Source organism: uncultured Ruegeria sp., assembly GCF_947489545.1.
Taxonomy (GTDB): Bacteria; Pseudomonadota; Alphaproteobacteria; order Rhodobacterales; family Rhodobacteraceae; genus Ruegeria.
In genome coordinates this window covers 1-209128 of the sequence record NZ_CANLDZ010000008.1, presented here as the reverse complement: position 1 = coordinate 209128, position 209128 = coordinate 1, and the positions used below count along the sequence as shown (strand labels likewise).

Annotated in this window: 223 protein-coding genes and 2 tRNA genes; 113 read left to right on the top strand and 112 right to left on the bottom strand. The window is 56.9% G+C overall.

The annotated features are described in order from the left end of the window. Positions 1 to 165: 165 nt before the first annotated feature. Positions 166 to 1284 (bottom strand): alanine dehydrogenase, encoded by a 1119-nt coding sequence (gene ald, locus Q1B13_RS13480; protein WP_299080557.1) that lies wholly within the window; start codon positions 1282 to 1284, stop codon positions 166 to 168. A 136-nt stretch (positions 1285 to 1420) separates the two neighbouring features. Between ald and Q1B13_RS13475 the strand changes: the two genes are divergently transcribed. Then, entirely contained in the window at positions 1421 to 1879 is a 459-nt protein-coding gene (locus tag Q1B13_RS13475) for an Lrp/AsnC family transcriptional regulator (RefSeq protein ID WP_298935412.1), read from the top strand. Positions 1880 to 1883: 4 nt separating this feature from the next. Here Q1B13_RS13475 and Q1B13_RS13470 read toward each other — a convergent pair whose 3' ends face one another. Beyond that, entirely contained in the window at positions 1884 to 2723 is an 840-nt protein-coding gene (locus Q1B13_RS13470; RefSeq protein WP_299080560.1) for a CPBP family intramembrane glutamic endopeptidase, read from the bottom strand. Between the two features lie 276 nt (positions 2724 to 2999). On the opposite strand from Q1B13_RS13470, the gene ppk2 reads away from it, so the two are divergent. Then, positions 3000 to 3938, top strand: coding sequence for a polyphosphate kinase 2 (ppk2, locus tag Q1B13_RS13465; RefSeq protein WP_298935409.1), 939 nt, complete (start codon positions 3000 to 3002; stop codon positions 3936 to 3938). A 59-nt stretch (positions 3939 to 3997) separates the two neighbouring features. On the opposite strand, the gene Q1B13_RS13460 is transcribed toward ppk2, so the two are convergent. Both Q1B13_RS13460 and rpsU read right to left on the bottom strand, forming a co-directional pair. Next, on the bottom strand, positions 3998 to 5098 hold the full coding sequence (locus Q1B13_RS13460) for a CAP domain-containing protein (protein ID WP_299080563.1): 1101 nt from the start codon (positions 5096 to 5098) through the stop codon (positions 3998 to 4000). A gap of 298 nt (positions 5099 to 5396) precedes the next feature. Continuing rightward, positions 5397 to 5603: a 30S ribosomal protein S21 gene (gene rpsU, locus Q1B13_RS13455; protein ID WP_005614280.1), complete on the bottom strand. Its 207-nt coding sequence runs from the start codon at positions 5601 to 5603 to the stop codon at positions 5397 to 5399. 111 nt (positions 5604 to 5714) lie between these two features. On the opposite strand from rpsU, the gene Q1B13_RS13450 reads away from it, so the two are divergent. Next, positions 5715 to 6407 (top strand): COQ9 family protein, encoded by a 693-nt coding sequence (locus Q1B13_RS13450; protein ID WP_299080566.1) that lies wholly within the window; start codon positions 5715 to 5717, stop codon positions 6405 to 6407. Between the two features lie 64 nt (positions 6408 to 6471). Next, the gene (locus Q1B13_RS13445) at positions 6472 to 7458 is read left to right on the top strand and encodes an NAD(P)H-quinone oxidoreductase (protein WP_299080569.1); all 987 of its coding nucleotides are present in this window, start codon (positions 6472 to 6474) and stop codon (positions 7456 to 7458) included. Positions 7459 to 7477: 19 nt separating this feature from the next. Here the strand turns inward: Q1B13_RS13445 and Q1B13_RS13440 are convergent, their stop codons facing one another. Then, positions 7478 to 8335 (bottom strand): DUF2189 domain-containing protein, encoded by an 858-nt coding sequence (locus tag Q1B13_RS13440; RefSeq protein ID WP_299080571.1) that lies wholly within the window; start codon positions 8333 to 8335, stop codon positions 7478 to 7480. 191 nt (positions 8336 to 8526) lie between these two features. Between Q1B13_RS13440 and Q1B13_RS13435 the strand changes: the two genes are divergently transcribed. Next, a complete protein-coding gene (locus Q1B13_RS13435; protein ID WP_298935403.1) occupies positions 8527 to 9510 on the top strand; it encodes a quinone oxidoreductase in 984 nt (327 codons plus the stop codon). A gap of 55 nt (positions 9511 to 9565) precedes the next feature. On the opposite strand, the gene Q1B13_RS13430 is transcribed toward Q1B13_RS13435, so the two are convergent. The 9 genes from Q1B13_RS13430 to Q1B13_RS13390 all read right to left on the bottom strand — a co-directional run bounded on the left by Q1B13_RS13430 (position 9566) and on the right by Q1B13_RS13390 (position 15627). Then, positions 9566 to 10099 (bottom strand): porin family protein, encoded by a 534-nt coding sequence (locus tag Q1B13_RS13430; protein WP_298935402.1) that lies wholly within the window; start codon positions 10097 to 10099, stop codon positions 9566 to 9568. A 269-nt stretch (positions 10100 to 10368) separates the two neighbouring features. Continuing rightward, on the bottom strand, positions 10369 to 10842 hold the full coding sequence (locus Q1B13_RS13425; protein WP_299080574.1) for a YHS domain-containing (seleno)protein: 474 nt from the start codon (positions 10840 to 10842) through the stop codon (positions 10369 to 10371). Between the two features lie 189 nt (positions 10843 to 11031). Next, positions 11032 to 11301, bottom strand: coding sequence for a hypothetical protein (locus Q1B13_RS13420; protein WP_299080577.1), 270 nt, complete (start codon positions 11299 to 11301; stop codon positions 11032 to 11034). Next, complete coding sequence (plsY, locus tag Q1B13_RS13415; protein WP_299080580.1) at positions 11298 to 11903, bottom strand: glycerol-3-phosphate 1-O-acyltransferase PlsY; 606 nt, start codon at positions 11901 to 11903, stop codon at positions 11298 to 11300. Before plsY ends, Q1B13_RS13420 begins: the two co-directional genes overlap by 4 nt. Beyond that, positions 11903 to 13183 carry a dihydroorotase gene (gene pyrC, locus Q1B13_RS13410; RefSeq protein WP_298935398.1) on the bottom strand — a complete coding sequence of 427 codons (1281 nt, stop codon included), beginning with the start codon at positions 13181 to 13183 and terminating at the stop codon, positions 11903 to 11905. The genes plsY and pyrC overlap by 1 nt, the downstream gene beginning before the upstream one ends. Then, the gene (locus Q1B13_RS13405; protein WP_299080583.1) at positions 13180 to 13566 is read right to left on the bottom strand and encodes a hypothetical protein; all 387 of its coding nucleotides are present in this window, start codon (positions 13564 to 13566) and stop codon (positions 13180 to 13182) included. Before Q1B13_RS13405 ends, pyrC begins: the two co-directional genes overlap by 4 nt. Next, positions 13551 to 14072, bottom strand: a complete 522-nt coding sequence (locus Q1B13_RS13400; protein WP_299080586.1) for a hypothetical protein — start codon at positions 14070 to 14072, stop codon at positions 13551 to 13553. The genes Q1B13_RS13405 and Q1B13_RS13400 overlap by 16 nt, the downstream gene beginning before the upstream one ends. Continuing rightward, the gene (locus Q1B13_RS13395; RefSeq protein WP_299080589.1) at positions 14069 to 15004 is read right to left on the bottom strand and encodes an aspartate carbamoyltransferase catalytic subunit; all 936 of its coding nucleotides are present in this window, start codon (positions 15002 to 15004) and stop codon (positions 14069 to 14071) included. The genes Q1B13_RS13400 and Q1B13_RS13395 overlap by 4 nt, the downstream gene beginning before the upstream one ends. A 290-nt stretch (positions 15005 to 15294) precedes the next feature. Further along, positions 15295 to 15627, bottom strand: coding sequence for a hypothetical protein (locus tag Q1B13_RS13390; RefSeq protein WP_299799834.1), 333 nt, complete (start codon positions 15625 to 15627; stop codon positions 15295 to 15297). A 140-nt stretch (positions 15628 to 15767) separates the two neighbouring features. Here Q1B13_RS13390 and Q1B13_RS13385 point away from each other — a divergent pair, with 140 nt between their 5' ends. From Q1B13_RS13385 to Q1B13_RS13360, 6 genes are all read left to right on the top strand, one after another. Then, a complete protein-coding gene (locus Q1B13_RS13385; RefSeq protein ID WP_299081010.1) occupies positions 15768 to 16535 on the top strand; it encodes a uracil-DNA glycosylase in 768 nt (255 codons plus the stop codon). Then, complete coding sequence (locus Q1B13_RS13380; protein WP_299080592.1) at positions 16532 to 17131, top strand: metallophosphoesterase family protein; 600 nt, start codon at positions 16532 to 16534, stop codon at positions 17129 to 17131. The genes Q1B13_RS13385 and Q1B13_RS13380 overlap by 4 nt, the downstream gene beginning before the upstream one ends. Further along, positions 17128 to 17748 carry a LysE family translocator gene (locus tag Q1B13_RS13375; protein WP_298935391.1) on the top strand — a complete coding sequence of 207 codons (621 nt, stop codon included), beginning with the start codon at positions 17128 to 17130 and terminating at the stop codon, positions 17746 to 17748. The genes Q1B13_RS13380 and Q1B13_RS13375 overlap by 4 nt, the downstream gene beginning before the upstream one ends. Before the next feature lie 6 nt (positions 17749 to 17754). Next, positions 17755 to 18297, top strand: a complete 543-nt coding sequence (moaB, locus tag Q1B13_RS13370; protein WP_299080595.1) for a molybdenum cofactor biosynthesis protein B — start codon at positions 17755 to 17757, stop codon at positions 18295 to 18297. 106 nt (positions 18298 to 18403) lie between these two features. Then, a complete protein-coding gene (locus Q1B13_RS13365; protein WP_299080597.1) occupies positions 18404 to 19852 on the top strand; it encodes an HlyD family efflux transporter periplasmic adaptor subunit in 1449 nt (482 codons plus the stop codon). Positions 19853 to 19857: 5 nt separating this feature from the next. Continuing rightward, on the top strand, positions 19858 to 23259 hold the full coding sequence (locus Q1B13_RS13360; protein ID WP_299080600.1) for an efflux RND transporter permease subunit: 3402 nt from the start codon (positions 19858 to 19860) through the stop codon (positions 23257 to 23259). Here Q1B13_RS13360 and Q1B13_RS13355 read toward each other — a convergent pair. Beyond that, positions 23256 to 23675 carry an NUDIX hydrolase gene (locus Q1B13_RS13355; protein ID WP_299080603.1) on the bottom strand — a complete coding sequence of 140 codons (420 nt, stop codon included), beginning with the start codon at positions 23673 to 23675 and terminating at the stop codon, positions 23256 to 23258. The genes Q1B13_RS13360 and Q1B13_RS13355 overlap by 4 nt on opposite strands. Positions 23676 to 23679: 4 nt before the next feature. Next, positions 23680 to 24495, bottom strand: a complete 816-nt coding sequence (locus Q1B13_RS13350) for a protein-disulfide reductase DsbD domain-containing protein (RefSeq protein ID WP_299080606.1) — start codon at positions 24493 to 24495, stop codon at positions 23680 to 23682. 145 nt (positions 24496 to 24640) lie between these two features. Between Q1B13_RS13350 and Q1B13_RS13345 the strand changes: the two genes are divergently transcribed. Further along, entirely contained in the window at positions 24641 to 25195 is a 555-nt protein-coding gene (locus Q1B13_RS13345; protein WP_298935384.1) for a YqgE/AlgH family protein, read from the top strand. On the opposite strand, the gene Q1B13_RS13340 is transcribed toward Q1B13_RS13345, so the two are convergent. After that, entirely contained in the window at positions 25196 to 26143 is a 948-nt protein-coding gene (locus Q1B13_RS13340; protein WP_299081013.1) for an L-threonylcarbamoyladenylate synthase, read from the bottom strand. A 138-nt stretch (positions 26144 to 26281) separates the two neighbouring features. On the opposite strand from Q1B13_RS13340, the gene Q1B13_RS13335 reads away from it, so the two are divergent. From Q1B13_RS13335 to Q1B13_RS13305, 7 genes are all read left to right on the top strand, one after another. Further along, positions 26282 to 27985 carry an acyl-CoA dehydrogenase gene (locus Q1B13_RS13335; RefSeq protein WP_299080609.1) on the top strand — a complete coding sequence of 568 codons (1704 nt, stop codon included), beginning with the start codon at positions 26282 to 26284 and terminating at the stop codon, positions 27983 to 27985. Beyond that, a complete protein-coding gene (locus Q1B13_RS13330) occupies positions 27985 to 29031 on the top strand; it encodes an MBL fold metallo-hydrolase (RefSeq protein ID WP_299080612.1) in 1047 nt (348 codons plus the stop codon). The genes Q1B13_RS13335 and Q1B13_RS13330 overlap by 1 nt, the downstream gene beginning before the upstream one ends. 3 nt (positions 29032 to 29034) lie before the next feature. Beyond that, positions 29035 to 29487 carry a DUF6173 family protein gene (locus Q1B13_RS13325; RefSeq protein ID WP_298935379.1) on the top strand — a complete coding sequence of 151 codons (453 nt, stop codon included), beginning with the start codon at positions 29035 to 29037 and terminating at the stop codon, positions 29485 to 29487. Positions 29488 to 29551: 64 nt separating this feature from the next. Next, on the top strand, positions 29552 to 31390 hold the full coding sequence (locus tag Q1B13_RS13320) for a glycerophosphodiester phosphodiesterase family protein (protein ID WP_299080615.1): 1839 nt from the start codon (positions 29552 to 29554) through the stop codon (positions 31388 to 31390). Beyond that, entirely contained in the window at positions 31377 to 31937 is a 561-nt protein-coding gene (locus Q1B13_RS13315; protein ID WP_299080618.1) for a hypothetical protein, read from the top strand. Before Q1B13_RS13320 ends, Q1B13_RS13315 begins: the two co-directional genes overlap by 14 nt. Positions 31938 to 32005: 68 nt before the next feature. Beyond that, the gene (locus tag Q1B13_RS13310; RefSeq protein WP_298935376.1) at positions 32006 to 32140 is read left to right on the top strand and encodes an aa3-type cytochrome c oxidase subunit IV; all 135 of its coding nucleotides are present in this window, start codon (positions 32006 to 32008) and stop codon (positions 32138 to 32140) included. Positions 32141 to 32158: 18 nt separating this feature from the next. After that, entirely contained in the window at positions 32159 to 32791 is a 633-nt protein-coding gene (locus tag Q1B13_RS13305) for a hypothetical protein (protein WP_299080621.1), read from the top strand. On the opposite strand, the gene Q1B13_RS13300 is transcribed toward Q1B13_RS13305, so the two are convergent. After that, positions 32780 to 33112, bottom strand: a complete 333-nt coding sequence (locus Q1B13_RS13300; RefSeq protein ID WP_299080624.1) for an AzlD domain-containing protein — start codon at positions 33110 to 33112, stop codon at positions 32780 to 32782. The genes Q1B13_RS13305 and Q1B13_RS13300 overlap by 12 nt on opposite strands. Further along, positions 33109 to 33819 carry an AzlC family ABC transporter permease gene (locus tag Q1B13_RS13295; RefSeq protein ID WP_299080627.1) on the bottom strand — a complete coding sequence of 237 codons (711 nt, stop codon included), beginning with the start codon at positions 33817 to 33819 and terminating at the stop codon, positions 33109 to 33111. The genes Q1B13_RS13300 and Q1B13_RS13295 overlap by 4 nt, the downstream gene beginning before the upstream one ends. Here Q1B13_RS13295 and Q1B13_RS13290 point away from each other — a divergent pair. The 6 genes from Q1B13_RS13290 to Q1B13_RS13265 all read left to right on the top strand — a co-directional run bounded on the left by Q1B13_RS13290 (position 33818) and on the right by Q1B13_RS13265 (position 39627). Beyond that, entirely contained in the window at positions 33818 to 34765 is a 948-nt protein-coding gene (locus Q1B13_RS13290) for a formate dehydrogenase accessory sulfurtransferase FdhD (RefSeq protein WP_298935371.1), read from the top strand. The genes Q1B13_RS13295 and Q1B13_RS13290 overlap by 2 nt on opposite strands. 61 nt (positions 34766 to 34826) lie before the next feature. Next, positions 34827 to 35780, top strand: a complete 954-nt coding sequence (locus tag Q1B13_RS13285) for an AEC family transporter (protein WP_299080630.1) — start codon at positions 34827 to 34829, stop codon at positions 35778 to 35780. Positions 35781 to 35838: 58 nt separating this feature from the next. Next, positions 35839 to 36483, top strand: a complete 645-nt coding sequence (gene mobA / locus Q1B13_RS13280; RefSeq protein ID WP_299080632.1) for a molybdenum cofactor guanylyltransferase MobA — start codon at positions 35839 to 35841, stop codon at positions 36481 to 36483. Beyond that, the gene (mobB, locus tag Q1B13_RS13275; protein WP_299080635.1) at positions 36480 to 36971 is read left to right on the top strand and encodes a molybdopterin-guanine dinucleotide biosynthesis protein B; all 492 of its coding nucleotides are present in this window, start codon (positions 36480 to 36482) and stop codon (positions 36969 to 36971) included. Before mobA ends, mobB begins: the two co-directional genes overlap by 4 nt. 20 nt (positions 36972 to 36991) lie before the next feature. After that, entirely contained in the window at positions 36992 to 39037 is a 2046-nt protein-coding gene (gene glp, locus Q1B13_RS13270) for a gephyrin-like molybdotransferase Glp (RefSeq protein ID WP_299081015.1), read from the top strand. After that, positions 39034 to 39627, top strand: coding sequence for a GNAT family N-acetyltransferase (locus tag Q1B13_RS13265; RefSeq protein ID WP_366871089.1), 594 nt, complete (start codon positions 39034 to 39036; stop codon positions 39625 to 39627). The genes glp and Q1B13_RS13265 overlap by 4 nt, the downstream gene beginning before the upstream one ends. Here the strand turns inward: Q1B13_RS13265 and Q1B13_RS13260 are convergent. From Q1B13_RS13260 to Q1B13_RS13250, 3 genes are all read right to left on the bottom strand, one after another. Continuing rightward, a complete protein-coding gene (locus Q1B13_RS13260; protein ID WP_299080638.1) occupies positions 39624 to 40619 on the bottom strand; it encodes a hypothetical protein in 996 nt (331 codons plus the stop codon). The genes Q1B13_RS13265 and Q1B13_RS13260 overlap by 4 nt on opposite strands. A gap of 14 nt (positions 40620 to 40633) precedes the next feature. Then, on the bottom strand, positions 40634 to 41104 hold the full coding sequence (gene greA, locus Q1B13_RS13255) for a transcription elongation factor GreA (protein ID WP_298935365.1): 471 nt from the start codon (positions 41102 to 41104) through the stop codon (positions 40634 to 40636). Between the two features lie 234 nt (positions 41105 to 41338). After that, a complete protein-coding gene (locus Q1B13_RS13250; protein ID WP_299080640.1) occupies positions 41339 to 41719 on the bottom strand; it encodes a VOC family protein in 381 nt (126 codons plus the stop codon). Between the two features lie 85 nt (positions 41720 to 41804). Between Q1B13_RS13250 and soxR the strand changes: the two genes are divergently transcribed. The 4 genes from soxR to Q1B13_RS13230 all read left to right on the top strand — a co-directional run bounded on the left by soxR (position 41805) and on the right by Q1B13_RS13230 (position 46672). Beyond that, positions 41805 to 42260, top strand: coding sequence for a redox-sensitive transcriptional activator SoxR (soxR, locus tag Q1B13_RS13245; RefSeq protein ID WP_299080643.1), 456 nt, complete (start codon positions 41805 to 41807; stop codon positions 42258 to 42260). Positions 42261 to 42396: 136 nt separating this feature from the next. After that, complete coding sequence (locus Q1B13_RS13240) at positions 42397 to 44043, top strand: electron transfer flavoprotein-ubiquinone oxidoreductase (protein WP_299080646.1); 1647 nt, start codon at positions 42397 to 42399, stop codon at positions 44041 to 44043. 105 nt (positions 44044 to 44148) lie between these two features. Beyond that, complete coding sequence (locus Q1B13_RS13235) at positions 44149 to 45861, top strand: tetratricopeptide repeat protein (protein ID WP_299080649.1); 1713 nt, start codon at positions 44149 to 44151, stop codon at positions 45859 to 45861. Next, positions 45851 to 46672 (top strand): 4-(cytidine 5'-diphospho)-2-C-methyl-D-erythritol kinase, encoded by an 822-nt coding sequence (locus Q1B13_RS13230; protein ID WP_299080652.1) that lies wholly within the window; start codon positions 45851 to 45853, stop codon positions 46670 to 46672. Before Q1B13_RS13235 ends, Q1B13_RS13230 begins: the two co-directional genes overlap by 11 nt. Here Q1B13_RS13230 and Q1B13_RS13225 read toward each other — a convergent pair. After that, positions 46665 to 47663 carry a polyprenyl synthetase family protein gene (locus Q1B13_RS13225; RefSeq protein ID WP_299080654.1) on the bottom strand — a complete coding sequence of 333 codons (999 nt, stop codon included), beginning with the start codon at positions 47661 to 47663 and terminating at the stop codon, positions 46665 to 46667. The two genes, Q1B13_RS13230 and Q1B13_RS13225, sit on opposite strands and share 8 nt — an antisense overlap. 56 nt (positions 47664 to 47719) lie before the next feature. Between Q1B13_RS13225 and Q1B13_RS13220 the strand changes: the two genes are divergently transcribed. From Q1B13_RS13220 to Q1B13_RS13210, 3 genes are all read left to right on the top strand, one after another. Further along, positions 47720 to 47935 (top strand): DUF2007 domain-containing protein, encoded by a 216-nt coding sequence (locus Q1B13_RS13220; RefSeq protein ID WP_120632374.1) that lies wholly within the window; start codon positions 47720 to 47722, stop codon positions 47933 to 47935. Continuing rightward, positions 47932 to 48705 carry a methyltransferase gene (locus Q1B13_RS13215; protein WP_299080656.1) on the top strand — a complete coding sequence of 258 codons (774 nt, stop codon included), beginning with the start codon at positions 47932 to 47934 and terminating at the stop codon, positions 48703 to 48705. The genes Q1B13_RS13220 and Q1B13_RS13215 overlap by 4 nt, the downstream gene beginning before the upstream one ends. A gap of 122 nt (positions 48706 to 48827) precedes the next feature. After that, positions 48828 to 48992: a DUF465 domain-containing protein gene (locus Q1B13_RS13210; RefSeq protein WP_298935355.1), complete on the top strand. Its 165-nt coding sequence runs from the start codon at positions 48828 to 48830 to the stop codon at positions 48990 to 48992. Here the strand turns inward: Q1B13_RS13210 and Q1B13_RS13205 are convergent. The 10 genes from Q1B13_RS13205 to Q1B13_RS13160 form a co-directional block, all read right to left on the bottom strand. After that, a complete protein-coding gene (locus Q1B13_RS13205; RefSeq protein WP_299080658.1) occupies positions 48989 to 49855 on the bottom strand; it encodes an EamA family transporter in 867 nt (288 codons plus the stop codon). The genes Q1B13_RS13210 and Q1B13_RS13205 overlap by 4 nt on opposite strands. Further along, positions 49852 to 50799 carry a transcriptional regulator GcvA gene (locus Q1B13_RS13200; protein WP_299080661.1) on the bottom strand — a complete coding sequence of 316 codons (948 nt, stop codon included), beginning with the start codon at positions 50797 to 50799 and terminating at the stop codon, positions 49852 to 49854. Before Q1B13_RS13200 ends, Q1B13_RS13205 begins: the two co-directional genes overlap by 4 nt. A 302-nt stretch (positions 50800 to 51101) precedes the next feature. After that, complete coding sequence (gene phbB / locus Q1B13_RS13195) at positions 51102 to 51824, bottom strand: acetoacetyl-CoA reductase (protein ID WP_299080663.1); 723 nt, start codon at positions 51822 to 51824, stop codon at positions 51102 to 51104. Between the two features lie 187 nt (positions 51825 to 52011). Further along, positions 52012 to 53187 (bottom strand): acetyl-CoA C-acetyltransferase, encoded by a 1176-nt coding sequence (locus Q1B13_RS13190; RefSeq protein ID WP_299080665.1) that lies wholly within the window; start codon positions 53185 to 53187, stop codon positions 52012 to 52014. 194 nt (positions 53188 to 53381) lie between these two features. After that, positions 53382 to 54215 carry an EAL domain-containing protein gene (locus tag Q1B13_RS13185; protein ID WP_299080667.1) on the bottom strand — a complete coding sequence of 278 codons (834 nt, stop codon included), beginning with the start codon at positions 54213 to 54215 and terminating at the stop codon, positions 53382 to 53384. Positions 54216 to 54314: 99 nt separating this feature from the next. Beyond that, positions 54315 to 54503, bottom strand: coding sequence for a hypothetical protein (locus Q1B13_RS13180; protein ID WP_299080670.1), 189 nt, complete (start codon positions 54501 to 54503; stop codon positions 54315 to 54317). 93 nt (positions 54504 to 54596) lie between these two features. Next, positions 54597 to 55568 (bottom strand): sterol desaturase family protein, encoded by a 972-nt coding sequence (locus Q1B13_RS13175; RefSeq protein WP_299080671.1) that lies wholly within the window; start codon positions 55566 to 55568, stop codon positions 54597 to 54599. Beyond that, positions 55565 to 55951, bottom strand: coding sequence for a hypothetical protein (locus Q1B13_RS13170; protein ID WP_298935347.1), 387 nt, complete (start codon positions 55949 to 55951; stop codon positions 55565 to 55567). Before Q1B13_RS13170 ends, Q1B13_RS13175 begins: the two co-directional genes overlap by 4 nt. Before the next feature lie 60 nt (positions 55952 to 56011). Further along, positions 56012 to 56341: a hypothetical protein gene (locus Q1B13_RS13165; protein ID WP_298935346.1), complete on the bottom strand. Its 330-nt coding sequence runs from the start codon at positions 56339 to 56341 to the stop codon at positions 56012 to 56014. 179 nt (positions 56342 to 56520) lie between these two features. Beyond that, entirely contained in the window at positions 56521 to 57087 is a 567-nt protein-coding gene (locus Q1B13_RS13160; RefSeq protein WP_299080673.1) for a TlpA disulfide reductase family protein, read from the bottom strand. Between the two features lie 21 nt (positions 57088 to 57108). Between Q1B13_RS13160 and argH the strand changes: the two genes are divergently transcribed. From argH to Q1B13_RS13135, 5 genes are all read left to right on the top strand, one after another. Then, positions 57109 to 58497 carry an argininosuccinate lyase gene (gene argH / locus Q1B13_RS13155; protein ID WP_299080676.1) on the top strand — a complete coding sequence of 463 codons (1389 nt, stop codon included), beginning with the start codon at positions 57109 to 57111 and terminating at the stop codon, positions 58495 to 58497. Beyond that, positions 58497 to 58679, top strand: a complete 183-nt coding sequence (locus tag Q1B13_RS13150) for an argininosuccinate lyase (protein ID WP_298935422.1) — start codon at positions 58497 to 58499, stop codon at positions 58677 to 58679. The genes argH and Q1B13_RS13150 overlap by 1 nt, the downstream gene beginning before the upstream one ends. A 45-nt stretch (positions 58680 to 58724) precedes the next feature. Then, positions 58725 to 58874 carry a hypothetical protein gene (locus tag Q1B13_RS13145; RefSeq protein ID WP_298935342.1) on the top strand — a complete coding sequence of 50 codons (150 nt, stop codon included), beginning with the start codon at positions 58725 to 58727 and terminating at the stop codon, positions 58872 to 58874. A 71-nt stretch (positions 58875 to 58945) separates the two neighbouring features. Next, the gene (gene lysA / locus Q1B13_RS13140; RefSeq protein ID WP_299080679.1) at positions 58946 to 60211 is read left to right on the top strand and encodes a diaminopimelate decarboxylase; all 1266 of its coding nucleotides are present in this window, start codon (positions 58946 to 58948) and stop codon (positions 60209 to 60211) included. Positions 60212 to 60280: 69 nt separating this feature from the next. After that, positions 60281 to 62791 carry a TIGR02302 family protein gene (locus Q1B13_RS13135; protein ID WP_299081020.1) on the top strand — a complete coding sequence of 837 codons (2511 nt, stop codon included), beginning with the start codon at positions 60281 to 60283 and terminating at the stop codon, positions 62789 to 62791. 16 nt (positions 62792 to 62807) lie between these two features. On the opposite strand, the gene Q1B13_RS13130 is transcribed toward Q1B13_RS13135, so the two are convergent. Further along, positions 62808 to 63563, bottom strand: a complete 756-nt coding sequence (locus Q1B13_RS13130) for a zinc-ribbon domain-containing protein (protein ID WP_299080683.1) — start codon at positions 63561 to 63563, stop codon at positions 62808 to 62810. A gap of 184 nt (positions 63564 to 63747) precedes the next feature. Between Q1B13_RS13130 and Q1B13_RS13125 the strand changes: the two genes are divergently transcribed. From Q1B13_RS13125 to Q1B13_RS13110, 4 genes are read left to right on the top strand one after another with little or no spacing between them, the layout of a single operon-like run. Next, positions 63748 to 64425, top strand: a complete 678-nt coding sequence (locus tag Q1B13_RS13125) for a cell division ATP-binding protein FtsE (protein WP_120632513.1) — start codon at positions 63748 to 63750, stop codon at positions 64423 to 64425. Then, a complete protein-coding gene (locus Q1B13_RS13120; RefSeq protein WP_299080686.1) occupies positions 64422 to 65321 on the top strand; it encodes an FtsX-like permease family protein in 900 nt (299 codons plus the stop codon). The genes Q1B13_RS13125 and Q1B13_RS13120 overlap by 4 nt, the downstream gene beginning before the upstream one ends. Then, positions 65321 to 66061, top strand: coding sequence for a 1-acyl-sn-glycerol-3-phosphate acyltransferase (locus Q1B13_RS13115; protein WP_299080688.1), 741 nt, complete (start codon positions 65321 to 65323; stop codon positions 66059 to 66061). The genes Q1B13_RS13120 and Q1B13_RS13115 overlap by 1 nt, the downstream gene beginning before the upstream one ends. Continuing rightward, positions 66048 to 66653 (top strand): pyridoxamine 5'-phosphate oxidase family protein, encoded by a 606-nt coding sequence (locus Q1B13_RS13110; RefSeq protein WP_299081034.1) that lies wholly within the window; start codon positions 66048 to 66050, stop codon positions 66651 to 66653. Before Q1B13_RS13115 ends, Q1B13_RS13110 begins: the two co-directional genes overlap by 14 nt. A gap of 17 nt (positions 66654 to 66670) precedes the next feature. Here the strand turns inward: Q1B13_RS13110 and Q1B13_RS13105 are convergent, their stop codons facing one another. Next, on the bottom strand, positions 66671 to 67264 hold the full coding sequence (locus Q1B13_RS13105; protein ID WP_298935335.1) for an NAD(P)H-dependent oxidoreductase: 594 nt from the start codon (positions 67262 to 67264) through the stop codon (positions 66671 to 66673). A gap of 101 nt (positions 67265 to 67365) precedes the next feature. On the opposite strand from Q1B13_RS13105, the gene Q1B13_RS13100 reads away from it, so the two are divergent. Then, entirely contained in the window at positions 67366 to 67944 is a 579-nt protein-coding gene (locus tag Q1B13_RS13100) for a TetR/AcrR family transcriptional regulator (protein WP_299080690.1), read from the top strand. A 16-nt stretch (positions 67945 to 67960) separates the two neighbouring features. Here the strand turns inward: Q1B13_RS13100 and lpdA are convergent, their stop codons facing one another. The 12 genes from lpdA to mdh form a co-directional block, all read right to left on the bottom strand. Beyond that, the gene (gene lpdA, locus Q1B13_RS13095) at positions 67961 to 69349 is read right to left on the bottom strand and encodes a dihydrolipoyl dehydrogenase (RefSeq protein ID WP_299080692.1); all 1389 of its coding nucleotides are present in this window, start codon (positions 69347 to 69349) and stop codon (positions 67961 to 67963) included. A gap of 87 nt (positions 69350 to 69436) precedes the next feature. Further along, on the bottom strand, positions 69437 to 69826 hold the full coding sequence (locus Q1B13_RS13090; RefSeq protein ID WP_298935330.1) for an MAPEG family protein: 390 nt from the start codon (positions 69824 to 69826) through the stop codon (positions 69437 to 69439). A gap of 91 nt (positions 69827 to 69917) precedes the next feature. Further along, the gene (locus Q1B13_RS13085; RefSeq protein WP_299080694.1) at positions 69918 to 70187 is read right to left on the bottom strand and encodes a hypothetical protein; all 270 of its coding nucleotides are present in this window, start codon (positions 70185 to 70187) and stop codon (positions 69918 to 69920) included. Positions 70188 to 70189: 2 nt separating this feature from the next. Continuing rightward, complete coding sequence (gene odhB / locus Q1B13_RS13080; protein ID WP_299080696.1) at positions 70190 to 71713, bottom strand: 2-oxoglutarate dehydrogenase complex dihydrolipoyllysine-residue succinyltransferase; 1524 nt, start codon at positions 71711 to 71713, stop codon at positions 70190 to 70192. A gap of 3 nt (positions 71714 to 71716) precedes the next feature. Continuing rightward, entirely contained in the window at positions 71717 to 74674 is a 2958-nt protein-coding gene (locus tag Q1B13_RS13075) for a 2-oxoglutarate dehydrogenase E1 component (RefSeq protein WP_299080698.1), read from the bottom strand. After that, positions 74671 to 75213, bottom strand: coding sequence for a DUF805 domain-containing protein (locus Q1B13_RS13070; protein WP_299080700.1), 543 nt, complete (start codon positions 75211 to 75213; stop codon positions 74671 to 74673). The genes Q1B13_RS13075 and Q1B13_RS13070 overlap by 4 nt, the downstream gene beginning before the upstream one ends. Further along, positions 75210 to 75836, bottom strand: a complete 627-nt coding sequence (locus tag Q1B13_RS13065) for a hypothetical protein (protein ID WP_299080702.1) — start codon at positions 75834 to 75836, stop codon at positions 75210 to 75212. Before Q1B13_RS13065 ends, Q1B13_RS13070 begins: the two co-directional genes overlap by 4 nt. Before the next feature lie 114 nt (positions 75837 to 75950). Then, entirely contained in the window at positions 75951 to 76832 is an 882-nt protein-coding gene (gene sucD, locus Q1B13_RS13060) for a succinate--CoA ligase subunit alpha (RefSeq protein WP_299080703.1), read from the bottom strand. A 13-nt stretch (positions 76833 to 76845) separates the two neighbouring features. Further along, positions 76846 to 77673: a glycosyltransferase family 25 protein gene (locus Q1B13_RS13055; RefSeq protein WP_299080705.1), complete on the bottom strand. Its 828-nt coding sequence runs from the start codon at positions 77671 to 77673 to the stop codon at positions 76846 to 76848. Between the two features lie 194 nt (positions 77674 to 77867). Continuing rightward, complete coding sequence (locus tag Q1B13_RS13050; protein WP_299080707.1) at positions 77868 to 78416, bottom strand: hypothetical protein; 549 nt, start codon at positions 78414 to 78416, stop codon at positions 77868 to 77870. Between the two features lie 3 nt (positions 78417 to 78419). Continuing rightward, positions 78420 to 79613: an ADP-forming succinate--CoA ligase subunit beta gene (gene sucC / locus Q1B13_RS13045; RefSeq protein WP_298935319.1), complete on the bottom strand. Its 1194-nt coding sequence runs from the start codon at positions 79611 to 79613 to the stop codon at positions 78420 to 78422. A gap of 325 nt (positions 79614 to 79938) precedes the next feature. Beyond that, positions 79939 to 80901, bottom strand: a complete 963-nt coding sequence (gene mdh, locus Q1B13_RS13040; protein WP_299080709.1) for a malate dehydrogenase — start codon at positions 80899 to 80901, stop codon at positions 79939 to 79941. A 160-nt stretch (positions 80902 to 81061) separates the two neighbouring features. Here mdh and Q1B13_RS13035 point away from each other — a divergent pair, with 160 nt between their 5' ends. Next, positions 81062 to 81817 (top strand): sulfite exporter TauE/SafE family protein, encoded by a 756-nt coding sequence (locus tag Q1B13_RS13035; protein ID WP_299080711.1) that lies wholly within the window; start codon positions 81062 to 81064, stop codon positions 81815 to 81817. A gap of 2 nt (positions 81818 to 81819) precedes the next feature. Here the strand turns inward: Q1B13_RS13035 and Q1B13_RS13030 are convergent, their stop codons facing one another. After that, entirely contained in the window at positions 81820 to 82134 is a 315-nt protein-coding gene (locus tag Q1B13_RS13030; RefSeq protein ID WP_299080713.1) for a hypothetical protein, read from the bottom strand. A 178-nt stretch (positions 82135 to 82312) separates the two neighbouring features. Between Q1B13_RS13030 and Q1B13_RS13025 the strand changes: the two genes are divergently transcribed. The 11 genes from Q1B13_RS13025 to Q1B13_RS12975 all read left to right on the top strand — a co-directional run bounded on the left by Q1B13_RS13025 (position 82313) and on the right by Q1B13_RS12975 (position 90347). After that, a complete protein-coding gene (locus Q1B13_RS13025; protein WP_299080715.1) occupies positions 82313 to 83170 on the top strand; it encodes a CoA ester lyase in 858 nt (285 codons plus the stop codon). A gap of 7 nt (positions 83171 to 83177) precedes the next feature. Further along, entirely contained in the window at positions 83178 to 83732 is a 555-nt protein-coding gene (locus tag Q1B13_RS13020) for an NnrU family protein (RefSeq protein ID WP_299080719.1), read from the top strand. Positions 83733 to 83744: 12 nt separating this feature from the next. After that, on the top strand, positions 83745 to 83951 hold the full coding sequence (locus Q1B13_RS13015) for a DUF1737 domain-containing protein (RefSeq protein ID WP_299080721.1): 207 nt from the start codon (positions 83745 to 83747) through the stop codon (positions 83949 to 83951). Next, positions 83951 to 84979 carry a MaoC family dehydratase gene (locus tag Q1B13_RS13010; protein WP_299080724.1) on the top strand — a complete coding sequence of 343 codons (1029 nt, stop codon included), beginning with the start codon at positions 83951 to 83953 and terminating at the stop codon, positions 84977 to 84979. Before Q1B13_RS13015 ends, Q1B13_RS13010 begins: the two co-directional genes overlap by 1 nt. 77 nt (positions 84980 to 85056) lie before the next feature. Then, a complete protein-coding gene (locus Q1B13_RS13005; protein ID WP_299080726.1) occupies positions 85057 to 85719 on the top strand; it encodes a DUF1194 domain-containing protein in 663 nt (220 codons plus the stop codon). A gap of 214 nt (positions 85720 to 85933) precedes the next feature. Beyond that, positions 85934 to 86317 (top strand): succinate dehydrogenase, cytochrome b556 subunit, encoded by a 384-nt coding sequence (sdhC, locus tag Q1B13_RS13000; protein ID WP_299080728.1) that lies wholly within the window; start codon positions 85934 to 85936, stop codon positions 86315 to 86317. 11 nt (positions 86318 to 86328) lie between these two features. Continuing rightward, positions 86329 to 86700 (top strand): succinate dehydrogenase, hydrophobic membrane anchor protein, encoded by a 372-nt coding sequence (locus Q1B13_RS12995; RefSeq protein ID WP_298935309.1) that lies wholly within the window; start codon positions 86329 to 86331, stop codon positions 86698 to 86700. Positions 86701 to 86724: 24 nt separating this feature from the next. Continuing rightward, entirely contained in the window at positions 86725 to 88533 is a 1809-nt protein-coding gene (gene sdhA / locus Q1B13_RS12990) for a succinate dehydrogenase flavoprotein subunit (RefSeq protein WP_299080731.1), read from the top strand. 99 nt (positions 88534 to 88632) lie between these two features. Beyond that, positions 88633 to 89259, top strand: coding sequence for a sulfotransferase (locus tag Q1B13_RS12985; RefSeq protein WP_299080734.1), 627 nt, complete (start codon positions 88633 to 88635; stop codon positions 89257 to 89259). Positions 89260 to 89290: 31 nt separating this feature from the next. After that, positions 89291 to 90070, top strand: a complete 780-nt coding sequence (locus Q1B13_RS12980; protein ID WP_298935306.1) for a succinate dehydrogenase iron-sulfur subunit — start codon at positions 89291 to 89293, stop codon at positions 90068 to 90070. 130 nt (positions 90071 to 90200) lie between these two features. Beyond that, positions 90201 to 90347 (top strand): hypothetical protein, encoded by a 147-nt coding sequence (locus Q1B13_RS12975; protein WP_299080737.1) that lies wholly within the window; start codon positions 90201 to 90203, stop codon positions 90345 to 90347. A 283-nt stretch (positions 90348 to 90630) separates the two neighbouring features. Here Q1B13_RS12975 and deoD read toward each other — a convergent pair whose 3' ends face one another. From deoD to Q1B13_RS12960, 3 genes are all read right to left on the bottom strand, one after another. After that, entirely contained in the window at positions 90631 to 91344 is a 714-nt protein-coding gene (deoD, locus tag Q1B13_RS12970; protein ID WP_299080739.1) for a purine-nucleoside phosphorylase, read from the bottom strand. A gap of 17 nt (positions 91345 to 91361) precedes the next feature. Beyond that, positions 91362 to 91679 (bottom strand): H-NS histone family protein, encoded by a 318-nt coding sequence (locus Q1B13_RS12965; protein WP_298935303.1) that lies wholly within the window; start codon positions 91677 to 91679, stop codon positions 91362 to 91364. Positions 91680 to 91803: 124 nt separating this feature from the next. Next, positions 91804 to 93771, bottom strand: a complete 1968-nt coding sequence (locus tag Q1B13_RS12960; protein ID WP_299080742.1) for a protein meaA — start codon at positions 93769 to 93771, stop codon at positions 91804 to 91806. 143 nt (positions 93772 to 93914) lie between these two features. On the opposite strand from Q1B13_RS12960, the gene Q1B13_RS12955 reads away from it, so the two are divergent. The 7 genes from Q1B13_RS12955 to Q1B13_RS12925 all read left to right on the top strand — a co-directional run bounded on the left by Q1B13_RS12955 (position 93915) and on the right by Q1B13_RS12925 (position 100826). Further along, the gene (locus tag Q1B13_RS12955; RefSeq protein WP_299080744.1) at positions 93915 to 95303 is read left to right on the top strand and encodes a 1-acyl-sn-glycerol-3-phosphate acyltransferase; all 1389 of its coding nucleotides are present in this window, start codon (positions 93915 to 93917) and stop codon (positions 95301 to 95303) included. Positions 95304 to 95416: 113 nt separating this feature from the next. Continuing rightward, complete coding sequence (gene ccrA / locus Q1B13_RS12950; protein ID WP_120632423.1) at positions 95417 to 96703, top strand: crotonyl-CoA carboxylase/reductase; 1287 nt, start codon at positions 95417 to 95419, stop codon at positions 96701 to 96703. 206 nt (positions 96704 to 96909) lie between these two features. Continuing rightward, positions 96910 to 97128 (top strand): hypothetical protein, encoded by a 219-nt coding sequence (locus Q1B13_RS12945; protein ID WP_299080747.1) that lies wholly within the window; start codon positions 96910 to 96912, stop codon positions 97126 to 97128. Next, complete coding sequence (locus Q1B13_RS12940; RefSeq protein WP_299080750.1) at positions 97067 to 97786, top strand: LuxR family transcriptional regulator; 720 nt, start codon at positions 97067 to 97069, stop codon at positions 97784 to 97786. The genes Q1B13_RS12945 and Q1B13_RS12940 overlap by 62 nt, the downstream gene beginning before the upstream one ends. Positions 97787 to 97869: 83 nt before the next feature. Continuing rightward, entirely contained in the window at positions 97870 to 98508 is a 639-nt protein-coding gene (locus tag Q1B13_RS12935) for an acyl-homoserine-lactone synthase (RefSeq protein ID WP_299080753.1), read from the top strand. Positions 98509 to 98568: 60 nt separating this feature from the next. Then, positions 98569 to 100101: an AAA family ATPase gene (locus Q1B13_RS12930; protein WP_299080756.1), complete on the top strand. Its 1533-nt coding sequence runs from the start codon at positions 98569 to 98571 to the stop codon at positions 100099 to 100101. Further along, positions 100098 to 100826: an SDR family oxidoreductase gene (locus tag Q1B13_RS12925; RefSeq protein ID WP_299080759.1), complete on the top strand. Its 729-nt coding sequence runs from the start codon at positions 100098 to 100100 to the stop codon at positions 100824 to 100826. Before Q1B13_RS12930 ends, Q1B13_RS12925 begins: the two co-directional genes overlap by 4 nt. 3 nt (positions 100827 to 100829) lie before the next feature. Here the strand turns inward: Q1B13_RS12925 and Q1B13_RS12920 are convergent, their stop codons facing one another. The 14 genes from Q1B13_RS12920 to trpS all read right to left on the bottom strand — a co-directional run bounded on the left by Q1B13_RS12920 (position 100830) and on the right by trpS (position 112806). Beyond that, complete coding sequence (locus Q1B13_RS12920; RefSeq protein ID WP_298935419.1) at positions 100830 to 101597, bottom strand: TIGR02186 family protein; 768 nt, start codon at positions 101595 to 101597, stop codon at positions 100830 to 100832. Between the two features lie 2 nt (positions 101598 to 101599). Next, complete coding sequence (locus tag Q1B13_RS12915) at positions 101600 to 102520, bottom strand: sulfite exporter TauE/SafE family protein (RefSeq protein WP_299080762.1); 921 nt, start codon at positions 102518 to 102520, stop codon at positions 101600 to 101602. 257 nt (positions 102521 to 102777) lie between these two features. Beyond that, on the bottom strand, positions 102778 to 103746 hold the full coding sequence (locus Q1B13_RS12910) for an ABC transporter permease (RefSeq protein ID WP_299080765.1): 969 nt from the start codon (positions 103744 to 103746) through the stop codon (positions 102778 to 102780). Next, positions 103746 to 104840 carry an ABC transporter permease gene (locus Q1B13_RS12905; RefSeq protein ID WP_299080768.1) on the bottom strand — a complete coding sequence of 365 codons (1095 nt, stop codon included), beginning with the start codon at positions 104838 to 104840 and terminating at the stop codon, positions 103746 to 103748. The genes Q1B13_RS12910 and Q1B13_RS12905 overlap by 1 nt, the downstream gene beginning before the upstream one ends. Position 104841: 1 nt before the next feature. Continuing rightward, on the bottom strand, positions 104842 to 106371 hold the full coding sequence (locus Q1B13_RS12900) for an ABC transporter ATP-binding protein (RefSeq protein ID WP_298935294.1): 1530 nt from the start codon (positions 106369 to 106371) through the stop codon (positions 104842 to 104844). Positions 106372 to 106478: 107 nt separating this feature from the next. Further along, positions 106479 to 107477 (bottom strand): BMP family ABC transporter substrate-binding protein, encoded by a 999-nt coding sequence (locus tag Q1B13_RS12895; protein ID WP_299080771.1) that lies wholly within the window; start codon positions 107475 to 107477, stop codon positions 106479 to 106481. Positions 107478 to 107627: 150 nt separating this feature from the next. After that, positions 107628 to 108047 carry an N-acetyltransferase gene (locus Q1B13_RS12890; RefSeq protein ID WP_299080774.1) on the bottom strand — a complete coding sequence of 140 codons (420 nt, stop codon included), beginning with the start codon at positions 108045 to 108047 and terminating at the stop codon, positions 107628 to 107630. Next, positions 108044 to 108646, bottom strand: a complete 603-nt coding sequence (gene tsaB / locus Q1B13_RS12885; RefSeq protein WP_299080777.1) for a tRNA (adenosine(37)-N6)-threonylcarbamoyltransferase complex dimerization subunit type 1 TsaB — start codon at positions 108644 to 108646, stop codon at positions 108044 to 108046. The genes Q1B13_RS12890 and tsaB overlap by 4 nt, the downstream gene beginning before the upstream one ends. A gap of 11 nt (positions 108647 to 108657) precedes the next feature. Next, positions 108658 to 109029, bottom strand: coding sequence for a GFA family protein (locus Q1B13_RS12880; RefSeq protein ID WP_298935289.1), 372 nt, complete (start codon positions 109027 to 109029; stop codon positions 108658 to 108660). Positions 109030 to 109075: 46 nt separating this feature from the next. Then, positions 109076 to 109639, bottom strand: a complete 564-nt coding sequence (locus tag Q1B13_RS12875; protein ID WP_298935288.1) for a NifU family protein — start codon at positions 109637 to 109639, stop codon at positions 109076 to 109078. Positions 109640 to 109708: 69 nt separating this feature from the next. After that, positions 109709 to 110302, bottom strand: a complete 594-nt coding sequence (locus Q1B13_RS12870) for a 2-hydroxychromene-2-carboxylate isomerase (RefSeq protein ID WP_299080779.1) — start codon at positions 110300 to 110302, stop codon at positions 109709 to 109711. Between the two features lie 9 nt (positions 110303 to 110311). Continuing rightward, positions 110312 to 110767 (bottom strand): universal stress protein, encoded by a 456-nt coding sequence (locus tag Q1B13_RS12865; protein WP_120632438.1) that lies wholly within the window; start codon positions 110765 to 110767, stop codon positions 110312 to 110314. Between the two features lie 76 nt (positions 110768 to 110843). After that, positions 110844 to 111707, bottom strand: a complete 864-nt coding sequence (locus Q1B13_RS12860; RefSeq protein WP_299080782.1) for a branched-chain amino acid aminotransferase — start codon at positions 111705 to 111707, stop codon at positions 110844 to 110846. 70 nt (positions 111708 to 111777) lie between these two features. After that, positions 111778 to 112806 carry a tryptophan--tRNA ligase gene (trpS, locus tag Q1B13_RS12855; protein WP_299080785.1) on the bottom strand — a complete coding sequence of 343 codons (1029 nt, stop codon included), beginning with the start codon at positions 112804 to 112806 and terminating at the stop codon, positions 111778 to 111780. A gap of 86 nt (positions 112807 to 112892) precedes the next feature. On the opposite strand from trpS, the gene Q1B13_RS12850 reads away from it, so the two are divergent. Further along, positions 112893 to 113579, top strand: a complete 687-nt coding sequence (locus tag Q1B13_RS12850) for a rhomboid family intramembrane serine protease (protein ID WP_298935283.1) — start codon at positions 112893 to 112895, stop codon at positions 113577 to 113579. Between the two features lie 4 nt (positions 113580 to 113583). Here the strand turns inward: Q1B13_RS12850 and murJ are convergent, their stop codons facing one another. The 3 genes from murJ to Q1B13_RS12835 are packed head-to-tail and all read right to left on the bottom strand — an operon-like array spanning position 113584 to position 119061. After that, on the bottom strand, positions 113584 to 115125 hold the full coding sequence (murJ, locus tag Q1B13_RS12845; protein ID WP_299080787.1) for a murein biosynthesis integral membrane protein MurJ: 1542 nt from the start codon (positions 115123 to 115125) through the stop codon (positions 113584 to 113586). Next, positions 115122 to 117887 (bottom strand): [protein-PII] uridylyltransferase, encoded by a 2766-nt coding sequence (locus tag Q1B13_RS12840; RefSeq protein WP_299080790.1) that lies wholly within the window; start codon positions 117885 to 117887, stop codon positions 115122 to 115124. The genes murJ and Q1B13_RS12840 overlap by 4 nt, the downstream gene beginning before the upstream one ends. A 13-nt stretch (positions 117888 to 117900) precedes the next feature. Beyond that, complete coding sequence (locus Q1B13_RS12835) at positions 117901 to 119061, bottom strand: penicillin-binding protein activator (RefSeq protein WP_299080793.1); 1161 nt, start codon at positions 119059 to 119061, stop codon at positions 117901 to 117903. Between the two features lie 88 nt (positions 119062 to 119149). Here Q1B13_RS12835 and rsmI point away from each other — a divergent pair, with 88 nt between their 5' ends. The 3 genes from rsmI (at position 119150) to gshB (ending at position 121374) form a co-directional block, all read left to right on the top strand. Further along, a complete protein-coding gene (gene rsmI, locus Q1B13_RS12830; protein WP_299080796.1) occupies positions 119150 to 120007 on the top strand; it encodes a 16S rRNA (cytidine(1402)-2'-O)-methyltransferase in 858 nt (285 codons plus the stop codon). A gap of 1 nt (position 120008) precedes the next feature. Next, complete coding sequence (locus Q1B13_RS12825; protein WP_298935278.1) at positions 120009 to 120380, top strand: YraN family protein; 372 nt, start codon at positions 120009 to 120011, stop codon at positions 120378 to 120380. Positions 120381 to 120441: 61 nt separating this feature from the next. Continuing rightward, positions 120442 to 121374: a glutathione synthase gene (gene gshB, locus Q1B13_RS12820; protein WP_299080799.1), complete on the top strand. Its 933-nt coding sequence runs from the start codon at positions 120442 to 120444 to the stop codon at positions 121372 to 121374. On the opposite strand, the gene Q1B13_RS12815 is transcribed toward gshB, so the two are convergent. From Q1B13_RS12815 to cobU, 4 genes are read right to left on the bottom strand one after another with little or no spacing between them, the layout of a single operon-like run. Further along, entirely contained in the window at positions 121371 to 122885 is a 1515-nt protein-coding gene (locus Q1B13_RS12815) for a YifB family Mg chelatase-like AAA ATPase (RefSeq protein ID WP_299080802.1), read from the bottom strand. The genes gshB and Q1B13_RS12815 overlap by 4 nt on opposite strands. A 47-nt stretch (positions 122886 to 122932) precedes the next feature. Further along, positions 122933 to 123817, bottom strand: a complete 885-nt coding sequence (locus Q1B13_RS12810) for a glutathione S-transferase (protein ID WP_299080805.1) — start codon at positions 123815 to 123817, stop codon at positions 122933 to 122935. Between the two features lie 58 nt (positions 123818 to 123875). Next, positions 123876 to 124454: a histidine phosphatase family protein gene (locus Q1B13_RS12805; protein WP_299080807.1), complete on the bottom strand. Its 579-nt coding sequence runs from the start codon at positions 124452 to 124454 to the stop codon at positions 123876 to 123878. Next, a complete protein-coding gene (gene cobU / locus Q1B13_RS12800; protein WP_299080810.1) occupies positions 124451 to 124972 on the bottom strand; it encodes a bifunctional adenosylcobinamide kinase/adenosylcobinamide-phosphate guanylyltransferase in 522 nt (173 codons plus the stop codon). The genes Q1B13_RS12805 and cobU overlap by 4 nt, the downstream gene beginning before the upstream one ends. 100 nt (positions 124973 to 125072) lie before the next feature. Between cobU and Q1B13_RS12795 the strand changes: the two genes are divergently transcribed. The 6 genes from Q1B13_RS12795 to Q1B13_RS12770 all read left to right on the top strand — a co-directional run bounded on the left by Q1B13_RS12795 (position 125073) and on the right by Q1B13_RS12770 (position 131646). Then, positions 125073 to 125951, top strand: a complete 879-nt coding sequence (locus Q1B13_RS12795) for an RNA polymerase factor sigma-32 (protein WP_298935273.1) — start codon at positions 125073 to 125075, stop codon at positions 125949 to 125951. Further along, entirely contained in the window at positions 125948 to 126772 is an 825-nt protein-coding gene (locus Q1B13_RS12790) for a ChaN family lipoprotein (RefSeq protein WP_299080813.1), read from the top strand. The genes Q1B13_RS12795 and Q1B13_RS12790 overlap by 4 nt, the downstream gene beginning before the upstream one ends. A gap of 63 nt (positions 126773 to 126835) precedes the next feature. Continuing rightward, positions 126836 to 128032, top strand: coding sequence for a bifunctional phosphopantothenoylcysteine decarboxylase/phosphopantothenate--cysteine ligase CoaBC (coaBC, locus tag Q1B13_RS12785; protein WP_299080816.1), 1197 nt, complete (start codon positions 126836 to 126838; stop codon positions 128030 to 128032). 31 nt (positions 128033 to 128063) lie between these two features. Then, entirely contained in the window at positions 128064 to 128519 is a 456-nt protein-coding gene (dut, locus tag Q1B13_RS12780) for a dUTP diphosphatase (protein WP_299080820.1), read from the top strand. Further along, on the top strand, positions 128519 to 129568 hold the full coding sequence (locus Q1B13_RS12775) for a molybdopterin-synthase adenylyltransferase MoeB (protein ID WP_299080822.1): 1050 nt from the start codon (positions 128519 to 128521) through the stop codon (positions 129566 to 129568). The genes dut and Q1B13_RS12775 overlap by 1 nt, the downstream gene beginning before the upstream one ends. A 62-nt stretch (positions 129569 to 129630) precedes the next feature. Next, entirely contained in the window at positions 129631 to 131646 is a 2016-nt protein-coding gene (locus tag Q1B13_RS12770) for a M3 family metallopeptidase (RefSeq protein ID WP_299080825.1), read from the top strand. A 13-nt stretch (positions 131647 to 131659) separates the two neighbouring features. Here Q1B13_RS12770 and Q1B13_RS12765 read toward each other — a convergent pair whose 3' ends face one another. The 6 genes from Q1B13_RS12765 to Q1B13_RS12740 all read right to left on the bottom strand — a co-directional run bounded on the left by Q1B13_RS12765 (position 131660) and on the right by Q1B13_RS12740 (position 138229). Beyond that, positions 131660 to 132592 carry a glyoxylate/hydroxypyruvate reductase A gene (locus tag Q1B13_RS12765; protein ID WP_299080828.1) on the bottom strand — a complete coding sequence of 311 codons (933 nt, stop codon included), beginning with the start codon at positions 132590 to 132592 and terminating at the stop codon, positions 131660 to 131662. 15 nt (positions 132593 to 132607) lie between these two features. Then, positions 132608 to 133747, bottom strand: a complete 1140-nt coding sequence (gene rodA, locus Q1B13_RS12760) for a rod shape-determining protein RodA (protein WP_299080831.1) — start codon at positions 133745 to 133747, stop codon at positions 132608 to 132610. Next, positions 133744 to 135693, bottom strand: coding sequence for a penicillin-binding protein 2 (gene mrdA / locus Q1B13_RS12755; protein ID WP_299080834.1), 1950 nt, complete (start codon positions 135691 to 135693; stop codon positions 133744 to 133746). Before mrdA ends, rodA begins: the two co-directional genes overlap by 4 nt. Next, the gene (locus tag Q1B13_RS12750) at positions 135690 to 136226 is read right to left on the bottom strand and encodes a rod shape-determining protein MreD (protein WP_298935263.1); all 537 of its coding nucleotides are present in this window, start codon (positions 136224 to 136226) and stop codon (positions 135690 to 135692) included. The genes mrdA and Q1B13_RS12750 overlap by 4 nt, the downstream gene beginning before the upstream one ends. Next, positions 136219 to 137121, bottom strand: coding sequence for a rod shape-determining protein MreC (mreC, locus tag Q1B13_RS12745; RefSeq protein WP_299080836.1), 903 nt, complete (start codon positions 137119 to 137121; stop codon positions 136219 to 136221). Before mreC ends, Q1B13_RS12750 begins: the two co-directional genes overlap by 8 nt. Positions 137122 to 137182: 61 nt before the next feature. Continuing rightward, positions 137183 to 138229 (bottom strand): rod shape-determining protein, encoded by a 1047-nt coding sequence (locus Q1B13_RS12740; protein WP_005978801.1) that lies wholly within the window; start codon positions 138227 to 138229, stop codon positions 137183 to 137185. Between the two features lie 157 nt (positions 138230 to 138386). On the opposite strand from Q1B13_RS12740, the gene Q1B13_RS12735 reads away from it, so the two are divergent. Continuing rightward, positions 138387 to 139172, top strand: coding sequence for a 23S rRNA (adenine(2030)-N(6))-methyltransferase RlmJ (locus Q1B13_RS12735; RefSeq protein ID WP_299080839.1), 786 nt, complete (start codon positions 138387 to 138389; stop codon positions 139170 to 139172). A gap of 168 nt (positions 139173 to 139340) precedes the next feature. Here Q1B13_RS12735 and Q1B13_RS12730 read toward each other — a convergent pair whose 3' ends face one another. Then, positions 139341 to 140909: a 2-isopropylmalate synthase gene (locus tag Q1B13_RS12730; RefSeq protein WP_299080841.1), complete on the bottom strand. Its 1569-nt coding sequence runs from the start codon at positions 140907 to 140909 to the stop codon at positions 139341 to 139343. Between the two features lie 287 nt (positions 140910 to 141196). Between Q1B13_RS12730 and Q1B13_RS12725 the strand changes: the two genes are divergently transcribed. After that, entirely contained in the window at positions 141197 to 141862 is a 666-nt protein-coding gene (locus Q1B13_RS12725) for an SDR family NAD(P)-dependent oxidoreductase (protein WP_299080844.1), read from the top strand. A gap of 4 nt (positions 141863 to 141866) precedes the next feature. On the opposite strand, the gene Q1B13_RS12720 is transcribed toward Q1B13_RS12725, so the two are convergent. Then, positions 141867 to 143345, bottom strand: a complete 1479-nt coding sequence (locus Q1B13_RS12720; RefSeq protein ID WP_299080847.1) for a 2-isopropylmalate synthase — start codon at positions 143343 to 143345, stop codon at positions 141867 to 141869. Positions 143346 to 143500: 155 nt separating this feature from the next. Here Q1B13_RS12720 and Q1B13_RS12715 point away from each other — a divergent pair, with 155 nt between their 5' ends. Together Q1B13_RS12715 and Q1B13_RS12710 are read left to right on the top strand one after the other, a co-directional pair. Further along, positions 143501 to 145159, top strand: coding sequence for an NAD+ synthase (locus Q1B13_RS12715; protein WP_299080850.1), 1659 nt, complete (start codon positions 143501 to 143503; stop codon positions 145157 to 145159). Positions 145160 to 145482: 323 nt separating this feature from the next. Further along, complete coding sequence (locus tag Q1B13_RS12710) at positions 145483 to 145707, top strand: hypothetical protein (protein WP_299080853.1); 225 nt, start codon at positions 145483 to 145485, stop codon at positions 145705 to 145707. A 195-nt stretch (positions 145708 to 145902) separates the two neighbouring features. Here the strand turns inward: Q1B13_RS12710 and Q1B13_RS12705 are convergent, their stop codons facing one another. Then, on the bottom strand, positions 145903 to 146835 hold the full coding sequence (locus Q1B13_RS12705; RefSeq protein WP_299080856.1) for an MBL fold metallo-hydrolase: 933 nt from the start codon (positions 146833 to 146835) through the stop codon (positions 145903 to 145905). Positions 146836 to 146976: 141 nt separating this feature from the next. On the opposite strand from Q1B13_RS12705, the gene Q1B13_RS12700 reads away from it, so the two are divergent. Further along, positions 146977 to 147387 carry a DUF1801 domain-containing protein gene (locus Q1B13_RS12700; RefSeq protein WP_299080859.1) on the top strand — a complete coding sequence of 137 codons (411 nt, stop codon included), beginning with the start codon at positions 146977 to 146979 and terminating at the stop codon, positions 147385 to 147387. Positions 147388 to 147447: 60 nt separating this feature from the next. After that, positions 147448 to 148773 (top strand): glutamate--tRNA ligase, encoded by a 1326-nt coding sequence (gene gltX / locus Q1B13_RS12695; protein ID WP_299080862.1) that lies wholly within the window; start codon positions 147448 to 147450, stop codon positions 148771 to 148773. A gap of 61 nt (positions 148774 to 148834) precedes the next feature. Here gltX and Q1B13_RS12690 read toward each other — a convergent pair whose 3' ends face one another. Beyond that, complete coding sequence (locus tag Q1B13_RS12690) at positions 148835 to 149404, bottom strand: gamma-glutamylcyclotransferase family protein (protein ID WP_299080864.1); 570 nt, start codon at positions 149402 to 149404, stop codon at positions 148835 to 148837. A 93-nt stretch (positions 149405 to 149497) separates the two neighbouring features. Between Q1B13_RS12690 and Q1B13_RS12685 the strand changes: the two genes are divergently transcribed. Continuing rightward, positions 149498 to 149944, top strand: coding sequence for an Rrf2 family transcriptional regulator (locus Q1B13_RS12685; RefSeq protein ID WP_299080867.1), 447 nt, complete (start codon positions 149498 to 149500; stop codon positions 149942 to 149944). A 2-nt stretch (positions 149945 to 149946) separates the two neighbouring features. Here Q1B13_RS12685 and Q1B13_RS12680 read toward each other — a convergent pair whose 3' ends face one another. Both Q1B13_RS12680 and Q1B13_RS12675 read right to left on the bottom strand, forming a co-directional pair. Beyond that, entirely contained in the window at positions 149947 to 152475 is a 2529-nt protein-coding gene (locus Q1B13_RS12680; RefSeq protein ID WP_299080870.1) for an FtsX-like permease family protein, read from the bottom strand. After that, on the bottom strand, positions 152472 to 153167 hold the full coding sequence (locus tag Q1B13_RS12675) for an ABC transporter ATP-binding protein (RefSeq protein ID WP_299080873.1): 696 nt from the start codon (positions 153165 to 153167) through the stop codon (positions 152472 to 152474). Before Q1B13_RS12675 ends, Q1B13_RS12680 begins: the two co-directional genes overlap by 4 nt. Positions 153168 to 153232: 65 nt before the next feature. Here Q1B13_RS12675 and Q1B13_RS12670 point away from each other — a divergent pair, with 65 nt between their 5' ends. Together Q1B13_RS12670 and Q1B13_RS12665 are read left to right on the top strand one after the other, a co-directional pair. After that, positions 153233 to 153859 carry an arylesterase gene (locus Q1B13_RS12670; protein ID WP_299081037.1) on the top strand — a complete coding sequence of 209 codons (627 nt, stop codon included), beginning with the start codon at positions 153233 to 153235 and terminating at the stop codon, positions 153857 to 153859. A 3-nt stretch (positions 153860 to 153862) separates the two neighbouring features. Next, positions 153863 to 154477, top strand: coding sequence for an SOS response-associated peptidase (locus Q1B13_RS12665; RefSeq protein WP_299080876.1), 615 nt, complete (start codon positions 153863 to 153865; stop codon positions 154475 to 154477). Between the two features lie 8 nt (positions 154478 to 154485). Here the strand turns inward: Q1B13_RS12665 and Q1B13_RS12660 are convergent, their stop codons facing one another. Both Q1B13_RS12660 and Q1B13_RS12655 read right to left on the bottom strand, forming a co-directional pair. Further along, the gene (locus tag Q1B13_RS12660; RefSeq protein WP_299080878.1) at positions 154486 to 155043 is read right to left on the bottom strand and encodes a L,D-transpeptidase; all 558 of its coding nucleotides are present in this window, start codon (positions 155041 to 155043) and stop codon (positions 154486 to 154488) included. Between the two features lie 180 nt (positions 155044 to 155223). Beyond that, entirely contained in the window at positions 155224 to 155430 is a 207-nt protein-coding gene (locus tag Q1B13_RS12655) for a cold-shock protein (protein WP_298935245.1), read from the bottom strand. A gap of 405 nt (positions 155431 to 155835) precedes the next feature. Between Q1B13_RS12655 and Q1B13_RS12650 the strand changes: the two genes are divergently transcribed. Further along, positions 155836 to 156216, top strand: coding sequence for a hypothetical protein (locus tag Q1B13_RS12650; RefSeq protein ID WP_299080882.1), 381 nt, complete (start codon positions 155836 to 155838; stop codon positions 156214 to 156216). A 189-nt stretch (positions 156217 to 156405) separates the two neighbouring features. Here the strand turns inward: Q1B13_RS12650 and Q1B13_RS12645 are convergent, their stop codons facing one another. The 3 genes from Q1B13_RS12645 to ettA form a co-directional block, all read right to left on the bottom strand. Further along, positions 156406 to 157272 carry a tetratricopeptide repeat protein gene (locus Q1B13_RS12645; RefSeq protein WP_299080885.1) on the bottom strand — a complete coding sequence of 289 codons (867 nt, stop codon included), beginning with the start codon at positions 157270 to 157272 and terminating at the stop codon, positions 156406 to 156408. A gap of 2 nt (positions 157273 to 157274) precedes the next feature. Beyond that, positions 157275 to 157808: a hypothetical protein gene (locus Q1B13_RS12640; protein WP_299080888.1), complete on the bottom strand. Its 534-nt coding sequence runs from the start codon at positions 157806 to 157808 to the stop codon at positions 157275 to 157277. Positions 157809 to 157872: 64 nt separating this feature from the next. Beyond that, on the bottom strand, positions 157873 to 159528 hold the full coding sequence (gene ettA / locus Q1B13_RS12635) for an energy-dependent translational throttle protein EttA (RefSeq protein WP_299080891.1): 1656 nt from the start codon (positions 159526 to 159528) through the stop codon (positions 157873 to 157875). A 468-nt stretch (positions 159529 to 159996) separates the two neighbouring features. On the opposite strand from ettA, the gene Q1B13_RS12630 reads away from it, so the two are divergent. From Q1B13_RS12630 to dacB, 3 genes are all read left to right on the top strand, one after another. After that, a complete protein-coding gene (locus tag Q1B13_RS12630) occupies positions 159997 to 160458 on the top strand; it encodes an MOSC domain-containing protein (RefSeq protein ID WP_299799827.1) in 462 nt (153 codons plus the stop codon). Between the two features lie 32 nt (positions 160459 to 160490). Beyond that, positions 160491 to 161111, top strand: a complete 621-nt coding sequence (locus tag Q1B13_RS12625; RefSeq protein WP_299080897.1) for a nicotinate-nucleotide adenylyltransferase — start codon at positions 160491 to 160493, stop codon at positions 161109 to 161111. Between the two features lie 66 nt (positions 161112 to 161177). Then, entirely contained in the window at positions 161178 to 162656 is a 1479-nt protein-coding gene (gene dacB / locus Q1B13_RS12620) for a D-alanyl-D-alanine carboxypeptidase/D-alanyl-D-alanine-endopeptidase (protein ID WP_299080899.1), read from the top strand. Between the two features lies 1 nt (position 162657). Here dacB and Q1B13_RS12615 read toward each other — a convergent pair whose 3' ends face one another. Both Q1B13_RS12615 and Q1B13_RS12610 read right to left on the bottom strand, forming a co-directional pair. Then, positions 162658 to 163080 carry a tellurite resistance TerB family protein gene (locus Q1B13_RS12615; RefSeq protein WP_298935238.1) on the bottom strand — a complete coding sequence of 141 codons (423 nt, stop codon included), beginning with the start codon at positions 163078 to 163080 and terminating at the stop codon, positions 162658 to 162660. Positions 163081 to 163285: 205 nt separating this feature from the next. After that, entirely contained in the window at positions 163286 to 164023 is a 738-nt protein-coding gene (locus tag Q1B13_RS12610; RefSeq protein ID WP_299080901.1) for a class I SAM-dependent methyltransferase, read from the bottom strand. A 260-nt stretch (positions 164024 to 164283) separates the two neighbouring features. Here Q1B13_RS12610 and Q1B13_RS12605 point away from each other — a divergent pair, with 260 nt between their 5' ends. The 5 genes from Q1B13_RS12605 to Q1B13_RS12585 all read left to right on the top strand — a co-directional run bounded on the left by Q1B13_RS12605 (position 164284) and on the right by Q1B13_RS12585 (position 169690). Then, complete coding sequence (locus Q1B13_RS12605; protein ID WP_299080903.1) at positions 164284 to 165858, top strand: lysine--tRNA ligase; 1575 nt, start codon at positions 164284 to 164286, stop codon at positions 165856 to 165858. Between the two features lie 48 nt (positions 165859 to 165906). After that, entirely contained in the window at positions 165907 to 166308 is a 402-nt protein-coding gene (locus Q1B13_RS12600; protein WP_298935235.1) for a DUF4864 domain-containing protein, read from the top strand. Positions 166309 to 166445: 137 nt separating this feature from the next. After that, positions 166446 to 168734, top strand: coding sequence for a glycosyl hydrolase family 28-related protein (locus Q1B13_RS12595; protein ID WP_299080906.1), 2289 nt, complete (start codon positions 166446 to 166448; stop codon positions 168732 to 168734). Positions 168735 to 168889: 155 nt separating this feature from the next. Continuing rightward, positions 168890 to 169216 carry an antibiotic biosynthesis monooxygenase gene (locus Q1B13_RS12590; RefSeq protein ID WP_298935233.1) on the top strand — a complete coding sequence of 109 codons (327 nt, stop codon included), beginning with the start codon at positions 168890 to 168892 and terminating at the stop codon, positions 169214 to 169216. A gap of 66 nt (positions 169217 to 169282) precedes the next feature. Next, positions 169283 to 169690: a universal stress protein gene (locus tag Q1B13_RS12585; RefSeq protein WP_299080909.1), complete on the top strand. Its 408-nt coding sequence runs from the start codon at positions 169283 to 169285 to the stop codon at positions 169688 to 169690. Positions 169691 to 169693: 3 nt separating this feature from the next. Here the strand turns inward: Q1B13_RS12585 and Q1B13_RS12580 are convergent, their stop codons facing one another. Then, positions 169694 to 170176, bottom strand: coding sequence for a HugZ family protein (locus Q1B13_RS12580; RefSeq protein ID WP_299080911.1), 483 nt, complete (start codon positions 170174 to 170176; stop codon positions 169694 to 169696). 41 nt (positions 170177 to 170217) lie between these two features. Here Q1B13_RS12580 and Q1B13_RS12575 point away from each other — a divergent pair, with 41 nt between their 5' ends. Together Q1B13_RS12575 and Q1B13_RS12570 are read left to right on the top strand one after the other, a co-directional pair. Beyond that, positions 170218 to 170700: an excalibur calcium-binding domain-containing protein gene (locus tag Q1B13_RS12575; protein WP_299080914.1), complete on the top strand. Its 483-nt coding sequence runs from the start codon at positions 170218 to 170220 to the stop codon at positions 170698 to 170700. Between the two features lie 98 nt (positions 170701 to 170798). Further along, entirely contained in the window at positions 170799 to 171041 is a 243-nt protein-coding gene (locus Q1B13_RS12570) for a zf-TFIIB domain-containing protein (protein ID WP_299080916.1), read from the top strand. A gap of 15 nt (positions 171042 to 171056) precedes the next feature. On the opposite strand, the gene Q1B13_RS12565 is transcribed toward Q1B13_RS12570, so the two are convergent. Beyond that, entirely contained in the window at positions 171057 to 171485 is a 429-nt protein-coding gene (locus Q1B13_RS12565) for an excinuclease ABC subunit B (protein WP_299080919.1), read from the bottom strand. Between the two features lie 158 nt (positions 171486 to 171643). On the opposite strand from Q1B13_RS12565, the gene Q1B13_RS12560 reads away from it, so the two are divergent. After that, positions 171644 to 171997 carry an MmcQ/YjbR family DNA-binding protein gene (locus tag Q1B13_RS12560; RefSeq protein ID WP_299080922.1) on the top strand — a complete coding sequence of 118 codons (354 nt, stop codon included), beginning with the start codon at positions 171644 to 171646 and terminating at the stop codon, positions 171995 to 171997. On the opposite strand, the gene Q1B13_RS12555 is transcribed toward Q1B13_RS12560, so the two are convergent. Continuing rightward, positions 171994 to 172134: a hypothetical protein gene (locus Q1B13_RS12555; RefSeq protein ID WP_298935226.1), complete on the bottom strand. Its 141-nt coding sequence runs from the start codon at positions 172132 to 172134 to the stop codon at positions 171994 to 171996. The genes Q1B13_RS12560 and Q1B13_RS12555 overlap by 4 nt on opposite strands. Positions 172135 to 172349: 215 nt before the next feature. Here Q1B13_RS12555 and Q1B13_RS12550 point away from each other — a divergent pair, with 215 nt between their 5' ends. Further along, on the top strand, positions 172350 to 172898 hold the full coding sequence (locus tag Q1B13_RS12550; protein WP_299799825.1) for a hypothetical protein: 549 nt from the start codon (positions 172350 to 172352) through the stop codon (positions 172896 to 172898). A gap of 4 nt (positions 172899 to 172902) precedes the next feature. On the opposite strand, the gene uvrB is transcribed toward Q1B13_RS12550, so the two are convergent. From uvrB to Q1B13_RS12535, 3 genes are all read right to left on the bottom strand, one after another. After that, positions 172903 to 175089, bottom strand: coding sequence for an excinuclease ABC subunit UvrB (gene uvrB / locus Q1B13_RS12545; protein ID WP_299080925.1), 2187 nt, complete (start codon positions 175087 to 175089; stop codon positions 172903 to 172905). 78 nt (positions 175090 to 175167) lie between these two features. Next, complete coding sequence (locus tag Q1B13_RS12540) at positions 175168 to 175632, bottom strand: SRPBCC family protein (RefSeq protein WP_299080928.1); 465 nt, start codon at positions 175630 to 175632, stop codon at positions 175168 to 175170. 145 nt (positions 175633 to 175777) lie between these two features. After that, a complete protein-coding gene (locus Q1B13_RS12535) occupies positions 175778 to 176734 on the bottom strand; it encodes a thermonuclease family protein (protein ID WP_299080931.1) in 957 nt (318 codons plus the stop codon). Positions 176735 to 176880: 146 nt separating this feature from the next. On the opposite strand from Q1B13_RS12535, the gene Q1B13_RS12530 reads away from it, so the two are divergent. From Q1B13_RS12530 to Q1B13_RS12475, 12 genes are all read left to right on the top strand, one after another. Then, positions 176881 to 177192: an ETC complex I subunit gene (locus Q1B13_RS12530; protein WP_298935221.1), complete on the top strand. Its 312-nt coding sequence runs from the start codon at positions 176881 to 176883 to the stop codon at positions 177190 to 177192. Then, on the top strand, positions 177193 to 177669 hold the full coding sequence (locus tag Q1B13_RS12525) for a GNAT family N-acetyltransferase (protein WP_299080933.1): 477 nt from the start codon (positions 177193 to 177195) through the stop codon (positions 177667 to 177669). Between the two features lie 21 nt (positions 177670 to 177690). Then, positions 177691 to 177767, top strand: a tRNA-Arg gene (locus Q1B13_RS12520). A gap of 423 nt (positions 177768 to 178190) precedes the next feature. Further along, complete coding sequence (iolG, locus tag Q1B13_RS12515) at positions 178191 to 179204, top strand: inositol 2-dehydrogenase (RefSeq protein ID WP_299080936.1); 1014 nt, start codon at positions 178191 to 178193, stop codon at positions 179202 to 179204. A gap of 129 nt (positions 179205 to 179333) precedes the next feature. Next, entirely contained in the window at positions 179334 to 180269 is a 936-nt protein-coding gene (locus Q1B13_RS12510) for a sugar ABC transporter substrate-binding protein (RefSeq protein ID WP_298935415.1), read from the top strand. An 87-nt stretch (positions 180270 to 180356) separates the two neighbouring features. Beyond that, the gene (locus Q1B13_RS12505) at positions 180357 to 181481 is read left to right on the top strand and encodes an ABC transporter permease (protein ID WP_299080939.1); all 1125 of its coding nucleotides are present in this window, start codon (positions 180357 to 180359) and stop codon (positions 181479 to 181481) included. 1 nt (position 181482) lies between these two features. Next, on the top strand, positions 181483 to 182301 hold the full coding sequence (locus Q1B13_RS12500) for an ATP-binding cassette domain-containing protein (protein WP_298935217.1): 819 nt from the start codon (positions 181483 to 181485) through the stop codon (positions 182299 to 182301). 160 nt (positions 182302 to 182461) lie between these two features. Further along, on the top strand, positions 182462 to 184294 hold the full coding sequence (iolD, locus tag Q1B13_RS12495) for a 3D-(3,5/4)-trihydroxycyclohexane-1,2-dione acylhydrolase (decyclizing) (RefSeq protein WP_299080942.1): 1833 nt from the start codon (positions 182462 to 182464) through the stop codon (positions 184292 to 184294). Then, a complete protein-coding gene (iolE, locus tag Q1B13_RS12490; protein ID WP_299080946.1) occupies positions 184291 to 185190 on the top strand; it encodes a myo-inosose-2 dehydratase in 900 nt (299 codons plus the stop codon). The genes iolD and iolE overlap by 4 nt, the downstream gene beginning before the upstream one ends. Positions 185191 to 185241: 51 nt before the next feature. Further along, entirely contained in the window at positions 185242 to 186423 is a 1182-nt protein-coding gene (locus tag Q1B13_RS12485; RefSeq protein ID WP_299080949.1) for a phytanoyl-CoA dioxygenase family protein, read from the top strand. 48 nt (positions 186424 to 186471) lie between these two features. Then, on the top strand, positions 186472 to 187278 hold the full coding sequence (gene iolB / locus Q1B13_RS12480; protein ID WP_298935213.1) for a 5-deoxy-glucuronate isomerase: 807 nt from the start codon (positions 186472 to 186474) through the stop codon (positions 187276 to 187278). After that, entirely contained in the window at positions 187275 to 188033 is a 759-nt protein-coding gene (locus tag Q1B13_RS12475) for an SDR family NAD(P)-dependent oxidoreductase (protein WP_299080952.1), read from the top strand. The genes iolB and Q1B13_RS12475 overlap by 4 nt, the downstream gene beginning before the upstream one ends. Positions 188034 to 188051: 18 nt before the next feature. Here the strand turns inward: Q1B13_RS12475 and Q1B13_RS12470 are convergent, their stop codons facing one another. Genes Q1B13_RS12470 through iolC form a run of 3 tightly spaced genes read right to left on the bottom strand, consistent with a single transcriptional unit; the run spans position 188052 to position 190714 of the window. Further along, complete coding sequence (locus Q1B13_RS12470) at positions 188052 to 188891, bottom strand: class II fructose-bisphosphate aldolase (RefSeq protein WP_299080955.1); 840 nt, start codon at positions 188889 to 188891, stop codon at positions 188052 to 188054. Then, positions 188888 to 189724 (bottom strand): 5-deoxy-glucuronate isomerase, encoded by an 837-nt coding sequence (locus Q1B13_RS12465; RefSeq protein WP_299080959.1) that lies wholly within the window; start codon positions 189722 to 189724, stop codon positions 188888 to 188890. Before Q1B13_RS12465 ends, Q1B13_RS12470 begins: the two co-directional genes overlap by 4 nt. A gap of 9 nt (positions 189725 to 189733) precedes the next feature. Further along, a complete protein-coding gene (iolC, locus tag Q1B13_RS12460; RefSeq protein WP_299080964.1) occupies positions 189734 to 190714 on the bottom strand; it encodes a 5-dehydro-2-deoxygluconokinase in 981 nt (326 codons plus the stop codon). Positions 190715 to 190829: 115 nt separating this feature from the next. Here iolC and Q1B13_RS12455 point away from each other — a divergent pair, with 115 nt between their 5' ends. Both Q1B13_RS12455 and Q1B13_RS12450 read left to right on the top strand, forming a co-directional pair. Then, positions 190830 to 191933, top strand: coding sequence for a Gfo/Idh/MocA family oxidoreductase (locus Q1B13_RS12455; RefSeq protein ID WP_299080966.1), 1104 nt, complete (start codon positions 190830 to 190832; stop codon positions 191931 to 191933). A 38-nt stretch (positions 191934 to 191971) separates the two neighbouring features. Further along, entirely contained in the window at positions 191972 to 193105 is a 1134-nt protein-coding gene (locus tag Q1B13_RS12450) for a Gfo/Idh/MocA family oxidoreductase (protein WP_299080969.1), read from the top strand. On the opposite strand, the gene Q1B13_RS12445 is transcribed toward Q1B13_RS12450, so the two are convergent. The 4 genes from Q1B13_RS12445 to Q1B13_RS12430 all read right to left on the bottom strand — a co-directional run bounded on the left by Q1B13_RS12445 (position 193106) and on the right by Q1B13_RS12430 (position 195788). After that, entirely contained in the window at positions 193106 to 194104 is a 999-nt protein-coding gene (locus tag Q1B13_RS12445) for a LacI family DNA-binding transcriptional regulator (RefSeq protein ID WP_299080972.1), read from the bottom strand. Positions 194105 to 194252: 148 nt separating this feature from the next. After that, positions 194253 to 194328: transfer RNA gene (locus Q1B13_RS12440), tRNA-Val, on the bottom strand. Positions 194329 to 194410: 82 nt separating this feature from the next. Then, positions 194411 to 195664 (bottom strand): aminotransferase class V-fold PLP-dependent enzyme, encoded by a 1254-nt coding sequence (locus tag Q1B13_RS12435; protein WP_299080975.1) that lies wholly within the window; start codon positions 195662 to 195664, stop codon positions 194411 to 194413. Then, the gene (locus Q1B13_RS12430; RefSeq protein ID WP_299799824.1) at positions 195636 to 195788 is read right to left on the bottom strand and encodes a hypothetical protein; all 153 of its coding nucleotides are present in this window, start codon (positions 195786 to 195788) and stop codon (positions 195636 to 195638) included. The genes Q1B13_RS12435 and Q1B13_RS12430 overlap by 29 nt, the downstream gene beginning before the upstream one ends. A 129-nt stretch (positions 195789 to 195917) precedes the next feature. Here Q1B13_RS12430 and modA point away from each other — a divergent pair, with 129 nt between their 5' ends. From modA to Q1B13_RS12410, 4 genes are all read left to right on the top strand, one after another. Further along, a complete protein-coding gene (gene modA, locus Q1B13_RS12425) occupies positions 195918 to 196697 on the top strand; it encodes a molybdate ABC transporter substrate-binding protein (RefSeq protein ID WP_299080978.1) in 780 nt (259 codons plus the stop codon). Between the two features lie 5 nt (positions 196698 to 196702). Further along, positions 196703 to 197395 (top strand): molybdate ABC transporter permease subunit, encoded by a 693-nt coding sequence (gene modB, locus Q1B13_RS12420; RefSeq protein WP_299080981.1) that lies wholly within the window; start codon positions 196703 to 196705, stop codon positions 197393 to 197395. After that, a complete protein-coding gene (modC, locus tag Q1B13_RS12415) occupies positions 197392 to 198492 on the top strand; it encodes a molybdenum ABC transporter ATP-binding protein (protein WP_299080983.1) in 1101 nt (366 codons plus the stop codon). Before modB ends, modC begins: the two co-directional genes overlap by 4 nt. 108 nt (positions 198493 to 198600) lie before the next feature. Beyond that, complete coding sequence (locus Q1B13_RS12410) at positions 198601 to 199011, top strand: hypothetical protein (protein WP_299080985.1); 411 nt, start codon at positions 198601 to 198603, stop codon at positions 199009 to 199011. Between the two features lie 3 nt (positions 199012 to 199014). On the opposite strand, the gene hemF is transcribed toward Q1B13_RS12410, so the two are convergent. The 4 genes from hemF to clpS are packed head-to-tail and all read right to left on the bottom strand — an operon-like array spanning position 199015 to position 202099. Beyond that, positions 199015 to 199899: an oxygen-dependent coproporphyrinogen oxidase gene (hemF, locus tag Q1B13_RS12405; protein ID WP_299080988.1), complete on the bottom strand. Its 885-nt coding sequence runs from the start codon at positions 199897 to 199899 to the stop codon at positions 199015 to 199017. Between the two features lie 5 nt (positions 199900 to 199904). Then, entirely contained in the window at positions 199905 to 200705 is an 801-nt protein-coding gene (locus tag Q1B13_RS12400; RefSeq protein ID WP_299080991.1) for an SDR family NAD(P)-dependent oxidoreductase, read from the bottom strand. 37 nt (positions 200706 to 200742) lie between these two features. Further along, positions 200743 to 201708: a class I SAM-dependent methyltransferase gene (locus Q1B13_RS12395; protein WP_299080994.1), complete on the bottom strand. Its 966-nt coding sequence runs from the start codon at positions 201706 to 201708 to the stop codon at positions 200743 to 200745. Between the two features lie 49 nt (positions 201709 to 201757). Next, positions 201758 to 202099, bottom strand: a complete 342-nt coding sequence (gene clpS, locus Q1B13_RS12390) for an ATP-dependent Clp protease adapter ClpS (RefSeq protein ID WP_298935197.1) — start codon at positions 202097 to 202099, stop codon at positions 201758 to 201760. 93 nt (positions 202100 to 202192) lie between these two features. On the opposite strand from clpS, the gene Q1B13_RS12385 reads away from it, so the two are divergent. Further along, positions 202193 to 202894 (top strand): HAD family hydrolase, encoded by a 702-nt coding sequence (locus tag Q1B13_RS12385; RefSeq protein WP_299080997.1) that lies wholly within the window; start codon positions 202193 to 202195, stop codon positions 202892 to 202894. A 280-nt stretch (positions 202895 to 203174) separates the two neighbouring features. Continuing rightward, positions 203175 to 204569 carry a D-alanyl-D-alanine carboxypeptidase family protein gene (locus tag Q1B13_RS12380; protein ID WP_299081000.1) on the top strand — a complete coding sequence of 465 codons (1395 nt, stop codon included), beginning with the start codon at positions 203175 to 203177 and terminating at the stop codon, positions 204567 to 204569. Positions 204570 to 204714: 145 nt separating this feature from the next. Here the strand turns inward: Q1B13_RS12380 and Q1B13_RS12375 are convergent, their stop codons facing one another. From Q1B13_RS12375 to Q1B13_RS12360, 4 genes are all read right to left on the bottom strand, one after another. Then, positions 204715 to 205962, bottom strand: coding sequence for a hypothetical protein (locus tag Q1B13_RS12375; RefSeq protein WP_299081003.1), 1248 nt, complete (start codon positions 205960 to 205962; stop codon positions 204715 to 204717). A gap of 169 nt (positions 205963 to 206131) precedes the next feature. Then, on the bottom strand, positions 206132 to 206893 hold the full coding sequence (locus Q1B13_RS12370; RefSeq protein WP_298935193.1) for a 5-oxoprolinase subunit PxpA: 762 nt from the start codon (positions 206891 to 206893) through the stop codon (positions 206132 to 206134). 12 nt (positions 206894 to 206905) lie between these two features. After that, the gene (locus tag Q1B13_RS12365) at positions 206906 to 207904 is read right to left on the bottom strand and encodes a biotin-dependent carboxyltransferase family protein (RefSeq protein ID WP_299081006.1); all 999 of its coding nucleotides are present in this window, start codon (positions 207902 to 207904) and stop codon (positions 206906 to 206908) included. After that, positions 207901 to 208650, bottom strand: coding sequence for a carboxyltransferase domain-containing protein (locus Q1B13_RS12360; RefSeq protein ID WP_299081008.1), 750 nt, complete (start codon positions 208648 to 208650; stop codon positions 207901 to 207903). The genes Q1B13_RS12365 and Q1B13_RS12360 overlap by 4 nt, the downstream gene beginning before the upstream one ends. Positions 208651 to 209128 lie beyond the last annotated feature (478 nt).

Sequence of the window (209128 nt, the reverse complement as noted above, 5' to 3'; positions counted from 1 at the left end):
TTTTTTTTTTGTATTCGTGGGTGGGGGGGGGGGCGCGGCGCGGGTTGGTGGGTGCTCTATCTCGCCGGGGGGGGGGGGGGGGGGCCCCCCCCGGGGGGGGGCCCCCCCCCACCCCCACCACTGTAAAAGCCCTTGTCAAAAGGGCCTTTCACAGGCGGGAGGTTTTCAGGCTTTGATGACAACGCTTGGTGAGACGACATCGATGCCCAACGCCTTACCGACAGCGTAATAGGTCAACTGACCGGCGTGAACGTTTAGACCCGCCAACAAATGCGGGTCGTCCTGACACGCCTGTTTCCAGCCTTTATCCGCAAGTGACAGCATGAAGGGCATCGTCGCGTTGCCCAATGCGATTGTAGATGTGCGCGCAACCGCCCCCGGCATGTTGGCAACGCAATAGTGCATCACTCCATCCACTTCGTAGATCGGATCGGCATGGGTCGTGGCCCGCGATGTTTCAAAGCAACCGCCCTGATCAATGGCGACGTCCACCAAAACCGCACCTGGCTTCATAGTGGAAAGCTGCTGGCGGGTGACCAGTTTTGGGGCTGCAGCGCCCGGGATCAACACCGCACCGATAACCATGTCAGCGGTCTGGATCAGTTCGGCTGTTGCCCCGGCGGTCGAATATTGGTTCTTGAACAGGCCGCCAAAAACATCATCCAGATATCGCAACCGTGGCAGCGAACGGTCCAGCACGGTGACGTCCGCGCCCATACCGGCCGCGATCTTGGCTGCGTGAGTGCCGACGACGCCACCACCGATGACCACGACATTGGCGGGGCCCACACCAGGAACGCCACCCATCAGCACGCCGCGACCGCCATTGGCTTTTTGCAGGGTCCACGAACCGACCTGAGGCGCAAGCCGACCTGCAACTTCGGACATCGGAGCCAACAGCGGTAGACCGCCACTGGCATCTGTCACGGTTTCATAGGCGATCGCCGTGCATCCGGATTCGATCAGGTCATGCGTCTGGTCCGGATCGGGGGCCAGATGCAGATAAGTGAACAGCAATTGCCCTTCCCACAGCATCTTGCGTTCTACCGCTTGTGGTTCCTTGACCTTCACGATCATATCGGCCGTTGCAAAAACCTCCTCTGCGGTGTCCACAATGCGAGCACCGGCCGAGACATAGGCCTCGTTTTCAAAGCCTGCGCCGATCCCGGCTCCGGTTTCGATCAGCACTTCATGACCGCGCGCAGTCGCTTCCTGAGCAGCGTTAGGGGTCATGCCGACGCGGAATTCCTGAGGTTTGATTTCCTTGGGGCAACCGATTTTCATTTGTGGTCTCCGTTTGTAAACTGCCTAAATTATGAGCATTTTTCAGCGCAATTATTGTGAAACAAAACGTGCCTTTGGGCTGACTTTTGAAAGAATATCCCGTAGAAGCTAATCTTCTTGCAATGGATGTGCGCTAATGAGCTTAGATACGACGGATCGTAAGATTCTGGCCGCCCTGCAGCGAAATGGCCGCATGTCGAATGCGGAATTGTCCGAACAGGTGAATCTGTCACCATCAGCATGCCATCGCCGTGTGCAGCGGTTGGAGTTTGATGGGTATATCCGCAACTACGTGGCTTTGCTTGATGCCCGAAAAATGAATGTTCCAACAACCGTGTTTGTCGAGATCACGCTGCAAGGGCAGGCCGAGGAAGTTCTGGAAGCGTTCGAAAAGGCCGTGGCGCGTATTCCGGATGTGCTGGAATGCCATCTGATGGCGGGAACGGCGGACTATATCCTGAAAGTGGTTGCTGAAAACACCGAAGATTTTGCCCGTATTCACCGTCAGTATCTGTCGCGGTTGCCAGGGGTTGCTCAGATGCAAAGTTCTTTCGCTCTGCGTACAGTTTTCAAAACCACTGCTTTGCCGGTCTGATGTATTAGACTGAACCGGGATACGTAAAGAGGGCGAGATGCAGGAAATTGAACCCGAAATGCATCGCTACAGGCACCCATAGACGACCGGTTGCAATGAAACCCATCCCAAGCCCCACGCCCAAAAGCGTTGCAAAAACCACCAACTCAAGCCCGCCGCCGATATGAGCAAGGCCAAACAACAAGCTGGCGACAGCGATCCCGCCGGTCGTCCCTAGCTTTGACCCTAGTACCGACTGCAGATAACCGCGAAAGAACGCCTCTTCCGCCAAGCAAGTCAGGAACAGGTTTGAGAAGGCAAAGATCAACCACCAGGACGGCAGGCCAAACTCAAGTCGTACGGCTCCGGCATACAGCCCCAAAGTGAACAACAGCGGGAGCAGTGCGGTTCCAAGTACAAGGGGCGCGATGCGTGTTCGTTGGTGGCTGTTCAACATACCCGGGCAGACCAGCAGGACCGCAAAAAACACCATTGGCTTGTCGACGTTAAGGAACATCGTGAAAGTAGCGCTGTCGGCACCTGCCGTCACCTGATCCAGAATACGTGTGTTGTTGAACCCGGGCAAAAGATGCGCACCTAGCGCCAGACACCAAAGTATCAGTGCAATATGCCCGATGGCGGCGAGCCACCCTGATTGGTGTCGGAGGTGGAACGCACCTAGCAAACCAACACCCACAAGTGCAGTTGCCAGCGGTGACATCAGCCCGATGATCAAAGAGACCAGCCCGAACAAAGCCAATAGCGACAGGCCTAGGGCGGATCGCCCCGCGAATGCCGCCAATTGCGCCGTGATCAGGATCAGCCAAGGCCAGATTCCAGGCAGGAGAGAGAGAAATTGCGTCACGCCCATCTCATTGATTGGAGTCCGGCTGTGATGCCGCGCATTTGCACCTCAGCACAAGACGCGAATTTGATCTATAGCAGTAATGCCCATGCAATGCGTCAATTCTAACGCTTGTATCCACAGGGCGAGACGTTCACATTCAATCGGATACGGCACAGCTACCCCAGTGCCGAAAGTGCTTTGCAGGTTCGATCCGGTCAAGCCGGGGCATTGCGGTGACATCATTTTATCAGATGACATCAGGCAGTTACACACACCCGGTACGGTCCGAACCCGATGACTGAGAAGGAGCAGACCTTGGCATACGAAAACAATGGCGCCCCCAAAGACTGGCTCGAAGCCGAGCTTGAAGACACGTTGGACGAAGATTTTGAGATTGAATTCAGCGAACCCATGCTTTCGATGGAGGTTCGCAAGATCTATCGCGAACAACATCCAGACATGTTGGATCGCAAGGTCTATTTTCGCAATCTGTTGCGGCTGCAGGCTGAATTGATCCGGGTTCAGGACTGGGTTCAGCACACAGGCGCAAAGGTTTGCATTCTGTTCGAAGGGCGCGACAGCGCGGGCAAAGGGGGGGTGATCAAACGTATCACACAACGGTTGAACCCACGTGTTGCACGCGTTGTCGCCCTGCCTGCGCCCAGCCGTCGTGAGCAGAGCCAATGGTATTTCCAGCGCTACGTGCCGCATCTGCCAGCGGCGGGTGAAATCGTGTTGTTCGACCGGTCCTGGTACAACCGCGCCGGGGTTGAACGCGTGATGGGGTTTGCAAGCGAGGATCAGGTCGAGCAGTTCTTTAAAGACGTTCCCGAGTTTGAGCGAATGCTTGTCCGCTCGGGGATCATCCTGCTGAAGTACTGGTTCTCAATCACCGACGAAGAACAGCAGTTGCGCTTCTTAATGCGTATTCACGATCCGATGAAACAGTGGAAGCTGTCGCCGATGGATCTGGAGTCTCGCATTCGTTGGGAGTCCTATACTAAAGCCAAAGAGGACATGTTGTTTCGCACCAATATCCCCGAGGCGCCCTGGTACATTGTTGAAGGCAACGACAAAAAGCGCGAGCGATTGAATTGCATCGAACACTTGCTGACGAGAATTCCGTATGACGATGTTCCGCAGGAAAAGGTTAATCTGCCGGATCGGCGGTACAATCCGGAATACGAGCGTCGCATCCTGCCCGACGAGTTGTATGTGCCTAAAATCTACTGACAGCAAACGGCCTAAGGTGGTGCGAGGCAGAAGCTACTGCCCCGCACCGGAGCGCCTGATCAGGCGGCGTCCATCATGCAGTCAAAGCTGAACGTGTTGAACATATAGAAGTCACAGGTATCGTCCGTGACCATGTCCACATCGTTTGCCGTCGCCTCTTCTTCCTGATTGGTTCCTGACCGCGGAACCATCTCGAAGGCATCCGTGTCACCCGCATCGTTTGCCGCCGTTTGGGTGGTGTTCCAGTTGAATTCATCCAACTGTGTGTGGAGCCCTTCGATGAAGGATGTGAGTTCATCGAGGAAAGCCTGAACATCGAAACAGGCGAGTTCTGGTTCACCAGCATCGACCACCTCTGTTTCTGGGGTTTCTGTTTCGGGCTCTTCGGTCTCGGTGACGTCGGTGCCCGGCGTTTCAGGTTCTTCGGTTTCCGGGGTTTCTGTTTCAGGCTCCTCGGTCTCTGTGACATCAGTGTCAGGGGTTTCTGGCTCTTCAACCTCAGGAGTTTCCACTTCCGGCTCCTCAGTCTCGGTCACATCCGTCTCCGGAGTTTCCACTGTAGGTTCTTCCGTTGCGGGGGTTTCGGGTTCTGGCTCTTCTATTTCCGTCACACCAGTTTCCGGAGTTTCGACCTCTGGCTCTTCCGGCTCAGCGACTTCCTCGGTTGGGGTTGTGGGCGCGGGTGCTGTGGGGGCATTGCCGTTGTCCAACATCACAGGACCGTCGGTGTTGGCAAAGTTCTGCGTGACCATGACGGCGTCATAGCCCTGCATGTCACCGGTTTCGATGCCGATTCCGATGTACTTGAAATCAGGGTTCAGTATGTTGGCCCGATGACCGGGGCTGTCCATCAGACCCTGATGCAGTTGAACAACGTCATCGTTGATGCCAGGCGCACCGCGTTCAGATTGCCAGGCAATGTTTTCGCCGGTGCGCCAGCTTCCCGACAGGTCAAACCCGGCATCTTGCATACGCTGAGTTGCCGAGGAGCCCCCCGATCCGGTGTGGCTGAATGTGTCCGAGTTCAGCATCCATTCGCTGTGATCCTCGGATGAGTCGTTCAGCCGGGTCTCAAGTTGCAGCGGATCAAGCCCGCGGGATGTGCGTTCCTGATTGATAAGCGCGAGCATTTCACGCTCGAACGTGCTTGCAGTCGACATAAGTGCCTCCGTTTTATGGTTGTGTCCTTGTGGACGCGGCCACTTAGAAGTGAGCATGTCGAGAGAAATAGGGAGGTCCGTTTATCGCACGAATTTTGGCGACGCAGTGCTACCGCCGCGGGATTCGTTGCGCTGCAAAATGCCGGGCAAAATGCCGCTGACAGGAAAATGGCAGCTTGTCGCACGTGTAAAAGCCGAGTCGGCGGATTGTATCCGGTCCCAAAAACGACAAACCCCCGGGCGATGCCTCGGGGGTCGTCAAATAGTGTCATCCAAAGCTGGACGAGTCAGGCAGCTCTCAGAGCAAACCTTCGCGCTGTGCTTTCTTACGTGCCAGTTTACGGGCACGGCGGATCGCTTCAGCTTTCTCTCGCGCTTTTTTCTCGGACGGTTTCTCGAAATGTTGCTTAAGCTTCATTTCGCGGAACACGCCTTCGCGCTGCAGCTTTTTCTTCAGGGCACGGAGCGCCTGATCGACATTGTTGTCGCGAACACTAACCTGCATGTGGTTGTCACCACCTTTCTAGATAGAGTTGCAAGGAAATTGCAGGAGTTGGCCGTATAGCAAAGCGCCCCTATGTTGTCTAGTACTGGGTCCGAGAACCGGAGAACCACCATGACCGTTACTTACGAAGACGCCAAACAGCAATTGTTGAACGCCATTTTGAACCATGTTCCGTTCGACGGCTGGTCTGAAACAAGCTTTCGCGCTGCAATCACAGACAGTGATCTCGAGGACGGTTTGGCACGTGCCATTTGCCCACGCGGGGCAGTCGATTTGGCGCTGGCCTATCACGCTCGCGGTGACGCGGTTATGTTGGAACGGATCAAGACCGAAGATATGAGCGGCCTTAAATTCCGGGAAAAAATCGCTGCTGCCGTGCGCTATAGGCTTGAGGCGGTCGAAGATAAGGAACTTGTGCGTCGCGGGATGACCTTGTTTTCCCTGCCGATGCATGCGGGCGAAGGCGCCAAGGCCGTGTGGCAGACCTGCGATATGATCTGGGACGCGCTGGGTGATACGTCGGATGATGTGAACTGGTATACCAAGCGTGCAACTTTGTCGGGTGTGTATTCCTCCACCCTGTTGTTCTGGCTGGGCGATGACAGCCCCGACCATCAGCGGGCATGGGAGTTTCTGGACCGCCGCATCGATGACGTCATGCAATTTGAGAAATTGAAAGCGCAGGTGAGGGACAACCCTTTGTTCAAGCCTTTCCTTGCGGTGCCCAACTGGCTGGCCAGCCATGTGAAGGCTCCGATGAAGATGCGGGCCGACTTGCCCGGATTGCTCAACCCGCGAAAATAGAACCTCGTTCCATCTGGGCCTCTGTTCGGATGCCTGCTAGGCATTGAGCAAAGGAGATTTGCTCATGACTCAGATGATGCGCGCCGTTGAGATTACCAAGCCGGGTGGCCCCGATGTTTTACAGCTGACCGAAAGACCCGTGCCCGAACCGGGGGCAGGGCAGGTGGTTATCAAAGTCGCGTATGCCGGAGTCAATCGACCCGACGCACTGCAACGCGCGGGCGCTTATGATCCTCCGCCCGGTGCGAGTGATCTGCCAGGCCTTGAAGCGTCGGGCGAAGTTGTTGCTTTGGGCGCGGGGGTCGAAGGCCTGTCTGTTGGCGACCAAGTTTGCGCCCTGCTGCCCGGCGGTGGATATGCCGAGTATGTGGCTACTCCGGCTGCGCATTGCCTGCCGGTACCGCAAGGCATGGGCCTCAAAGAAGCCGCCTGTCTGCCCGAGACATTCTTTACCGTCTGGTCCAATGTCTTTACGCGCGGTGGTCTGAAAGCCGGCGAACGTTTCTTGGTCCATGGCGGATCCAGCGGGATCGGAACGACCGCGATCCAGTTGGCCAACGCATTTGGCGCAAGGGTGTTTGCCACTGCTGGGTCGGATGAAAAGTGCGAGGCTTGTGTCAATCTTGGAGCCGAAAAGGCCATCAACTATCGCGATGAGGATTTCGTTGGGGTCATGCGGGCCGAGGGGGGTGCGAATCTGATTCTCGACATGGTCGGTGGCGATTACATCCCTCGCAACGTCAAGGCTCTGGCCGAGGACGGACGCTTGGTGCAGATAGCCTTTCTGCAAGGTCCGATGGTCGAGTTGAACTTTGCGCTGATGATGGTCAAACGCCTGACGCTCACGGGAAGCACATTGCGGCCGCAAAGTGATCTGGCGAAAGCTCAGATTGCCCAGGATCTGCAGGAGGCCGTTTGGCCGTTGCTGGAGGCTGGCAAAGTTGCGCCGGTGATGGACAGTGCGTTTGATCTGTCGGATGCGGCTGCAGCCCACGCCCGGATGGAAAGCTCTGGTCACATCGGAAAGATCGCTCTGAACATATCGGGGTAACCCTGGTCAAACGGATGGGTCAGGCGACTGCGCGTCGATACAGGTGCCAGGTCGCATGACCCAATATCGGCATAACCACAATCAGTCCCAGCAACATCGGGATGGCACCGATCACCAGCAGGGCTGCGACGATGAAACCCCAGGTCAGAATAACACCGGGATTGTGTCGCAGCACGCGGACCGAGGTCACCACTGCAACCGGCAGGCCGACTTTCTGATCAAGCAGTAACGGGAAACTGACGACGCTAACGGCCAGGGCGCATAGGGCAAACAGAAATCCAACGGCCGTGCCGAACAGGATCATGGTCCACCCCACTCCGGTTGTGAAAACCTGCGTGGCAAATGCAGCGAAGGATGTGGGTGGTTCCGGGCCTAACGTGTGAACGTAAATGCTCTGCGCGACCATCAGCCAGATGAGCAACAGCATCACAAGATAAAACCCCAACACAAGGATGGCGCCAAAGGACGGTGATCGGAACACGCCGAAGGCGTCCAGCCAATGCACCTCGTTGCCTTGCTCACGCTTGCGGCTGATCTCGTACAATCCTACCGCAGCGACCGGGCCGATCAGGGCGAACCCCGCGACGAGTGGCGCCAGCAATGGCACCAAATTCATGTTCAATGCGAATCCGAACATCAACAGCCCGGCGATCGGGTAGATCAATACGATAAAGATCGCGTCTGCCCGTGTTTCGAGAAAATCGTGGTATCCGGCCCTCAAACAGGCACGCAAGTCCTGCAGGGTGAGTGTTTGGACCATGGGCAGCTGTTTTGTATCCGAACTGCCGATCCGGGAAACGCTTTCCGAAACGTGATCTCTTGTCGCCCCCAGACTCTGGGCGGCCCAGCTGATCGGATTTCCGATTGTTTTAGCCATTTTCATCCCTTTCCTGGCGAGTTCTGCGCCGCGGAATGGATCCGGCTCCGGTTGCCCGTGGCCGGTCCAGCCGGCAACACTTGGAACCAGTATACCACAGTTTGCCGGATATCGGGGTCAACACCGCAAGATCATCTGATTGCCCCATCTTGCAGGCATGTTAGCGTAGGATCAGACAAGAGGAGGTCAGCATGCCGCAAACATCGCGTACGGTTGTCATTCATGAATTCGGCGGGCCAGAGGTCCTGAAGATCGAAGACCAGCCGATTGGCGAACCCGGCCCGGGCGAGGTTCTTATTCGTCACCATGCCTGCGGGTTGAACTTTATCGATGTTTATCAGCGCACAGGCCTTTATCCGTTGGATCTACCGCACGCACTTGGCATGGAAGCTGCCGGTCTGGTTGAGGCTGTGGGCGAAGGCGTGACCCATCTGGAGCCGGGTCAACGCGCTGCCTATGCTGCGACCCCATCCGGTGGGTATTGCGAAGCCCGGGTGATGCCCGCTGCGCAGGTCTGCCCTCTGCCGAATGGTATTTCATACGATGCCGCAGCCGCGATGATGTTAAAGGGCCTGACGGTCGAATACCTGTTCCACCGCACAACTCCGCTGAAACGGGGGGATACCGTCCTGTTCCATGCGGCTGCCGGAGGTGTGGGATTGATTGCCTGCCAATGGGCGAAGTCCGAAGGCATCACCCTGATTGGAACCGCAGGTACGAATGAAAAATGCAGTCTGGCGCAATTCAATGGTGCTGCGCATTGCATCAACTACCGGACAGAAAATTTTGCCGAGCGCGTGGCCGAGATCACAGGCGGTAAAGGTGTCGATGTGGTTATGGATTCGGTTGGGGCAGATACGTTCGAAGGATCTTTGGACTGCCTGAAACCGCTGGGTATGATGATTTCCTTTGGCAATGCGTCTGGCCCGGTTCCGCCGGTGAACATCGGTGTTCTTGGTCAGAAAGGATCGCTCAAGATCACGCGGCCAACTCTATTCACGCATATCGCCGATCACGCGGTGTGTCAGGCGATGGCGCGGCGTTTGTTTGGAAAGGTCGAAGGGCGCGAGGTCAAGATACATATTGATCAGCGTTTCCCTTTGGATCAGGTCGCTGATGCGCATCGCGCGCTTGAAGCGCGGCAGACCACAGGCAGTACTATTCTGGACGTCTGAAACAAAAAAAGACCCGGCGCGATACGCCGGGTCGATCTTCATGGCAGCTAGGAACTCAGAACCGATAGGCTGCCTTTATCTGGAATGTGGTCGCATCCACATCAATACCTGACGAATTGAAGTCATCAAACTCGTGGTAAAGCAGTTCGCCAGCGATGCTGATATTAGGGGCGACGATCTGTTCGTAACCGGCACCGATGAACCAGCCATCGTCGCTGCCCAGAGTATCGGTATCTGCCTCGGCATAGCCGGCAGTTCCGTACAGCAGACCCTGCGGGTTCACTTTGTAGCCTGCCCGTGCCTTCAGGCGCCAGACGTTCTCGACCGTTGCGGCGCCAGACAGGTCAACATCGGACCAGTCATAGTCAAAACCACCGCCAACAACCCAATCCCCCAGGTCATAGTCATAGCCCAGGATGATACCACCGATCAGCCCGTCTCCGTCGACGCCAGACGCGCTGGTGTCTATGTCGGCATACCCGATCTGGGCACCGCCATAAAAACCTGTCCAGTTGCCCGAAGACTGCGCCATCGCAGATCCTGCTACCAAAGTCGCGACGGCGGTGACGAGTGCCAATTTTCCTGTCATCTGTTTATCCTTTCGATCAAAATTCCCAACTGCACGGCCAAATTCACCTGCGTGCATCTACAAACTTCTACGGTCCGGTCGTGGAACCGGATCACTGATGTTTTTTGTATTCCGACCCGAGTCTCGGCTGCTCCGATTGCCTTCGGAGGTCTGCATCCACGTCAAGAGGACGCTTGTTTCCAGATTAGATAGGTTTGGTACATCATGCTTTCAAATGAGGTGCGGCGGCGGAACACTCCGCCGCCGACATGTTCATGGTTTTCAGCGGATTATTGCTGCAATTCCGCCGGATCCTTGTCGGCGATGTCAGTCCAGTTTGCGCTGGCCTGTTCGATAAAGCCCGGGATGTCGCCTTCCCAGCGTTCCTGGATGTCTTTTGACAGGTTCAAATACAGTTTGTTGTCGACGATTTTCCAGTGGTTAGGGTCGCCGTCAAACTTGAAACCCATCGCGGCACCGAAGGCGCAATAGCCGCCATAGGCCGGAAGATAAGCCGCTGGGTTGGCCTCAAATGCGGCTTTGTTTTCTTCCGATGAAAAGCGATACATCGCGTCGTCATGCAGAGTGGTGATGCGGTAGTCCCCTTTTGTGGCTTCGCCTTCAGAGAAATAGGCAACGGGGTCATACCCTTGCATGGCCAACCCGGTCGAACTTGCGTTGATTTCAACACCAGTGGCCAGGGCCGAAGTCGCGATTGCAACAGACAGCGCAACGCCGCCAACCAGAGATTTAAACGTATTCATAGCTTCACCTTTCGTGAATGGGCCACCGTGTGTCGCTGAAATTGCAACTGATGACGCCAGGGTTTTGTCCAGTGCGGCCGGTAATTTGCCGTCACAAAATCTCAGGTGGGAAGCGGCCGGATCACGTTCAAAGCAATCAATCGTGAATGTGCAGCAGTGAAGAGTGCATGTTCAAAAACGCAGAGTGTGTCAGCTGTCTGGCTCAAGTGCCATAACGAACTCGGTCACCTTGCGTGCGGTCATTTCGCATGGGCGCAGCAGCATCCCACTGTTTTGGGCATGATACAGATTCAGGCTGATATAGTCGTTGCCGCCAAGCTCATGCGCGACAAGTTTGTGGGATTTTCCTTGGGCAAATACCTGCCGTGTAACAACATAGCGTCGACGTGCCGAGGTGCCAGTGAACGTGCCAATCGGCAGTGCCAGGAATGCTGTCAGAAAAGCGTCTGACGGTGTCACGATTTTCCGATTTTTGGTTCTGTTCCGGCTTTGATGCGGGCCACATTGGAATTGTGGCGCCAGTAAACCAAGATTGTCAGAATGATCCCAAGGAAGAAGGCCGATCCATCCGTCAGCAACACAACCCAGGTTGTTGACAAAGCTGCCGCCCCAAGTGCGCCGACGGACGAAATTCGCCAGAACCCAGCTGCAACCAGCCATGTCAGGCAGCAAGCAACACCGACGCGCCAATCCAGCGCCAGCCAGATCCCCAGAAAGGTTGCAACCCCTTTGCCGCCTTTGAAACCAAGCCAAACCGGAAAGCAATGGCCCAGAAAGGCCATCAGGGCAGCAATTTGCGCTGCATCGTCGCCCGCAAAGGTACGGGCCAGCAATACCGCCGCCATGCCTTTGCCTGCGTCAAACAGCAAGGTTAGCGCAGCTGCCGCTTTGTTGCCGGTGCGCAAAACATTGGTGGCGCCGATATTGCCCGACCCGATCTGCCGCAGATTGCCCAGACCCATCACCTTGGCGATGATCATGCCGAATGGGATGGACCCCATAAGATAGCCAAGAACGGCCCATAGGATCAGCTGCGTTATTGTACTGTCGATCAGGGGCATCAGGCTCTCCGGTAGACTTCTTTGCCGGCAACATAGGTTGCAACGACTTTACCTTGCATCCGCTGACCGTCAAACGGCGTGTTCTGGGATTTCGATTTTAGGGTGAACCGGTCCAGTACAAACGGGACATCCGGGTCGAACATCACCAGATCAGCCGGCGCCCCTTCCGAGAGGCGACCGCTTTCCAGCCCCAACCGTTTGGCCGGGTTCAGGGCCATGGCACGGAACAGCGTCGGCAGGTCCAACTGACCGGCATGGTAAAGGCGCAGTGCTGCAGGCAGGAGTGTTTCCAGCGCGACAGCGCCCGAGGCGGCCTCTTCAAATGGCAGGCGTTTGCTTTCTTCATCTTGTGGTGTGTGCATCGAACTGATTGTGTCGATCAAACCGGTTCGTACAGCCTCGATCACGGCCTGCCGATCATCCTCAGACCGCAGCGGCGGCTTGACCTTGAAGAAAGTGCGGTAGTCGGCCACGTCCAACTCATTAAGGGTCAAATGGTGGATCGAGGTGCCAGCAGTGATGTCCAACCCGTTTCGTTTGGCGCGCTCCAGGGCAGGTAGGGCACGGGCGGTGGTGATCTGGTCTGCGTGATAGGCGGCGCCGGTCATTTCCAGCAGGGCGATGTCGCGATCCAATCCCATACGCTCGGCTCGAGCGGACACGGCGGGCAGCCCGCGCAAGGCCGCAAACTTGCCGCTGGTCGCAGCTGCTCCGGCGCTGAGGCCCGGTTCCTGAGGATGGGCGATGACCAAAGCGCCGCAGGATCGTGCATAGGTCAACGCGCGCGAAAAGACCTTGGTGTTGGCAACAACGTGATCACAGTCGGTAAATGCAACCGCGCCCGCATCCAGCAGAAAACCGATCTCGGTCATCTCGCGCCCTTCGCGGCCCTTTGTCAGCGCGGCCATTGGCAGCACGTTGACCGGCGTGTCAGCCTGAGCGCGCCGCGTGGCGAACTCCAGCGTTTCGGGGGTATCAATTGGCGGGCTGGTGTCGGGACGGGTTACCATAGTGGTCACCCCGCCTGCAGCGGCGGCAAGGCCCGCCGATTTATAACTTTCCTTGTGCCGTTCACCGGGTTCGCACACTTTCACGCCGATATCGACGATGCCGGGCGCCAGACATTTTCCGCCACAATCAATGAGTTCCGCATCCAAAGCCGGTGCTTCGCCCTCACCATCCGCCTTGATGCGACCGTCAACGATGTGCAACCAGCCGAGATTGTCAGAGCCAGCTTCAGGGTCGATCACCCGGGCATTGGTGAAGATCAGATCGTTCATGGCAATGCCCTTTCGATAGCGGCCTTGGTGGCGGCGGGGTCAGCCTGATACTTGATCAGGTGTTTATCGCCGCCTTTGGTGACGACCTGAACAAAGCTGCCCATTATGTTGACCGCCTCAATTTGGTCCAACGCAACTGAACGCGGGCCGGGGCCAGTCAGGGTTGTTTCGGTCATTTCCCACTTGGCCACCAATTCTTCCGAGGCCAAGTACCATGCGCGAAATCCGATGGCGGCAAGCCCGGCCGGTGCGCCGGTCCAGACATATGGGTTCCCGATCAGCCAAAGCACGATCATGGCCGCCGCCATAGCGCCAGCAGCAAGCCATGCGTTGGTGCGGACATAGGCGCTTTTGTCAGCTTGGAAGATCACAGGATCAGCCATAGGGCACCCCCAACAATCACCAGAATGACGAGCACCAAAACCGCGGATCCGACCCGGTTGGTTGTTTCGCTATCATTGGGTTCGGTGCCCGGGGCCGAGTATGGTTTTGCGCTGTCCGTTTCAATAACGCCCCCTGCCCAGTTCGTGACGTCTTCGGTGAAAACGCCAATCAAATGTAGGCGCGGGTCTGGTTCCAGCGTTGCGGCCTTTTTTTTGAACGCCGCGCTGCGCACTACCATGACCCATCCGTCTACGGTATCCAGCTCGTCGCGGTTCAGCTGGTCCGCTGACACACCGCATCCGTCATTCAGGTAGCCGAACAGCCCCAGGTCTTCGAGGTCCGAGGTAGGGAAGATGTCGATCTGTCCGGGGTCCAGATCATCGACCCCCAGCACCTGATCAACTGCGCCGGGTTCACGCAGGAACTTTGCTTCCTCCGGACGCATATCCAGAGAAAACAGACGCAGCACACCGTGGTCCTGAGGAGAGACGATCAGATCGCTCATGCGGCCTCACCCAGATTTCGGGCCAGCAGTTCCATCGCGGCCATGCGCACGGCGACGCCCATCTCAACCTGTTCCTGAATGACGGATCGGTTGATGTCGTCGGCCAAGGTGCCGTCGATTTCGACCCCGCGGTTCATCGGACCCGGATGCATGACGATGGCGTCAGGCTTGGCCAATGCCAGCTTGGCGACGTCGAGCCCATAACGGTGATAGTATTCGCGTTCTGAGGGGATAAAGCCCCCGTCCATCCGCTCTTTCTGAAGACGCAGCATCATCACCACATCGACATCCTGAAGGCCTTCGTTCATGTCGTCGTAGATCTCGGCACCGAATTCCGAAAACTGCGATGGCACAAGGGTCGGAGGGCCGATCAGGCGGATGCGGTTTTCCATTTTGCCCAGCAAGATCAGGTTTGACCGCGCGACGCGCGAATGTGCGACGTCGCCGCAGATGGCGATGTTCAGACGGTGCACGCGCCCTTTTGCACGGCGGATGGTCAATGCATCCAGCAAGGCCTGTGTTGGATGTTCGTGCCGCCCGTCGCCTGCGTTCAGCACAGCGCAGTTCACTTTCTGCGCCAACAGATCCACGGCGCCGGAATGCGGGTGCCGAACGACCAGCAAATCGGGATGCATCGCGTTCAGGGTCATCGCCGTGTCGATCAGCGTTTCGCCCTTCTTAATCGAGCTGGCTTGCATCGCCATGTTCATCACATCTGCCCCCAGCCGCTTGCCCGCAATCTCAAAGCTGGCCTGTGTACGGGTTGAGTTTTCAAAGAACATGTTGATCTGCGTCAGCCCGGCGAGCACATCCGAGTGCTTTGCCGATTGACGGTTCAGATCGACGTATTTTTCGGCCAGATCGAGGATGGCGGTGATATCGGATTGGGACAGATGCTCGATGCCAAGAAGGTGACGATGGGCAAAACGCATGGGACGGGCTCCTGTCCGACAATCGGGCCGCTTATAGGAAGTCAGACGTCCCGAGGCAACCTAAGGTTCTGTCTGTTCTGGCAGCGTCTCGCACCCGCCTTCGGGCAGACACTGCTCGCCGGGTTTGCACCATTTTCCGTATCCACAGTCTATGGCCTTGATCGGCACGCATCCTTGATGTTTCGAACATTTGAATCCGGGGCGACATTGTGATTCGGTTTCTTCGCACAAAAACCAGCCCGGGCGCGAGCATCCGCCACCGGGCAGGCAGGACGATCCACCTCTGCAAGTTAGCCCATCTGAACATTTTGTAGCAGGGCGTGGATCAAACTCGGGTGTGGTACGTTCGCACTCGCCGCGCCCGTTGCAGAAACTGCCACCGGGGCAATCAAGGCGAGATGTGCATTTGTTCGCTCCGATCGGCGCACAGCGGGTTCCCCCAGCAACGCAACGCTCAAAGGGGCCACAAGAGCGTCCGCCCCCGCAATAGGTACCTCCGGCGCGGATGCAATGACCATCGAAACTGCATCTTTGTCCGCCAGAGCAGCACCGGCTGCCGCATTGAAATTGTCCGGCCCTGCATTGGCCTTGCGTGTTGTGAAACGTGGCCGAAACTGGCCCACCACCTGAGACGGTGAGCAAAAGTGTTATCAGAAGGATTCGCAAAAACGGCGGCATGACTGTCTTGATGGTCGGTGCGACCGAGTGCCAAGGCAAGGCCAATTCGCTTTCCCTCAGTTAAAAGGTGGTTAGATTGATCGGCATGGAATCGGCTATGGATTATCATACCGCGCGGGCGTTGCTGGAATGGCAGATCGAATTGGGCGCAACCGATGCGATCGGGGATGTCCCGGTGGATCGATACGCGCTGCCCGATACTGCACCAAAGGCTAAAAAACCTGCACACCGGCAAGCTGCCCCGGAAAAACCAGCGCAGGTGGACCCGGTTGCGGTGGCGAAGTCGGCAGCCAAGGGTGCCGGTTCGCTGGATCAGCTGCGTGCGGTTATGGACGCGTTCGAGCATTGCGAATTGAAACGCGGCGCGCGGCAGTTGGTGTTCGCCGACGGCACGCCGGGTGCGCGCGTGATGATTGTTGGCGAAGCGCCGGGGCGGGATGAAGACCGCGAAGGCAGGCCCTTTGTCGGTCGCGCCGGGCAATTGCTGGATCGGATGCTGGCAGCGATTGATCTGGATCGCACGCAGAATGTTTATATCACCAACGTTCTGCCATGGCGGCCGCCGCAGAACAGAGACCCCAAACCAGAAGAGATCGGCATGATGAAGCCGTTTTTGGAACGGCATGTCACGTTGGCAAAGCCCGATGTGCTGGTGGTGATGGGCAATATCAGTTGTCAGGCCGTTTTGGGCAAACGCGGAATCACGCGGTTGCGTGGGCAGTGGGATCAGGCGATGGACCTACCGGTTATCCCGATGTTCCACCCTGCATATCTGCTGCGTCAACCGCAGATGAAGCGGCAAGCCTGGGCGGATTTGCTGGACCTCAAGGCGCATTTGAAAGGGAACAGATGAAAGTTTTGGCTTTCTCCGATCTTCACATGGCGCGAAACCGGGCCGCCGATATTGTTGCGGCAAGTGCAGATGCAGATCTGGTGATCGGGGCCGGGGATTATTGCAATATGCGGCAGGGTATGGATGAGGCGATGCAGATGCTATCGGGCATCTCTGTGCCCTTGGTTCTGGTTCCCGGCAACGCTGAAAGTGCAGAAGAACTGACCGATGCCGCGCCTGAGGGTGTGCATGTGTTGCACGGATCAGGTATGAGCCTCGATGGCGTGCGCATGTTTGGTCTAGGGTACGGTGTGCCGGTTACGCCCTTTGGTGACTGGTCTTGTGATCTGACCGAAGCGGACGCTGCCGAGATGCTGGATCGGTGCGATGGCGCTGATATCCTGGTCGTGCATTCACCGCCCAAAGGTCATGGTGATGCAACTTCGCAGGGTCTCTCGGTTGGGTCTGTCGCCGTGCGCGACGCAATCGAACGGATACAACCGGGTTTTGCCTTCTGCGGCCATATCCACGATAGTTGGGGGTATCGCGGGTTGATCGGCCGGACGCATATTGCCAACCTTGGCCCGAAAGTGAATTGGTTCGAGGTTACCTCATGATTGAGACGGTCACTTTTCTGGCTTTCATACCTGCGGCTTTGGCGCTGAATTTCACGCCTGGAGCAGATATGATGTTCTGCTTTGGTCAGGGGCTTCGGTCGGGTGGTAAATCCGCCGTTGCCGCCAGTGCCGGTGTCTCGACGGGGTCCTTGGTTCACGTGCTGCTCGCAGGTCTTGGGCTGGGCGCAGCCGTTGCCACAATGCCGTGGCTGTTTGATGTGATCCGTTGGATGGGTGTCGCGTATCTGTTGTATCTCGCCTGGGGCGCCATTCGGAACGGAGCTGTGACGGCGGACGGGCCAGCGAAAGCGACCCGATTTGCCTATAGGGATGGGTTGGTTGTGAACTTGACCAATCCCAAGGTCATCCTGTTTGTTCTGGCCTTCATCCCTCAATTCGTAGATCCCGCTGCAGGATCGATTCTGCTGCAATTCCTGACCTTTGGGATCATCATCGCGCTGGGCGGGTTTGTTGTGAACGGTCTGGTTGGCATCTTTGCCGGAGGCGCAGGAAAGGTCCTGATCTCGAACCCGCGCGCCTCGCGTATCATGGGTTGGATCACCGGGGGCATTTTCTCGGCTCTGGCGATCCGGCTGGCCATCATGGAAAGGGCCTGACACCACATGTCGCGCATTGATGAGTCCCTGCAGTTCATCCCCGTCCGCATCGCCGTTTTGACGGTATCTGACACGCGGTCTTTGGACGAAGATCGTTCAGGTCAGACCCTGGTCGACCGCATCCAGTCTGCAGATCACCAGATCGCAGACCGCAAGATCATCCGGGATGAGCGTGGGCAGATCGCTGATCAACTGCGCATCTGGATTGCCGACCCGGAGATAGACGTCGTGATCTCGACTGGCGGAACAGGATTGACCGGCCGGGACGTGACGGTAGAGGCACACCGCGATGTCTACGAGAAGGAAATCGAAGCGTTCGGCACCGTCTTCACCATCCTGTCGATGGAGAAGATTGGCACCTCTGCGGTACAATCCCGCGCAACAGGTGGGGTGGCTGGCGGTACCTATCTATTTGCGCTGCCCGGCAGCCCGGGCGCCTGCAAGGATGCCTGGGATGGCATTTTGGAGAAACAGTTCGACTACCGGCATCGCCCCTGCAATTTTGTAGAGATAATGCCCAGATTGGACGAACATCTGCGACGGAAGTAGACTGGTCATACGTTCAATACCTTGTAACCGCATTGTGGCTTGGCATTTTTCCGGCTTCAGCTACATCTTGCGGAAGGCAGCCTGACGCAACCGGGGTGAGTAATTAATGCGATTTCTACGGCAGAGTATTGTCGGTGTCTTTCTGGCGTCCCTGACGCTGGCCCTGCTGTTTGTTGCCGTTCAGATGATCGTTGGTGCGATGCAGGATGTGCTGACACGCGACAAAACGCAGCCGCAAGCACGCGAGCGCGTGTTCGCCGTCACACTCAGAACCGCTGAACTGGAAACTGTAACCCCCTATCTGGAAGCCTTTGGCGAGGTGCAGAGTCGCCGCCGCCTGGAACTGCGTGCAGCCCTTGGCGGGCGTGTGGTTTCCCTTGCCGAAGATTTTGAAGATGGCGGGTCTGTGACTGAGGGCGAAATCCTTGTCGAACTTGATCCGGCGGATACGCAATCTGCACTGGATCGCGCCAAGTCCGATCTGCTGGACGCCCAATTCGAAGAACGGGACGCCGAACGTTCCCTGCTGCTGGCGCAGGACGAGTTAAAGTCCGCCGAGGCGCAGGCCGATCTGCGCGAGCGGGCCCTGCAGCGACAACGCGATCTGGAGTCTCGGGGCGTTGGGGCGACCGCAAGCGTCGAAGAAGCCGAGCTTACGGCGGCCTCTGCCCAGCAATCCGTGCTGGCACGCCGTATCGCTTTGGCGCAAGCGGAATCCCGGGTGGATCAGGCGACGACTCTGCTGGCGAGGGCACGCATCGCTCTTGAGGCTGCCGAGCGCGATCTGGACGACATGACAATTCGCGCCGGTTTTGGTGGAACGCTGACAGACGTGACCCTTGTCGAAGGGCGATTGGTTGCGGCCAATGAAAAACTGGCCGAACTGGTGGATCCCAATGCTCTGGAAGTGGCCTTTCGGGTCTCGACCGCGCAGTATGTTCGGCTTTTGGACAACACTGGCGCGCTGATGAACGCCCCTGTCGCTGTGTCATTAGAAGTCACTGGTACTGATTTGACAGCAACGGGACGTATCAGCCGCGATAGCGGCTCGGCAGGTGAGGGGCAGACCGGACGGTTGATCTATGCTCGTCTGGACAGCGCTTCGGGGTTCAAGCCGGGTGATTTTGTAACCGTGACTGTCCAGGAACAACCGCTGCAGGCGGTTGTGCGTCTGCCCTCTTCGGTTCTCGACGCCTCAGGCTCGATTCTGGTGCTTGGTGCGGATGACCGGCTTGAGGCTTTGCCCGTGCTTCTGATCCGCAGACAAGGCGACGAAGTGCTGCTGCGCGGTGAAGGGTTGGACGGGCGCGAGGTGGTCATTGGCAGAACGCCCCTATTGGGTGCTGGCGTACGCGTGCGCCCCCTGAGGATTGAGGCCAGCGCTGACGCTGAGATGGTGGAACTGACGGACGCCAAACGTGCGGAACTGGTCGCCCAAGTTGAAGCCAGCGAAGCCATGCCACGGGACGTCAAAACGCAGGTGCTGGGTCAGCTAAGCGAGGCAAAAGTCCCCGCCTCATTGGTGCGGCGCATTGAAAACCGGGCAGGGGGCTAGGCGCCATGATGCGCGAGATACCCGGCGCGGCGGGTGGCGTCCTAAGCTACTTTACCCGACACCGCACCGTGGCGAACTTGCTGTTGCTGGTGATGCTGGTTCTGGGTGCCGCAGCGATCCCGAACATGCGGGCGCAGTTCTTTCCGGACGTCATACTTGAACGCGTTGATGTCAGCGTTGAATGGGACGGCGCAGGCCCCGAGGATGTAGACAATGGCATCGTCCAGGTTCTGGAGCCCGCGTTGCTGGCGGTCGAAGGGGTGGCCAGCACGGATACAACCTCACGAGAAGGGTCAGCCAGCATCAGGCTGGAGTTCGAGCCCAACTGGGATATGTCCCGTGCAGTGGAAGAGGTCAGAACGGCCGTCGACGGGGTAACCAACCTGCCCGAAGACGCCGAAGAACCGACGATCCGGCGTGGTGCCTGGCGTGACCGGGTGACCGATGTGGTTGTGACAGGGCCGGTCGCACCGGATCAGCTGGCAAACTTCACGGATGAGTTGATAAACCGGTTGTTTGCAGCGGGGGTCACCCGCACGACGATCCGGGGCATTGCCGCCCCCCGTGTGGTGGTCGAGGTACCGACAGCGCAATTGATCGCCAACGATATTGCAATGTCGGATATCGCATCCGCCGTATCCGCCGAGGTTAATGCCAACCCGGCCGGGGATGTGACCGGTGCCAATGCCCGTATCCGTACGGGGGCAGAAAAACGTACGCCGGAAGAAATAGAAGGGATCGCGCTGCGCAGTTTTGCGGATGGGTCCAAGTTGTTTGTTGGTGACGTGGCGCAGATCCGCGTTGAAGGGGTCGATCGCAATCGTAGCTATTTCGTTGGCGATGACCCGGCCATGTCCATTCGAGTTGACCGATCGAACCAGGGCGATGCCATCGACATCCAACACACGGTGGAAGACGTCGTGGCCGAGATGCAGGCCAGCCTGCCCGAGGGGGTCTCGGTTGAACTGATCCGAACCCGGGCTCAGGCCATTACCGACAGGCTGGATATCCTGATCGACAACGGGCTCGTGGGACTTGGGCTAGTTGTCTGCCTGCTGTTTTTGTTCCTGAATGCCCGGATCGCGTTTTGGGTTGCTGCCGGTATTCCAGTGGCCATGTCCGCGGCCATTGCACTGATGTATCTTGGTGGTCTGTCGATCAACATGGTGTCCCTGTTCGGGCTGATCATAACACTGGGCATCGTTGTCGATGATGCCATCGTTGTCGGCGAACACGCCGATTTTCGCGCGCGCCGTTTGGGCGAACCTCCGGTGGTTGCGGCTGAACGCGCCGCCCGACGCATGGCAATGCCGGTTTTTGCGGCCACTGTCACAACGGTAATCGCCTTTTTCGGCCTGACCCTTGTTGGTGGGCGGTTCGGCGAATTGATCCGCGATATTCCATTCACGGTGATTGCGGTCCTGATCGCCTCGCTGATCGAGTGTTTCTTGATCCTGCCAAACCACATGGCACATGCCATCGCGCATTCTGCAAAGGAACACTGGTACGACCTGCCCAACCGCGTCGTGAACCGGGGCTTCCGATGGGTGCGTGATCATCTGTTCCGCCCGCTCATCGCATGGGTCGTCTGGGCGCGATATGTGGTCGTGGCGTTGATGGTCGTGATCCTGGCCAGCCAGATTGCCCTATTCATTCGCGGGGATGTGAACTGGCGTTTCTTCAATGCGCCTGAACGAGGCTCGGTCACCGGCAATTTCATCATGGCCGAAGGGGCGACCCGGTCCGATACGCTTGAGATGATGCAACAATTGCAGCGCGCAACGGATGAGCTGGGCCGAATCTACGAAGAACGCCATGGTCGTAACCCGATCGACTATGTTTTGGCCGAGGTTGGCGGCAGCGCCGGGTTTGGATTGTCTGCAGCCGAAGGCAAAGACGAAGATCTGCTGGGTGGTATTTCCATCGAATTGATCGATGCCGACCTGCGCCCCTACTCCAGCTTTGAGTTCGTAGGAGAGTTGCAGGATTTCGTGCCGCGCCATCCCAAGGTCGAATTGCTGACCTTCCGTGGCTGGCGCTCGGGTCCGGGTGGGGATGCGATTGATGTGCAGTTCTACGGCGCTGATGTAAATACGCTAAAGGCCGCGTCCGAGGATTTGCAAACCGAGCTGTCGAAATACACCGAGGTCTCGGCGCTGGAAGACAATCTGGCCTATGACAAGGAAGAATACATTCTGGACCTGACGGCGCAGGGCCAGGCGCTGGGCTTCCGGATCGAAACGCTGGGCCGTGTGCTGCGCAACCGCTTGAACGGGATCGAGGCCGCGACTTTCCCGGATGGACCACGCAGCGCAGAGATACGCGTAGAACTACCCGAGGGTGAACTTACAGCAGACTTCCTGGAACGAACGTTGATGCGAACGCCAGACGGGGTCTATGTGCCGCTGGCCGACATCGTTTCGGTCGAGCGCAAATCGGGGTTCTCGACGGTTCGGCGCGAAAATGGTCTGCGGGTGATTTCGGTGAACGGCGACATTTCCGAAGACGATCCCACACGCGCGGCCGAGATTGAGCGTGCACTGAACGAAGAAATCCTGCCGAAGATTGCCTCGGAACGTCAGGTGGAATGGCGTGTGGCGGGTCTGAGCGAACAAGAAGATGAGTTCCTGTCCGAGGCGGCCACTGGTTTGATCCTGTGTCTGACTGGAATCTATCTGGTACTGGCTTGGGTCTTTGCCAGTTGGAGCAGGCCATTGGTGGTGATGGCTATCATTCCGTTCGGTCTGGTTGGCGCGATTTGGGGGCACTACATCTGGGACGTGCCGCTGAGTATGTTTACGGTTGTGGGCCTGCTGGGCATGACAGGGATCATCATCAACGATTCCATCGTTCTGGTGACCACCATCGACGGCTATCAACAGGAACGTGGTCTGGTGCCATCCATTGTCGAAGGTACGGCAGACCGGTTGCGGCCCGTGATGTTAACGACACTAACAACAGTTCTGGGTTTGACGCCGCTGCTGTACGAAAGCTCACAACAGGCGCAATTCCTCAAACCAACCGTCATTACGCTGGTTTACGGACTTGGGTTCGGGATGTTGTTGGTTCTGGTTCTGGTGCCTGCCTTGCTTGCCATTCTGAACGACGTTTCACGTCCGATGACGGCGATGCGCCGCGCGATGCGGGCCCCGGATCGGGTGGTTCAGGGGGCGCTTGCCGGAACCGGTCTGGTGCTAATGGTCTGGTTCGGTCTGACGATGGTCTGGCCCATGGTGGCGGATGCGCCGGTCGGGCTGTTGTCGGGCCTGTATCCAGGTGATGATGGTGCAGCTATTTTGCAAATGGGCCTTGGCGCGTTTCTTGCCGGAGCGATCCCAATTGTGATTTTGAGCGTCGTTATGTCAGGTCTGGTTTACGTTCGCTTGAGAGGTCGAGTCGACGCTTAACTTACGCGTAAAGCGTGTTCTAGCAGGTCAACAACCCGGTCGCTCATCAGTAGGTCCCCGTTTCTTATCTGTTCTATGGAAAACCAACGGGCATCCAGCGCGTCATCACCGGCGATTGGTTCACCTGACCGATATGCGCATGCGACCCCGACCAGCAGATAGTGGGATACGACCTGACCTTCATCGTTCCGACGCAGCAGGTCGAGATTGCCCAGATAGTGGGATGGGTGTGCGGTGACCGAGGTCTCTTCCAGCAACTCGCGTTGCGCCGCCTGCAGCACGGTTTCCCCCCATTCGACATGGCCGCCGGGAAACCCCCACAGACCCGCATCGGGCTGTTTGCTGCGTTGCACCAAAAGGACTTGGCCCTGATGCAAAACAACGGCCAGAGCGCCGATCTTGGGTGTGTGTGTCATGCAATCAACCGGCGCTGCAGCCTTTGATGTCTACTGCGTGCTTCGCACCCAGTACGGTGATCCGGATTTCGGACCGGTCCAGCGCAAAGGGTGCACCAGAGGCATTGATGATCTCGGACCGGGCGATCAGGGTATCGCCCTGCCTGACCGTATCCGGTTGCGATGCCCAAAGCGCCGGGTTGCCGGGTTCAATCACAGCAACCTCGCGCCCTCCGGCTGAGGGCATTGTAACGCGTGCTTCGATCTGCATTCCGTCCGCCGTCGGTGTCAGACGGCAGCTGGCCTTGGACACGCGCCCTTCACGGGCGGAATACGGACGCTGTGCAAGCGCGGCCGCTATGGCCGGATTGCGCCCTGCGTCGGCATCCAGAGTATGATCGAAGTCCAGCCGTTCGGGGATGCAGACATCTTTACACACGCCCAAATCCATCTCGCCACGCAAGTGCACGGTTTTGGCAGGGTTCTTGGGCGTAATTTCTACCGGCAGGACCAGTTGATCTTCGTAGCCAATGGATTGCAAGCCGTTTTGATCGAAGATTTCGGGAGCAGGCCAGGTGATGGAGACATCGCCAACATTGCGCGATCCGGTCCAATCAAACTGTGGCGGGATTCCGGCATCGCCGGGCGCGCGCCAATAGGTTTTCCACCCGTCCTTCAGCGTCAGGCGCAGTGCACCCAGATAGGTGCCTTTGGCCGTACGCCCCCCATCCAGAACGTCCAGTTGAACGACGCCATCCAAGCCTTGCGCCGAAACGGGGGCGGCAAGACAAAGGCAGACCGTCAAAGCAGCGGCAGCGGTGGATCCTATCAACGTTTTCATAGCCTATAAATGCGCGGTACAGCGCCGGATTCCAAGTCACGTTCCGGTCACTTGAATGAAATCTGGCGAAATACCCGTTGCTCCCTTGCCAATCCACATGCCGCAGGGTCATTGTTGAAGGGTACACATCAAGAGATGCCCGACCATGGACCTGACCGGAAAACTGTTGATTGCGATGCCTGGTATGGGTGATCCGCGCTTCGATCACTCGGTCGTATATATGTGTAGCCATGGCGAAGATGGTGCAATGGGGCTGATCATCAACAAGCCCTCGGATCTACGCATTAAAACGCTGCTGGGCCAGCTGAACATCGCGTGCAAAATCCCTGTGGTTGGTGAAAGACTGGTCCATTTCGGCGGTCCGGTCGAAATGTCGCGCGGCTTTGTTCTGCACAGTGCAGATTATGAGGCCAATTTGCATTCCATGCAGATATCCGAGGATTTCAGCATGACAGCCACGCTGGATGTGCTTGAAGATCTGTCCTCGGGGCGTGGACCGCTGAATTCGATGCTGGCGTTGGGGTATTCCGGGTGGGGGCCTGATCAGTTGGAAGACGAAATCGGAATGAATGGCTGGCTAACGACCGAGGCGACATCGAATCTTGTATTTGATGTGCCTGATGACGAAAAATGGGCGGCAGCTTTGGCGACGCTTGGTGTTGATCCGTTGACACTGTCGGCTAGCGCCGGTCGCGCCTGATCAGCTGTCGCGCGGCGCGGCGGCGCGGTGCAAACGGTCGTTGATTGCGGCGCCCAGGTCAGTGTTCGGGATCGGGGACACGGCAATCGGGCGGCCCGTTTCGTTCAACTTGTGTAAAGCCGCAAACAGATTTGATGCCGCTTCGGTCAGATCACCCTTGGTTGACAGGTTCAAATCGCACTCAACAGAACCAAAGCCAAGCAGGACTTCATCGCCCTGCCGTGTACGCACGTTCAACCGAACCGGCGCGTCCGGGGCATAATGAGATTGCAATTGGCCCGGGGCGGTCAGCAAGTCGCCGGATTGGTGCAGGTGTAAGCGGGCATTCAGAACCGCCTCAATCTGTTCCAGAGTGACACCTCCCGGGCGCAACAAGGTTGGTTCTTCCGCTAGGCCAACGATTGTGGATTCGAGCCCTACACCGCACGGGCCGTCGTCCAGTATCGCGGCAATGCGCCCGCCAAGACCCGCACGTGCATGTTCGGCTGTCGTGGGACTGATCTGACCAGACAGGTTGGCCGAAGGCGCAGCCACCGGGCCGTCGAACTCTGCCAGCAAGGCTCTGGCCGTGTGGTGCGCAGGCACACGGACAGCTAAAGTATCCAACCCTGCGGTGACCAAAGCGGAGATTCCGCTCCCCTCCCGCAGCGGCAGGACCAGCGTCAAAGGACCAGGCCAAAAGGCATCCGCCAGCATTTGAGCCTTATCGGACCACTCTACAAACCGTTGCGCTGCCTGAACCGAAGCGACATGGGCAATCAGCGGGTTGAAGCTGGGCCGTCCCTTTGCCTCGTAGATCGAAGCTACGGCTAGTCCGTTCCGGGCATCTCCTCCCAGGCCGTAGACGGTTTCGGTTGCAAAGGCGACGAGCAAGCCTTGCCGCAGCAGATCTGCGGCACGTGCTATGCCTTGTGGGTCGGCTGTCAGGTCAAGTGTGGTGGGGATCATGTCTGGTGACGCCGCGTTTTGGTTGCTTGCAACATAGGGAAGGGTAGGTAATTCATCAAAGCACAGATGAATACCGGCGCAGGACACGGAATCCAAGCCCACCTGCGCAATCCTTTTAGACATACCCAGAGGCAAACCATGCCATATCGCGCCCCGATTTCAGACTACGAATTCCTGCTTAGCAAAGTGGTGGGGTTCGATCAGATTGCATCAACCGAAAAATACGAAGATGCCAGCCCGGATGTTGTCAGTGCGATCCTGTCCGAAGCTGGCAAAATGTGCGAAGAGATTCTGGCCCCGCTTCAGCGTCCCGGCGATCTTGAACCTGCACGTCTAGAGAACGGTGTGCTGCGTACGTCACCGGGATATGGCGACGGATGGAAGGCAATTGCCGCAGGCGGTTGGATCGGGATGAGCAGTGATCCCGAGCATGGCGGCATGGGGTTGCCCATGACCGTAACAACTGCGGTGAACGAAATGATGAGCGCCGCGTGCCTGTCACTGCAATTGGCACCGCTGATGACACAGGGTCAGATTGAAGCACTGGAACATCACGCGGATGACGCGCTTAAGGCGTTGTACCTGCCCAAACTGATTTCAGGAGACTGGTCGGGGACCATGAACCTGACAGAGCCGCAGGCCGGCTCGGATGTGGGTGCATTGTCCTCGAAGGCCCAGCCGAACGGGGATGGCACCTATGCCGTAACCGGGCAAAAGATCTATATCTCCTGGGGTGACAATGATTTCTGCGAGAACGTCTGCCATCTCGTTCTGGCCCGTTTGCCTGATGCCGTACCGGGCACAAAAGGGATTTCGCTGTTTCTGGTGCCAAAGTACTTGCCAGATGAAAATGGTAATCCGGGCGTGGCCAATGATCTGAAAGTTGTGTCGCTGGAACACAAGATGGGTCTGCACGGCTCTCCGACTTGTGTGATGCAGTATGACGGCGCAACCGGATGGCTGGTTGGCAAGGAAAACGGCGGTATGGCGGCGATGTTCACCATGATGAACAACGCGCGCCTTGGCGTTGGCGGGCAGGGGGTTGGCGCCGCGGAAGGTGCGTATCAACATGCGATGACCTACGCTTTGGAGCGCAAGCAGGGCAAAACACCTTCGGGCACCATCATCGATCATGCGGATGTGCGGCGGATGCTGACCGAAATGCGCGCCGATGTATTCGCCGCTCGGGCCATCATGCTGGCCAACGCAGCAGCTATCGATATGGCACATGCGACCGGTGACGCGGATTGGGCTGCCCGCGCAGCTCTGTTGACGCCGATCGGCAAGGCCTTTGGCACGCAGACCGGCATGCGCGTGGCTGAAACCGGGCTGCAGGTGCATGGCGGCATGGGCTTCATCGAAGAGACCGGAGCCGCGCAGTATTATCGGGATGTGCGTGTCACGGCGATTTACGAAGGCACCAACGGTATTCAGGCGATGGATCTTGTCGCTCGCAAAATGATGGACGGCGGTGAGGCAGCCTCGCGCCTGTTGGACGAGATTGAAGACCAGGCGGAAAAAGCCCGTGCAACCCTGCCCGAGCTTGCAGGACCGGTCTGGGAAGCCAGTGAATCGCTGCGTGAGGCGACGGAATGGTTGGTTTCGCAGGATGACATGAACAACCGTTTTGCTGGGGCTGTGGCCTATCTGAACGCCTTTGCGCGTGTGCTGGGTGGCCATTACCATCTGTCTGCCGCACTTGCCGACCCTGATGGGCCAAGGGCCAAGCTGGCGCGCTATTACATCAATGCACTGCTTCCCGAACACTCGGGCCTTTTGGCCCAGGCACAAAGCGGGGCAGAGGATTTGTTTGCGCTCAGCGCCGACGATTTGGTTGCGTAATGGACGACGAACACCCCCCGACGATCCGATATCCGTGGTCTGAACCGCCTGCATCCGGCGAGGCCATCGAAATCGCCGACGGTGTGTTGTGGATGCGGTTGCCACTGCCCATGGCCTTGGATCACGTCAATGTCTATGCGTTGGACGATGGTGACGGTTGGACGGTGATCGACACGGGCGTGTCGTCGAAAAAGACCCGGAGCATCTGGGAAACACTGCTGGCGGGCCCGTTGGCGGGAAAACCGGTGAAACGGGTCGTGGTCACCCACCATCACCCGGATCATGTCGGCAATGCCGGTTGGTTTCAGTCCGAGCATGGTGCTGAACTGGTGGCAAGCCGCACCGCTTGGCTGTTTGCGCGGATGCTGACGCTGGACGTGCAGGAAAACTGGCCGTCGGAAACGCTCGAATTCTATCGCAGCGCGGGCATGACGCCCGAGATTTTGGCCAAACGAATGGCGGACCGCCCGTTCAACTTTGCTGACACTGTCTATCCGATGCCCCTGGGGTTCACTCGGATCAAACAGGGTGATGTGATCCGCATGGGCGGCCGCGATTGGGATGTGCATATGGGCAATGGTCATGCACCCGAACACGCGACATTCTGGAGCCGGGATGACAGTCTTGTCCTGACCGGAGATCAGATCCTAAGCTCCATCAGCCCCAATCTGGGTGTGTACGCTACCGAACCCATGGCGAACCCGGTCGCGGACTGGCTTGAGGCCTGCGAGAGGTTGCAGCCGTTGGCCCATCCCGATCATCTGGTTCTGGGTGGCCATAAACTGCCTTTTACCGGGTTACCGACACGGATGCGGCAATTGATTGATAACCATCACGGCGCGCTGACGCGCCTGTTGGACGATCTGGAAACGCCCAAAGCCGCTTCGGAATGCTTTGCATCCTTGTTCAAACGCACGATACGTGAAGGGGAGTATGGTCTTGCTTTGGTCGAAGCGGTTGCACACGTGAACCATCTTCACCACATTGGAGCTGTAACCCGGACGCGCCGCGCGGATGGGGCGTGGGTGTACCAACGCAAGGGATGAGGAATGCAGGACAAGATCGAAACGTCAGCCGAGGCCGCCGAAGCAGCAGCGCTGCCGCGTTGTTATGAGGTCCATTCGAACCCCGAGGCTGAATCCGGATCGAAGGATCTGCCGGAAACGCTGCAAACACCGGTTGCCAACAAAAGCCCGGCACAATGGGCCTATGAGCGCCTGATCCTCTATATTCAGAATTTCGAAAAGACGCTGGATGGTGATCACGAGGTCGCCATGGGCTTTACCGGAGGTGATGCAGGTGTGATGCGCATCGAAGGGATGGGGTATTTCGACCCGGATATCATCACCTTTTATGGCTCGGATGGGACAGGCGCGCGGACCCAACTGGTGCAGCATGTCAGCCAATTGAACGTCATGCTGCGGGCCCTGCCAAAATCGGTCGAAGACAAACCAGCCAATCGTATCGGGTTCCGGCTGGCCGCGGATCTGGAAGAAACCTAACCGTCTGACTTGCAATTCACGTTGGCGCAGCCTTGAATGAGTTCACCATTCAGGAGGCCGCCGCGTGAGCTATTTCTCTGCCGTTACAAATGCCTATGCCGGGGCCTGGGAACGGCGGCGGGTGTTCTTGCCGATCTATATTGCGGTGCGATTGTTGCTGGTTGCATTGATCGCACCGGGCGTCGCCATCGCGGTCAATCTTGCGGTGTCCTTGTCCAACCAGTCCGCACTGACAGACCAGGACATCGCAATGTTCCTGCTTTCACCTGCCGGGTTTATCGCGGCCATTGTCGTACTCAGTCTGTTTTTGCTGGCCGAAGTTTTTGTCTTCTCGGTCATGGCCGGATCGCTGCGCATGGGGGAAAGCGACCCGTGGCGTGCAGGCAGCGCGGCTATCGGCCTGATCTTGTCCCGCCTGCCGGCTTTGTTTGGGTTCGCAGTACGTTTCATTTTCCGTGTGTTGCTTCTGGCGCTGCCATTTGTGGCCGTTGCGGGTTTGATCGCGTGGTGGACGCTGACCGAATATGACATCAACTACTACCTGACGTTTCATCCGCCAGCATTTTGGCTCGCGGTCATTCTGATTGGCGTCGTGGTTCTTTCTTTGGCGTGGGTGCTGATCCGTCGACTGTCAGCTTGGGCGCTGGCTTTGCATTTGGTCCTTTTCGAAGATTGTGCCCCCAAGGCGGCGTTTGACGAAAGCACGCGGCGGATGGATAGGAAACGCGGTCGCCTGAAGGTCGAGCTGGCCCTTTGGTTGGGCCTGCGCCTGGTTATTGCGGCGCTGATCGCTGCGGTGGCTGGCGTGCTTTTCGGGCTTGTGCCGTTGCAAGACGGTGTGAACCTGAGACTAGCGCTGATACTCAGCTTGGTTGTCGCGGGGTTGTGGTCCTTGGCAGGTTTGATTTTGGCGGCCACTGCGCTGGGGGCTCTGGCTGTTCTGCTGGACGGCTTTTTTGATACCCAAACAAAAGACTTTCAGCATCCCGAACCGCGACAGATTAAGGCACCCGTTTTCGTAACCGTCAGCGCGGCGGCTGCTGCCGTGTTGATCGGCCTGTGGTTAGGGCAGGGATTGCTAGAGCGTGTTCAGGCCCCGGATCACGCCGATGTCATTGGCCACCGTGGCGCGGCGGCATTGCGACCCGAAAACACCATGGCCTCGGTTCTGAAAGCGATCGAAGATGGCGCAGACTGGGTCGAGATCGATGTGCAGGAAACGGCAGATGACGTTGTTATCGTTGCCCATGACAGCGATTTCATGAAGCTTGCTGGCATGAACCTCAAGGTTTGGGATGCCACGATGGAGGATGTGGCCGAGATCGATATCGGCAGTTGGTACGGACCAGAATATGCCGTGGAGCGTTCTCCGACTTTGCGTGACGTGCTGCTTGCGGCAAAGGGCCGGGCCAAGGTCATCATCGAATTGAAGTATTATGGCCATGACGTTGATCTGGAAAACCGGGTCGCCGGTTTGGTCGAGGAATTGGGGATGCAGGACGATATCGCCACCATGTCGCTGAAGTACCCCGCCGTTCAAAAGATGAAGGCCCTGCGCCCAGATTGGCGAGCAGGTGTGTTGGCTGCAACAGCGATCGGTGATCTGGCGGGGCTCGAGGGCGATTTTGTAGCTGTCAACGCTGCGATGGTATCGCCGGGTCTTGTCCGCTCGGTCCATGAAGCGGGCAAGGATATCTATGTGTGGACGGTGAATGATCCGCTGCAGATGTCCGCAATGGCCTCGATGGGTGTGGATGGCCTGATCACGGATCGCCCGGCCATGGCAAAAGAGGTGCTGCGCGTTCGCGCGGAAATGGGACCCGGTGAAAGGCTGATGCTGTGGCTGGCCACCACGTTCGGAATGCAGGTCGATACTGAGGCGATGCGTGATGAAAGCCCCTAGCCTGGCCTTGGTTTTTCTAGTTCTGCCAATCTGCGCGTCAGCTCAGGACTTGATGCGCAGCTTTGAAATGCCGGCCCATCACGCTTTGATCGCGCAGCGAGACGTGGCTGATCTGACACCGTTTGAAACCGACGGATGCTCGGGCGGGTTGTCGACAAGTTGGCGGTGGGTTGCCAAAACGTTCCCGCAAATTGGCGAGCTGTATGAGACACAACCGCCGTGGGAAGACTGCTGTATGATCCATGATCGGGCCTACCACAATGCGGGCGGCGCGCTGCGGGCGGAAGACAGCTATGATGCTCGACTGTCCGCTGACGAGACCTTACGGTCTTGCGTTAGGGATCATGGCGATAGCCATGTCGACGAGTACGCCCAACGCTATGACCTGACGCCCGATCAAGTCAGGTCTGTGCATTCCATAACTGCCGATGCCATGTTCGGGGCTGTCCGTTTCGGCGGAGGGCCGTGCAGCGGTCTTCCGTGGCGGTGGGGCTTTGGCTACGCCGGATGTTCGGTTTTCGCAGAGCGCGGACCTGCGCGCGAATGACGTGGTGACAGGCCCTTCGTTTTCTATTATCCAACATATCAAACACGCGAATTGGGAGTCTTAGACACATGGCTGAACACAAGCACGGCGACATGGACATTACCGTTCAAACCAAAACATTTGACGGGTTTATCAAGGCCACCACATGGTGCGTAGTCGCCATCGCAATCCTTTGCCTGTTTCTGGCAGTCTTCGCGTCGTAGATTTTACCGGGGGCGGCTGTGTTCAGGATTTTGATTGTCTGCCTGCTGGCAGCCACGGTTGCAGGTTGCGCCGGGTCGAAGCGGCCGCAGGCGGATCAGGCTGAGGTTATAGCCCGGTCATACCGCGATCCCGGTCCATCAACTCTGACGTTGTATACGATGATCAATACGCGCACCGGGTCCGGGGCGCATACGTCTTTGATGATCGGCGGCAGTGAACGGGTAATCTTCGATCCTGCGGGGTCATTCCGGGCGGATGTGGTACCGGTTGTCGATGACGTGCTTTATGGGATCACTCCGGCTGTCGAGCAGGCCTATCGAAGCTCGCATGCTCGCGAAACGCACTATGCTCGTATCCAGACGATCCAGGTTACGCCTCAGCAGGCTGAGATTGCACTTCAACTGGCCAAGCAGAGTGGTCCGGTCGCAGGCGCATATTGCGCAAACTCGACGGCCAGCATCCTGAAGCAGGTGCCTGGGTTCGAACAGATCGACGTCACCTTTTTCCCCGTCAAACTCTCGGAACAATTCGGCCAGATACCCGGTGTTGTCACGGAAGAGTACCGCGAGAACGATGATGCCGATCTGCAAGCAGGTCTTGCCGCCAACAATGCACGCCTCAATCAACTGAGCGCGACGTCAACCCAATAGATACAGCAACCCATAGAGCGTGCCTGCGCCGGTGAAGATCGCCGCCAGCACATTCTTGGTGATTAGCCCGACCGCCAGTGTCACGGCGGCGGCGGCCATACGAGCCACGTCGGGCTGACCTTCAGTCGCCGATGGCCAGACGACCAACGGGGCGATCAGGGCAGGCAAGATAGCCACCGCAGTGTACCGAAGATGGCGCAGCAGCCAGGGCGGCATCGGGCGATTGCCGACAAAACCGATAAAGGCAAAACGCAAGGCAAAACTGCCAATTGCCAGCCCGATGATGATGAACCAGATGGTGGCCGCGTCAATCTGTGTCATGCTTTCCGACGCTCCATCATCACTTCAGCCTGTGCCCCCGCCATCATGCCTGCAGCACCCGCAATCAGCAGGCCAAGGTTGAACGGAACCCCGACTGTCAGTATTGCAACCGCAATGGCTACAATCGCCGCAACCACATGCGCCAAGGTGCGCATCATCGGCCCGACCATGGCCAAAAACGTGATCGGTAGAGCGAAATCCAACGCCCAGCTGTCCGGGATCTGAGTTCCGAGAACAGCCCCGAGATATGTCGCAAAAATCCACAGGGGTGTGATTGGTGTGACAGAGCCAAAAAAATACGCCATGCGTTGCGGCAGGGACATCTCAGGTTCTTTTTCGAACTGAATCATCGAGCAGGCGTAAGACTGATCCACGGTCAGATAGGCCGCACATGCCCTTTGCCACATCGGGGCGGCCCCAAGGTAGGGGGTCAGAGATGCCGAATACATCGCCACTCGCAGGTTCACTGCCAAGGCTGAGGCCAGCACAATCGCGGTCGGCGTTTGTTCCTGCAGCAATTGCAGCGCCGTGAATTGCGCAGCACCTGCAAAGACGGTGGCCGAAAAGGCAAGAACCTGGATAATGTTCAACCCGGCTTCGGTGGCAAACACGCCAAACAAGGTGCCGAAGGGAACCGCGACGAATACGAAAGGTGCCCCGTCGCGAAAACCCTTCCAGAAGTATGACTTGGGTGTGGTGATTGCCATGGCTAAATCCTATGGTGATGCCAGCAGCAGTAGCCGTCTTGGGAAAGGGTTGCAATTGTCCACGGAACTGGATGTCACGGACTACATCATCGCGCCAGACCCGGGTGCGCCGCGTCTGACCCGTGCTGTCGAGGGCGTGGATCAGAACGGAGAGGTCAGCCGCATTTCGGTGGTCGAGGAACGCCCGCTGACGATTTACCTCAATTCGCAAGAAATCGTCACTGCGATGACCATCGGCGATTATCCTGAATACTTGGCGTTGGGGTTTTTGCGCAATCAGGGGATGCTGCTATCAGATGATAAGATCACGCGGGTCGACTATGACGACGATCTGGAAACCGTGGTGGTGCGCACCGCGCGTGAGACTTCGTATGAAGACAAACTGAAGAAAAAGACCCGCACCAGCGGCTGCGCGGTAGGGACGGTATTTGGTGATATGATGGAGGGGCTGGAGGACGTGCGCCTGCCGCGGGTCACGGTCCGAACCTCATGGCTCTATGACTTGGCCTCCAAGATCAACCGCACGCCGTCGCTGTATCTCGAGGCGGGTGCGATCCATGGCACAATTTTGTGCCGGGAGAACCGGCCGCTTGTCTACATGGAGGACGTTGGCCGTCACAACGCCGTTGACAAGATCGCAGGCTGGATGCTGTCCGAGCGTGAGGCACCAGAGGACAAAATCCTGTATACCACAGGCCGTTTGACATCCGAGATGGTAATCAAAACCGCGATGATGGGTATCCCAGTCCTGGCTTCACGGTCCGGCTTCACCGCATGGGGCGTCGAAATCGCGCGCGAGGTCGGCTTGACGCTGATCGGCCGAATGCGAGGGCAGAGATTTGTGTGTCTTGCGGGTGAAGATCGCCTGGTCCGCGACGCGGATCCAGCGAGCGTAAGTGTCGAGGACAAAAAGCACCGCAGGAAAAGCGCCTCGGGAAACGCATAGAAGCGCATGGCCAGTTCGAGGACCGAACTGGTGAGCACAATCAATTTCGGAGGTAGTACTTTTGGAGTTTGTCAGCCTGATCGCGCCGGTGTTTGGTGTCATCGCCACCGGGTACCTCTTTTCTCTCACTAAGGTTTTTGATGAGAAACTGGCCGATGTGCTTGTGCAATTTGCCGTTTATGTCCTGATCCCAGCCCTGTTGTTTATGCTGATTGGGCAGGAAGAGTTTAGCAAGCTTTTGAATTACGGATTTCTGATTGCTTTCGGCGGCGTGACGGCCGGCTTGTTCATGGTGCTGTACATTTTGATCCGCCGCGCACTGGGATGGAACGCAGGTGAAGCGACGATGCTGGCTTATCTTGCTATCGCCTCAAACGCGGGGTTGGTGGCTTTGCCGGTTCTGCATTCCTTGTTCGGCTCAAAGGGGTCGCTGCCAGCAGTAATCTCTATCGTCGTGATTGCGGTTCTGTTGTTTGTTGTCACTGTGATGCTGGAAAACGCGTCGTCGGCGCAGGATCAGAACCGCGCTGGGCTGATAACGCTGGTGTTCAACGCACTTAAAAGCCCAATCATCTTGTCCGCTTTTCTGGGTGTTCTTTATTCGCTGACAGGGTTGGGGTTTTCGGACATCGTGTCCGACTATTTGCATATCCTGGGCCAAGGGCTGTCTGCAGTGGCGCTGTTTGCAATCGGCTTTGCAACACGGCTTGGGGCGATCAGGAAAACCGGCCTGTACGTCCTTGGCGTATCGCTGATCAAACTGATCTTGCTGCCCGGCTTGGTGCTTCTAACCGCTGCCGCGTTGGGAATGACACCGCTTTGGATTATTGCCGCGACAGTGTCCGCCGCGGTCCCAACCGCAAAACATGCTTTCCTTCTGGCCAAGCACTACGACCAGAAAGCAGAGCTGGCGGCGCACTCTGTTTCAGTGACGTCGCTGCTTTCGATAGGCACGTTGGTTATGTGGTTGTTTGTTCTGCATCATCTATACCCATCAGCATTTCAGCTGAGCTGAAGATACGCTATCGTGCCGGGCGGAGTTGAGGATGTGAACAATTGATCGGGGTCACCAAATGAAACAGCCATTAGGCCTGATCCTCGCGGGCGGTTTAGCAACCCGGATGGGCGGTGGGGACAAGGGCCTGCTACAGCTCGGGACCAAAAGCCTATTGGCCCATGTCATTGATCGACTTAGACCCCAAGTGGACGGTCTGGCACTGAACGCCAATGGCGATCCCGCGCGTTTTACCGACTTGGATTTTCCGGTCATTCCAGATTCGATAGACGGTTTTGCCGGCCCGTTGGCCGGGGTTTTGGCAGGTTTGGACTGGGCTGCCGAACTCGGGGCAGATCGCATCATCACCGCGGCTGCGGATACGCCGTTCTTCCCACGTGATCTGGTTGCTCGTCTGGTGCAGGCCTCTGAGGGCCAGGCGCATCCACTTGTACTCGCCACAACCCCCCGGACCGGGGAAGACATGTTGAAATCTGGCGGCAGGAAAAGGATAAATCGACACCCGACCTTTGGCCTCTGGCCGGTCGCCCTGCGCGATGATTTGCGCACAGCGCTGAATAACGGCCTGCGCAAAGTGGTGTTGTGGACCGACAAACATGACGGGCGCGAGGCCTTGTTTGAGGCCGAGCCCTTTGATCCCTTCTTCAACGTCAACACACCCGAAGACCTGCACCGGGCCAAAGAACTGCTGGAACACTCATGAAGCTGTACGGTGTCACCGGTTGGAAAAACGCCGGTAAAACCGGGTTGATGGAGCGGCTGGTGACCGAGATCACCGGGCGCGGCGTTACTGTTTCAACCGTCAAACACGCCCACCACAGCTTTGATGTCGATCAGCCAGGCCGCGACAGCCATCGCCACCGGGTGGCCGGTGCGCATGAGGTGCTATTAGCCTCGGGCCAGCGCGTTGCGCTGATGCAAGAGCTGCGGGGCGCACCAGAACCTACACTGGAGTCGCTGCTGGCCCGGCTCTCTCCTGTCGATCTGGTGTTGATCGAGGGGTACAAGCGCGCAGGTCACCCCAAGATCGAGGCGTTCCGCGCTGAACCCGGCAACACTCTGATCGCCACCGATGATGACACGATCCGTGCTGTTGCCAGCGACACGCCGCTGGAGCTGGACCGCCCGGTTTTTGATCTGAACGCCACCGCCAAAATTGCGGATTTTATTCTGGACGAGGTCGGTTTGTGACACTGTTTCATAGCTTTGTGATGGTGGATTGGTCCGGTGGAAATGATACCGGGCCACGCCCTCGCAAGGATGCGATCTGGGTTTGCGTTGCGCGTAGAGGTCAATCAGGCGACCCCGTGTATTTGCGCAACCGGAAGGTTGCTGAGGACTGGTTGAGCAGTTTTATCCGAAGTGAGCTTGCAGCTGACCGACAGGTGCTTGTGGGATTTGACTTTCCATTCGGCTACCCGTCGGGCTTTGCAAACGCCATTACCGGGACAGACAATCCACTTGTCCTGTGGGAGTGGTTGGAAGCGCATATCAGCGACACCCCAGCGGCCAATAATCGCTTTGACCTAGCCGGTCAGATCAACAGGCAGTTTGGCGGCAAAGGCCCGTTCTGGATGAATGGCCTGCGTCGGGATATCGACGGGTTGCCGCGCACCAAAGCAGACTATCAGAACCCGTTTCCCGACCGTCGAAAGGTGGAAGGCCTGGCCAAGGGCAGCTTCACATGCTGGCAAATGGCGGGTGCAGGTGCGGTTGGCGGCCAGGTGATGATGGGTCTGCCGGTGTTGCACCGACTGCGGAGCCTGTTTCAGGGGCAAGTGTCGATCTGGCCATTCGAGCCACTTGATAAACCGGTTGCGTTCGTCGAAATCTGGCCATCGCTAAACCTTGGTGCTGCACCAGAAGGACGGATCAAGGATGCGTGGCAGGTCGAGCAGGTCGCCCTGGCACTGTCGCAATTGACAGATCAGGAATTGATGGGCCAATTGGATGTCTCAGCCGCAGAGGAAGGTTGGATTTTGGGCGTATCTCAGGACAAGTCGAACATTGTACCGCCGCCGTTGCGAAACGATTGTTTCGCGTTGCCCGCCGGCGTCTCCTGGACGCCGGTCGACGAGGCGCTGGCCCTATTGCAGGACAGATTGCGCCCGGTCACATCGTCCGAGCGTGTGTCGGTATCCAAAGCTATGGGGCGGGTTCTGACCGAGGATGTAATTGCGAACCGGTCGAACCCGCCGCAACCTAACACAGCCGTGGACGGTTATGGTTTTGCGGGGCCGATCCCTGAAGGCGTATGCGTCATGCCGTTGACCCATGGTCGCGCAGCGGCGGGTATCCCGTTTGCTGGTGAGGTCCCCGCAGGTAGTGCCCTGCGCGTGCTGACAGGGGCCGCGCTGCCTAAAGGTGTGGACACTGTAATTCTAGAAGAAGACGTAACAGTTCGGGACGACAAGATTGCATTTCATGGCCCAATGAAACAAGGCGCCAACACAAGGCGCCCGGGCGAGGATGTGGTCGAAGGCGACGTGGCCCTGTGTGCCGGGCGTAAAGCCACACCTGCTGATCTGGCGTTGATGTCAGCGGTTGGAATCTCCGAGGTGTTGGTGCGCCGCCCGTTGCGCGTGGCAATTCTGTCTACCGGAGATGAATTGGTGGAGCCGGGCGCCAGCGCTGGGCCGGGGCAGATTTTTGACGCCAACCGCCCGATGCTTTTGTCGCTGGTTGACCGGTTAGGGTTTATCCCGGTTGATATGGGACGTGTGTCGGATGACCGCGACAAGCTGCAGGCTCGCTTGGATGAGGCAGCGGATCAGGCGGATGTCATTCTTACCAGCGGTGGGGCGTCCGCAGGGGATGAAGACCATGTGTCGGCTCTGTTGCGGCAGGCTGGGGCCATGCAGGAATGGCGCATCGCGCTTAAGCCGGGACGCCCGCTGGCTCTGGGCATGTGGTCGGGGAAGCCGGTTTTTGGCCTGCCCGGCAATCCAGTGGCTGCACTGGTCTGCACGTTGATCTTTGCCCGCCCGGCGCTGGGCCTGATGTCGGGGCAGGGCTGGGCAGAACCACAAGGGTTCGACGTTCCCGCGGCGTTTGAAAAACGCAAAAAGCCAGGGCGGCGGGAATACCTGCGCGCGCGCGTTCGCGAGGGTCAGGTCGAGGTTTTTCATTCGGAAGGGTCAGGCCGTATCAGCGGGCTCAGCTGGGCCGAAGGGTTGGTTGAAATAGAAGATGGCGAACGTCATATCAAACCCGGCGACCTAGTGCGCTTTATCCCATATGGGAGTTTTGGGTTGTGACAATTTCGATTTCGCGTGGATTTACTGCGGCTGAAAGACCGCAGGCCGCTGCCCTGTTCTGGCAGGCCTTCGCGGCCAAGCTGAGCCGGGTCATGGGGCCCGACGACAAAGGTTTGGCATTTTTCAAAACCGTATTGAACCCGGACTTCGCGCTTGTTGCCCGCGACTTGGATGGGCAGATGTTGGGGCTTGCAGGCTTCAAGACAAAAGAGGGCGGTCTTGCGGGGGGCAGCATGACCGATCTTGCCCGCGTTTACGGGTGGTTTGGTGCGATCTGGCGCGGCTTGATCCTGAGCGTTCTGGAACGTGACCTGCAACCCGGTGTGTTTCAGATGGACGGCATCTTCGTTGCAGCAGAGGCGCGCGGGCAAGGTGTGGGAACAGCGCTTCTGGCCGCCATCAAAGCCCAGGCGCGGCAGGCCGGAATGACCGAAGTGCAACTGGATGTGATCGATACCAACCCACGTGCCCGCGCTTTGTATGAACGAGAAGGGTTCCAGGCCATGGGTCAGGAACAGACTGGCCCGTTCAAACACATATTCGGGTTCAACAGCGCCACTAAAATGTGCTGGGTGGTTGTTCCTGACTAGTCGAACGTGCCAGCCACGCGTCCAAGTAACATAAACGCACGCGCTGTTCTGGTTTCGCCCAATTCCGTCAGCTCAGCATCACTGGCGATCGAGTCGAACTCGACAATCATATTGTCGAAACGGCGCAGAAAATGATGCGTGGCATCTCGGAAGATCGGGTCCTGTTTCATCCGAGCCGCGGTCAGTGCCAAAGACGAACGATCCCGAATACCGCCCAACGCTGCGACCGTCTTTCCGCGTGCCCCCTGAGCAAACTGCCGCCAGACCTCAGGTCTCGCCATGTCGGGGCGCAGGTCGTCCATATAGATGCCTTCCTGGCTGAGCAGTGTAAGCACATCCTGCGAGGCTTGGACCAATTGCGCGGTCTTACGATCCTTCAGCGCGACCCTCAGGGCGTCGAACCCTTCGGTATCGTCCTGCGTTTCCGGAAAGTTCAGGGCCTTGACGAAAACATCTGTGGTCAGTGGCGGCGCGATTTCTTCTGCTGGGGTGCCAAGTTCCAGCGAGGTTTGATCGCCGGTGCCGGCGTGTTGCAATGCAACTCTCGCTGGCGCACTGCGTTTGGATGAGAAAGTCGCCAGTGCATCCTCGGTCTTCTTTGCGGTTTGAGCAATTTCGTCCAGCTTTTTGCTGACAGTCGGTTCATATGTGCTGGCGGCGCGCTGTTGTTGGATGACATAGGTATTGCGGATCGCATCAATCGCTGTTTGCAACCTGGCGCTTTCCTCGCGCATGATCCGACTGGCACGCATGGCCATGGCGGCAACCCAGATCATTGCCACAGGCATGAAGACTGCCAGAAAAGTCACAATCAGACCGCTGCCCTGTTCCTGACCCGGCATAACCAGAAAGACAACGGACACCACCAGCCAGATCAGGCTGAGTACCAATGCTGCAATTTCGATTCCGGTCACAGACGGTACGCGAGGCCGGTCGTAGATGCCAAGCGATGTTGGTCGTTCGGATTCCGGATCAGGTTTTGACCCTGACATGACGCGTGCTCCGGTCAGGCGTATGTGATGCTCAGAACTTCATAAGATCGGACGCCACCCGGCGTGCTGACCTCGACGCTGTCGCCTTCTTCCTTGCCGATCAAGGCGCGGGCGATGGGCGACTTAATGTTCAGCAGACCAGCTTCGATATTGGCCTCGTATTCGCCAACGATTTGCCAGGTCTTTTCCTCGTCGGTATCTTCGTCGACCAATGTGACCTTGGCACCAAACTTGATCGCACCGGACAGCTTGGCCGGATCGATCACATCGGCCAGCGACAGAATGCCTTCAAGTTCTTTGATGCGGCCCTCGATGAATCCCTGCTTTTCGCGGGCCGAATGGTATTCGGCGTTTTCCTTCAGGTCCCCAAGTTCCCGAGCCGTAGCAATCGCCTCGATAATCGCCGGACGCTCGACGGATTTGAGATTTTTAAGCTCGGCTCCGAGCGCGGCATTGCCCGAAGGCGTCATTGGGATCTTTTCCATACTCTACTTGTCCACGCAAAAATTGAGTCGCCCCGCCGCACAAAAGCGTCGGGGCGAAGGATAGGTTAGCGAATACCTGACCCAAATGGCGTGTAAATTGCAAGAGGCCAAAGGCCGCGAGGCGCTGGATTCGCGACTTAGCGCCGTCTCGGGGGTGGCGGGGATCGCCTGTAGCGATACCCCAGAAGCTCACCCCGTCGCCATCGATGCGCATCGGTTCCGAGCCACAACATCTCAATCATACTGAACGACTTCGAATTCTATGCCATTGTCATCGTCGAAGTAGAATCGCTTGCCCGGCTCGTAGTCGGCATGATTATGAGGGTCGAACCCGGCGTCCCGGACTTTGGCTTCGGTGGCGTCGATGTCCGCCACCAAAACGCCCACATGGTTCAGCCCGCCGACAACATCGTAGCTGCTTTCCCCTGCTGGCCTGGGATCGGAAGGGGCGTAAAGTGCCAGATAGGTGTGGGTGCTGCCAACATGCACCGTGTAGCCGCCCGCGATGGCTGCGCCTTCCCAGCGGGTTTTCCAGCCAAAGACTTTTTCCATCCATGCCGCAGATGCCTTTGGATCCCGTACAGTGAAGTTGGTGTGTTCAAGTGTCGCCGTCATAGTGTTTCCTTTTCAACTTTTGACTTGCTTCGACTCACCGTAATTTCTAAACCTAACTTTAGGTCAAGATGTTTTTGAGGATCTGATGGTTGTTTCTGAAGGCCTGGCAATCGGAGCATTGGCGCAGCGCACCGGGTTGGCGGTTTCTGCAATAAGGTACTATGAGGCGCAGGGATTGATCTCGCCGTGGCGCAATGCCGGCGGGCAGCGGCGGTATCAGCGGGCGGACATTCGGCGCCTGAGCTTTGTCATGATCGCCCAGCAATTCGGGTTAACCCTGCCCGAGATCCGGGAGGTTCTTTCTGGCCTGCCGGGAAATAGAACCCCAACGCCAAAAGACTGGAAGGATATCAGTGTCAGCTTGCGTTCCCATCTGGATCAGCGAATCGACACCTTGATGCGATTGCGCGACAATTTGGATGGCTGCATTGGCTGTGGATGCCTGAGCCTGCCAAAATGCGCCCTCTACAATCCGGATGATCGGGCTAAGTCCCATGGAAGTGGTCCCAGATACCTGTTGGGGGACGCGCCAGAGGCATAAACTGCCGCAATGCGACTTTGTTACGCCGTGTTTCGATTGACCAAGGTCTTTTCAAACAGGTAATCAGCCGTGAAACAAAATTGCGCAGACCATGCGGTGAGAGCGCCAATTCGGAAAGTTAGCTAAGGAGCCCGCGATGGCCGAGATTGAACGCGAAGCGATGGAATACGATGTGGTGATCGTGGGCGCAGGTCCTGCGGGCCTGTCGGCGGCCATCCGTCTGAAACAGTTGGATGCCAACCTGAACGTTGTTGTTCTTGAAAAAGGCTCAGAAGTGGGCGCGCATATCCTGTCGGGTGCGGTTCTCGATCCCTGCGGTCTGGATGCATTGATTCCCGATTGGAAGGAAAAAGGTGCGCCGTTGAACACGCCGGTGACCGAAGACAATTTCTATATGCTGGGTGAAGCGGGTAAGATCCGCATCCCAAACTTCCCGATGCCGCCGCTGATGAACAACCACGGCAACTACATCGTCTCGATGGGCAATGTCTGCCGCTGGATGGCCGAACAGGCCGAAGAGCTGGGTGTTGAGATTTTCCCGGGCATGGCCTGCTCGGAACTGGTTTACGGTGACAACGGCGAAGTAAAAGGCGTGGTTGCTGGTGTCTTTGGCCTGGAAGCCGACGGATCCTACGGTCCCAACACCGAGCCGGGCATGGAACTGCACGGCAAATACGTCTTCTTGTCCGAGGGTGTGCGCGGATCGCTATCTAAGGAAGTGATTGCCAAATATGACCTGTCTGCCGGCAAAGAAGTGCAGAAATACGGCGTCGGCATGAAAGAGATCTGGGAGATTGACCCGGCCAAACACAAGGAAGGCTCGGTCACGCATACCATGGGCTGGCCTTTGGGCGGCAACGCGGGTGGCGGATCGTTCATTTACCATCTTGAAAACAATCAGGTCTATGTCGGATTTGTGGTCCACCTGAACTACAAGAACCCGCACCTTTATCCCTACATGGAATTCCAGCGATTTAAGCACCACCCGATGGTGGCTGAGCTGCTGAAAGGCGGCAAGCGTGTGGCTTACGGCGCGCGAGCGATCACCGAAGGTGGCTGGCAGTCGATGCCGAAACTGGTGGCACCTGGCGTGGCATTGCTGGGCTGTTCGGCGGGCATGGTCAATGTGCCGCGCATCAAGGGTAACCATAATGCGATGCTGTCAGGCAAGGCTGCGGCCGAGGCGGCATTCGATGCCATCAGGGCCGAGCGTTCGGGCGATGAGCTGACCGCCTATGAAACCGATGTGCGCGGTGGCGCCATCGGCAAAGACCTGAAAAAGGTGCGCAACGTCAAGCCGATGTGGTCGAAATGGGGCTTGTTCCCGTCTCTGGCACTGGGCGGTCTGGACATGTGGACAAACACGCTGGGCTTCTCGTTATTTGGCACCATGGGGCACGGTAAAAACGATGCTGAGGTCACGGAAGAAGCCAGCAAGCATCAGCCGATTGATTACCCGAAACCGGATGGCACACTGTCTTTTGATCGCCTGACCAACGTGTCCTTTGCGATGACGAACCATGAGGAAAGCCAGCCCTGCCATCTGCACCTGTCGGACCCGGAAATTCCGGTCAAGGTCAACATGCCCAAATTCGACGAACCGGCGCAGCGGTATTGCCCGGCGGGGGTCTATGAAATGGTCCAGGACGAAGACGGGCCGCGATTCGTGATCAACTTCCAGAATTGCGTGCATTGCAAAACCTGTGACATCAAGGATCCCAGCCAGAATATCACATGGACCACGCCGCAAGGTGGGGATGGGCCAAACTACCCGAATATGTAAGCGAAAAAACGGGCACTGGCAGGGTCGTGAAGGCTCTGCCATTGCCTCTTCCTGACCAAAGCCCTAGCTTGACTGTCAGTCTAATGACAACAAGGCAGGATTTTGGTGGTTTCCCTGGTTCGTCGCGCGGTGTTGGCCGTGCTGTTCTCTTCAACAGTCGCAATGCCGGTCTATGCAGATACGGGTTCCGGATCTTATCTGGCGGGCCGTCAGGCGATTTACGAGAATGATTATTCGGCTGCCGAACAATACTATGCTCAGGCGCTGAAATTCGATCCGCAGAATGAACTTTTGTTGGAAAGCGTTGTCGTTGCCCGTCTTGCGCTGGGCGAGATCGAGCGTGCCTTGCCGATTGCCGAGACTATCGAAGGTGCGAAGCTGCCAAGCCAGGCCGCACGTATGGTGATTGCGGCCAATCTGGTTGCAGATGGACAATTGGATGACCTGCTAGCCCGAGACCCCGAGACACAAGGGGTTGGCCCTTTGGTTGATGGGTTGATGACGGCTTGGGCCTATTTGGGTCAGGGTGAGATGACCAAGGCGATGGAACAGTTTGATGCTGTCTCGACGCAAGAAGGCCTGAAGGAGTTCGCCCTTTACCACAAGGCGATGGCACTGGCCTCAATTGGTGATTTTGAAGGATCCGAGGCGGTGTTCGGAGCCAATGATGGCGTCGTCGCACAATTTTCGCGCCGCGCTGCGTTGGCTCGTGCCGAAGTGTTGTCTCAGCTGGATCGCGATGAGGATGCGATCGAGTTCCTGAACAACGTATTTGCCGCAGGCAGTGACCCGTCGATCGAGAATTATCTGGCGCGGTTGGGCGCTGGAGAGACATTGCCGTTCACTCATGTCCGATCCGCGCAGGATGGCGTGGCCGAGATCTTCTTCTCGGTTGGCGCCGCGCTTAATTCTGAAGCGTCACCTGACTATGTATTGTTGTATGCACGGACAGCAAACTTCTTGCGTCCGAACCATGTCGACGCAATCTTGCTGAGTGCCGAGCTGTTGGATGAGCTGAGCCAATATGACCTGGCGGTTGAAGCCTATCGAACTGTGCCAACGGAGAGTAACGACTACCACGCCGCAGAGCTGGGTCGGGCCGAGGTTCTGGGTCGTTCTGGAAAGATGGATGCAGCGGTTGAAGTCCTTCAGAATCTGGCCGGGCAACAACCAGACCTACCGAGTGTTCACGTTGCACTGGCGGACTTGGAACGGCGGCAGGAAGACTATGCGGCTGCCGTTAACTCCTACGACCGCGCTATTGAGCTGACTGACAGCGCATCAGCAGGCAACTGGTTTTTGCACTATGCCCGGGGCATATCGCATGAGCGCCTTAAGAACTGGGATCAGGCCGAGACCGATTTCCGTCGCGCGTTGGAGCTGAATCCGGATCAGCCGCAAGTACTGAATTATCTGGGCTATTCCCTGGTAGAACGGCAAGAAAAGTTGGATGAGGCGCTAGACATGATTGAGCGCGCCGTCGCCGCACGCCCCGAGAGCGGGTACATTGTTGACAGCCTCGGATGGGTTCTGTTCCGCCTTGGTCGCTATGACGAAGCCGTTGAACACATGGAGCGTGCAGTTGAGTTGATGCCGGTTGATCCAGTGGTCAACGATCATCTGGGCGATGTGTACTGGGCTGTCGGTCGGGGTCGCGAGGCCGAGTTTCAGTGGAAGCGCGCGCTCTCCTTCGTCGATCCCGAGGACACGGATGCTGAGGCTGACCCGGACCGTATCCGCCGTAAACTAGAAGTTGGGCTGGATGTGGTGCTGGCTGAAGAAGGCGCAGAACCTCTGAAGGTTGCAAATGGCAACTAAGGCCTGCGCGCCTGCAAAAGTTAACCTGACCCTGCATGTGACCGGCCAGCGAGACGATGGCTATCACCTTTTGGATTCTTTGGTTGTTTTTGCGGACGTTGGCGACGAACTGGAATTTGTTCCGGGTCCAAACCTGTCACTGGACGTGACTGGCGAACATGCCAGAGGCGTGCCCACCGACAGTCGCAATCTGGTTTGGCAGGCGGCTGAGACGGTTGGTTGGACCGGGCGTATTCATCTGAACAAGGTGCTGCCTCATGGCGGCGGCATCGGCGGTGGGTCGTCAGATGCGGCTGCAGTTTTGCGGATGGTTGCAGACCAGGGGAGCGAAGTGCCGCAACACCTACCCTTGTCTATTGGGGCGGATGTTCCTGTCTGCGTGAAGGCAGTGGCCGCTCGGATGGAAGGGATTGGCGACCGAGTCACTCCGTTAACCCTGCCTCGGTTCTCTTCAGTGCTGGTCAATCCTGGCGTCGAAGTACCCACGGGCGCGGTATTCAGCGCGATGAAAACGCGCCGGAACTCGGCCATGCCTGACGAAATACCGGATTTCGAAGCATCTGATGCTTGTGCCGAGTGGCTGGGCGCGCAGCGGAACGATCTGCAAAACTCTGCGGTGGAACTGGCCCCCAAGATAGGGCGAGTTTTGGAAGAATTGGGCGCAACCAGAGATGTGTTGCTGGTGCGTATGTCGGGATCAGGGTCGACGTGTTTCGCCCTTTATCCATCGATGAAGGCTGCCCATTTCGCAGCTTACGAGGTAGGCGCGGCGCATCCCGAGTGGTGGTGCCGCGCGACGCAGCTCAATTGAGGCGCGAGACGACGTAGTCGGCCAGCTCGCGCAGGAGGGTCCGAATCTCGTGATCAGGCAAGGCGTCCAACGCGGATTTGGCCTTGGCCGCCCAACCCAGGGCATCTGATCGGGTTGCTTCCAAAGTGCGGTATTGGTTCATCAACGCCATTGCATGGTCCAAATCACCATCCTGCTGGCGACCTTTCGCGATTGTGCGATCCCAGAAGGCGCGTTCGTCGGGCGTGGCCTGAGCCACGGCTTTGATCACCGGCAGGGTCAGTTTACGTTCGCGAAAATCGTCGCCGACGTTTTTCCCAGTCGCCTTGCTGTCGCCCTGATAGTCCAGCAGATCATCAGCAATCTGAAAGGCAATACCCAACGCATCGCCATAATTGAACAGCGCTTGAACCTGCTGCTCCGAAGCACCCGCGATCACGCCGCCCACTTCGGTTGCGGCTGAAAACAACGCTGCTGTCTTGCCGCGCACAACTTGCAGATACACACTCTCATCCGTGCTCAGGTCGGTGGCTGCGGTCATTTGCAGCACCTCGCCCTCGGCGATGGTGGCAGACGCATTGGCGAGGATGTCCAGAACACGCAGGGAACCGGTTTCAACCATCAACTGGAAGCTGCGGGAAAACAGATAATCGCCCACCAACACGCTGGACTTGTTGTCCCACAGCAAGTTTGCCGTGGGTCGCCCGCGCCGTCGGGCGCTTTCGTCCACGACATCGTCATGCAGTAGGGTCGCGGTGTGAATGAACTCAACAGTTGCGGCAAGGCGCACGTGATGCTCGCCCGAATAGCCAAACAGCCGGGCCGCGGCGAGGGTCAGCATCGGGCGCAGGCGCTTACCTCCGGCTTCGACGAGATGCGCCGTTACTTCGGGAATCCTTGGTGCATGCTCTGACGCCATGCGGGTACGGATCAGCGTGTTTACCGCCTCCATATCACCGCTCAGAATTTCGGCGAGCCGCTCATGCGGTTTCGAGATCGTGCTGACGTTCATCACACTCCTGATACAAGGCTCGACTTCTGCCTCGCCTTGCCCTTACATCCATCCCCATGAAAGAACTATTGCGCAGCACCGATCCGACAATCCTGGCTTTTGCATCCGCTCTTCTTGAAGGCGAGGATATAGACTGCTTTCAGATGGACGTAAATATGAGCATCCTCGAAGGAGGCATCGGAATATTTCCGCGCCGCCTGATGGTGCGGACGGATGATTTAACGCGGGCTGAACGTGTCATGCGCGACAACGAGATCCCGTTGGGGCGATGACCCGGTTCAAAGACAGTGATCTGACGTGCAACGCCTTTCTGGGCGGGCAGGTACAGCTGTTGCAGCCTTTGTCAGGGTACCGCGCCGGTGTTGATCCTGTTCTGTTGGCAGCATCAGTGCCTGCTCAACCCGGACAATCTGTACTAGAGCTTGGATGCGGGGCCGGAGCTGCCATTCTGTGTCTTGCTGCGCGTATCCCGGAATTACAGTTGGCAGGCGTTGAAGTGCAGTCACCCTATGCCGATCTGGCCCGTCGAAATGCCGATCAGAACCGGGTTCAGCTGGACGTTGTCGAGGCTGATTTGAACGTATTGCCGGTGAGCTTGCGGAGCCGGATGTTTGACCACGTGATTGCAAACCCCCCTTACTATCGCCCGGACGCACATAGCCCAGCGTCAGACACAGGCAGGAGTATTGCACTGGGTGAAAAGACACCGCTGGCAGATTGGGTTGCCGTCGCCGCCAAACGACTCACTCCAAAGGGCTATTTGCATATGGTTCAAAAAGCGGAACGGCTGCCGGATATTCTGTCAGCCTGCGCAAACAGGTTGGGGTCTGTCGAGGTTTTACCGCTTTGCGCGCGCATCGGCCGCGACGCCGAGCTGGTTATCGTGCGCGCCCGCAAAGGTGGTGGCGCAGCATTTCGGCTGCATGCTCCGCTGATTCTGCATGCGGGTGACCGTCATACAAAAGATGGCGACAGCTACACGCCCGAAGTTTCAGCGATACTGCGTGCGGGTGCTGCGCTGTCCGGGTTTTCGGTTCAATAAGCAATGACCAGCCGATTTTGTCGGATTTATTACAGATTCTGTGCGTCTGCGGCGTGACAGGCTGGATATGATGTGATCAACTTCTTACGTATCACTCAGACACGTAAAGAAGGAGGATCGCCATGAGCGTGAGCGCACATCTGACGGAACTGAAGAAGAAGCACGAAACTCTCGGTCTCGAAGTAGAACAAGCCCAACGCTCGCCAGGTATCGATGATCTCCATGTCGCCCAGCTCAAGAAACAAAAACTAAAACTGAAAGAAGAGATCGAACGCCTGTCCGCTTAGGGTCGCAGGCTGGCGCGTGCCGCAATCACGGCACCACCAGTGATCAACAAAGCCGCGATCGCCAATCCCCAGGACGGGGCGGCGATCCCGGCCACCACCAATACCAGCGTAGACAAAAGTGGTGCCGCATATGAGGCGGTTCCAAGTATTTGGATGTCGCCTCGCTTGACCCCGATATCCCAGACATAAAACGCCAGTCCAACAGGGCCCAGACCCAGCGCAAGCACAGAAATCCAACTGATTGTTTTGGTGGGCCAAACGGTTTCCTCCACTGCCAGATGCAGCAATGCAGATGCTATTGCCGCCGCTATACAAAAAACGGCAACAGAACTTGTGGGTGTATCACCCAGACGACGGGACAGAACTGAATAGCCAGACCATGTCAGAGCGCACAGCAATGCCAAAGCATAGCCGGGAAGGTGCTGGGCTTGAAAGCCAGTGCTTCCACCCCCTGTAATGATGACTGCAGCTCCAACAAAGCCGAGGCCTGCACCGATTAGATGGCCAAGTCGAAGATGCTCGCCAGGCAACAGGCCGGAAAACAAAACAATCAGCAACGGCCAGAGATATGCGATCAGTCCGGCTTCGGCCGCCGGGGCCATGCGCAGCGCTGAAAAATACAGGGCGTGATAGCCAAACAGTCCTAAAGCCCCGAACAGGTAGGTTGTCCAGCGCACCTGCCTTAACTGGCTGAAACCACCCGAGAACCAGGCCCATATCAGGCCAAACGTTCCGCCAATTGAAAAGCAGATTGTGTTCAGCAACAACGGCGGCGTAGGTGCCGACCCAACGGTGAACAAAGCTAACAATGCCCAAAGCAAAACAGCACCAAAGCCGATAAATGTTGCGCGCATTTTAGTCACGGCCCGGGCACCTTTTCTATCGGGATGATTTTGAACTCATCGGATATATGGGCGGTCTTTTCAATTTCGGATAAGAACCAGTCCCGAAATGCTGCAATCTGAGGCCGCTGTTCCGCGCCGGGCAGGCACAAAAAACGGAACCGACCTTTTGTTTCAATTGCGAGTTTAAATGGTGCGACTAACCGCCCTTCGGAAAGATCTTTCAATATCATAGCGCGTCGGCCCAAAGCGACGCCGACCCCTGCAACAGCCGCATCGATCGCATGATCCGCATTCGAGAAATGGGCGCCATGAGTTGGGACAAATTCCACTTCGGCTGCCCGGAACCACGCGGGCCAATCGCAGGGAGGTTTCAGGAAGCTGATCGATTCATCATGAATCAGGGGTGCGTTCATTAGGCTTTCTGGTGTTGCGAATTGATCGGCCAGCTCGGGCGTCATAACGGGTGTTAGCCATTCCTTTCTAACTGGCACCGAATAAAGGCCGTCATCCTGCCCATAGCCAAATCGAATGGCGACATCCACATCGTCCCGTTCCAGATCCATATTGCGCAATGTTGCCGAAAACTTCAGATCGATTTCCGGATGCGCACGCGCAAATTCATATAGGCGCGGGGCAAGCCATTTGGCTGTCAATGCCGGGCCCGCTGTCACCGTCAGGCTGCTGTCATCCTCTTGCCGCCTTACCGTACGCCACGCCGCCTGCAGCATCGCAAACCCTTCGGCGGCACCTGGGGCCAGCGCTTGACCTGCTTCGGTCAGTTCAACAGCGCGATTGAGGCGGCGGAATAGGGGGCGGCCCAAGTGTTCCTCAAGGGACTTTATCTGGAACGAAAGGGCGGCCGGCGTGACGTGCAGTTCAGCTGCTGCTTTTGCAAATGACATGTGACGCGCTGCGGCGTCAAAGGCGCGCAATGCGGTCAGAGGAGGAAGGTAGTCGCTCATTTATAGTCAAGTATTTCTTAATTGAATGTTCGAAAAAGCTCGTTTGTCGCATCTGATTTAGAGGCGTATATTCAGAGTAAGTCAAATGAAACTGATCTGAAAGGAACTTTGCTATGATCGAGGTCACCACCAGCCCCGCAGCGGCCCGCGCCTTTCAGCGCGCTCATCTTGAACGGTCCAAAGCGATCGCCAGGGCTTTGAACTGGTTGTTTGGTTCCCGCTGAACGCAGCGCGCGCGTTCTTACGGGATACAAGAAGGGCCGGTCCAAAAGGACCGGCCCAATTCATTGCACGTCTAGGATTTATGCGAAGAACTGTGCGCCGTTGGCAGAAATGGTCGAGCCATTGATGAATTGCGAATCATCAGATGCCAGGAACGCGACGCAGCGCGCGATTTCTTCTGGCTCACCCAAACGTCCCGCTGGGATTTGGCCAATGATGGCTTCGCGTACTTTCTCGGGTACGGCCATGACCATTTCAGTAGCGATATAGCCTGGGCAGATCGCGTTGGCGGTGATACCGGCGCGCGCTCCTTCCTGCGCCAGCGACTTGACGATACCCAGATCGCCCGCTTTGGTCGCCGCATAGTTCGCCTGAGCAAACTGGCCCTTTTGCCCGTTGATCGAGCTGATGACGATCACACGACCGAATTTCCGCTCACGCATGCCGGGCCAGATCGGGTGCACTGTATTAAAGACGCCGGTCAGATTGGTGTCGATCACCTGATGCCACTGCTCGGGCGTCATTTTGTGGAACGGGGCATCGCGGGTGATGCCAGCGTTTGCGACAACGATATCAATCGGGCCAACTTCGGCCTCGACTTTTTCGATACCTGCCTTCGATTCATCATAGTCAGCGACATTCCATTTGTATGTGGCGATGCCGGTTTCTTCTGTGAACTTCGCAGCGGCTTCGTCATTCCCCGCGTAGGTGGCTGCAACATTGCATCCCTCGGCCTTGAGCGCCTTAGAAATTGCTGCGCCGATGCCGCGAGAGCCGCCGGTGACGAGTGCTGTACGTGCCATTTAGGAATCCTCCAAATTTAGTCGCCTTGGTAATGCTGTTACTCTGAGAGAGAGTTGCACGCAATATTGTTTCGTCAAGATTGTTTGCTTTCTGTTCGTCAATATTGTCGCACGCAAGTGATAGAATTGAATTGTAACAAAAAAGGGCGCCGACGGGGCGCCCTTTTCTGTGTTTTTGTCAGCGCAATCAGTCGCGCTCCACGCATAGGGCGACGCCCATTCCGCCACCGATGCACAGGGTCGCCAGACCCTTTTTCGCATCGCGGCGTTTCATTTCGAACAGCAGTGTGTTCAGGACACGGCAACCGGATGCACCGATTGGGTGTCCGATGGCGATGGCACCGCCGTTGACGTTCACGATTGATGGATCCCAACCCATGTCCTTGTTCACGGCGCAGGCCTGCGCTGCGAAGGCTTCATTGGCTTCGACGAGATCCAGATCTTCTACGGACCAGCCTGCTTTTTCCAACGCCTTGCGTGACGCGAAGATCGGGCCAACGCCCATGATCGACGGGTCTAAACCAACAGTGGCGTAGGATGCGATGCGGGCCAAAGGCTCAATCCCGCGCTTTTCGGCGTTCTCGGCCGACATAAGCAAGGTTGCCGCGGCGCCGTCATTCAGACCGGATGCGTTGGCGGCTGTTACCGAACCTTCCTTGGCGAAGGCTGGGCGCAGCTTTGCCATGGCCTCCATGGTTGCGCCGTGGCGGATGTATTCATCCTTGTCCATCACAATGTCGCCTTTGCGGGTCTTGATGATGAACGGCACGATTTCGTCGGCGAATTTGCCAGCCTTCTGCGCGGCTTCGGCTTTGTTCTGAGACGCAACAGCAAATTCGTCCTGTGTGTCGCGGTTGATCTGCCATTTCTCGGCGACATTCTCGGCGGTCTGACCCATGTGATAGCCATTGAAGGCATCCCAGAGACCGTCACGGATCATCGTATCAATGTACTTCATATCACCCATCTTGTGACCGGCGCGCAGCGCGGCGGCATGGGGTGACAGTGTCATGTTCTCTTGTCCACCGGCGGCCACGATATCGGCATCGCCCAATTGGATATGCTGTGCGCCTAGCGCGACAGCGCGCAGGCCCGAGCCACAGACTTGGTTGATGCCCCATGCGGCGCTTTCCTGGGGAAGCCCGGCATTGATATGCGCCTGACGTGCGGGGTTTTGGCCCTGAGCGGCGGTCAGCACCTGACCCATAATGGTTTCGCTTACTTCGCCCTTGTCGATCCCGGCGCGTTCGACGACTGCCTCCAGGACGGTAGCGCCCAGATCATGTGCAGGGGTGTTCGCAAACGAACCGCTAAAACTGCCGACACCTGTGCGTGCGGCGGATGCGATTACTACGTTGGTCATAAGTCAGTCCTTTACCGTCATGGTCTTTCGGGAAATCTGACGGCGCAGGCGGCAGAGAAGCTCTCTCCCGGTATCAGAGCGCCTCGTGATCCCCCGCTCCAGCACTCTCTGCCATAGCGCAATGCTGCACACGCAGCAACGGACAGCTTGTCTCAGCGGCGGAGGGGGCGAATTATTGCGATAGCGGCGTTCGGTTAAGTCCCTGTTTTCGAGTGTGGTTCCTGTTTCCAGGGCGGTGTGACCGATGGTGCGCCAAACAAGAAGCCCTGCAGGCAATCCACGCCGTTGGCGATAAGGAACGCTGCATCTTGCTGGGTTTCGACCGATTCGGCCGTTACCAGAATTTCGAATTCCCGCGCCACCGCTATCAAAGCACGCACCAGTGCCTGATTGTCGGGGTTGTCGCTGATCCCCCGAATGAATTGCCCGTCTACTTTGGCGGCATCAAACAGAAACTCGCGAAAATGGCGAAAACTGAAGTTGCTGGCACCAAAATCATCTAGCGCAAAGGCAATGCCGCGTTCCTGCAGGCGATCCATGAAATCTACGACAAGGTCGGGGACTTGCATCGCAGAGCTTTCCGAGATCTCAAGGATCAAACGCTCACCCACGCTTGCGTCCCTTTTTAGAAACCTGTCCAACACGCCGGACCAGCGGGCGTAACCAATCGACCGGGCCGACATGTTTATGGACAATCGGATGGAAGGGTTTCGAGCGAGTGTACGCAAACCCATTTCCAGCGCGACGCAATCCAGTTCCCGACCGATCGGTGTGTTTTCGACCTGAGGCATGAAATCCCGGGCCGGAATGACACGACCGGTTTCGTCGAGGACGCGAATGAAACCTTCATAAAAGGCAACGCCATGTGGGGCGTGCGCTTGCATGACAGGTTGAAACGCCAGTTTGCATTGTTTGTGTTTTACTGCGTCTGTTGCCATCTGAACGACCGAGCGGTCCCGGGTCGAGACTGCAGCGTTCAACGGGTTTTCCGACCCTTCGGGAAGATCTGCAAGCTTCTTGTCCCGCATGAGCAACGGTTCCCTGTGTGATGCCGAACATGGGTTCGGTCACAGTCTCAGGGCAAACAGGTGAATCTGCAGTTAAGGGATATCAGAAAATATGAGGGGTCAGCGTGCGGATTGTCCGGCTTGTACCAGTGTCGCTGCGGCGCCGAAGATAGCCCCCACCGCGCCCAGAACCATCATTGCAAAGCCCAATGCGATCAAAGCTGTCACAGCGGTGCCGATTGCTGCGAACATCGCCAGAACCAGACCCAACAGCCCGATAACAGTTGATACGGTTGTTACGCGGGTCATTCTGGCCTCCGGACACTCATACTCCACACATGACGACCGATATGGTGCATCAGGGCCGGATTACAAGGCTTACTGACCTTGCTCGCGAAGTCGTCAGGCGCGTTTTGCCCGGGTGTTGGGCGGATTTTTGTCAAATTGCTCGAATCCGGGCGTTCCGCGATCACTCGGGTGTCTGTCGAGATGCTTTTTCTTGATCTGCTCCGAGCTGTCCCGGCTGCCATCGTGGCTGTAACCTGGCGGGGCAAAGCAATAGGCAAGTCTTTGGCGCACGGTCAGACCCGGCTGAGTCGCGTCGCGCCAGATGCCTACCCATTCGTGAAAGGCGACGCGCAACGGGTTGAACGTGCCTATGTTGTGAACCAGCCCATAGTCGACGCGGTCATCTTCCTGCTCGGGCACGAAAGTGCCAAAAATCTTGTCCCAGATGATGAAGACGCCGGCATAGTTGCAATCGAGATAGCGCGCATTACGGCCGTGGTGCGCGCGATGATGACTGGGAGTGTTCATCACAGCTTCAAACCAGCGAGGCATTTTGCCGATGGCTTCGGTGTGAATCCAGAACTGGTAGATCAGGTTCAGACCGCCGCAGAACAAGACCAAAGCCGGGTGGAATCCCAGCAGGATCAGCGGTGCCCGTACAACCATCATGAACGTAAAGGTATAGGTCCAGGTCTGACGCAGCGCCGTGGTCAGGTTGTAGTGCTGCGAGCTGTGGTGGTTCACATGGCTGGCCCAGACCCAGCGGATACGGTGGCCGAACCGATGCACCCAGTAGTATCGCAGATCATCCAGCACAAAGCACAGGATGATGATCGGAATCGAGGTGCCAAGGTTCAGCGGCGTGATTTGCCACATCCACATAAAGAACGCATAGGCAATGAAACCAAGCACAAATCCTGAGGCAATGTTACCCGCGCCCATGATCAGAGAGGTCACCGCATCGCGGGTCTCGTACCTCCCACCACGGCCCTTTATGGTGATCCACAGGAACTCGGCCAAGATCGCGGCGATAAAAAAAGGGACGGCCCATTGAACGGCGTCGGGAAAGCTTACGTGATCGGTCATGAAGGCTCCATCAGGTGCTGCCAGTGACGGCGCTCAATTTCGTCGAGGTGAACAACGACACCGGGCGAGCTAAAGTCGCGAAACTGAAATTCGAACCCGTTCGGATGCTCGATCCAGTCAAAATCCAACAGATGCCGGCCCACAGTATCTGCGCCGAGGGACCATAACAGGCCGGTGCCGGTCTCAGTTCGAACTAAGGCGGCATGGCCATCGTGCGAGACCGTGACATCAATCACCACATCGTCCGGAAAATGGCGCCGCCAATCCATCCGGGCGGTCTCTTGCGTCAAAACGCGCAGGCTCGATCGTCCGGTCAGGTGCAATAGGAGAGTGATACCGGCAATCCCACCGACCACTAAAATCAATAGAATTTCAAGCGGCATGCCGTCCTCCCCGGCGACAGAGTGCAAAGCGGGCAGGGGGCTGTCAAAGGTGGCGTGGCGTCAGCCTCGTTCCAGTCTTTCCAAAATTTCGTGCTGAACCACTCGGAGCACAAATGGAACAAGGCCCTCAGGGCCTGACGCACGATCCTTTAGGTGGATGCAGATATCCGGCCGGCGCGAGGCGATAATGCCAATCATCTCGCCGCGTACGACATCATCCAAGCCTGCACCCATGATGGCGCAAGTAATCCGGGGTTCGGTGTCCAGTTGATGCCGAACCTCGGCCTGATCGTGCGCGCCCAGCCATTGGATCGGCAGGTGATCCAGTTGCAGTGCCACGTCACCGATCACGTTTGGCAAACGCCCGATCAGCAGAACCACAGGTTTCATCACGGTCTCCTTTTTCGGGTTACATACAAACAAAAAACCGGCCCGTTTTGGGCCGGGTCCAGTCTAGCATATTTTGACTAAGGTGTTTTCGACCGAGTTCGAAATGGTCGTAGACACGGCTTTAGCCTGTCATTCTCCCTCTGAAGGCGTCGCAGAGATTGGCGTGATTTCGCAAGAATTTAGCTATTTGCCTCGACCAGGGTGGAAATGATTGCCTTTGCGCTGTCAGAATTCCATTCGGCATCACCAATCAGACGAGCGATTTCATTGCCTTCAGGATCAATAATTACAGTGATCGGCAAACCAATAACGCCCATCTCGCGCGCAACCGCTTGTTTCGGGTCTTGGTGCCGAGGTAGATTATCAATGCCGTTTTCATCAAAGAATTTCTTGATGCCTGCCGGAGAGTTACGGCCAGTCGCCAAGGTCAGAACCTCGAATTTGTCGCCCCCAAATTCGTCCTGCAGTTCAGCGATCTGAGGCATCTCTTTGCGACAGGGGGCACACCAGGTGGCCCAGAAGTTCAACAGCACATACTTGCCTTTGTAGTCGGCCAGTGACGCTGTGCCGCCGTCGTCTTCCAGTTCAAACTCAACCGCTTCGACGGGCTTCGGCTCTTTGTGAAGGATCAGGCGCTTCAGGCTGCCATCGCGCAGCGGCGCCAATGTCTCGGCATCGGCTGCCAAAGCCGCGTTTGCACCTAGCGCAAGGGCCGTATAAAGGGGGATCAGACGAAATAGGCGCATATCAACTCCGGGTTTTCTTACATGACCGATCAATCTTCGAACCAGATGTGGGGCGGCCGCTTTGCCGCCGGTCCAGACGCGATCATGGAGGCAATCAATGCCTCGATCGGGTTCGATCAGCGGATGGCAGCCCAGGACATCGCAGGCTCGCGCACCCATGCCGCCATGTTGGCTGCGACAGGCGTCATAAGTGATAGTGACGCTGAAGCCATTCGGGAAGGGCTGCTCACCGTTTTGTCAGAAATCCAGAACGGAGACTTTCAGTTCTCGACCGCCCTGGAAGACATTCATATGAATGTCGAGGCGCGCTTGAAAGAGATCATTGGCGAGCCCGCAGGCCGTCTGCACACAGGTCGCAGCCGAAACGACCAGGTGGCGACCGATTTCAAACTCTGGGTTCGTGACCAACTGGACGCGGCGGAGACCGGCCTGCTGGCCCTGATCCGCGCGCTTTTGGCGCAGGCTGAGGCCGGCGCTGATTGGGTTATGCCGGGCTTTACACATCTGCAAACAGCACAGCCGGTGACATGGGGCCATCACATGATGGCCTATGTCGAGATGTTCGGCCGCGACCTGTCTCGCGTCCGGGATGCCCGCGCCCGAATGAATGAGTCGCCTTTGGGGGCTGCGGCCTTGGCCGGAACGTCCTTCCCCATCGACCGCCAGATGACGGCCGAGGCCCTGGGCTTCGATCGCCCCGCTGCCAACTCGTTGGATGCCGTAAGCGACCGCGATTTCGCTCTGGAATTCCTGTCCACAGCCTCAATCTGCGCCGTTCACCTGTCTCGCTTTGCCGAAGAGCTTGTGATCTGGTCCTCGGCCCAGTTCCGTTTTGTCACGCTGTCCGACCGGTTTTCAACGGGTTCGTCAATCATGCCGCAGAAGAAAAACCCGGATGCGGCCGAGCTGATTCGCGCCAAGGTGGGCCGGATTTACGGTGCCAATACGGCGTTGATGATGGTGATGAAGGGTTTACCGCTGGCCTATTCCAAGGACATGCAGGAAGACAAGGAACAGGTCTTTGATGCAGCCGACAACTGGATGCTGGCGCTGGCGGCAATGGAAGGCATGGTCAAGGACATGACCGCCAACCGCGAAAGCCTTGCCGCAGCGGCAGGGTCGGGGTTCTCAACTGCGACCGATCTGGCCGACTGGTTGGTCCGTGTGCTGGGCCTGCCGTTCCGCGATGCGCATCATGTGACCGGATCGCTGGTTGCTATGGCCGAAACCAAGGGTTGCGACCTGCCCGACCTGACGCTTGAGGATATGAAATCGGTGCACGCTGATATCACCGATGACGTCTATTCTGTCCTCACCGTTGAAAACTCGGTAAACTCGCGTCAGTCTTATGGGGGGACTGCGCCTGATCAGGTGCGGGCTCAGATCAAACGATGGAAGGCGTTGGTATGATGCGTATGTTTCGGGTCATTCTGTTGATCTTGACCGGTTTTGCCTTGGCGGCCTGTGGTGCCGATGGCGAACCTGTTCAGCCGACGGCCAGCCTGGGCGTTGGCGTTGGGTCCAGCGGGACACATGTTGGCGGAGGCGTAGGCCTTCGCAAGGGCGGCTTTGGCCTTTATCTGGGTGTCTGATCCGAAATCCAACACCGTCAGTACAGACTCTAAGGAGAACGGCATATGCGAACCATCGGCCTAATCTTGACGCTTGCCGTTTTGGCGGCGTGCGAACCGACATCTGCATCGCGCCCTGATCCTAAGCCAGAGCCAAAACCGTCCGGCATTTCCGTATCCGGCTATGCACGTGCCGGGGTCTCGACCGAATTCTAAATGGCCGTGTCGGGCCCATAAGCGCCCGAATCCATTGAACCGGCCCCCCGTTTTGGTCTAAGCGCGCAGATATGGATCACTTTCTCTACCGCGACGGCGCGCTTTTCGCCGAGGATGTCCCGATCTCCGAAATCGCTGCCGCGGTCGGAACCCCGTTCTATGTCTACTCGACAGCAACGTTGCTGCGGCATTTCAAACTGTTCGATGACGCGCTGGACGGCACCGATCACCTTGTCTGCTATGCGATGAAAGCGGCCAGCAATCAGGCGATCTTGAAAACGCTGGCGCATGCGGGCGCGGGAATGGATGTGGTTTCGGGTGGGGAATACCTGCGCGCTAAGGCGGCAGGCGTGCCGGGCGACAAGATCGTGTTTTCGGGTGTTGGCAAAACAGCGGATGAGATTCGCAACGCGCTCACTGGCGGCATCCGCCAGTTCAACGTGGAATCCGAGCCCGAGATGGAGGTGATCAACGCCGTTGCGCAAGAACTGGGCATGATCGCGCCGATAACCGTGCGGGTGAACCCGGACGTAGACGCCAAGACCCACGCCAAGATTGCCACTGGCAAGTCCGAGAACAAGTTCGGCATTCCGATCTCCCGTGCCCTGGAGGTCTATGCGCTGGCAGCCAGCTTGCCGGGTTTGGAGGTCATAGGGATCGACGTTCATATCGGCTCGCAACTGACCGAGCTGGAGCCGTTCGAACTGGCCTACAACAAAGTCGCAGAATTGACCGAACAATTGCGCTCTGAAGGGCACAATATCCGCCGGCTCGATCTAGGGGGCGGCTTGGGTATTCCTTACACACCTTCAAACGACGCGCCGCCTTTACCGGTCGAATATGGCGCTATGATCAAGAAAACGCTTGGCCATTTGGGTTGCGAGATCGAAATCGAGCCCGGTCGCCTGATCGCAGGAAATGCAGGTCTGATGGTGTCGAAGGTCATTTACGTGAAATCCGGTGAAGACCGCGATTTCCTGATCCTCGATGGGGCGATGAACGACCTCATCCGCCCTGCAATGTACGAAGCCTATCACGACATTGTTGCGGTGACCGAACCCGCGCCCGGTGTCGAACAGCGGCCCTATGATATCGTCGGGCCGGTCTGCGAATCCGGTGATACTTTTGCCAAAAAACGCAACATGCCGCCGCTGTCTGCAGGTGATCTTATCGCTTTCCGCAGCGCAGGGGCGTATGGTGCGGTGATGTCTAGCGAGTACAATACGCGCCCGCTGATTCCAGAAGTGCTGGTGCATGGGGATCAATTTGCAGTTATTCGTGAACGCCCAAGCTTTGACGAAATGATAAACCGCGATACCATACCTACGTGGCTCTGACGCGATAACCGCGCGGGCCCGACTAGGAGGCCCGCCTTGAGCGATAGATCAAACCTGCCACTACCACGCATGTCCCTTTGGCTGACGCATGTCGGTATGTTGGCTGAGCAGGTTTTGCGTGCCTTCTGGCCAGTGTTTTCGATTTTGATGGTTCTGCTTGCAGCGCTGATGCTGGGCTTACAGGATTTCGTCAGGGTCGAATTCGTTTGGGGCGCTGGTGCGGTGTCTTTGCTTGCACTGGTTCTTGCTGTCGCTTGGGGGGCAAGGCGTTTCCACATCCCGTCGCGTGCCGAGGCGCTGTCGCGACTTGACGAAACTCTGCCAGGCCGACCAATTCAGGCTCTGATGGATGATCAGGCCATTGGTGCACAGGACGCGGATTCTGTGACTCTTTGGCGGGCCCATAAACACCGAATGGCGCAGCGTGTTGCCCAGGCGGAGGCGGTGAAACCGGATCTGCGGCTGGCGTCACGCGACCCATACGCCCTGCGATATGCAGCATTGCTGGCATTGGTTGTGGCGGTTCTATTCGGATCGTTCTGGCGCATCGGCTCGGTCGCTGAAATGGCACCTGGGGCTGCCGTAGCGGGGCAAGGCGCAACGTGGGAAGGCTGGGTGGAGCCGCCACGTTATACCGGGTTGCCGACGCTCTATCTGGCGGATCAGTCTGGAACAGAACTCTCCATACCGCAGGGCAGTCGCGTCACATTGCGATTTTACGGAGAGGTCGGTGCGCACAGCCTGACTGAGACTGCATCTGTGGCCGGAACACAGGCGGCAACTGAACCGGAACAGGAATTCGTGGTCGAACACTCAGGTCAGATTCGAATTGAAGGACCGGCGGGCCGGGAGTGGACACTGGGCATAATAGGTGATGCGCCGCCACAGATTGCGGTGGCGTCTGCCGCTGAATCTGAGGCTGGCGGTCAGATGAAACTTCCGTACGCGGCCCTTGATGACTACGGCATCGTATCTGGTCTGGCCCGGATCGAGCTGGATCTGGCTGCGGTCGATCGCCGTTATGGTCTGATCGCGGACCCTGAACCGCGTGAGGCGATTGAAGTTGAGTTGCCCATGCCGATTACCGGGGATCGAACCGATTTCACCGAAGACTTGATTGAAGATTTTTCGCAACATCCGTGGGCACATCTGCCGGTGACAATCACATTGATGGCGCAGGATGCCGCGGACCAACAATCCAAATCGGAACCCTATGCGACGGCGTTGCCCGCGCGTCGGTTCTTTGACCCGCTCGCGGCAGCGGTGATCGAACAACGGCGAGACCTGCTGTGGGCTCGCGCCAATGCCACACGGGTCGCGCAAGTGTTGCGCGCGGTGTCCAATCATCCTGAGGATTTGTTCCGCTCGGACACTGCCTATTTGCGCCTGCGGGTAGTTTTGCGGCGGTTGGAGACCTTTGATGAATACGGGTTGAAGCCAGAGCAGCAGGAGGAAATTGCGCAGGCCTTGTGGGACCTTGCGGCCTTGATCGAAGACGGCACGCTGGCCGATGCGCTCGAACGGATGCGTCAGGCGCAGGAACGGTTGTCCGAGGCGATGAAGAATGGGGCCTCCGATGAAGAAATCGCCGAGCTGATGCAGGAATTGCGAGAGGCGACGCAAGACTACTTGCAGCAATTGCAGCGTCTGGCGCAGCAAGACGGCGAGAATGGCGAACAGCAACAGGGCCAGAACGGCGAATCCATGCAAATGTCACAGGATGACCTACAGCGCATGATGGACCGCATTCAGGAACTGATGGAACAGGGCCGCATGGCCGAGGCGCAGCAAGCGCTGGATGAATTCCAGCAGATGATGGAAAACATGCGCGTCACTCAGGGGCAGGGTCAAGGCGGCCAGTCCGAGGGCCAGCAAGCCATGGAAGGGCTTGCCGAGACGTTGCGCGAACAACAGGGCCTAAGCGACCAGGCCTTCCGCGATCTGCAGGAACAGTTCAATCCGGGCGCACAGGCCGGTGAAAGCCAGGGCAACGAAGGCAGCTCGGGTGGGCAGGGCCGGGGTCAAAGCCACGAGGGTCAAGGCGGTCAGGGACAAGGGTCTGATCAGTCGGGTGAAGGCCAGCAGGGTCAAGGAACGCTGGCAGACCGGCAACAGGCCCTCCGGGACGAGCTGGGTCGACAGGAACAAGGACTACCGGGTGCAGGCACACCCGAGGGGGAGGCCGCGCGCGAAGCGCTAGGTCGTGCGGGCCGTGCTATGGATGACGCGGAAGAAGCGCTGCGCGGCGATGATCTGGCCGAAGCTATTGATCGTCAGTCCGAGGCGATGGAAGCCTTGCGGGAAGGCATGCGGTCATTGGGTGAGGCGATGGCCCAGAACCAGCAGAACCAACCGGGGCAGGGCACCGAAGAAGGCGATATGCAGGCCACCAACCGCGATCCGCTGGGGCGCAACCCTGGTGCTGCCGGGTCCATTTCGACCGAAGAAGACATGCTGCAGGGAGAGGATGTCTATCGCCGTGCCAGAGAGTTGCTGGACGAAATTCGCCGACGTACTGGCGATACTGATCGCCCCAAAATCGAGTTGGAATACCTAAAACGTCTGCTTGAGCGGTTTTAGGGAACGGCTTGGCGCATCAGTTTTGCGACGCGCCTGAGCCGGCTTGTGTTTCAAGCCAGATTCGGGCCTGATCCACCAGCGAGACATAAGAGTTCAGGACCGGATCGGCTTGCGGTACGGCTTCGCTGATTTGCTGGGCGTTGCCGTAGATCAAGTACAGAACAACACCAATGATCAACATCAGGGCGAAACCACGGACAAACCCGCCAGATTTACGGACGGGTACCTCGGCCTCGGTCATTTCAGCGCGCATTGTGGAGTTAATTGCATCAACATCCGGCAGCGCTTCTTTCTGACCTGAATCCTCGGCAGTGACTGAGGCAGAAGGTCGTTTTGGCTCGACTTTTGGCTCAGGTGGGGTGTCCAACGCCAGATCGGGTTGGGTTTCCAGACCACCGCCCTCCTGGGCACGCAATTCCGCCTCGCGGGCGGCCTCCTCCTGCAAAATACTGGCAACCGAGGGGTCCACATTCCCGCTAGGTTTTTCAGATACTTTCTCAGGCTCAGGCTCAGGCTCAGGCTCAGGCTCAGGCTCAACGTGTGGCTTTGCCGTCGTTTCTTCGACTGCTGCTTCCGGCATCTCGTCTTCTGAGCCCTTCGCCTCGACAGCGTCATCTTCTACCTGAGCAGGTTCAGATATCTCGTCGGTCGGATGTTTGGCCTGAAACCAAGTTTGGTCGCAATTTGAGCATTGCACATCGCGGCCTTCCTCGGGGATGACCTCGTCCGGGACCTCGTACTGGGCACTGCAATTCGGACATGTAAGACGCATACTGCCTCCCCGGCCGTACAAACGGGCCGTTAATAGTTTTTTCAGGAATGATATTCCGTTAAGAGCTAACAGCAAAGGGCGTTTTCGGTTTCACGGACCAAGTGTCACCAATTGGACCCGGTGAAGGCATTGAAACCAAAACCGCGCTCGGGCAAGAAGAGCGGCAAAACAAATGGGGGCACGTGTGATCGAGCTGGAGAATGTCAGCTACACCTACGGTGGCGGCGAATTGCTGAGCGACGTATCGGTGCAGCTGCAGCCGGGGTCCTTCCATTTTCTGACCGGCCCTTCGGGTGCGGGGAAAACGACGCTGCTCAAACTTTGTTATGGGGCGCTGCTACCAACATCGGGACGGTTAAGCGCTTTTGATCAGGATATCTCGCTGCTAGATCGGGATCAGATGGCCCTGCTGCGCCGCCGGATTGGCGTCGTGCATCAGGATTGCCAGTTTCTGGATCACATGACCTTGGGCGAGAATGTCGCTTTGCCGCTGATGGTCTCGGGGCGTGCTGAATCCGCCGAGCAGGACAACTTGACCGAGCTTCTGAGTTGGGTGGGCCTTGGTCCTCGGTTGGAAGCCAGGCCGCCGGAATTGTCCGGAGGTGAACGCCAGCGCGCAGCTTTGGCGCGCGCCCTCATCCTGTCGCCCGACGTGGTGCTTGCGGATGAACCAACGGGAAATGTGGACTGGGAGATGTCGCAACGTTTGCTACGCCTGCTGATCGAGCTGAACCGGATGGGAAAAACCGTATTGATCGCGACACATGATCTGAGCCTGATCCGTGCTGCCAAAAGTCAAGTACAGGCCCGCGTTTTGCGGATTTCTCAGCGGCGGTTGCAGCTGGCAGGAGCGGATCTATGAGCAGTGGTGATATCCGCAACCTGCTGCGCCGCGACGCGCGCGCCGATCGTGTTGTGCCGCCGACGGGCTACACCGCGCATCTGACCTTGTTTGTGTCTGGAGCGATGGCTTTTCTGGCCGTGTTCGCTTTGGCTTTGTCGCTCGCCTCGGGCAGGATCGCTGACCGCTGGGCGTCTGAACTGGCGGGCGCAGCAACCCTGCGCATAAACGCCCCGGTGGAACAGCTTGCTGCCCAGACCCAAGCCGCACTGACCGTTCTGAGCCAAACCCCTGGTGTTGCGTCTGCCCGCGCGCTGACCCCCGAAGAACAGGCGGCTCTGCTGTCTCCGTGGCTTGGGCCCGACTTGCCGCTGGACACTCTGCCTATCCCGCAGCTGATTGAGATCGTCGAAGGTGATCCGGGGCTGGATGCCGCCGGGCTGCGCTTGCGATTGGGGGCCGAAGTTCCCGGCGCCGTACTGGACGATCACACAAGGTGGCGTGAACCTTTGGTGGATGCGGCGATGTCTTTGCGGCGGCTTGGGTGGGTGTCGATCTTGCTGATCGGTGGTGCCACCGCAGCCATGATCACATTGGCCGCTAACGCGTCGCTTGCCGCCAATGCGCAAATCATCGAGGTGCTGCGCCAAGTGGGTGCGCGCGATCGGTTCATTGCCGGGGCTTTTGTCCGCCGTTTTACCTACCGCGCTTTTTTTGGTTCAGCTGTCGGAACCCTGCTTGGAATGACTGGGGTCCTTTTGCTGCCCGAGGCGTCAAATACGGGTGGGTTTCTGACCGGTGTGGGCTTTCAAAGTGGCGGCTGGGCCTTGCCCATTCTCATCCCTGTCCTTGGCGCCACGGTCGCCTTTGTTGCCACGTGGACCGCAGCCCGTCGTAAATTGAAGGAGCTTTCCTGATGTCCAAGGCCATTCAATGGGTCCGTTCGCTGATCTTTATGATCATCATTTACGCCTGGATGCTGGTCTTGGGCCTTGTGTTTGCGCCTTATGCTTTGTTTTCCAAGAAAGGGGCTTCGCAGGCCTGCAGGACTTATGCCCGCAGCACGATGTGGTTGGCCCGTTGGATGGTTGGGATTCGTTGCGAGGTACGCGGATCTCCTCCGTCCGGAGAGGTTGTCATCGGCGCCAAACATCAGTCTTTTTTGGATATCATCATGATCTTCGCCGCGATCCCGCATGGCAAGTTCATCATGAAGCGAGAGCTATTATGGACGCCAATTATCGGAATGTACGCACGCCGTTTGGGCTGCATCCCGGTCAATCGCGGCAAAAAGGGTGTAGCGGTTGCCAAAATGGTCAAGGACGTCGCCAAGGAGTTTGCCGAACCGGGGCAGTTGGTGATTTACCCTCAGGGCACGCGGGTCGCACCGGGCTCGTATAAACCGTATAAAGTCGGAACTGCCGTTTTGTACGAAGGTCTTGGATTCCCCTGCGTTCCAGTCGCGACAAATGCCGGCGTTTTCTGGCCGCGAACCGGGATCATGCGCAAACCGGGTCTGGCGATTGTCGATTTTCTGGAGCCAATTGAATCCGGTGTGCAACGAGATGAGTTTCTGGTGCGGTTGGAAGACGTGATTGAAACACGCTCTAACGAACTGATGCGGGAGGTGGGGTTTGATCCGGATGAGGTTCATTGACGACATTGAAACACTGGGGGCGTTGTACGGAACGCCCGGCGCACCAGCAATGCGCAAAGTCGCGCGTCGACTGACGCCACTTTATCGTAAATGGATCATGTCATCGCGCCTGTGCATCCTCAGTACAGTGGGGCCGGAAGGTGTCGATGGCAGCCCGCGCGGCGATGACAATCCGGTTGTTCTGGAACTGGACCCGGGCACGCTGGCAATGCCGGATTGGCGGGGCAATAATCGGTTGGATTCGCTGCGCAACATCGTGCGTGATCCGCGTGTTTCGCTGTTGTTTTTGGTTCCGGAGTCAAACAACGTGGTTCGGCTGAACGGAACGGCGGGGCTGACTGCGGATGACAACCTGCGCGCCCGTTTCGAGAAAAATGGTAAGCGACCTGCGACGGTGATTGTTGTCGAAATCGCTGAAATCTACACGCAATGCGCGCGCGCATTGATGCGGGCTGGAACCTGGACCGCTGGTCACGAAGCGACTGCCCTTCCGACCGTAGGCGAAATTTTGGCCGAGATTACAGCAGGTGAAGAAGGCGGCGCGCAGTATGATCAGGAATGGGGAGCGCGCGCCGCCAAAACGATGTGGTAGGCCGCTGTATCAAGGGGTCAAACCGCAGCGGCCCCGATCCTGGATACCTTTGCTATCCAGCGCTCAACGCTGCCCGGTTTGGGATAACTGGCGCCCGCAAAGTAGGTGAAGCGCGTTGGCTTGAAACCGACAAAGCCCAGAATCTGATCACGCACCTGACGGATCAAGGCTTGCCGATAGATCAGGCGCATGAACCAGCCTGGTGTGTCTGACGTTAGAATGACACGTGCCGTGCGACCAGTTAGCATTGGGGCAGGGAAGCCGATTTTGGTAGTATTTCTTGTGTCGAATGTCCGACCCGGGATGAACATCCGATCAATCAGTCCTTTGAGCTTTGCTGGCAGGCCACCCCACCACATTGGCGTGGTCAGCACCAGATGGTCGCTCCATTCGATGTCCTGCAGGATCTGATCCAATACCGGCTCAAGCGGTTTGAAATCCTCATAGTTGCCTTGTCCAAAGTCAAAATCGAACTGTAGATCGCTGAGATGGACCAAGCGAACCTCGTGCCCTTTCTCACGGGCTGCGGCTTCGTAAGTCTGGGCAAAGGTGCGGGACAGGCTGCTCTCAGCGGGATGTCCATCGAGGATGAAGATCTTCTTGGGGTGCATGGGAGTTCTCCTAAAAATGACCACGGTCAGTTTCTTAATTTAAAAAATGACCGCGGTCAATAAAAATTTGACCATGGTCAAAAATCGTGCGAAAACGCCCTATGCAAAAGGCAGTTCAAAAACGCACACTCAGAACACGCGCCCGATTGCTTGCGGCGTCAGAAGAGGTGATTCACCGCGAGGGCTATGAGGCCTTGCGAGTAGAAGAGGTTGTAAAAGCAGCAGGTGTCGCCAAGGGTACGTTCTTTGCGCATTTCCGCGACAAAGATGCCCTGATGGAAATTCTGATAGGTGAGAGATTGAGTTCAATCATTGATCAGGTAGAAGCTAATCTGCCGCCAAAAACCGTGCCCGAGCTTATCCGCGTCCTGAAACCCATTCACAGTTTTATGACGTCTGAACGCTATGTGTTTGATCTGCTGATACGCTATTCGGGCGCTGCGGCGGTCGCAGAAATCGGACCAATTGCACATTGTTTTGAGCGTTACTTTCGCGTGGTTGAAAATTGGCTGACATATGCGGACGTACGTAAAGACGTCTCAGCCGATTTGCTTGCAGAAGGCGTTCAGGCCTTTGCGATTCAAGCCATGTCACTGAAGTTCTGTGCACTACACGAGGCGCAGAGTTTCGAAGACAAGTTGGAAGTCTATCTTGAAGCGTGGTTAACCCCGGCGACGTAGTCGCCGGGGATTTCTATCAGCTGTGGATTGGCCCGTCGCCGCAGGCGAGCGCCGCTTCGCGCACGGCCTCGGAATAGGTCGGGTGCGCGTGACACGTCAAAGCGAGATCTTCGGCAGAGGCGCCGAACTCCATGGCCACACAGACCTCATGGATCAGGTCGCCAGCGGCCGGGCCGATGATATGCGCGCCCAGAATGCGATCTGTTTCCTTGTCAGCCAGGATCTTTACAAACCCATCTGCCGCAAAGTTCGCCTTGGCGCGCCCGTTGCCCATAAACATGAACTTGCCAACCTTATAGGCGCGGCCTTGTTCCTTAAGCGTCTCTTCGGTCTCACCGACGTTGGCAACCTCGGGCCAGGTGTAGATCACACCCGGAATGACGCCATAATTCACATGCCCGTGCTTGCCCGCAACTTGCTCGGCTGCGGCCATGCCCTCATCCTCGGCCTTGTGGGCCAGCATCGGGCCTTCGATCACGTCACCAATCGCGTAGATGCCCGGCACATTGGTCTGCCAATCTGCGCCAACCTTGATCTGCCCGTGTGGTGTCATCTCAACCCCCAGCGCGTCCAGACCCAGACCGTCCGAAAACGGCTTACGGCCAGTGGCAACCAAAACAGTGTCGGCGTCGATCACGTGTTCGCTGTCATCTTTGCGCTTCTTGTAAGTGACCTTGGCCTTAGTCTTGGTGGCCTCGGTCTTTTGCACCGCGGCGCCCATGACAAATTTCAGGCCCTGCTTCTTTAGAATGCGCGCGAAGGTCTTCTGTACCTCGGAATCCATGCCCGGCGTGATCACGTCAAGGAATTCGATAACGGTAACTTCGGCTCCAAGCCGCTGATAGACCGAGCCCAGTTCCAATCCGATTACGCCGGCACCGATAACGACCATTTTCTTCGGGATCTTGTTCAGCGCCAACGCACCGGTTGAGGTGACAACAACTTTCTCGTCGACGGTTACGCCCGGCAAGGATGATGGCTCGGACCCCGACGCGATGATGATGTTCTTGGCCTCGTGAATATCATCACCAACCTTGACCTGACCAGCGGCGGGGATTGATCCCCAGCCTTTGAGCCAGTCAATCTTGTTCTTCTTGAACAGAAACTCGATGCCCTTGGTGTTCCCGTCGATGACCTCGTCCTTGTAGGCCAGCATCTGCTTCCAATCGACCGAGGGGCTTTTGCCCTTCAGACCCATCTTGGCAAAGTTATGTTCGGCCTCGTGCAACTGATGGCTGGCATGCAGCAACGCCTTGGACGGGATGCAGCCGACGTTCAGGCAGGTGCCGCCCAGTGTTTCTCGCCCCTCGACCACGGCTGTTTTCAGCCCCAGCTGGGCACAGCGGATGGCGCAGACATAGCCGCCGGGCCCTGCTCCGATTACGATGACGTCATAGTTTGCCATTTGTCAGGTCCTTGTATTAGGCGGGGTTGGTTGCGCATGTGTCGCGCGGTCCGCTCCCTTTTTGAATAATCTATACTGGCCGATGAATCAAAACAGAGCGGCCAACAGCAATGCGGTCGTTGCGACCAGTCCTATCATCCAGATGACAGTGCGCCACGGGGTCCAGCCAAAGGCGTAGGCGGGGACATAAAGGACACGCGCGATAAGGTAGATCCAGCTACACATCCCGGTGAACCCATTGGATTGCCCCGAGGTTGTGACGACCAACGCCGCGATAGCAAAAACAACTAGCCCTTCGGTGTGATTGCTCAGCGCCCTGTGCAAACGCCCCATAACTGCTGGTTTTTCAAAGGGTGTGTCACGTGGTCCAATCGCATGCAACACATCGACCCTGCCGTGACCCGCAATCAGGTAGGCGACGAATTGAGCGATCCAAAGCAGGGCGGCCAGGGACAGGACGGTCAGTTCGGTGGTCATCCAGTAGAGTTCCTTGGTTGTTAGGCGCGGGTGGGATGTTCCAACAACGAACTTGCGCCTACCGGAAACCGGGGGCGCAAGAAATGGGGTGTTAGGCCGGCGTTAGCACCTTGATCTGGATATGTGCCACACCGCCTCGTTCGTGATGCATTGCCAGTTCCTCAGATTCGAAGAAGTCTCGGGCCTTTTCCAGATCTGCGATCTCGAACAGCGCAACCGCATGGTCGCGCTGTTCGGAATCCTGCCAGATGTGAAGATCATGAATACCTGCAGCTTCGCGCATCGGCTTGTCCTCGCGGAACACTTTTAGCCAAACGCTGAAATCCGCGACGTCGGCCTGCCAGAGAACATGGGTCGCCATGTTTACAGGTCCATAAGCAGACGACGTGGATCTTCCAGCGCCTCTTTCACACGAACCAGGAAGGTCACAGCGCCTTTGCCGTCCACGATCCGGTGGTCATAAGACAAGGCCAGATACATCATCGGACGGATCTTGATCTCGCCATTGATGGCCATCGGGCGGTCCTGAATCTTGTGCATGCCCAGAATGCCCGACTGTGGCGGGTTCAGGATCGGCGAGGACATCAGCGAGCCATAGACACCACCGTTCGAGATGGTGAAGGTACCGCCCTGCATCTCGGCCATGGACAGCTTGCCATCCCGGGCGCGCTTGCCCTTTTCGGCGATGGCTTTCTCGATGGCCGCAAAAGACATCGCATCCGCATCGCGAATAACCGGCACAACCAAACCTTGCGGGGTCCCGGCGGCAACGCCCATATGCACGAAGTTCTTGTAGACAATATCGGTGCCATCAATTTCGGCATTGACTTCGGGCACTTCTTTCAGCGCGTGACAGCAGGCCTTGGTGAAGAAGGACATGAAGCCCAGTTTCACGCCATGTTTCTTCAGAAACAGCTCTTTGTATTCGTTGCGCAGGGCCATCACCTCGGTCATGTCCACCTCATTAAAGGTGGTCAGGATCGCTGCGGTGTTCTGCGCATCCTTCAGGCGTTTCGCGATGGTTTGGCGAAGCCGGGTCATACGCACACGTTCCTCGCGTGAGGCGTCCTCGGCGGCCACGGGTGCGCGCGGAGCTTGGGCAGCGGGTGCGGGCGCAGCCACCGCCGGTGCTGGGGCTGAAGCCGTTGCTACAGCTTTCGCGACATCCTCTTTCATGACACGACCGTCGCGACCGGTGCCGGTGACTTGATCGGCGGATAAACCAGCCTCGGCCATGGCTTTTTCAGCCGATGGTGCATTGGCCACGTCCTTACCACCACCCGAGGCGCCTCCGGCGGCGGGTGCCGCAACCGCGGCCGGGGCGGCAGACACTCCGGCCGCATCGCCCGAGATCACCGCCAGTTTGGCTGTAGCATCGACTGTTGCACCTTCTGGCGCGACGATTTCTGCCAGTACGCCCGCGGCCGGGGCCGGAACTTCGACCGAGACTTTATCGGTTTCCAGTTCGCACAGCATTTCATCTTGCGAAACGGCATCGCCCACTTGTTTGAACCAGGTCGAAACGGTGGCTTCGGTGACAGATTCACCCAAAGTTGGGACCATGACGTCGACGCTGGCTGCTGCCTGGGCGGCAGGTGCAGCCGCCGCTGGGGCAGGAGCTGTAGCGGCTGGTGCGGCTGCGGCACCGTCACCCGCTGCAATCGTTGCCAGCAACGCATCAACGCCAACTGTCTCACCTTCGGCAGCCACAATTTCACCCATCACACCCGCACTGGGGGACGGCACTTCGACCGTGACCTTGTCAGTCTCCAACTCACATAGCATTTCGTCCACGGCAACAGCGTCACCGGGTTTCTTGAACCATGTCGCAACCGTGGCTTCGGTTACCGACTCGCCAAGCGTGGGAACACGAACTTCAATCGACATCGCTTAATTTCCTTCAATGCTCAGCGCTTCGTTCACCAGCGCTTCTTGTTGGGCTTTGTGTTGGCTGGCCAGACCCGTTGCGGGCGAGGCCGATGTTGCACGACCGACATAACGCGGTCGCTTGTTCTCGGCGCCGATACGGGTCAGCACCCATTCGATGTTGGGTTCAATAAAGGTCCAGGCCCCCTGGTTCTTGGGTTCTTCCTGACACCAGATGATTTCGGCACCCTTAAACCGTTCAAGCTCATTGATCAGGGAATGCGCCGGGAATGGATAGTATTGTTCGATCCGCATCAGGTAGACATCGTCGATGCCACGGGAATCGCGTTCTTCCAACAGGTCATAGTAAACCTTGCCGGAACACATCACGACTCGCTTGATCTTGTTGTCTTTCGCCAGTTTGGTATCGGAATTTCCGTGCTGCGCATCGTCCCAGAGCACTCGGTGAAAACTCGACCCGGTGGTGAACTCTTCGGCCGTGCTGACGGCCAGTTTGTGGCGCAGCAACGATTTTGGTGTCACAAGGATCAGTGGCTTGCGGAAGGTCCGGTGCAACTGCCGGCGCAGGATGTGGAAGTAGTTCGCAGGCGTTGTACAATTCGCCACGATCCAGTTGTCCTGTCCACACATCTGCAGGAAACGTTCCAGTCGCGCCGAGCTGTGTTCTGGGCCCTGACCTTCGAACCCGTGAGGCAGCAGGCACACCAATCCGGACATGCGCAACCATTTGCTTTCGCCAGAGCTGATGAACTGATCGAACATGATCTGCGCACCGTTGGCAAAGTCACCAAACTGCGCCTCCCAAAGGACCAAAGAGTTTGGTTCGGCCAGTGAAAAGCCGTACTCAAATCCCAGCACCGCGTATTCGCTGAGCATCGAGTCGATCACGTCGTATTGCGATTGCCCAGCGCGGATGTTGTTCAGCGGATAGTACCGTTCCTCGGTTTCCTGATGGATGAACCCGGAGTGGCGCTGGCTGAACGTGCCGCGTGTGGCGTCTTGCCCGGACAGTCGAACAGGATACCCCTCGGTCAAAAGCGAACCAAAGGCCAGCGCTTCACCGGTCGCCCAGTCAAATCCTTTGCCGGATTCGAACATCTGTTTCTTGTGATCCAGCAAGCGACCGACCGTTTTGTGCAGCGCGACATCTTGCGGCGCGTGGGTCAGTGCGTTTCCGATTTCGGCCAGAGTGTCGGGTGAAATCGCCGTGTCACCACGCACATATTCATCTTTGTTTTTGTCTAGATGAGACCAGCGCCCGTCCAGCCAGTCGGCTTTGTTGGGCTTGTAGTCTTTGCCGGCCTCAAACTCATCGTTCAGATGCGCTTGGAACGCGGCTTTCATATCCTCGATCTCACCCTCTGGGATCAGCCCGTCCTTGACCAGCCGTTCCGTATAAATCGACAACGTGGTCTTATGGGTTTTGATCTTCTTGTACATGATCGGGTTGGTGAACATGGGCTCATCACCCTCGTTATGCCCGAACCGGCGATAGCAGAAGATGTCGAGGACAACGTCCTTGTGGAACTTTTGCCGGAATTCGGTTGCCACCTTGGCCGCATGGACCACCGCCTCGGGGTCGTCGCCATTGACGTGGAAGATCGGCGCTTCGACCATCAGGGCAATATCCGTCGGGTAGGGGCTTGAGCGGCTGAAATGCGGCGCGGTGGTAAAGCCGATCTGGTTGTTCACTACGATATGCATCGTTCCACCGGTCTTATGGCCCTTCAGACCAGACAAACCGAACCCTTCGGCCACAACACCCTGTCCGGCAAAGGCCGCGTCGCCATGTAGCAAAATGCCCATCACAGCAGTTCGGTCGGTGTCGTTCAACTGATCCTGCTTGGCCCGCACCTTGCCCAGCACAACGGGGTTTACAGCTTCCAGGTGGCTGGGGTTTGCCGTCAGTGACAGGTGAACCGAGTTGCCATCGAATTCGCGATCCGATGATGCGCCCAGATGGTATTTTACATCGCCCGAGCCATCAACGTCTTCGGGCTTGAAGCTACCGCCCTGGAACTCGTTGAAGATCGCGCGATAGGGTTTGCGCATCACATTGGCCAGAATGTTCAGACGGCCCCGGTGGGGCATGCCGATCACGATGTCCCGAACCCCAAGCGCACCGCCGCGCTTGATGATCTGTTCCATCGCCGGGATCAGCGCCTCGCCGCCGTCCAGACCGAACCGTTTGGTGCCCATGTATTTCACATGCAGGAACTTCTCGAACCCTTCCGCCTCGACCATCTTGTTCAGGATCGCCTTACGGCCTTCCTTGGTGAACGCGATTTCCTTGCCATAGCCCTCGATCCGTTCTTTCAGCCAGGCGGCCTCTTCCGGGTTCGAGATATGCATGTATTGCAGCGCAAAGGTGCCGCAATAGGTGCGTTTCACGATCTCAACAATCTGCCGCATCGAGGCCATCTGCAGACCCAGAACGTTGTCGATAAAGATCGGCCGGTCCATATCGGCTTCGGCAAACCCATAGGTCTTTGGGTCAAGCTCGGGATGTGTGCTGGCGGCCCGCATGCCCAGCGGATCCAGATCAGCGGCCAGATGGCCCCGGATGCGGTAGGCCCGGATCAGCATCAGCGCGCGCAGGCTGTCCAGAACCGCGCGTTTGATCTGGTCTTCACTAACCTCAACACCCTTTGACACCGCCTTGTCTTTGATCTTGTCCCCGGCGGCCTTCGCGTCGATCTCGACCCACTCGCCAGTCAGAGCGCTGGTGAGGTCATCAGTAGGCATTGGCGGCCAGTCGGTCCGCGCCCAGGATGGTCCTTCGGCTTCTCTTTCAACATCCGGTTTGGCATCACCCATCTGGCGAAAGAAATCGGCCCACGCGGCATCCACCGCGCCCGGGTCTTTCGCATATTGGGCATAAAGTTGCTCCAGATATTCGGCATTGTGCCCTTGCATAAAGCTTGAGGCATGAAAGGCAGAGTTGGGCAGTTGTTCGGTCATTGGGCTACCTCATATGGGTTGGGACCGTATTGGTTGGTGCCTGGCTGGCTGGGGCGGGCCAGCCACCTCAGAACCAGGAGGGGCGACACAAACAAGATGATCAGTGTCGGAATGACGATCAGCAGAGTGGCGCGGGTGAACAGGATGTCCAGATTGCCGCCATGCTGGAAACTGGAGGCGATGCCGATGCCGAAGAACAGGGTCACAAAGGCGCTGAGGATCAGCAGGATTGGCAGCAAAGCGTAGAGGCCACTGCGCCCGGTATCATGCATCCGTCGCCACGCGACAGCGAGATGCGGGAAGAAGACGATCAGGCTGACGATGCTTTGGACAGGTTGTGAAGACGATGCGGCGACGGACTTGGATGTTTCGGTTTCGGTCACGGCAACTTGGGTGAAGAACTGCGCATCGACGATTCCGGCAATGAGGCTCCAGATCACGATGAACAGGAAAAAGAACCAGTATTCGGGCCGCGCGGCACGACCCGAGAAGGTGAAGAACTTGGCGAAACAGGTGCGGATGGCGTCGGAGAATGTCATGGGCTCACCGACCATCGGGTTACGAACTCCGTTCCACCAAAAACTGAACCCGCATTGAGACTTGGGCCGGTCACAATCAGCAGTCCCAAATTTGAATTGCCGTCCTTCGGACCATGTATGACTTTCACGGACAAGTCGCGGCCCTCAGCGAACCGCTCTTCAAATGAGATGGAGTTTTCGCTTGTGAACCCGAGGCGCTGAGGCCAGTCAGTAACGCTACCAACATAGGTGAAGCTACAGGTTCGCTTTGGTTTCTCTTGGGTGTTTACATAATAATCAGGACGCTCAGGATGGATCAGAACACTCGTGAATGAGATCTTTTTCAAGCTCCTAAGTGTCGCCAACGCCTTGTCTTTTTCAGTTGGAAAATCTTCTGGATCAGGCACGTATGTAGTACCAGCGGCCCGTTCAAGTCGCCGCCTATAACTCATGAGTTCCGCAACCGCATCCAAGGCCGCACCCTCAGCCAAAGCAAATCCGTTGTTGAGTAGACCTTCGGCAATTGGTCTATCTGACTGAACAAGGCTTCGGCACAGCTTGGCTATTTCGATACCAAAGGCATCATCAGAGGCAGCTTGAACTTGGTTTGGCGCGGCGAGCATCATACAAGCAATGATTGTCAAGCAAATCCGGCGTGCCGACACAACTTGCCTCACAATTCTTCCTAAGGGCGGGCGCTTCTCGCCCACCCTCGGGCCGGGCGCCGCCCTCAGAGCATATGCCCGGTCGTTGATCACTTACCCAATCGCTTCCAGCACCGCCTCACCCAGCTGCGCCGGGCTTTCGGCCACGACGATACCGGCCGAGCGCATGGCTTCGATCTTGTCCTCGGCGCCGCCTTTGCCACCGGCGACAATCGCGCCCGCGTGGCCCATGCGGCGGCCCGGAGGGGCTGTGCGGCCTGCGATGAAACCCGCGGTTGGCTTTTTGCGGCCCTTCTTGGCCTCATCCGCCAGGAACTGTGCGGCTTCTTCTTCGGCGGAGCCACCGATCTCACCGATCATGATGATCGACTCTGTTTCGTCATCGGCCAGGAACCATTCCAGCACGTCGATATGCTCGGTGCCCTTGATCGGGTCGCCGCCGATGCCCACGCAGGTGGACTGGCCAAGACCCACATCGGTGGTCTGCTTGACCGCCTCATAGGTCAGGGTGCCCGAGCGCGACACTACCCCGACCGAGCCACGCTTGTGGATGTGGCCAGGCATGATGCCGATCTTGCAGGCGTCGGGCGTGATGACACCGGGGCAGTTCGGGCCGATCAGACGCGAGCTTGAACCTTCCAGCGCGCGCTTCACCTTCATCATGTCCAGAACCGGGATACCTTCGGTGATGCAGACGATCACCTCCATCTCGGCATCGATCGCTTCGAGGATCGAATCCGCGGCAAACGGCGGCGGCACATAGATCACCGAGGCATTGGCCTCGGTCAAATGCTTGGCCTCGTGGACCGAGTTGAACACGGGCAGGTCAAGATGGGTCATCCCGCCCTTGCCGGGGGTCACACCGCCGACCATCTTGGTGCCATAGGCGATGGCCTGTTCAGAGTGGAATGTGCCCTGCGAGCCGGTAAAGCCCTGACAGATCACTTTGGTATTTTCGTCAATGAGGACTGCCATGATGTCCCTTTCCTTAGGCGGTGCTGGTTTGATTGGGTTGCGCGTCCGGCAGAACCTGCGGCGCGTAGTCTATTTTTTCGAGAGTGGCACGGCCCAGTGCCAGATTGGCGATGGTCCGGACCCCTCCGTCGATCTCGGCGATCCCGCGCCGGACCTTCTGTCGGAACAGCGGCCATCCGGTGGGGCGTTGGCGCGGCGCGCCCATCTGAACCTCTCCGGGGGCTTCATTGCCCTGTTCGACCATGGCCGGGATGACCTGATAGATATTGACCTGACGTGCCGCAGCTGATGCGGACGGGTTGAACAACAGGGCATCAAGCGTGATGTCAAAAGGCTTTTGCGCAAGAAAGTGCTGCGCGGCCTTGCGGGTTAAGGCATAGGCGGCCCCGCCGGGATAGCGCGACCGTATCTGACGCAGGTCCCGCCCCAAATGCGACGACCCTTTACGCCCAAGCGCAACGTAGAGCTTTGTGCTGCGCCAGCGTTCGAACCGGACGATATCCGCATCTGCGGGCCACCACGCGGTGTCCTTCAGCCAATCGGCCAGTTCTGGCGTCAGAAAGACATCATCCTCAAGGATCAGCGCCTGTTCCGCGCCCGAAGCAATCAGGGCTTCCCACGCTTTGGCATGGCTCAGCGTGCAGGCCATATCTTTGGTGTGGAAGTAGCCCCATGGCCCTTCTTCCCGACAATCGCGCAGAAAATCCTGGCGTGTTGCCGCATCACAATCAACAGCGTTGACCCGCGTCGCCGACAGACCTGCTTTCTGCAGCTCCTGCTCCATCAAGCGCGCCCGTCCAGTGGCGCGTTCGAGGCCTATGAGGAAGATGGGGATGGTCATGGATTCAGACGGTTCCAAACAGTTCAAGCAGTGCGCATCATATCAATCTGCCCTGCGAACTAATAAAGTCCGGACAGACCACATTGATATTTTCTCCGATGGGAGCAGTCATTTGGCATTTTCCTTTTGACAACGGCAGCATCTGCTGAAGTTCATTCCTTAAAGCAGAGACGGCCCCGCTATTCACTCAGGCGTCAGTTGTAGATGTAGCTTGCGACTTCCTTTCTGGAGATGGGTTTTGTTACGAAGACAAAATGGCGAACTTGCCCGCTTGGTTTTTTAACTTCGTAAACCAATAAGCTGCCATTTTTGAGTTGATAGGCGTAATTATACCGTCCGCTTGGAAATTGCTTCTGAGGTTTTCCTCCAGTTCGTTTTGAAGCCTCTTGAAGGAACAATTCTCCGATTTGCTTGCTGTTCGCACTCCCAAGAAAGGCGACGGCGCATGCCGACATGTCATCTTCGTCAAAAACTGTCGCTACCAAGAACTTGTCGCCTGAAGCCATATATGCATCGTGCCCTCCTATTGGAGTGGAAGGTTCCAGACCCTGTTTCTGCACAGCATTTAAGAACGTATCGAAACTTGGAAGCGTTTTTAAGCAGACGTCAGAAAACAGCTGAACAGGTTTATTCGTTTCTGAGAAAGTAAATGACGCCTCAGCAATTTTCTCTGGTGACGGCGCGCCGCAACCTGACAAGGCCGCGGCAAACACCAAAGCAACGGCTTTAAGTCCAATCTTCATTGACTACCCCTTAACCGCCTTAACGATCTTCTCGGCCCCATCTTTCAAGTTATCCGCCGCGATCACGTCCAGACCCGAGGTATTGATGATCTCTTTACCCTTCTCGACATTCGTGCCTTCCAGACGCACGACCAGCGGAACCTGCAGGCCGACCTCTTTCACCGCAGCGACCACGCCCTCGGCAATTACGTCACAGCGCATGATGCCGCCGAAGATGTTGACCAGAATGCCTTTCACGTTGTCGTCTGAGGTGATGATCTTGAATGCTTCGGTCACTTTCTCTTTGGTCGCACCGCCGCCCACGTCGAGGAAGTTGGCAGGTTCGGCACCATACAGCTTGATGATGTCCATCGTCGCCATCGCCAAACCGGCGCCGTTGACCATGCACCCGATCTCACCATCCAGCGCGATGTAGTTCAGGTCGTATTTGCTGGCTTCCAGTTCCTTGGAATCTTCTTCGGTGGTGTCGCGCAGTTCTGAAATATCCGGGTGGCGGTACATCGCGTTGCCATCAAAACTGACTTTGGCGTCGAGCACTTTGAGATCACCGCTGTCCGAGACGATCAGAGGGTTGATTTCCAGCATCTCCATGTCCTTCTCGACGAAGGCGGCATAGAGCTGGCTCATCAGTTTGACGCATTGCTTGACCTGCGCGCCCTTCAGACCCAGCGAAAAGGCGATGCGGCGTCCGTGGTAGGGCTGATAGCCGGTTGCAGGGTCAACCGAGAAGGACAGGATTTTCTCGGGCGTTGCAGCGGCCACTTCTTCGATATCCATGCCGCCTTCGGTCGAGCAGACGAATGAGATGCGGCTGGTTTGGCGATCCACCAGCAGGGCCAGATACATCTCGGTCTCGATGCCGGACCCGGCCTCGATATAGATGCGGTTGACCTGCTTGCCCGCCGGGCCGGTCTGATGGGTCACAAGAGTGCGGCCCAGCATCTTCTTGGCCTCCTCCGAGGCCTCTTCGACCGACTTGGTCAAGCGGACACCGCCTTTTTCGCCAGCGTCAGCCTCTTTGAACGACCCCTTGCCGCGGCCACCTGCGTGGATCTGCGCCTTAACCACCCAAAGTGGTCCGTCCAGCTCTCCAGCTGCGGTTTTGGCTTCTTCGGCGCGCAATACGGCGCGGCCGTCCGACACCGGTGCGCCATAGCTGCGGAGGAGGGCTTTGGCCTGATATTCGTGAATGTTCATCGAAACTGTCCCGTCTGACTGCGATTTATTCCGTTATAGGGGTGCCTAAGGGATAAGTTTAAAGGGTTTTTTGACAGTGAAGGGGTTTTTCACGAAGATTTTCGGTATTTGTGATCACGGGATTTTGGGGTGTGATCACAAACAACACCAGGTGGCATGTGTGATTCGAACAATTGGCTGTTGGCAGAAAAATCATATTCAAAAAAGGTATTTGCGACGTTTGCGCCAACATTCCCGACTTAGCTTTGTGGTCACATCGGAACGAATGAAAACAAAAAAACCGGCCCAAAGTCAGGCCGGTTCAAATGGTCTGATGCTTGGTGGATTAACCCAACGAACTGTCGATGCCCTTGCACGCCTCGATCAGGCCTTTTACGGCGTTGACCGAATTGTCGAAACCGGCCTGCTCTTCTTCGTTCAGGGTGATGTTGACGATGCGTTCGATGCCACCCGCGCCGATCACGGTGGGTACGCCCACATACATGCCTTCGACGCCCAGTTCCCCGTCGCAATAGGCCGCGCAAGGCAGAACGCGTTTCTGGTCTTTCAGATAGGCTTCGGCCATTTCGATGGCTGACGTCGCCGGAGCATAAAACGCCGAGCCAGTTTTCAGCAGACCAACGATTTCAGCACCACCGTCACGGGTGCGCTGAACGATGGCGTCCAGTTTTTCTTGTGTCGTCCAGCCCATCTCGACCAGATCGGGCAATGGAATGCCGGCAACGGTCGAATAACGCACTGACGGCACCATGGTATCGCCGTGACCACCCAGAACAAAGGCAGTGACGTCGCGCATGGAGACGTTGAATTCCTCCGACAGGAAATGCGCGAAGCGGCCCGAATCCAGAACGCCAGCCATGCCACAGACCTTGCGATGGGGCATGCCGGAAAACTCGCGCAGGGCCCAGACCATCGCGTCCAGCGGGTTGGTGATGCAGATGACAAACGCGTCAGGGGCGTGGGCCGCGATGCCTTCGCCAACCGATTTCATGACCTTCAGGTTGATGCCCAGCAGGTCGTCGCGGCTCATGCCCGGCTTGCGGGGGACACCGGCAGTCACGATGCAAACATCCGCGCCTGCGATATCTTCGTAAGACTGGGTGCCTTTCAGAGAGGCGTCGAACCCTTCGGACGGGCCGGATTCGGCGATGTCCAGCGCTTTACCTTCCGGAGTACCCTCGGCGATGTCAAACAGGACAACGTCACCAAGTTCCTTCATTGCTGCGAGGTGGGCGAGCGTGCCGCCGATCTGACCTGCGCCGATCAGCGCGATCTTGGGTCTGGCCATTTGGAATATCTCCGGTCGGTTTTGAAATCGCGGTTGTGCTAGTCGCTAAATCAACATTGCGCAAGGGTTCTGCAACGTGGCATGCCACCGCATACCGTTTGCACCCGCCCCACCGATTGCGCTAAACGGCTTACGAAATATACCGTTTTGGGGCTGCCACATGTTCGAGATGAACTTGATGTTTTTTGCCGTGGCGATCCCAGCTGTGATCTTTGCGGGCATTTCGAAGGGTGGGTTCGGCTCGGGCGTGGCGTTTGCGTCATCGTCGATTCTGGCCATTATTCTGGAGCCGGGGCAGGCGCTCGCCTTGATGCTTCCGATCCTGATGATCATCGATGTTGCAACATTGGGGCCGTATTGGAAGCGCTGGAATTGGCCGGATTCCCGTTTGCTGATATTGGGCGCAGTACCAGGCGTGGCGCTGGGCGCGGGGCTGTTCCGCGCAACTGACGACGATGTTCTGCGCCTGCTGATAGGAGCGATTTCGGTTGGATTCGTGATCTGGCACATCAGTCAATCCCGAGGCTGGGCCCGTGTTTCCGCAAAACGCTTGCCATCTTCGGCCGGGCTGTTTGCCGGTTTGGTTGCCGGGTTCACAAGCTTTGTCAGCCATGCGGGTGGACCACCCGCCGCAGTCTATTTGCTGTCACAGCGCCTGTCGAAAACTGAATACCAAGCGTCGACCGTTTTGGTGTTCTGGGTCATCAATGTCGCCAAGTTTGTGCCTTATGCGTATCTGGGTCTGTTCACGCTGCAAACGGCCTGGGCAAATCTTCTGCTCGCGCCATTCGCAGTACTCGGCGCATGGCTGGGCGTTCGGGCGCATTTCATGATGTCCGAACGCGTGTTCTTTGGCATCGCTTATTTTTTGCTGACGATGACAGGCACCAAGCTGATCTGGGATGCCGTGACCTGAATTCAGGCGTCCTTGCCTTGCGCCGGCAACGCATCAGCGAGGGTTTCGTAGGACTGGCCCGATGCTACAAGGCAAGTGGCACCGCCCGGCAGAGTAACTGTGATTGTCCAGCTACCGGTCTCATCCGAGGCGAACACCTCCATCAACGCGCCGCGTCTGGCAATGCCGATCCCTTTGCGGGTTTCTCCGTAAATTTCTTCAAGCCGCTTGATCACGTCTTCCCGGGGTGCGCAGTTGCGCGGCTGAGCCTGCAACTGCTGCGCTGCCAGCGCCATGATCCCTAACCCCATGGTCATTTTGATCAGTTTCGTTTTCATCTCAGGCCCCTTCTGCCACCTATGCCAGTAAGCCTGCCGCGAGGGTTCGGAGATTGGGTAAAGGCAACGCACGTTGCGTCGCTTTGGCGGGTAATGCTGCAATGCGGCAATTTTGGTCTTGAACTTTCCTGAAAAAAATGCCCCATTCCGCGCAACATTATTTCTTGGGGAGGGGTCGATGGATCCGCGTCAACGCCCGTACCGTTCGGTGCTTTACATACCTGGCTCGAAAGAGCGCGCCCTGGATAAGGCGCGCAACCTGCCGGTTGATGCGATCATTTTTGATCTGGAAGATGCTGTAGCGGCCGATGAAAAGTCCAACGCGCGCGCAACGCTTAAGGCCGCATTGGCCGCTGATGGATATGGCGCGCGGGTCAAGATCGTTCGCATCAACGGGCTGGATACCGAATGGGGTCGTGCAGATGCCGAAGCAGTGCGTGACATGGATGCAGATGTGGTCCTGCTGCCCAAAGTAAACTCTGCCGCAGACGTTGACGCGTTGGCTGGGATCACCGGCGATCTGCCGATCTGGGCGATGATGGAAACGCCGCGCGGTATGCTGAACGCGGCAGAGATCGCTGCCCACCCCTGTATCACCGGGTTCGTCATGGGCACCAACGATCTGAGCAAAGAGCTTCAGGCGCATTTTCGCCCCGATCGTTTGCCACTGATGACCTCACTGGGCCTGTGTGTTCTGGCCGCCAAGGCCGGAGGTCTGATCATTGTCGATGGTGTGTACAACGCGTTCAAGGATATGGAAGGGCTTGCCGCCGAATGTGCGCAAGGCCGCGATATGGGCTTTGACGGCAAGACACTGATTCACCCGGCACAGGTTGATGTGACGAATGCTGCTTTCGCTCCGTCCGATGACGAGATCGACCTGGCGCGTCGGCAGATCGCGGCGTTTGAAGAGGTCGAAAGCCAAGGACAGGGCGTCGCCGTGGTCGACGGTAAAATCGTAGAGAGCCTGCACGTTGCAACTGCACGTGAAACTCTGGCAAAAGCAGAGGCGATTTCATCATTGCAAGCGGGGTAAGCCAGCAATGGGCTTTGTTCTACTGATTCTGGGCGTGGCGCTTTGGTGGGCCGCGCATTTCTTCAAACGATTGATGCCCCAACAACGGGCCGCGATGGGCGATGCCGGGAAGGGTGTGGTTGCTCTGGCTCTGGTCGTGTCGATCTTGCTGATGGTCTTCGGCTATCGCATGACGGACTTTATCTATGTCTGGGCACCGCCGGTGTTTATGATCCATATCAACAATCTATTGGTGTTGATTGCGATCTATATGATGAGCCCGGCTGGCGCCAAAGGTCGTCTGCTGAACAATATGCGCCACCCCATGTTGAGCGGTTTCAAGCTCTGGGCCTTTGCCCACCTGCTGGTGAACGGTGATTTGGCTTCGATCGTTCTGTTTGGCGGTCTGTTGGCTTGGGCGGTTGCCGAAGTGATTGTGATCAACCGCTCTGAACCTGATTGGACACCCGGTGAGCCCGGTACTTATGGCAAGGACGCGATGTTCTTTGTGGCCTCGATCGTGCTGCTCGGACTGATCGGCTATATCCATGGGCTGGTCGGCCCTTCCCCTTTCCCATCGTAAGGATTTGACATCTTGGCCAAACTCTATCGCCTCCTGACCGGGGAAGACACTTCAGCCTTCTGCCACAAGGTCTCGGAGGCGCTGGGCAAGGGGTGGGAGCTTTACGGCTCTCCCTCTTACGCGTTTGACAGCGCCAATAACGTAATGCGTTGCGCGCAGGCCGTGACCAAGGATGTTCAGGCTGACTATTCCTCTGACATGAAACTGGGGCAGCAATAATGGCAAAGACCAATCCGGGCCGTTTCTTTGAAGATTACTCCGTAGGGCAAGTTTTGCGCCATGCTGTACCGCGCACCGTGACGGCCGGAGAGCGGGCGCTGTACCACGCGCTTTATCCTGCGCGGCACGCGCTTTATTCGTCGGATGAATTTGCCCGGAACTGCGGCTTGCCTGAAAGCCCGATTGATGACCTGGCCGCATTTCACGTGGTGTTTGGCAAGACGGTGCCTGATGTTTCACTGAATGCGGTGGCAAATCTGGGATATGCCGAAGGCCGCTGGCTGCAACCTGTTTATCCCGGTGATACGCTGCGATCAGAATCCGAAGTGATCGGCGTCAAGCAGAACTCGAATGGTAAAACCGGCGTTGTTTGGGTGCGCACGCGCGGATTAAACCAGCGCGACGACGTTGTTATCGAATACGTCCGCTGGGTTATGGTGCGCAAATCGAACCTGAATGCACCTGCACCTGAGACGGTTGTTCCAGAGCTGAAGAAAGCGCTCGCCGCTGAAGATCTGATGATCCCGCAGGGTTTGGACTTTTCTAACTACAGTTTTGTTCAGTCCGGTGAGGCGCACAGGTGGGGCGACTACGAGATCGGCGAAACCATTGATCACGTGGATGGGGTGACAATAGAAGAGGCCGAGCACATGCTGGCCACCCGCCTTTGGCAAAATACGGCCAAGGTACACTTCGATCTGACCTTCCGCCCCGACGGGCGTCTGATCTACGGTGGCCATGTGATCTCGATGGCGCGCGCGTTGTCTTTCAACGGGCTGGCAAATGCCCAGATGATCGTGGGTCTGAATGGCGGTGCCCACGCCAACCCATGTTTTGCAGGTGATACGATCAAGGCCTGGTCTGAAGTGCTGGACAAGGCCGAGACAGGCGTTCCGTGCGTTGGCGCAGTTCGCCTGCGATTGGTGGCGACCAAGGGTGGGCCGCCTTTCGCGTTGCGCAACGAGGACGGAAAGTACTTTCCTGACGTTTTGTTGGATCTGGATTATTGGGCATTGATGCCGATCTAACGTCTGGCCACCAGATGCCTGCGGCTTGATTACATTCATGTGACTGCAGATTTTACGATACGTGCTAACGTGCGGTTATGGTCTCACTACGAACACTTGCTGTCTGCCTGTCTCTCGCCCCGCCTGCATGGGCTTGTGATCTGGCATTGGCGCTGGCGGTTGATGTGTCGGGCTCGGTCGACAGCAAAGAATTTCGCATTCAGATGGACGGCCTTGCCGCTGGTTTGCGTGACCCTATTGTCTCCGAAGCGCTGGTCAGGGGGCAGGCGCAATTGATGCTGGTGCAATGGACGGGCGCGTCGCGCCAAAAGATCACGGTTCCCTGGACTCAGATCGACAGTTTCCGCGCACTGGATGGCTTTGCCGCACAAGTTGCCTCGGATCCAAGGGTTTGGCGCAACTTTTCTACTGCCATTGGCGAAGCGCTCGAAAAGACAATGGACAGTTTTGAATCGGTCTCGGAGTGTAAGCGCCACTTGATAGACCTATCGGGGGATGGGGTTTCGAATGAGGGTGTCGAACCCACGAAGGTGCACAGCGTGTTGCGCAATCGGGGGGTTACAGTCAATGCAATCGCCATCGAAGAAAGCGAGCCTGACCTGACGGCGTATTTCTTTGAGAATGTGATCGTCGGAGAAGGGGCTTTTGTGGTTTCTGCGTCTGGGTTTGAAGACTACCCGGAACGAATACGAAAAAAGCTGTTGCGCGAAGTCGTAGAGCAAACGGTCGGGTTGAAGTGAAGCATCGAAGATTCGTGATCACAATGCTTGGCCCTTGAAAACGCTAACATTGAAGATGTGGAATGGGTTTTGTGATCACGAGTTTATTTGGTGCGATCACATAACTTGCTAAACTGCGTTTTTGAGCCGAATTTGAGCACTTTTGCACCTGCAGCACGTGACACAGTGGGAAAAAACGGTAAAACCGTCTGTAGCCAACCGAAAAGGAGCCATCATGGCCGATGTAAATCGGGGCAACCGCCCACTTTCACCGCACATAATGATTTATCGTCCTCAGTTGACCTCCATGTCTTCGATCATGGTTCGACTGTCCGGAATTGCGGTTTTGGTTTTATCACCATTGGTTGTCTGGTGGCTTTTGGCTGCGGCAACGTCTGAAACCGCCTTTGTGCCGATAGACAATTTTCTGCGCAGTTGGTTTGGCGATCTGCTTCTGTTGGGCGCAACCTGGGCGCTTTGGTATCACACACTGGGTCGTCTGCGTCACGTCATCTGGGACTTTGGCTACTGTCTGGATGTAGAGACTTCGGAAAAGATGGGTATTGGCATGTTCGTCTTTGCCACTGTTCTGACCATTCTCACAGTGTTTTTCGTGTAAGGAACGGATTGATGCGATATCTGACAGACCGTAAGCGCGCGCAGGGGATGGGGGCCGGAGGCTCGGGAACCCAAGGGCATTGGCGCATGATGGTACGCTCAATGATTATGGTTGTGCTGGTTCCGTTGTTCCTGATCGCGCTGGGCAAAGGCATTGGCGGATCTTATCAAGAGGTGCTGGCCTATTTCAGCCGGCCTATACCGGTAATTATCGTGGCTTTGGCGCTGATCGTTGGTTTGATCCAACTGATGCATGAAGCGCAGGAAGCGATTGAGGACTACGTGCACGGTGTCGCGGAAAAGCTGACAATCGTTGCCACGCAGGCATTTTGCTACACGTTGATCGCTGCGAGCCTTCTCGCGCTGATCAAGCTCGCCCTTTGACCTGCGCCTTAAGGATCCAGAACGATGACACAAGCATATGAATATGAAACCCACGACTATGATGTTGTGGTTGTTGGCGCAGGCGGCGCCGGTTTGCGAGCTACGCTTGGCATGGCCGAACAGGGATTGCGCACCGCGTGTGTGACCAAAGTTTTCCCGACACGTTCGCACACAGTTGCTGCTCAAGGTGGCATTGCCGCGTCGCTGTCCAACATGGGTCCGGATCATTGGCAGTGGCACATGTACGATACCGTCAAGGGCTCGGACTGGCTGGGTGACACTGATGCGATGGAGTATCTGGCGCGTGAGGCCCCAAAGGCGGTCTACGAATTGGAGCATTACGGCGTGCCCTTCAGCCGGACAGAAGAAGGCAAAATCTACCAGCGTCCATTTGGTGGCCACACGACCGAATTTGGTGAAGGCCCTGCGGTGCAACGCACCTGTGCCGCCGCGGACAGAACCGGCCATGCGATCCTGCATACGTTGTATGGTCAAAGCCTCAAGAACAACGCTGAGTTCTACATTGAATACTTCGCCATCGATCTGATCATGTCCGAGGATGGGCAATGTCAGGGTGTTGTCTGCTGGAAGTTGGATGACGGCACCATGCATGTGTTCAACGCCAAGATGGTGGTGCTGGCAACGGGCGGTTACGGCCGGGCCTATTTCAGTGCGACCTCGGCCCATACCTGCACGGGTGATGGCGGCGGTATGGTTGCGCGCGCCGGGTTGGCCCTACAAGACATGGAGTTTGTGCAGTTCCATCCAACTGGCATCTACGGCTCGGGCTGCCTGATCACAGAAGGTGCACGCGGCGAAGGTGGATACCTGACGAACTCGGAAGGTGAGCGGTTCATGGAGCGCTACGCGCCCCAGTACAAGGACCTGGCGCCGCGCGACTATGTCTCGCGGTCCATGACGATGGAAATCCGCGAAGGGCGCGGTGTGGGTAAGGAAGGCGATCACATTCACCTGAACCTCAGCCACCTGCCAGCCGAAGCTTTGGCCGAACGCCTGCCGGGGATTTCAGAAAGCGCGAAGATCTTTGCTGGTGTCGACGTCACCAAAGAACCGATCCCGGTTCTGCCGACCGTGCACTATAACATGGGCGGTATCCCGACCAACTATTGGGGTGAGGTTCTGAATCCGACTGCGGACGATCCAACCGCCGTGGTCCCGGGCCTGATGGCCGTGGGCGAGGCTGGGTGCGCATCTGTACACGGGGCAAACCGGCTCGGATCAAACTCGCTGATTGACCTTGTTGTGTTTGGTCGTGCGGCGGCGATCCGTGCGGGGAAAGTCGTGGATGCCGACTCGGCAAACCCGGTTTTGAACCAGAGTTCTGTGGACAAGGCATTTGATCGCTTTGACGAGGTGCGTAACGCCAGTGGTTCCGTTGCGACCGCCGATCTGCGTCTCGAGATGCAGAAGACAATGCAGGCAGATGCCGCTGTTTTCCGGACTGCCAAAACCATGGCTGAAGGCGTCGAGAAGATGACCGAGATTGCTGCCAAGATGGATGACCTTAAAGTCACTGACCGCTCCTTGGTCTGGAACAGCGACCTTATGGAGTCGTTGGAACTGACCAACCTGATGCCAAGCGCGCTGGCCACCATCGTTGGTGCCGAAGCCCGCAAGGAATCTCGCGGTGCGCATGCGCATGAGGATTTCGCCGAGCGTGATGACAAAAACTGGCGCGTCCACACCGTATCCCGTGTTGATGGCAACAAGGTCGCTCTTAGCTATCGTCCGGTGATCGTTGATCCTCTGACCACTGAGGATGCAGGGGGCATCAGCCTTAACAAAATCGCGCCCAAAGCGCGCACGTTCTAAGGAGCGCGGAGATCAGGCAATGGTGTACACGCGCCAAATACCTAAGGACGTCACGAAGGCCACAAGCCATTGCAAGTCCTGTTGTGCCTGGTGTCGGCCATGACTGTTGAAGTGCTGCATTCCGCGCAAAGCGATCCAAAAATCATCCTGATCGGATTAAACCGTTGTGCCACGACGTCCTTCCACAAGCTGTTTCAAAACAGCGGGATCCAGTCTTTGCATTGGGTGGATGGCGATGGCAGCAACATCGCTCATCGGATGGTGACGAATATCGCCATGGGTCGTAAGCCGTTGGACGGGTTTGGCCAAGCCCGGGCGTTTACCGACATCGCTTTTGTGAACGTACGATTCATGCTGGATGGTGCGCGATTCTTTCGGGACCTGCATAGGGCCTACCCCGACGCGTACTTTATACTGAATACGCGCAACCGGGATGACTGGGTATCTTCGCGCGCGCTCCATTCCGGTGGCGCGTATCTTGAAAAATGCTGCAATGCCAATGGTCTTACAGCAGAAGAAGTAAAACAAGGCTGGGCGCATATGTATGACGTGCACCATGCCGAGGTTGAAGTGCATTTCGATGGCAACCCCCGATTTCTGCGCTTTGACATAGACACGGACGAGCCGCAGATCATTGCGGATCTGCTTGCTCCGGATTTTGACGTGAACACTGTCCATTGGGGACATTATAATCGAGGGGCGTCCGCGCACGCCCAGACAGGCTGAATGGCGGCCTTGTGCTGAATGGAGAATTGACATGGTTCAACTGACCCTGCCCAAGAATTCCCGGATCACCACCGGAAAGACCTGGCCCAAGCCAGAGGGCGCCAGCAATGTGCGTAAGTTTCAGATTTACCGCTGGAACCCGGATGATGGGCAGAACCCGCGCGTGGATACGTATTTCGTTGACATGGACACATGTGGTCCCATGGTTCTGGACGCGCTGATCAAGATCAAAAACGAGATTGATCCGACCCTGACCTTTCGCCGGTCTTGCCGCGAAGGCATCTGTGGGTCCTGTGCGATGAATATCGACGGAATCAACACTCTCGCCTGTATCTATGGCATGGATGAGATCAAGGGCGACGTGAAGATTTACCCCCTTCCGCATATGCCTGTGGTGAAAGACCTGATCCCCGATCTGACCCATTTCTACGCTCAGCATGCCAGCATCATGCCGTGGCTTGAGACCAAGACCAACCGCCCGGCGAAAGAGTGGAAGCAATCCATCGAAGATCGCAAGAAACTTGATGGCCTATATGAATGCGTAATGTGTGCCAGCTGCTCGACCTCGTGCCCCAGCTATTGGTGGAACGGTGATCGGTATCTTGGCCCTGCCGCGTTGCTACACGCCTATCGCTGGATCATCGACAGCCGGGATGAGGCAACGGGCGAGCGCCTGGATGAGTTGGAAGACCCGTTCAAACTGTATCGCTGCCATACCATTATGAACTGTGCCAAGACCTGCCCGAAGGGTCTGAACCCGGCCAAAGCGATTGCTGAGATAAAAAAGATGATGGTCGATCGCGCCGTTTGATACGCAGTTGCATTTGTTGACTTGCAGCAAGTGCATGCCCAGCTTGCGAAAATAGGGGGGTGCAGGGCCAGTGGCCCTGTCCTAATTTCAAAGAAGGGAGGAGTGATGAGATTGAGTCAGGATCACTCCGATGAATACAGAAAATCCTAAACCGAAAATCAACGCTGGCGAGGCCTTGAAACTGCTTGAACAGGCCTGGGCTTACTATACACCGGAGCCCATGCTGGCGGACAAACAACCCGAGTCGCGCTTGTTCGAGTACGCCAACGCCGCCTGATGCGATTCATGTTGGGCTTGCCAAAGACGAATAGGATGGGCAAGTCAGTGGTATGCCCATTCTCTTGCTTCTCCTAGCCGCTGGGGTGTTTGCTTACTTCCTATGGCGCGCGCGATCTTCCTCGCTGACCCGCGATTGTCGGTGGCGTCAGCACCGAAACGAGGGTGTCTGGATCTGCGCTTTTTGTGGCGCGAAAGAAGAGGGGTCTGATAGCCCAACAATTTGTCGGCGCAAGACAAGCGATGACTAGAAATCGGCCGGGTCTGCTACCTTCCCGATGCTGTTATCCAGCTTCCGGGAATGCCGCCTGCAATGCAATCTCGACCATATCGCCAAAGCTGCTTTCGCGGTCGGCCGACGGTAGGGCCTCTCCGGTCAACAAATGATCCGATACGGTCAGCACAGCCAGGGCCCGGCACTGGTGGCGCGCGGCCAGGATGTATAGTTCGGCTGCCTCCATCTCGACACCAAGAATGCCGTGACGCACCATTTGTTCATTCAGGTCAGGACGTTCGTCATAAAAGACATCAGACGAATAGATCCCGCCGACATGGGTCGGGGTGCCTTTTGCCTTAGCTGCGGCAACAGCGGCCTGTAGTAGGCCCCAATCAGCGCACGGGGCAAAGTTCATCTCTTTCATGATGCCACGGGATGGCGTGCTGAGGGTGGTCGATGTCATCGCCAGAATGACATCCCGCACTTTCACTTTGTCCTGCATCCCGCCGCATGATCCAATACGGATCAGGGTTTTTGCATCAAAGTCCCGGATCAACTCGTTCACGTAGATCGAAAGGGATGGCATACCCATACCGCTGCCCTGAATTGTGACAGCGTTCCCTTTCCAGTTGCCGGTGAAACCCAGCATTCCGCGCACGTTATTGACCTGCTTGACGTCTTCCAGAAACGTCTCAGCCGCCCATTTTGCCCGATAAGGATCGCCGGGCAAAAGAACGGTTTCTGCAATTTCGCCTTTTTCAGCGCCAATATGAATTGTCATTCCTAGGCAAGCCCCAGCTAGATTTCCAAATCAGAGATATCGGCGCCTGCTTTCAATGCATCGTGAATCCACTGAGGCTTACGGCCACGCCCGGTCCAGGTCTGTTCTGGCGCAGCGGGATTGCGGTACTTGGGCTTGGCTTTGGTCCCTTTTGCGCCACGTGGTGCATCACTTGACAACTCAGACAGTGAGAAACCGAATGCTGCTGCAGCTTTTTCGGCCGCCATCAAAGCTTCCTTGCGTTCCCGTTTTTCTGCATTAACAAGTGCATTTTCGACACTGCCGCGCAATTCCAGAAGATCTTTTCGCGACATCTTTTCAAGATTCATGCCCATTGTTCTTCTCCGTGAGTGTGTTTTGGTGGTGGGTGCAAGCGCGCACCCTAATTCCAAAGGACGACATAATCTATCCCTAATAGTAAGGGGATATAGACGGAGAATTTATCTGGTAAAGTGACTGTTATTCGGCCGCGAGGTTTTGCGGATCAACAAGAGTAACAATGTCACCCATAATCGCATTCAATTCGAAGTTTTTAGGGGTGTAAACCTTTGACACGCCCATTGATTTCAACCTCTCTGCATCCTCGTCGGGAATAATTCCACCCACTACAACCGGAATGTGGGTCAATCCGGCTTCGCGCAATCGGGCCAGTACGTCTTCAACCAAGGGCAGATGGCTGCCAGATAGAATCGACAACCCGATGACATGCGCATCGTCTTCTGCAGCAGCGGTCACTATCTCTTCTGGTGTCAGGCGGATACCATCGTAGCTGATATCCATGCCGCAATCCCGCGCGCGGAAGGCGATCTGCTCGGCACCATTCGAATGGCCATCGAGACCTGGCTTGCCGACCAAAAATTTGAGGCGACGCCCCAGTTTGTCGCTGACTGCATCAACGGCGGCACGCAAGTCTTCAAGCCCTTCGGTCTTGTTCGAGACCGAACCAGACACCCCGGTCGGGCCGCGATAAGTGCCATAGACTTTGCGCATTTCCTCGGCCCATTCGCCTGTTGTAACACCGGCCTTGGCGGCAGCGATGGATGGCTCCATCACATTTGCGCCTGTCTGCGCGGCCTCGCGCAGGGCGGCTAGTGCAGCAGCAACCACTGCGCTGTCGCGTTCGGCGCGCCATTCATTCAGACGATTGATCTGCTCTTGTTCGGCGGCGGGGTCGACGACCATAATACCACCATCTTCGGTCTGAAGCGGAGACGGTTCACCTTCGGTCCATTTGTTCACGCCGACAACCACTGTTTCGTTCCGCTCGATCCGGTTCAGACGTTCTGCGTTTGAATCCACCAAGCGCGATTTCATGTATTCGATCGAGGCAACGGCCCCGCCCATTGAATCCAGATTGGCCAGTTCAGCCCGTGCGCCGTCTTTCAATTCTTCGACTTTTGCATCCACCGCCGGGTTTCCGTCGAAGAGATCGCCATATTCAAGAAGGTCCGTCTCGTAGGCCAGTATCTGCTGCATCCGCATCGACCATTGCTGATCCCATGGGCGCGGCAGGCCCAAGGCTTCGTTCCAAGCTGGAAGCTGAACCGCCCGGGCGCGCGCCTTTTTGGATAGGGTTACTGCCAGCATCTCGATCAGAATGCGGTAGACATTGTTTTCTGGCTGCTGTTCGGTCAGGCCCAGTGAGTTCACCTGCACGCCATAGCGGAATCGGCGGAACTTAGGGTCTTCAACGGCATATCTTTGTTGCAGTATTTCATCCCAAAGATCGACAAATGCGCGCATTTTGCACATTTCGGTAACAAACCGGATGCCTGCATTCACAAAAAACGAAATACGGCCGCAAACCGCAGGAAAATCCTCGGTTGGCACGCGTGGGCGCAGCTCGTCCAGCACGGCGATGGCGGTGGCTAGCGCATAGGACAGCTCCTGTTCGGGTGTCGCACCGGCTTCTTGCAAGTGATAGGAACACACATTCATTGGGTTCCATTTCGGCACATTTGTGTAGCAGTATTCAGCCACATCCGCGATCATCTTCAGCGAGGGTTTCGGCGGGCAGACATAAGTGCCTCGGCTTAGATATTCCTTGATCAGATCGTTCTGCACTGTGCCTTGCAGTTTGGAAACATCAGCCCCCTGTTCCTCGGCCACCGCGATGTAAAGCGCCAGCAGCCAGGGCGCAGTCGCGTTGATTGTCATCGATGTGTTCATCTGTTCCAGAGGAATTTGCTCGAACAGAACCCGCATGTCGCCCAGATGACAAACCGGCACGCCCACTTTGCCCACCTCGCCACGTGCCAAAGTATGGTCGCTGTCATAGCCGGTTTGTGTAGGCAAATCGAAAGCCACCGACAGCCCTGTCTGACCTTTGGCCAGATTTCCCCGATACAGCGCGTTAGATGCTTTGGCGGTGGAATGACCAGCATAGGTCCGGATGAGCCAGGGTCGATCTTTCTGCATCTGCGTCATGAGGAGCCTCGTGTGTCGGTGGGCAATAAAATTTCGTCACTGGGTTCTAAAGCGCAATTTTCGGGATATGTCAATTCGCTGCGTTGCGGCATATCGCGATTGTTCAGATTGTGAGCCGGTCCGATTGGTGGCACTGTGTTCGGATGACGCAAACCGTCGAACTTCCGCTTTGGCTTTTTTTGCTGATCGTGATTTTTGCCATGGTCACACTGGCTTCGCATTTCTTGTTCCCATCCGTTCGATGGTTTTTTCGCCGCCGTTTAGAGCGTGCCGTTGCCCGTCTGAACAAGCGGCTGCAACGGCCCATCCAGCCGTTCAAACTCGCACGGCGGCACGACATGATTCAGCGGCTGATTTATGATCCGCAGGTCGGGCAGGCTGTGCAGCGACATGCTCGCGAGGAAGGAATCCCCGAAGCCGTAGCCTTTGAACAGGCGCGCCGCTATGCGCGCGAAATTGTTCCGTCGTTTTCGGCCTTTGCCTATTTCAGTTTTGCCATTCGTCTGGCTCGTCTTATTAGCAATACGTTTTATGACGTTCGCCTCAGCTATCAGGATGAAGCCGCCATCGACGGCATTGATCCCGAGGCCACCGTAGTTTTTGTGATGAACCACCGTAGCAATATGGACTATGTGCTGGTGACTTACCTTGCTGCACGGCATTCGGCCTTGTCCTATGCAGTAGGAGAATGGGCGCGGGTTTGGCCGCTAAGCCGACTTATCCAAGCTATGGGTGCGTATTTCATCCGGCGAAAGTCAGGCAGCGAGCTCTATCGTCAAGTGCTTTCATGTTACGTCCGTCACTCGACCGAGGCTGGGGTGACGCAAGCGATGTTCCCCGAAGGCGGGTTAAGCCTGACCGGCGCATTGGGTCGTCCCAAGCTTGGATTGCTAAAGTATATTTTGGATGGAACTTCGCCAAACGGGCGGGACGTTGTCTTTGTTCCGGTGGCATTGAATTATGACCGCGTGCTTGAGGATACCATTCTGACCCGCGCCGCCCTCGGATCGGAACGTCGGTTCCGGGCCCGGATCGGAGTTGTCACCCGTTGGATCATTAAGCAGGTCTGGCAGCGTTTGATCGGCCGGTACAAAAGATTCGGGGTCGCTTCGGTACGATATGGAGCGCCATTGTCGCTGAAAGAGTTTCGCAGCCAACACCGTGATGACGCGATGACGGATCTGGCGCGCGAACTGATGCAGCGCATCGGTCGCGCCATTCCGTTGGTACCCGCAGCTGCGGCCTGTTTGGTGTTGCGCGAAAACGGATCCATGCCTGAGGACAGCGTACAATCCCGTATCCAGGCAATGATGAACCAAAATGGCGATCAGACGACACAGGATTCAGAGGCCATAGAAAGTGCGTTGAACCAATTGGTCGAACGGAAAATCCTAAGAAGGCAAGGGGAAACGCTTTCGCTTTCAGGTCAGCGAGTCGATCTTTTGGACTACTACGCCGCATCTGCGCAGAAGAAAAAGCAATCAGAGAGTAATGCACCTGCAGAAAATGTTTCTGCAGGTGCGGGGTCATAAAATTACAAAAATACAGCAAAAGCGGTTGCATTATTGCGCATCGGTCAATATTCCATCTGGGGAAGCACGCGATTCTGCGTCGCGGCAAAGATATTGATAAAAAGGAGGCCAGCATGGCTTTGGACACCGAAAGCGGTATCGCGTCGTACGAGGCACCCGAAAAAGACCTGTACGAAATGGGTGAGATCCCTCCGATGGGATATGTGCCCAAGAAGATGTATGCATGGGCGATCCGTAAAGAGCGCCACGGCGAGCCGAACACAGCAATGGTGCAGGAAGTGGTCGATGTGCCCGAACTGGACAGCCACGAGGTGTTGGTTCTGGTGATGGCCGCGGGCGTGAACTACAACGGTGTCTGGGCGTCTCTGGGCCAGCCGATCAGCCCGTTTGACGGCCATAAGGCGCCTTATCACATCGCAGGTTCGGATGCGTCGGGCATCGTTTGGGCAGTGGGTTCAAAAGTGACCCGTTGGAAGGTCGGTGATGAGGTGGTTATCCACTGTAACCAGGACGACGGGGATGACGAAGAATGCAACGGCGGCGACCCGATGTATTCACCCAGCCAGCGCATCTGGGGCTATGAAACCCCGGATGGATCCTTCGCTCAGTTCACCAACGTGCAGGCGCAGCAACTTATGCCACGGCCCAAGCACCTGACTTGGGAGGAAAGCGCTTGTTACACGCTGACTCTGGCGACCGCTTACCGGATGCTGTTCGGCCACGAGCCTCATGATCTGAAGCCGGGTCAGAATGTTCTGGTCTGGGGTGCATCTGGCGGCCTTGGTTCTTATGCGATCCAGCTGATCAACACAGCCGGTGCAAATGCGATCGGCGTGATCTCGGACGAAAGCAAGCGTGACTTCGTTATGGGGCTGGGCGCCAAGGGCGTGCTGAACCGCAAGGACTTCAACTGCTGGGGTCAGCTGCCCACAGTGAACACCCCGGAATACGCCGAGTGGTTCAAGGAAGCCCGCAAGTTCGGCAAGGCGATCTGGGATATCACCGGCAAGGGTAACAACGTCGACATGGTCTTCGAACACCCGGGTGAAAGCACCTTCCCGGTCTCTACCTTTGTAGTGAAGAAGGGCGGCATGGTTGTGATCTGCGCCGGTACCACCGGATACAACCTGACCTTCGATGTGCGCTATATGTGGATGCACCAAAAGCGCCTGCAGGGGTCGCACTTTGCGCATCTCAAGCAAGCTGCATCCGCCAACAAATTGATGGTAGAGCGTCGTCTGGACCCTTGTATGTCCGAAGTGTTCACGTGGAATGACCTGCCCGAAGCACATATGAAAATGCTTCGGAACGAGCACAAGCCGGGCAATATGTCAGTTCTGGTTCAGGCCCCGCGCACCGGTTTGCGTACGCTTGAAGAGGTACTGGACGCACGGGGCTAGATCGCTCTGATTTTAGACACAAACGCCCGCGAATCACATTTTGGATTCGCGGGCGTTTTGCGTTCTGACCCGTGCTTCCAACTTTCAACGGGTTACAAATTTACCCCTCGCTGTTTTTGGGGAGTAGAAACCGGTGACTATGCCGGAAAACATCCTACATGTTATGGTTGTGTTAACCCTTCGTTAACTGTTTCAGAGAGACCCTGATGGCGCAAAATGAGTGGATATTGGACGTATTGTCGGACCTCAACGCTTTCGCGGTCGCGAACGGGTTGACCATGCTTGCCGAGCAGCTTGACGACACCAAGCTAATCGCAGCGGCCGAGATCGCGTCCATGAAGAATGAGGCACGGGCGCCCGCGGATGGCAACAGAACTCGATCTGGGTCAGATCCTGCAGGATTTGGAGAGCACCAGCACGCTTGACGAGCTCAGCAGTATTGCATTCGGGCTGCGAGAAATACTCAAGGTCGAACATCTGACCTATCACTGGGTGGACGGCGCTGGAGACCAATACGGGTGCACCACATACTCGGATGCCTGGGAAGAGCGGTACCGGGACAAAAACTATCACAGAATCGATCCGGTTATCCTGGGGTGTTTCCAAAGGTTTCATCCCGTCGATTGGAAGTCGCTTGATTGGTCCGGAAAGGTTGCAAAGGCCTTCCTTCAGGACGCGAAAGGCCATGGTGTTGGCAATCAAGGATATTCCATCCCGATCCGCGGTCCCAACGGACAGTTTGCCCTTTTTACCGTTAATCACAGCTGTGACGACGACACGTGGCAAGAGTTTATCTCGCTATATGGGCGCGAATTGATCCTCATTGCGCACTACATGAATCGTAAGGCGCTAGAGTTCGAAATGGACAGGCAACCGGAGTCACCACGCGGACTATCCCCCCGAGAGATTGATGCGATTACCTTGCTGGCGCTGGGTTACAGCCGCGCACAAGTGGCGCATTCTCTTTCGATTTCCGAGCATACCCTGCGGGTTTATATTGAAAGTGCTCGTTCCAAGCTTGGCGCCCAGAACACCACCCACGCAATCGCAACTGCACTCAGCCGAGGATTAATAGTCGTTTAAAGGAAGCCCGACCCTGAAACCGTAAGTTAACCACGTGTCTGTACCCCCTTCGTTCCTGCACAGGACGACGAGGGGAAAAAGTCATGTTGCGTTATCTATATGCCGATGAGTTGCACAAGTTTCCGGCTCTGGCAGAGGGGATGTTTCAGGATCGCGCAGATCAGTTCAAAACTCGATTGGGCTGGGATGTTAACGTTAATGAAAAAGGAGAAGAGCGGGATCAATACGATGATCTCAATCCGCTATATGTCATCTGGGAAGAACCGGATGGCAGTCATGGTGGCTCAATGCGGGTGTTGCCAACAACCGGGCCGGTTATGGTAAACGAAATCTTTGGTCATCTGACTGGCGACAGCCCGATCCGCAGCCCACTGATCTGGGAAGTTACACGGTTTTGCCTGTCCCGCACCGCCAGCCCGCATACCGCCGGGGCCATCATGCTCAGTGGCGGCGAAATGATGGAAGGGTTCGGTCTGACGCATATAGCCGGGGTTTTTGATGCGCGTATGATTCGTATCTATCGCCTCATTGGATCCTCGCCGCAGGTCCTTGGTACCCAAGGGTCAGGGCGCGAACAAATCTCGGTTGGGCTGTGGCCCTATTCCGCTAAGGATTGCAGCCGTGTGGCCGCGCGGGCAGGTATATCGCGCGATCTATCACGCCTATGGTTTAAGACAGCTTTTGGCCCTGCCAAACAACACCGTTTTGCCTTGTCAGCCTAAACGCGGGAAAACACCAATCCACATCTGGTGATGGTCGGCGCGGCCCTGTAGGGTCGCGCCATGTCCTTGCCAAAACTAACATTCTCTGACGATCAGGCCGCCGCTTTTGACAGCATCGCCGAGATGCTGCGCTCTGCGGGTGTAGACTTGGAAGACGATGCCCTGCTCAAGCTTCCGGGGGCCGGAACGTCCGGCGTGATGGCCGTGATCGGGAAGGCTGGATCCGGTAAAACCCTTTTGCTTGCAGAGCTTTACAAGGCGCTGGCTGAAACCGGTGTTCAGATCGTTTCGGGCGACTATGAAAGTCGAAAATCAAAAGACAAACGAAGCCTTGCGATATTGGCACCGACCAACAAGGCGGCCAGTGTTCTGCGGTTGCGCGGCGTTCCGGCAACGACCATTCATCGCATTCTATATACTCCGGTCTACGACCCCGAATATGAGCGGATTGCGGATTGGCTTGCGGGCAATGGTGAGCGACCCGAGATCGAGGACCTAAGCGACGATGCACTGGATCGCGCGGCATCGTTTTATGAAAACAACAAGTCCATCCCGGGTGCACTTGCTGCGGCAGGGTTGCGCGGTTCAGACTTCATCACAGGCTGGAAACGTCGTGACGAACCATTGGATATCGGCTTTGTCGACGAAGCCTCAATGCTGGACGACAGGCAATTCGAAGACCTGCAAGAGATATTTCCTACGCTGTTGATGTTTGGTGATCCTGCGCAGCTGGCCCCCGTCAACCAGTCCGGCAGCATGGTATTCGACACATTGCCTGAACCTCGGAAACTGACCTTGCACCGGGTGCATCGGCAGGACGCGGATAATCCTATATTAGATCTTGCCCATGCACTTGCTGATCCCGAAATGGGGTTCGAGGATTTCGAACGGATGATCGAAGACGCAGCCCGGCGCGACGATCGTGTTGTGTGGGGTCAAAGGGTCGAAGTTGATTTGATGGCCCGCAGCCCTGTTCTGGTGTGGCGCAATGCAACTCGCATTCGGCTGATCCAGGCGTTCCGGCAAGTTCACGGCGCGCCGGAAACGGAGCTATTGGCAGGTGAACCTCTGATCTGCGACGGGATCGAGCTGCCGCTTAAACACCGCAAGAAACGGCTGGATCTTGAGGCGCGGGGGCTGATCAAGGGCGCGCAGGTCATTTATCTTGGGCCCGGGCGAAAGCCGGGGTTTTCGCGGTTGCATGTGATGGGGGCCGAAGACCCTCAGGTCAGTGCGGCCTCAATCGTCAAAATTGAAAAACCGGATGAGGAAGAGCCGTTTATTCCCTTCGCCGCCCGCATGGGCGCGACGTTCCTGCATGGGGCTGCAGTGACCATTCACAAGGCGCAAGGATCGCAGTGGGACACGGTGCAGGTCTTTGCGCCTGATCTCTACGCCGCTGCGCGCATGGGACGGACCGAGGCCGGGCAACCCTTGTGGAAACGTCTGGCCTATGTGGCCATTACACGTGCGCAACAGCGGCTGGTTTGGGTGGTGCGCAATCGTCTCTCAAAACCGACCTATCAGTTGCGTGTGGATGACCTGCGCGCGGGACAAGCACCATCACTGACGTTGGAGGCGGAAGAGACATGAGATCCATTATCGTTACGGGTGCAAGTTCCGGCATTGGGCAGGCGACGGCCGAGTTGTTTCTGGCTGAAGGCTGGACCGTGGGCCTGTTGGCACGGAGCGAAGGCAAACTGGAAGAAATTGCCAGGGCCAACCAAAATGCGATCCCTCTGGTCGCAGATGTCACAAACCCTGATGCCGTATCAACTGCATTCCGCTTGTTCATGAACCGGGCAAACAGATTGGATGTCTTGTTCAACAACGCAGGTATCTTTGCGCCAGGTGGTACGATTGACGAGATCGCATTGGAGGATTGGTACCAAAGCGTCAACGTGAACCTGAACGGTATGTTTCTGTCCGCGCGCCAGGCATTTGGGATTATGCGTAGGCAGAGCCTGCAGGGCGGCAGGATCATCAATAACGGTTCGATCGCAGCGCATGCTCCGCGCCCGAATTCAGTGCACTACTCGGCAACAAAGCATGCAATCACCGGGCTGACCCGCAGTCTGTCTCTGGACGGGCGTGCGTTTGGGATCGCATGCGGTCAGATCGATATCGGAAATGCGCGGACACCCATGGTTCAAAACCTTGTTGAGACCGCCAAGGCCGAAGGCAATACGCCAGATCCGACGATGGACGTTGACGACGCCGCGCGCTCGGTTCTGCATATGGCCACCCTGCCGCCCGAGGCGAACGTGCAGTTCATGACCGTAATGGCTACGACCATGCCTTATATCGGCAGGGGGTAGGCTTCACTTCTCGCGCAGCAGACGGAACGCGGTAGAGGCGCCCCAACCCGCTGCAATCGCAATGACCAGTGACATGAGGCCATACCAGACAGGTTGCTGACGGGACATGTTGAACAGGAAACGCTCCAACCCGACTTTGCGAACGTCGATAGCCGTTTCGTACTGAGAAATGACCTCTCCCCCTCGGGTCAGAAGGATGCGTGCAACATACTCGCCTTCTGTCAGGTCTGATGGCATATCGATTGATGTTCGGAAAAGGGTCTGTTCATCCACGGCCACCGTGTTTTCGCGGATGGAATAGAGGTCTTCATTCTCGCGAATGCGCACCACAGCATCGGCAAAATCCTGTGCGCCGCGGATGTTCATTGCTGCACCGACGGATCGAATGGCGCGCTCAATCGAGACCCGATACCGTAGGTCCTCCGTGTCAGACAGGATGGATTTCAGCGGGCCACTGGTGGCCACCGCGTAAAAGCTGGGTGCAAGATCAACAAGAACACTGTCCGTGTTCACCCAGATTCCCAGCTTGCGTTCCTTACGCCGGACGGTCACGGGTTCAGAGGGGCCGGCGAGCGCCACGATAACCTCAAGCGGCGGACCATCTGGAATAGGTGCTTCGCGTTTTATTGCGCCAAAGATCAGGATCTCGGATCCGTCGAAATTGGCGGTAATTGCGACGCGGTCCTGGCTTAGGCCTAGAACAACTTTCTCCTCCGCTGCGGCAGCGGGTAAGCACAACAGGCAAAGGGCGGTGATAAGAGCGCGCAGCATCATCAGTGCCCTCCGCCTGTGCCAAGCGAATAGAGCTCACTCGGTTCGAGCAGAAGATCAAGGGCCAGCTTGCCACACACCACAAGGACCAGCGCGGCCAGCAAAACCCGCAACTGTTCCGCAGGCATGCGTGCGCCGATCACCGTGCCGATCTGAGCGCCGATGACGCCGCCAACAAGCAGCAAAACGGCCAGTACGACATCCACCGTATAGTTGGTCGTCGCGTGCAGCATTGTGGTAAACGCGGTCACAAAAATGATCTGAAACAGGGATGTACCAACAACGACCTTTGTGGGCATGCCCAGCAGATAAATCATCGCGGGCACCATGATAAACCCGCCGCCAACACCCATGATGGCCGACAGCACCCCAACACACAGCCCCACCAGAACTGGCGGGATCACCGAGATATACAGGCCCGATGTGCGAAAGCGCATCTTGAGCGGCATGGCGTGAATCCAACCGCGCTGCCGTCGTTTGGCAGGCGCGCCACCACCCTTTTTGACTTTGCGCAGGGCATTGAGGCTTTCAACGAACATCAGACTGCCGATGACGCCAAGAAAGACCACGTAACAAAGCGTCACCAGCAGATCGACCTGGCCAAGACTCTTGAGGTAGTTGAACACAACGACACCCAAGGCCGCGCCGACCAGACCGCCCACAAGTAGGACCGTGCCCATCCTGAAGTCCACGGTTTTTCGCCGGAAATGAGCCAGAACGCCTGAAAATGACGATGCAACGATCTGATTGGCTTCGGTTGCAACAGCCACAGCGGGTGGGATGCCAATGAAAAACAGCAGCGGGGTCATAAGAAACCCACCACCTACGCCAAACATTCCGGACAGGATACCAACCATCCCCCCCAAACCGAGAAGCAAAAAGGCATTCACGGAAACTTCGGCTATGGGAAGATAAATCTGCATGGCTTCTTCTGGATGTGCGGTGTTCTGCTGCACAACGTCACAATGCTGCATTCACCGAAGTGTCTGGAAAGTCGGGTCTTAAGGCGTTGGGTGTTGTGTTTCCCGAATGAGTTTTGGGCTAGCCCAGCGAATTTCGCAATCTCATCAATCGGAGAACACACACACATACCCTCTTAGAGCGGTTGCGGCATGCAAAATCAACTGTGCATGCCGCTCTGCAGCGAACAGGATTCAAGTTTGTTCCTGAACTGGACCTATCAACGCTCTTTCACATAGGGTTCGCCGCCCGCGCGCGGTGGAATCGCCTTGCCAACAAAGCCAGCCAGAATCACCACAGTCAGGATATACGGCAGGGCATCCATGACCTGGACCGGTATGACAACACCACCCAGATCGATGTTCTGGAACCGCAAAGCAACGGCCTGCAAAAGCCCAAACAATAAACAGGCGCCCATGGCGTGCCACGGCCGCCATTTCGCAAAGATCAGCGCGGCGAGCGCTATAAATCCACGACCTGCGGTCATTTCCTTAACGAATCCGGCCTGCAGCGCCGTGGCGAGATAAGCACCGGCGATCCCACAGAGCACGCCGCAGATCGCTACAGCGGCAAAACGCAGACCAACCACCGAGACACCAGCGGTATCTACCGCAGCCGGGTTTTCGCCCACTGCGCGCAGGCGAAGACCGAACCGCGTGCGGAATAGGATCCACCACGTTGCGGGCACCAGCAGGAACGCCACATAAACGAGAATGGAGTGACCAGACAGGAGTTCTGAATAAATGGGTCCGATGAAAGGTACACCGCTGATCGCGTCGACAAACGGGAACTCAATTGGTTCGAAACGGCCACCGCCAAACAGGGAAGGTGTGCGGCCGCCCTGTTTGAACCAGCTCTGGGCTATAAGCACCGTCAGACCAGACGCGAGGAAGTTGATAGCCACACCTGAGATCAGTTGGTTGCCCCGAAACGTGATCGACGCCAGCCCGTGCAGCGCGGACAAAACCAGCGACGACGCGATCCCAGCCAGCAGGCCCAACCAGACCGACCCTGTCACAGCAGCGACGGCGGCCGAGAAGAAAGCGGCCATCAACATCTTGCCTTCAAGCCCGATGTCGAAAATACCTGCGCGTTCGGAATACAGCCCTGCCAGACAGGCCAGCAACAACGGCGTGGCCAGACGGACGGTCGAATCGAGGACTTGGATGAGGGTAACGAAAAACTCCATCACTCTGCCCCCTTCCGCAAACTCAGGAAGACTTTCTCAAGCGGCATGCGCACCATGTTGTCCAGCGCCCCGGTAAACAGGATCACGAGCGCCTGGATCACAACAATCAGTTCGCGCGGTATCGAGGTCCACAGTGCCAGTTCCGCACCGCCCTGATACAAGAACCCGAACAGGATTGCGGCCAGGAAGACACCAAACGGATGTGATCGGCCCATCAGAGCGACTGCGATACCGATGAATCCGGCGCCTTCGGTCGAATTCAGGACCAGCCGCTCAGCCTCGCCCATCACGTTGTTGATCGCCATCATTCCGGCCAGGCCGCCCGAGATCAGCATTGCGATGATGGTAATACGGACCGGAGAGATGCCAGCATAAACCGCGCCGGTTTCGGTTTTACCGTAAGATCGGATTTCATAGCCAAGCCGAGTGCGCCAGATCAAAGCCCACACGATGACGCATGCGACAATCGCCACAAAAAACGAAATGTTTGCAGGGGCACCGCGGAACACCACGTTCTCGGCCGTCGAGAACATCGACTGGAACGTTGGCAACTGTACCGCTTCCGGGAAGCGCGCAGTCGCCGGATCCATCGAGCCCTGCGGGCGCATTACGTTGACCAGCATGTAGTTGAGGAACGCCGCTGCAATAAAGTTGAACATGATCGTGGTGATCACGATATGGCTGCCTCGCTTGGCCTGCAGATAAGCAGGAATTGCCGCCCAGGCAGCGCCGAAGATCATTGAGGCGGCACAGGCTGCAAGCAAAGCGATGCTCCAATGCGGCCACGGCACATAGAGGCAAACAATCGCCACGCCAAGGCCACCAAGCATGGCTTGGCCTTCCCCACCGATGTTGAACATCCTGGCGTGAAACGCGACAGCCACGGCAAGGCCAGTGAACATGAAATTGGTGGCGTAGTAGAGCGTATAGCCCCAGCCATAAGTCGATCCCAGCGCGCCGGTAACCATCAGATTTACGGCCTCGACCGGGTTTTCTCCGATGGCGAGGATAACCAGCGCCGAAAGAAGTGCTGCCAATATCAGACTGATCACAGGGATCAGCACCACATCGGCCCATTTGGGCATTTTTTCCATGTTACGCGGCCTCCCCCGCAACACCGGCCATCAACAGGCCAAGTTCTTTTTCATCAGTGTCCTGGGGCAATCGTTCGCCCATGATATGTCCGTCAAACATCACCGCAATCCGATCCGACAGCGAGAAGATCTCTTCCAGCTCGACCGAGACCAGTAGGATTGCCTTGCCCTGATCGCGCAGGGCGACGATTTGCTTGTGAATGAATTCGATCGCACCGATGTCAACGCCGCGCGTAGGCTGCCCAACCAAAAGAAGGTCGGGGTTCCGCTCGATCTCGCGTGCGACGACGATTTTCTGTTGGTTTCCGCCCGAGAAGTTCTTGGCGGCCAGCCAGCCATCCGGCGGGCGGACATCGAATTTTTCGATCTTGCGTTCGGTATCAGCACGCAGGGCAGCATTATCCATGAAGATGCCGCGCTGGTAAGCGGGGTCGCGGTGATAGCCGAAAGCCACGTTTTCCCAGGCATGGAAATCCATGACCAACCCTTCGCGCTGACGGTCTTCAGGCACATGCGCAATATGCTGCGCGCGCCGCGCCTGACCGTCCGATCCGGGACCGCTGAGCGCCAGAGGCGTTCCATTCAGTTTGATCGACCCCCGACCGGGACGCATGCCACCCAGAACTTCAAGCAATTCGGATTGCCCGTTGCCGGCCACGCCCGCAATGCCAACGATTTCGCCGGCGCGAACCGTCAGATCGATACCTTTAACCCGCTCAACGCCTGCTTCGTCCGTGACGCTCAAGTTCTCGATTTCGAGGATCGGTTTGCCAGGCTGTGCAGGTACTTTGTCGACTTGCAGCAGAACTTTGCGGCCAACCATAAGCTCGGCCAGTTCCTGTGGGTTGGTCTCGGCGGTTTTGACGGTTGCCGTCATCTGCCCGCGCCGCATGACGGAAACGGTATCGGTCGCCTCCATGATCTCACGCAGTTTGTGAGTGATCAGGATGATGGTCTTACCTTCGGCCCGCAAACGGTCGAGGATGCGAAACAGTTGATCCGCTTCGGCGGGTGTCAGTACGCCGGTCGGTTCGTCCAGGATCAGAATCTCAGCCCTGCGATACAGTGCTTTCAGGATCTCGACGCGTTGTTGTGCGCCAACACCGATCTCATCAATACGCTTGTCCGGGTCGACGAACAGCTCGTACTCTTCTTCAAGCTCTTTCAGTTCCTTCCGTGCCTTGGCGAGTGATGGTGCCAGGAGGCCGCCATCTTCAGCGCCAAGAACGATATTTTCCAGAACGGTGAAATTCTCGACCAGCTTGAAGTGTTGGAAGACCATCCCGATTCCCGCTGCAATCGCGGCCTGGCTGTCCGGGATCTCGGTTCTTTGACCATTAATCCAGATCTCGCCCTTATCAGCTTTGTAAAAGCCGTAGAGAATGCTCATCAACGTGGATTTGCCCGCACCGTTTTCGCCAATGATCCCGTGGATCGTGCCGGGGGCGACGCTGATGGAAATGTCTTTGTTTGCCTGAACCGGCCCAAAGGCTTTGGAAATCCCTTTGAGCTCAATGGCGGGGACTGTCATGTCTTGTCCTCAATTGCCGAAGGGGCCCCCGCTTTGGCAAAGTCATTTCATTGCCCAACAAGCGGTAGAACGGATGTGGGACGGAGAATTCCCCGTCCCAAGCGATATCAGAACTGCAGTGCAGGGCAGCTGTCATTCTCATAATAGCTGACAACCGCGATGTTGCCGTCGATAATGTCCTGACGGGCTTTGTCTACGGCAGCTTTCATGTCATCCGACACGAGGGCAGCGTTGTTGTCATCCATGGCAACGCCAACGCCTTCTTCGGCCAAGCCCATGGTGAACACGCCTGTTTCGACGCTGTCGCCAGCGCTCATGGCATCATATACAGCCACGTCCACACGTTTCAGCATCGAGGTCAGAACCTTTCCGGGGTGTAGGTGGTTCTGGTTGCTGTCCACGCCGATCGAAAGGATGCCTTCGTCGGCCGCAGTTTGCAGAACGCCAACACCGGTGCCACCGGCGGCGGCATAGACCACATCAGCACCCTGGCTGATTTGCGCCTTGGTTAGTTCCGATCCTTTCACCGGGTCGTTCCACGCCGCCGGAGTTGTACCGGTCATGTTGGCGACCACGTTGATGTCCGGGTTCACAGCCTTTGCGCCTTGCGCATAACCACAGCCAAAGTGACGGATCAGCGGAACATCCATGCCACCTACGAAGCCGACGGTGCCGGTCTCCGACGCCATCGCTGCCATCATGCCAACAAGATAAGAGCCTTCATGCTCGGCAAAGCCGACCTGACGCACGTTCGGTGCATCCAGCCAAGTCACGTCGATAACAACAAAGGTTGTGTCCGGATAATCGGAAGCAACGGCGCTGAGTGGATCAGCCATTGCGAAGCCCATGGTGATGATCGGGTTCGAGCCCGCTTCGGCGAAACGGCGCAGAGCTTGTTCGCGCTGCGCTTCGGATTGCATCTCAATCTCGCGATAGCTGCCGCCGGTTTCTTCCGCCCAGCGTGAGGCACCGTTATGTGCCGCTTCGTTGAATGATTTGTCGAATTTACCGCCTAGGTCAAAGATCAGGGCCGGTTCGGCCAAGGCAGCGCCAGCTGTCAGTGCTACCGCAGCGGCCGCGCCCAGCAAGGATTTCATCAGGGTCATTTTTTACTCCCGTTGGTTTTATCGGTCCGAAGCTAAGATAGCCCCGTTTACCCACTCAGAGCGAGCATAACCGTTGTGATGGCGGGAATTAAGGACGTTTGCAACAGCTAGGGTCAACAGGTTTTTGACCAAATGGTCGAAAAAGACGACTTATTGTCGGGGTAAACTGCATTCCATGACGATTGCGTCGCGTTTGACGCCGTTTTTGGCTGTGTAATAGCCTTGGCGCTTGCCACAGGGGCGATATCCGCAGCGAGTATACAACGTGATCGCCGCCAAATTATCCGAAGCCACGTCCAGAAACGCCCGAGTCGCACCCAATTCGACTGCCTCGGCATGCCAGTTTTCCATGCAACTCAGCCCCAGGCCTTGTCTTTGATAAACAGGGTGAGTCGCGATGGTCAGCAGCTCTGCTTCATCCGCGATGACCTGAAAAACAGCAAACGATTCAGGGGTACCTATAAAGTGTGTGAAAGGGTTTTCCAGCAGGTCTGAAAACTCGTTTGCACGCCACGGCCGCGATTGGGTGAACGCAGCTGCATGGATCGATGCCATGTCTTTCGGTGTCATCCGTCTAACAGAACCGGCGGCAGGTCGCGGGAAGGCGCCGCGTCTGCGGGTCGGACGTAAAGCGGGGCCGGATGGGGTTGGTCCACATACCAGCGTTCTGCAGCAACCCGCGCAATCGCTTCTACGTGTGAGGCTGCTTTCGTGCAGAAGAACAATGTGCCCAGTGATTCTGCTTCGGCGCGGGGTACCAAGCGCGGCGTACTTGCGGCGGCCTGCACATATACCTGATCGCGAGTCGCCGGAATCGCAGGCATCTGACCTGCCGGTGCAATGCGCGCCAGGGCGTCAAACCCCGATACACCGACTGCTGGAATAGCAAGGCCCAATGCAAGCCCGCGGGCAGCGGAAACCGAGATGCGGATTCCGGTAAAATTGCCGGGTCCGATACCAACGCCGATTGCATCCAGATCTGCCCAGCCGAGGTTTGCCTGCTTCAAAACCTTCTCTAGCAGCGGCATCAACCTTTCCGCCTGTCCGCGCGACATGGCTTCGTCACAAGACGCCACGATCTGCCCACCACACAGCAGGGACGCAGCGCAATGCGCCGCCGAAGTGTCGAATGCGAGGATTTTTGGTTCTGTGTATTTTTGGGTAGACATGTTTATTCGTTCTAAGGCGTGGACCTGAGAGCCTCGCGTCCCGATCCGGATGCACACGGCAATTCGTCAGTGATCTTCAGCCATGGCAGACGGGCATCTTCATGGCAGTGAATTTGCGGTTTCAAATCTGCGGCCTGATCCAGTACGCCCAACGGCACATAGATTTGCCCCGTTAGATAATCAAAAGTCGCCGCCAAAGGCGAGCTACAGGTCTGACAAGACCACCGGTGCACGCCGGTGACGCAAGAAAACGACGGGCCCAACTCAGGGGTGGCCACCAGATCGCCTGCGGCAAATCCAGCAAATGCGCCCACCGGGCCGCCCGTCCAGCGGCGGCAGTCCGTGCAATGGCAATAGGCCACAACTTGCGGGGCCGAACTCATACGCAATCTGACGGCGCCGCAATAGCAACGGCCGCTGTAGATTGCGTCAGACGGCAACTGGACGAACCTCGGTCACTTCGGGAATGTAGTGACGCAGCAGGTTTTCGATACCCATCTTCAAAGTCAACGTTGATGATGGACATCCAGCACAGGCACCTTGCATGTGCAGGTAGACCACGCCGCGATCAAATCCGTGGAAGGTTATGTCCCCACCATCCTGGGCCACCGCCGGGCGCACGCGGCTGTCCAGCAGATCCTTGATCTGGTTAACGACTTCTGCGTCCTCGCCGGTATGTTCTGCATGGCCAGAGGCGGCAGCAGCGTCTGCGCCCATCACAGGCTGACCCGACTGATAGTGCTCCATCACGGCGCCAAGGATCGCAGGCTTGATGTGGTCCCACTGCACGTCTTCGGCCTTGGTAACTGTGACAAAATCATTGCCGAAAAACACGCCGGTTACGCCACTCACCGAGAAAATGCGTTTTGCTAGTGGCGACTTTTCACCTGCTTCAGCTGTTGGAAAATCAGCCGTTCCAGCCTCAAGCACCGTTTGACCGGGCAGGAATTTCAAAGTGGCCGGGTTTGGGGTGGATTCGGTCTGGATGAACATGGGACAGCTCCGTTTGAGATGTTCCTGATATGCGGGCAGGGGGCTTGGAAGTCAAGATTTGGAACGGTTCTAAAGTGATGTGGCGTGATTTAATGCGTCCTCAAGGCGGTCATCGCCCCAAAACAACTCTTCTCCCGCCAGAAAACTTGGGGCGCCAAACAGGCCGTATTCCTTGGCGCGCGCGGATTGTTCGAACAACGCGTTTTTGATGTCCGGATCTTGGGTCCGATCCAAGGTATCCGCGGGCAATTTCGCCGTTTTGAGACACTCATGCAGAACGTCCGCATCCGAAATGTCCCGACCATCGCCAAATTCAGAGTGATACACCGCACGAACGAACTCGGCCCTTTGATCCATAGATTCAATGGCCAACGCCACGCGCGCCGCTTTAATAGAGTTCTGTGGAAATGGGTCGGGTCGGGACAGCGGCAAATCACGCGTTGCGCATAACCTTTGCATATCACGCCACATGTAATGTCCTTTGGCCGGATACAAGTTGAACGGTGAGGTGTTCCAACCTTGGTCCGCAAAGATAGGACCCAGCAGAAAAGGCTGCCATTCGACAGTAACGCCTTTCGCAGACGCCAGCCGGTCGATGCGCATCGCACTCAGATAGGAATAGGTCGACGCGAATTCGAACCAGAACTGAACCACCGGACCCATATCGACACCCTAAGTGATTTCTTCCAGCTTTTCCTTACTCAGATCGCCGGGGACGATCGTGATTGGAATTGGCAGACTTCCAGAATTCTTTGTCAGCTGCGTCACCAGAGGGCCAGGACCTTTCTTGTCCGTCCCGGCACCCAGAACCAGAACACCGATTTCCGGGTCATCCCGAACGTGTTCAATGATCTGAGGTACCGGCTCACCCTCGCGGATGGCAAGTTCAGGTTCCACGCCTTGTTTGTCGCGCATCCATTTGGCGAAGACTTCGAAATGGGCGTGGATACGTTCACGCGCTTCTTCGCGCATCACTTCGGCCACGCCGATCCAATGGTTGAATTCGTCCGGCGGGATAACCGACAGAACCGTAACGCCACCACCGGTGTGGGCGGCCCGCATGGCCGCGAAACGCATGGCATTCAGGCATTCGCGGCTGTCATCAAGAACGACTAGGAACTTGCGCATGAGTTTCCTCTTTGGTTTCCGGGATCATGCCCGACGTGATACGTGCTGGCAACTCGGGGCACCCCGAGGCGCATGGCTAGCGGTTGCTTGCAGCCCAATCCCAATACAACGAACGGGCGCGTCTGGCGATCGGACCGACCTGAAATTGCGTGTCCTCCAAGGCGGTGATGGGGGTGACCTTGCTCATGTTGCCGGTCATGAACACCTCATCGGCTTTGTGGAAGTCCTCAAAACTCAAAACAGCCTCGTGCACGGTAACACCGTCTGCCCGTAAGTTCTTGATGTGACGGGCGCGGGTGATCCCGGCCAGAAACGTTCCGTTTGGGATCGGCGTGAACACTTCGCCGTCCCGGACCATAAAGATGTTGGCCGTTGCAGTTTCGGCCACACTGCCTAAAGCGTCTGCAACAAGTGCGTTCGAAAACCCTTTGGCGCGAACCTCTTGCAGCATGCGCGCGTTGTTGGGGTACAGGCACCCGGCCTTGGCGTTGACGACGGCAGATTCCAGAACAGGGCGGCGGAATCGCGTTGTGCCCAACGTGGCCGATGCGGTCTCGGGCGCCATGGGGATTTCTTCCAGGCAGATTGCGAAACCGGTGCTGTTTTCTTGCGGCACAATCGCCGTTGGATCACCGTCGATCCCCCAATACATAGGGCGTATATAAACGGCGGTTTCGGTGCTGTAGGCCTGCAAACCTTCGCGGATAAGATCAACCATCTGTTCCGGGGTCGTTGTCGGCGTCAGCATCAATGCTTCGGCGGACCGGTTCACCCGGGCGCAATGCGCGAACAGATCCGGTGCCATCCCTTCAAAATACCGCGCACCATCAAAGACCGAAGACCCGAGCCACGCACCATGGTCTGCCGCCCGCATTATGGGCGCATCCCCATCATGCCACGTGCCGTCGAAATAGGTCCGGATATTCTTGCCGACTGCCATGACGCCCTCCTCTGCTTTAGGCAGACACTAGGAGGGAGGCGGTGCCGGGTCCAGCGGATTGTCGTCCGGCTTAAACCTGTTTCGCGCCGACCATTCCAACGATCTCGTAGGTCTGTTGCAGAACGGGCGCGGCGATAGCACGCGCCTTTTCTGCACCGCGGGCCAAAATTCGGTCAATCTCGGTCTCTTCACCCATCAAGCGGGTCATTTCCGACGAGATGGGCGCTAGTTTGGAAACCGCGAGATCAGCTAGCATTGGCTTGAATTCACCGAATTGTTTGCCTCCAACTTCGGCCAGAACCTGTTCAACGGTTTGATCGCTGAGAGCTGCGTAGACGTTGACCAAATTTCGCGCCTCTGGCCGATCTGCAAGGCCATCGGTTTCCGAAGGCAGCGCGTCCGGGTCCGTCTTGGCCTTACGGATCTTCTTAGCGATGATGTCGGCATCGTCAGTCATGTTGATGCGGCTCATATCCGATGGATCGGACTTGGACATCTTTTTCGATCCCTCACGCAGGCTCATGACACGAGTCGCAGCCCCTTCGATGACCGGTTCAGTCAACGGAAAGAAATCAACGCCAAAATCATGATTGAACTTGGTCGCGATATCCCGGGTCAATTCCAGATGCTGTTTCTGGTCATCACCAACAGGCACGTGGGTTGCGTGGTATACAAGTATGTCTGCGGCCATTAAAGCCGGGTATGCGAACAGTCCCAGTGAGGCGTTTTGCGCGTTCTTTCCGGCCTTGTCCTTGAACTGAGTCATCCGCTGCATCCAGCCAAGACGCGCGACACAGTTGAATATCCACGCAAGTTGCGCGTGTTCAGGAACTTGGCTTTGGTTGAACAGGATCGACTTTTCCGGGTCTAGCCCGGACGCAATGTAACCTGCGCACAACTCGCGCGTTGCGTGTTGCAATTCCTTTGGATCCTGCCAAACAGTGATCGCATGCAAGTCTACCATGCAGTAAATCGTTTCATAGTCCGATCCCTGCATCCGGACCCAATTCCGCAACGCACCCAGGTAATTACCAAGATGCAGATTGCCTGAAGGCTGTGCACCGGAAAAAACGCGCGGTGTGAATTGGGTCTCAGTCATCGAACGGAACTCCCGTCTGGAAAAATCAGCCCCCGTCGCTTACCCATGAGGTTAAGGGACGTCAACAGCCGCGAAAGGCCAGCCCAATGAGCAGTGAGCATTATACACCCGCAGTAAACCCCCTGCCGCCTGTTGTTGTGGCACTGGTTCTATTTATTATCGGGATCGAACTGGCGTTTACCTTGGGCACGCGGGGACTGGTCGGTGGACCAGAGGCCGTCGGGTGGCGGCTGCATGCGATCAAAAGCTATTCCTTTTCTCCGGAGATATTCGACTGGATGGTTCAGAATGGTCGTTGGCCGTTCGAACAAGTGATCCGGTTTGTCACCTATCCGTTTGTCTCGGGCAGCTTCACGCAGTCTGTCTTTGTCTGTGTCTTCGTGCTGGCCATGGGCAAAATGGTTGGTGAAGTGTTCGGCGGCTTTCCGATGCTGCTGATTTTCGTGCTGTCAGGGGCAGGGGGCGCATTGGTTTATGCGTTGGTGCTGGATCCGCGCTATCCGCTGATCGGGGGATTCCCGCCAGTATACGGTCTGATCGGAGCCTTTACCTGGTTGCTGTGGCGCAAGCTTTCGTTGGTGGGCGAAAACCAGGCACGAGCATTCCAATTGATTGCTGTCCTGATGGGTATTCAATTGCTGTTTGGCCTGATCTTTGGCGGCACGTCGGATTGGGTTGCTGATCTGGGCGGTTTTGCCACTGGATTCCTTTTGTCATTTTTTCTGGCACCCGGCGGATGGGCGCGGATGGTTGGCCGCATCCGTCGCGAATAGCCTACTACGAACGGCGCAGGGCGCGTTTGAAATCCGAAATCTCAAACGCTCCGAAGACGTGACCCAGAAAGAAATACGCGGCGGCCGCAACTTTGATCAAAACCAGTAGGGCGACATACCGCCAGCCCGGCACTTCAAGTGTCCAGCCAAACAGATGGATTGCTGCATAAAGAACTGCCCCCATCCCTAACGAGGCTGCAACGATCCGCCATGCCCGATGTTTTAAGCGGTCGTCAAAACGCGCCTCGTCCCCCATGCGCCGCGCACCGATCGCCAATAAGGCCACCATCGCCCATCCGGCGACCGACGCTGCGATGGCTGGAGCAATCCAACCCACAAGCGGGTACAGGCCAAAGGCAAGCCCTGCATTGATGACCATGGCGGCCACGGCATAGCGAAACGGTGATCTTGTGTCTTCGCGCGCAAAATACAGCGGTTGGAGCAGTTTCTGTAGCATGAACGCGGGCAATCCGATGCCGTATATGGCAACCGCCAACGCGGTCGCTGCGGTATCTTCGGCGCTGAATTGCCCGCGTTCGAACAGGACCGAGACCAGCGGATTTGGAATGATCAAAAATGCAACGGTCGAGGGCAGGGTCATCAGCAAAGTAAACTCACCCGCGCGCGAAAACGCGTTTCTGGCACCGGTCTTGTCACCCGCGCGCAACCTGCGCGACAAATCGGGTAGCAGCACAATTCCAACGGCTATGCCAACAACGCCCAGTGGCAGTTGATACAACCTGTCCGCGGCAAACAGCCAACTGACCGCCTTTTCGGTTTTTGACGCCACCAACTGCCCGACAACCAGGTTGACTTGGGTTACCCCCATCGCCAGTGCTGCCGGAACAGCGATGCGAACCATACGGCGCATTTCAGGGCTAATGCGTGGCATACTTGGCCGGATGCGGATGCCTGCGCGTTCAGTCGCCACCCAGACCAACGCCAATTGTGCAATGCCAGCAATCGGGATGACCGCGATCAACCACCTGATGATTTCTCCGCCAGAGACCGCTCCGGCGATCAGGGCTGTGCAGGCAAATATGTTCAGTAGTACAGGCGCAGCAGCAGCGGCAGCAAATCGGCCAGTCGCGTTTAAAACCCCTGAGAACAGTGCCGCAAGAGACATGAATAGAATATAGGGAAAGACGACATAGCCATAATCGACCGCCAAATCGAAGCGCTCATCACCGTAAAACCCTTCGGCCGTCAGCCAGACCAGACCCGGCATGAACACCATCGCCAAACCGACCAATGCAAGCACCGCAGCAGCCAGTAGGTTGAAAGCATCCTGAGCGAAACCTTGCGCGTTCTCGTCCGCTTCCAGCCGTTTCGAGAACATCGGAACAAAGGCCGCGTTAAAGGCCCCTTCGGCGAAGAAACGGCGGAACATGTTGGGCAGGCGGAATGCCGCAACAAACGCGTCCATCACCGGCCCCGGCCCTATATAGGCGGTCAGCAGGATTTCGCGCAAAAATCCAAGGATGCGGCTGGCCAACGTCCAGAACCCGACCGTGAACAGGCCCGAAAACAGCCGGATCTGTTTCATGAGGCCGCGCGCTCCGCACCTTCGGTTATCGCCGTGCGCAACTTAGCTTCCAATCCACGTTGCTTGCTTTCGGAATGGTACTTCAGACCAAACATGTCCTTGACGTAGAACGTATCGACCACCTGTTCACCATAGGTCGCGATGACCGCATTGGCGATGTACACATTGGCCGCTGCCAGCGTTCGGGTCAGATCATACAGCAGACCGGGCCGGTCGCGGGTATCAACCTCGATGATCGTGTAAATTTCGGACCCGTCATTATCGAAAGTAATATGGGTTGGCACATTGAAGGCACGTTCGCGTTTCTTGATCTTGTCGCGGGATTTCAAGGCATCACGCGCCACGACCTCGCCCTTAAGGGTCTTGTGGATCATCTGGGTCAGGCGCGGCAGGCGCGAGGCTTCGAACGGATGGCCTTCAGCATCCTGAATCCAGAACGCATCCGTCACATAGCCGTCCTTAGTGGTGTAGCTGCGCGCGTCAACCACGTTTGCCCCAACCAGGGCCAGAGCGCCAGCAATACGCGCGAAGATACCGGGATGATCCCCCATGGCAAAGCAGGCGCGTGTGGCATCGCGATCTTCATCAGGGTGCAGCCGGATTTCCATGGCTCCGGGATCTCCGCTGTGTTCCAGAGCTTGCAACATTTCGGCAAATTCTACGTGTGTCGCCAGGTTCAGACCCTGCCAATAGGGCGCATAGTGACGCCCTGTTTCCAACTTAAGGTCAGCTTTGGCCCACGCCCCCAATGCTGCCCGTAGTGCTTTCTTGGCCTCGGTTCCGCGATTGGCGCGGTTCAGGTCTTCCATGCCGGTCTCAAGCGCGCGCTTGGTTTCCGCATGCAAGGCGCGCAGCAGCGTGGCTTTCCAGTTGTTCCACGTCGTTGGTCCGACGCCGCGAATGTCGCAGACTGTCAGAACTGTCAGCAGATCCAGCTGCTTGACCGTCTTAACCGCCTTGGCAAAATCCCGCACTGTGCGCGGGTCAGAAATATCACGTTTCTGCGCCATATCGGACATGAGTAGGTGATAGCGAACCAGCCATTCCACAGTCTCGGAGTCTGATTTGTTCAACCCCAATCGTGGGGCCACTTTTCGTGCAATTTGCGCCCCTAGAATCGAATGGTCTTCGGGGCGGCCTTTGGCGATGTCGTGCAACAGCAGCGCCACATACAGCACTTTGCGGTTCACGCCGCCTTTCAAGATTGACGAGGCCAGTGGCAACGCTTCGATCAACTCGCCACGTTCGATTTGCGCCAGGTTGACGATGCACTGGATCGTGTGTTCGTCCACCGTATAGCTGTGATACATGTTGAACTGCATCATCGCGACGATGTGCTCGAATTCGGGCAGGAAAGCTGACAGAACACCCAACTCGTTCATTCGTCGCAACGCGCGTTCGGGATTTCCGTGTTTCAGCATTAGATCAAGGAAGATGCGCCGCGCCTCTTTGTCGTTACGCATGTCATCATCGATCAGGTTCAGGTGTGCCGTCACCAGCCGCATTGCGTCGGGATGGATCAACATACCCGTGCGCAGGCCCTCTTCGAACAAACGCAATAGATTGAGTTTGTCAGACAGAAACTTGTCTGGATCGGCGACATCAAGGCGGCCATGCACAACGCTGTAGCCTTGTTTGACGCGTGGGCGGCGTCGGAAAATGCGCTCCAGCAGAGGCGCGCCTTTCATGTGTTGCGCTTCCAGTTTAGTCAGGAAAATCCGTGTAAGCTCTCCCACTCGGGTGGCTTCGCGGAAATAGCGTTGCATGAACACTTCAACCGCCCGGCGCCCGGCGCGATCCTCGTATCCCATTCTGGCGGCGACTTCGACCTGCATGTCAAACGTCAGCTGTTCCGTCGCGCGACCGGTCACCAGATGCAGGTGAGAGCGGACGGCCCAAAGGAAATTCTCGGCTTCGACAAAAGTTTTGAATTCTTCGGACGTAAACAGTCCCAAAGGCACAAGCTCGGCCACATCCTGAACACCGTAGACGTATTTTGCGATCCAGTAGAGCGATTGCAAATCGCGCAGACCGCCCTTGCCTTCTTTGACGTTGGGCTCGACCACATAGCGTTCACCTTGTTTGTGGTGACGCTCCTCGCGTTCGCGTAGCTTGGCCTCGATGAACTCGCGCTCACTTCCTTTGAACAGATCGGTCTTCAGCCGCTGATCCAGTTCGGCGGCCAACGCCTTGTCCCCGGCCAAATAACGTTGTTCCAGCATGGCTGTTCGGATCGTGAAATCACCAGCGCCCAGACGCAGGCAGTCTTTGATTGTTCGCGATGAATGACCGACCTTCAACCGCAAGTCCCAAAGGATGTAGAGCATGGATTCGATCACACTCTCGGCCCAGGCCGTAATCTTGTATGGGGTCAGGAAAAGCAGATCGACATCTGATGACGGTGCCATTTCCCCGCGTCCATATCCGCCAACGGCAAGCACGGCGATTTTCTCGCCCTGTGTCGGTGTGGCAAGGGGGTGCAACCGCTCGCTCGAGACTTGCATGGCAGTGCAGACAAGACAGTCTGTCAGGTAGGTGTATGATCGTGTAAGGCAGCGTGCCTCAAATGGTTGGGCCGCAAACGCATCAGCGATCACCTTGCGGCCAATCTTTTGCGCATCCCGAAGAATTCGCACAGTTTCTGCGCGCATTGCTGAATTGTCTGAAACGTTCTCAAAAGCCTCGGCCAACTGTGTGTTGACACTGATGCTGTCAAAAATGTCTTCGGTCGAACAGATCAGATCTCCGCTGGGCGGAATCATTCTGTTGGGCCGATCAGAAACCGGCGCCAGAGAAGCTTTGTGGGGCAGGGTCAATCACAACCACCTGTTTGTTCTGGATCGTGGCGACGGCCAGACCGCGTTCATTGGTGCCATTCGGGCGCAGGCGGAAGATGCCACCAACTCCTTGGAAGCCGGCATTTTGCGTCAGCGCTGCTCCGGTCAGCGCATCAGATTTGCCTTGGCTGACCAAAGCGCCAATGGCTGCGATTCCGTCATAGGCCAGGCCGCTGATAGGATGAGGGGCCTCGCCATATGTTGCGTTGTATCGCTGACGATAGCTTTGCGCTTTGGACGGGTCAGGCAGAGCGAACCAACCGCCCTGAACGCCGGGCAGTTCCAGCGTTTGTGGCGGGATATCCCATCGGGTCAGGCCGATGAACTGCGTGGTCGACGGCGAAACGCCCGCCTCTGGCAGCAACTGAGAATAAAGTGGAAGCGCACCGGCGGTTGTCGCGGTCAGGAAAATCGAATCCGCGCCGCTTGAATCGACGGTCGACTTGATGTTCGGCACCGAATTGATCACGCCCTGCTGTGAGCGGTCGTATCCGACTGTTCCGGCATTGTTGACCCGGCTGCCCCCCAGAGCCGTGGCGATTGCCGCGCGACCCTGCTGACCGGCAGCATCATTGCTGTGTACGATGACGGTCCCGGTCTTGCCTTGGCTGCCGGCGTAGTTGACCAGGCGATTGGCCGTGTTCTGAAAGGTAGGTCCCAGAACAAAGACATTACCGCCAGCGATGCTGGTGTTATTCGAGAAGGACAACACGTTGACCTTGCTGCTCAGGACTGCCAGGCCAGCTGCATTTGCGGCCTGAGCGTAAACCGGACCGATGATGATCTTGGCTCCATCCGCAACCGCCTGTTGCGCCACCGTCGAGGCGGTGCCTGCGTTGCCCGCCGTGTCATAAACCCTCAGGTCGATCTGTACGTTTTGCAAATCCGACATCGCCAGCCGCGCTGCGTTTTCCAGGCTTTGCGCCAATGCGGCATCGCCGGATCGGGGAACCAGCAGTGCGACGGGAACAGGTTTGGAGGTGTTAATCGACGGTCCACCGCCAATGGCACCCGGTTCACATGCGGCCAGAAAAGCTGCGACGGCCAGGGCGGCGCCAGCTTTCGCCAGCTTGCGTACGGGCTTGCAAACGGTAAACATCTAAATGAAAACTCCCTGATCCGGCGGCTATAGGCGCTGCTGTTCTATCGAGCCGCGATAATAAACGTCACGCTGTGAGGGTCCAGCTTTGAATTTCCAAAAGGTAAGATTGGCTGCGGGCCTGTACTTTGTTGCCACTCCGATCGGGACTGCGCGCGATATTACGCTCAGGGCGCTGGACACGCTGGCATCTGCCGACGTGATCGCCGCCGAGGATACACGCAGCTTGCGCCGCCTGATGGAAATCCATGGTGTGCCGCTGGAAGGGCGGCGGATCCAAGCCTACCACGATCACAGCGGAACTGGCGCGCGCGGCAAGATCATGGAAGCGCTGGCGCAGGGCCACTCGGTGGCTTACGCGTCCGAGGCCGGAATGCCACTGATCGCTGATCCGGGATACGATCTTGGCAAGCAGGCGGCGGAAGCCGGTCACCTGGTAACATGTGCCCCCGGCCCGTCCGCCGTTTTGGCTGCCTTGACGCTGGCAGGCCTGCCGACAGATGCGTTCTTTTTTGCGGGTTTTCTGCCAAACGCGTCCGGTGCACGGCGTGCTCGGATTGAGGCACTGCGTGATATCCCCGGGACGCTTGTGTTTTACGAATCGCCAAAGCGCATCGCAGGCAGTTTGTCCGATCTGGCAGATGTTTTAGGCGCGGACCGTCAAGCCGCGCTGTGCCGCGAACTGACTAAGAAATTCGAAGAAGTTCGGCGGGCCACACTTGGCCAATTGGCGGAGGATTACAAAGGCAAGACCGTCAAAGGAGAAGTTGTGCTGCTGGTGGACCGCAGCCGTTCGCAAAGCGTTAATGAGTCTGATGTAGAAGAGGCTTTGCAAAAAGCGTTGGAAACGCATTCGGTCAGGGATGCAGCGGATTTGATTTCAGAAATGTACAACTTGCCGCGGCGTCCGATTTATCAAAAAGCGCTGAAACTTGGAAAGGGATGACATGGTCAAGCGATCAGTTCGCGGTTCGGTATCCTTCCATTCCGGGCAATCCGCTGAACTTCAGGTCGCAACTGATTATGAGCGGCGCGGCTATACAATCGCGCATCACCGTTGGCGTGGGGCAGGCGGTGAAATTGACCTGATCGCGCGTGGCGCGGACGTTTTGGTTTTCGTAGAGGTCAAGAAAAGCGCAAGCTTCGAGATGGCGGCCGCTCGGATCACCGCCCGTCAGACAAAACGTATTTGCACCTCTGCAGCGCAGTTTCTTGAGAATGAACCGGCTGGACAATTGACGAATATCCGCTTCGATGCGGCGCTTGTGGATGCGTCTGGCGGAATTCAAATTCTCGAAAACGCCTTTGGCTATGCGTAAACACCATTGAACCACCCGACGTGCTGGGCCATGTATCGGGCGTGAAGCTGAAGGACACGTCATGAAAATCGCCTTTCAAATGGACCCGATCGGGGCCGTGGATATCAACGCCGACAGTTCTTTCCGATTGGCGGAAGAGGCGCAGCTGCGCGGACACAGCTTGTTTTTTTATGGGCCTGACCAACTGGCCTATCAACAAGGGCGCATTACGGCACGTGGTTATGACATGACAGTTCAGCGCGTAGTGGCTGATCCTGCAGTGCTGGGCCCCGAGCGTGAAGTGGATCTGGCCGATTTCGATGTTGTTTGGCTGCGACAGGATCCACCTTTCGACATGCACTACATCACTTCAACGCATTTGCTGGACCGGCTTACAGGGCAGGCGTTGGTGGTGAATGACCCGTTTTGGGTGCGAAACTACCCCGAGAAACTGTTAGTTCTTGAGTTCCCGGATCTAACGCCGCCAACGACGATTGCCCGTGATCTGCAGACGATCAAAGCGTTCAAAGAAGAACACGGCGATGTCATCCTCAAGCCGCTGTATGGCAATGGCGGGGCAGGGGTGTTCAGATTGGATGCAAATGATCGCAATCTGACCTCGTTGCATGAACTGTTCACCGGATTCTCGCGCGAGCCTTTGATCGTGCAAAAATTCCTGCCGGATGTTCGTAATGGTGACAAACGCGTCATTCTTGTTGATGGAGAACCGGTTGGCGCGATTAACCGTGTCCCTGCGGAAGGTGAGACACGCTCGAACATGCATGTTGGCGGGCGCCCGGAAAAGATCGGTCTGACGGATCGCGATATGGAGATTTGCGCGGCCATTGGCCCGCTTCTGAAAGAAAAAGGGCAGGTGTTTGTCGGTATCGATGTTATCGGTGACTACCTGACCGAAATTAACGTGACATCCCCCACGGGCATTCAGGAGCTTGAACGGTTTAACGGTGACAACATTGCCGAGAGAATCTGGCAAGCCATAGAGGCCAAGCTTTAAGCTATAACCTTGGCGCTGATACGAAAGCTTAGCGCCTCGGCCACATGGGGTCTCAATACGTCCGGGGCGCCCTCCAGATCGGCAATGGTGCGGGCGACGCGCAAAATCCGGTGAAAAGCGCGCGCCGACAGGCCAAACCGGTCAGCCGCTTTCAAAAGCAGTTCCTTTCCTTCGGTGTCTGGTGAGGCAATCTCCTCCAACAACGCACCCTCGATATCCGCGTTTTGGCGGATCGATGGTGTGTCACTGAATCGGATGGCCTGAATTGAACGGGCCTGCTCTACACGTGCGGCAACGGTGCCGGAACTGTCGCCCGACGGCGGCAGGTCGAGGTCGGTAAACCCGACGGGTGGCACTTCAATCCGAATATCGAACCGGTCCATAAGTGGGCCCGAAATGCGATTCAAATAATCCTCACCACATTCTGGAGCGCGCGAACACGCCCGTGACGGGTCGGTCAGATATCCGCATTTGCAGGGGTTGGCCGCCGCGACCAGCATGAAACGACAAGGATATTTTACATGCGCATTTGCGCGGGCCACCATGACTTCGCCAGTTTCGACAGGTTGTCTTAGGGTTTCCAGAACCGTTCGTGGAAACTCGGGGAATTCGTCCATGAAGAGAACGCCATTATGGGCCAGCGAAATCTCACCCGGTTTTGCCCCTTTCCCGCCCCCGACGATTGCGGCGATAGATGCGGTATGGTGGGGTTCCCGGAAGGGACGCGCGCGGTTGATGCCACCTTCGTCCAACAAGCCACAAAGCGATTGAATCATCGAGGTTTCAAGGGCTTCTACCGCAGTTAGTGGCGGCAAAATCCCTGGCAGACGGGCCGCCAACATGGACTTACCTGACCCGGGTGTGCCGATCATGATCAGATGATGTCGCCCGGCCGCCGCGATTTCCAAAGCCCGTTTCGCACGTTCCTGACCTTTCACGTCGCGCAAATCGCGGGCGCTGGGTGTCAGGTTGACCTCGCCGGGTTGGGCTGCTGGCAGTGGCGATTGGCCCGAGAAATGGCGCACGACATCTCCCAACGAGTCTGCCCCGATCACTTGCGTCGCGTCGACCCAGGCCGCCTCGGCACTGGACGCGCGCGGGCACAGCAACGTCCGATCGTCTGAGGCCGCCGTCATGGCCGCAGGCAAAGCACCGACCACAGGCACAAGTGATCCGTCAAGCGACAACTCTCCCAATGCCACTGCACCTTCTGCGGCATCGGCCGGAATGATCTCGAGGGCTGACAACAGGGCCACAGCGATTGGCAAGTCGAAATGACTGCCCTCTTTTGGCAGGTCAGCTGGCGACAGGTTGATCGTGATCCGTTTAGACGGCAACGCAATCGCCATTGCGCTGAGTGCGCTTCGGACACGGTCGCGCGCTTCGGACACTGCCTTGTCAGGCAGGCCTACAATGGAAAATGCAGGCAGGCCGGGTGACACGGCGCATTGCACCTCGACCGGTCGGGCATCAACCCCTTGGAAGGCAACAGTATGGGCGCGGGCAACCATGGCAATCCTGTTCTTGGTTAACAGGACGTTGCTGCCATGGCTGCAGTTTAAGAATCGTTAACGGAGTCGATCATGGCGGTGAATTTTGGCCAGGCTTCTGGATCCGCCACGGTTTTGTCGCGGCAAAACGCGTTGCAGAAACCCCAGCACTGACCGTCCATTTCCAGAAAGTCAGTCACCGGATCGCCTGAATATGGGCATGCCGTATTTATTGATGGGCCATTATCGATTGGGTTAGCAGTGGAAGTGCCTCCAACAGGCCAGACGTCAGAGGTCAGGTTTTGTGGATAGGGAAACGGATCGTATTGGATTGTGATGCCCATCGCACGCCATTGCCTGACCGGGATGTCGGACAGCAGCTCCAAACAATACGCATGGTTGGGGGCGGAAACAGGCAGGCTATAACCGATAATGCGCGCGGCCACCGGCGTATAAAACACATCCGCCAATGAATAAGTTCCGAAAAGTGGACCCGAGGTCGCGCCAGATACCTGTCGTGCATGGGCCCATAGTGCCTCGATGCGGGACACATCAGCCAAATTCTCTGCAGAGGGAGTGAAGCCTTGCCACGCGTGAAGCAGTTGCATGGGGCACTCGCCGCGTAGGGCGTTGAACCCGGCGACCATCTCGGCACATAGCCATCGCGCAGTTGCACGGGCAATGGGGTCTTTCGGCCACAACCCCGCTTCGGGGTGGCGTTCGGCCAAGGTCTCGGCCATGGCAAGGCTTTCGCCCACGACCTCGCCTTCTGGTAAACGCAACGCCGGAACCAACCGGGCCGGTGCAAGCGGCTCCATTTCTTTTGCCATGGTCCCAGAATACAAGCCAACCATATGCGTGCGATGGGGCAGGCTGAACTTTTCCAGCATCAACCAGCCGCGCAAGGACCAACTGGAAAACAATCGGTCGCCAATGAATAAGTCGTAAGTCATGAGCCGACGATGGCGTATGCTCACATATCAGTAAATCAGTGATTTGTGCGCTGCATCATCACGGCAGATGATTGATTGTGCCCATGGTCCAAATGATACCGTCATACGCAATATCGGTGACCGAAAGGTTGTCGATCCGATGAGAGAATGCTTGCTGCGCCTCAAGACTCATGGCGCGCTGAACCTGAGTCAGGATCACTCCGAAATGGGCAACGACTACCAGATCGGCGCCAGCGTAGCGGGCCATCAATGCGTCTACCGCAGCATCAACCCGTGCGCGGACTTCGTTCCAGCTTTCGCCCTGCGGTGGGCGCACGTCACCGGGATTGTCCCAATAGGCAAAAGCGCGGTCGGGGTCTTCTTCCTCGATTTCGGCGAACCCGCGCAACTCCCAACTGCCAAAGTTGATTTCACGTAGATCCGGGTCGTTCGGTAGGCGGTGGCGTGCCCCTTGTATCGCGGTCGCTGTATCAATCGCCCGCGACAGGTCCGAAGATACAATGATAGCATCCTCCGGCAGGTGGCTTTGCAGCCTTGCAAGGGCGGCATGATCGCTCAGATCAGCCGGAAGGTCGGACCAACCCACCATGGTCTTGGCATGGGTTGGACCGTGTCGGACCAGATGCAAGCGCGTCATGGCAAGGTGCCCTTCAAAACCAGGGGCAAGCCAGCGGTCACCTGAACGACCAGATTGGCCTGCGCTGCCAGTGCAATGTTCAACCGGCCTTGCGCCTCGCGGAACTGCCGGGCGAGCGCGTTTTCCGGAACAATCCCATAGCCCACTTCATTTGAGACGATAACGGCTTGCGCCCGGCACGTTCGCAACGCCGCAAGCAGTGCGGATTGTTCCTGATTTAGATCGCGCTTGGCCAACAGGTGATTGCTAAGCCACATGGTGGCGCAGTCGATCAGGCAAATCTGGTCAGGGTCTAGATCAGCCAGAACCGGTGCGAGATCAAAGGGCGCTTCGACCGTGTGCCAGCCAGCGCCGCGCTGCGACACATGGCGCTCGATCTTCGTTTGCATCTCGTCATCAAACACTTGTGAAGTGGCAAGATAAACGCGGTTTTTTCCAGATGAAACAACCAGTTGCTCGGCAAAAGCCGACTTACCGGATGCGGCCCCTCCAAGCACAAAGGTTAAATCGGGATTCATAATTCTTACCTTTCGGGTGATCCACCTGGTTTTGCTCTGCGTATCGACCATAGGTCGGCAAGGCAAGCCCGGCCCGCGCCTGCGAAAAGGGGAGAGTTTCATGGCACTTGACTACGCGTCCGATTTTTCGATGTCGCGGCAAGCGATGAAGGCCGAGCTGCTGGATGCAGAGACCGAGCTACGGCTGGCTTATGCCTGGCGCGACGACCGGGATGAGCAGGCCTTGCATCGTCTGATAACGGCTTACATGCGGTTGGCTATTTCTATGGCGGCCAAATTCAAGCGATATGGCGCGCCAATGAACGACCTGATCCAGGAGGCCGGTCTCGGGTTGATGAAAGCGGCCGACAAGTTTGACCCGGATCGCGGTGTGCGGTTTTCGACATATGCGGTCTGGTGGATCAAAGCCAGTATTCAAGATTACGTCATGCGCAACTGGTCGATGGTGCGGACCGGATCGACATCGTCGCAAAAATCTTTGTTTTTCAATATGCGCCGCGTGCAGGCTCGTCTGGAGCGCGAGGCAGCAACCGAAGGTCAGGAACTGGATCGCCATCAGTTGCATCAGATGATCGCGACCGAGATTGGGGTGCCCTTGCGCGATGTCGAAATGATGGAAGGGCGTCTGTCTGGCTCAGACTTCTCACTAAATGCAGTGCAATCGTCGGATGAGGACGGGCGCGAGTGGATAGATGCGCTTGAAGACGAACGCACGCAGGCCGCCGAAGAGGTCGAGTTTAATCACGACACGGAACAACTGCGCGAATGGCTTCTGACGGCGATGAAATCGCTCAACGACCGCGAAAGATTTATCGTGCGCGAACGCAAGCTGCGCGAACCCGCACGAACCCTTGAGAGCCTGGGAAATGAGCTAGGGTTGTCCAAGGAACGCGTGCGCCAGTTAGAGGCCGCGGCCTTTGGAAAAATGCGCAAGAACCTTGAAGCGCAATCGCGTGAGGTGCAACACTTCATCGCATGAAACAACTTGCGATTCTGGTGTGTTCAGTTGCGGTTACGGTAGCGATGGCGCGCCCGGGCCTGACCCAAGACTTGATCCCCGAAGATACACTTGCGTCGATGCAATCCGCTGACGTTGTCATCTTGGGCGAGGTTCATGACAACCCCCAGCATCATCTGGTGCAAACCGAGGCGATCGACGCCATTGCGCCCTCGGCTGTTGTCTGGGAAATGGTGACGGAAGAAGGCGCTCAGCGCCTTGCACAAACGGCTGCGTCCAATCCGGAAGAACTGGGCCGTATTCTGCAGTGGGCTGAAACGGGTTGGCCACCGCTAAGCATGTATTATCCCGTATTTCAGGCGTCGAACGCCCCAGTCTATGGCGCCATGGTGCCGCGCAGCGCGGCCCGGGCAGCGATGCAGCGTGGTGCAGCCACCGCGCTGGGCGCTGACGCAGCACGCTATGGGCTGACCGTTTCCTTATCACCGGAGGATCAGGCAGCACGCGAAGCCGATCAACTAGCTGCCCATTGCAACGCCATACCGGTCGAATCACTGCCGCAGATGGTCGCCATTCAGCGGTTGCGAGACGCCGTTTTGGCGCGTGCAATCTTACGGGCGATGGATGAAACTGACGGTCCGGTTGCCGTGATCACAGGCAATGGTCACGCCCGCAAGGATCGAGGAATTCCGACATTCCTGTCGCGTCTGCAGCCGGGTTTGAAAGTTTTTGCCCTAGGTCAATCCGAGGATGGCATAGTGGATGGCGCATTTGACGCAGTGATCGACAGCCCTGGCGTAGATCGCGAAGACCCCTGCAAAGCCTTCGAGGCGCAGAATTAACCGCTGGAACTACGCGGTGGCGTTGCCTAATGTCGGGGCCGACCGGGACGGGAAGGGCTAAGCATGCTGGCATCCAAACGTATTCTGCTGATCATTGGTGGTGGGATCGCGGCCTACAAATCGCTGGATCTGATCCGGCGGATCAAGGAGCGCGGGGCGACAGTTACCCCGGTTCTGACTCGCGCTGCCGAAGAATTTGTGACACCGCTCTCAGCGTCGGCGCTAGCGGGCGAAAAGGTTTATCGCGCTCTTTTTGATCTGACGGACGAGGCCGAGATGGGGCATATCCAATTGTCTCGCTCCGCTGATCTGATCGTCGTTGCCCCGGCTACTGCAGACATGATGGGCAAAATGGCCGGTGGGCTGGCGAATGATCTGTCCTCAACCTTGCTGATGGCAACGGACACGCCTGTTTTATGTGCTCCAGCGATGAATGTGCGCATGTGGGACCATCCGGCGACTCAGCGCAATCTGGAACAGTTGCAGGGAGATGGCGTGCGGTTTGTCGGCCCCAATGAGGGTGATATGGCCTGTGGCGAGTATGGCCCGGGTCGAATGTCGGAACCATTGGAGATTGTTGCCGCGATCGAAGCGCAGCTTGCGGATGGTCCGCTAAAGGGAAAACGAATTCTCGTCACGTCCGGTCCGACACACGAACCGATCGATCCGGTGCGCTATATTGCCAATCGGTCATCAGGGGCACAGGGTACAGCATTGGCCCGTGCGCTGTCTGCATTGGGCGCCGAGGTGGTGTTCGTCACTGGCCCGGCCGATGTGCCGCCGCCCCAAGGCGTTCAGGTTGTACATGTCGAAACTGCGCAACAAATGTCGAATGCCGTCGATGCAGCATTGCCGGTCGATGCGGGTGTTTTTGCAGCAGCCGTCGCGGATTGGCGTGTGGCCGGTGCGTCGGATCGCAAACTGAAGAAAAGTCGGGATGGGCTGCCATCGCTGGCGTTTTCCGAAAACCCCGACATCCTGAAACGCGTCTCGCATATGGAACAAGGGCGTCCGGCGCTGGTGGTCGGATTTGCCGCCGAGACAAACGACGTTCTTGAAAATGCAACTGCCAAACGGGATCGAAAAGGGTGCGATTGGATCGTAGCCAACGATGTCAGCCCTGCCACTGGTATCATGGGCGGGTCCGAGAATGCTGTTGTCCTGATTTCCAACTCTGGCGCTGAAGAATGGCCGCGCATGGACAAAGACGCCGTGGCTGACCGCCTGGCGCAGAAAATTGCCGAGGCTCTGGCCGGGTGAAGCTTTAAGCCCTGAAAGAAGAGGTAGAGATATGGTCACAATTCGTGTGATCCGCGAAGTGGGCGCTGACGCAAGGGTGGCTTTGCCCGCGTATGAAACGCCCGGTGCGGCCGGTGCAGATGTGCGTGCCAACTTGCCAAATGGCGTATCACTTGTGTTGGAGCCCGGTCAGCGCGCTTTGGTGCCCACCGGTCTGCGGATCGAGATCCCCTTGGGGTACGAAGTTCAGATCCGGCCACGCTCGGGCCTGGCGCTGAAACATGGCATCACACTGCCGAATACTCCGGGCACCATCGACAGCGATTATCGCGGGCCATTGGGGGTTATACTGATGAATGCGGGCGAGGAGCGATTTGAAGTGACCCATGGCGAACGCATCGCTCAGCTTGTGGTGGCCCCGGTCGTGCAGGCGGCTTTCGAGTTGGCTGACACCTTGGGTGAGACCGAGCGCGGAGCGGGTGGTTTCGGCTCCACCGGTCGCGGCTGATGCTTCTGGTTCTGATCCTTGCCGCCGGATTGTGGGGCATCGGGTATATCGCTGGTGTGTCTCGCGCTGCTCGCATGTTGTCGGTTGCCGTTCTGTTGGGCGGGGTCATTTTGGCCCAATTGATCCTGCCGGACGGGCATCCCTTGCGTGAAGCAACAGGTGGGTCTGCCGCCTTGTGGCTGATACTGGCAGGGTTTGTAGTTTTGGTTGTGTTGTACAGTCGTGGATTGAAGGCGCTGCGGAAGCGTGCCGATCAGACTTCGACCCAGAAACCAGACCCACCGTCTGACCGCTTTACCGAAACCGAATTGAACCGCTATGCCCGTCACATCGTGCTTCGCGAATTGGGCGGGCCGGGTCAGAAAAGACTCAAAAAAGCGCGAGTGCTTGTGATCGGCGCGGGCGGGCTGGGGGCACCGGCGCTTCAGTACCTTGCTGCCGGTGGTGTCGGTACGATTGGGGTGATTGATGATGACGTGGTCGAAAATGCCAATCTGCAGCGGCAGGTGATCCATCGCGATGGCAATATCGGAATGCCCAAGGTGTTTTCCGCGCAGCAGGCGATGGAAGCACAAAACCCAAATGTCGTGGTCTTGCCGTATCATCGTCGTCTTGGCGAAGAGATCGCGGCGGATCTATTTGCTGACTTTGATCTGATCCTCGACGGCACCGACAATTTCGAAACGCGCTATCTGGCGAACAGAACTGCGGTGGCAGCGAGAAAGCCGTTGATCTCAGGGGCGTTGTCGCAATGGGAAGGGCAACTGAGTGTCTTTGATCCGGCTAACGGTGCCCCTTGTTATCAGTGCATCTTTCCAGAAGCCCCCGCCGAAGGTCTAGCACCCTCCTGCGCCGAGGCGGGCGTGATTGGACCGCTGCCCGGTGTGGTGGGGTCGATGATGGCGGTTGAGGCGATCAAGGTGATCACGGGCGCAGGTATGGCCTTGCGGGGTGAGATGCTTATTTATGATGCGCTATACGGTGAAAGCCGAAAGATTACGTTGTCGCGCCGCGCCGATTGCCCAATTTGTGGCACCGGGGCGGAATAACTGCGGATCACACTGGATCATCGGATCAAGCCTGCATAGCTATAGGGTCAAAGGAGATCCGAATGACCAACCCGATCCTGTCCGACTGGACCACGCCCTTCGAAATTGCCCCATTTGCCGACATTTCGGATGATGATTTCGCCCCTGCACTGGATCAGGCGATGCAGGCGCATAACGCGCAGATCGATACGATTGCTGAGAACCCGCAGCCGCCCACCTTCGCCAATACCGTCGAAGCGCTTGAGGCCGCCGGCGAGCAATTGGACAAGGTTCTGTCGGTCTTTTTCACCATCGCCGGTGCAGACAGCAACGCGAAGCGCGAAGAATTGCAGCGCGCGTTTTCACCGAAACTGTCGGCGCATTTTTCAGGCATTTCTTCGAACAAAGCGCTGTTTCAGCGGGTTGCGGATTTGTGGGACCAGCGGGATGAACTAGAGTTGAGCGATGAGCAGGCCCGTGTCCTGATGTTGACCCACCGGGGATTTGTCCGCGCGGGTGCCGCATTGCAAGGCGATGACGATGCCAGGATGCAGGATATCAAGTCGCGCCTTGCGTCGCTGGGTACGTCCTTCACGCAAAACCTGTTGGCGGATGAGCGTGATTGGTACATGGATTTGTCCGAAGATGATCTGCAGGGTTTACCGGATTTCGTCACCGACGCGGCACGGTCTGCGGGTCAGGAAAAAGGGGCGGACGGGGCAGTCGTCACACTTTCGCGGTCGTTGATTGTACCTTTCCTGCAATTTTCACCACGTCGCGACCTGCGGGAAAAGGCCTATCGCGCCTGGGCTGCGCGCGGTGCAAATGGTGGAGAGACGGACAACCGCGCCATTGCCGCGGAAATCCTGGCATTGCGTCAGGAACGGGCGAAGCTGTTGGGTTACGAGAGTTTTGCCGAATACAAGCTTGAAACTGAAATGGCCCGCTCGCCTGATCGGGTTCGCGATCTGTTGATGCAGGTGTGGGGGCCTGCCAAATCCCGTGCAGATGCGGATGCAGCTCTTTTGACACAGATGATGCAGGATGATGGCATCAATGGCCCGCTCGAAGCATGGGACTGGCGATACTATGCAGAGAAACGCCGGAAGGCCGAGCACGATTTGGATGAAGCGGTTTTGAAACCCTACCTGCAACTCGATAGGATGATCGAGGCCTCTTTTGCCTGCGCTAACCGTTTGTTTGGTTTGGAGTTTGCACCGCTGGATGTGCCACTCTATCACTCGGATTGTCGCGCATGGGAGGTGACTCGGAACGGGCGTCATGTTGCGGTGTTCATTGGGGATTACTTTGCGCGTGGCTCAAAGCGGTCTGGTGCTTGGTGCAGTGCGATGCGGGCACAAGCGAAGTTTCCAAAGGAACAAGCCTCCGTCGTCATCAACGTCTGCAACTTCGCCAAGGGCGACCCTGCGCTGCTGTCTTATGATGATGCGCGCACGCTGTTTCACGAATTCGGCCACGCCTTACACCAGATGTTGTCCAACGTGACCTATGAAAGCATCTCGGGCACAAGTGTTGCGCGCGATTTTGTTGAACTGCCCAGCCAGCTTTACGAGCACTGGCTTGAAGTGCCTGAAGTTCTGGCCGAATTCGCAACCCATGCGGAAACCGGCGAGCCGATGCCGCAAGAGATGCTGGATAAGGTTCTGAAAGCCGCGAATTTCGATCAAGGATTCCAGACTGTGGAATACGTTGCTTCGGCCTTGGTTGATCTGGCGTTTCACGAGGGCGACGCGCCAGCGGACCCAATGGCGAAGCAAACTGAGGTTCTTGCTGAAATCGGGATGCCGCAGGCGATCGGTATGCGCCATGCGACGCCGCATTTCGCCCATGTCTTTGCAGGTGATGGCTATAGTTCAGGGTACTATAGCTATATGTGGTCCGAAGTTATGGATGCGGATGCTTTCGCGGCGTTTGAAGAGGCCGGAGGCGCCTTTGATCCGGAACGTGCCAAGGCGCTTGAGGAGAGCATTCTCTCGACGGGCGGATCGCGTGAGGCAGAAGACTTGTATCTCGCATTCCGTGGCCGGTTGCCCGGCGTAGAGGCACTGCTCAAAGGGCGCGGGCTGATCGCGGCGTAAGCAAACCAGGCCGTCAGTATCCCAGCTGGCGGTCCACCAGATGCAGAAACGGCTCGCCTGATTCACCCCTGCGAATGTTCTCGCAAATCACCTGTGCGGCGGTGAAAGGACGCGTTTCCGACGCGATATGCGGCGTGACGGTCACGTTGGGATGTGCCCAATACGGGTGCTCGGGCGGTAACGGTTCTACCCGGAACACATCCAGCGTCACATGGCCAATCTGACCCGAGTTCAAAGCCATGAGCAGGGCGTCATCATCGATAAGCGGGCCGCGCCCCGGGTTGATGATCTGCGCGCCCTCGGGAAGTAAAGCCAAGGTTTCAGCATTCATCGTGTTTTCCGTCGCTGGTGTGTCAGGCAGCAACAGCACGACAATTACGGCTTGAGACAGTGCGGATTTCAGCCCGTCTGCTCCATGCAGGCATGTCACGCCGGGAATGTCCTTGGGGGTTCGGCTCCACCCGATGACCTGAAAGTTCAAGGCGGCCAGGGATTGGACGGCAGCCTGGCCCAATGCACCCAAACCCAGCACGCAAACGCAGCGCTCGGTGGCCAAAGGTGGCGCGTCCGGGGTCCAGGTACCATCCTGAACGGTGATGTGATTGTCCATCCCAAGGTGGTAGCGCAGAACATGGCCAACGACCCACTCGGTCATGCCCTGGGTTAACCCGTGATCCACCATGCGCGCCAATGGAACGGTCAGCGTTTCATTGCCAGCAATGGCCTCGACTCCCGCCCAAAGGCTGAGTACCGCCTTGAGGCGCGTCAGCGGTGTGAAATCCTGTAGACCGCCGTTCGGGGCATAGACAACATAATCCACCTGATCCGGCTCAAACTCGGTCGACAGTTCAAAGTCCAGTCCGGCATCATTCAGACCTTTGGTCAACAGCGGTTCGTACACGGGCCAAAGGGCTGGGCGCGCGGAAAACAGAACGTTCACGGGCATTGAGGGCCTTTCAGATCAACGAGGGCGGTGAATATGGGCGCTTTGCACAATGCCGAAGGCCGCCATCAGAACCAGCATCGCCGACCCGCCATAGCTGACCATGGGCAGTGGGACGCCGACGACCGGGGCTAGCCCCATAACCATCGACATGTTGACGGCGAAGAACAGGAAGAAGTTTAGCGAAATGCCCAATGTCACCAGAGACGAGAACCGGTCCCGGGTCGACAAAGCCGTCACCAGACAGAAAACCAGGATCAGCGTGTAGAGCACCAACAGAGTAATCCCGCCGACAAATCCAAACTCTTCGGCTAGCGTTGTGAAGATGAAGTCTGTGTGCTTTTCGGGCAAGAAGTTGAGGCGCGATTGCGTGCCTTGCATGAACCCACGCCCGTTCCAGCCACCTGATCCCAAAGCGATTTTAGATTGCGTAATGTGATAGCCCGCGCCCAATGGATCTGTGGATGGGTCCAGAAACGTGTCAATGCGCCGAAACTGGTAGTCTTTGAGCAATTGCCACTCGGTGCCCCGACTGTTGAACACGGTTGCAATCAAGCCGACGACGGCGGCAATGACAGCGGCGAAATAGGCCCAATGGACGCCGGCCAGGAACATCAGTCCTCCGCCTGCGGCCAACAACAGGATTGAAGTGCCAAGGTCAGGTTGGCGTAATACCATGAAGGTTGGGATCAGGATGAGGATAACTGGAATGATGACCCACAGCGGTCGCGATGTTTTGTAAGACGGCAGCCAGTCGTAATAGGCCGCCAGCAGCATGACCAGCGTGATTTTCATCACCTCGGAAGGTTGTAGGCGCATGAATCCAAGGTCAATCCAGCGCTGAGCGCCCATCCCGACGGTCCCGAACAGCTCGACAAAAACCAGCAACGCGATCGCGCCGAGATAGGCCAATACAGACATGTTCCGCCAGAACCAGATCGGTACCAATGCGATGATGAACATCACCGCCAGTCCAAGACCAAACCGTTCCATTTGCGGTTCGGCCCATGGCAACCATGATCCGCCAGCTACTGAATACAGCATCAGGAACCCGGCGCAGGCCGCACTGATCAATAGCAGCGTCAGCGGCCAGTTCATGTACAGGAATTTGCGAAACCCGGATGGTGTGGACTTGACCGCATATTCAAGATAGCTCATGCGCGGTCCTTGTCGTCAGGTCGCGCTTTGGGGCGACGATCACCCTCCAACCGTTTTTGTTGTTCCTTGATGCGTTCTCGGTCACCTGCTGGATAGGCGTCGAGCGGAGGTGTTCCTTCGTAAAGCGCCTGCAACATGATATCCCGCGCGACAGGGGCGGCCGCTTTGGAGCCACCGCCGCCATGTTCAACAACCACAGCAACTGCGTATTTAGGGTTGTCATAGGGCGCGAAACTGACGAACAGTGCGTGGTCGCGACGTTCCCATGGCAAATCTTCGTTACGGATCACGCCTGCGGCGCGTTCGGCTTTCGTGATGTTGCGCACCTGGCTGGTGCCGGTTTTGCCCGCCATTCGGAATTCATCGGCGATGATGCGGCTGCGATAGGCCGTGCCCCGGCGGCTATTAGAAACCGAGAACATGGCCTTGCGCACCTGATCCAGGTTGAACCGGTTGATTTCCAGTGGCTCACCCGCGCCGGATGGTTGTTCAATCCCATCGACCGAACGCACCAAACGGGGCGATACTGCCCGTCCGGTTGCGATGCGAGCCGTCATGACCGCCAGTTGCAACGGTGAAGCCAGCATGAACCCCTGACCGATTGAGGCATTTGCGGTGTCGCCGACCAGCCAATCTTCACCGTGTACCCGCCGTTTCCATTCCTGATTTGGTGCTAAGCCCGCTGCGACTGCGGACATGGGGATGTCGTGTTTCACACCCAGACCAAGCTTGCGTGCCATTTCGGATATCTTGTCGATCCCAACGCGCAGAGCAACGTCATAGTAGTAGACATCGCAACTGCGTTTCAGCGAAAGCTCCAGATCGACCGTGCCGTGTCCGCCGCGTTTCCAACAGTGGAACCGTCGGCTACCGACTTTCAGATAACCGGGGCAATAGACCGTGTTGCTGGGACCAACCACACCGGCTTCAAGTGCGGCCAACGCGGTGACCATCTTGAAGGTCGATCCTGGCGGGTACGTGCCCTGCACGGTTTTATTGGCCAGCGGGCGGTACTTGTCTTGCGTCAGCGTCTGATAATCTGCGACCGATATCCCCCGAACAAAAAGGTTCGGATCAAAGCTGGGGGCCGAACTGATGGCCCGGATATCACCTGTTTCGCAATCCAGAACAACAGCCGCTGCGCTTTCGCCAGCCAGTCTGGCCTGTGCGTATTCCTGAAGGTCGGCATCAATCGACAATTGGAGGTCAGCACCCGGTTGACCTTCTTGTCGGTCCAGTTCGCGCATCACGCGGCCCGTGGCGTTGACCTCCACCCGTTTTGCACCGGCTTTACCACGCAATGCGGTTTCCTGTTTGGCTTCCAGTCCGACCTTGCCAATTTGGAAACGGGGAATATGAAGCACCGGCTCGGGGTCGTTGATCTGGCTCAGATCATAATCGCTGACTGGGCCGACATACCCTACGATGTGGGCGAAATCTTCGTAACTGGGGTATTGTCGCGTCAGGCCGACCTCGGGTGTGACACCCGGCAAGGCTGGTGTATTGACGGCGACCTTTGATATATCTTCCCAGGTCACCTGATCAGCCAGAGTGACCGGCAGGAAGGGTGCTGATCGGCGCATCTCGGTCCGCGCACGGTCGATCTCATCGTCATTCAAAGGTATCAGCTCAGATAGCTTTGCAATCACTTTATCCAAGTCGCCGGCATCTTCGCGCACGATAACGATGCGATAGGATGGCGTGTTTTGACCTATGACCTGCCCGTTCCGGTCATAAATCCGTCCGCGCGTTGGAGGGATCAGACGAATGTTGATACGGTTTTCTTCTGCCAGAAGACGATACTGGTCGGCCTGATCCACCTGCATGAACCGCATGCGCGCGGCCAGCCCACCAATGAAAGCAGCTTGCAACCCGCCCAATATCAGCGCGCGACGCGGCAGACGCTTGTGGGCGAGGCCTTTGGGTTTGGTTTGACGGTTCTTCATGCCCGGGATCCTACCGTACTGGCATCGGCTGCGGAAACGCGCCGCACACCAAACATGCTTTGGCTTAGTAATACAATCGCTGGGTATGCAATAACCGTAAGCACCAATTGGATGGCGACAGGCCCCACAGCAGATTGTTCAACCGAGAAGAGAGACAGAGTAATCCGGTTCGCAAGGAATACCGCGGTGATTACCACACCAACCGATATCCATTCCCCGACGAAGCCCGCGTCCCGCATGCCGGGTGCTGCTGAACGCATATAAGACAGGCCAAGCACAACCAGCGCGGCCAATAAACCTGGTGGGCGCTGTAACAACAAATCCGCCAAAAGCATGACTGCCGCTACCAGAAGGGTCGGAACATAATCGGGGCGCCGCACTACCCAGGCAAAGGTGATCGCAATCAGAATATCGGGGAACGGCCAACGATCCGGTTGCGTATCTAGAGGTAGTAGGTGCAAAAACAGGATGAAAACCGCAAGTAGCACGTAAAGTGCGCGCATGCTCCAAAGATGTGAGACGGCTTTATCCATCGCCTGCCTCCTCTGGGGCGAGGGCTGCTTCGGGGCGTTCCGGCCCGACTATGCCCCCGGGGTCACGGATTAACGGCGCCGCATTGTATCGTAGCACGCGTAAAAACTCTAACCGTTCAAAATCAGCCGAAAGGCGCACGCGCAGCCGTCCGCCGGGGTCGACAGAAATCTGACCAATTAGCAAACCTGCCGGAAAAACACCGCCATCGCCTGACGTGATCACACGGTCGCCGGGGCGGACAAGTTCGCGGTTCTCCAGAAACTCAACGGCCGGAGCAGGCGTGTTGTCCCCTGCTATCAGTGCCGTTTGTCCCGAAGGTTGAATAGTGGCGGGAATGGCGCTGGACGCATCGGTCACTAAAATGACCCGAGAGGTATCCGAACCGACGCCTGAAATGCGACCTACCAGCCCGATGCCGTCCATCGTGGCCCATCCATCTACGATCCCGTCCCGCTCACCTACATTGAGCACTACAGATTGCCGGAAGGGCGATCCGCTGTCTGCCATCACAACACCGGTGATATAGGTCAGGCGCGGATCCAGGCGCACGTTGTTCAGATCCAGCAGTCTGGCATTCTCTTGCTCCAACTGCAGCGCGGCCTCTTTCCATGCGCGCATCAGGCGCAGCTCGCTGCGCAATTCCTGGTTTTGCTCGCTTAAACGCTGATAGCTTTGGAAATCGCGTACCAGATTGACGGTGGCTGTGACCGGCACCATTGCCCATTCCATCGAAGGGACAACGGTATCCACCACTTGCGCGCGGAAGCGTTCGACACGCGGGCTGTCGATACGCCAAACGACAAAGATTCCCAGCAGGCACAGCACAACGATCCCCAGGAACAAGCGGCGCAAGGGGGTCGTGTAGTCATCGCGCTGTGATCGGTCTTTTGCCACAGGACTCCTTCCCGTGTTGCTCGCGCCCGATATTCTACCCTCGTCTCAGAGGGTGCGCGCCTTAGCTTTCGTAGTCAATCGCGTGGCGCAGTTGTTTTTCGTATTCTAATGCCTTACCGGTGCCCAAAGCCACACAATTCAGGCTTTCATCGGCAATCGAAACCGCCAGACCGGTCTGCTCGCGCAGAGCCAGATCCAAATCACCCAGCAAGGCACCGCCGCCTGTTAGCATGACGCCACGGTCCACGATGTCTGCGGCAAGATCGGGCGGCGTAGTCTCCAAGGCGGTCATCACGGCTTCGCAAATCTGCTGGACAGGTTCGGATAACGCTTCTGCGACCTGAGCCTGGCTGATCTCGATTTCCTTCGGCACGCCGTTCAATAAGTCACGGCCACGAATGTGCATGGACTGACCGCGCCCATCGTCGGGCATGCGGGCGGTTCCGATGGTGGTTTTGATCCGTTCTGCGGTGGATTCACCGACCAGCAGGTTCTGTTGGCGACGCAGATACGAAATGATGGCCTCGTCCATCCGGTCGCCCCCAACGCGAACCGAGCGGGCGTACACGATATCGCCCAGCGACAAGACCGCAACTTCGGTAGTACCGCCACCGATATCGACGACCATGTTCCCGGTCGGATCGGTGATGGGCATACCGGCGCCAATCGCAGCAGCGATAGGCTCAGCGATCAATCCCGCGCGGCGGGCACCAGCGGACAGAACCGACTGACGGATCGCGCGTTTTTCAACAGGCGTTGCGCCATGGGGGACGCAAACAATGATCTTGGGTTTCGAGAATGTAGACCGCTTGTGCACTTTGCGGATGAAGTGCTTGATCATTTCCTCGGCGGTGTCAAAGTCGGCAATGACCCCTTCACGCATCGGGCGGATGGCCTCGATCGAGCCAGGTGTGCGGCCCAGCATCAACTTGGCGTCTTCGCCTACGGCCAGAACTTTCTTCACACCATCCTTGACATGATATGCAACTACTGAAGGTTCAGAAAGGATCACACCGCGCCCTTTGACATATACCAGAGTGTTGGCCGTGCCGAGGTCGATTGCCATGTCCGCTGTGAACAGGCCGCCCAGATTGTCAAAGATCCCCATGTTTCCCCTGATCCTGTCTGTCAGATGTTTTCTACTGCCCGCGACTCGACGGTTCCGGGACGGATGACTTATAGGGTGCCAACTCGCCCGGTAAAAGGGCTGATTCTGCGGTAATCAGCACCTTTTCGCCTCATTGGTAGGGACTTTAGAAGGCAACATGCTCTCATATCAACACATTTACCACGCAGGAAATCTGGCCGATGTCCAAAAGCACACATTACTGGCATGGGCACTGTCCTACCTGACACAAAAAGACAAACCGCTGAGCTATGTTGAAACACATGCCGGGCGCGGCCTGTATCGTCTGGATTCTGACGAGGCGCTGAAGACCGGCGAGGCTGCGGCGGGTATCGAAAGGGTTCAGCGCGAAGACTGGTTCGAAGCAAACCATCCGCTTGCCCGCGCCATCTCTGCCATTCAGGCCCGATTTGGCGAGGCCTATTATCCAGGCTCTCCTGTGATCGCGGCCAATCTGCTTAGGCCGCAAGACAGTTTGCACGTTGCAGAGTTGCATCCGCAGGAGCATGCGGCCCTGGCGCGGGCTCTGACATCAGGAAATGCAAAGGTTTACAAACAAGATGGGTATGAACTCGCCCAGTCCCTGCTGCCACCTACGCCCCGTCGAGGGATGGTTTTAATTGACCCCAGCTATGAGATGAAGTCGGAGTATGCCCAATTGCCAGGCATCATCAATAAGCTTCACCGTAAATGGAATGTTGGCGTAATTGCTCTGTGGTATCCGATTTTGACCGACAACCGGCATTTGCAAATGAGTGCTGAACTGAAAAAAATGCACTTGCCCAGAATTTTGCAGCACGAAGTAATGTTCTCAGCAGCGCGGCAGGGGCACGGTATGATCGGGTCCGGGATGTTTGTGGTCAATGCTCCGTTCGGGTTGGACGAAGAAGCGACCCGTTTGTCACGACTGTTTGAGAACCTCTGAACCAAACGCTGGTTTCCAAGGACCTCCCGCCTCGATCGCCCGCATCACACATGCCGTTAACCGAGTTGGGCCCGGCACCGCGCTATTGCGCGGTGCCGGGCCTAAAGCCGATAAGCGGTTCGGCGCAGCCGAACTACTGCGGGTGCGGGAGCGTTGCCCGCCGTTTTGTCAGGTCAGGTCTTTGTAGCTGATTTCGCGCGCGTCAGTGCCTGGGCCCGACTTCTCACGCCGCATGATGAGGCGGTTCAACGCATGTATATACGCTTTGGCCGAGGCCACAACGGTATCCGTGTCAGCAGATTGGCCGGTGGCGATCATGCCATCTTCTTCCAAACGCACCGAAACAGTCGCCTGCGCATCCGTTCCTTCGGTAACCGCATGCACTTGATAGAGCTGCAGATGAGCCTCGTTCGGATAGATTGCCTGAATTGCTTTGAAGGTCGCATCCACCGGGCCGTCGCCATGCTCGGTCGCGATGACATCCTTGCCGACCATCTCTAACTCGACGGTGGATTCAGCCTGTCCACCGGTGCCACAAGTGACTTTCATCGACACCAGCTGAAGGTAGTCATCAGCCTCGTCAAGGGTCATCAACGCGATCAGATCGTCGTCGAACACTTCTTTCTTGCGGTCGGCCAGATCCTTAAACCGGACAAAGATATCCTTGAGCTGGTTATCCCCAAGATCAAAGCCCAGCGTATTCAGCTTGTCGCGTAATGCGGCCCGACCCGAGTGCTTGCCCAAAGGCAGAGATGTGCCTGACAGGCCGATATCTTCAGGGCGCATGATCTCAAAATTCTCGCGGTTCTTAAGCATCCCGTCCTGATGAATGCCGCTTTCATGGGCAAAGGCGTTCTTGCCCACGATCGCTTTGTTGAACTGCACGTTGAAGCCCGACACGGTCGCCACGCGGCGCGAGATGTGCATGATCTTGGTGGTATCGATGCCGGTGTTCCATGGCATGATGTCGTTGCGGGTGCGCAGTGCCATTACCACCTCCTCCAACGCAGTGTTGCCGGCACGTTCGCCCAGACCGTTGATCGTGCATTCGATCTGGCGCGCGCCACCGGCCACGGCTGCCAGCGAGTTGGCAGTCGCCATGCCAAGGTCATTGTGGCAATGAGTGGCAAACACAACCTCATCAGCGCCAGGAACCGTTTCGATCAGGCGCTTGATCAAATCGGCCGACTCCATCGGGGCTGTATAGCCCACTGTGTCAGGAATATTGATCGTTGTGGCACCTGCTTTGATCGCGATCTCGATGACTCGGCACAGGTAATCCCACTCGGTTCGTGTCGCGTCCATTGGCGACCACTGCACGTTTTCGCACAGGTTGCGGGCGTGGCTGACCGTGTCGTGGATCTTCTGGGCCATTTCGTCCTGTGTCAGATTCGGAATGGCGCGGTGCAGCGGAGAGGTTCCGATGAACGTATGAATACGGTTCTGCTCGGCGTGTTTTACCGCGTCCCAGCAACGTTCGATATCGGCGAAGTTGGCGCGGGCAAGGCCGCAGATGCGGCTGTTCTTCGACCGTTCGGCAATCTCTGAAACGGCCTTGAAGTCACCTTCGGAGGCGATGGGAAACCCAGCTTCGATAATGTCGACGCCCATTTCATCCAGCAGCTCGGCAATCTCAAGCTTTTCGTCATGGGTCATCGTTGCGCCCGGGCTTTGCTCGCCGTCGCGCAAAGTGGTGTCAAAGATCAAGACGCGGTCTTGGTCGGTCACGTTTGTCATGGGGGTCACTTTCTATTCTGTCCTAATGCCTATGGCGCGCCGGCGTCCTCCTCTGAGCGGGCGCGCCGGATGGCACGCTCAGAGGCGGATTAGGATCAGTAGGCCACGCAGGTCGGCACCGCAAAACGCGGCGTCGGCAAAAGGGATATCTGCGCGGTTGATCATGGGGCAGAATGTATACAGAGCCGGCCGAGAATGAAAAGAACCAAATTACAACTGAACACTTTGGAAGTGCTTTCTTTTGCAATGGCATTGATTGGCCGGTGTTGACTGCTAATTCGGCTGGTATGAAATCTGCACTTATCATCGGCGCATCCGGCGGAATTGGCACGGCCATTTGTCACCAGCTTGAGGCGCAAGGCACTGCGGTGACCCGCTTGTCGCGGTCTTGCGACGGGTTTGACCTGACAGATCCAGACACGGCGGTGAAGATGTTGGATCAGCTGACAGGAGCTTTCGATTTGGTCCTGGTTGCGTCGGGAGCGCTGGAGATCAACGGCGCTGTGCCTGAGAAATCCATGCGGGCGGTTTCGGCGCAGGCAATGATGGACCAATTCGCACTGAACGCAGTTGGGCCTGCCTTGGTACTCAGCCGGGCGCAGCGTTTGCTGCCACGCGATGAGCGCTCGGTGCTTGCGGTGCTTTCAGCCCGGGTCGGATCGATTGGCGACAATCAAATCGGGGGATGGGTCAGCTATCGTGCAGCTAAGGCTGCCGTGAATCAAATCGTCCACACGGCTGCTATCGAGCTAGTGCGGACGCATCAGCAAGCTATCTGTGTGGCGTTGCATCCCGGGACTGTGAAAACGGTCTTTACGCAGAAATATCTTGGACGACATCCGGCGGTCGAAGCGGAAGACGCTGCGCGGAACCTTTTGGGCGTGATCGACACACTGACGCCTGCGGATACTGGCGGCTTCTTCGATTGGGCCGGGAAACGCATTCCCTGGTGATGATCTAACCGTCAGAAGGGGTTGCCGCGTCACGATCGTCTTCTGACGCAGCTTCCGGCTCGGTTGCAGGGGTGTTGGGTTCTGCTGAAGATTGGGTCGGGAGGACCCCGTTTTCCCAAACGCCGGTTTCTTCTTGCCCATTGGCGTAACGCATCGTTCCGCTGCCCTGTCGCTTGTTGTCAACAAAGTTGCCTTCGTACACGTCGCCGTTCGAATAGGTGGCTGTTCCGGCACCGGTTATTTTACCTTCGGACCAGTCGCCGGTATATCTAAAACCGTCAGGAGTAGCAATTTCGCCCTGACCGTGTCTCTGACCGTTCAAGAAGTCCCCGGTATAGACTGTGCCGTCAGAATAGGTCGCCTTACCTTTGCCCTGACGCGTGCCTTCGATCCAATCCCCGTCATAGGTCGACCCATTCGCTCGGGTCATAATTCCCTTGCCGTGGCTTTGGGCGTTTTTGAACTGGCCTTTGTAGATCACACCATTGGAATAGGTCGCTGTGCCTTGGCCTTCAATAACCCCGGCGATCCAGTCGCCGTCATAGGTTGATCCATCGGGATAGGTTATACGACCGTTTCCTTCGGCCAGATCTGCCCTGAAATCACCGACATAGACAGACCCGTCAGGATAGCTGACCTCTCCCAGGCCTTCGATCTGGCCCTGGTTCCAGTCACCAGTGTAGATGAAGCCGTCCGTTCCGGTGAAGGTTCCTTTGCCGTGGCGCAGGTCGTCTTCGAAATCGCCTTCATACACATCCCCGTCGGAATAGGTTGTCTTGCCTTTGCCTTGCCTCCGGCCGTTGACCAATTCGCCTTCGTATACGTCACCATTTGGCTGGGTCAGGCGTCCGGTGCCGTTGATCCTGTCCTGCTGCCAGGCGCCGGTGTACGCCATGCCATCAGGCATCGTCAGCGTACCCTGACCGACACGTTGCCCTGCCGCGACCTCGCCTTCGTAAACGCCGCCTTCGGGGTACGTGATCTTGCCCTTGCCTTGTTTGATACCGTCCACCCAATCGCCGTCATAGGCGTGACCATCGGAACTGGTCAGCACCCCCTGGCCATGATGGCGCGCATTTTGAAAGCCGCCTTCATACCGCATCCCGTTCGCATATTGGGCAACGCCAGAGCCATTGATGGCACCGTTGGCCCATTCGCCGTCATAAGTGCTGCCATCGGCATAGATGATCTTGCCTTGCCCTTCGGGCTGTCCTTTAGCGAACGTCCCTTCGTAGACCGAGCCATCCGGATAGCGCGTGACACCTTGCCCCTGAATTTCGCCCTCGACCCACTGGCCCGTGTATTCAAATCCGCTGGGCAGGCGATAGGTTCCGGTTCCGTGGCGCAGGCCATTCTGGAATGTACCTTCATAGACGCCGCCGACCTCGTCATCCTTAACGATGACTGTCCCGTCTTGCGCGAAAGCAGTGGTCGCCGCCAAAGTCAAAATCCCAGCGGCAATCGAGTTGCGGATCAGTTTCATTTTTGTTCCTGCCTGCCCAGTCATCACTGTGTGCTTCCTTTTGCGCAAAACTAGGGTACCGCCGAGGGCAGAGCAACGGCTTTTGCCGCATTGGCCTTTCACTCGCGGTGCGATCTGCTAAATGGCAATAGGACTGACGAGGACAAGAGGGCAGGATGGCTGACCGTTTCCGCATCACTCTAGCGCAGCTCAACCCTGTTGTAGGGGATATCGAGGGCAACGCGGCCAAGGCATTCTTGGCATGGGAACAGGCGCGCGCGGCGGGTGCCGATCTTGTCGCGCTGCCCGAGATGTTCATCACCGGGTACAACACCCAGGATCTGGTTATGAAGCCGGTGTTTCACCGGGCGGCGATGGACGCGATCGAAGCGTTGGCCAAGCGCTGTGCCGATGGGCCAACGATGGCGATTGGTGGGCCGTGGGTTGAAGATGACAGCCTGTACAATGCCTATCTGATCCTCAAGGGCGGGCGGGTTGCCAGCAAGGTGTTGAAGCATCATCTGCCGAATGAAACTGTGTTCGACGAGGTGCGGCTCTATGATGCCGGTCCACTTGGTGGGCCATATTCTGTGGGGAATTCCCGAATTGGCAGCCCAATCTGCGAAGATGGCTGGCACCCAGATGTAGCAGAAACCTTGGAAGAGACCGGGGCCGAGTTTCTGTTGATTCCCAATGGCTCGCCCTATTTTCGGGACAAGTATGATGTGCGGCTAAATCATATGGTTGCGCGTGTGGTCGAGACCGGATTGCCGGTAATCTACCTGAATATGGTGGGTGGGCAGGACGATCAGGTCTTTGATGGGGCGACATTTGGGATAAACCCGGGTGGTGCGCTTGCCTTCCGGATGCCGGTCTTTGACGAAGCCATAACAGAAGTAGATCTTGAACGCAGTGAAGAGGGCTGGCGGATCGTGCCGTCCGATATTGTGCCGCAACCGGACGCGTTGGAGCAAGACTACCGCGCGATGGTGCAGTCGCTACGGGACTACATGGGTAAGACCGGGTTCAAAAAGGCATTGCTGGGCCTTTCGGGTGGTGTCGATTCCGCCTTGGTCGCTGCAATTGCAGTGGATGCTATCGGGGCTGAAAACGTTCGCTGTGTGATGTTGCCATCCGAGTACACAAGCCAGGCGTCGCTGGACGATGCCGAGGCCGTCGCCAAGGCGCTGGGCGTGCAGTATGACTTTGTGCCGATCTCGAACAGTCGCGCAGCTGTGACCGAAACTTTGGCGCCTTTGTTTGCCGGCCATGACGCAGATATTACCGAGGAAAACATCCAGTCGCGCTTGCGCGGTTTGATGTTGATGGCGATCTCGAACAAGTTTGGCGAAATGTTGCTGACCACCGGGAATAAATCCGAGGTTGCGGTTGGGTATGCCACAATCTATGGCGATATGAATGGTGGCTACAATCCGATCAAGGACCTGTACAAGACCCGTGTGTTCGAAACCTGTCGCTGGCGCAACGCCCATCACCGTAACTGGATGAGGGGACCCGAGGGTGAGGTCATTCGTCCGTCAGTTATCGACAAGCCGCCAAGCGCGGAGTTGCGTGAAGACCAAAAAGACAGCGACAGCCTGCCGGACTATCAGGTTCTTGATGGAATTCTCGAAATCCTTGTTGATCAAGATGGCTCGATCGCCGATTGCGTTGCCGCAGGTTTTGACAAAACCGATGCCCGTCGCGTCGAACATCTGATCTATGTCAGCGAGTACAAGCGGTTTCAGTCAGCGCCCGGAACGCGACTGACCAGTCGCGCGTTTTGGTTGGACCGACGCTATCCGATCGTGAATCGCTGGCGTGATCGCAATTGAGGCACTTTTGTTTGTTTCGAATTTGAATACAGTTCACCTATCACTCATCCAACTGTATCGGCAAGTGCCTGAAATTATGCCGATAAACAGGGTCCGAGGACTCGTAAGGCTTGTTTTGCCGACACGTTTCTGCCACATTTGTGCTTGAAATTTGCCCAATGTGGGGCGGATGCGACGCATTCCTGTTGAGTTCTCAGGGTTCTGACAAACGGTTTTTGTTCGAGTGTGACGCATCCGGTGTTGGTTGTCTGAGTTAATGGTTTGGTGGTAAAATGTACGAGGAATATGATCAGTCTCTTCACTCGCCTTTGAGATGGCGGACGATGGAATCTCCGGCCCAAGAGCTGGATGAGGACAAACTGGACGCGGACATCGCTGATCTTATTGGTGCTCAAATGTCCGAAGAAGAGAAGTCTGAAGCGTTGGTTCGTCCTGAATTTCCCTCTCTCATACCGCAGGAAGATGTAGCGGCGCACGACGCCGAGAAGGTAACCGGGTTGTCAGGGGCGCTGCGTCAGAAATGGGCTGAGCTGTCTGGCGCTGCGTAAAAAGCGCTGACTGAGACTGGTACCAGTCGCCGTATTGCGGCGATCAAAGAGGTTCAATCACTATAAACACTGTTGGGCTCTGGTCGTTTGGCCGAGAAGAAATGTCCCTGCGCTTATTTGCGCAGGGATTCATTTGACTGAAATCCGACCGATCACGACTTTAGAACCGGGTCTGGCCTGGCGTTTCAGCGGGCACTAGCCCATCATCTGATAACTGACGGGCACGAAGCGGAACCCGTCGCCGCGGCTTTCTACATAACCAGCAGCTGGGAATGGCATGTGATAGCCGATCATGGGCACCTTGTCGGCTGCGAGCAGGCCCAGAACATTGCGCCGTGACTCTGTGGCTGCCGCTTTGTCCATATCAAAACGGACCTCCCACTCCGGATGGGCAAAAGACCAGACGTAGTGGTTGGCCAAATCCGCGGTCAGGATAAGGCGCTGACCGTTGCTTTCCAGATGATACACCATGTGACCTGGTGTGTGTCCAAACGCGGCCATTGCGGTGACACCAGAAACCACATCGCCGCCATCTTCGATGAACGTCATCTTTTCAGCCAGCGGAGTCACCTTTGCTGCAACCAGATCGCCTACACGGTTGCCCGCCTCCTGAGCGGCCCAGAAATCATATTCGGATGCTGCGGTGATGCAACGGGCGTTTGGGAAGGTCGGCGCGTCATCAGTGGTCATGCCGCCGATATGGTCGGGATGCATATGGGTCAGGACCACAATGTCGATCTGATCCGGGGTGACACCTGCATCCGCCAGCGCAGCTTGTATGCCACCCTGTCCAAGTCCGGTGTCGAACAAAACCATCTTGGCACCGGTGTTGACCAGTGTCGGTGTAAAGAAGAACTGAGCCACGTCAGGCGAGATGAAATTGTCCGCTGACACTTTGGCAAAGTCTTCGTCCGACGCGCCACCACCGAAAATCTCCTGAGCGCCGTCGCGTGGGAGGCTACCATCCAAAAGTGTCGTGACGGTGAAATCGCCAATTTGGAAGGACTTTGCGATTGTTGAGTTTGCTTTGCTGTCGGATCCTGCGGCGAAAACAGGTGCCGCTGCGGATGCGAATGGTAAGGCTGCTGCGGCTCCCAACGCCGCTCGGCGTGTCAAATTTATAGTCATTTCTACTTCTCCCTGTCTGAGCACCATGGAAAGAATTAGGTCAGCGTAAGACCCTGACCACATTATACCCGCATTAGATGGGCTGTCTGGATGAACATTACGTGTTAAATTTTGTTCATGGTACAATCTCCGAACAAGACAATGCCAACGGATCAAAGCGTCGACAGCTTTCTGTCGGCCGTTCAACCACAAGCCAAAGCCGAGGATGCGCAAGTACTGGATGCGCTGTTCCGCAAAACGACCGGGTTTGAGCCGGTCTTGTGGGGCCCCTCAATCGTTGGGTATGGCCGATATCACTATAGATACAAATCCGGGCGCGAGGGGGTGCATCTCGCCACTGGGTTCTCTCCGCGCAAGGCTGCGCATTCCATCTATATCATGCCGGGCTATGCCGACTTCAGTCATATTCTGTCGAGGTTGGGAAAGCACAAACACGGCAAGTCATGCCTCTATGTAAAAAAGCTGGCAGATGTCGATCTTGACGTCCTGTCCGAGCTGATCCAGGCCGGGTTGGAGGATTTGGCGCAGAAGTGGTCGGTTGAGCCGACCTGACGGCTTCGGCTGGACAAAACCATGTCCATGTGACAAGAGCCGCGCCAACAGGAGACTCCCATGACCACCACCCGTTTTGCCCCGTCACCCACCGGTTACATCCATGTGGGCAACCTGCGCACCGCCCTGATGAATTACCTGATCGCCAGAAAGGCAGGTGGTACATTCATCCTGCGCATCGACGACACCGATCCAGAGCGGTCGAAAGAAGAATATGTCGATGCCATCAAGCAGGACATGGAATGGTTGGGCTTGCACTGGGATCGGGTCGAGCGTCAGTCGGAACGTCTGGACCGTTATGCAGAAGCCGCTGACAAGCTGCGCAAGATGGGTCGCTTCTACGAGGCGTTTGAGACGCCCACCGAACTGGACCTGAAGCGCAAGAAGCAGCTGAACATGGGTAAGCCGCCGGTTTATGATCGCGCCGCTCTGAACCTGTCGGACGCCGAAAAAGAGTCGCTGCGGGCCGAGCGTGGCAATGGCGTGTGGCGCTTCAAACTGGATCACGAACGGATTGAATGGAATGACGGCATTCTGGGCGACATCTCGATCGATGCCGCGTCGGTGTCCGATCCGGTTCTGATCCGCGGGGACGGTCAGGTTCTCTATACGATTGCTTCGGTGGTGGATGATACCGAAATGGGCGTGACGGATGTGGTGCGCGGCTCGGACCATGTGACCAATACCGCGACACAGATTCAGATCATCAAGGCACTTGGCGGACAATACCCGCGCTTTGCCCACCACTCGCTGCTGACCGGTCCGCAGGGTGAGGCGTTGTCGAAACGGCTAGGCGCGCTGGCTTTGCGTGACCTGCGCGAACAGGGTGTGCAGCCGATGGCTTTGTTGAGCCTGATGGCGCGTCTGGGCTCGTCCGATCCAGTCGAGCTGCGGTCCGATATGGCTGAATTGATCGACGGGTTCGACGTCGCACGATTTGGATCGGCACCAACCAAATTCGACGTTCAAGACCTTTTCCCGCTGACCGCAAAGCACCTGCAGTCGCTACCTTTATCCGACGTTAAGGACGCGGTTGCCGGCGCTGGTGTTCCTGCAGATCTGGCCGAGCCGTTTTGGGCAATGGCACGCGAGAACATCACCACTCTGAGCGACCTCAAGGGCTGGTGGGAGTTGTGCCGGGACGGTGCAGAACCTATGATCGCCGATGAGGACAGAGACTTTATCGCCGAAGCCATAGCGCTTTTGCCCGAAGGGCCTTTCGATGGTGACACCTGGGCTGTTTGGACCCAAGCGGTGAAAGAAGCGACTGGGCGCAAAGGCAAGAGCTTGTTCATGCCGCTACGCAAAGCGTTGACCGGCATGGAACGAGGCCCAGAGATGGCGACTTTATTACCGTTGCTGCAGGTGATCCGGGCGCGCGGGTAAGCTTAGATTAAACCGCAGAATTGAACATTAAGCCGGGCTGCAAAGCCCGGTCTTCTTTGGTTTATGCGGGTTGCACAATCTTTGCGAAAACGCGCTGTAGTCGGCTGTCTACAAAATCGGTTTCGACGCGTTTCAGCTGTTGATGGCGCGGGTAGCGTGGCTCGGCACGGTCGTTCAAGACCGGGGCTTCCCATCCGTCCGTCGTGGCAAAGAACCGGTCAGCGCCGTCCGAACCAAAAGCGCGCAGATATCCTTGTACGACGACGTCAATATAGCTCAGCAACAGCGGATGATGGTTTGGTGCATCGTTTTCACGATCTTTTGGTACCGCGTAGACAGCGATGTCAACATCGCGTGTCAGCGGGTGCGATATGGACTGCGTTGCCGGAACACGGTTATAAGCCCATTCGCGTTCATCCAAAGCCGCCCAGTCATCGTCCGGGACATGGGCAATCATGCCCTCGATCTCGGAAGCCGCATCCGGGATCGCGGTCAGGAAAGCCACTGGACGCAGGTCAGTATGGCGCCATACACGCCGCCAACCCTTCAGTGTTGCGGGCTGGGGATCCGGAAAATCATGCGTGGCCAGGTTCACGAGGCTGCCGTAGCCAAAGAAATAGGGGTCAGCCATTTGGGCGGCGTCCTTTCAGAAGATTGATGTATGTCAAACCGCTTTTTTACCGAACATGCAATGTTGCTGCATCAAGAATGTAGGGAGGCCAATATGCGGATTACCAAACGGACGAATATAGCTGTACGTCTGCTGATGTATTGTGCAGCGCATCTGGACCGGCTGGTGACGAAAGCCGAGATTGCCGAAGCGTGCAACATCTCGGAAAATCATCTGGCACAGGTGATCAATCAATTGAGCCAATTGGACTATCTGAGCACGCAACGCGGTCGCAAAGGCGGAATGTCACTGGCGCGCCCAGCGGACGAGATCCGTATCGGTGCGGTTTTTCGGGACGTCGAAGGATCTTTGCCGATTGTCGAGTGCTTTGCCGATGCGTACAACACCTGCCCATTGACTGACGCGTGTCGTCTGCGCGTGGCGCTGCAGGATGCTGCTGAGGTGTTTTATGCTTCGTTAGATGATATCACGTTGGACGCGTTGGTGTGTAACAATGACCCCTTGCTGAGAATTCTGCAGCCAGTTGCTTGCGGACGCTGACATCAATCGCTGGCACGTAGGATGCGAGCGGGCCGCACGGACAGGGGACGCAGCGCAAACGCAAGACCTGCACCCAGAGTGACGATAATCCCCGCGAACACGATGCCCAAAGCCGATGACCAAATGATCGAGAAACTTGTGTCGAAAATGTAAGTGGCAACGGCCCAGCCACCTAGGATGCCAGTGAGTAAGGCGACGCAGCCGGCCGCTGCCCCTAGGAGGATGGCGCGCAGGGCAAAGCTAAACAGAATCCTGGGCCGGTCAGCACCAAGCGTTTTCAGAACAGCGGCTTCATATCTTCGCGCGGGCTCCCCTGCTGCTGCGGCTCCGATCAGAACCAGGAAACCTGTAAGCAATGAAACACCAGCTCCGTACGAGGTCGCAGCGGCCAGCCCGGCCAACAGACCGGACACGCGATCAATTGCATCCCTGACCCGAATGGCCGTGATGTTGGGATATTGGTCTGCCAGGTCTCGCAATATTGCGGCTTCAGCCTGTTCCTCGGCATACACTGTCGCAATGAAGCTGTGGGGTGCGCCTGCCAGTGCGGACGGATTCATCGACATAATGAACCCCATACCTGCGGTCGAAAAATCAACCTCGCGGAACGAGGTCAGTTCGGCTATGATATCGCGCCCCAGAATGTTGATTGTCAGTTCGTCCCCAAGCTTCAATCCCATTTCTTCACCTTCTTCAGCGGCAAAGCTGACTTGCGGCGTGCCGGAATAGTCTTCGGACCACCATTCGCCGGCGGTGATCCGTGCGTTCTCGGGTGGTTGAATGGAATAGGTGAGACCACGATCGCCCTCTACCACCCAGTGATCTCCGGCCACTTCTCGTGCAGGGCGTCCGTTTATCTGTGAAAGGATGCCGCGCAGCATCGGCGCACTTTCGATCCGGCTAACATCCGGGTCGTTTTCAAGGCGCTCGCTAAATCTTGGCATTTGATCCTTTTGGATGTCGACGAAGAAATACGAGGGCGCGACATCCGGGAGGTTTCCCGAAATGGCATTGCGTAAGGTGCCATCGATTTGCCCCACCGCTGCGAGAACTGATAGGCCGAGACCCAGCGACAGAACAACGGAACCTGCGCCTTCTCGCGGGTCGGAAATCGCGGACAACGCCCAGCGAAGGGCTGGCCGACCACGCGCCAAGGGCGCCCCGGTGCGCGCTATCCAGCGGATCGCGAACGCGGACAGAGACAGTAACAGCAGAGCGCCGACCAGTCCGCCGCTGGTCCAAAGTGTGAGCCATGTGGACCCGCTAAACCAGGACGCAGAGGCGATCAGCAGAGCGAGACCCAGTGCAGTTGCCAGCACGTAGATGGCCCGCGGAAGACGGTTGGCGGATGTCAAAGCATCGCGAAACAGCGTGGCGGCCCGCACTTCTTCGGTGCGGGCGAGGGGCCAGAGTGTGAACAAAAACGCCGTTAAGAACCCGTACAGGGCAGCTTCGGCCAGGGGTTGCGGATAAAGTGAAAAGACGGCGGGAATGGGCAGGCGGCTTTCGATAACAGGCGCCATCAACATGGGTGCCAACCCGCCCAGAGACACACCAATCGCGATGCCGATCCCAGACAATAAACCGATCTGGATCATGTAGGTTTGGAAAATAGTTGCCCGGTCGGCCCCCAATGTGCGCAAAGTGGCGATTGTTTCGGTCTTCTGGGACAGATAGGCCCGGACAGCTGCAGAAACGCCGATGCCGCCAACGGCCAGCCCCGACAGTCCGACCAACACCAGAAACGAACTGAGCCGCGCGACGAATTCGGAAATGCCCGGCGCACCGTTGCGCGCATCGGTCCATCGCATACCAGTGCCGTCAAATATCTGGTCAGCTTCAATTGAGAGATCCGCCAAGGCGATATCAGACGGCAGATCCAGTCGGTATTTTGTCGAAAACAAAGTGCCGGGCTCTAGCAGGCCCGAGGTACGTAGGTCTTCAGTGCGCACCAGTGTTCTTGGACCCAATCCAAAGCCATCTGCTGCACCGTCCGGTTCCGTCTCTAACGAAGCCATGAGCACAAAATCCTGCGTGCCCAACGCGAAAAGGTCCCCGACCGAAAGGCCGAGGCGATCTATCAGTGCCGGATCCATGACTGCGCCCGGTAGCTCAGCGGAGCCATCCAATGCTGTTGCCAACGGGATGTCAGGTTTTAACAACACAGATCCAAGCAAAGGATAGGCATCATCTACGGATTTTACCTGTGTCAGCGCTCGCTCAGGTCCTGCATCGCGTGGTGCGACCGCCATGGAACGGAAATCGACAACCTCGGAAACCTCTTGCGCAGACTGGTCCATCCAGGCGCGTTCTTCGTCGTTGGCAAAACGGTAGGTGAATTCCAGCTGGGCATCGCCACCGAGTAGTGCCGCCCCTTCTTGCGTCAGACCCGCCTGAATTGCGTGTCGAACCGAACCGACGGCCGCAATCGCAGCAACACCTAGGGCCAGACAGGCCAGAAAGATGCGAAAACCACGCAGGCCGCCTCGTAGCTCGCGTCGGGCTAGTCGCGCGGCCAGCCGCATGCTCATTCTGCTGCCTCTTGCTTGGCCTTCTCTTCGACTCTGCCGTCTCTCAATCGAACAACGCGGTCACATCTTTCGGCAAGCGTATGGCTATGTGTAACCAGCACCAAGGTGGCCCCATGTTTGTCGCGCAGCCCGAACAGGAGATCGACGATGGCAGCACCATTTGTTTCGTCAAGGTTTCCAGTGGGTTCATCGGCCAAAAGGATTTGTGGACGCGGGGCGGATGCCCGCGCCAATGCAACGCGCTGCTGCTCGCCACCCGAAAGTTGGGCGGGGTAGTGATCGCGCCGATGCGACAGTCCTACGGCTTCCAACTCGGCCTCGGCCCGAACGAATGCATCGCTGTGACCCGCCAGTTCCAGCGGGGTCGCCACATTTTCCAGAGCCGTCATCGTGGGGATCAGGTGAAAGTTTTGGAACACAACACCCATGGAGTCGCGCCGAAACCGGGCCAATGTATCTTCGTCCATGCCAGTCAGATCTTTACCTAAAGCAATCACGCTGCCGCCGGTGGCTTGTTCTAATCCGCCCATCAGCATCAGCAACGAGGATTTGCCGGAACCGGATGGTCCGACTAATCCAAGTGTTTCGCCCTGTACAACAGACAAGCTAACGTCATGCAGAATATTCACGCGACCGGCATTGCCTTCCAGCGACAATGCGGCATTTTGGAGTTCAAGAACTGATGTTGCCATGGGTCTTTCCAAAGGGGAGCAATTATTTGGGATATGGAGCAGTTATAGAATTGCGCAAGGCTTTGATGTCCGGGCTGTTTATGTGCTGCGGTTTTATGGCCACAGCCGAGCCTGTTGTGATCGCCGCTTTAGGAGATTCCCTGACGCAAGGCTATGGGCTGATTGAGGAGGATGGATTTGTCCCTCAACTCGAACGTTGGCTGCAAGAGCAGGGCGCAGAGGTCCGTGTGATCAACGCTGGCGTATCGGGCGACACGACGGCGGGGGGCGCGTCGCGTGTTGAATGGACACTGACACCCGATGTGGACGGGATGATCGTCGCGCTGGGTGGCAATGATCTGTTGCGGGGCATCGATCCAGAGGTGTCACGAGGCAATCTCGAAACCATTCTGAAGGCGGCGCAGGCTGAGGATGTTGGAGTTTTGCTGGTTGGGATGCAGGCGCCAGGAAACTACGGTGCCGAGTATAAGCAAAGTTTTGATGCCATGTATCCTGAGTTGGCGCAGGCATATCAAACCCAATACGCGAACAGCTTTTTTGACGGCTTGGCCGCAGACGGAGATCCGAGCGCGGTTGGTCAGTTCATGCAGGCGGACGGCATTCACCCCAATGCCAAAGGGGTCTCTCAGATTGTCGAAACGCTTGGGCCCTTCGTATTGGATCTTGCCAACGAGGTTGCCAAACAGGAGTGAGCAATGCCCGGGCGGTTTTTTCTGACACGGCCAATGACCGAGATCGCGACGGTTCTGGGTGTTTCGAATACAGCCCCGGGCCAGTCAGCCCGTAGTAACATTCAGCCGGGGCAGGAAATGGTTGTGCTGACCACCCGCGGGTTGGTGTCCATGCGGTGGGGCATGATCCCGGTGGGGCGTGTCAATGCTCGCGGACGACCAGTCATGGAAACCATCATCAACGCGCGGTCAGAAACTGTATTTGACAAAGCCGCGTTCGAAGGGGTCGGTCGGGCAGTTGTCCCGGTGGATGGCTGGTATGAGTGGACCGGAGAAAAGCGCCGAAAAACGGCGTGGCGCATTGCTTCAAAGGATGGGGCACCGTTGTTTTTTGCCGCGATCACTGATCGGTGGCAGGCGCCCGGTGGCCTGCATGTTGACCAGTTCGCGGCGGTGACATGCGAACCAAATGCCGATTTAGAGCCGATCCACCACCGAATGGGCGTGTTACTGGATTTGGCAGTGGTGCAGCTATGGCTCACCGCGCCCGAAGAGCAAGCTAAGGAATTGGCGCAACCCTGGCCAAATGGATTGCTGCACATCGAGCAGGCAACAGATGTGGATTGGACCGCACCCTGACGATGCGGTCAGACGACAGTGACAACCGTTCCGATGGGGACCCTGTTGTATAGATCGACGACATGCTCGTTCAGCATCCGAATGCATCCGTTGGACGCAGCCCGTCCGATTGTCTGCGGCTGAGTTGTTCCGTGAATGCGAAAATAGGTATCGATCCCGTTTTGGAACAAATACAATGCCCGGGCGCCCAAAGGGTTGCCATTGCCTCCGGGCTGAACATAGTCGTTGTCCTTGAATTTCGCGTAAGCGACCGGGTCGCGTTCGATCATTTCATTCGTAGGTCGCCAGGTCGGCCATTCTTTTTTTACATCGATTGTCGCTGTGCCGGTGAACTCGAGTCCGGCTTTGCCGACGCCGCACCCATAGCGGATCGCCTTGCGGGGTTCAGTTACAAAATAGAGGTAAAACGAGCGTGGAACGACCAGTAGCTGACCGGGCAGGAACTGCTTTTTGACCCGGACAAATTGCGGTGCCGGGTCATATTCCACCGCTTTTTTCGCCGCAGCGAGGCCAGGCATTAAGCTGGCGGCAGCCGTTGACGCAAGAAATACGCGACGCGTGAACATGATGGTCCTCACAAAATTGCCAAATAAATCATTGCCGTAGTTTGAGAATGATAGCCTATCTGGTCAATTGCAGGGCAAGGATAACCGAAAAGTGATGTATTACGCGGGCCACACTGACGGCCGCGAGAAGTTTTGTCTCCAAAGAAAAAGGGCGAGGAAAAACCTCACCCTTTCAAAAGCTTAGACAAGCTGGATGTCGTCGGCGCTTTCGCGACCGTCACGTCCAGCGCGCAGCTCGTACGTGACTTTCTGGTTGTCGGCGAGACCGGTAAGGCCCGAACGTTCGACGGACGAGATGTGCACAAACACGTCTTTGCCGCCATCTTCAGGTGCGATAAAGCCGAAGCCTTTTGTGGTATTGAACCATTTTACGGTGCCTGTAGGCATTCCGAGATCTCCTATAAGTGCTACCCACGGTGTTGCGGCAGCCCGGCGTCGTTGTCTGTATCGATAGACTGAGCGCCGGAATCGGAGACAGTAGGTCGAATAGAAAAACGTAAGCGCCCTTGATATGGCATTGAGAACTGCGTGTGACAAGGTAATTTGTGCGGTTTGTACAAGGGTTTGAGGGCCAATCGTCCGATTTGCACAAGAATCCGCCGACGCAATCTGCCGTGAATCTAAGTGTCATAAAGATACTGAATTGCGACAGTTTGAAGGTGTGGATTGCAATTCAGACGACGGTTTTGCGAGCTATGGATCGTGCGTCATGCCAGGATCAGTTTTTGTTTCTGCAGAGAACGAGGATACGATAGCGAGGTCTTTTTTAATCGACATGTTGGAGGAACTCTTATGCCCGTCCCGCAGATTGTAACCGTCATCGGATATTTTTCGGTACCTGTCGCGAATGCCGCTGCCTTTCGCAAGAACTGTGCCGAGATGATTGACCTGCGAAAGAAAGAGACCGGTCATTTGGCCTCCGCCTATAGTTTCGGGGCCGATGGCACGGCGGTGTCCCGTGAGGACTACGACAGCGCTCATGCGTTGATCCGGCATATGGAGGTAGGCAGCCACATCTCTGAAAGCAAGCAGACGCTGGTTGAGATCACCGAGGTCGAAATGCATGGCCCTGCGGGCGAGATTGCAAAGCTGCCGGGCCCGTTCGCCTGGTTGGCGGCCCGGTTTTGTCACAGAGTTTGGGTTTCGTTGAGCAAACCAAGGGTCGGGTCTTAGCCCTGAATAGGGGAAGCCCGGTTAGTGGGCCATCTGACCCCGCGGCGGCATTAATCGATCCATCGGGTTCTTCGCTCAAGCCGGGTCGATCCGGAATTGGCAGAGTGGTGGCTTTCGCTGGCGCGAGTGTTCTCATTGCCCCATCGGGATAGGGTAAACACGCAGTCCGGTTCCAACCCGTGTCTAACGTTACTCTCGCATCGTGGTTTCAATGAGTTCCCAATCAGTTAGCCAAGCAACATAGGAATCTGAGATTCCTGCCTCTACTGCTTTGTCCCTGTCCGAGATTGCTGCCGGGTAGCTCTTGAACCGGCCCAGAGATATCGAATACCTGCCATTATTCATACGAAAAACACTGATATTGCTTTGCTCGACATTGAGCTTATGGGAGATTTGAAGAAGGCTAGATTCGGCCGTTGACAATGACTTTGCGCTGCCAACTATCGCGGCAAATGCGCCAGGCTGAGACGTATCGCTTTCCTCCAAAGTACTAACAATCGAAGCTACCGCAGCCAGATTGCGAAATGCACGCGAACTTCCAAGCTCGGCCGCTTGTTTGAGCGTCTCGCTAGCTTCATCATACCTTCCGACCTGCATCTGTGCATATCCTAGGTTATTTAAAATCTTAGTTTTCAAGTCATTGGGGAAATTATCGAAATATGACACTTGCGCAGCGTTCTGGAAGGCCTCAAGCGCGGAATCGTTATTTCCTTCGGACAAAAACCCAAAGCCGATTACATTCTCTGGTGATACATTTGTGTTTCCTGAACGTGCCAGTTCATTTTCTAAACCAGCCAATACCGTACGAGATTGCCCATATCGTTCTAAGCGGGTTAAGTATCGGCCAAAATAGTACCGCATACAAAGATCAGATTGGTTTTCAGTTAAATATTCGGAAGCTTGTTTAATCAGGTCTGTATTACTTGAATCTGTGGAGATGATTTTTTGGGCTAGCGCTGGATTGCTAGTGCTTTCTCCAGCGGTACAACCCTCGGCAAATGCGAGGCTATACGGAAAGCTGATACAAATTAGCACTACGGTCAGTCTCAGAACCATGTTCAAAAACTCTCCTCCGGATTGTCAAGTGGACTGTCGGTAGCTTCGTTCTTGAAACCGGAAGCCGTCGCCGCAAGGCCGGAATTTTGCTCCTCAAGGTGAGTGACTTTGGCGTCAAGATCTTCTATGTCTTCGCGGAATTTATCAATCTTCTCTCGAATCTTTTCTAGATCCAGCAGAAGTGGTGCGCCTTGGCGGACGACGAATTTGTTTTGCTGTGGATCATATAAAACTGTCGATCCGTCTACCCGCATGATTTGTACCGACCCGCTGATATCTTCCCGATCAGGTCTCAGCGAAAGCACGACCTCCATCTGGCGCGGGTTCGCAAGAAAAGAGTAAACAATTCCTAAGACCAATACGCCAGCAGAGAGAACTAGAAATGCGATAATCAGGCGGCTGCGGCTTTTGGCGATCGCTTCGTTTTGCGTTTCCGTATTGCGCACAACTTCTCTTAAAAGGTTGTACGCAAGGAACATTATGGCGACAGAAAATCCTAGAAAGCCAGCGGCAACAAGTTGAGGTAATATCTGCATTTTTAAAAACTCTGAAAATCAACTCAAAGCAATATATCACAACTTGCGCTTTCGGGAAAGTTATCTACCGCGCAAACTTCTTATGCTTCAACCGCTTGGGCTCCAACGCGTCGGGTCCAAGTCTCCGCTTCTTGTCTTCTTCGTAGTCCTCGAAGTTGCCCTCGAACCATTCCACATGCGCATCGCCCTCAAAGGCCAGAATGTGCGTGCAGATCCGGTCGAGGAAGAAGCGGTCGTGTGAGATGACGACGGCGCAGCCGGCGAAATCGACCAGCGCGTCTTCCAGCGCGCGCAGGGTTTCGACGTCCAGATCGTTGGTCGGTTCGTCGAGCAGCAGGACGTTGCCACCCTCTTTCAGCAGGCGGGCCATGTGGACGCGGTTGCGCTCACCACCGGATAGCAGTGAGACCTTTTTCTGCTGATCGCCGCCCTTGAAGTTGAAGGACGAGCAGTAGGCGCGGGAATTGACCTGTGCGTCGCCCAGCTGGATGATCTCGGCGCCGCCGGTGATCGCCTCCCACACAGTGTCGTTGTCCTTGAGGTCGTCGCGGGACTGGTCGACATAGGACAGCTCGACCGTGTCGCCCAGGGTGATGGTGCCGCTGTCGGGCTGTTCCTGCCCGGTGAGCATCTTGAACAGGGTCGATTTACCGGCGCCGTTGGGGCCGATGACACCGACGATGCCGCCGGGGGGCAAGGCGAATTCCAGACCTTCGATCAGTTGCTTGTCGCCCATGTGTTTTGATAGGCCCTCGACCTCGATCACCTTGCCGCCAAGGCGCTGGCCGTTGGGGATGACAATCTGGGCGCGGGTCAGCTTTTCGCGTTCGGACTGGTCTGCCAGCTCGTTATAAGCGTTGATCCGGGCCTTGGATTTGGCCTGACGGGCCTTCTGGCCCTGACGCATCCATTCCAGTTCGCGCTGCAGGGTCTTCTGCTTGGACTTGTCCTCGCGCGCCTCCTGCTCAAGCCGTTTGGCCTTTTGTTCAAGCCATGCGGAGTAGTTGCCCTCGTAAGGCAGACCCCGACCACGGTCGAGTTCAAGGATCCAGCCGGTGATGCTGTCCAGGAAATAGCGGTCGTGGGTGACGATCAGGATGGTGCCCTTGTAGTCGATCAGGTGTTGCTGCAGCCAGGCGATGGTTTCGGCGTCCAGGTGGTTGGTCGGTTCGTCCAATAGCAGCATGTCTGGCGCTTCGAGCAGCAGTTTGCACAGCGCGACACGGCGTTTCTCACCCCCCGAAAGGTTGGCGATGCTGGCGTCGTCGGCCGGGCAGCGCAGCGCCTCCATCGAGACGTCGATCTGGCTGTCGAGGTCCCAGAGGTTCTGGCTGTCGATCTCGTCCTGCAGCTTGGCCATCTCATCAGCGGTTTCGTCGCTGTAGTTCATCGCCAGTTCGTTATACCGGTCGAGGATCGTCTTTTTTTCGGCCACGCCCAGCATGACGTTTTCACGAACGCTGAGGGTTTCATCCAGTTTCGGTTCCTGCGGCAGATAGCCGACCTTGGCACCCTCGGCGGCCCAAGCCTCACCCGTAAAGTCCTTGTCGAGGCCCGCCATGATCTTCATCAGCGTCGATTTACCGGCGCCGTTGACGCCGACAACACCGATTTTCACGCCGGGCAGAAAGCTCAGGTGGATGTTTTCAAAGCACTTCTTGCCACCGGGATAGGTCTTGGAGACACCCTGCATGTGGTAGACATATTGATAGGCGGCCATGTCGCGTCCTCTGGGTCGGGGAAATCAGGTTGGGCGGGGTGATAGCGGATGGTTCGATTGGGGGCAATGGATAGGATCGTCGAAGGCCTCGGTGGACTACGAGATTGAGATTGGGTAGTTCAAGCGTGGATCACTTGGCTGCAGGATTAGGTGTACGGTTTGAGCAACTCTATTGGATTAATTGAGTCTGCCGGATACCTTTTGTGGTTCGGTTTGTTTTGCTTTTCGATGTCTTCTCTGAAGAAATTCCACTGGGACGCCGCGCGGGCGCGCTCGGAAATCTACAACGAACCAATCCGACGCATTGACCGAGTGATGCCACCTGCTCCCGCGCATAAGGCGGAAGTCAGACCGGAAGATATTCGCTATCGGTGGTATTGGAGCAAGGCATTTTGGAGAACAAATATCGATGTTGGGTTGGCCTGAAGCCTGATGTACGCAATTAAGAAACTGCTGATTTAGGTGGCCTTGAAAGATCTCATAGCTGGTTGGACGCAGCCGGGGCGTGTCGAATGGATCGGTCTGCGACCTGGGCGTCGTGCGGAGATGGTCGCGGTTGAGGAAGGCATGATCTCCACCAATGGGCTTGAAGGCGACCGGGGCCGCGCAGGCAAGCGGGCGGTGACGCTGATCCAGCAGGAGCATCTGGCGGCGATTGGGTCATGTTTGGGGCAGGGGCCGGTGTCGCCCGATATTCTGCGCCGCAATCTGGTGGTCTCAGGGATCAATTTAGCCGCGCTCAAAGGGCGCGAAGTGCAGGTGGGCGAGGTGATCCTACGCTTTACCGTGATCTGCGCGCCGTGCAGCCGGATGGAGGAGGCGCTGGGCAAAGGCGGCTATTCCGCCGTGCGGGGGCATGGTGGGTGGTGCGCCGAGATGGTGCGGCCGGGGCGGGTCACGTTGGGCGATGCGGTTCAACCGGTTGATTGACAACGTTGTCCAGTTCTGAACATCAGCAAGGCATGGATCGTTTTAGCATTCCATACGCGCGGCCCGGGCAGGTCATCGGGCTGTTCGGTGGGTCGTTTGACCCGCCGCACCAGGGGCATGTGCATGTCACGCTTGAGGCGATGAAGGCGTTTGGGCTGGATCGGGTGTGGTGGCTGGTGTCGCCAGGTAATCCGCTAAAGGAACGTGGCCCCGCTCCATCGGCGCGGCGTATGGCGGCGGCGCGGGAGATGATGCAGCATCCGCGGGTCGAGGTGACGGATATCGAAGCGCTGACGGGGACGCGCGCGACGGCGGGTACGCTGGCGGCGATGCGAAGGCTTTATCCGCAGGTCAGGTTCGTCTGGCTGATGGGTGCCGACAATCTGGCGCAGTTTCACCGTTGGAAAGACTGGCGACAGATCATGGACAGCGTACCGGTGGGCGTGGTGGCGCGGCCGGGGGATCGGATATCGGCCCGGATGTCTCCGGCGGCGCGCGCATATGCACAGTATAGAATCGACGGACAAGCACGGCATTTGCTTGGGCGGGCTGCTGCGCCGGCGTGGTGTTTCGTGAACGTGCCTATGGTCAATGTCAGCTCGACTGAAATTCGCGGGCGCGGCGGTTGGGGCGATGGGGTGTTGCCGGAATAGCCACACCCGGCGCATAGTGCATTTCAGTGGTTGTTTGGTTGTGATCTCTGGGATTTTAATTGACCCATGGTTGATCGTATTTCACGTCGTTTGTTTCTGGGGGGATTGGGGGCGTCTCTGATCCCGGGCACGTCTTTGGCACAAGCGCCCTTGGTGTCTTTGAGGCCGCAGGCGCGTGGACCACAGCTGAGCGGCGTCGAACGGTTCATCAAAGCCGCGGGTTTAAGGGGTGACGTTGTGTTTGCCGTGGCTGATGTGAAAACCGGAGCGCAGTTGGAAGCTTTTGGGGACGAAAAGGGATTGCCTCCGGCAAGTGTCGCCAAGGCGATGACCGCCCTTTACGCACTGGATGTTCTGGGGCCGACGCATCGATTTGAAACCACGCTAATGGCGAATGGTCCTATTGAGAATGGAATTCTAAAGGGCGATCTTATCCTTGTCGGCGGGGGTGATCCGCTGCTGGATACGGATGCTCTGGCCCAGATGGCGGCCAATTTGCGCAAGGTGGGCGTGACCGAGGTGCGCGGGGCGTTCAAGGTCTATGATGGCGCTCTGCCGTATATTTTCAGCGTGGATCCCGGACAACCGGATCATGTCGGGTACAGTCCGGCGATCAGTGGAATATCGTTGAACTTTAACCGCGTGCATTTCGAGTGGAAACGTGAAGCCACGAGCTATGACGTGACCATGGACGCGCGCAGTGCGAATTATACTCCGTCGGTTGAGATGGCGCGGATGCGGGTCAAGGACCGGCAACTGCCGATCTACACTTACGAAGCGAGTGCCCGCCAGGATCGCTGGACCGTCGCAAAAGGTGCCTTGGGCAAAGGTGGCGCGCGGTGGTTACCAGTACGCAAGCCCGCGCTGTATGCTGGTGATGTGTTCAAGACATTGGCGCGGGTAAACGGAATCGTTCTGGGCCGGGTGCAGGTTACAACCGAAACACCGCGCGGAGATGTACTGGTTCTGCACCAGAGCGATTCTCTGGACAGTATCCTGCGCGGGATGCTGAAGTACTCGACCAACCTGACCGCAGAAATGGTGGGGCTTGCCGCGTCGGTCGCACGGGGCGCTGCACCCAACAGCCTTGCGGATTCGGCCGCCGAGATGAACCGCTGGGCCGCTGAGACCTACGGGGTCGAGGGGGTCGCGATGGTGGATCATTCCGGGCTTGGCGATGCCTCGCGCATGAAACCGGGTGATTTGGTGGCTGCGCTTGTCGCTGCGCGGAAGACGGGTGCGCTGCGGCCATTGCTGAAGCCGTTTTCTTTGACCGATGCCAATGGCAAGCCGATCAAGGATCACCCGATCCGCGTGGATGCCAAAACCGGGACGCTGAATTTTGTTTCGGGGCTGGGCGGGTTCCTGACAACTGCGGGTGGCTCGGACCTGGCTTTTGCCATTTTTACCGCCGATATGGATCACCGCGCCACCATCCCGCGAGAGGCCCGAGAACGCCCGGATGGCGCGCGTAGCTGGAACCGAAGATCACGCAAGCTACAACGAGCATTGATAGAGCGATGGGGCGCTTTGTACGGAAGTTAGATCAGACGACGTGACGCGCCCGCGAACCGCGCTCGATCGCGGCTGCGTGCAGCCGGTCGATATTCAATTCATACCGGATTTCTTCCAACAGGCGCAGTTCGGTTTCAGCCAGTGACCCGTCAGCCGCAGCAACGTCGCAAGCCAGTGCATAAGCGGTTTCGTTCAAACGCTCGGGCAGGTTGACCCGGATCAGGCCAAAAAGGGCATCCAACCCATCCTCTTGTTCGAACAGGTCGAACACGATCTGCGACACGCGGCGGGTGCGGTCGATGTCGTAACCCGAAAAGACCGGCAGCATGTTGACCGCAGTTTCGATTTTGACCAGCTCGGCAGTGCGAATGGTTTCATCCGACGCAGAGACCGCAACCATGATCGCCACAAGGCAATCTTGTGGGGACATGGGGTGGGGAATTTGATCGGTCATTATATGTGTCCTGCTTGGAGGTGTTCGAACGCGTAGGATATGGGCGGGTGGAAGCAGGTACAACACTTTGTTTGATCTGCGGGCGCGGCGTATAGCGCAGGTCAGTTGTATACTTTGATTGTCTCGGCCAATAGCAACCCGTCCCAGTTTTTGAACCGTGTCAAATGTAGCTCTGACCAGACCACCACCGCCGGTGTAGGTACTATTATGCTGGTTGATCCTTTGTCGGTGTCTCTGAGGCCGTTTGTTCTGCGAGGTCTTCGCAGTAGTAAATGTCCCGCCCGATGTCCTCGCAGACATGTACTTTGGGGCTCGGATATACCGCGCGAAGAAAGCTGTGGGTATAGGGGAAGAAGTTGAAGTGCGGGTTGAAGCTGTACCGGTATTCGCGTTCCAACGGGACAACAATGATGACGCGCTTCCGAGCAACACGACGGAGTTCTGCAATGGCGCGGCGGTAATCCAGCAGATGCTCGATCACATGGGTGCAGATCACTGTGTCGAAGGTGTTGTCGTCAAATGGCAGATCTTCGATACGGGCTGCGGCGTAGTCGATATTGTCGATGGTGGCGACGTCGTCGATTACAAAATCAACACCAGTCATCTTTTCGATATCGGGGCGTGCCGTAAAGACACATTGCAATAGAAAACCAGTGCCACAGCCAACGTCGCAGACGCTTTGACCAACAACGTCCTTTGCGATCCGCTCAATGCATGCTTCGGAGTTGTCAGTTCCCTGATGAACCCGCGGGTGGTCACGATAGAGCGCCTCATACTCGTCGTCAGTCAGATATGGCGCACGCTCACGAAACTCAGCAAGACGGGTGATATGGGTTCCCCAGACACGGCGGGCCAGCCAGTGGAATGCTGAGCTGTCGCGCAGGACCGGCGGCAGGATATCCTCAAGGACAAAGCGGATCCTGTTGGTCGTTTCGCGTCGCATGGGTCTTCCTTGTTTTCAGATCGTTTACTTTGTTCTGGCAGAAGACGCGTCATAGCAGGCTTTGGAACCGGGACGAAGCAGAAATACCGCCCAGAGGTTGTTCTGTTTTTTGGTGCACTTGGCAATGCCGTCAAATTCCTTTCAGGCGGGTATTGAGAAATACGGTCCGCTTTATTGACTCATGCTGCATCCGCACAATAACAGGGGCCGGGCTGGTTGCATGGGGTGGCTGGCACGATCCCCGATGGAGTTCAATACAAATGTCTGACCTGCGTGAAACCGCGATGACGTCCAAGGCCTGGCCCTTTGAGGAGGCGCGGCGGTTGCTCAAACGGTACAAGCAGGGTGCTCCGGAAAAGGGATGTGTGCTGTTCGAGACGGGCTATGGTCCCTCGGGCTTGCCGCATATCGGAACGTTTGGCGAAGTTGCGCGGACCACCATGGTCAAGCGCGCGTTTGAGGCGCTGTCGGACATTCCAACCAAGCTGATCTGTTTCTCGGACGATCTCGATGGCATGCGCAAGGTACCAAGCAACGTGCCAAACCCTGAGGCGCTGCAAGACTATTTGCAATGCCCGCTGACCACGGTTCCTGATCCGTTTGGCGAATATCCTAGCTTCGGCGAATACAACAATGCGATGCTGCGTCGGTTTCTCGATACCTTTGGCTTCGAGTATGAGTTCTATTCAGCACGGGACTTTTATCGCTCAGGCCAGTTTGATGAAATCCTGAAGCGGGCGGTCGATAACTATGATGCCGTGATGGCCATCATGCTCAAAAGCCTGCGCGAGGAACGCCAGCAGACCTATTCGATCTTCCTGCCGCTCCATCCCGAAACCGGTCGCGTTCTGTATGTGCCCATGAAGAAGGTTTGTGCTGAGACTTACGCGGTTACCTTCGACGACGAAGACGGCAAGGAGTGGACGCTGCCGGTCACCGGCGGCAACGTAAAGCTGCAATGGAAACCGGATTTTGGTGCGCGCTGGGCGGCGCTGGGCGTTGACTTCGAGATGTATGGCAAGGAACACGCCACCAACGAAAAGATCTATGACGCGATCTGCCGTGCGCTGGGGGGCCGTGCGCCGGAGCATTTCTCGTATGAGCTGTTTCTGGATGAAAACGGACAGAAGATTTCCAAGTCTTCGGGCAACGGGGTGTCGATTGACGAATGGCTGACCTATGCGCCGACTGAAAGCCTTGCGTATTTCATGTACCAAAAGCCCAAGACGGCCAAGCGGATGCATTTCGATGTGATCCCAAAAGCCTACGATGAATACCATCAGCAGTTGCGCGCTTATCCGGGGCAGGAATTGAAGGCGCAATTGAACAACCCGGTCTGGCATATCCATGGCGGCGACGTTCCTGAATCGACCCTGATCGTACCCTTTGCAATGATGTTGAACCTCGCGTCGGTTTCTGGGGCCGAGGACAAAGAGGCATTGTGGGGTTTCATCCGCCGCTATGCGCCGGATGCCACGGCCGAGACGCATCCCGATCTGGATCAGGCGGCGGGTTTCGCCGTTCGGTACTTCAATGATTTTGTCAAACCCACCCGCATGCATCGGGTGCCGACGGATCAAGAGCGTGAAGCGCTGGAAGCGTTGAAGGCGGAGTTGGAAGCGTATGATGGACCTATTGAGGATGAGGCGCTGCAATCGGTGGTTTATGCAGTCGGACGTGAGCGGTTTGATCCCCTGCGGGGCTGGTTCACGACATTGTATGAGGTGCTTTTGGGCGCTTCGCAGGGCCCGCGGTTCGGCGGGTTCATCGCGCTTTATGGCGTGCCGGAAACCATTGCGCTGATCGACAAGGCGCTGGCCGGAGAGCTGGTCTGATTTGACCTGACCCAGCGTGAGGCTATCCTTCGAATAGGAGGTGGCCCCATGCGTCGTTTATTGCTTGCTATATCCCTGAGTGCCGGGCTGGCATCAGGTGCCTTCGCCCAGAACGCCGAGATCGAGGCTAATATTGCCGCACAGATACAGGCATTCAAGGCGGATGACTTTGCCACTGCCTTCACCTTTGCCAGCCCCAATATCCAGCGCTTGTTCGGAACACCTGAGAATTTTGGCGTTATGGTGCAGCGCGGTTATCCTATGGTCTGGCGGCCAGCAGACGTGCGGTTTCTGGATCTGCGAGAGGTTGCCGGAGCGTTGTGGCAGAAGGTCATGATCACCGATGGTGACGGGCGGGTGCATATTTTGGACTATCAGATGGTGCAGCAGAACGACGCCTGGAAGATCAACGGTGTACAACTGTTGGGCAACGCGGATCCGGCAGCCTGACGCAACACCATCGTTACGGTGATTTGAGCGGCGGTTAATTCCTTTTGGATACTCAGACTTTCGCGTTCGGGGTGGACCTGAACGCGGGGTTTGAACGTGTCGCAGATTTGTGCGGCGCGATTGGGAAAGGGATTTCTATGAACAAGGCAATCACCGACGGCATCGTGTTCATGCCGCCTCAGTTCGCGAATGGCTTAGGTGTATGGTCTGCGGGCGACGGCACGCCGGGCTCACCAACCTATGACGGATCAGGGACAGGGGCCTTTGTTCCGGCGGATGCGGATTTCGGAGGCTGTCTTGAGATACTGAAGGTTAATGCCACGCAAAAGCTGCGTTACATGGGGCAGACGCCAATCGTGCCGGGCTGTTACTTGCAGATCAAGGCCCGGGTAAAGGCGATCAGCGGGCCGCTGCCTGAGGTCAGGATTGCGGCCTGGGCCGGGGCTGCTGGCGACACCCATTTGGCTGCTGTTGCCGAACAGGGGCCCGCCACGCAGCTTTCTGGCTATGGTACGGTGCATGAGACTACGGCGATCGTCGGCACCGGACAGCGTCCTGGGGTGGATATGCCTTGGGGTGTGTCTGCTCTGTACGGGCATTTTGGTTTGGATATCGAAGGGGCCAACGGGGCATTGGTCCGGGTCGATGATATTGAGATCACCGATGTAACCGGTATTTTTTTGCGCGAGATGATCAGCGTCGTCGATGTCCGCGATTTTGGCGCTATAGGGGATGGAGTCACCGACGATTCAGCCGCGTTTGAAGCGGCGGATCAGGCAGCCGGTGGACGCAGGGTCTATGTCCCTCAAGGTACTTATCATCTGGCGGAAAACACCAGCATGGCGTCCGAGATGGATTTCGAAGGCACGGTCACAATGCCCGACGACAAAATGTTGCTGCTGACCAAGAACTTTGACTTTCCTGCCTATGACGCGGCCTTTGGCGACGAAGAGCTGGCGTTTAAGAAGGCATTTCAGGCGTTGTTGAACAACGCAGATCATGAGTCGTTGGATCTGGCGGGGCGCAAGATCTCGGTCAATGCACCGATTGAATTGGCCGCTGCAGTCCCCAACAGGCAAAGCGGGTTTTCCACGCGCCGCGTGATCCGCAACGGGCAGTTTGATGTTAAAAGCAATTCGGCCTGGGATGCCGAGACATTTACTTCGGTCGCGACCTACGATCCGTCGGATTCGAAACGACTGACGAATGTGGCCAATATCGCAAACATCCCCGTAGGCTCGTTGGTGGAGGGTAGTGGTGTGGGGCGCGAGATCTATGTGCGATCCAAGGATATTGGCGCCGGAGAGATCACCCTGAACGCAGCCATCTATGATGCATCCGGCACCCAAACGTTCACCTTTAAGGCGTTCAAGTATCTCTTGGATTTCAGCGGCTTCAGTACGCTGCGGAAATTCGGAATGGAGCAAATCGAGTTTCAATGCAACGGGCGTTGCAGCGCTATCCGATTGGCGCCGTCGGGCAGTACGTTCTCGCTGACGGATTGTTTTGTCAGCCGGCCCAAGGATCGCGGAATCTCGTCGATCGGAACCGGGTGTAAGGGGATGCTGATCGACAATTGTCAGTTCCTGTCTGCGGAGGAGTCATTCGTTGTCACTGACCGCAATTCGATCGCGCTGAATACCAACGCGAATGACGTAAAGTTACGGCACAACCGGGCGGTACGCTTCAAGCATTTTGCCGTTGTCGGCGGGGACAACAACATGATCCTGGGTAATCATTTCTTTCAGGGCGACAGCCTTCCGCAGGGCGTCCGTACCGCCGGGCTGATCATGATCGGGACCTACAACAGTTCGACGATCGCCGAGAACTATGTGGATAACTGTTTCGTCGAATGGTCAAATGAACGGGATGCCACTCCCAGTTATGTTTCGGGGTACTCGTTCAGTGCCATGAGCGTCACTGACAACATTTTCTATTCCAGCGAAGCCCCACCCTGGTTCAGTTATATTGTCATCCGCCCGCATGGTCCCGGGCACTTCTTGAATGGATTGGCTGTCACCGGGAACAAATTTCGCGCCAGTAGCGGCGGGATTGACCGTGCGGAAAGGGTGGATACCACCTTTGCCGATCTGGATAAGAACCGCCATGTTAACGTGACCTTCCAAAACAACACATATCATGGCGTGAGCGTGAAGGCCGCGAACCCTTTGCGAGTCCGGAACATGCAGCCGGCCGCAACCAGCGCCTGGCCAGTTTGGTCTTATGCTCATTTGCCGTTCGGCGGTAAGGTCCTGAGTTGTGACGCCGTAACTGTTCTCGGCCCGCTGCGGAGTGCCTTTGGATCGGTGCGTCACGCGACACCTTATGTAGAGCTAGCGCAAGGCAGCAATGGCGATGGGTTATTGCTTCGGTGGCCGGAAAACTTGCAAGGTGAAGTCTCGGTGCTAATGCGGATGGAGCATTGATCTAATGGATGGTTGCCCACCAACGGGCAGCCACATTTATCCGGTGGTACCCTTGCCTATGCAGGGTGCCATTTGGATTTGACAAGAAAGCCGAAGGAAACAGGAGACGTTTCAATTTCCTATGCTAGGCTCAGGTCAGCCACAGGAGGAGCCAGATGCCGAACATAGCTAAAAACACCAGCGTCCAAACTGTTATTACCACCTTTGAAATGACCCCCGGAACTTGCCAGGACTTGCTCGAATCGTTGACCGAAGCCTATGCTGACTTCATTTCCAAACAGCCAGGCTTCGTTTCAGCTGGGTTGCATGTAAATGACGCTCAGACACGTATCGCCAACTATTCTCAGTGGAAGCGCCGGGAAGACTTTCTGGCGATGCTGCGCACGCCTGAGATGCGCGACCGAAACCGCAAGATCAACGAGCTGTGCAAAAGCTTTGAGCCTGTCATGTATGACGTGGCTGAAACATTCGGCAATTCCTGACCTGGATCAAAGCACGCGCTAGTTTTTAGGCTCATGTTAGATGGGTATAAAAAGGAGGACTGCAGCATGTATCATAACATTCTTGTCCCCATTTCGTTTGATACCGAACGAGATACTTCCGGTTCGCTGAAACTGGCCGAAGTTCTGGCGACGCCAGATGCGCAGGTGACGTTGATGCATGTGGTTGAGCATATTCCGAATTATGCAATTTCCTACATGCCTGCCGAGTATTTGACGGAAGCGCGCAAGGCGATCCAAACCGAATTGGACAATATGGCCGCAAAACTGCCCAATGCGACGGGCTTGGTAGTAGAAGGCCATTCGGGCAGAACGATCTTGGATTGGTCGGAAGAACACAAACCGGATCTGATCATCATGGCCTCGCACAGGCCGGGAATGCAGGATCTTTTGTTGGGCTCGACGGCGTCGCATGTGGTGCGCCACGCAAAATGTGCTGTGCACGTGGTGCGGTGAGGGTTACAGATCGTCAGGGGCAAGGCGGTATGCCTTGCCAAACCCGCCGTTCAGAACGCCATCCTGAACGTCAAAATGGACAAAGCTGAAATCGGCGAAATCGACATAGAGCTTCGCCTTTGGGCGTAAGCTTAGATATCTTGCGCGCAATCTGTTGTGCTCTGGCGTTTCCTTCGGAACCAGCCGTGCGATTGCATGGAGTGTTAACCGAGGATGGGTCAGCGGATCGCCTTTGTCGGCGGGCTCACCAATCAGAAGGGCGCAAGACGAATTTGCCCGCAGCGCTTGCGTATGATCCGCAAGGGTCGAAATCAGAGATACCGGGCGCCCAGCGTCATCCGTGGCCAGCGCGATACGAGAGACTGATGGCAATAAGCTGTCCGGACGCAGAACCGCCAGCGCAGCAAATGTTGCGTCGGTGATCAGTTCTTTCGCCTGACTACGGGCGGTGGCGTCCATTGGTTGGAACGGGTCGGTTTTGGTCATGTCGGGTGGTTCCGGGAACAATCACTAATTGCCATTGATAGATGCCTGATCTACTTGGGGCCAGTCCAACTGTTGCCACATATCCGGAGTATCCTGACAGCATGTTGTTCGGAAAACCTGCACGAAACGAGAGCGATCTCAACCCGCGCTCGTCCAAACGGCACCGTCGGGCCGACGCCATGCGTCGAAAGGCCCTTTCCCCCGTGCGCATCCTGATCATGGTGCTTTTTCTGCCGCTGACCACCGCAGTGTTTGCGGCCGGTATGTTTCTGCGGATCTCTGACTATGACCGTAACGACGCTGTGCTGCACCTGATCGCTTTGGCCGGATGTGACGCTGCGGACGCCATCGGATTTGGCCCGTTTCGTGAGGGTCAGCCGGGCTACCACAAGCGCTACGATGCGGATGGGGATGGTGTGTCCTGTGAAAAGTTCGCTCCGGCCTTCACCCAGCAGGCGACACCGCCGACCAGTTCCACGCCTGCGAACCGCACGGTTGGCAACGCCAAATTCGTGCGACCCTGATCCGCTTGCCTTGCCGGACCGGGGCACTTGGCCGCAACCGGGATGAAAATCAGCCCGATCCTTCCCATCTGACCTGCACAGCTATGGGAGAACGTCTGATGAAATGTCCGATTGATGGCACCAATTTGGTGATTGCCGAACGCAGCGGGGTCGAGATCGACTATTGCCCGCAATGTCGTGGCGTTTGGTTGGACCGGGGTGAGTTGGACAAAATCATTGACCGGTCCGGAGCCCATACCCCTCCACCACCACCTCAGCAGGGCTATGACGACCGCTCAGATCATGGGTATCGCAAGAAGAAAAAGCGCGGCAGTTTTTTGGATGAGCTATTCGATTTCTAACCAACTCGGACGAGGTCACGACAGCTGCCCGCCTGCGCAGTCGCGAAACTTGCGCACTTCGGGCGCGGCGCCGTTTAGCGGAAACTCGGTGATACGGTCCTGCGTGAAGGCGTAGGCCATGTCATTGTATTCCAACCCATCAAGGACGTTCCCAAACCCTGCGTCACTGACGCCAAGTGAATAGGTGTCCGGTGAAAGGACATGGCGCGGTGTTGCGATTTCGATCGGGTCACGCCCACTGAACCGCATCGCAAACCAGGGGGTCAATGTCCACGTGTCGGTTTTCCGAGTGACCGTCAGCGTATACAGCGGCTGTGCCGGATCGTAAGTCAGGAAGATACCTGCGTCATCAGTGTCATGGGCCAGCGTGCAAATCTCACCTACGGTGGCCTCCCAAGCATGGGCGGGTGTACCGACGAGAAGGCTGATAAGAAGTACGCGCATCTGCTGAAACTAGCTGAGGGCTGGGAATTGGCAAGTTCAACAGGGTTCGGACCACGGATCAGCAGCGCCGTGGCTTCGGGAACTCTGATCGTTGAGTTCGGTCTTCGATAGAACGCAAGCGCTTGTCTTGCACCACTAAGTACGCTCAGATTGGCCCCATGACCCGCGATGAATTCAATACCTTCTGTTCCAGCCTCAAAGCCACCAGCCATGTCGTGCAATGGGGCAATGCGGATGTGTGGAAGGTGGGCGGCAAGGTGTTTGCGCTGTGTGGCTGGAATGACGGGAAAGACGCGTTCACCTTCAAGGCCACTGATCTGGCCTTTGAGGTATTGAGCGATGAACCCGGCATCCGCCCCGCCCCCTATCTAGCGTCTCGGGGGATGAAATGGCTGCAGGTCTACCAGGAACGCGGCATGAGCGACACCTCGCTGCGTGAGCATATCGTGACGTCTTATGAATTGGTTGTGGCCAAGTTGACCAAGAAGGCGCGGGCGGAGTTGGGGGTTTAGAACGGGAGAGCAACGGCGCTGACGGATTTTCCTGAGAGTTGCGCCAGATCCTCGGCCGGTACCACGCGGGTGCCTCGCACCCGGTGAATGGCGTTTTGGACTTCGCGCGTGCTGGGCAGGGTGTCCGGGTTCGTCAAGGCAACCGTTTGGAATCACAATTTGTGATTTCAAACGTGAAGGAGGGAGCGCTGGGCTGCAAGTTTGAAGTGTGAGGCGGTCTTGAAGCCGCAAGCCATATTGATCGCCTAAAAATTGAGGTCGAAGTGTTGGGCGGCCTGCCCGGGCTATCCTCATAGAAACTTTCGGCATTCGAGGTATTGCAGAGCCTTACAAACTCGTTATCAACCCCAGTATGATTGGATTGTCGCTACTTCTACTTTTATCGGTTGGTTTAGCATTTTGGTCGGTGATGACATCCGGCCCGATATTGACTCTACCGCTTCTACTGGGAGCTATCGGTGTTGTTCTGGCAGTGATTCTGCTGCTGAGACTCAGACTTCGAAAACGGATTAACTGGGTCGTCGTTGATGGATCAAATGTGCTCTATTGGGAAAACGATGAGCCAACTTTGTATTCAGTCAGATTAGTTGTTGAAAAGCTAGTTCTAGATGGGTTTGTACCGTTACTGTGGTTCGACGCGAATGTTGGCTACTTGGTTGCGGGCCACTACATGAACCCTGCCAAACTATCAAAAGCTCTTCGATACCCAGCAGGCCGAATATCAGTTGCGCCAAAAGGAACACCTGCTGACCCGTTGTTAATCAGCGATGCGGAAAGATTGAAGGCATTAATAGTGACGAATGATCGGTTCAGAGATTGGCAAGAACGTTTTCCCCAAGTAGCTCAGCAAGACGTGTTTTTGCGGGGTGGAATCAGAAACAAGTGCGTTCACTTGAAGTAAGGCACTACCGCTTCCGCCGCTTCACATTCCCGCCCCTTTGCCCCGGCCTTCCAGCCGTTGACCGTCCACGCGATTTCACCGCGTCTTCCGAGGCTTTCTCGACCGCCCATTGGCGCGCCATGGGGTCATCGGCGACGGCGAGGTCGACCGCTTCCAGACGTTTGATCTCATCGCGGATGTTGGCGGCCTCTTCGAATTCCAGGTTCTCGGCGGCTTTTCGCATCTTGTCGCGCAGACCGTCCAGATGAGCCTCGAGATTGGCGCCGTGCATCGGTTTGTCGATGGTGGCGGTGACGCGGTTCATGTCGACGTCGCCTTGGTAGAGACCGGCCAGAACGTCCTCGACATTCTTTTTCACCGTTGCGGGGGTGATGCCGTGTTCCTCGTTATAGGCGACCTGCTTGGCGCGGCGGCGGTTGGTTTCCTCCAGCGCGCGTTCCATCGAACCGGTGATCTTGTCGGCATACATGATCACGCGACCATCGGCGTTCCGTGCGGCGCGGCCAATGGTCTGGACCAGTGAGGTCTCGGACCGTAGGAAGCCTTCTTTGTCGGCGTCCAGAATGGCGACCAGCCCGCATTCGGGGATGTCGAGCCCCTCGCGCAGCAGGTTGATGCCGATCAGCACGTCGAACGCGCCCAGTCGCAGGTCGCGCAGGATTTCGATGCGTTCCAGCGTGTCGATGTCCGAGTGCATGTAGCGGACCTTGATGCCCTGTTCGTGCAGGTATTCGGTCAGATCCTCAGCCATGCGTTTGGTCAGCGTGGTGACCAGCGTGCGGTAGCCATCGGCGGCGACCTTGCGCACCTCGTCCAGCAGGTCGTCCACCTGCATGCTGACGGGGCGGATCTCGACCTCGGGGTCCAAGAGGCCGGTGGGGCGGATCACCTGTTCGGTGAAGACGCCGCCGGTCTGTTCGATCTCCCACTTGGCCGGGGTGGCCGAGACGAAGACGGATTGCGGGCGCATGGCGTCCCATTCCTCGAATTTGAGGGGACGGTTGTCCATGCAGGACGGCAGGCGGAACCCGTGTTCGGCCAGTGTGAACTTGCGCCGGTAGTCGCCCCGGTACATGCCGCCGATCTGCGGGACGCTAACGTGGGATTCGTCGGCAAAAACAATCGCGTTGTCGGGGATGAACTCGAACAAGGTCGGGGGTGGCTCGCCCGGTGCGCGGCCTGTCAGATAGCGCGAGTAGTTTTCGATCCCGTTGCATACGCCTGTAGCCTCCAGCATTTCCAGATCGAAATTGGTACGCTGTTCCAGACGCTGCGCTTCCAGCAGTTTGCCCTCGCCGACCAGTTGATCCAGCCGGATGCGCAGTTCCTTTTTGATGCCGATGATCGCCTGATTCATTGTTGGTTTTGGCGTCACATAGTGCGAGTTGGCGTAGACCCGCACCTGCTCCATATTCGCGGCACGTTCGCCGGTCAGGGGGTCAAACTCGGTAATGGTTTCAAGTTCTTCGCCGAAGAACGAGAACTTCCAGGCGCGGTCTTCTAGGTGGGCGGGCCAGATTTCGAGGCTGTCGCCGCGCACGCGGAACGAGCCGCGCTGGAAGGCCTGATCGTTGCGGCGATATTGCTGAGCGACCAGATCGGCCATGATCTGGCGCTGGTCGTATTCGCCGCCGACTTTCAAATCCTGTGTCATCGCCCCATAGGTTTCGACCGAACCGATACCGTATATGCACGACACCGAGGCAACGATGATCACATCATCCCGCTCCAGCAGCGCCCGCGTGGCCGAGTGGCGCATCCGGTCGATCTGTTCGTTGATCTGGGATTCTTTCTCGATATAGGTGTCTGACCGCGCGACATATGCCTCGGGCTGGTAGTAGTCGTAGTAGGACACGAAGTATTCTACGGAGTTTTCGGGAAAGAAGCCTTTGAATTCGCCATATAGCTGCGCCGCCAGAGTCTTGTTGGGCGCAAGGATGATGGCGGGGCGCTGGGTTTCCTCGATCACCTTGGCCATGGTGAAGGTCTTACCGGTCCCGGTCGCGCCCAGTAGGACCTGTTCGCGTTCGCCGTCCAGCACGCCGCTGGTCAATTCCTTTATCGCTGTCGGCTGGTCGCCTGCGGGCGCAAATTCTGTATGCATCACGAATTGCTTGCCGCCTTCCAGTTTCAGGCGCGCGCGAACGTCCTCGGTGGTCATTTGGGTCTTGTCAGAATGGGCGTAAGGCATGGGCAGGCTCCGGGTCAGGCCTCTACATTTGTTCTTATTTTGTCCAACTGCAAGGGCTGAAGCAGATGTGATGACGGCTTAGGATGTCGAAACCACGTCACGACGTAGTTTTTCGGCAAGTCCGTTCAGATTGGCATCCAGAACTTTGCCCATCATCATCTTCATCAGGGTCTGCCCCAGCAGCCATCCCAAAGGACCGTATTTGACCCGATAGTCCATGCCCCAAATCACACGGGTACCGTTGCCCGGCAATGGTTCTAGGACCAGCGCAGCGCTAGCCTCGTGCAGGGGCATGGCGTCCATTTCGCTCAGCCGCACGCCATATCCGTGGCGGGCCTGCCAACTGGTGACTTCCTCGACGACCGACGTCCCGTTTTCGAAGTGACAGCGCCGGCGCGATCCGATCCCGTCAGTGCCATCTGTCAACGCATCCACCGATGTGACCGCCGGGGCGAATTCGTCGATATGCATGTAGCGGCCTAAGACAGCCCATACTGCATCGGGTGTCGCATCGATATCCAGTTTGCATTCTTTGCGAATCATAGTGGTTGTCCCGATTTGAAAGCTGCGGAATTCTAGACGCTGCTAACGACAGAAATTGTCATTAGCAGCGTCACAATACGTTGGCAGCTGAATAAGGGCCCACCGGGGGATTGTCGGATGGACTTGTTGCAGAGCATTTTATCGTTCAGCCGGACAATCCAACGCGTTCCAAGGCCACATCCGGCCAATCCGTAATCTGCGCTGGATCGGTCACGATGATCTCGGGTCGTCCCGTATCGTTGTCCGGGAACATCTTGGTTGCGCCTGTGACATAGGCATAAGATCGACGCGGGACGTCTTCTCCATCTGCACGATAGCGTGTGAGGATCAGGTTCATCACATCCTCGCCGCCGCCCATGTTCCCGTTTGGAATGAACAGTTGATAGGGCTGGGTCAGACTGCCTGTGTTGAACAGTATGTGATCCCCCGAGGTTGGGGTAAAATCGCGCAGCTCGATGAACACGGTGGTTTCCTGCCCGGCTTTGGCAATTTCGACCAGCCGGTCATAATCCAGCCGGGTATTGAACATGTTGATCTGCGGATTGCGGCGTTTGATATCGCGGTAGCCTTCAATGATCCGGGCGCGCAGGTCCCACCATGTGGTCAGGGGCGCATAGTTTCGCATGACCGAGCCGTTGTTGGCGACCTGGTCCCAGATCCCAAGCTTTGCGGTCTGGGCCCGGCGCTCGGCATCTCGGTAGCGATCGTGTAGATGGGCGAATTCTGCATACCCATATTTCTGGAAGTAAGGCGACAAGCCTTCCTGAATCATCACCTGTTGAAAGTCTGTGCCGTCCTCCAACTCCAGATAGCACAACACACGGCCGAAATTTCCACGGTATTTCTGCAAGGCCTCTTCACGGGGTTCGGTTCCGGGCAGGATCAGTTTCACGGTATCGCCTGGCGTGATCAGTTCCTTGGCGCGGTCAGATGCAGCCTGACCCAATGGGGTGACGGGCTTGCTGCCAGCAAACACCTCTTCGGTGTCCAAAGCCAGAACGCGCAGGCTTTCGCTATTGTCGCTGTCGTCATCCAGAAAGACGCGAACGGTGTCGCCGTCGACCACACGGTCCACTTTGGCTGTAAATGATGTGCCAGACATAAGATTCCTCCAAATGGCATAAATAAACAGGGCCAGTCTACCATGGCGGGACGACAGATTGTTAACTGTGACAATTGCAATCTTGTCCCGGCCCGCACTCTGACGCATAAACAGGCACAGCCAAGTGAGTACTACGGAGAGGCGACATGCGCGCAAGGATCTACCAACCTTCACGGAATGCGATGACTTCGGGCATGGCAAAGACCCGGAAATGGGTTCTGGAATATGCCCCGTCTTCGGCGCGCGAGGTTGATCCGTTGATGGGGTGGACTTCGTCCAACGATACCCAAACCCAAGTGCGTTTGAAATTCGACACCAAGGAAGAAGCGCTGGATTACGCCAAAGACAATGGGATCGACGCTCAGGTCAGCGAGCCGCATAAGCGCAAGCCCAACTTGCGTGCGCGTGGGTATGGCGAGAATTTTGCGACCGATCGGCGTGGTCCCTGGACGCACTGAATGATCGATATCCGCGAGGCTGACCCCGGCGCAGAGGATCTGCGACCTATCATTGAGGCGCATCTTGCCCATAGTTGGGATGCGACGCCGCAAACCTCGAATCACACCTTGGATGTTGATGCTCTGCGAGAGCCGGGTATTCGGTTCTTTGCCCTCTATGACGAGGGGCAACCCTTGGGGTGTGGCGCGCTCAAAACGCTGCCGGATGGCACTGCCGAAGTAAAATCGGTCCATATTCTGGCGACCGCGCGCGGCCGCGGCCTAGCGCGCGTGATGATGACTCATCTCACCGACATGGCGCGGGCCGAGGGCGTATTGGCGCTGGTTCTGGAAACAGGTGCCGCGCACCTGACGGAATATGATGCAGCGCGCAAGCTCTATGAGACACTCGGCTATTCCTACTGCGAACCGATCTATGGGTACGACCATGACCCGAACAGCGCCTTCATGCGCTTGGCTCTTGAACCTCGGTCGTAAAAGCAGCAAGAAGAACCCAGCGGTCCCTTAGCTCAACTGGATAGAGCAGCTGACTTCTAATCAGCAGGTTGAGGGTTCGAGTCCTTCAGGGATCGCCATTTCAGACTTGATTGCCCAACAAGTACCACAAGTGCGAGCTCATCGTGCTTGGTTTATTTTACTTTTTGGTGAGGTCTGAGGGGCTGGGTGAGGGGGTCAGGCCAGCCCCTCATCAAGGGGGTCGTTGAGTGGTAGTGTGTTCCAGTAAATTCAACTTAGCCTAGGTTAACGACTCAATAAATTGGGGGATTCCCGTAGTTGTTGAAATTAGGTGTCCTAAGCCTTCATTTCTTTGCGCTCTGCTAGGAAACGTCGCTGCATCGCGGACCCATGTAGGAGCAACTGATTGGCGAGCAGCTGAGGCCCCAAGCGGCGGGTTGGAAGGTGTTTCTAACGCTATTAGGCGTGTCCCGTGAAATAATTCTTGCAACCGGTTGCAAAGAAACTCATTGTTGGGTCCAACAAGGATTCGGGAGAGTTGCATGCTGAAGGTTGGACTGCTGGGCGCTGGGCGCATCGGTCGCGTTCATGCGCAGGCCATTTCTGCCCATCCGCGCAGCAGGCTTTGCGCGGTCTCTGACGCGGTGCCCGAAGCAGCCGCTGATCTTGCGGACGCGCATGGTGCCAAAGTGCGCAACTCGGACGAGATCATTGCGGATTCTGACATTGATGCGATTCTGATTGCGACGCCGACAGATACACATTCTGACCTGATTGAAGCAGCGACCAGCTCGGGCAAGGCTGTTTTGTGTGAAAAGCCTGTTGATCTGGATTTGGAGCGGGCCATTGCATGTCAGGTAAATGTTGCGATCCACGGGCTACCGGTGATGATCGGATTCAACCGTCGATTTGATCCCAGCTTTTCGGCGATCAAAACAGCCGCCAACGCGGGTGAGATCGGCAAAACCGAATTGCTGTCGATCACCTCCTTTGATCCGGCACCGCCACCTGTAAGCTATATCAAGGTGTCGGGGGGGTTGTTCCGGGACATGATGATCCATGATTTTGATATAGCCAACTACCTGATGGGAGATGTGCCAACGGTTATCTCTGCTGTTGGGTCTTCGATCATTGATGCTGAAATCGGTCATGCCGGCGACGTTGATACCGCAGTTGTTACAATGACTTATGCAGATGGCCGGATTGCCGTCATCAAGAATTCGCGCCGGGCTGCATATGGCTATGATCAGCGGGTCGAGATGCTGGGGTCCGAAGGGCTACTACAAGCGCAGAACATGCTGGAAAACACAATGGTCAAGTCTACAGCCGATGGCGTCATAGCGGCCAAGCCGACCTACTTTTTCCTTGAACGCTATATGCCTGCGTATCAGGCAGAATGGGCCGCTTTTGTCGAGGCGGCGCTGTCCGGCGCAAAGGTGCCCGTGACGCTGGAGGATGGCGTCGCGGCGCTGGCGATGGCCGAGGCTGCAACGCGCTCAGTCCAGTCTGGCGGGCCAGTGCGAATGGATGAAATTTTGAAACCGGTTGCAAAATGATCGGATTTCTTCAAACTGAACACAGCTCGGCCTTGGGTTGGAGCGTCAGAGATTCGGCTGTGCCGAACTATTGGGGTTAAGACCCCGGCGACAAGACAAACTGTTCTAATGGGAGGAATGGAAATGAAAATGTTCGTAAAAGGGGTATTAATGGCAAGCGCGGTCGCGCTTGGCGCAGCGACCGGTGCTGCGGCGGAAGGCGAGAAGTACATTCTGGTCAGCCACGCACCTGACAGCGACAGCTGGTGGAACACAATCAAAAACGGCATCGCCTTGGCGGGTGAGCAGATGGGTGTCGAAGTCGAATATCGCAATCCCCCCACCGGGGACCTTGCCGATATGGCGCGGATCATCGATCAGGCGGCGGCATCTGGGCCCAACGGCATCATCACAACTCTGGCGGACCCAGACATTCTGGAAGGTCCGATCAAGGCTGCGGTTGATTCCGGGATCGATGTCATCATCATGAACACCGGTACGCCTGAAAAAGCCCGTGAAATTGGTGCACTGATGTATGTCGGCCAGCCCGAATATGATGCCGGCTTTGCCGCAGGTCAAAAGGCCAAGGGCGATGGCATTGGGTCGTTCCTGTGCGTGAACCATTACATTGTACAGCCGTCCAGCCAAGAGCGGTGCCAAGGCTTTGCCGATGGTCTGGGAATTGAGCTGGGCGAGCAAATGATTGACGCAGGTCAGGACCCTGCGGAAATCAAAAACCGGGTTCTGGCCTATCTGTCGGCGAACCCAGACACAGACGCAGTTCTGACGCTTGGCCCTGTTTCTGCCGACCCGACCATACTTGCTTTGCAGGAAAATGGCATGGCCGGTGACATCTATTTCGGCACCTTCGATCTGGGTGGTGAAATTGTCAAAGCAATCAAGGACGGCACCATCCAATGGGGCATCGATCAGCAGCCCTTCTTGCAGGCGTACCTGCCGGTTGTTGTAATGACCAACTACCACCGTTACGGCGTTCTGCCGGGCAACAACATCAACTCGGGCCCCGGTTTTGTAACCGCTGATGGCCTGACCAAAATTGAAGAATTTGCGGGCGAGTACCGCTGATCTTCACTTAGGTGCGGGCGCAACAAATGCGCGCCCGTACCAACCTTGTTTTCCAATTCTCAGAAGACCGCTTGAGGGAGGATAAAAATGGCTGAGTCGGCGCAATCCACGACAGGCGATGACGAACGAATCAAACAAATCTCACCCCTGCGTCAGGCCCTGATCCGTCCGGAACTGGGCGGCATGGTGGGCACAGTTGCTGTCTTCACGTTTTTCCTGCTTTTTGCTTTTGACAGCGGAATGTTCAACAGTCAGGGCGTTCTAAACTGGTCCATCGTTTCGGCGCAATTCATGATTATCGCAGTCGGGGCATGCTTGCTGATGATTGCTGGTGAGTTTGACCTGTCAGTGGGATCAATGATCGGCTTCGCCGGTATGATGATCGCGATATTCTCGGTCACGATGAGCTGGCCTGTCTGGATGGCGATCATTGTGACCTTTGTCCTCTGTGTCTCTATCGGCGCGCTCAATGGCTTTATTGTCGTTCGAACCGGTCTTCCAAGCTTTATTGTGACGCTTGCATTCCTGTTCATCCTGCGCGGTTTCACCATCTTCCTGCCACAGACAATCGAACGCAAAACCATCATTGGCGGTATCAAGGATACGGCCGAAGGCGACTGGCTGGCGTCCGTGTTTGGCGGCAAGATTGGTCAGGGTTTCTTTACGTGGCTGGGTGACACAGGGATCATTGCTACGTTCGAACGCGGAACACGCGAGGGGCAGCCCGTTGTTGACGGGATACCAATGCTGATCATATGGGCCATCGGGCTTATTATCTTTGGCCATGTGTTGTTGACCAAAACCAAGTTTGGGAACTGGATTTTCGCGGCTGGTGGCGACGCCGAAGCGGCCCGAAACTCGGGTGTTCCGGTGAACAAGGTCAAGATACTGATGTTCATGTTCACTGCCTTCTGCGCAACAGTCTTCGCGACCTGTCAGGTGATGGAATTCGGCTCTGCCGGGGCGGATCGCGGCCTGTTGAAAGAGTTCGAAGCAATCATCGCTGTGGTTATCGGCGGCGCATTGCTGACCGGCGGCTACGGCTCGGTATTGGGGGCCGCACTTGGGGCGTTGATCTTTGGCGTGGTGCAGCAGGGGCTGTTCTTTGCCGGGGTCGAAAGCTCTCTGTTCCGAGTGTTCCTGGGCGTCATACTTTTGGGCGCGGTGATCCTGAACACATACATCCGCCGCATCATCACAGGAGAACGCTGAGATGACTGAAGACAGTAAATTCCATCACGGCGATGCAGATCAGAAAGAACCGATCATCAGAATGGTGAATATCGAAAAGCACTTTGGTTCGGTAATTGCCCTAGCTGGTGTGAGTTTTGATCTGAGGCCCGGTGAGTGCCACTGCCTTCTGGGTGACAATGGTGCGGGCAAGTCGACCTTCATCAAGACGATGTCCGGTGTACATAAGCCAACTGCGGGCGAGATCTTCTTTGAGAATCGTCCGATGCATTTCGAAGATCCGCGCGATGCAATTTCGGCGGGGATTGCGACCGTGCACCAGCACCTTGCGATGATTCCGCTGATGAGCGTCAGCCGCAATTTCTTCATGGGAAATGAGCCGACCCGTAAAGTCGCGGGGATCAATTTCTTTGACAAGAAACAAGCTGATGAAATCACCATGGAGGAAATGCGAAAGATGGGCATTAACCTTCGTGGACCAGATCAGGCGGTTGGAACCCTGTCAGGGGGCGAGCGCCAAACGGTCGCCATTGCCCGCGCTGTGCATTTTGGCGCCAAGATTCTAATCCTTGATGAGCCGACCTCGGCCCTTGGTGTGCGACAGACCTCGAATGTTCTGGCGACCATCGACAAGGTGCGTAGCCAGGGTGTGGGTGTTGTCTTCATCAGCCACAACGTGCGGCATGCGTTGGCCGTCGGCGACCGCTTTACTGTGCTGAACAGGGGTAAAACCCTTGGCACGGCCAAGCGCGGGGAAATCACGCCGGAAGAGTTGCAGGATTTGATGGCCGGGGGTCAGGAGATGGCGCAGCTGGAAGGATCGCTGGGCGGTACCGTCTAGGCAGGCAGAAATCAGGGTGTTCCGCCGTGTTGGGTGGGACATCCGAAACGACAGCATAGGCTTTTTAGCCCTAAGCCATGCCAGTCAAGAGAATGAGAACCTTCAAAAAAATGAGACATGATGTATTGCCCGGCATGGGCTCCTGTTGAAAGGGATTATCATGAGCAAGACAATCCGACTGACCGCAGCGCAAGCTCTGGTGCGCTATTTAGGCGCTCAGATGAACGAGGCCGGAGAACCGTTCATCGCCGGTGTCTGGGCAATATTCGGCCACGGAAACGTGGCTGGGCTGGGCGAGGCATTGCACGCCGTGAAAGACAGCCTGCCCACCTATCGTGGCCACAACGAGCAGACCATGGCGCATTGCGCGATTGCATATGCCAAGCAGATGCGACGTGCACGTACAATGGCGGTCACGTCGTCGATCGGTCCAGGGGCAACCAACATGGTGACGGCGGCGGCGCTGGCGCATGTGAACCGGCTGCCGGTTCTGATCATTCCCGGTGATGTGTTCGCCACGCGGGGACCTGACCCGGTTTTGCAGCAGATCGAAAGCTTTGGTGATGGGACCGTCAGCGCCAATGATTGTTTCAAACCCGTCAGTCGGTATTTCGACCGCATTTCCCGCCCTGAGCATCTACTGACCGCGCTGCCGCGTGCCTTCCGGACGATGACGGACCCGGCCGATTGCGGGCCCGCAACGTTGGCCTTCTGTCAGGACGTTCAGGCGGAAGCTTATGAATATCCCGAAAGCTTCTTTGAGCCGCGCGTCTGGTATCAACGTCGTACCCGTCCGGATGAGGCGGAATTGGCCCGCGCGGTTGCCGCTATCAAGACAGCAAAGCGACCGGTCATCATCGCCGGGGGCGGGGTGCACTACTCGGGTGCGACTGATGCACTGCAAAGCTTCGCCGAGTCGCACAACATCCCCGTGGCTGAGACGCAGGCGGGCAAATCCGCCTTGGCCTGGGATCATCCGCTGAACCTTGGTCCGGTCGGCGTGACAGGCGGTGAGCCGTCCAATGCAGTTTGCGCCGAAGCCGATCTGGTATTGGGCGTTGGCACGCGGTTGCAGGATTTCACGACAGGTTCATGGGGGCTGTTCTCAAATCCGCAGCGTGAATTGGTCTGCCTGAACACGGTCGCTTATGACGCTGAAAAGCACGGCGCGATGCCGCTGCAGTCCGATGCCCAGGTTGGGCTGAATGAACTGGGCCAAGGGCTGCAAGGCTATCGCGCGGAACCAGTGGCCGATACGCTGAAATCGGACTGGTTTAGCAAGGTTGATGCGCTGACGGATGCGCCGGGCGAGGGCAACGCGTTGCCGACCGATATGCAGGTGGTGGGCGCTGTTCAGCGGGCATCAAATGACGACACAGTTGTGATGTGCGCCGCGGGCACCATGCCCGGAGAGTTGCACAAGCTGTGGAAAGCACCGCGCCCCGGGTCTTACCACATGGAATACGGGTTCAGCTGCATGGGGTACGAGATTGCTGGTGCCATGGGCATCAAGATGGCCCAGCCCGAGCGTGACGTAATCTGCTTTACCGGCGATGGCACGTATATGATGGCGAACTCGGAAATGGCGTCGGCAGCAATGATGGGTGTGTCCTTCACCGTCGTTATCACTGATAACCGCGGTTTCGGCTGCATCAACCGTTTGCAAATGGGCACGGGCGGGGCCGAGTTTAACAACCTTCTGGACCATGCGGTGCATGACACGCCGTCGGCCATCGACTTTACCGCCCATGCGGCGGCGATGGGAGCGACCGCAGTCAAGGTCACTTCGATTGCAGAGTTGGAGGAGGCATTGGCGAAACGGAGTGAGGTCAAAGGCCCGTATGTGGTTGTTATAGACACCGACCCATACCCGTCGACTGAATATGGCGGCACATGGTGGGAAGTGGCGGTGCCCGAGGTCAGCAGCCGCCCCGAAGTGAATGAAAAACGAGCGGCGTATGAAGTCGCCATAAAGGAAAGAAACACGAAATGAGCGTGAAAATCGGGATCTCGCCGATAGCCTGGCAAAATGATGACCTGCCCGATCTGACTGCGGCCTACACAATGGAGCAGGCTTTGAAAGAGGCGCGCGAGATCGGCTATACCGGCGTGGAACGTGGCCAGCGGATGCCCGGCGATACCGAAGGGCTGCGCGCCTATCTTGAGGGTAGTGATATCGCGCTCTGCGGTGGTTGGTGCTCGGGCGCGTCGCTGATTAATGACTTCGCAACCGAGCGTGATGCCGTGCGTGAGCAGGTAGAACAGTTCGTGGCGCTGAATAGCCCATGTATCGTTTACGCGGAATGCTCGAACACAATTCAGACGCAGGCTGGGACACCGCTCAACGATCGTCCGAAACTGTCCAAAGACGAGGTGCTGGCCTACGCCGCAAAGATCACCGAACTGGCCAAATGGATGGCCGATCGGGGCATGCCGATGGCCTATCACCATCACATGGGCACGATCATCGAAAGCGAAGATGACGTGAACTGGCTGATGGAGGGGGCCGGTCCCGAGGTGAACCTGTGCTTTGACGCTGGCCATCTGTTGTTTGGTGGTGGCGATGTCATGGCGACGTTGAACCGGTGGGGCGATCGCGTTCATCACGTGCATTTTAAGGATATCCGCCCGGCTGTGGTACAGGACACGCGCGAAAACAACCTCAGTTTCCTGGACGCCGTGATTGCTGGTGCCTTCACGGTGCCCGGCGATGGCTGCATCGATTTTCAGGCCGTCGCCCATGCGCTGAAGGCGATGGACTACAACGGCTGGATCGTGGTCGAGGCGGAACAGGATCCAGCCAAAGCGCCACCATATGAGTACTCAAAACTGGGCTACGACCACATTGTCGATGTCTGCGGACATGCTGGATTGGAGATCAAAGCCTGACGACCTGCCCTTTCGGGGGCATCACCTCGGCCATGAGGAAGGAACAAAATCATGGTAGATCAAGACCTTGGATATGTCGGATATTTTGACCGAGAATCCTGTGATCTGGATGAATTCAAGGTGTTGACCTCACAAAATCTAATAGCCCACGCCGTGCCACATGCTGCGTCGGTTGAAAAGAACGTGCCGATATATGACATGCATGCGTTGCGCCCTGCGTTGGAGAACGGTGAAACGCGCCGTGCGCTGCTGGCGGAATGGGGCTGGGTGCTGGATAAATCGTCGGGTGTTATTGCTCTTAAGGGGGCATATGCGGACACGTCCGTGATTGATCGGGCCACAGATGTATTCCGTCAGATCATCGAAGATGAGCGCAGAAGCGGGGCAGGCGAGGGCGATCATTTCGCCGCGTCCGGGGCCAATGACAGGATTTGGAATGCGTTGCAAAAGCAATGCCTGCGCGACCCGGAAGGATTCGCGCTCTATTTCGGCAACACAACAATCGCGGCAGCGTGCGAGGCTTGGCTGGGTCCGAACTATCAGGTCACAGCGCAGATCAATCAGGTGCGCCCGGGTGGAAAGGCACAACAGGCGCATCGGGACTACCATCTGGGGTTCCAAAGCGCCGACAGCGCCGCCCGGTATCCCGTACATGCGCATCTGGTGACAGCTGCGCTTACGTTGCAAGGGGCGGTTGCCCATTGTGACATGCCGGTGGAGAGCGGGCCAACCAAGCTGTTGCCGTTTTCTCAACTTTATCCGCCCGGGTATCTGGCGTTTCATGATGATGGGCATCGGGCCCATTTCGAAGACCGCTATATCCAGTTGCCATTGGCAAAGGGCGATGCTGTCTTTTTCAACCCGGCGCTGTTTCACGCTGCTGGCGAAAACAGCAGTTCGGACATCCACAGAATGGCGAACCTGCTGCAAATCTCCTCGGCTTTTGGTCGCGCGATGGAGGTGGTGGATCGCCGGACCATGTCCGAGGCCATTTTCCCCTCACTTGTTGCGTTGAAACAGCGTGGTGATCTCAGCGCGGCTGAGGTGGACGCGGCCATCGCGGCTACGGCAGAAGGCTACCCTTTCCCGACCAATCTGGACACAGACCCGCCGATTGGCGGTAACGCACCGGAAAGTCAGGCCGACATTCTGCGCCGCGCGGTGTCGGAAGGGTGGACAGAGGGGCAACTGGCCGAAGCACTTTCGGCCCTGCAAAACCGGCAGGCTGCCTGAAGCAAGAAACGGGTGGGCGTTGCGCCCGCCCATCAAGGAGAGACCCAAATGGCCAATCTGCTCAAAAAACCCGTTGGCACGAGTGGTAAAGTGCATGACATCACCCCTGCCAGCGCCGGATGGCAGTACGTTGGGTTTGGGCTTTTCCACCTTAAAGCGGGGGATCTGGCGGCAGAGGACACCGGAGACAACGAAGTCATTCTTGTTATGATCGAAGGTAAGGCACAGGTCACCGGAGCTGGCCAGGATTGGGGTGTTCTGGGCGACAGGATGAACGTTTTCGAAAAGACGCCTCCGCACTGTCTGTATCTACCGAATGGGACGAGTTGGGATGCGGTGGCTGAAACCGATTGCGTTATCGCCGTGTGCTCGGCGCCGGGGAACAGAGGGCATGAGGCGCGCCGGATCGGACCTGATGGAATTACCCTGAGCGAACGCGGGAAGGGCGTGAATACAAGGTATATCAATAACATTGCGATGGAGCATGAAGACTACGCTGATAGTCTGTTGGTGACCGAAGTCTTTACGCCCAACGGGCATTGGTCTTCCTACCCAAGCCACCGTCATGACGAAGATGACTTTCCCCGCATCACCTATCTGGAAGAGACATACTATCACCGCCTGAACCCGGCCAATGGTTTTGGCATTCAGCGGGTCTATACAGATGATGGGCAGTTGGATGAAACCATGGCTGTGTCCGATGGCGATGTCGTGACCGTTCCACGTGGACATCACCCTTGCGGAGCACCTTATGGGTTTGAGATGTACTATCTGAACGTCATGGCCGGACCCTTGCGGAAATGGCGTTTTGTTCCGGCCCCCGAGGTCGAGTGGATCATGGAGCGTGATAGTTGACCAAAGACTTTGCCATTTACCCCAGCCTGCGCGGCAAGACTGTCATTGTCACCGGCGGTGCCGGTGGTATCGGAGCAGACACCGTACGCGGCTTTGCCGCGCAGGGTGCAAAGGTCGGATTTATGGACATCAATGCGGATGCCGGGCACGCGCTGCTGACCGATCTTGAGGATGAGCATGTCTTTGCCCCGTGTGATTTGCGAGACATCGACGCGCTGCGGGATGCTTTCACCCAGATAACCGAAGAGTTAGGGCAAGCTCAGGTGTTGGTTAACAACGCTGCCCATGATGACCGCCATGATTGGCGCGAGGTCAGCCCGGCCTACTGGGACGAACGCATGGCGACCAATATCCGCCATATGTTTTTTGCTATCCAATCCGTAGCCCCGGGGATGATTGAAAACGGTGGAGGGTCGATCATCAATCTCGGTTCAAATTCCTGGTGGGAGGCGGGCGCTGGGTTCCCGGCCTACGCCACGGCTAAATCGGCCGTCCACGGCCTGACCCGGACCATGGCGCGAGAGCTGGGCAATCACCGTATCCGCGTGAATACGGTTGTGCCGGGCTGGATCATGACCGAGCGTCAGAGAGACCTGTGGGTCACGCCTGAGACGCTGGCAAAACAGCTGGACCGCCAGTGCCTGCCGGACCCGATTGACCCAATATACGTCGCGCGGATGGTGCTGTTTCTGGCTTCCGACGATGCCGCAATGTGCAGCGCTGGAAACTTCATGGTCGAAGGCGGATCGATCTGAGGCCAAGCCTCGCGTCTTTTAACCTTGTGGCGGTGCTCCAAATGCACGGATGACCGCACGGGCGGCAGCCTCAACGGGGGCGTGGGTCTCTTTCAGGATCGTCACGCGATCAAATCGGCTCGGGTCTTGGTTGACGGCGTCACGTAGGGCTGCACCAAAGGCCATACGCAGCTCGGTCCCGATGTTGAACTTGCAGATTGACGTTTCGCGCGCCAGTCGGGTGCGCTGTTCGATTGGCACACCCGATCCGCCGTGGATCACCAATGGCACCTCAGTCATGGTATCAATCTGGCGGATGCGGTCTTCGTCCAACCCGCCTTCCTTGTTTTCCTGCAGATGGACGTTGCCAACCGAAATGGCCATCGCATCAACACCGCTTTCCTTCGCAAACTGCGCGGCCTCGGCGGGGTCGGTGCCGTTGGATCCTTCTCCGCCGGAATAGCCAACGAACCCGACCTCGCCCTCGCATGAGATGCCCGCCGCATGGGCCATCTCGGCAATTGCCGCGGTTTCGTCAATATTCTGCTGCAGGGGTTTTCGAGATCCGTCGAACATTAGAGATGTGAAGCCGCTGTCCAAGGCGATTTTGCAGTCTTCGAACGTATAGCCATGATCCAGATGGGCAACCACGGGAACAGATGCGTTGTCGGCCAGATGGCGGAACATCTTACCCAGGACTGGCAGCGGCGTGTGCTCCCGGCAACTGGGACCTGCTTGCAATATAACCGGTGCATTTTCGGCCTCGGCAGCGGCCACATAGGCGCGCATGTCTTCCCAACCGAGCGTCACCAGGCCGCCAACAGCATAACCTTGATTATAAGCGGGCGTCAGAACGTCTTTGAGCGTGACGAGGGTCATTTGAACTTTGCAATCATGTCTTTGATGCCCGGGATCGTTTCGATCTGATAGGCATGGGTAGGTTGGAAGTACTGCACCAATGATCGTTGGCTCAGGCCGCCGAGGATTGTGAAGTAGTACATCTCGTACCCCGGAAGCACGCAGCAGGGGTGATAGCCTTTGTCGATGCAGATCGTAGACCCGTCAACGATGTGATAGGCATCCCCTGGTTCGTTGTCCTCGCGCTGCAGCATCTGCAGGCCGGATCCCCAGTTGGGTTTGAACCGGAAGTTATAGGTTTCGTCGTGTCGGGTTTCATCCGGCAAGCGATTGGTGTCATGCTTGTGGCTGGGAAAGCCGGACCAGCCACCCTGACCGACGGTGAACAACTCGCTGACCAAAAGGCGCCCGACTTTTTCGTGTTGTTTCTGGCCTAGGATGTGTTTGATTTTGCGATGGGTTTTAGTGTCGTCGCTACCATACTGAACCAGATCATGTTCGCGGACGTCAAACGGGTCGAGCACTTTGTCATATCTGGCGCCTGCGATAAAAACCTCGGTATTGTCCGAGATGCAAACCAGCCGAACCTTTGCCCCAACCGGAACGTAAACCCCTTCGGGTTCACCATCCCAGACATCTTCGCCGCGATTGCCAAGGCGGGGGAACTGAACCCCTTCTACGTCGACATCGACGCTGCCGGTTGCAGGTGCGATGCAGGTTTCATAACCGGGCACCTGATATTCGAACACCTCGTCTTTTTTCAGTTTGACGATGTTGAAATAGTTCAGCGGCACCGTTGGATCGTCGGCATCTACGATGGCTTTGTTCTGATTGTCGTAGGGCGCGATATGCATGGGAAACTCCTATCGGGTCGGACCGGGGTGGGCGGCGAGAAACGCGTCCAGTTGAGATGTTGTGGGCATGGCAGGGGCGCAGCCGGGTTGTGACACGACGATGGATGCGCAGGCCGACCCACGCATGACCGCGTCCTCCAAAGAATGCCCTGTTGCGATTGAGGCCAGCAAACCGGCCATGAAACTGTCGCCCGCGCCATTGGGTTTAACGGCGTCGATCGGGTAGATGCCGGTGTGAATCTCTTGGCCATCGGCTAAGGTAACAGCACCCTTTTCGCCCATTTTGTAGATGACGATGCGGCCCGGCTTTTCCGCCAGCTCCGTTGCTTTGGCAAAACCCTTGTCGACTCCACCTGCCATAAACCCGAACTCTTCATCATTTCCGACGATCAGGTCACTGGCTTCACCCGCGCGGGACAGGACGTCAGCGGCGACCTCGGGCGACGGCCAGCTATAGGGACGGTAGTCGATGTCGAAGATGATCGGCAACGTTGCATTGCGCGCGTTCTCAAAGGCCCGAAAGGTGGCGCTGCGTGACGGTTCGGCAGCAAAAACTGTTCCTGCCGATATGATCGCCGAGAAAGAGCTATAGTCGACCTTATCCATGTCTTCTTCGGTCACCTGAAAATCGACCGCGCCGTTTCTGTAGATGACGTTCTGAAAGTCGTCGATCCGGCTTTCGTAGACAGCCAGAGACATACGATATTCGCCACCCACGACGCGGATGAGCGACGTATCCACCCCATAGTGTTCCAGCTTGTTCATGCAAAACCGTCCGACTGCATCATCTGAAACTGAGGTGATCAGCGAGGCCTGACTGCCCAGTTTGGCCAGACCAGTGCAGATATTGGCGGAAGACCCGCCCAGATCTGCACGGAACGTATCGGCATCTTCGCTTTTGGTACCAATGGGATCGGCAAAAAGATCCATGCCAGCGCGCCCCAATACGGCGAAACGGTTTCCTTTGATACCGTCTATCAAAGCGCTCAACTCATATCCTCCGGCAAATTGGGGTGGGCAAAGTCGGTTGGACCTTGCGTTTGATCGATTCACACGATACTGATTTTGCAACCGGTTGCAAATGATATGTTCGGAGCCGCCAAAGATGCCTAAAATCGGAATTGGAATTGTAGGTGGCGGCTATATGGGCAAGGCTCATTCCGTCGCTATGTCAGCGGTCGGCGCGGTGTTCAACACAGCACTACGTCCTCGGCTGGAGATGATCTGTGCCTCGACGCCCGAAAGCGCCGAGAGGTATCGGACAGCTTATGGATTTGCGCGCGCGACTGACGACTGGCGTACACTGGTAGATGATCCGGGGGTCGAAGCCATCATCATTGCCTCGCCCCAGTCAACGCACCGACAGATCGCCGAGGCGGCATTTGCTTGCGGTAAGCCCGTGTTATGCGAAAAACCACTGGGTGCTTCGTTGGATGACAGCCTTGCGATGACAGCTGCGGCCGAGGCGGCAGGCGTGATCAACATGGTTGGGTTCAACTATATACGCACGCCAGCCAGCCAATACGCGCGTCAGCTGATTGCCACAGGCGAGATTGGCGATGTCACCTGGTTTCGGGGCGAACATACCGAAGACTTCTATGCGGACCCAGAAACGCCTGCGACGTGGCGCACAACTGGAATGGCGAACGGAACCATCGGGGACCTTGCCCCACATATGGTCAATGGCGCGCTGGCGCTGATCGGTCCGATTGCGCAGGTCATGGCGGATGTTGAAACCGTGCACCAGACCCGGCCCGGTGGAGATGTGACAAATGATGATCATGCCCAGATGATGTGCCGCTTTGAAAATGGCGTGATGGGCAATCTGTATTTCAGCCGCGTCGCGACCGGACGTAAGATGGGCTACGCCTATGAAATCTCAGGAACCAAAGGCGGCATTCGCTTTGATCAGGAAGATCAGAACGCCCTTTGGTTGTATCGGCGTGAGGGGCCAGAGGCGTCACGTGGGTTTACCAAAATCCTGACCGGTCCTGCGCATCCTGACTATGAGCCGTTTTGCCAGGGGCCTGGGCATGGCACCGGGTATCAGGACCAGATCATCATAGAGGCTAAGGATTTCCTGCAAGCCATCCACTCTGGCGAAGCGATCTGGCCGACATTCCGCGATGGGCATGAGGTGAACCGCGTTTTGGCGGCCGCGCTGGCTTCGTCAGAACAGCGGCAGTGGAAAGAGATCAGCGATTTCTAATCGCAGTACCAATGAAATTCTGAAGAGAGACGAAGACCATGGCAAAGCTGAAATGGGGCATGATCGGTGGTGGTGAAGGTAGTCAAATCGGACCCGCGCATAGGTTAGGTGCTCTTGCTGACGGGATGTTCGAGTTCGCCGCAGGTGCGCTGGATCATCGCCCCGACGTTGGCCGCGAATACGCCCAGCGACTGGGTGTCGCCGAAGATCGCGCATATGGCAGTTGGCAAGAGATGCTGGCAGGCGAACAGAGCCGCTCGGACCGGATTGATCTGGTTACCATCGCCACGCCGAATTCAACCCATTTCGAGATTGCGAAGGCCTTTCTTGAAGCTGGCTTCAACGTGTTGTGCGAAAAGCCGATGACGATGACCGTGGAAGAAGGCGAAGAGGTTGTCCGCGTTGCCGAAGCTTCGGGGAAAATCTGTGCTGTTAACTACTGCTATTCGGCCTATCCCATGATCCGTCAAGCGCGGGCAATGGTGCGTGCCGGTGAGATCGGCAAGGTGCGTCTGGTGGTCACGAATTTCAGCCACGGTCACCACGGTGACGCCACGGATGCCGACAATCCACGCGTTCGTTGGCGGTATGATCCGGCAATGGCCGGTGTATCGGGCCAGTTTGCGGATTGCGGGATTCACGCCTTGCACATGGCCAGCTTCATCTGCGATGACGAGGTCAAGTCGCTGTCAGCTGATATGGCCTCGACCATTTCCAGCCGCGAACTGGAAGATGATGCGATGATCAATTTCCGTATGGAGGGCGGCACGGTCGGGCGGCTGTGGACCTCATCCGTAGCCATCGGGCGCCAACATGGCTTCGACATTCAGGTCTTTGGTGAAACCGGCGGGCTGCGCTGGGCATCCGAGCAACCCAACCAATTGATCTACACACCCGTCGGAGGTCGGACGCAGATCATCGAAAAGGGCGAAGGTGGCCTGCATGATGAAGCTCAGCGCTTGTCCCGCGTTGCCATTGCGCATCCCGAAGGGTTTCCGCTGGCGGTCGCCAACATCTACTGCGATTTAGCTGATGCGATCCGGGGCGAAACCCGCGACGGATTGCCCGGCGCGTCGGATGGTGTTCGATCTATCGCTGCAGTTCATGCGGCAGTGGCGTCGGGCAATGAGGATGGCGCATGGAAAGATGCGCGCCCGCCGATGTTCCAATGATCAGGGGCGGGGCCGTAATGTGCCCCGTTCGATCACACGACAGGGAAAAATACGTGCCTCAGGATAGCGCTGAGGCTCTTTCAGCATTTCCTCGATCAGATCCACAGATGAGGTGATGATCTGCTTGATTGGCTGATGAATCGTCGTCAGATCGACGCTTTCCCAACGGGACATCTCCATGTCATTCAGACCGATGATTCCGATCTCTTGGCCCGGTTGCAGCCCGTGATCCTTAAGCGCTGACAGCGCGCCAACCGACAGGATATCATCACCGCAGAAATAGGCTTGGGCTGTTGTGTCTTCCAGAAACCGCAGCATCTCCGCGCGACCGGCTTCAAACGAATAGGCATCGGCAAAACAGTGGGTGACGCCGATTTCCGGATGGTTCGCCAATTCTTCCATGAAACCACGATACCGGTCGAGTGCCGAGGTCGCATTCTTCGGGCCGCCCAGATATCCCACGCGCTTATAGCCTCGGGCCAGCAACTCTCGCGCCGCCATGCGGCCGCATTCGACATTGTCGATCCCGACCACATGCACCTCGGGCGACGTGGCTGACCGCCCAAACGTATGGACCACAGGCACGCCCGCATCGTGGAAAGCCTTTGCAAAGCTTGGCGGTAACGTCGAAGATGCAACGATGGCGGCGTCGACCGAATACTGCCGTAACATCCGAACCGAATTTGCCGGTTCGGTTTCGTCGGTCAGATTTACGATCAGAGGGCGCAAGCCTCGCTCTTGTAAGGCGCGTGTGAACTGATCGAAAACCTCAAGGAAAATAGGGTTGTGAAAGTTGTTGGAAATCAACCCGATCAGCTTCGTCCGTCCCGTCGTCAGCGAGGAGGCCAACGCATTCGGGCTGTATCCAAGCTCGTGCGCTGCCTTTTCTACCTTGCTGCGGGTTTTGGCCGACACCGACGCGCCTTCGGTGAAGGTGCGCGAAACCGCTGATCGCGATACCCCAGCAAGGGCTGCAACGTCTTTTAGGGTGACACTCATGGGCGTTGCACGGTTGGTTTGAGGGGCAGTTTGACTGTTGGTATTTTCATGGCAGGAACATTATGCACCATAGCCCTGTGGTTGCAACCGGTTGCAACTTGAGCTGCTGAGCTCTGGCCCGGCGCAGATACTTGTATCCATAAGGGGATGGTGGGTGATGAGAGACTCGAACTCCCGACATCTTCGGTGTAAACGAAGCGCTCTACCAACTGAGCTAATCACCCGTGACGGTGCATGTAGCCAAGCCTGCGCGCGGACGCAAGAGGGTCTGGAACAATTTCTTGCGCTCAATTGGCGATTGTCGGGTCAGTTCGCCATATCGTTCAAAGCGGCCAGCAGTTGGGCGACCTCATGCTCCGTGTTGTAGTGACACAGCGAAATCCGGATGCAATCGCTTAGACCCAGTGGGGTCAGCACATTTCCACTGTAGTGATCGGCTTTGCGTGTGTGTGTCCTTATGCCCTGTTCGTTTAGCCGGGTCACCACTTCGGCTGATGGGAGATCGCGCACTGTGATCGAGATCAGACCCTCTCGGGCTGGGTTGTCCGGCCCTGCCAGTATGCTGATGTGGTCCATATCGCGCAGACCGGGCAGGTTTCCAGTTCCGTTGATCATTGCGCTCGTTAGATGGGTTTCATAGGCGTGAATCGCGTGGCCTGCTACCTCAATCCGGGCGCGGCGGTCGGTGGTGTCGGACAATTGGCTGCCCAGCCAGTCAAAATAGGTGACCACATCGGACATCGTCGCATATGCGCCCGTGTCTCGGGTGCCAAATTCCCAGCCGTCGGCAGGGGCGTCGATCAACTGGTCGTGGGGCTGGGCGGTCAACCGGTCCGAAATCCACGCGATGCCATACCCATGTCGCGAAAACACTTTGTAGGGTGAAATCGCGTAGCCATCGACATTGTAGCTGTCTATGTCCAATTGGCCGTGGGCTGCATGTTGAATGCCGTCCACAATGATGAAACAGTCGGGCGCAACATCGCGGATGGCGCGGGAAATTGCAGCGACATCCATACCCATCCCGGTCACAGGCGATCCATGTAAGATTGTTGCCACCGAGACATCCGGCGTCATCAGCGCGCCATAGTCTTCGGCGGTCACCAGACCGGTCGCGTCACAATGTGGAACGCTGACATAGTTCAGACCGGCAACTTCCGCCCAGCGGCGCGCGGCGCTGCGGCTGGCAGGGTGTTCAATGGAGCTGCCAATGACTTTGCTTCCCTTGGGCGCGTTGACACAGGCGGTTCGGATCATGCGAAACAGCAGCTCGGTTCCGCTTTCCCCCACAAAGAACTGCCCCGACGAGGCATTCATGAACACCGACAGATCTGATTTGGCCTTGTCGATGATGTCGACCAACGCGTGGCTGGCGGTATTATCACGCCCCTGATTGTCGGGGATTGCGGCAAATATAGCGGAGGTTTCGACGACAGAGTTCAGCGTCAGTGCCCCGCCAGCATTCTCGAAAAAGATGCGTTTGCCTTGAAACGGGCAGCTTTCGACATGGGCAAAACGGGCCCGTATGGCGTCAATCAAACCGGGTGTTTCCTGCAGCATATTCGGTGTCCTGTTTCCTGTGGCTGACGCGTGACGCTTTGCTTAAGCTTTGTCCGGGGCATTCTGCGAGATCAATACCCAATGCGACACCCGTGGCAATCGCTATGGCGGAGAAGATGCTCAATAGCTGACTTCATTGTATTTTCTGTGATTTTCGAATTCTTCACTGGTATGAACATTGAAAGGCGCTTGCGTGTCGCCTTAGGCCTCCGATATTCCCGGAGGGACTGCAGTGTTCCAGCCGGGAGTGCACATGACCCTATCCTCCGCCAGCAGATCTCTGATCGCGGCACTGGTTCTTGGCGCGACGATGCTGGCCCCGATCCGGGCCGGGGCCGAGGGGATTTTGGTATTTGCAGCTGCCAGCCTGAAGACAGCTTTGGATCAGATTGCAGCGGAATATGAACTGCAGATGGATGAGACCATAACTGTGTCTTACGCAGCCTCATCGGTTTTAGCGCGGCAAATACAGCTGGGCGCGCCAGCGGATCTGTTCATTTCGGCAAACCCTGATTGGATGGATCTGCTTCAGGATGCAGAACAGATCGATGCAACATCGCGCGTGGATTTGTTGGGAAACGGGCTGGTCCTGATCGGTGCTGCGGGTCGCGCTTCGGTTGGTCAGATCACGCCGGGGTATGATCTGCTCTCGGTGCTGGACGGCGGGTATCTGGCCATGGGTTTGGTCGATGCGGTTCCCGCCGGAGTGTATGGCAAGGCGGCTTTGCAGCGGCTGGGAGTATGGAGCGCTGTGCAGGATCAGGTCGCGCAGACCGATAACGTACGCGCCGCTTTGGCCCTTGTGGCAACCGGTGCCGCACCGCTTGGCATTGTGTACCGATCAGATGCAAACGCCGAAACGCGGGTCAGCGTTGTCGGCACGATCCCGGCCGATATGCATCCGCCGATTATCTACCCTGCTGCGGTTACGTTGTCGGCGGGTGACAATGCAAAAGCCTTTCTGGGCCATCTGCAATCCGATGCTGCTACGTCGGTCTTTCTTGAGCAGGGTTTTACCCTGCCGGGCGGGTGACAGGGATGGATGGGTTGGGTCCAGCCGAGATAGAGGCGCTTAAACTGTCCCTGAGGGTGTCGTTCTGGGCCACGCTGGCGACGCTGCCATTTGGTATCTTCGTTGCCTATGCGCTGGCTCGCTGGCGGTTTCCGGGCCGGCAGGTGCTGAATGGCCTAGTGCATTTGCCCCTGATCCTGCCGCCGGTGGTTACCGGTTATCTGCTGTTGCTGACGTTTGGCATCCAGGGGCCGGTGGGTCGTCTGTTGGGCGAAATTGGAATCGTTGTGGCCTTTCGCTGGACGGGCGCCGCTCTGGCCGCAGGGATAATGGCATTTCCGCTTATGGTCCGGGCGATCCGGCTGTCGATCGAGGCGGTTGACCCAAAACTGGAACAGGCCGGTGCGACGCTGGGCGCATCGCGCGCTATGGTCTTTGCGACCGTGACCTTGCCGATGATCCTGCCGGGCGTGACTGCCGGTGCTATTCTGGCCTTTGCCAAAGCGATGGGAGAGTTCGGAGCCACGATTACCTTTGTGTCAAACATTCCCGGCCAGACGCAAACGCTGCCATCGGCCGTCTATGCGTTTTTGCAGGTGCCTGGGGGTGAGGCCGCAGCCACGCGGCTGGTCATCATCTCGATCATCATTGCCATGGGTGCGCTGCTTCTGTCGGAATATGTCGGACGTCGCGCCGCAGCACGGGTGGCCGGAACATGAGCCTTTCTGTGCGTTTGCAACACCGCCTGCCAGGGATCGATCTGGACCTCAGTTTCGATGCGCCACCGGGTGTGACCGTTCTGTTCGGCAGGTCGGGTTCGGGTAAAACCACCATCGTCAATGCAGTAGCGGGATTGCTAAGGCCCGAGGCCGGGCGCGTCGCAGTGAATGATTGGATTCTGTTTGATATTGAGCAGCACCAATGGTTGCCGCCACACAAACGTCGGTTGGGTTACATTTTTCAGGAAGGACGGTTGTTCCCGCATCTTAATGTTCGCCAGAACCTCGCCTATGGGCGCTGGTTCGCCCCAAAGAACGCACGCCGTGAAAACCCGGACAAGGTGATCGAGATGCTAGGGGTCGGGCATTTGCTGGATCGTCGTCCGGCGCGGCTATCGGGTGGTGAAAAACAACGCGTTGCCATTGGTCGCGCCCTTTTGGCCAGCCCGCGTCTGATCCTTGCCGATGAACCGCTGGCCGCATTGGACGACGCCCGAAAGGCCGAAATTCTCCCGTATTTTGAACGACTGCGGGACGAGGTTTCAGTGCCAATTCTGTATGTTACCCACGCGGCGGCCGAGGTGGCGCGGCTGGCGACATCGGTTGTGGCATTGCAGGACGGCAAAGTTGTGCGACAGGGCCCGGCCGCTGACGTACTGGCGGATCCTTCGGTTGCACCTGCCGGTGTGCGCGCAATTGGGGCAGTGTTGAAAGTCAGGGTGCTGGCGCATCATGACGACGGGTTGACCGAGTTGGACGCGAACGGCGCGCGGCTTTTTCTTCCTCGGATCTCGCACGATTTAGGGGAAGACTTGCGCATTCGAATTCCAGCTCAGGAAGTGATCCTGTCGAAGACGCCACCACAAGGTCTGTCTGCCCTGAATGTTCTAAGCGGCACTGTCGACTCCATCCGGTCCGGCGACGGGCCTGGGGCCATCGTTTCGGTGAAAACGCCTGCCGGAATCGTCCTGGCACGTGTGACGCGCCGGTCGGTCAACGCGCTGGGGCTTGAGGCAGGGGCGCCGTGCCACGCGGTCATCAAGACCGTTGCGCTTGCGCCGCAGGATGTAGGTGGCCGGATAATCTCCAACGAGTGAACCCATATTGATCTTCTGATCCGGCAAATCGGCTGGGTAAGCGGCTTTACTCAGAAGTGGCAAAGCCTATGTTGTAAGGGGTTGGATAATATATTCTGGGATTTTTTTATGATGCAATTTTTCAGGTTAGCTGCGCTGTCGGTTTTGTTGATAACGCCCGGTTTGGCACAGGCCGTGGGCTTTGGCCTGAGTGTCAGGCCGCAATTCAAAACCGAAATCACGCCACTGCAAAACGGAATCTACGAAGTCAAAGCCAAGGGGTCGTCTGCAGCGGTCAACTATTGGTGTGGGATCGGGGATTACGCGATCCGAACGCTGCGCGTTCCGAATTCTCAACGCATCTATATCTCGAGAGCCTACGAGCCCGGGGTTAGGACAGTTCAGTTCTCACTGACCCCGCCCGAAGGGACCGATACCAATCCCGGCTATTCCATCACCGTCAAACGCGTGGGCGAAAACATGTCGGCAATCTCGGCGCAAAACTACTGCTATGATAACTTCATGGATTTTGATTTCTGAGGTTCAGATCCACTTGGCCATCGGCGGTAGGCTCATCAGGACAGCGTCCGGATCATGGCCGGTTTCCAGCCCAAACTTCGTGCCCCGGTCGTAGACAAGGTTGTATTCGGCGTAAAGGCCGCGATGTACCAGTTGCGTCGTCTTGTCAGCGTCCGAAAAGCTGTGTCCGCGGCGCCTTTCCACCAATGGCAGGTAGGCTGGAAGGAATGCCCTGCCGATATCCTGCGTCAGAGAAAAATCATTCTGCCAATCCCCGGTACAATAGTCATCCATGAATATCCCGCCGACGCCGCGTGCGCGTTTACGATGTGGGATGTAGAAGTATTCGTCTGCCCAGTCTTTCAGGCGCGGATAGTGTCCCGGCCCATGTGGTTCCAGATGAGCTTTTTGAGTGGCGTGGAAATGCACCGTGTCATCATCGTACTCGATGCAGGGATTCAGGTCTGATCCGCCACCGAACCACCAGGCATGCGGGGTCCAGAACATGCGTGTGTTCATATGAACGGCTGGCGCATGGGGGTTCTGCATATGGGCAACAAGGCTGATACCCGAGGCCCAGAACCGAGGATCTTGGGTCATGCCGGGAATGCCCTTGCGCGCGGCCATGGCGCGTTGGGCCCGCTCACCCAACGTGCCGTAGACAGTCGAGACGTTGACCCCGACCTTCTCAAACACGCGCCCGCCGCGCATGACGGACATCAGGCCACCGCCCGCATCTGATCCATCCTCGGATTGGCGTTTGGTTTCCTTGACCTCGAAACGGCCGGCTTCGGCATCCGCGAACGGGCCGGTGTCGTGACTGTCTTCCAGGGCTTCAAACGCCGCAACGATATTATCACGCAGTTCCCGGAACCAGGCGGACGCGGTGGATTTCTCGGTGTCGAACATAGGGATCAATGTGCTGGGGCTGCGACGGGGTCCAGCAGGGTGCGGCCGCCATCAATTGTCAGAATTTGACCGGTGATGAACCCGGCAGCGTCCGAGGCTAGGAATTGAGCCGTTTCGGTCAATTCGTTCGGGGCTGCGATGCGGGCCAGTGGCGTGTGTTTTTCGATATCGTCGCGAAAATCGCGGTTCTCTTTCAGTGTGGACTGTAAAGATGCACTCATGACTGATCCCAACGCGATCGAGTTCACGCGGATACGGCTTGGTGCAAATGCGACGGCCAGCGACCGGGTCATCTGATCCAGCGCGGCCGTGGAAACCGAATATGCCATCAGGTCAGGATGCGTGCGTCGGGCGGCGATTGAAGACAGGTTGATGATTGATCCCGCCGGGCCTTCGTCATCTTCATCTGACTGCTTGATCATGCGTTTTGCGACAAGTTGGCTAAGCCGTAAAGCGGGCATCAGGTTCTGGTTCAACAACGTGCGAACCGAGTCGTCATCGGTGTCCAGCGGGTCGGACGGGATCACCTGCCGCGAGCCGTTGATAAGGATGTCCACCTGGTCGAATGCATCCAATGTGGCCGAAAGCAAATTGGCTATGGTCAGTTTTTCCCGAAGATCTCCGGCGAAATATCGGATGTTGCTATCATCGGCCTGCTCACCCAACTCTTCCGCCAGTCGTTTCTCATCCATGTCCGCAAACATGACATTCGCCCCGGCATCCGCGAAATGACGCCCGATGGCCAAACCAATGCCATTGGCGCCGCCGGTCACAATTGCTGTTTTGCCAGTGATGGAAAAGGACATCCGAATCCTCCTGAGTTGAAGGGCAGGTTAGCGGGCCTTATCGCCGAGGGCGAGAGGCGTGAAACACCTTGAAGCGATTGTCTCCTGTAACCTCTTGGACTTGCGCGAATACATCGTTCAACGTGGCCTCATAGGGCAGGTGACGGTTGGCAACCATCCACAGATCACCATTACGGGTCAGGTTGCGGGCTGCCGCCGCGATAAAACCCTGGCCTAGGGCGGGATCAGCGCTGCGCGCTGTATGAAACGGCGGGTTCATCACCACGGTATCGATGGGCTCGGGGCTGTTCCAGATGACCGCATCCGCCCAATGAAACTGCGCCTGGGGGTCCGGCACGTTGACCCGAGCACATTCGAGTGCGGCGTGATCTGCTTCGACAAGATGCAATGCCTTGATGCTGTCGTGGTCCTGCAACTGGGCGCTTAGGTATCCCCAACCCGCGCCCAAATCGGCCACCCGGGCTCCTAGTTTTGTCGGTAGAGTTCGTACAAGCAGGGATGACGCCGGATCGATTCCATCCGCCGAAAACACGCCGGGAGCGGTTTGAAATCCGTCCGCGGTTTGAGTGTCCGGCGCAGCCCAATCCTGGAAGGCTTCTGGATCAGACTGGAACCAGAAAATCTTGCCATGCGCTTTGGCAATCGGTCCCTCAATAGACACCCGTTTGCGGATGTCCTTCATAATGCTGTCCACACCGTTGGTTTTGGCACCATCAACGACAACCAAACCCTCCGTACGGCTGCAAGCCTGTTGGATCATCGCACGGGCCAGTGCTTTCGCCCGAGGAAGAAACAGGATTGCGCTCTGGCAGCGGTCTTGCGCAACAGGGGCGACATCAAACCCCTGCGCTGCAAAGTGATCGTGAAACGGTTTGAACGGTTGTACTACCTGCGTTTCACGCGGCAGAGATGAGAGGTCGTGTTCCGGAGTTGGGCCAATTACCGTCAGCGGCTGTGACAGCGTCAGGCCGCTTTGCAAGACAAGATCTAGGCGAGGGGACATGGACAATTCCAGCTAAGGGTGAGCATGGGGTAAATTGCCCCGAAACGCGTTATTCTTCGCGTTCCATTGTGCATTGCAAAGGGTGCTGGTGCCGGCGGGCGAAGTCCATCACCTGACCAACCTTGGTTTCTGCAATCTCGTGACTGAAAACGCCCACCACTGCCACGCCCTTTTTGTGAACGGTCAACATGATCTCGAACGCTTCGGCGTGGGTCATTCCAAAGAACCGTTCCAGCACGTGCACCACGAATTCCATTGGTGTGTAGTCGTCGTTCAGCAACAACACCTTATACAGCGGCGGACGCTTGGTCTTGGGGCGCGTCTGAACCAGAACGGACGCGTCATCGTCGCCGTCCGGTTTGTCAGACATCATCCATTGGTTTTCCAGCATCTTGTGCAACTGTCCGATTCAGGCATTTGGATTATCTGTGCGCTTATATAACGTGGGCGTGGCCAGTGAAAAGAGCAAGCGAACGAAATCGGAATGAACACTAAGCTTACAACAATCGCGTTCGACGCTGATGATACCCTTTGGCACAATGAAAGGTTCTTTCAGCTGACCCAGGCTTATTTTGCCGAGTTGCTTGCCGATCACGCCGAACAGGACCACTTGATGGAGCGTCTTCTGGCGGCAGAAAAACGCAACATCCGGCACTACGGGTACGGGATCAAAGGGTTTACTTTGTCGATGATCGAAACCGCTATCGAGGTTACGGAAGATCGTGTGCCAGCCTCGGTCATTCGTCAGTTGATCGACGCGGGGCAAGATATGTTGGCCCATCCGATCGAATTGTTGCCATTTGCGCGCGAAGCGATCGAGAGCGTTTCAAACTCTCATCGCGTGGTGCTGATCACCAAGGGCGACCTAATCGATCAGGAACGCAAACTTGCGCAATCGGGATTGGGCGATCTGTTCGATGGGATTGAGATTGTGTCCGAGAAAACACCGGACGTCTATCGGACGATCTTTGACCACCACGGGGATGGGCCTGCGGCCTCGATGATGGTTGGCAATTCAATGCGCTCGGATGTCGTCGCGCCGATTCAGGCGGGATGCTGGGGTGTTTACGTGCCACATGGCCTGGTTTGGGAGGTCGAACATGCCGAAACACCAGAGGATAATCCGCGATTCCGAGCGCTGGATGATCTGAGCGAATTGGAAGGTCTTATTTGTACGCTAGAGTGATGTGGCTATTCCGCCGCAGTTCCAAAAATTCCATTTTCGAAAATAGCCTCACTGCGCCGAAAATAGCCCATTTGGTGTTTGTGGGGAAAAAAACGGCCAGATATAGCGTGTGAAAAGCGGCCAAACGAAACTGCAAAAACCCCAGCTTTCGGTTTATTTCATGGGACCTGTGTGTTAGCCTTATCGTTAACAAAATAAATTTTGCTGACCGGGAAAACCCGGCGGCTTGAGGCAGACAGAGGCAAAAATCGTGCAGGTTCGGCGGACAGTTCCGGCCCGAATGGGCTTATTCCTTATAGCATTGTTGTGGCTGATATTTTTTGTGCCACTCAAAGGCTTTGCTGCACCTTACGCAGCGGTCGTGATCGACGCGAGGACAGGCGAGGTGCTTCATTCTCGCAATGCCGATACGCGGCTCCATCCTGCATCCCTGACCAAGATGATGACGCTGTACATCGCATTCGAGGCGGTCCGAAACGGTGAAATCACGTTGGATACGCCGGTTCGCATTACCAAGAAAGCAGCGGCAGAGCCGCCGTCGAAACTGGGCCTGAGGTCTGGCCAGACTATCGCGTTTCGTTACTTGATTCGCGCGGCCGCGGTGAAGTCCGCTAACGATGCAGCGACCGCCATCGGTATCGCAATCAGCGGGTCCGAGGCAGCTTTTGCACGTCGCATGACCCGCACTGCCAAAGCAATGGGGATGAGCCGGACGACCTTTAAGAACGCGCACGGTCTGACCGAGTCGGGACACTTGTCGACAGCGCGCGATATGACAACTCTGGGGCGTCATTTGCTTTATGACTACCCGCAATACTACAACCTGTTTTCGCGCCAATCGACCCATGCGGGGATCAAAACTGTTCCCAATACCAATCGCCGTCTGCTGGCGGCCTACAGGGGCGCGGACGGGATCAAAACCGGCTATACACGGGCTGCGGGATTCAATCTTGTAGCGTCAGCCAAGCGTAAGAACGAACGTATCATTGCGACAGTGTTTGGCGGTAAGTCAGGTGCGTCGCGCAACGCCAAAGTGGCAGAGCTGTTGGATCTGGGTTTTCGTCGAGCACCGTCCCGCGCACCCATCCGCAAACCCGGGCGCCCGGTTTATGCCGGGAACACTGGCCTTGGCGGAACAACGCAAGTTGCGCGTCTGACTGGCGCGCCCAAGAAAAGCCTGCGTCCGATTGTGCGTCCCAGCGCTGCGACCCAGGTTGCAAGCGCGGTTGTCAATACGGCGAACCAAGATCGTGACCGCATCCAAAGCGGTATCGCGGCCGCTATGGCAGAAGCCGATATTGCACCAACCGCACCTCCGGTCGATAGCTCGGACACGCGTCCGGCTTTGCGGCCTGAAAACCTGGTTTTGGCTGCGGCTGAAACGGTCAAGCAGCCTGCGCCCGAGCAGGAAATCGTCACCCGGTTATCGACCTCAGGTGGGCACCTGTGGGGCGTCAACGTTGGACGCTACACAACGCGCTATGAGGCCGAGAAAGTTTTGTTGAAAACAGCGCTGTCGGAAATGACCACGCTGGAAGGCACACTGCGCAAAGTGAACCAAAGCTCACGCGGGTTTGATGCAACTTTTCAGGGCATGACACGCGAACAGGCTGATCTGGCTTGCCGCCGCCTCAGCGCTCGAAATGTAACGTGTTTCATGATCGGACCATCATAAGGCCCGACGACTCTCCTGACTGGATCTGGACTGCGGAAGAGATTTCGCAGCCGTTTTTTTTGTGAGAACCCGGAAAGAGCCTGCACAATAAAAAAGCACCCCAGCATAGCTTTCTACGGTTGATCAGACAGTTTCTCTTGCTGCCTCAGTCAAACACGTGGCCATGCTGATACTGCTCATCTTGACCTGCAGCCGCAGTCAGAGCAGCGACATTATCCTTGGTGAAGAACCCGTCATACTTGTGACAGCGCTCGATATACTCAGTGATCAGCAGCGTGTTCTTTGAGTGCTTTGAGAAGATCTGTTTCAGGTTCGGATCATCTTTGCATTCACCAACCACATGAGCCAGAAACGGGACGCCTTCGTCTTTGAGCGTATTGACCACGAAATCGACGTTCTTTTCACCGGCGCCGTGATCGCCATCCAAAATCTCGACCGCCATATGATGCAGACGGCGTCCGAAATTGCGCACGAAATCCTCGGTTGGCATCGGCAGTTTTGCGAATGAATTCACGAAGGATGGTGTATTGTTGGCTGTGAACACCTTGGCCGGGGACTTCTTGTCATCATCCACGTTTGGGTTGCGGTTCACATTGGTCGACGAGTTCATGTCGAATATGTTGTACGCCCCCCAAAAGTAGTAAGGCACCATTGTCAGAAATTCGAGGATCGCATCCTCGCGCTCTCCGGCCAGAACCCGTGTGGCGAGGTGGTCGATGCCCAGCATAAGCGGGGCGATCTTGCTGTCGGTGCTGAAGGCTGCCGCCTGAACCAATCGCGCTTGTTCTGTATCACTCAGCAATACCCGGTCGCCCAGTCCAAGGCTGTCGGTGTCATTGAAATCTAGCGTCGAATAGCCGACCCGATTGCAGGTAAAATCGGATGGGGTCGTAAAGCGGAACCCATCCAGCGTGTAGAAAGGGTTTTCGGTATCGCCGCTGTATTCGAACCGGATGTTCTGATCCTCGAGCGTTTTACTCAGATTATTCAAATCCGTCGCAGCAAAGATCTCGCCCACATATCGGGTCTGAGGCGTCTTGCGCGCCAGCGGGTACATGCGGTTGATGCGCGGGATGAAATCCTCGAACGTGTCACTGAGGGGTGCCATCAGGATCAACGCCGGGTAGTCGGCGTGCGAGTGCATCACCGAAAACTTGTGCGTTCGTCCCAGATAGCTGGCTGAATGGCGATAGGGCGTCATTACATAAAGCTCGACCATGGTGTCGAACAGAGCCCCGGCTTCAACCTGCATCACAATTGCCCGCATTGGGCCGACCAGTTCCGCAATACCCGAACTGTTGCGTCTTTCGTAGATTTTCGGGAGGTATTCACCGAAGAAGTCCGAGTTCTTCTTGTCGCCTCGCGGTTCGTAGGACATCAGGTCGAAAGACATATTTGCCTCCTTGTGCAAAACTGGCTGGGATTGAGATGGCCGGGCATCTGTCCACGCGTTGAGTTGCTAAAATTACAGTATTGAGAACATGCACTTGCAGGCATGCTAGGGTCAGAACACTGTCCGGGCAACAGAAAGAAAATGATCAGGTTTGATTGCGGATAGATGACTATCGGGTGAATTTCGTCACATCGACGCCGCCTTCGATCAGGTTTTCGCGGACCGAGCGGGCGATTTGAACTGCAGTTGGCCCGTCGCCGTGCAGGCAGATCGTATCGATCGATGTTTCCAGTCGCTTGCCGCTTTCGGTTATGATTGCCCCCTCGCGAACCATGTTCAGGATACGAGGGCCGGCGATCTCAGGATCATGTATAACTGCGCCGGGCAGGTTGCGATCGACCAGAGTGCCATCGTCGTTATATGCGCGATCCGCGAAGATCTCGCCGACCCATTCGCACCCTAGCTCTACTACAGCGTCTTCCTGTTTAGTGGCGGCCAACACCATGATGATGATGTTGGGGTTCACATCCAGCGCGCCCTGATAACATGCGCGCGCCATGTCGATATCGACCGAGCACATATTGGCCAAGGCGCCATGCAATTTCAGGTGGCGCACTTTTGTCCCGACAGCAGTCGCCATGCCTTGCGCCGCACCCAGCTGATATCGCACCAGGTTGCGCAGGCTCGCATGTGGCACTTTCATGTTGCGGCGGCCAAACCCTTGCAGGTCTGGAAAACCCGGATGCGCGCCAATACCCACATCGTTTTCAGCGGCCAACGCCATCGTTTTGGCCATCACATCCCAATCGCCGGCATGAAATCCGCAGGCGATATTGGCAGAGGTTATGATCTTCAGCAGGCTTTCATCATCACCCATGGTCCAGGGGCCAAAGCTTTCACCCATATCGGCATTCAGATCGACGCGGGGCATCGGCAACTCTCCTTAGTCGTTGGCAGAGATCACTCCACCGATCAATTGGTAGGACAACAGGTCCTGGATGTCATGCGGGTCTCGCAACAGCGGTTCGACCTTGCCGGGCAGGCGTGCGAGCTCAACGTCGAAGGCGGACTGAAGCGCCATCGCCTGATCCGTCGTCACAAACTCAAAGCGGATCGCGGCACCTGCCGGTGTTTGTGCTGCACGCGCCATGTCGCATGGCAGAACCGTTGCGATCCGAGGATACCCCCCCGTCGTCTGGCATTCAGGCAGCAGGATGAACGGATTTCCGATGCCGGTCATCTGAATATCACCGGGGGTGATCACCTCGGACAATATGTTCAACTGACCCTTGGCAGCAAAACCGTCGCCGTCGCTTTCAAGTTGCATGCCCATACGGTTTGCGCGTGTGCCTCGCCAAAACGTGGTTTGCGCGAAACGATGCAGCGTTTTGTCGTCGAACAGTGTCGTTTGAAAACTGGCAACCACATGAAGCAGACCGCCCGAAAACCGCTCGGCCGGGGCTAGTTTTAGTCCTGTATGGCCCGAATCTGCTCCGACCGCCAACACGTCACCGACCTGCACTGCCCGACCTACTTTGGCCGTCAGGTGGGTCGAGCGTGATCCCAAAAGCACCTCGGATTGGATGCCGCCGCCCACGTGAAGATATCCGTAGTTGCCTTGCAATGCCGCGCCGATCGCCAGGCGCTGGCCTGCTTCCAGTTGATGCGAGGCATTCCAGGGCACCGGGCTGCCGTCTAGCGTGACCTGCATGGGTGCCCCTGTCAGCGCAATGCGAGTGGGTAGGGTTGCCTCGAATTCTCCGCCAAGCCCAGCCATTTCCAATGCCGCACAGTCCGGGCTCTGTCCCAGCAGTGCAGCCCCTTCATATAAGGCCAGAACGTCGGCTGCCCCTGATCTGGACAAACCCTGATCCTGAAATCCAGGCCGGCCTTGGTCCTGAATGGTGCATGCCGGGCCGATGCGGTGGATCGTCAAGCTCATGCGGTGATCTCCTCACATGTCGCTCCACCTGTCCCATCGGTATTGTTCGCCCGGATCTGATCCAGTTCATCGGGCGAGACTGGTTCGAATATCATTTCATCGCCGGGTTTCAGGACAAAGCTCTGCTCCATTTCCGGGCGAAAGCACCGAAACGCGGTTTGCCCAACATGCCGCCAGCCGGTTGGCGTAGGGCCGGAAAACAGAACAAACTGCGAGATTGCCAAGACCAACGCCCCTTCGGGCACCATCGGCGTAAGGTCCTGCAAGCGGGGGATGTCAAACTCAGGACCCAACGGACCCAGATAAGGCTGTCCCGGAGCGAACCCGATAGTCAGAACCCGGACCCGAGTTGTGCTCAACCGCTGAACTGCGTCCTCCGGATCCAACCCGGCTGCCGCTGCGGCTTCCTTCAGTTGGGGCGCCAGATCGGTTCCATAGACCGTTGGCACGCGCCACAGCCGCCGCCCTTCGGGCAGAGGCGCGCTGTACCAGTTCTGCTGCTCCAGCAGGCTCTGAAGGCGCAGTCTGATTTCCGCATGTGTCAGGTGCTGTGGATCGAACCGGATATAGGCGGATCCCAGTGTGGCCGATGTTTCGGTCACACCGTCCCATCGCAGCTGTTCAATTTCTGCCCGAAACGCCAGGGCGGCGCGGTTTGCGTCTTCGGTCATTGTGTTGGCGAAGGTCACCAAAGCACCATCAAAGCCAACGGTGCGAACCAAAGGAAAAGTATCAGCGACGGTCATGAGCGTTCCACTGCAGGTCGGTAGGTTTCGTGCGGGAACCAGATCGTATCCAGTTCAGATGCGCAAGGCCGGGAATACATGCTTGATGATTTCGTAAAGCCGGGAAGCTGGGGCGAGCGTTCGGTGTTTGGATTATGATCCGATTGTATGGGCACGAATTAGCGAAGCTGGTCTGAAATACCGGTTTAACGTGAATCAATTTGCCGATTTGAGTCGTATTCACTAGTACAGGGTCTCCGCCAATTGTCTATATATTGTGTCTGGCCATTAGACAGCATGGATCAGTCGTCTGTCTTCTTGGACTTTTTGGGGGAAACCCGCGCGAAGGTTTGTTGTTTTGTGCCGCTCAACCTGTTGTTTTTGATAGTATAAAGTTAGTAACGCAAAAAAGATGATCAGGATGTCTTTTTCTGCTTGCGGTCTTTGTCAGTAGTACTTAGAACCCCCTTCACCGGCGCTGCTGAGACGGCGCTGACGG

Coding starts and splice junctions, on each gene's coding strand:
- Q1B13_RS12525 (WP_299080933.1), top strand. CDS start 177,193: ATGATCGATATCCGCGAGGCTGACCCCGGCGCAGAGGATCTGCGACCT.
- Q1B13_RS12360 (WP_299081008.1), bottom strand. CDS start 208,650: ATGACCGTCGCTGATACTTTTCCTTTGGTTCGCACCGTTGGCTTTGAT.
- sucD (WP_299080703.1), bottom strand. CDS start 76,832: ATGGCAGTCCTCATTGACGAAAATACCAAAGTGATCTGTCAGGGCTTT.
- Q1B13_RS13375 (WP_298935391.1), top strand. CDS start 17,128: ATGATTGAGACGGTCACTTTTCTGGCTTTCATACCTGCGGCTTTGGCG.
- Q1B13_RS13180 (WP_299080670.1), bottom strand. CDS start 54,503: ATGACCCGCGTAACAACCGTATCAACTGTTATCGGGCTGTTGGGTCTG.
- Q1B13_RS12730 (WP_299080841.1), bottom strand. CDS start 140,909: ATGACAAACGTGACCGACCAAGACCGCGTCTTGATCTTTGACACCACT.
- Q1B13_RS13450 (WP_299080566.1), top strand. CDS start 5,715: ATGACCGTTACTTACGAAGACGCCAAACAGCAATTGTTGAACGCCATT.
- iolB (WP_298935213.1), top strand. CDS start 186,472: ATGGCCAATCTGCTCAAAAAACCCGTTGGCACGAGTGGTAAAGTGCAT.
- iolE (WP_299080946.1), top strand. CDS start 184,291: ATGAGCGTGAAAATCGGGATCTCGCCGATAGCCTGGCAAAATGATGAC.
- Q1B13_RS12715 (WP_299080850.1), top strand. CDS start 143,501: ATGGCTGACCGTTTCCGCATCACTCTAGCGCAGCTCAACCCTGTTGTA.
- Q1B13_RS13380 (WP_299080592.1), top strand. CDS start 16,532: ATGAAAGTTTTGGCTTTCTCCGATCTTCACATGGCGCGAAACCGGGCC.
- Q1B13_RS12720 (WP_299080847.1), bottom strand. CDS start 143,345: ATGAAACTGATCCGCAACTCGATTGCCGCTGGGATTTTGACTTTGGCG.
- Q1B13_RS12960 (WP_299080742.1), bottom strand. CDS start 93,771: ATGACGCAGATGCAGAAAGATCGACCCTGGCTCATCCGGACCTATGCT.
- Q1B13_RS13085 (WP_299080694.1), bottom strand. CDS start 70,187: ATGGCGACCCATGTTCTCTGGCAGGCCGACGTCGCGGATTTCAGCGTT.
- rpsU (WP_005614280.1), bottom strand. CDS start 5,603: ATGCAGGTTAGTGTTCGCGACAACAATGTCGATCAGGCGCTCCGTGCC.
- Q1B13_RS12640 (WP_299080888.1), bottom strand. CDS start 157,808: ATGCAGATATTACCTCAACTTGTTGCCGCTGGCTTTCTAGGATTTTCT.
- Q1B13_RS13440 (WP_299080571.1), bottom strand. CDS start 8,335: ATGGCTAAAACAATCGGAAATCCGATCAGCTGGGCCGCCCAGAGTCTG.
- Q1B13_RS13355 (WP_299080603.1), bottom strand. CDS start 23,675: ATGACACACACACCCAAGATCGGCGCTCTGGCCGTTGTTTTGCATCAG.
- Q1B13_RS12810 (WP_299080805.1), bottom strand. CDS start 123,817: ATGACTTACGACTTATTCATTGGCGACCGATTGTTTTCCAGTTGGTCC.
- Q1B13_RS13300 (WP_299080624.1), bottom strand. CDS start 33,112: ATGACACAGATTGACGCGGCCACCATCTGGTTCATCATCATCGGGCTG.
- ald (WP_299080557.1), bottom strand. CDS start 1,284: ATGAAAATCGGTTGCCCCAAGGAAATCAAACCTCAGGAATTCCGCGTC.
- Q1B13_RS13230 (WP_299080652.1), top strand. CDS start 45,851: ATGGCAACTAAGGCCTGCGCGCCTGCAAAAGTTAACCTGACCCTGCAT.
- Q1B13_RS12915 (WP_299080762.1), bottom strand. CDS start 102,520: ATGCAGATTTATCTTCCCATAGCCGAAGTTTCCGTGAATGCCTTTTTG.
- ettA (WP_299080891.1), bottom strand. CDS start 159,528: ATGGCCGCCTATCAATATGTCTACCACATGCAGGGTGTCTCCAAGACC.
- coaBC (WP_299080816.1), top strand. CDS start 126,836: ATGCTGGCATCCAAACGTATTCTGCTGATCATTGGTGGTGGGATCGCG.
- Q1B13_RS12955 (WP_299080744.1), top strand. CDS start 93,915: ATGACGCAAACCGTCGAACTTCCGCTTTGGCTTTTTTTGCTGATCGTG.
- tsaB (WP_299080777.1), bottom strand. CDS start 108,646: ATGTCTACCCAAAAATACACAGAACCAAAAATCCTCGCATTCGACACT.
- Q1B13_RS13030 (WP_299080713.1), bottom strand. CDS start 82,134: ATGAAAACGAAACTGATCAAAATGACCATGGGGTTAGGGATCATGGCG.
- Q1B13_RS13050 (WP_299080707.1), bottom strand. CDS start 78,416: ATGAAGATTGGACTTAAAGCCGTTGCTTTGGTGTTTGCCGCGGCCTTG.
- Q1B13_RS13315 (WP_299080618.1), top strand. CDS start 31,377: ATGAAAGCCCCTAGCCTGGCCTTGGTTTTTCTAGTTCTGCCAATCTGC.
- Q1B13_RS13025 (WP_299080715.1), top strand. CDS start 82,313: ATGGATCCGCGTCAACGCCCGTACCGTTCGGTGCTTTACATACCTGGC.
- Q1B13_RS13330 (WP_299080612.1), top strand. CDS start 27,985: ATGGACGACGAACACCCCCCGACGATCCGATATCCGTGGTCTGAACCG.
- Q1B13_RS12890 (WP_299080774.1), bottom strand. CDS start 108,047: ATGACACCGAAAGACATGGCATCGATCCATGCAGCTGCGTTCACCCAA.
- Q1B13_RS12765 (WP_299080828.1), bottom strand. CDS start 132,592: ATGCCCGTGAACGTTCTGTTTTCCGCGCGCCCAGCCCTTTGGCCCGTG.
- Q1B13_RS13175 (WP_299080671.1), bottom strand. CDS start 55,568: ATGACCGATCACGTAAGCTTTCCCGACGCCGTTCAATGGGCCGTCCCT.
- moaB (WP_299080595.1), top strand. CDS start 17,755: ATGTCGCGCATTGATGAGTCCCTGCAGTTCATCCCCGTCCGCATCGCC.
- Q1B13_RS12540 (WP_299080928.1), bottom strand. CDS start 175,632: ATGATTCGCAAAGAATGCAAACTGGATATCGATGCGACACCCGATGCA.
- Q1B13_RS13190 (WP_299080665.1), bottom strand. CDS start 53,187: ATGACCAACGTAGTAATCGCATCCGCCGCACGCACAGGTGTCGGCAGT.
- Q1B13_RS13430 (WP_298935402.1), bottom strand. CDS start 10,099: ATGACAGGAAAATTGGCACTCGTCACCGCCGTCGCGACTTTGGTAGCA.
- Q1B13_RS13250 (WP_299080640.1), bottom strand. CDS start 41,719: ATGACGGCGACACTTGAACACACCAACTTCACTGTACGGGATCCAAAG.
- Q1B13_RS13075 (WP_299080698.1), bottom strand. CDS start 74,674: ATGACCGAACAACTGCCCAACTCTGCCTTTCATGCCTCAAGCTTTATG.
- Q1B13_RS12560 (WP_299080922.1), top strand. CDS start 171,644: ATGACCCGCGATGAATTCAATACCTTCTGTTCCAGCCTCAAAGCCACC.
- Q1B13_RS12455 (WP_299080966.1), top strand. CDS start 190,830: ATGCCTAAAATCGGAATTGGAATTGTAGGTGGCGGCTATATGGGCAAG.
- Q1B13_RS12840 (WP_299080790.1), bottom strand. CDS start 117,887: ATGATTCCGCCCAGCGGAGATCTGATCTGTTCGACCGAAGACATTTTT.
- Q1B13_RS12740 (WP_005978801.1), bottom strand. CDS start 138,229: ATGGGGATCTTTGACAATCTGGGCGGCCTGTTCACAGCGGACATGGCA.
- Q1B13_RS13425 (WP_299080574.1), bottom strand. CDS start 10,842: ATGAATACGTTTAAATCTCTGGTTGGCGGCGTTGCGCTGTCTGTTGCA.
- Q1B13_RS13290 (WP_298935371.1), top strand. CDS start 33,818: ATGGCTAAATCCTATGGTGATGCCAGCAGCAGTAGCCGTCTTGGGAAA.
- Q1B13_RS13405 (WP_299080583.1), bottom strand. CDS start 13,566: ATGGCTGATCCTGTGATCTTCCAAGCTGACAAAAGCGCCTATGTCCGC.
- Q1B13_RS12575 (WP_299080914.1), top strand. CDS start 170,218: ATGCCTGATCTACTTGGGGCCAGTCCAACTGTTGCCACATATCCGGAG.
- Q1B13_RS12835 (WP_299080793.1), bottom strand. CDS start 119,061: ATGTTTACCGTTTGCAAGCCCGTACGCAAGCTGGCGAAAGCTGGCGCC.
- Q1B13_RS12610 (WP_299080901.1), bottom strand. CDS start 164,023: ATGCGACGCGAAACGACCAACAGGATCCGCTTTGTCCTTGAGGATATC.
- Q1B13_RS13185 (WP_299080667.1), bottom strand. CDS start 54,215: ATGCGGGACAAGAAGCTTGCAGATCTTCCCGAAGGGTCGGAAAACCCG.
- modC (WP_299080983.1), top strand. CDS start 197,392: ATGAGCCTTTCTGTGCGTTTGCAACACCGCCTGCCAGGGATCGATCTG.
- Q1B13_RS12550 (WP_299799825.1), top strand. CDS start 172,350: ATGATTGGATTGTCGCTACTTCTACTTTTATCGGTTGGTTTAGCATTT.
- glp (WP_299081015.1), top strand. CDS start 36,992: ATGGTGGATTGGTCCGGTGGAAATGATACCGGGCCACGCCCTCGCAAG.
- mrdA (WP_299080834.1), bottom strand. CDS start 135,693: ATGAAGAACCGTCAAACCAAACCCAAAGGCCTCGCCCACAAGCGTCTG.
- Q1B13_RS13365 (WP_299080597.1), top strand. CDS start 18,404: ATGCGATTTCTACGGCAGAGTATTGTCGGTGTCTTTCTGGCGTCCCTG.
- Q1B13_RS12905 (WP_299080768.1), bottom strand. CDS start 104,840: ATGGAAAAAATGCCCAAATGGGCCGATGTGGTGCTGATCCCTGTGATC.
- Q1B13_RS12860 (WP_299080782.1), bottom strand. CDS start 111,707: ATGGCAGTCGGCAAGAATATCCGGACCTATTTCGACGGCACGTGGCAT.
- Q1B13_RS13005 (WP_299080726.1), top strand. CDS start 85,057: ATGGTCTCACTACGAACACTTGCTGTCTGCCTGTCTCTCGCCCCGCCT.
- Q1B13_RS13170 (WP_298935347.1), bottom strand. CDS start 55,951: ATGCCGCTTGAAATTCTATTGATTTTAGTGGTCGGTGGGATTGCCGGT.
- Q1B13_RS12670 (WP_299081037.1), top strand. CDS start 153,233: ATGTCCGGGCTGTTTATGTGCTGCGGTTTTATGGCCACAGCCGAGCCT.
- Q1B13_RS12995 (WP_298935309.1), top strand. CDS start 86,329: ATGCGATATCTGACAGACCGTAAGCGCGCGCAGGGGATGGGGGCCGGA.
- Q1B13_RS12705 (WP_299080856.1), bottom strand. CDS start 146,835: ATGACTATAAATTTGACACGCCGAGCGGCGTTGGGAGCCGCAGCAGCC.
- Q1B13_RS12725 (WP_299080844.1), top strand. CDS start 141,197: ATGAAATCTGCACTTATCATCGGCGCATCCGGCGGAATTGGCACGGCC.
- Q1B13_RS12965 (WP_298935303.1), bottom strand. CDS start 91,679: ATGGGCATGAATCTTGAAAAGATGTCGCGAAAAGATCTTCTGGAATTG.
- Q1B13_RS12930 (WP_299080756.1), top strand. CDS start 98,569: ATGTCCTTGCCAAAACTAACATTCTCTGACGATCAGGCCGCCGCTTTT.
- Q1B13_RS13090 (WP_298935330.1), bottom strand. CDS start 69,826: ATGACCACCGAACTGACCGTCCTGTCCCTGGCCGCCCTGCTTTGGATC.
- mdh (WP_299080709.1), bottom strand. CDS start 80,901: ATGGCCAGACCCAAGATCGCGCTGATCGGCGCAGGTCAGATCGGCGGC.
- Q1B13_RS12770 (WP_299080825.1), top strand. CDS start 129,631: ATGACCAACCCGATCCTGTCCGACTGGACCACGCCCTTCGAAATTGCC.
- Q1B13_RS12410 (WP_299080985.1), top strand. CDS start 198,601: ATGATGCAATTTTTCAGGTTAGCTGCGCTGTCGGTTTTGTTGATAACG.
- Q1B13_RS12750 (WP_298935263.1), bottom strand. CDS start 136,226: ATGGATAAAGCCGTCTCACATCTTTGGAGCATGCGCGCACTTTACGTG.
- Q1B13_RS12660 (WP_299080878.1), bottom strand. CDS start 155,043: ATGTTCACGCGTCGCGTATTTCTTGCGTCAACGGCTGCCGCCAGCTTA.
- Q1B13_RS13310 (WP_298935376.1), top strand. CDS start 32,006: ATGGCTGAACACAAGCACGGCGACATGGACATTACCGTTCAAACCAAA.
- Q1B13_RS12895 (WP_299080771.1), bottom strand. CDS start 107,477: ATGACCCTGATGAAATCCTTGCTGGGCGCGGCCGCTGCGGTAGCACTG.
- Q1B13_RS12615 (WP_298935238.1), bottom strand. CDS start 163,080: ATGACCGATCAAATTCCCCACCCCATGTCCCCACAAGATTGCCTTGTG.
- trpS (WP_299080785.1), bottom strand. CDS start 112,806: ATGACTGAGACCCAATTCACACCGCGCGTTTTTTCCGGTGCACAGCCT.
- pyrC (WP_298935398.1), bottom strand. CDS start 13,183: ATGAACGATCTGATCTTCACCAATGCCCGGGTGATCGACCCTGAAGCT.
- gshB (WP_299080799.1), top strand. CDS start 120,442: ATGAAAATCGCCTTTCAAATGGACCCGATCGGGGCCGTGGATATCAAC.
- Q1B13_RS12920 (WP_298935419.1), bottom strand. CDS start 101,597: ATGCTGCGCGCTCTTATCACCGCCCTTTGCCTGTTGTGCTTACCCGCT.
- Q1B13_RS12665 (WP_299080876.1), top strand. CDS start 153,863: ATGCCCGGGCGGTTTTTTCTGACACGGCCAATGACCGAGATCGCGACG.
- Q1B13_RS13120 (WP_299080686.1), top strand. CDS start 64,422: ATGAGCAGTGGTGATATCCGCAACCTGCTGCGCCGCGACGCGCGCGCC.
- sucC (WP_298935319.1), bottom strand. CDS start 79,613: ATGAACATTCACGAATATCAGGCCAAAGCCCTCCTCCGCAGCTATGGC.
- Q1B13_RS13395 (WP_299080589.1), bottom strand. CDS start 15,004: ATGCGTTTTGCCCATCGTCACCTTCTTGGCATCGAGCATCTGTCCCAA.
- Q1B13_RS12925 (WP_299080759.1), top strand. CDS start 100,098: ATGAGATCCATTATCGTTACGGGTGCAAGTTCCGGCATTGGGCAGGCG.
- Q1B13_RS13135 (WP_299081020.1), top strand. CDS start 60,281: ATGTCCCTTTGGCTGACGCATGTCGGTATGTTGGCTGAGCAGGTTTTG.
- argH (WP_299080676.1), top strand. CDS start 57,109: ATGACCGATCAATCTTCGAACCAGATGTGGGGCGGCCGCTTTGCCGCC.
- Q1B13_RS12565 (WP_299080919.1), bottom strand. CDS start 171,485: ATGCGCGTACTTCTTATCAGCCTTCTCGTCGGTACACCCGCCCATGCT.
- Q1B13_RS13260 (WP_299080638.1), bottom strand. CDS start 40,619: ATGTCAGGGTCAAAACCTGATCCGGAATCCGAACGACCAACATCGCTT.
- Q1B13_RS13295 (WP_299080627.1), bottom strand. CDS start 33,819: ATGGCAATCACCACACCCAAGTCATACTTCTGGAAGGGTTTTCGCGAC.
- Q1B13_RS13475 (WP_298935412.1), top strand. CDS start 1,421: ATGAGCTTAGATACGACGGATCGTAAGATTCTGGCCGCCCTGCAGCGA.
- Q1B13_RS13345 (WP_298935384.1), top strand. CDS start 24,641: ATGGACCTGACCGGAAAACTGTTGATTGCGATGCCTGGTATGGGTGAT.
- mobA (WP_299080632.1), top strand. CDS start 35,839: ATGAAACAGCCATTAGGCCTGATCCTCGCGGGCGGTTTAGCAACCCGG.
- Q1B13_RS13010 (WP_299080724.1), top strand. CDS start 83,951: ATGGCAAAGACCAATCCGGGCCGTTTCTTTGAAGATTACTCCGTAGGG.
- greA (WP_298935365.1), bottom strand. CDS start 41,104: ATGGAAAAGATCCCAATGACGCCTTCGGGCAATGCCGCGCTCGGAGCC.
- Q1B13_RS12365 (WP_299081006.1), bottom strand. CDS start 207,904: ATGAGCTTGACGATCCACCGCATCGGCCCGGCATGCACCATTCAGGAC.
- deoD (WP_299080739.1), bottom strand. CDS start 91,344: ATGACAATTCATATTGGCGCTGAAAAAGGCGAAATTGCAGAAACCGTT.
- Q1B13_RS13150 (WP_298935422.1), top strand. CDS start 58,497: ATGCGTATGTTTCGGGTCATTCTGTTGATCTTGACCGGTTTTGCCTTG.
- Q1B13_RS12775 (WP_299080822.1), top strand. CDS start 128,519: ATGCTTCTGGTTCTGATCCTTGCCGCCGGATTGTGGGGCATCGGGTAT.
- sdhC (WP_299080728.1), top strand. CDS start 85,934: ATGGCCGATGTAAATCGGGGCAACCGCCCACTTTCACCGCACATAATG.
- Q1B13_RS13385 (WP_299081010.1), top strand. CDS start 15,768: ATGGAATCGGCTATGGATTATCATACCGCGCGGGCGTTGCTGGAATGG.
- Q1B13_RS13115 (WP_299080688.1), top strand. CDS start 65,321: ATGTCCAAGGCCATTCAATGGGTCCGTTCGCTGATCTTTATGATCATC.
- Q1B13_RS12400 (WP_299080991.1), bottom strand. CDS start 200,705: ATGTCCTTTTCCATCACTGGCAAAACAGCAATTGTGACCGGCGGCGCC.
- Q1B13_RS13020 (WP_299080719.1), top strand. CDS start 83,178: ATGGGCTTTGTTCTACTGATTCTGGGCGTGGCGCTTTGGTGGGCCGCG.
- Q1B13_RS12470 (WP_299080955.1), bottom strand. CDS start 188,891: ATGACCCTCGTCACGCTCAAAGACGTTCTGACGCCCGCTTATAATCAA.
- Q1B13_RS12900 (WP_298935294.1), bottom strand. CDS start 106,371: ATGACAGTCCCCGCCATTGAGCTCAAAGGGATTTCCAAAGCCTTTGGG.
- Q1B13_RS13210 (WP_298935355.1), top strand. CDS start 48,828: ATGAGCGTGAGCGCACATCTGACGGAACTGAAGAAGAAGCACGAAACT.
- Q1B13_RS12650 (WP_299080882.1), top strand. CDS start 155,836: ATGCCCGTCCCGCAGATTGTAACCGTCATCGGATATTTTTCGGTACCT.
- Q1B13_RS12435 (WP_299080975.1), bottom strand. CDS start 195,664: ATGCTGCAGGAAACACCCGGTTTGATTGACGCCATACGGGCCCGTTTT.
- Q1B13_RS13325 (WP_298935379.1), top strand. CDS start 29,035: ATGCAGGACAAGATCGAAACGTCAGCCGAGGCCGCCGAAGCAGCAGCG.
- Q1B13_RS12985 (WP_299080734.1), top strand. CDS start 88,633: ATGACTGTTGAAGTGCTGCATTCCGCGCAAAGCGATCCAAAAATCATC.
- Q1B13_RS12685 (WP_299080867.1), top strand. CDS start 149,498: ATGCGGATTACCAAACGGACGAATATAGCTGTACGTCTGCTGATGTAT.
- Q1B13_RS12880 (WP_298935289.1), bottom strand. CDS start 109,029: ATGAGTTCGGCCCCGCAAGTTGTGGCCTATTGCCATTGCACGGACTGC.
- Q1B13_RS13160 (WP_299080673.1), bottom strand. CDS start 57,087: ATGCGCCTATTTCGTCTGATCCCCCTTTATACGGCCCTTGCGCTAGGT.
- Q1B13_RS12675 (WP_299080873.1), bottom strand. CDS start 153,167: ATGGCAACATCAGTTCTTGAACTCCAAAATGCCGCATTGTCGCTGGAA.
- Q1B13_RS12570 (WP_299080916.1), top strand. CDS start 170,799: ATGAAATGTCCGATTGATGGCACCAATTTGGTGATTGCCGAACGCAGC.
- modA (WP_299080978.1), top strand. CDS start 195,918: ATGACCCTATCCTCCGCCAGCAGATCTCTGATCGCGGCACTGGTTCTT.
- Q1B13_RS13460 (WP_299080563.1), bottom strand. CDS start 5,098: ATGTCGACTGCAAGCACGTTCGAGCGTGAAATGCTCGCGCTTATCAAT.
- clpS (WP_298935197.1), bottom strand. CDS start 202,099: ATGCTGGAAAACCAATGGATGATGTCTGACAAACCGGACGGCGACGAT.
- odhB (WP_299080696.1), bottom strand. CDS start 71,713: ATGTCGATTGAAGTTCGTGTTCCCACGCTTGGCGAGTCGGTAACCGAA.
- Q1B13_RS12370 (WP_298935193.1), bottom strand. CDS start 206,893: ATGCCCCGCGTCGATCTGAATGCCGATATGGGTGAAAGCTTTGGCCCC.
- gltX (WP_299080862.1), top strand. CDS start 147,448: ATGACCACCACCCGTTTTGCCCCGTCACCCACCGGTTACATCCATGTG.
- Q1B13_RS13200 (WP_299080661.1), bottom strand. CDS start 50,799: ATGAGCGACTACCTTCCTCCTCTGACCGCATTGCGCGCCTTTGACGCC.
- Q1B13_RS12380 (WP_299081000.1), top strand. CDS start 203,175: ATGGGCTTATTCCTTATAGCATTGTTGTGGCTGATATTTTTTGTGCCA.
- Q1B13_RS12700 (WP_299080859.1), top strand. CDS start 146,977: ATGCCAACGGATCAAAGCGTCGACAGCTTTCTGTCGGCCGTTCAACCA.
- murJ (WP_299080787.1), bottom strand. CDS start 115,125: ATGAAACAGATCCGGCTGTTTTCGGGCCTGTTCACGGTCGGGTTCTGG.
- Q1B13_RS12595 (WP_299080906.1), top strand. CDS start 166,446: ATGAACAAGGCAATCACCGACGGCATCGTGTTCATGCCGCCTCAGTTC.
- Q1B13_RS12530 (WP_298935221.1), top strand. CDS start 176,881: ATGCGCGCAAGGATCTACCAACCTTCACGGAATGCGATGACTTCGGGC.
- Q1B13_RS13165 (WP_298935346.1), bottom strand. CDS start 56,341: ATGAAACCTGTGGTTCTGCTGATCGGGCGTTTGCCAAACGTGATCGGT.
- Q1B13_RS12910 (WP_299080765.1), bottom strand. CDS start 103,746: ATGGAGTTTTTCGTTACCCTCATCCAAGTCCTCGATTCGACCGTCCGT.
- Q1B13_RS13110 (WP_299081034.1), top strand. CDS start 66,048: ATGAGGTTCATTGACGACATTGAAACACTGGGGGCGTTGTACGGAACG.
- Q1B13_RS13215 (WP_299080656.1), top strand. CDS start 47,932: ATGACCCGGTTCAAAGACAGTGATCTGACGTGCAACGCCTTTCTGGGC.
- Q1B13_RS13360 (WP_299080600.1), top strand. CDS start 19,858: ATGATGCGCGAGATACCCGGCGCGGCGGGTGGCGTCCTAAGCTACTTT.
- Q1B13_RS12975 (WP_299080737.1), top strand. CDS start 90,201: ATGAATACAGAAAATCCTAAACCGAAAATCAACGCTGGCGAGGCCTTG.
- Q1B13_RS13435 (WP_298935403.1), top strand. CDS start 8,527: ATGCCGCAAACATCGCGTACGGTTGTCATTCATGAATTCGGCGGGCCA.
- uvrB (WP_299080925.1), bottom strand. CDS start 175,089: ATGCCTTACGCCCATTCTGACAAGACCCAAATGACCACCGAGGACGTT.
- Q1B13_RS13225 (WP_299080654.1), bottom strand. CDS start 47,663: ATGAACGTCAGCACGATCTCGAAACCGCATGAGCGGCTCGCCGAAATT.
- Q1B13_RS12690 (WP_299080864.1), bottom strand. CDS start 149,404: ATGGCTGACCCCTATTTCTTTGGCTACGGCAGCCTCGTGAACCTGGCC.
- Q1B13_RS13035 (WP_299080711.1), top strand. CDS start 81,062: ATGTTCGAGATGAACTTGATGTTTTTTGCCGTGGCGATCCCAGCTGTG.
- Q1B13_RS12795 (WP_298935273.1), top strand. CDS start 125,073: ATGGCACTTGACTACGCGTCCGATTTTTCGATGTCGCGGCAAGCGATG.
- mobB (WP_299080635.1), top strand. CDS start 36,480: ATGAAGCTGTACGGTGTCACCGGTTGGAAAAACGCCGGTAAAACCGGG.
- Q1B13_RS12645 (WP_299080885.1), bottom strand. CDS start 157,272: ATGGTTCTGAGACTGACCGTAGTGCTAATTTGTATCAGCTTTCCGTAT.
- dacB (WP_299080899.1), top strand. CDS start 161,178: ATGGTTGATCGTATTTCACGTCGTTTGTTTCTGGGGGGATTGGGGGCG.
- Q1B13_RS12790 (WP_299080813.1), top strand. CDS start 125,948: ATGAAACAACTTGCGATTCTGGTGTGTTCAGTTGCGGTTACGGTAGCG.
- Q1B13_RS12815 (WP_299080802.1), bottom strand. CDS start 122,885: ATGGTTGCCCGCGCCCATACTGTTGCCTTCCAAGGGGTTGATGCCCGA.
- Q1B13_RS12875 (WP_298935288.1), bottom strand. CDS start 109,639: ATGTTCATCCAGACCGAATCCACCCCAAACCCGGCCACTTTGAAATTC.
- Q1B13_RS13350 (WP_299080606.1), bottom strand. CDS start 24,495: ATGAAAACGTTGATAGGATCCACCGCTGCCGCTGCTTTGACGGTCTGC.
- Q1B13_RS12940 (WP_299080750.1), top strand. CDS start 97,067: ATGGCAACAGAACTCGATCTGGGTCAGATCCTGCAGGATTTGGAGAGC.
- Q1B13_RS12805 (WP_299080807.1), bottom strand. CDS start 124,454: ATGACGCGCTTGCATCTGGTCCGACACGGTCCAACCCATGCCAAGACC.
- Q1B13_RS12590 (WP_298935233.1), top strand. CDS start 168,890: ATGCCGAACATAGCTAAAAACACCAGCGTCCAAACTGTTATTACCACC.
- Q1B13_RS13340 (WP_299081013.1), bottom strand. CDS start 26,143: ATGATCCCCACCACACTTGACCTGACAGCCGACCCACAAGGCATAGCA.
- Q1B13_RS12945 (WP_299080747.1), top strand. CDS start 96,910: ATGGCGCAAAATGAGTGGATATTGGACGTATTGTCGGACCTCAACGCT.
- Q1B13_RS12625 (WP_299080897.1), top strand. CDS start 160,491: ATGGATCGTTTTAGCATTCCATACGCGCGGCCCGGGCAGGTCATCGGG.
- Q1B13_RS13220 (WP_120632374.1), top strand. CDS start 47,720: ATGAAAGAACTATTGCGCAGCACCGATCCGACAATCCTGGCTTTTGCA.
- phbB (WP_299080663.1), bottom strand. CDS start 51,824: ATGGCACGTACAGCACTCGTCACCGGCGGCTCTCGCGGCATCGGCGCA.
- ppk2 (WP_298935409.1), top strand. CDS start 3,000: ATGACTGAGAAGGAGCAGACCTTGGCATACGAAAACAATGGCGCCCCC.
- Q1B13_RS13335 (WP_299080609.1), top strand. CDS start 26,282: ATGCCATATCGCGCCCCGATTTCAGACTACGAATTCCTGCTTAGCAAA.
- Q1B13_RS12500 (WP_298935217.1), top strand. CDS start 181,483: ATGACTGAAGACAGTAAATTCCATCACGGCGATGCAGATCAGAAAGAA.
- Q1B13_RS12865 (WP_120632438.1), bottom strand. CDS start 110,767: ATGCGCAAGTTCCTAGTCGTTCTTGATGACAGCCGCGAATGCCTGAAT.
- iolD (WP_299080942.1), top strand. CDS start 182,462: ATGAGCAAGACAATCCGACTGACCGCAGCGCAAGCTCTGGTGCGCTAT.
- Q1B13_RS12680 (WP_299080870.1), bottom strand. CDS start 152,475: ATGAGCATGCGGCTGGCCGCGCGACTAGCCCGACGCGAGCTACGAGGC.
- Q1B13_RS12535 (WP_299080931.1), bottom strand. CDS start 176,734: ATGTCTGGCACATCATTTACAGCCAAAGTGGACCGTGTGGTCGACGGC.
- Q1B13_RS12445 (WP_299080972.1), bottom strand. CDS start 194,104: ATGAGTGTCACCCTAAAAGACGTTGCAGCCCTTGCTGGGGTATCGCGA.
- Q1B13_RS12450 (WP_299080969.1), top strand. CDS start 191,972: ATGGCAAAGCTGAAATGGGGCATGATCGGTGGTGGTGAAGGTAGTCAA.
- soxR (WP_299080643.1), top strand. CDS start 41,805: ATGGTTGTTTCTGAAGGCCTGGCAATCGGAGCATTGGCGCAGCGCACC.
- iolG (WP_299080936.1), top strand. CDS start 178,191: ATGCTGAAGGTTGGACTGCTGGGCGCTGGGCGCATCGGTCGCGTTCAT.
- Q1B13_RS13400 (WP_299080586.1), bottom strand. CDS start 14,072: ATGAGCGATCTGATCGTCTCTCCTCAGGACCACGGTGTGCTGCGTCTG.
- Q1B13_RS13130 (WP_299080683.1), bottom strand. CDS start 63,563: ATGCGTCTTACATGTCCGAATTGCAGTGCCCAGTACGAGGTCCCGGAC.
- ccrA (WP_120632423.1), top strand. CDS start 95,417: ATGGCTTTGGACACCGAAAGCGGTATCGCGTCGTACGAGGCACCCGAA.
- sdhA (WP_299080731.1), top strand. CDS start 86,725: ATGACACAAGCATATGAATATGAAACCCACGACTATGATGTTGTGGTT.
- Q1B13_RS12980 (WP_298935306.1), top strand. CDS start 89,291: ATGGTTCAACTGACCCTGCCCAAGAATTCCCGGATCACCACCGGAAAG.
- lysA (WP_299080679.1), top strand. CDS start 58,946: ATGGATCACTTTCTCTACCGCGACGGCGCGCTTTTCGCCGAGGATGTC.
- lpdA (WP_299080692.1), bottom strand. CDS start 69,349: ATGGCAAACTATGACGTCATCGTAATCGGAGCAGGGCCCGGCGGCTAT.
- Q1B13_RS12485 (WP_299080949.1), top strand. CDS start 185,242: ATGGTAGATCAAGACCTTGGATATGTCGGATATTTTGACCGAGAATCC.
- Q1B13_RS12735 (WP_299080839.1), top strand. CDS start 138,387: ATGCTCTCATATCAACACATTTACCACGCAGGAAATCTGGCCGATGTC.
- Q1B13_RS13145 (WP_298935342.1), top strand. CDS start 58,725: ATGCGAACCATCGGCCTAATCTTGACGCTTGCCGTTTTGGCGGCGTGC.
- Q1B13_RS12375 (WP_299081003.1), bottom strand. CDS start 205,962: ATGTCTTTCGACCTGATGTCCTACGAACCGCGAGGCGACAAGAAGAAC.
- Q1B13_RS12505 (WP_299080939.1), top strand. CDS start 180,357: ATGGCTGAGTCGGCGCAATCCACGACAGGCGATGACGAACGAATCAAA.
- Q1B13_RS12935 (WP_299080753.1), top strand. CDS start 97,870: ATGTTGCGTTATCTATATGCCGATGAGTTGCACAAGTTTCCGGCTCTG.
- Q1B13_RS13240 (WP_299080646.1), top strand. CDS start 42,397: ATGGCCGAGATTGAACGCGAAGCGATGGAATACGATGTGGTGATCGTG.
- cobU (WP_299080810.1), bottom strand. CDS start 124,972: ATGAATCCCGATTTAACCTTTGTGCTTGGAGGGGCCGCATCCGGTAAG.
- Q1B13_RS12850 (WP_298935283.1), top strand. CDS start 112,893: ATGAGCAGTGAGCATTATACACCCGCAGTAAACCCCCTGCCGCCTGTT.
- modB (WP_299080981.1), top strand. CDS start 196,703: ATGGATGGGTTGGGTCCAGCCGAGATAGAGGCGCTTAAACTGTCCCTG.
- Q1B13_RS12580 (WP_299080911.1), bottom strand. CDS start 170,176: ATGACCAAAACCGACCCGTTCCAACCAATGGACGCCACCGCCCGTAGT.
- Q1B13_RS12585 (WP_299080909.1), top strand. CDS start 169,283: ATGTATCATAACATTCTTGTCCCCATTTCGTTTGATACCGAACGAGAT.
- Q1B13_RS13055 (WP_299080705.1), bottom strand. CDS start 77,673: ATGACCATCCCCATCTTCCTCATAGGCCTCGAACGCGCCACTGGACGG.
- Q1B13_RS12605 (WP_299080903.1), top strand. CDS start 164,284: ATGTCTGACCTGCGTGAAACCGCGATGACGTCCAAGGCCTGGCCCTTT.
- rodA (WP_299080831.1), bottom strand. CDS start 133,747: ATGAGCTATCTTGAATATGCGGTCAAGTCCACACCATCCGGGTTTCGC.
- Q1B13_RS12825 (WP_298935278.1), top strand. CDS start 120,009: ATGGTCAAGCGATCAGTTCGCGGTTCGGTATCCTTCCATTCCGGGCAA.
- hemF (WP_299080988.1), bottom strand. CDS start 199,899: ATGTTCGACACCGAGAAATCCACCGCGTCCGCCTGGTTCCGGGAACTG.
- Q1B13_RS12510 (WP_298935415.1), top strand. CDS start 179,334: ATGTTCGTAAAAGGGGTATTAATGGCAAGCGCGGTCGCGCTTGGCGCA.
- Q1B13_RS13445 (WP_299080569.1), top strand. CDS start 6,472: ATGACTCAGATGATGCGCGCCGTTGAGATTACCAAGCCGGGTGGCCCC.
- Q1B13_RS13105 (WP_298935335.1), bottom strand. CDS start 67,264: ATGCACCCCAAGAAGATCTTCATCCTCGATGGACATCCCGCTGAGAGC.
- Q1B13_RS13100 (WP_299080690.1), top strand. CDS start 67,366: ATGCAAAAGGCAGTTCAAAAACGCACACTCAGAACACGCGCCCGATTG.
- Q1B13_RS12870 (WP_299080779.1), bottom strand. CDS start 110,302: ATGGGTCCGGTGGTTCAGTTCTGGTTCGAATTCGCGTCGACCTATTCC.
- Q1B13_RS13070 (WP_299080700.1), bottom strand. CDS start 75,213: ATGACATTCTCCGACGCCATCCGCACCTGTTTCGCCAAGTTCTTCACC.
- Q1B13_RS12600 (WP_298935235.1), top strand. CDS start 165,907: ATGCGTCGTTTATTGCTTGCTATATCCCTGAGTGCCGGGCTGGCATCA.
- Q1B13_RS12710 (WP_299080853.1), top strand. CDS start 145,483: ATGGAATCTCCGGCCCAAGAGCTGGATGAGGACAAACTGGACGCGGAC.
- plsY (WP_299080580.1), bottom strand. CDS start 11,903: ATGCCCCTGATCGACAGTACAATAACGCAGCTGATCCTATGGGCCGTT.
- Q1B13_RS12465 (WP_299080959.1), bottom strand. CDS start 189,724: ATGCATATCGCGCCCTACGACAATCAGAACAAAGCCATCGTAGATGCC.
- Q1B13_RS12395 (WP_299080994.1), bottom strand. CDS start 201,708: ATGTCCCCTCGCCTAGATCTTGTCTTGCAAAGCGGCCTGACGCTGTCA.
- Q1B13_RS12385 (WP_299080997.1), top strand. CDS start 202,193: ATGAACACTAAGCTTACAACAATCGCGTTCGACGCTGATGATACCCTT.
- dut (WP_299080820.1), top strand. CDS start 128,064: ATGGTCACAATTCGTGTGATCCGCGAAGTGGGCGCTGACGCAAGGGTG.
- Q1B13_RS12655 (WP_298935245.1), bottom strand. CDS start 155,430: ATGCCTACAGGCACCGTAAAATGGTTCAATACCACAAAAGGCTTCGGC.